General features: G+C 66.7%; 173 protein-coding genes, 9 tRNA genes and 1 other RNA gene. 53 read left to right on the plus strand and 130 right to left on the minus strand.

The features are described from left to right. Nucleotides 1-413 precede the first annotated feature (413 nt). Nucleotides 414-1,070 (plus strand): 4'-phosphopantetheinyl transferase family protein, encoded by a 657-nt coding sequence (locus W5W_RS16175; protein ID WP_154650328.1) that lies wholly within the window; start codon nt 414-416, stop codon nt 1,068-1,070. Nucleotides 1,071-1,139: 69 nt separating this feature from the next. Here the strand turns inward: W5W_RS16175 and W5W_RS15290 are convergent, their stop codons facing one another. Then, nucleotides 1,140-1,748: a TetR/AcrR family transcriptional regulator gene (locus tag W5W_RS15290; protein ID WP_017195394.1), complete on the minus strand. Its 609-nt coding sequence runs from the start codon at nt 1,746-1,748 to the stop codon at nt 1,140-1,142. A 618-nt stretch (nt 1,749-2,366) separates the two neighbouring features. Between W5W_RS15290 and W5W_RS0110775 the strand changes: the two genes are divergently transcribed. From W5W_RS0110775 to W5W_RS0110785, 3 genes are all read left to right on the plus strand, one after another. Then, nucleotides 2,367-2,732 (plus strand): hypothetical protein, encoded by a 366-nt coding sequence (locus W5W_RS0110775; RefSeq protein ID WP_017195396.1) that lies wholly within the window; start codon nt 2,367-2,369, stop codon nt 2,730-2,732. Between the two features lie 101 nt (nt 2,733-2,833). Next, nucleotides 2,834-3,448, plus strand: coding sequence for an ABC transporter permease (locus W5W_RS14950; RefSeq protein WP_274517142.1), 615 nt, complete (start codon nt 2,834-2,836; stop codon nt 3,446-3,448). Further along, nucleotides 3,448-3,672 (plus strand): helix-turn-helix transcriptional regulator, encoded by a 225-nt coding sequence (locus W5W_RS0110785; protein ID WP_017195398.1) that lies wholly within the window; start codon nt 3,448-3,450, stop codon nt 3,670-3,672. Before W5W_RS14950 ends, W5W_RS0110785 begins: the two co-directional genes overlap by 1 nt. Nucleotides 3,673-3,782: 110 nt before the next feature. Here the strand turns inward: W5W_RS0110785 and W5W_RS0110790 are convergent, their stop codons facing one another. Then, the gene (locus W5W_RS0110790) at nt 3,783-5,231 is read right to left on the minus strand and encodes an MFS transporter (RefSeq protein ID WP_238533331.1); all 1,449 of its coding nucleotides are present in this window, start codon (nt 5,229-5,231) and stop codon (nt 3,783-3,785) included. 323 nt (nt 5,232-5,554) lie between these two features. Between W5W_RS0110790 and W5W_RS15770 the strand changes: the two genes are divergently transcribed. Continuing rightward, nucleotides 5,555-6,466 carry a helix-turn-helix transcriptional regulator gene (locus W5W_RS15770; RefSeq protein WP_081486245.1) on the plus strand — a complete coding sequence of 304 codons (912 nt, stop codon included), beginning with the start codon at nt 5,555-5,557 and terminating at the stop codon, nt 6,464-6,466. Nucleotides 6,467-6,534: 68 nt separating this feature from the next. On the opposite strand, the gene W5W_RS0110805 is transcribed toward W5W_RS15770, so the two are convergent. From W5W_RS0110805 to W5W_RS0110825, 5 genes are all read right to left on the minus strand, one after another. Continuing rightward, nucleotides 6,535-10,104: a proline dehydrogenase family protein gene (locus W5W_RS0110805; protein WP_017195402.1), complete on the minus strand. Its 3,570-nt coding sequence runs from the start codon at nt 10,102-10,104 to the stop codon at nt 6,535-6,537. Nucleotides 10,105-10,287: 183 nt separating this feature from the next. Further along, nucleotides 10,288-11,463 carry a GTPase Era gene (gene era / locus W5W_RS0110810; protein WP_034498915.1) on the minus strand — a complete coding sequence of 392 codons (1,176 nt, stop codon included), beginning with the start codon at nt 11,461-11,463 and terminating at the stop codon, nt 10,288-10,290. Between the two features lie 167 nt (nt 11,464-11,630). Further along, nucleotides 11,631-12,917, minus strand: coding sequence for a hemolysin family protein (locus tag W5W_RS0110815; RefSeq protein WP_008732758.1), 1,287 nt, complete (start codon nt 12,915-12,917; stop codon nt 11,631-11,633). Beyond that, a complete protein-coding gene (gene ybeY, locus W5W_RS0110820; RefSeq protein WP_008732735.1) occupies nt 12,914-13,372 on the minus strand; it encodes an rRNA maturation RNase YbeY in 459 nt (152 codons plus the stop codon). Before ybeY ends, W5W_RS0110815 begins: the two co-directional genes overlap by 4 nt. Further along, on the minus strand, nt 13,369-14,580 hold the full coding sequence (locus tag W5W_RS0110825) for a PhoH family protein (protein WP_029574265.1): 1,212 nt from the start codon (nt 14,578-14,580) through the stop codon (nt 13,369-13,371). Before W5W_RS0110825 ends, ybeY begins: the two co-directional genes overlap by 4 nt. Nucleotides 14,581-14,788: 208 nt before the next feature. On the opposite strand from W5W_RS0110825, the gene W5W_RS16180 reads away from it, so the two are divergent. Beyond that, nucleotides 14,789-15,088 (plus strand): hypothetical protein, encoded by a 300-nt coding sequence (locus tag W5W_RS16180; RefSeq protein ID WP_008732795.1) that lies wholly within the window; start codon nt 14,789-14,791, stop codon nt 15,086-15,088. Here the strand turns inward: W5W_RS16180 and W5W_RS0110830 are convergent. The 5 genes from W5W_RS0110830 to W5W_RS0110850 all read right to left on the minus strand — a co-directional run bounded on the left by W5W_RS0110830 (nt 15,069) and on the right by W5W_RS0110850 (nt 19,092). Next, nucleotides 15,069-15,950 carry an EamA family transporter gene (locus W5W_RS0110830; RefSeq protein WP_008732743.1) on the minus strand — a complete coding sequence of 294 codons (882 nt, stop codon included), beginning with the start codon at nt 15,948-15,950 and terminating at the stop codon, nt 15,069-15,071. The genes W5W_RS16180 and W5W_RS0110830 overlap by 20 nt on opposite strands. A gap of 200 nt (nt 15,951-16,150) precedes the next feature. Then, complete coding sequence (locus W5W_RS0110835; protein WP_008732685.1) at nt 16,151-16,897, minus strand: ABC transporter permease; 747 nt, start codon at nt 16,895-16,897, stop codon at nt 16,151-16,153. Continuing rightward, on the minus strand, nt 16,897-17,607 hold the full coding sequence (locus W5W_RS0110840; RefSeq protein ID WP_008732726.1) for an ABC transporter ATP-binding protein: 711 nt from the start codon (nt 17,605-17,607) through the stop codon (nt 16,897-16,899). Before W5W_RS0110840 ends, W5W_RS0110835 begins: the two co-directional genes overlap by 1 nt. A 260-nt stretch (nt 17,608-17,867) precedes the next feature. Further along, entirely contained in the window at nt 17,868-18,488 is a 621-nt protein-coding gene (locus tag W5W_RS0110845; protein WP_029574266.1) for a TetR/AcrR family transcriptional regulator, read from the minus strand. A gap of 49 nt (nt 18,489-18,537) precedes the next feature. Further along, nucleotides 18,538-19,092 carry an STM3941 family protein gene (locus tag W5W_RS0110850; RefSeq protein ID WP_008732664.1) on the minus strand — a complete coding sequence of 185 codons (555 nt, stop codon included), beginning with the start codon at nt 19,090-19,092 and terminating at the stop codon, nt 18,538-18,540. Nucleotides 19,093-19,255: 163 nt separating this feature from the next. On the opposite strand from W5W_RS0110850, the gene W5W_RS0110855 reads away from it, so the two are divergent. Then, entirely contained in the window at nt 19,256-20,227 is a 972-nt protein-coding gene (locus W5W_RS0110855; RefSeq protein WP_017195405.1) for a CPBP family intramembrane glutamic endopeptidase, read from the plus strand. Between the two features lie 457 nt (nt 20,228-20,684). Here the strand turns inward: W5W_RS0110855 and W5W_RS0110860 are convergent, their stop codons facing one another. Then, a complete protein-coding gene (locus W5W_RS0110860; protein ID WP_008732716.1) occupies nt 20,685-21,488 on the minus strand; it encodes a 16S rRNA (uracil(1498)-N(3))-methyltransferase in 804 nt (267 codons plus the stop codon). Between the two features lie 68 nt (nt 21,489-21,556). Here W5W_RS0110860 and W5W_RS0110865 point away from each other — a divergent pair, with 68 nt between their 5' ends. Then, nucleotides 21,557-22,396: a YggS family pyridoxal phosphate-dependent enzyme gene (locus W5W_RS0110865; protein WP_232611788.1), complete on the plus strand. Its 840-nt coding sequence runs from the start codon at nt 21,557-21,559 to the stop codon at nt 22,394-22,396. Between the two features lie 39 nt (nt 22,397-22,435). Here the strand turns inward: W5W_RS0110865 and dnaJ are convergent, their stop codons facing one another. Both dnaJ and hrcA read right to left on the minus strand, forming a co-directional pair. Then, nucleotides 22,436-23,560, minus strand: a complete 1,125-nt coding sequence (dnaJ, locus tag W5W_RS0110870; RefSeq protein ID WP_017195406.1) for a molecular chaperone DnaJ — start codon at nt 23,558-23,560, stop codon at nt 22,436-22,438. A 126-nt stretch (nt 23,561-23,686) separates the two neighbouring features. Further along, on the minus strand, nt 23,687-24,751 hold the full coding sequence (gene hrcA, locus W5W_RS0110875; protein ID WP_017195407.1) for a heat-inducible transcriptional repressor HrcA: 1,065 nt from the start codon (nt 24,749-24,751) through the stop codon (nt 23,687-23,689). Nucleotides 24,752-24,870: 119 nt separating this feature from the next. On the opposite strand from hrcA, the gene W5W_RS0110880 reads away from it, so the two are divergent. Beyond that, nucleotides 24,871-25,938 (plus strand): DUF3097 domain-containing protein, encoded by a 1,068-nt coding sequence (locus W5W_RS0110880; protein ID WP_081486241.1) that lies wholly within the window; start codon nt 24,871-24,873, stop codon nt 25,936-25,938. A 99-nt stretch (nt 25,939-26,037) separates the two neighbouring features. Here the strand turns inward: W5W_RS0110880 and W5W_RS0110885 are convergent, their stop codons facing one another. The 18 genes from W5W_RS0110885 to W5W_RS0110970 form a co-directional block, all read right to left on the minus strand. Next, a complete protein-coding gene (locus tag W5W_RS0110885) occupies nt 26,038-27,441 on the minus strand; it encodes a sodium:proton antiporter (RefSeq protein WP_017195409.1) in 1,404 nt (467 codons plus the stop codon). Between the two features lie 274 nt (nt 27,442-27,715). Further along, nucleotides 27,716-30,682, minus strand: coding sequence for a leucine--tRNA ligase (locus W5W_RS0110890; RefSeq protein ID WP_017195410.1), 2,967 nt, complete (start codon nt 30,680-30,682; stop codon nt 27,716-27,718). 262 nt (nt 30,683-30,944) lie between these two features. Continuing rightward, nucleotides 30,945-31,421: an HIT family protein gene (locus W5W_RS0110895; RefSeq protein WP_017195411.1), complete on the minus strand. Its 477-nt coding sequence runs from the start codon at nt 31,419-31,421 to the stop codon at nt 30,945-30,947. Between the two features lie 9 nt (nt 31,422-31,430). Further along, entirely contained in the window at nt 31,431-32,159 is a 729-nt protein-coding gene (locus W5W_RS0110900) for a metal-dependent transcriptional regulator (protein ID WP_017195412.1), read from the minus strand. Further along, nucleotides 32,156-32,881 (minus strand): vitamin K epoxide reductase family protein, encoded by a 726-nt coding sequence (locus W5W_RS0110905; protein ID WP_017195413.1) that lies wholly within the window; start codon nt 32,879-32,881, stop codon nt 32,156-32,158. Before W5W_RS0110905 ends, W5W_RS0110900 begins: the two co-directional genes overlap by 4 nt. A 96-nt stretch (nt 32,882-32,977) precedes the next feature. Further along, nucleotides 32,978-34,792 (minus strand): metallophosphoesterase family protein, encoded by a 1,815-nt coding sequence (locus tag W5W_RS0110910; RefSeq protein WP_238533332.1) that lies wholly within the window; start codon nt 34,790-34,792, stop codon nt 32,978-32,980. Between the two features lie 9 nt (nt 34,793-34,801). Continuing rightward, nucleotides 34,802-35,707 (minus strand): HAD family hydrolase, encoded by a 906-nt coding sequence (locus tag W5W_RS0110915; protein WP_238533333.1) that lies wholly within the window; start codon nt 35,705-35,707, stop codon nt 34,802-34,804. A 200-nt stretch (nt 35,708-35,907) separates the two neighbouring features. Beyond that, the gene (locus W5W_RS0110920; RefSeq protein WP_008732755.1) at nt 35,908-36,090 is read right to left on the minus strand and encodes a methionine/alanine import family NSS transporter small subunit; all 183 of its coding nucleotides are present in this window, start codon (nt 36,088-36,090) and stop codon (nt 35,908-35,910) included. A gap of 1 nt (nt 36,091) precedes the next feature. After that, on the minus strand, nt 36,092-37,654 hold the full coding sequence (locus tag W5W_RS0110925) for a sodium-dependent transporter (RefSeq protein ID WP_008732659.1): 1,563 nt from the start codon (nt 37,652-37,654) through the stop codon (nt 36,092-36,094). Nucleotides 37,655-37,900: 246 nt separating this feature from the next. Further along, nucleotides 37,901-38,659: a polyphosphate--glucose phosphotransferase gene (gene ppgK / locus W5W_RS0110930; protein ID WP_008732698.1), complete on the minus strand. Its 759-nt coding sequence runs from the start codon at nt 38,657-38,659 to the stop codon at nt 37,901-37,903. A 207-nt stretch (nt 38,660-38,866) separates the two neighbouring features. Then, entirely contained in the window at nt 38,867-40,852 is a 1,986-nt protein-coding gene (locus W5W_RS0110935) for an OPT family oligopeptide transporter (protein ID WP_008732650.1), read from the minus strand. A 247-nt stretch (nt 40,853-41,099) separates the two neighbouring features. Beyond that, a tRNA-Asn gene (locus W5W_RS0110940) sits at nt 41,100-41,172 on the minus strand. A 40-nt stretch (nt 41,173-41,212) separates the two neighbouring features. Next, nucleotides 41,213-41,285, minus strand: a tRNA-Ala gene (locus W5W_RS0110945). 112 nt (nt 41,286-41,397) lie between these two features. Beyond that, nucleotides 41,398-42,039: a histidine phosphatase family protein gene (locus W5W_RS0110950; RefSeq protein WP_008732669.1), complete on the minus strand. Its 642-nt coding sequence runs from the start codon at nt 42,037-42,039 to the stop codon at nt 41,398-41,400. Nucleotides 42,040-42,051: 12 nt separating this feature from the next. Beyond that, nucleotides 42,052-42,438, minus strand: coding sequence for a ribosome silencing factor (gene rsfS, locus W5W_RS0110955; RefSeq protein ID WP_008732756.1), 387 nt, complete (start codon nt 42,436-42,438; stop codon nt 42,052-42,054). 39 nt (nt 42,439-42,477) lie between these two features. After that, a complete protein-coding gene (locus W5W_RS0110960) occupies nt 42,478-44,388 on the minus strand; it encodes a hypothetical protein (RefSeq protein WP_017195416.1) in 1,911 nt (636 codons plus the stop codon). Beyond that, nucleotides 44,381-45,061, minus strand: a complete 681-nt coding sequence (gene nadD / locus W5W_RS0110965; RefSeq protein WP_008732644.1) for a nicotinate-nucleotide adenylyltransferase — start codon at nt 45,059-45,061, stop codon at nt 44,381-44,383. The genes W5W_RS0110960 and nadD overlap by 8 nt, the downstream gene beginning before the upstream one ends. A 220-nt stretch (nt 45,062-45,281) precedes the next feature. After that, nucleotides 45,282-46,598 (minus strand): glutamate-5-semialdehyde dehydrogenase, encoded by a 1,317-nt coding sequence (locus W5W_RS0110970; protein WP_029574269.1) that lies wholly within the window; start codon nt 46,596-46,598, stop codon nt 45,282-45,284. A gap of 402 nt (nt 46,599-47,000) precedes the next feature. Here W5W_RS0110970 and W5W_RS0110975 point away from each other — a divergent pair, with 402 nt between their 5' ends. After that, nucleotides 47,001-48,158: an AAA family ATPase gene (locus W5W_RS0110975; RefSeq protein ID WP_017195418.1), complete on the plus strand. Its 1,158-nt coding sequence runs from the start codon at nt 47,001-47,003 to the stop codon at nt 48,156-48,158. Nucleotides 48,159-48,409: 251 nt separating this feature from the next. Here the strand turns inward: W5W_RS0110975 and proB are convergent, their stop codons facing one another. The 5 genes from proB to W5W_RS0111000 all read right to left on the minus strand — a co-directional run bounded on the left by proB (nt 48,410) and on the right by W5W_RS0111000 (nt 54,948). Next, a complete protein-coding gene (gene proB / locus W5W_RS0110980) occupies nt 48,410-49,555 on the minus strand; it encodes a glutamate 5-kinase (protein ID WP_008732800.1) in 1,146 nt (381 codons plus the stop codon). Next, entirely contained in the window at nt 49,552-51,135 is a 1,584-nt protein-coding gene (gene obgE / locus W5W_RS0110985; RefSeq protein WP_017195420.1) for a GTPase ObgE, read from the minus strand. The genes proB and obgE overlap by 4 nt, the downstream gene beginning before the upstream one ends. 106 nt (nt 51,136-51,241) lie before the next feature. After that, complete coding sequence (gene rpmA, locus W5W_RS0110990) at nt 51,242-51,499, minus strand: 50S ribosomal protein L27 (RefSeq protein WP_008732765.1); 258 nt, start codon at nt 51,497-51,499, stop codon at nt 51,242-51,244. Nucleotides 51,500-51,576: 77 nt separating this feature from the next. After that, the gene (rplU, locus tag W5W_RS0110995) at nt 51,577-51,897 is read right to left on the minus strand and encodes a 50S ribosomal protein L21 (RefSeq protein ID WP_034498921.1); all 321 of its coding nucleotides are present in this window, start codon (nt 51,895-51,897) and stop codon (nt 51,577-51,579) included. Between the two features lie 195 nt (nt 51,898-52,092). Further along, the gene (locus W5W_RS0111000; RefSeq protein ID WP_238533334.1) at nt 52,093-54,948 is read right to left on the minus strand and encodes an Rne/Rng family ribonuclease; all 2,856 of its coding nucleotides are present in this window, start codon (nt 54,946-54,948) and stop codon (nt 52,093-52,095) included. Nucleotides 54,949-55,403: 455 nt separating this feature from the next. On the opposite strand from W5W_RS0111000, the gene W5W_RS0111005 reads away from it, so the two are divergent. The 5 genes from W5W_RS0111005 to W5W_RS0111025 all read left to right on the plus strand — a co-directional run bounded on the left by W5W_RS0111005 (nt 55,404) and on the right by W5W_RS0111025 (nt 63,903). Continuing rightward, nucleotides 55,404-56,903: a cytochrome ubiquinol oxidase subunit I gene (locus W5W_RS0111005; RefSeq protein ID WP_017195422.1), complete on the plus strand. Its 1,500-nt coding sequence runs from the start codon at nt 55,404-55,406 to the stop codon at nt 56,901-56,903. 20 nt (nt 56,904-56,923) lie between these two features. Next, nucleotides 56,924-58,057, plus strand: coding sequence for a cytochrome d ubiquinol oxidase subunit II (gene cydB / locus W5W_RS0111010; protein WP_008732653.1), 1,134 nt, complete (start codon nt 56,924-56,926; stop codon nt 58,055-58,057). 205 nt (nt 58,058-58,262) lie between these two features. Next, nucleotides 58,263-60,077 (plus strand): thiol reductant ABC exporter subunit CydD, encoded by a 1,815-nt coding sequence (gene cydD / locus W5W_RS0111015; RefSeq protein ID WP_029574270.1) that lies wholly within the window; start codon nt 58,263-58,265, stop codon nt 60,075-60,077. Continuing rightward, nucleotides 60,074-61,906 (plus strand): thiol reductant ABC exporter subunit CydC, encoded by a 1,833-nt coding sequence (cydC, locus tag W5W_RS0111020; RefSeq protein WP_017195424.1) that lies wholly within the window; start codon nt 60,074-60,076, stop codon nt 61,904-61,906. The genes cydD and cydC overlap by 4 nt, the downstream gene beginning before the upstream one ends. Beyond that, nucleotides 61,903-63,903 (plus strand): GAF domain-containing sensor histidine kinase, encoded by a 2,001-nt coding sequence (locus W5W_RS0111025; RefSeq protein WP_017195425.1) that lies wholly within the window; start codon nt 61,903-61,905, stop codon nt 63,901-63,903. The genes cydC and W5W_RS0111025 overlap by 4 nt, the downstream gene beginning before the upstream one ends. 111 nt (nt 63,904-64,014) lie before the next feature. Here W5W_RS0111025 and W5W_RS0111030 read toward each other — a convergent pair whose 3' ends face one another. From W5W_RS0111030 to coaD, 6 genes are all read right to left on the minus strand, one after another. Beyond that, nucleotides 64,015-64,665: a response regulator gene (locus W5W_RS0111030; RefSeq protein ID WP_029574271.1), complete on the minus strand. Its 651-nt coding sequence runs from the start codon at nt 64,663-64,665 to the stop codon at nt 64,015-64,017. A gap of 141 nt (nt 64,666-64,806) precedes the next feature. Beyond that, a complete protein-coding gene (mutM, locus tag W5W_RS0111035; RefSeq protein ID WP_017195426.1) occupies nt 64,807-65,823 on the minus strand; it encodes a bifunctional DNA-formamidopyrimidine glycosylase/DNA-(apurinic or apyrimidinic site) lyase in 1,017 nt (338 codons plus the stop codon). Nucleotides 65,824-65,829: 6 nt separating this feature from the next. Further along, nucleotides 65,830-66,666 carry a ribonuclease III gene (gene rnc, locus W5W_RS0111040; protein ID WP_017195427.1) on the minus strand — a complete coding sequence of 279 codons (837 nt, stop codon included), beginning with the start codon at nt 66,664-66,666 and terminating at the stop codon, nt 65,830-65,832. Further along, entirely contained in the window at nt 66,666-67,247 is a 582-nt protein-coding gene (locus W5W_RS0111045) for a YceD family protein (RefSeq protein ID WP_017195428.1), read from the minus strand. The genes rnc and W5W_RS0111045 overlap by 1 nt, the downstream gene beginning before the upstream one ends. Nucleotides 67,248-67,427: 180 nt before the next feature. Next, a complete protein-coding gene (locus W5W_RS0111050) occupies nt 67,428-67,979 on the minus strand; it encodes an ATP synthase subunit B family protein (protein WP_017195429.1) in 552 nt (183 codons plus the stop codon). Continuing rightward, nucleotides 67,976-68,488: a pantetheine-phosphate adenylyltransferase gene (gene coaD / locus W5W_RS0111055; protein WP_193760086.1), complete on the minus strand. Its 513-nt coding sequence runs from the start codon at nt 68,486-68,488 to the stop codon at nt 67,976-67,978. Before coaD ends, W5W_RS0111050 begins: the two co-directional genes overlap by 4 nt. Nucleotides 68,489-68,668: 180 nt before the next feature. On the opposite strand from coaD, the gene rsmD reads away from it, so the two are divergent. Then, a complete protein-coding gene (gene rsmD, locus W5W_RS0111060; RefSeq protein ID WP_029574272.1) occupies nt 68,669-69,256 on the plus strand; it encodes a 16S rRNA (guanine(966)-N(2))-methyltransferase RsmD in 588 nt (195 codons plus the stop codon). A 6-nt stretch (nt 69,257-69,262) separates the two neighbouring features. Here rsmD and W5W_RS0111065 read toward each other — a convergent pair whose 3' ends face one another. After that, nucleotides 69,263-71,509, minus strand: coding sequence for an ATP-dependent DNA helicase RecG (locus tag W5W_RS0111065; protein ID WP_029574273.1), 2,247 nt, complete (start codon nt 71,507-71,509; stop codon nt 69,263-69,265). Between the two features lie 60 nt (nt 71,510-71,569). Beyond that, a complete protein-coding gene (locus W5W_RS0111070) occupies nt 71,570-73,426 on the minus strand; it encodes a DAK2 domain-containing protein (RefSeq protein WP_017195432.1) in 1,857 nt (618 codons plus the stop codon). A 315-nt stretch (nt 73,427-73,741) separates the two neighbouring features. Between W5W_RS0111070 and rpmB the strand changes: the two genes are divergently transcribed. Beyond that, the gene (rpmB, locus tag W5W_RS0111075) at nt 73,742-73,933 is read left to right on the plus strand and encodes a 50S ribosomal protein L28 (protein WP_003785965.1); all 192 of its coding nucleotides are present in this window, start codon (nt 73,742-73,744) and stop codon (nt 73,931-73,933) included. A 253-nt stretch (nt 73,934-74,186) separates the two neighbouring features. Here the strand turns inward: rpmB and W5W_RS0111080 are convergent, their stop codons facing one another. Together W5W_RS0111080 and W5W_RS0111085 are read right to left on the minus strand one after the other, a co-directional pair. Continuing rightward, nucleotides 74,187-75,296: a thiamine-phosphate kinase gene (locus W5W_RS0111080; RefSeq protein ID WP_017195433.1), complete on the minus strand. Its 1,110-nt coding sequence runs from the start codon at nt 75,294-75,296 to the stop codon at nt 74,187-74,189. Further along, on the minus strand, nt 75,283-76,464 hold the full coding sequence (locus W5W_RS0111085; RefSeq protein WP_008732786.1) for a D-alanine--D-alanine ligase family protein: 1,182 nt from the start codon (nt 76,462-76,464) through the stop codon (nt 75,283-75,285). The genes W5W_RS0111080 and W5W_RS0111085 overlap by 14 nt, the downstream gene beginning before the upstream one ends. 134 nt (nt 76,465-76,598) lie before the next feature. Here W5W_RS0111085 and W5W_RS0111090 point away from each other — a divergent pair, with 134 nt between their 5' ends. Continuing rightward, complete coding sequence (locus W5W_RS0111090) at nt 76,599-77,348, plus strand: AMIN-like domain-containing (lipo)protein (protein WP_008732687.1); 750 nt, start codon at nt 76,599-76,601, stop codon at nt 77,346-77,348. A 39-nt stretch (nt 77,349-77,387) separates the two neighbouring features. Here the strand turns inward: W5W_RS0111090 and W5W_RS0111095 are convergent, their stop codons facing one another. The 5 genes from W5W_RS0111095 to leuC form a co-directional block, all read right to left on the minus strand. Beyond that, the gene (locus tag W5W_RS0111095) at nt 77,388-78,455 is read right to left on the minus strand and encodes an NAD(P)H-dependent glycerol-3-phosphate dehydrogenase (RefSeq protein WP_008732775.1); all 1,068 of its coding nucleotides are present in this window, start codon (nt 78,453-78,455) and stop codon (nt 77,388-77,390) included. After that, nucleotides 78,452-79,345: a lysophospholipid acyltransferase family protein gene (locus W5W_RS0111100; protein WP_008732684.1), complete on the minus strand. Its 894-nt coding sequence runs from the start codon at nt 79,343-79,345 to the stop codon at nt 78,452-78,454. The genes W5W_RS0111095 and W5W_RS0111100 overlap by 4 nt, the downstream gene beginning before the upstream one ends. Before the next feature lie 149 nt (nt 79,346-79,494). After that, nucleotides 79,495-80,817 (minus strand): UDP-N-acetylglucosamine 1-carboxyvinyltransferase, encoded by a 1,323-nt coding sequence (gene murA, locus W5W_RS0111105; RefSeq protein WP_008732707.1) that lies wholly within the window; start codon nt 80,815-80,817, stop codon nt 79,495-79,497. A 164-nt stretch (nt 80,818-80,981) separates the two neighbouring features. Next, nucleotides 80,982-81,665, minus strand: coding sequence for a 3-isopropylmalate dehydratase small subunit (leuD, locus tag W5W_RS0111110; protein ID WP_008732781.1), 684 nt, complete (start codon nt 81,663-81,665; stop codon nt 80,982-80,984). A 24-nt stretch (nt 81,666-81,689) separates the two neighbouring features. Beyond that, a complete protein-coding gene (gene leuC, locus W5W_RS0111115) occupies nt 81,690-83,135 on the minus strand; it encodes a 3-isopropylmalate dehydratase large subunit (RefSeq protein ID WP_008732723.1) in 1,446 nt (481 codons plus the stop codon). 182 nt (nt 83,136-83,317) lie between these two features. Here leuC and W5W_RS0111120 point away from each other — a divergent pair, with 182 nt between their 5' ends. Further along, a complete protein-coding gene (locus tag W5W_RS0111120) occupies nt 83,318-84,055 on the plus strand; it encodes an IclR family transcriptional regulator (protein ID WP_017195434.1) in 738 nt (245 codons plus the stop codon). A 116-nt stretch (nt 84,056-84,171) separates the two neighbouring features. Here the strand turns inward: W5W_RS0111120 and W5W_RS0111125 are convergent, their stop codons facing one another. From W5W_RS0111125 to W5W_RS16185, 4 genes are all read right to left on the minus strand, one after another. Continuing rightward, complete coding sequence (locus tag W5W_RS0111125) at nt 84,172-85,317, minus strand: glycosyltransferase (protein WP_017195435.1); 1,146 nt, start codon at nt 85,315-85,317, stop codon at nt 84,172-84,174. Between the two features lie 276 nt (nt 85,318-85,593). Then, a complete protein-coding gene (nrdR, locus tag W5W_RS0111130) occupies nt 85,594-86,055 on the minus strand; it encodes a transcriptional regulator NrdR (RefSeq protein ID WP_029574274.1) in 462 nt (153 codons plus the stop codon). 94 nt (nt 86,056-86,149) lie between these two features. Then, nucleotides 86,150-86,833 (minus strand): LysM peptidoglycan-binding domain-containing protein, encoded by a 684-nt coding sequence (locus W5W_RS15775; RefSeq protein WP_008732673.1) that lies wholly within the window; start codon nt 86,831-86,833, stop codon nt 86,150-86,152. A gap of 9 nt (nt 86,834-86,842) precedes the next feature. Then, nucleotides 86,843-87,043 carry a hypothetical protein gene (locus W5W_RS16185; RefSeq protein ID WP_154650329.1) on the minus strand — a complete coding sequence of 67 codons (201 nt, stop codon included), beginning with the start codon at nt 87,041-87,043 and terminating at the stop codon, nt 86,843-86,845. A 35-nt stretch (nt 87,044-87,078) separates the two neighbouring features. On the opposite strand from W5W_RS16185, the gene lexA reads away from it, so the two are divergent. Continuing rightward, nucleotides 87,079-87,930, plus strand: coding sequence for a transcriptional repressor LexA (lexA, locus tag W5W_RS0111140; RefSeq protein ID WP_017195438.1), 852 nt, complete (start codon nt 87,079-87,081; stop codon nt 87,928-87,930). Between the two features lie 191 nt (nt 87,931-88,121). On the opposite strand, the gene W5W_RS0111145 is transcribed toward lexA, so the two are convergent. From W5W_RS0111145 to hflX, 3 genes are all read right to left on the minus strand, one after another. Next, nucleotides 88,122-89,126 carry an L-lactate dehydrogenase gene (locus W5W_RS0111145; protein WP_008732715.1) on the minus strand — a complete coding sequence of 335 codons (1,005 nt, stop codon included), beginning with the start codon at nt 89,124-89,126 and terminating at the stop codon, nt 88,122-88,124. A gap of 209 nt (nt 89,127-89,335) precedes the next feature. Beyond that, on the minus strand, nt 89,336-91,441 hold the full coding sequence (locus W5W_RS0111150; RefSeq protein ID WP_029574276.1) for an ATP-dependent DNA helicase: 2,106 nt from the start codon (nt 91,439-91,441) through the stop codon (nt 89,336-89,338). A 38-nt stretch (nt 91,442-91,479) separates the two neighbouring features. Continuing rightward, on the minus strand, nt 91,480-93,099 hold the full coding sequence (hflX, locus tag W5W_RS0111155) for a GTPase HflX (protein WP_017195440.1): 1,620 nt from the start codon (nt 93,097-93,099) through the stop codon (nt 91,480-91,482). Between the two features lie 274 nt (nt 93,100-93,373). On the opposite strand from hflX, the gene W5W_RS16190 reads away from it, so the two are divergent. The 6 genes from W5W_RS16190 (at nt 93,374) to W5W_RS0111180 (ending at nt 97,324) form a co-directional block, all read left to right on the plus strand. Continuing rightward, a complete protein-coding gene (locus W5W_RS16190; RefSeq protein WP_154650330.1) occupies nt 93,374-93,574 on the plus strand; it encodes a hypothetical protein in 201 nt (66 codons plus the stop codon). Then, nucleotides 93,520-93,786, plus strand: coding sequence for a hypothetical protein (locus W5W_RS0111160; RefSeq protein WP_017195441.1), 267 nt, complete (start codon nt 93,520-93,522; stop codon nt 93,784-93,786). The genes W5W_RS16190 and W5W_RS0111160 overlap by 55 nt, the downstream gene beginning before the upstream one ends. Before the next feature lie 82 nt (nt 93,787-93,868). Beyond that, a complete protein-coding gene (locus W5W_RS0111165) occupies nt 93,869-95,314 on the plus strand; it encodes an MFS transporter (protein ID WP_154650331.1) in 1,446 nt (481 codons plus the stop codon). Nucleotides 95,315-95,348: 34 nt separating this feature from the next. Next, nucleotides 95,349-95,954, plus strand: coding sequence for a class I SAM-dependent methyltransferase (locus W5W_RS0111170; RefSeq protein ID WP_017195443.1), 606 nt, complete (start codon nt 95,349-95,351; stop codon nt 95,952-95,954). Between the two features lie 109 nt (nt 95,955-96,063). Further along, nucleotides 96,064-96,630, plus strand: a complete 567-nt coding sequence (locus tag W5W_RS0111175) for a TetR/AcrR family transcriptional regulator (RefSeq protein WP_017195444.1) — start codon at nt 96,064-96,066, stop codon at nt 96,628-96,630. 136 nt (nt 96,631-96,766) lie between these two features. Then, nucleotides 96,767-97,324, plus strand: a complete 558-nt coding sequence (locus W5W_RS0111180; protein ID WP_017195445.1) for a DUF4865 family protein — start codon at nt 96,767-96,769, stop codon at nt 97,322-97,324. A 173-nt stretch (nt 97,325-97,497) separates the two neighbouring features. Here W5W_RS0111180 and W5W_RS0111185 read toward each other — a convergent pair whose 3' ends face one another. The 9 genes from W5W_RS0111185 to miaB all read right to left on the minus strand — a co-directional run bounded on the left by W5W_RS0111185 (nt 97,498) and on the right by miaB (nt 107,571). Continuing rightward, nucleotides 97,498-99,018 carry an MFS transporter gene (locus W5W_RS0111185; protein ID WP_017195446.1) on the minus strand — a complete coding sequence of 507 codons (1,521 nt, stop codon included), beginning with the start codon at nt 99,016-99,018 and terminating at the stop codon, nt 97,498-97,500. A 177-nt stretch (nt 99,019-99,195) separates the two neighbouring features. After that, complete coding sequence (gene brnQ, locus W5W_RS0111190; RefSeq protein WP_017195447.1) at nt 99,196-100,605, minus strand: branched-chain amino acid transport system II carrier protein; 1,410 nt, start codon at nt 100,603-100,605, stop codon at nt 99,196-99,198. Between the two features lie 130 nt (nt 100,606-100,735). Further along, the gene (gene dapF / locus W5W_RS0111195) at nt 100,736-101,698 is read right to left on the minus strand and encodes a diaminopimelate epimerase (RefSeq protein WP_029574278.1); all 963 of its coding nucleotides are present in this window, start codon (nt 101,696-101,698) and stop codon (nt 100,736-100,738) included. A 10-nt stretch (nt 101,699-101,708) separates the two neighbouring features. Further along, on the minus strand, nt 101,709-102,710 hold the full coding sequence (miaA, locus tag W5W_RS0111200; RefSeq protein ID WP_017195449.1) for a tRNA (adenosine(37)-N6)-dimethylallyltransferase MiaA: 1,002 nt from the start codon (nt 102,708-102,710) through the stop codon (nt 101,709-101,711). A gap of 10 nt (nt 102,711-102,720) precedes the next feature. After that, nucleotides 102,721-103,404: a type III secretion system chaperone family protein gene (locus W5W_RS0111205; RefSeq protein ID WP_008732699.1), complete on the minus strand. Its 684-nt coding sequence runs from the start codon at nt 103,402-103,404 to the stop codon at nt 102,721-102,723. Continuing rightward, nucleotides 103,401-103,880, minus strand: a complete 480-nt coding sequence (locus W5W_RS0111210; protein ID WP_008732789.1) for a YbjN domain-containing protein — start codon at nt 103,878-103,880, stop codon at nt 103,401-103,403. The genes W5W_RS0111205 and W5W_RS0111210 overlap by 4 nt, the downstream gene beginning before the upstream one ends. A gap of 131 nt (nt 103,881-104,011) precedes the next feature. Next, nucleotides 104,012-105,175, minus strand: a complete 1,164-nt coding sequence (locus tag W5W_RS0111215; protein ID WP_017195450.1) for a CobW family GTP-binding protein — start codon at nt 105,173-105,175, stop codon at nt 104,012-104,014. 72 nt (nt 105,176-105,247) lie between these two features. Then, complete coding sequence (locus W5W_RS0111220; RefSeq protein WP_017195451.1) at nt 105,248-105,622, minus strand: PH domain-containing protein; 375 nt, start codon at nt 105,620-105,622, stop codon at nt 105,248-105,250. 290 nt (nt 105,623-105,912) lie between these two features. Beyond that, nucleotides 105,913-107,571 (minus strand): tRNA (N6-isopentenyl adenosine(37)-C2)-methylthiotransferase MiaB, encoded by a 1,659-nt coding sequence (miaB, locus tag W5W_RS0111225; RefSeq protein WP_017195452.1) that lies wholly within the window; start codon nt 107,569-107,571, stop codon nt 105,913-105,915. A 167-nt stretch (nt 107,572-107,738) separates the two neighbouring features. Here miaB and gcvP point away from each other — a divergent pair, with 167 nt between their 5' ends. From gcvP to gcvH, 3 genes are read left to right on the plus strand one after another with little or no spacing between them, the layout of a single operon-like run. Further along, nucleotides 107,739-110,744, plus strand: a complete 3,006-nt coding sequence (gene gcvP / locus W5W_RS0111230; protein ID WP_017195453.1) for an aminomethyl-transferring glycine dehydrogenase — start codon at nt 107,739-107,741, stop codon at nt 110,742-110,744. Then, nucleotides 110,744-112,048 carry a glycine cleavage system aminomethyltransferase GcvT gene (locus W5W_RS0111235; RefSeq protein ID WP_008732662.1) on the plus strand — a complete coding sequence of 435 codons (1,305 nt, stop codon included), beginning with the start codon at nt 110,744-110,746 and terminating at the stop codon, nt 112,046-112,048. Before gcvP ends, W5W_RS0111235 begins: the two co-directional genes overlap by 1 nt. Nucleotides 112,049-112,084: 36 nt before the next feature. Continuing rightward, a complete protein-coding gene (gcvH, locus tag W5W_RS0111240) occupies nt 112,085-112,519 on the plus strand; it encodes a glycine cleavage system protein GcvH (protein ID WP_017195454.1) in 435 nt (144 codons plus the stop codon). Nucleotides 112,520-112,669: 150 nt separating this feature from the next. On the opposite strand, the gene W5W_RS0111245 is transcribed toward gcvH, so the two are convergent. Both W5W_RS0111245 and W5W_RS0111250 read right to left on the minus strand, forming a co-directional pair. Next, the gene (locus W5W_RS0111245; RefSeq protein ID WP_017195455.1) at nt 112,670-114,187 is read right to left on the minus strand and encodes an NAD(P)/FAD-dependent oxidoreductase; all 1,518 of its coding nucleotides are present in this window, start codon (nt 114,185-114,187) and stop codon (nt 112,670-112,672) included. Between the two features lie 272 nt (nt 114,188-114,459). Further along, on the minus strand, nt 114,460-116,175 hold the full coding sequence (locus W5W_RS0111250) for a formate--tetrahydrofolate ligase (RefSeq protein WP_017195456.1): 1,716 nt from the start codon (nt 116,173-116,175) through the stop codon (nt 114,460-114,462). 90 nt (nt 116,176-116,265) lie between these two features. Here W5W_RS0111250 and W5W_RS0111255 point away from each other — a divergent pair, with 90 nt between their 5' ends. After that, entirely contained in the window at nt 116,266-116,925 is a 660-nt protein-coding gene (locus W5W_RS0111255; RefSeq protein ID WP_008732697.1) for a TMEM175 family protein, read from the plus strand. A gap of 88 nt (nt 116,926-117,013) precedes the next feature. Here the strand turns inward: W5W_RS0111255 and W5W_RS0111260 are convergent, their stop codons facing one another. The 6 genes from W5W_RS0111260 to pgsA all read right to left on the minus strand — a co-directional run bounded on the left by W5W_RS0111260 (nt 117,014) and on the right by pgsA (nt 121,277). After that, nucleotides 117,014-117,508 carry a regulatory protein RecX gene (locus W5W_RS0111260; RefSeq protein ID WP_008732787.1) on the minus strand — a complete coding sequence of 165 codons (495 nt, stop codon included), beginning with the start codon at nt 117,506-117,508 and terminating at the stop codon, nt 117,014-117,016. 1 nt (nt 117,509) lies between these two features. Next, nucleotides 117,510-118,712, minus strand: a complete 1,203-nt coding sequence (gene recA, locus W5W_RS0111265; protein WP_008732646.1) for a recombinase RecA — start codon at nt 118,710-118,712, stop codon at nt 117,510-117,512. A 221-nt stretch (nt 118,713-118,933) separates the two neighbouring features. Further along, on the minus strand, nt 118,934-119,167 hold the full coding sequence (locus W5W_RS0111270; RefSeq protein WP_008732727.1) for a DUF3046 domain-containing protein: 234 nt from the start codon (nt 119,165-119,167) through the stop codon (nt 118,934-118,936). A 232-nt stretch (nt 119,168-119,399) separates the two neighbouring features. Continuing rightward, nucleotides 119,400-119,822 carry a helix-turn-helix domain-containing protein gene (locus W5W_RS0111280; RefSeq protein WP_029574279.1) on the minus strand — a complete coding sequence of 141 codons (423 nt, stop codon included), beginning with the start codon at nt 119,820-119,822 and terminating at the stop codon, nt 119,400-119,402. A 172-nt stretch (nt 119,823-119,994) separates the two neighbouring features. Then, nucleotides 119,995-120,513: a CinA family protein gene (locus W5W_RS0111285; protein ID WP_008732678.1), complete on the minus strand. Its 519-nt coding sequence runs from the start codon at nt 120,511-120,513 to the stop codon at nt 119,995-119,997. After that, on the minus strand, nt 120,510-121,277 hold the full coding sequence (gene pgsA / locus W5W_RS0111290; RefSeq protein WP_017195459.1) for a CDP-diacylglycerol--glycerol-3-phosphate 3-phosphatidyltransferase: 768 nt from the start codon (nt 121,275-121,277) through the stop codon (nt 120,510-120,512). The genes W5W_RS0111285 and pgsA overlap by 4 nt, the downstream gene beginning before the upstream one ends. A 125-nt stretch (nt 121,278-121,402) precedes the next feature. On the opposite strand from pgsA, the gene W5W_RS0111295 reads away from it, so the two are divergent. Continuing rightward, nucleotides 121,403-122,722 carry a CapA family protein gene (locus W5W_RS0111295; protein ID WP_017195460.1) on the plus strand — a complete coding sequence of 440 codons (1,320 nt, stop codon included), beginning with the start codon at nt 121,403-121,405 and terminating at the stop codon, nt 122,720-122,722. 141 nt (nt 122,723-122,863) lie between these two features. Here the strand turns inward: W5W_RS0111295 and W5W_RS0111300 are convergent, their stop codons facing one another. From W5W_RS0111300 to W5W_RS0111325, 6 genes are all read right to left on the minus strand, one after another. Next, nucleotides 122,864-125,716, minus strand: coding sequence for a DNA translocase FtsK (locus W5W_RS0111300; RefSeq protein WP_017195461.1), 2,853 nt, complete (start codon nt 125,714-125,716; stop codon nt 122,864-122,866). Between the two features lie 18 nt (nt 125,717-125,734). Continuing rightward, complete coding sequence (locus W5W_RS0111305) at nt 125,735-126,703, minus strand: PfkB family carbohydrate kinase (protein ID WP_017195462.1); 969 nt, start codon at nt 126,701-126,703, stop codon at nt 125,735-125,737. 21 nt (nt 126,704-126,724) lie between these two features. Further along, nucleotides 126,725-128,359, minus strand: coding sequence for a ribonuclease J (locus W5W_RS0111310; protein WP_017195463.1), 1,635 nt, complete (start codon nt 128,357-128,359; stop codon nt 126,725-126,727). A 309-nt stretch (nt 128,360-128,668) separates the two neighbouring features. After that, nucleotides 128,669-128,741, minus strand: a tRNA-Glu gene (locus W5W_RS0111315). 61 nt (nt 128,742-128,802) lie between these two features. Next, nucleotides 128,803-128,875 (minus strand) — tRNA-Glu (locus W5W_RS0111320). Between the two features lie 96 nt (nt 128,876-128,971). Then, nucleotides 128,972-129,043 (minus strand) — tRNA-Gln (locus W5W_RS0111325). Nucleotides 129,044-129,431: 388 nt separating this feature from the next. Here W5W_RS0111325 and W5W_RS0111330 point away from each other — a divergent pair. After that, nucleotides 129,432-130,205 carry a hypothetical protein gene (locus W5W_RS0111330; protein WP_017195464.1) on the plus strand — a complete coding sequence of 258 codons (774 nt, stop codon included), beginning with the start codon at nt 129,432-129,434 and terminating at the stop codon, nt 130,203-130,205. 128 nt (nt 130,206-130,333) lie between these two features. Here W5W_RS0111330 and gltX read toward each other — a convergent pair whose 3' ends face one another. Then, nucleotides 130,334-131,932, minus strand: a complete 1,599-nt coding sequence (gene gltX, locus W5W_RS0111335; protein ID WP_034498929.1) for a glutamate--tRNA ligase — start codon at nt 131,930-131,932, stop codon at nt 130,334-130,336. A gap of 113 nt (nt 131,933-132,045) precedes the next feature. Between gltX and W5W_RS0111340 the strand changes: the two genes are divergently transcribed. After that, a complete protein-coding gene (locus W5W_RS0111340; RefSeq protein ID WP_017195466.1) occupies nt 132,046-133,299 on the plus strand; it encodes a MalY/PatB family protein in 1,254 nt (417 codons plus the stop codon). A gap of 6 nt (nt 133,300-133,305) precedes the next feature. Here W5W_RS0111340 and W5W_RS0111345 read toward each other — a convergent pair whose 3' ends face one another. The 6 genes from W5W_RS0111345 to W5W_RS0111370 all read right to left on the minus strand — a co-directional run bounded on the left by W5W_RS0111345 (nt 133,306) and on the right by W5W_RS0111370 (nt 141,985). Next, entirely contained in the window at nt 133,306-134,130 is an 825-nt protein-coding gene (locus W5W_RS0111345) for a fumarylacetoacetate hydrolase family protein (protein WP_017195467.1), read from the minus strand. 120 nt (nt 134,131-134,250) lie between these two features. Next, on the minus strand, nt 134,251-135,795 hold the full coding sequence (locus W5W_RS0111350; protein WP_017195468.1) for an alanine/glycine:cation symporter family protein: 1,545 nt from the start codon (nt 135,793-135,795) through the stop codon (nt 134,251-134,253). Between the two features lie 126 nt (nt 135,796-135,921). Further along, nucleotides 135,922-137,397 (minus strand): alanine/glycine:cation symporter family protein, encoded by a 1,476-nt coding sequence (locus tag W5W_RS0111355; protein ID WP_017195469.1) that lies wholly within the window; start codon nt 137,395-137,397, stop codon nt 135,922-135,924. Between the two features lie 3 nt (nt 137,398-137,400). Beyond that, entirely contained in the window at nt 137,401-138,933 is a 1,533-nt protein-coding gene (locus W5W_RS0111360) for an alanine/glycine:cation symporter family protein (RefSeq protein ID WP_017195470.1), read from the minus strand. A gap of 150 nt (nt 138,934-139,083) precedes the next feature. After that, complete coding sequence (locus W5W_RS0111365) at nt 139,084-140,547, minus strand: alanine/glycine:cation symporter family protein (protein WP_017195471.1); 1,464 nt, start codon at nt 140,545-140,547, stop codon at nt 139,084-139,086. 271 nt (nt 140,548-140,818) lie between these two features. Next, nucleotides 140,819-141,985 (minus strand): DUF4241 domain-containing protein, encoded by a 1,167-nt coding sequence (locus tag W5W_RS0111370; RefSeq protein WP_017195472.1) that lies wholly within the window; start codon nt 141,983-141,985, stop codon nt 140,819-140,821. 178 nt (nt 141,986-142,163) lie between these two features. Between W5W_RS0111370 and W5W_RS0111375 the strand changes: the two genes are divergently transcribed. Both W5W_RS0111375 and W5W_RS0111380 read left to right on the plus strand, forming a co-directional pair. Beyond that, entirely contained in the window at nt 142,164-144,899 is a 2,736-nt protein-coding gene (locus tag W5W_RS0111375; RefSeq protein WP_017195473.1) for a DEAD/DEAH box helicase, read from the plus strand. Between the two features lie 359 nt (nt 144,900-145,258). Next, complete coding sequence (locus W5W_RS0111380) at nt 145,259-145,567, plus strand: hypothetical protein (RefSeq protein ID WP_238533335.1); 309 nt, start codon at nt 145,259-145,261, stop codon at nt 145,565-145,567. A 60-nt stretch (nt 145,568-145,627) separates the two neighbouring features. Here the strand turns inward: W5W_RS0111380 and mmuM are convergent, their stop codons facing one another. Next, nucleotides 145,628-146,605, minus strand: a complete 978-nt coding sequence (gene mmuM / locus W5W_RS0111385; protein WP_017195475.1) for a homocysteine S-methyltransferase — start codon at nt 146,603-146,605, stop codon at nt 145,628-145,630. A gap of 196 nt (nt 146,606-146,801) precedes the next feature. Between mmuM and W5W_RS0111390 the strand changes: the two genes are divergently transcribed. Beyond that, nucleotides 146,802-148,124, plus strand: a complete 1,323-nt coding sequence (locus tag W5W_RS0111390) for an amino acid permease (protein WP_017195476.1) — start codon at nt 146,802-146,804, stop codon at nt 148,122-148,124. Between the two features lie 131 nt (nt 148,125-148,255). Here the strand turns inward: W5W_RS0111390 and W5W_RS0111395 are convergent, their stop codons facing one another. Both W5W_RS0111395 and W5W_RS0111400 read right to left on the minus strand, forming a co-directional pair. Next, the gene (locus W5W_RS0111395; RefSeq protein WP_017195477.1) at nt 148,256-148,639 is read right to left on the minus strand and encodes a YccF domain-containing protein; all 384 of its coding nucleotides are present in this window, start codon (nt 148,637-148,639) and stop codon (nt 148,256-148,258) included. Nucleotides 148,640-148,972: 333 nt separating this feature from the next. Next, nucleotides 148,973-149,893 carry an ATP-grasp domain-containing protein gene (locus tag W5W_RS0111400; RefSeq protein ID WP_029574283.1) on the minus strand — a complete coding sequence of 307 codons (921 nt, stop codon included), beginning with the start codon at nt 149,891-149,893 and terminating at the stop codon, nt 148,973-148,975. A gap of 150 nt (nt 149,894-150,043) precedes the next feature. Here W5W_RS0111400 and pip point away from each other — a divergent pair, with 150 nt between their 5' ends. The 5 genes from pip to W5W_RS0111430 all read left to right on the plus strand — a co-directional run bounded on the left by pip (nt 150,044) and on the right by W5W_RS0111430 (nt 152,763). After that, complete coding sequence (pip, locus tag W5W_RS0111405; RefSeq protein ID WP_029574284.1) at nt 150,044-151,108, plus strand: prolyl aminopeptidase; 1,065 nt, start codon at nt 150,044-150,046, stop codon at nt 151,106-151,108. A gap of 121 nt (nt 151,109-151,229) precedes the next feature. Further along, nucleotides 151,230-151,303 (plus strand) — tRNA-Lys (locus W5W_RS0111410). 418 nt (nt 151,304-151,721) lie between these two features. Continuing rightward, nucleotides 151,722-151,985 carry a hypothetical protein gene (locus tag W5W_RS16355; protein WP_154650332.1) on the plus strand — a complete coding sequence of 88 codons (264 nt, stop codon included), beginning with the start codon at nt 151,722-151,724 and terminating at the stop codon, nt 151,983-151,985. A gap of 139 nt (nt 151,986-152,124) precedes the next feature. Continuing rightward, a complete protein-coding gene (gene bcp, locus W5W_RS0111425; RefSeq protein ID WP_017195481.1) occupies nt 152,125-152,601 on the plus strand; it encodes a thioredoxin-dependent thiol peroxidase in 477 nt (158 codons plus the stop codon). 80 nt (nt 152,602-152,681) lie between these two features. Then, nucleotides 152,682-152,763, plus strand: a tRNA-Leu gene (locus W5W_RS0111430). A 22-nt stretch (nt 152,764-152,785) separates the two neighbouring features. Here W5W_RS0111430 and W5W_RS16725 read toward each other — a convergent pair. Then, complete coding sequence (locus W5W_RS16725; protein WP_017195482.1) at nt 152,786-153,460, minus strand: excalibur calcium-binding domain-containing protein; 675 nt, start codon at nt 153,458-153,460, stop codon at nt 152,786-152,788. Nucleotides 153,461-153,724: 264 nt separating this feature from the next. Here W5W_RS16725 and rph point away from each other — a divergent pair, with 264 nt between their 5' ends. Together rph and rdgB are read left to right on the plus strand one after the other, a co-directional pair. Further along, a complete protein-coding gene (rph, locus tag W5W_RS0111440) occupies nt 153,725-154,546 on the plus strand; it encodes a ribonuclease PH (RefSeq protein ID WP_017195483.1) in 822 nt (273 codons plus the stop codon). Continuing rightward, nucleotides 154,543-155,229 carry an RdgB/HAM1 family non-canonical purine NTP pyrophosphatase gene (rdgB, locus tag W5W_RS0111445; RefSeq protein WP_017195484.1) on the plus strand — a complete coding sequence of 229 codons (687 nt, stop codon included), beginning with the start codon at nt 154,543-154,545 and terminating at the stop codon, nt 155,227-155,229. Before rph ends, rdgB begins: the two co-directional genes overlap by 4 nt. A gap of 76 nt (nt 155,230-155,305) precedes the next feature. Here rdgB and W5W_RS0111450 read toward each other — a convergent pair whose 3' ends face one another. The 5 genes from W5W_RS0111450 to clpS form a co-directional block, all read right to left on the minus strand. Then, on the minus strand, nt 155,306-155,845 hold the full coding sequence (locus tag W5W_RS0111450) for a DUF3054 family protein (RefSeq protein ID WP_017195485.1): 540 nt from the start codon (nt 155,843-155,845) through the stop codon (nt 155,306-155,308). A 74-nt stretch (nt 155,846-155,919) separates the two neighbouring features. Next, nucleotides 155,920-156,735: an MBL fold metallo-hydrolase gene (locus W5W_RS0111455; protein WP_017195486.1), complete on the minus strand. Its 816-nt coding sequence runs from the start codon at nt 156,733-156,735 to the stop codon at nt 155,920-155,922. After that, nucleotides 156,732-157,634 carry a glutamate racemase gene (murI, locus tag W5W_RS0111460; protein ID WP_034499022.1) on the minus strand — a complete coding sequence of 301 codons (903 nt, stop codon included), beginning with the start codon at nt 157,632-157,634 and terminating at the stop codon, nt 156,732-156,734. Before murI ends, W5W_RS0111455 begins: the two co-directional genes overlap by 4 nt. A gap of 43 nt (nt 157,635-157,677) precedes the next feature. Further along, nucleotides 157,678-158,370 (minus strand): DUF2017 family protein, encoded by a 693-nt coding sequence (locus W5W_RS0111465; protein WP_017195488.1) that lies wholly within the window; start codon nt 158,368-158,370, stop codon nt 157,678-157,680. After that, the gene (clpS, locus tag W5W_RS0111470; protein WP_008732878.1) at nt 158,370-158,714 is read right to left on the minus strand and encodes an ATP-dependent Clp protease adapter ClpS; all 345 of its coding nucleotides are present in this window, start codon (nt 158,712-158,714) and stop codon (nt 158,370-158,372) included. The genes W5W_RS0111465 and clpS overlap by 1 nt, the downstream gene beginning before the upstream one ends. A gap of 90 nt (nt 158,715-158,804) precedes the next feature. On the opposite strand from clpS, the gene W5W_RS0111475 reads away from it, so the two are divergent. Beyond that, entirely contained in the window at nt 158,805-160,190 is a 1,386-nt protein-coding gene (locus W5W_RS0111475; protein WP_017195490.1) for a nicotinate phosphoribosyltransferase, read from the plus strand. Nucleotides 160,191-160,270: 80 nt separating this feature from the next. On the opposite strand, the gene W5W_RS0111480 is transcribed toward W5W_RS0111475, so the two are convergent. From W5W_RS0111480 to W5W_RS0111540, 13 genes are all read right to left on the minus strand, one after another. Further along, a complete protein-coding gene (locus tag W5W_RS0111480) occupies nt 160,271-162,088 on the minus strand; it encodes a DEAD/DEAH box helicase (RefSeq protein ID WP_017195491.1) in 1,818 nt (605 codons plus the stop codon). Further along, on the minus strand, nt 162,085-162,432 hold the full coding sequence (locus tag W5W_RS0111485) for a DUF3039 domain-containing protein (RefSeq protein ID WP_017195492.1): 348 nt from the start codon (nt 162,430-162,432) through the stop codon (nt 162,085-162,087). Before W5W_RS0111485 ends, W5W_RS0111480 begins: the two co-directional genes overlap by 4 nt. An 86-nt stretch (nt 162,433-162,518) precedes the next feature. Continuing rightward, complete coding sequence (nagB, locus tag W5W_RS0111490) at nt 162,519-163,259, minus strand: glucosamine-6-phosphate deaminase (protein WP_008732869.1); 741 nt, start codon at nt 163,257-163,259, stop codon at nt 162,519-162,521. Nucleotides 163,260-163,429: 170 nt separating this feature from the next. After that, on the minus strand, nt 163,430-165,187 hold the full coding sequence (locus W5W_RS0111495; RefSeq protein WP_008732849.1) for a hypothetical protein: 1,758 nt from the start codon (nt 165,185-165,187) through the stop codon (nt 163,430-163,432). Further along, nucleotides 165,163-165,954: an ABC transporter ATP-binding protein gene (locus W5W_RS0111500; protein WP_017195493.1), complete on the minus strand. Its 792-nt coding sequence runs from the start codon at nt 165,952-165,954 to the stop codon at nt 165,163-165,165. Before W5W_RS0111500 ends, W5W_RS0111495 begins: the two co-directional genes overlap by 25 nt. 251 nt (nt 165,955-166,205) lie before the next feature. Continuing rightward, nucleotides 166,206-166,487 (minus strand): HU family DNA-binding protein, encoded by a 282-nt coding sequence (locus tag W5W_RS0111505; protein WP_008732858.1) that lies wholly within the window; start codon nt 166,485-166,487, stop codon nt 166,206-166,208. A gap of 197 nt (nt 166,488-166,684) precedes the next feature. Then, a complete protein-coding gene (locus W5W_RS0111510) occupies nt 166,685-167,374 on the minus strand; it encodes an N-acetylmannosamine-6-phosphate 2-epimerase (protein ID WP_017195494.1) in 690 nt (229 codons plus the stop codon). A 71-nt stretch (nt 167,375-167,445) separates the two neighbouring features. Then, nucleotides 167,446-168,474 carry an ROK family protein gene (locus W5W_RS0111515; RefSeq protein ID WP_017195495.1) on the minus strand — a complete coding sequence of 343 codons (1,029 nt, stop codon included), beginning with the start codon at nt 168,472-168,474 and terminating at the stop codon, nt 167,446-167,448. A 1-nt stretch (nt 168,475) separates the two neighbouring features. Beyond that, on the minus strand, nt 168,476-169,396 hold the full coding sequence (locus W5W_RS0111520; RefSeq protein ID WP_017195496.1) for a dihydrodipicolinate synthase family protein: 921 nt from the start codon (nt 169,394-169,396) through the stop codon (nt 168,476-168,478). A gap of 87 nt (nt 169,397-169,483) precedes the next feature. Beyond that, entirely contained in the window at nt 169,484-170,308 is an 825-nt protein-coding gene (locus W5W_RS0111525; protein WP_017195497.1) for an ABC transporter ATP-binding protein, read from the minus strand. Then, nucleotides 170,308-172,449: a dipeptide/oligopeptide/nickel ABC transporter permease/ATP-binding protein gene (locus W5W_RS0111530; RefSeq protein ID WP_017195498.1), complete on the minus strand. Its 2,142-nt coding sequence runs from the start codon at nt 172,447-172,449 to the stop codon at nt 170,308-170,310. The genes W5W_RS0111525 and W5W_RS0111530 overlap by 1 nt, the downstream gene beginning before the upstream one ends. After that, nucleotides 172,449-173,414, minus strand: coding sequence for an ABC transporter permease (locus W5W_RS0111535; protein WP_017195499.1), 966 nt, complete (start codon nt 173,412-173,414; stop codon nt 172,449-172,451). The genes W5W_RS0111530 and W5W_RS0111535 overlap by 1 nt, the downstream gene beginning before the upstream one ends. Before the next feature lie 116 nt (nt 173,415-173,530). Next, nucleotides 173,531-175,132: an ABC transporter substrate-binding protein gene (locus W5W_RS0111540; RefSeq protein WP_017195500.1), complete on the minus strand. Its 1,602-nt coding sequence runs from the start codon at nt 175,130-175,132 to the stop codon at nt 173,531-173,533. A 187-nt stretch (nt 175,133-175,319) separates the two neighbouring features. On the opposite strand from W5W_RS0111540, the gene W5W_RS0111545 reads away from it, so the two are divergent. Then, complete coding sequence (locus tag W5W_RS0111545) at nt 175,320-176,045, plus strand: FadR/GntR family transcriptional regulator (RefSeq protein ID WP_017195501.1); 726 nt, start codon at nt 175,320-175,322, stop codon at nt 176,043-176,045. 335 nt (nt 176,046-176,380) lie between these two features. On the opposite strand, the gene ssrA is transcribed toward W5W_RS0111545, so the two are convergent. Next, nucleotides 176,381-176,751: a transfer-messenger RNA gene (gene ssrA / locus W5W_RS15785) on the minus strand. 252 nt (nt 176,752-177,003) lie between these two features. Between ssrA and W5W_RS0111550 the strand changes: the two genes are divergently transcribed. After that, complete coding sequence (locus tag W5W_RS0111550) at nt 177,004-177,981, plus strand: aldo/keto reductase (protein ID WP_017195502.1); 978 nt, start codon at nt 177,004-177,006, stop codon at nt 177,979-177,981. 115 nt (nt 177,982-178,096) lie between these two features. Here the strand turns inward: W5W_RS0111550 and smpB are convergent, their stop codons facing one another. The 4 genes from smpB to ftsE form a co-directional block, all read right to left on the minus strand. Beyond that, nucleotides 178,097-178,627: an SsrA-binding protein SmpB gene (gene smpB, locus W5W_RS0111555; RefSeq protein ID WP_017195503.1), complete on the minus strand. Its 531-nt coding sequence runs from the start codon at nt 178,625-178,627 to the stop codon at nt 178,097-178,099. A gap of 149 nt (nt 178,628-178,776) precedes the next feature. Then, a complete protein-coding gene (locus W5W_RS0111560; protein WP_008732873.1) occupies nt 178,777-180,171 on the minus strand; it encodes a peptidoglycan DD-metalloendopeptidase family protein in 1,395 nt (464 codons plus the stop codon). After that, nucleotides 180,168-181,088, minus strand: a complete 921-nt coding sequence (gene ftsX, locus W5W_RS0111565; RefSeq protein ID WP_008732859.1) for a permease-like cell division protein FtsX — start codon at nt 181,086-181,088, stop codon at nt 180,168-180,170. The genes W5W_RS0111560 and ftsX overlap by 4 nt, the downstream gene beginning before the upstream one ends. An 11-nt stretch (nt 181,089-181,099) precedes the next feature. Continuing rightward, nucleotides 181,100-181,789, minus strand: coding sequence for a cell division ATP-binding protein FtsE (gene ftsE / locus W5W_RS0111570; RefSeq protein ID WP_008732874.1), 690 nt, complete (start codon nt 181,787-181,789; stop codon nt 181,100-181,102). 129 nt (nt 181,790-181,918) lie between these two features. Here ftsE and W5W_RS0111575 point away from each other — a divergent pair, with 129 nt between their 5' ends. Beyond that, nucleotides 181,919-182,452: a TY-Chap domain-containing protein gene (locus tag W5W_RS0111575; protein ID WP_008732840.1), complete on the plus strand. Its 534-nt coding sequence runs from the start codon at nt 181,919-181,921 to the stop codon at nt 182,450-182,452. Nucleotides 182,453-182,512: 60 nt separating this feature from the next. On the opposite strand, the gene W5W_RS0111580 is transcribed toward W5W_RS0111575, so the two are convergent. From W5W_RS0111580 to W5W_RS0111595, 4 genes are all read right to left on the minus strand, one after another. Next, nucleotides 182,513-183,094: a single-stranded DNA-binding protein gene (locus W5W_RS0111580; RefSeq protein ID WP_017195504.1), complete on the minus strand. Its 582-nt coding sequence runs from the start codon at nt 183,092-183,094 to the stop codon at nt 182,513-182,515. A gap of 246 nt (nt 183,095-183,340) precedes the next feature. Beyond that, on the minus strand, nt 183,341-184,834 hold the full coding sequence (locus W5W_RS0111585) for a GTPase (RefSeq protein WP_017195505.1): 1,494 nt from the start codon (nt 184,832-184,834) through the stop codon (nt 183,341-183,343). Next, nucleotides 184,831-186,447 carry a GTPase domain-containing protein gene (locus tag W5W_RS0111590; protein ID WP_017195506.1) on the minus strand — a complete coding sequence of 539 codons (1,617 nt, stop codon included), beginning with the start codon at nt 186,445-186,447 and terminating at the stop codon, nt 184,831-184,833. Before W5W_RS0111590 ends, W5W_RS0111585 begins: the two co-directional genes overlap by 4 nt. A gap of 116 nt (nt 186,448-186,563) precedes the next feature. Continuing rightward, a complete protein-coding gene (locus tag W5W_RS0111595; protein ID WP_008732846.1) occupies nt 186,564-189,332 on the minus strand; it encodes an ATP-binding cassette domain-containing protein in 2,769 nt (922 codons plus the stop codon). A gap of 176 nt (nt 189,333-189,508) precedes the next feature. Between W5W_RS0111595 and W5W_RS0111600 the strand changes: the two genes are divergently transcribed. The 5 genes from W5W_RS0111600 (at nt 189,509) to W5W_RS0111620 (ending at nt 191,912) form a co-directional block, all read left to right on the plus strand. Then, nucleotides 189,509-189,581, plus strand: a tRNA-Arg gene (locus tag W5W_RS0111600). Nucleotides 189,582-189,675: 94 nt separating this feature from the next. After that, nucleotides 189,676-190,296, plus strand: coding sequence for an oligoribonuclease (gene orn / locus W5W_RS0111605; RefSeq protein WP_008732860.1), 621 nt, complete (start codon nt 189,676-189,678; stop codon nt 190,294-190,296). A 119-nt stretch (nt 190,297-190,415) separates the two neighbouring features. Further along, a tRNA-His gene (locus W5W_RS0111610) sits at nt 190,416-190,488 on the plus strand. A 164-nt stretch (nt 190,489-190,652) separates the two neighbouring features. Beyond that, nucleotides 190,653-191,510, plus strand: coding sequence for a polysaccharide deacetylase family protein (locus W5W_RS0111615; RefSeq protein ID WP_029574286.1), 858 nt, complete (start codon nt 190,653-190,655; stop codon nt 191,508-191,510). Between the two features lie 108 nt (nt 191,511-191,618). After that, entirely contained in the window at nt 191,619-191,912 is a 294-nt protein-coding gene (locus W5W_RS0111620) for an antibiotic biosynthesis monooxygenase family protein (RefSeq protein WP_008732836.1), read from the plus strand. Nucleotides 191,913-191,934: 22 nt separating this feature from the next. Here W5W_RS0111620 and W5W_RS0111625 read toward each other — a convergent pair whose 3' ends face one another. The 8 genes from W5W_RS0111625 to W5W_RS0111660 form a co-directional block, all read right to left on the minus strand. Next, complete coding sequence (locus W5W_RS0111625; protein WP_029574287.1) at nt 191,935-194,163, minus strand: CDP-glycerol glycerophosphotransferase family protein; 2,229 nt, start codon at nt 194,161-194,163, stop codon at nt 191,935-191,937. Nucleotides 194,164-194,959: 796 nt separating this feature from the next. Further along, entirely contained in the window at nt 194,960-196,108 is a 1,149-nt protein-coding gene (locus W5W_RS15790) for a polysaccharide pyruvyl transferase family protein (protein WP_238533336.1), read from the minus strand. Between the two features lie 247 nt (nt 196,109-196,355). Further along, on the minus strand, nt 196,356-197,486 hold the full coding sequence (locus tag W5W_RS0111635) for an LCP family protein (protein WP_029574288.1): 1,131 nt from the start codon (nt 197,484-197,486) through the stop codon (nt 196,356-196,358). Nucleotides 197,487-197,610: 124 nt separating this feature from the next. Beyond that, nucleotides 197,611-198,780 (minus strand): branched-chain amino acid aminotransferase, encoded by a 1,170-nt coding sequence (locus W5W_RS0111640; RefSeq protein ID WP_017195512.1) that lies wholly within the window; start codon nt 198,778-198,780, stop codon nt 197,611-197,613. Between the two features lie 178 nt (nt 198,781-198,958). Beyond that, a complete protein-coding gene (locus W5W_RS0111645; RefSeq protein WP_008732854.1) occupies nt 198,959-200,029 on the minus strand; it encodes a 3-isopropylmalate dehydrogenase in 1,071 nt (356 codons plus the stop codon). 237 nt (nt 200,030-200,266) lie between these two features. Next, the gene (ilvC, locus tag W5W_RS0111650) at nt 200,267-201,298 is read right to left on the minus strand and encodes a ketol-acid reductoisomerase (protein WP_008732866.1); all 1,032 of its coding nucleotides are present in this window, start codon (nt 201,296-201,298) and stop codon (nt 200,267-200,269) included. A 9-nt stretch (nt 201,299-201,307) separates the two neighbouring features. Next, on the minus strand, nt 201,308-201,820 hold the full coding sequence (ilvN, locus tag W5W_RS0111655) for an acetolactate synthase small subunit (RefSeq protein WP_008732877.1): 513 nt from the start codon (nt 201,818-201,820) through the stop codon (nt 201,308-201,310). A 4-nt stretch (nt 201,821-201,824) separates the two neighbouring features. Continuing rightward, nucleotides 201,825-203,618, minus strand: coding sequence for an acetolactate synthase large subunit (locus W5W_RS0111660; RefSeq protein ID WP_017195513.1), 1,794 nt, complete (start codon nt 203,616-203,618; stop codon nt 201,825-201,827). Nucleotides 203,619-203,890: 272 nt separating this feature from the next. Here W5W_RS0111660 and W5W_RS0111665 point away from each other — a divergent pair, with 272 nt between their 5' ends. Continuing rightward, complete coding sequence (locus W5W_RS0111665; protein WP_008732870.1) at nt 203,891-205,504, plus strand: aspartate:alanine exchanger family transporter; 1,614 nt, start codon at nt 203,891-203,893, stop codon at nt 205,502-205,504. 96 nt (nt 205,505-205,600) lie between these two features. On the opposite strand, the gene W5W_RS0111670 is transcribed toward W5W_RS0111665, so the two are convergent. Beyond that, nucleotides 205,601-206,905 (minus strand): threonine/serine exporter family protein, encoded by a 1,305-nt coding sequence (locus W5W_RS0111670; protein WP_029574289.1) that lies wholly within the window; start codon nt 206,903-206,905, stop codon nt 205,601-205,603. Nucleotides 206,906-207,236 lie beyond the last annotated feature (331 nt).

The raw sequence follows: 207,236 nt of genomic DNA on the forward strand, positions 1-207,236 counted from the left end.
ACCGCATCCTCACCCTGCACGCCATGATCCGAAACGGCACCCTCTACAACCCCCAACCAGCCCAACCACTAACCACCACCGCTTGACACACCACATAGGGGCACCCCCCCGTCGCGCCAGCTGCTCGGCTCGTTCCTAATAGACCAAACGGCCATGCTGTCGAAGGTTTGGCAAGATGCATGGCAGCACCGCGTGGCTCACGGCCTGGGGGCCGAGCCTGGTCTACAGAAGTGGTCAGCGGTGTACAACGGACGCGCTCAAGCGAACCAGCGCCCGTCACAAAACTGGATGATATCGAGTGCGAACGTCTTTCGGGGCCACGAACCCACAGGGCGCACGTCAAGTAGCATGTGTCGAGGATGTTGGTCCGCTCTCAGCCGCATTTATAACATTGCAACGACGCCTGGGGGTCCGTGATCGAACTCGTTAACCCAGATGATGTCGCGGGTGTCAACCGCACGGACGATGTTCTCGATGGAGAGTTGCTCAGCGGAGAGTCCGCGATTATCGCAAAATCCGTCGAGAAGCGTCGCCGTGAGTTCGTCACTGTGTGCGCGTGCGCCCGGGCTGGGCTAAGGATTATGGGTGTTGAACCGATTCCCATCCTTCACTACAGCCAAGGCTGCCCGATTTGGCCAAGCGGATTTGTCGGCAGTATGGCGCACTGTCGCGATTTCCGTGCCGCCGCGGTAGCGCGATCCGCGAACTTCGAAGCAATTGGAATTTATGCCGAACCGCACGAACCTTTGACTAGCAGTCTCATTAATGCAATCGCCATGCCAACGGAAATCCACCTCCTCCCGTCGATCACCAAGATTGGAATAGCCTCGGAGAGGCTGTTGTATTGCACAAAGGAGGCTGTCTACAAACCTTGGCATCCCATCACCAAGCACTACCTAGATTTCACTGATGTCGCCATCAATCTCAATCCGAACAGAACCTTTACTGCGTCTGGGACGAACGACAGCGACGCCGGCTTACTCGCTCGGATGAGCGGAAGGCGGGCGGCATCGAAAGGTATAGTTCTCGCGAGCGTATTCGTCCTAGCCGACGACCATCACAGGCCGTAAACACCACTCATAGGAGGGCTCCACATCCCTTAACGTACTGACCAACACTCTCGCATACCCTACACCCGTTTAGTACCTAAGCCTTTCGGCGGCTTCTCGAGTAAAAAGACCTGGGGCGATCATGCGCCAGAATGCGTGCAGTCGGTCAAGTATATCGACGTAGTTCGAGTAAATGAGCGAAGACTGCTGCGAGCCGTTAACTCCCGCTGTGAGCGTCTGGGCAACTTCGGATGCACTCCAGCAACCCCGAATGTCACCCTCAGAGATTGCCCTATTGCTCAGTTCAGTCACAAAGTTGAGCCAATCATTGAAAGCTATTCGCTGTTCGTCGTCAAAGCCATGCCCTTCGGTGGTCATACGGACCGATGCGCGGATCAGTGGGTCGGATTGCAGCGCACGGCCGAAGGCAAAGCTCGCATCAATGAGCTGCTGCGCGGCCGGGACCTGATTGTCGAGTTCAAATCCGCTCACCATCTCGGTTTGCAAAACAACAATCGCCCTGCCTAAAGCAGCTTTTGACTCGAAGTGAAAATACATCGAACCCTTGGACACGCCGCTGGCAGCAAGAATGTCATCGATCGTCGAGCCCTCATAGCCCTTCGCCGAGAACGTCTCAGCTGCACCGCGCAAAAGGCGATCCCGCGTCTCGATAGCTCGTGCTTGCTGGGGGGAGGACATAGGTCAAGACTCCGTGATTCATCGAGCACCGAGCGGACCACACATCGGGCTAAGGCTTCAACTTTCGGGCTGTTGACTGGCCAGACCCACATTCACTCGTGTCGCGACGAGATGACGGCACCCCTGGCAGTGTCTAGATCTAAGGCTATCGCGGATGCCGCGGGAGCGACCTCTCCGCGACACGCCGTCACGAAGAGCGACAGCGCTGGCCGACACACGGAGGGCCGGCTTGACACCACCGCCCGGGCGGCGTCGGAGAGGCCGCGCCAACGAGCACCAGCTCCACACATGCTGGCTCCCGAGACCGGCATCGATGCCAGCCCGGTCGAGCCGGTGTCAACGGAGCAGGGGACCGAGGTGTTCCGCCACAGGGTCGCGCCGCGTGCCGACACAGCGGTCCAAAGCTGAGGCGCCCTACTCGGCGGCAAACCTGCAGGTGAACGGTGTAACCCAGTACCGCCGAACCAGCCGCTTCCGCCACTCCGGCAGCCGGACAGCCATCCCGGACTAGACACTAAACCGACTAGATGGTTTAGTATTGATAAAGGTTGGCACCTCACGGGTTGCCGTGAAGGTCCTGCCTGCCAGAGACGACCGTCGCGAAAGGACACCCGAGAGATGAGCACAACCGAGTTCGCTCAGCGCTACCTGGAGACGTGGACCGAGCCCCAGGCCGAGCGCCGACACGACAACGTGAGGAACACCTGGGCGCCGGACGGGCGGATGGTCGTGTCTTCGATCGGCGCGACCCTCGTTGGAGTCGAGCAGATCATCGAGCACATCGACCGTGTCCACGAGGACGTGATCGTCGGCAAGGGCGTCGCGTTCTCGTACACGCAGCAGGTCAACGCGGGAGACGCGACCCTGCTGAGCTCGGCAGTCACCGCCCCTGACGGCACCGTCATGGGCAAGGGCGCGGATGTGATCTTCCGCGACGGCGACGGACGTGTGACCGTCGCCTACATGTTCATGGGCCTCGAGTAGCACTTAGCCGATGCGCCCTGACGGTCAGAACCACTGCCAACCGTCATGGCGCGGACGTGAGGCAGCATCGCGCGAAACCTTGTGGAGGCCCGCGTTGCGGTATGCGGCGTCATCCGCGTACCACGCGGGAGTTCGTTTGGGACCCGCGGACAGAAACAGTCGGACCCTTTCCCATCGGGGGAACACGGGCAATCGGCAAGACGATATCCACCATCACGATGTCCGCCATCATCCAGGGGGCCGTACTCATCGGGGCCGTCCTCACCAGGTCGCTGCCCGTGAGCGCACCCCAGATCCTGATATGCCTGCCGCTCATCGTGCTGTCCGCCGTAGCCGCCGCTCCTCTAGGCTTCCTCATGGGCTCTATGACCCGAGGGCTCTACAGCGTGATGATCACCTACCTGGCAGCCCTGCCCCTTCTCCTCACGGGCGGCTCCTTCTTCCCCCTGGACTGGCTCCCCCGCTGGGCCCAGGCGATTCAGCTGGTCCTGCCCACGTACTGGGCGGGGCACCTGACCCGCTGGGCGCTGGCGGGCGACCCGGCCTGGGAGGTAGGCAGCGTCTTCGCACCGGCTCTGGCCGTGGGGATCCTCACGGTGTGGGCCGTTGGCGGACTCGTCGTGGTCCCCACGGTCATCCGCCGCTCCTTCCGCAGGGAGAGCATCGGTACCCTGTCCCGCATGCAGTCCGCCATCCGCTCGCAGTCGGGCCTGTAATGGCCGAGGAGAACGTCCACAACCGGATCGCGGTCCTACGCGCCGACCGCAGGGTCAGCCGCCGCGAACTCGCAGAGGCGCTGGGCGTCCATTATCAAACGGTGGGCTACCTGGAGCGCGGGGAGTACGCCCCATCCCTCCACCTGGCCCTGCGCATCGCCCGGTACTTCGACGTGCCTGTGGAATCGGTCTTCTCCTTGGAGGAGTTCCCCCGCCTCCGGTGAGATGGAAGTGAGCACTCCGCCCCAAAGGATCAATCCTCGCCGGACAGACGCCGTCTTCCGAGCGCGCACAGAACCTCTACCTCGAAGAACCGGGAGCGCGGTCAGAAGGATCACTCCTGCCGAGCCTCATGGGGGATCCAGCGGATGGCGAGAATGCCCAGAGAGCCGCAGATAATCGCGGCTACGGCACCGACGGCGTGAAAGCCGTTGAGGAACGCCGACTGGGCATGGTCGAAAGCAGCCGAGCCGACTCCCGAGGCTTCGACGACCTCCCCTATGCCGGTTTCCGTACCGTCATAGGTGGCACGGAATACAACAGTGAGGAGCGACCCGAGCAGTGCGATGCCCAGCGCGTTGCCGATTTCGTTGCTGGTCTCAGCAATCGCACCCGCCGCTCCGGCGCGCGATTCGGGCACAGCCCCCACGGCGGTATCAGCGACGAGGCTGAACGAGATGCCGAATCCAATACCGGCGACCACGGTCGACGTCATGTAGAAGATGGGGCCGGTAGCGGTACTGGTCAGGAGGAGCAGGAGCATACCCGCAGCCATGGAGAAGTGGCAGAGGATCAGCGCCGCGCGAGCACCCGCATATTCGACGAAATGAGGAGTGAACACGCTCGAGAGAGTGAGGACTATCGCTCCCGGGATCGCTAGTACCGCGGCATGCAGAACGGTGTATCCGAGGACGAACTGGAGATAAGTCATACTCAGATACGCCGCGGCCGACCACACGAAGAGTGAGAGAAGTCCGGTCAGGACAGCAACGGCAAATACGCGCTCTTCGAACAGGCGGACATCGAGCAGAGGATCCTCGAGCCTTTTCTGCCACACGAAGAATATGACCAGAATTATAATGCCGACCATCACGAGTGTGACATTGAGTCGATCAACGCCATAAGTCGCGGCATGCTTGACGCCGTAAATCGCAAGCAGAAGACCAGTCGCCGACAGGACGATACTGAGAATGTCTATTCGTCCCGGCCTCGAGCCATGGACCTCTTTGAGCAGAATCGGCGCGAGGCACAGGAACACGACGATGACGGGAACGTTGATGAGAAATACGGATCCCCACCAGAAGCGATTCAGCATCACCCCGCCGACAATCGGCCCGATGACGAATCCGGCGGAAAATGTTGCGGCGAAGACTCCAATCGCTCGCGCCCGCCGCACTGCGTCGGAAAATAATTCACTGATGACGGCGAGGCATGACGGAAGCAGAGTGGCGCCCCCGAGCCCCATGAGAGCGCGAGTGCCGATCAGAATTTCGGGGGAAGAGGCGAAAGCGCTGCATGTCGAGCCCACTCCGAATGCGGACGCTCCAATGAGAAGCAGCTTCTTTCGCCCAAACCGATCTCCGAGATTCCCGAAAGTAACCAGAAGGGAGCCGACCGTAAATCCGTAAATATCGAGAATCCACAGGCTCTGCTCCGTGGTCGGCTGGATCGCCTCATTAATGCTGGGCATTGCCAGGAAAAGGATTGAACCATCCATGGCAACGACGAGCACGGGCCCGAGCGTTGCGATGAGACCCAACCACGACTGGAGCGGGGCGCGCACCCTCGCATCCTCACTCATTGCCCTCACCCGCCCCTTGCTGGCCCTCGCCGATATTCATATCGCCCATGCTTCGCGGCGGCTCGGGAAGCCGGCAAGACCATAGTCATGTGTACTCGAGCCATGTGCACCCACGCCGGTGGACGCCTTCAGCGCGACCCTCCTTGGCACATGCACGCGCCCCGGCCCCCCATCAACCGGCATGCAGATGCGATGAGCCGTGGGATATGGCGACATCCGGAGGGATGCCCCGCATCCTCGGGTATACCCGCCAGGGACATCCAGGCGAGCCCATCGGCGGCGCATCCGCAGCTAGTCTGGAAAGCATGAGAGGCGAGACTCTGGGGACTTTCCTCAAGACCCGGCGCGACAAAACCGTTCCAGAGTCGATTGGTTTGGACCCTGGGAGCGCGCCAAGACGCGTACCCGGCCTACGGCGCGAGGAACTGGCCCGGCTGGCAGGAGTGAGCGTCGGTTACTACACGAGGATCGAGCAGGATCAGACGGGGACGGCATCGACGCAGGTCCTCAACGCGCTGGCATCGGTCATGCGTCTCGATGACGTCGAACGAACGCATCTTTACAACCTGGCTCATTCGAATTCTCCCTCACGAATGATCCGTGAAGCACCGGAGAAACCTCATCGCCGTGTCCTATCGCTTTTCGAATCATTGCACGAAGCCATCCCCGCCGTCATCCTAGGACGACGGGGCGACATCCTCGCCTGGAACCGATCTGGCCATGAGCTCCTGTTCGAGAATCTGCCGTTCGAGGCACCGACGGACATAGATCAACGCCCCTGCGTGCCACGGCTGTTCTTTCTCGATCCGCGCATGCGCGACCTCTACAGTAACTGGGAAGAATTGGCGCGCATTCACGTTGCTTATCTTCGACTCACCTCGGGACGTTATCCGAATGACGCCCATCTTGCCGACCTCATCGGAGATCTGTCGACGAAAAGCGATGATTTCGTGAGTCTCTGGGAAGAAGGAGACGTCGCCGATTGCACGGTGGGTAGGATGCTTCTGTCCCACCCGATGCTAGGCCCTTTGGACGTGGACTATCAGGTGTGGCTGCAACCGGAATCGCCAGATCATCGCCTTGAGGTTTACACACCGAACAACTCCGCTACGCGAGATGCACTCGCCTTCTTCCCGATGGTTTCGATTCCTCACGCTCCCCTGCACACGACCAGAGAGCCATGCCCGCCGGACGAGGGGCATCGTGAGAAACCGTGAGAGGCACAGCGGCCGGCAAGCGAGCAGTGCCCGCAGAGCGACGCGCCCGCTGGCGCGGGCCCGGGTCGTTACAGCAGATCTGCGGCCAGGTCGAGCGGGGTGCCGAAGCGGTGGCTGGTGACCGCCACCGCCTGCTCGCGCAGGAAGACCAGCATCTCGGTATGCGGGCAGGCCGTCACGGCACCCGTGTAAAGGGCGATGTCGGGGCTGCCATTGGTCAGACGACTCGCCTCTCGCCACCGGGATTCAGCCGTCTCCTCCCGCGGCCCCAGGACGCGCACGCGCAGCCCGAGTGCCTCAGAAGCCGCCAGGTCCGCCAGTCGCGCACTCCACACGCCCGGCGCCTCAACCTCCACATCGACATCGGCTGCGGCCAGCGCATCCGCGAGTTCAGCGGGAAGCTCGTCGGCCACGGACAGACTCACGTAAGCGCCCGCCAGCACGCCGGCAGCCGCAACGCGCACCAGGTCGGCGGGATGGGTGCCGCCGGCCGCCCGCACGACAACGGGCGTGGGCCGGTAGCGCAGCACATTGCGCTCGCAGGCAAGCCCAGTGACATCTCGAGCCACGCCGTACTCCGCGCTCCAGGCCTCGGCGTCGGCCACAAGTGCACGGCGAAGCCGCGCCATATCCTGGCGGTCCAGGTGCGTGCGCACGGCGTCGTAGAGCTTGGAAACGCGCGTGTCCAAGGTTGTCGCCAAGTCGTGGCGGCCCTGATATGCGGCCTCGTGGTCCTGGCCGGCAGCCGGCACGACCTCGCCCAGGCCGAGCAGGTAGGAGGGCCCACCGGCCTTGGTCGTGGAGCCGATGGCCGAGCGCTTCCACCCGCCGAAGGGCTGACGACGCACGATCGCACCGGTGATGCCGCGATTGACGTAGAGGTTCCCGGCCTCAACGGCCTCCAACCAGACGGCGAGCTCATCGGCGTCAAGGGTGTGCAGCCCCGAGGTCAGTCCGTAATCGACAGCGTTGACGGCGTCGATGGCCTCCTGGAGGGTATCCACCCGCATGACGCCCAGGACCGGGGCGAAGTACTCGGTGAGATGGAACTCGCTGCCCGGCACAACACCGACACGGATACCGGGCCGCCACAGTCCGTCTCCCAGGTCCCGCGGAGCCAGCACCCAGTGCTCGTCGGCCCCCAGCGCGGTCAGTCCCCTCAGCGCCTTCTCGTCGTCGGGCACGACGACCGGTCCTACCTGGGAATCGAGATGCTCGGGACCACGGACTCGCAGGGAAGCGGTGGCGTCCACGAGCTGGCGGGCGATGCGCTCCGAGGCGCCTGCCGATCCGACCAGAATGAGCAGAGAGCTCGCCGAGCACTTCTGCCCGGCGTGAGCGAAGGCGGAGGCAACCACATCGCGCACCGCAAGATCCGGATCAGCCGAAGGGGTGACTATCAGGGCGTTCTTTCCGCTGGTCTCCCCCAGCAGGCGCATATTCGGCTTCCAGGAGCGGAAGAGCCGTGCAGTGTCGTAGGAGCCGGTGAGTACCACGCGATCCACCAGCTCATGCGTCACCAGGTGACGCGAGACATCGCCGTCGTCCAACGGGGCGAGGACCACAAGATCCTCCGGCAGACCCGCATCGTGAAAGGCGCGCACGAGTTCGGCGGCACAGCGCTTGGCGGGCGGCGCCGGTTTGAGAATGACGGCGCTGCCAGCGGCCAGGGCCGCCGCCACTCCCCCGGTGGGGATCGCCAGCGGGAAGTTCCACGGCGAGGCGACCACGGTCAGGCCGGCCGGCACGAAGCGGGCGCCGGCCATGTGGGCCGGATCGTGCAGGAGCAGAGAGGTCTCGGCATAGTGGCGGCAGAAGTCGATGGCCTCGCTGACTTCGGGGTCGGACCGGTCGATGGTCTTGCCGGTTTCCGAGGCGGCGACCTCAATGAGCTCCCCGCGGCGGGCGGCCAGGACATCTCCGACCCGGTTCAGCATGGCCGCGCGCTCGGCAGGGTCACGGCGCTGCCAGGCCGTCGCAGCGGCGGCTGTCGCCTTCACGACGGCGTCGACCTGCGCGACGGAGACCATGCGGGCGGCGATCGCCTCGACCCGGGCCGCACCTCGAACAGAGGTCGGCACGGCAGCGGCGATGTCGCGGGCCCATCGCCGGTTGGCGGACAAGGACGGGTCCGAGTCCGGAGTCGAGACGAAGGGACTCCGGATACCGTCGCCGGACACGGCGGTGGCAGTGGGAAGACCCGCCTCGCGCTCGGCGAGGCGATCCTGGAGCCGATTGGGAGCCGGCACGGAGGCGTCGGGATCGAGATCGGCCAAGGCCGCCAGGAAGCGCCCTTCCTCGCGAGCGAAGACGGTCGCATCCGAGGCCAGGTCGAACACCCCGGACATGAAGTTGTCCGGAGCGGCATTCTCCTCAAGACGGCGTACGAGATAGGAGATGGCGACGTCGAACTCGTCCGGGTCGACCACGGGCACGTACAGCAGAAGATGACCGGTGTCGTGACGCACCACCTCCTGCAGTCCGGTCGCCATGCCCGCCAGCATCTCGAACTCGACGTCGTCCGCGACGCCGCGAGCGGCCCGCAGCTCATAGGCGAAGGCGATGTCGAACAGGTTCTGACCCGCCACACCGAGGCGGATGGCACGGGCGCGCTCAGGGGTCATGGCCCAGCTCAGAATGCGCTTGTAGTTGGTGTCTGTGGCCTGCTTGGTCGGCCACGTGGTCAGCTCCCAGCCGTGGATCTGGGCGTCGACCCTCTCCATGGACAGGTTGGCCCCCTTGACCACCCGCACCTTGATGCGAGAACCACCGGAGTCCACACGAGCAGTCGCCCATTCCTGAAGACGCTCCATGGCGGCCAGGGAGTCGGGCAGGTAGGCCTGCAGCACAATGCCCGCCTCGTAGTCGGTCAGATCCTCCTGGTCGAGGATGGCGGTGAATACCGCAATGGTCAGGTCGAGGTCCTTGTAGTCCTCCATGTCGAGGTTGAGGAAGGTGCCGTGATCACGGGCCAAGCGGTACAGAGGCGAGAGCACGTCCACACCGTGGGCGACGACCTCATCGAAGCCCCACGGATTGTGCGGACCGGTCACCGCAGAGACCTTGACGGAGACGTAGTCGACGTCCTCACGGGCCACCAGCCGGGAGACCTCCGCCAGGCGCTGCGCGGCCTCCTTGTCCCCCAGAACGGCCTCGCCCAGAAGATTGACGTTGAGTCGATTGCCACCGGAGCGCAAGCGAGCCAGAGCGGGCCCCAGCCCTCGATCGGTCGCATCGACGACGAGGTCGCCGACGATCTCGCGGAAAACACGACGCGCCACGGTGGTCGCCGTACGAGGGGCCAAACGGGCGGCCCTGCCTCCCAGGCCCATGGCTGCGGCCAGGGAGGGCGGCAGGAAGTCGGTACGCCCAGCAGCCAGCCGCGTCAGGGCATGGCTGGCGACGTCGAGGTCGGCGGGCCGCACGACATCATCGACGAAGCGAGTGGTGAAGCTCAGGCCGTCCGGGTCCGACAGGATTCGCGCCAGAAGCCTCGCAGTGCGGGGAACGGGCTGGGACGTCGACTCCTCGGTCCAGCGGCGCGCGCGTGCGATCGCCCTCTCGCCGATCTCCCACAGTTCCTCGGGGCAACGGCGCTCGGCGTCGTTGGACACAGGGTGATCGACGGTGGTGGACATCGGTGATGCTCCTGGCTCGGCGGGGTACGGAATGCCCTCTAAGTGTGCCTTATCCCACCACCTCTGCGGGCGGAAAGTCCCGAGTCCAGAAGATGATCACGCATGCGGGCATCTCCGAGGCGAGGGCGGCGACGTGTGACATGTAGGGACGCCCAGGCGAGAAGCCCAGTTCAGAAAACCGATTCAGAAGCCGAGTTTGGTCAAGGCCTTGGGATCGGACTGCCAGTCCTTGGCGGTCCGCACATGCAGATCGAGGTAGACCTTCCTTCCCAGGAGTTTCTCAATCTCTTTGCGGGCCATCATGCCGATCTCCTTGAGACGAGATCCTCCCCGGCCGATCATGATGGCCTTCTGGGAGTCGCGCTCGACGACGAGGCTCACGCGCACCTGGAGTCGCCCGCCCTCGCCTTTGACACGCGCCCCAGTGGTATCCGTGGTCGGGTCGAGGATCTCATCGACGACGACCGCCAAAGAGTGGGGCAGTTCGTCGCGCACGCCTTCCAGGGCGGCCTCGCGCACGAGTTCGCCGATCATCATGGCCTGCGGCTCATCGGTGATCTCGCCAGTGGGGTACAGCGGCGGGGAGAACGGCAGGTGGGAGACGAGCACATCGGTCAGAACATCGATCTGCTGGCCGCGTCTGGCCGAGACGGGGACGATATCGGCCCATTCGCCGAGTTGATCGACAGCCAGCAGCTGAGCCGCCAGGGCCTCCTTGGACACGGTATCGGCCTTGGTCACCACAGCGACGACGGGCGTGCGCGCTTCGGCCAGGTCACGGGTGATGAAGCGGTCGCCCGGGCCGATCTTCTCGTCGGCCGGGATGCAGAAGGCGATGACATCGACACCTGCCAGGGTCTCGCGCACCAGGTCGTTGAGACGTTTACCGAGAAGAGTCCGGGGACGGTGAAGGCCGGGGGTGTCGACCAGGACCAGTTGGGAATCGCTGCGGTGAACGACACCGCGCACATTGTGGCGGGTCGTCTGAGGCCGGCCAGAGGTGATGGCGACCTTGGTACCGACCAGGGCGTTGGTCAGCGTCGACTTCCCGGCATTGGGGCGTCCCACCAGGCAGGCGAAGCCCGCCCGAAAATCCTCGGGCGTCTCGGGAACGATGATCTCGACGCGCGCAGAGGCGGGTGAAGAGGCGTCGAAGTCCTCGTCGTTGTCCTCAAGAGCGTTAGGGCCGTCCATGAGCTCGGCATCACTTGGGAAGCGAGCCGGTGGGAAGTCCCCCTCAATGGCGCTATCCGCACTATTAGCACTGACAGCACTGTCAGCCCTGACGGGGCTGACAGGACTGCCGACACCACTCGCGCCATCGGCGGCGCCGATCTGCTCGCTCGTTGAATCACTCATCGGTTGTATCTTCTCCCAGGACCGTGTTCAGCGCCAGCAATCGGAAAACTGGGCGGAATAGGCCGGGAGGCCGGGAAAGCCCGTAAGACCCGGAATGCATTACGTGGTGGCGGCCCCGGTTCTCGGGTCGTATAGGGGTCTATCAGAGAGCGCCCGCTGGGCGGATATCAGGCGCGGGCGCCGATGAGATCGGGCCCGGGAGTGCGACTGACGATGAGAGTGGCGACCTGGCGTCGTCTGCCGACGGCTTCCTCGGCGGTCAGGTCCACCCCCTGAGCGCTGCCATGAGCCCCGGGGAGGGGGACGCGGCCGATGGCTTTGGTGAGCAGACCGCCCGCCGTATCGACGTCATCGTCATCGATCTCCAAACCGAACAGCTCGCCGAGCTCATCAAGGCCCAGACGCGCGGGGACGCGATAGCGCCCCTGGCCCAGCTCCTCGACTTCGGGCTCGGCATGGTCGTGCTCGTCGGTGAGTTCGCCGACGACCTCCTCCAGGAGGTCCTCCATGGTGACCAGTCCGGCGGTGCCGCCGTACTCGTCAACTGCGAGCACCATGTGGACGCGGCCGGTCTGCATGTCGCGCAGCAGGTCGTCAGCGGGCTTGGTCTCAGGGATCCAGACGGCCTCGCGGGCGAAGGAGGACACCGGGCGGGTCTCATGCTCAGGGCGGTCGGACAAACGCCGCAGGACGTCCTTGAGGTAGAGGATGCCGCGGACATCATCGGCGTCCTCCCCCACGACGGGCACGCGCGAATAACCGGAGCGCACGAACAGGCGCATGGCGGCGGAGGCGGGTTTGTCGGCGTCGATGGTGACCATGTCGGTGCGGGGCACCATGACCTCGCGCACGAGGGTCTGGCCGAGCTCGACGACGCTGCGCATCATCTCGCGGTCCTCGTCCTCAATGGTCTCGGCCTCGCCGATCTCGTCGATCATCTCGCGCAAGTCCTCGGTGACCTCGGCGCGGGCCTCAGCATCGGTCAGGGCGGCCGAGCGCCCGTAGCGGGAGTCGATCCATCGCCACGGGGCGCCGAGGGCGTCGACCTTGAGGAGCACGCCGGCCAGGACCAGCAGGGTGCCATCGGGGTGACGACGCCCGACTGAACGCGGGGAGAAGCCGACCACCAGGCCGAGCAGAACAATATTGAGCACGACGGCCACGACCAGCACCTGCCACCACCGGTCCAGCAGACCGGAGGCGGCCAGGGTCAGCAGGACTGCGGCGAGCATATTGACGGCGACGCGGATCGGAGCGACAGAGCCCAAGACCTGGCCCCGTTTCTCGGCCAATGCCAAGACCCGACCGGCACCGCGTCGCTGATCTTGAACGAGGTCCTCGGCGGCGGCGCGGGTCATGCGCATCAGCGCCGTCTCTCCGGCCGTCAGCACAGCGCCGAATGCCAGGACGATAATGGCCAGGACGATCAGGAGGGCAACGGGCGTGCCGCTCACTGGCCCCGCTCCGCGAGGAAGGTCAGCAGCAGGGTGCGCTGAAGGTCGAACATCTCCTTCTTCTCCTGCGGTTCGGCATGGTCGTAGCCCAGAAGGTGGAGGATGCCGTGGGTGGTCAGCAGGAGCATCTCCTCGACAGCGGAGTGGCCCGCCTCAATGGCCTGCTTGGCGGCGACCTGCGGGCACAGCACGATGTCGCCCAAGGTTCCTGCCGGCGTCTCGCTCTCGGCGGTGCCGGGCCGCAGCTCATCCATGGGGAAGCTCATGACGTCAGTGGGACCGGGCAGTTTGAGCCAGCGCATGTGGAGTTCGGCCATGGGCTCGGGGTCGACGAACAGGATGTTCAACTCGGCCAGAGGATTGACATGCAGAGCGCGCAGAACGTGATCGGCAAGCGCGGAGAACTCGGTGCCATCAATGGCGGTCTGAGTCTCATTGACGACCTCGGTACTCACGGGCGGTTCCTCTCGCGGAATTCTGAAGGGGTGCGGCCGCGGCGGTTGCGGCGGTTGTCGTGATTGTCACGATTGTCGCGCGCGCGGTCATGGTCATGGCCGGGGGCAGGCGCAGCCCGCTCAGCGGCCGCCTGGGCCTCGTAGCGGGAGTATGCCTCGACAATGCGCCCCACGAGGCGGTGGCGCACGACATCGGCGGAGCCGAGCTCGCAGAAGGCGATGCCGTCGACGCCGTCGAGGATGCGGCGCACGACGAGCAAGCCGGAAGGCCGCTGCCCGGGCAAGTCGATCTGGGAGACGTCACCGGTGACGACCATCTTGGAGCCGAAACCGAGGCGGGTGAGGAACATCTTCATCTGCTCGGGGCTGGTGTTCTGAGCCTCGTCCAGGATGACGAAGGCGTCGTTGAGGGTGCGCCCGCGCATGTAGGCCAGGGGCGCCACCTCGATGGTGCCGGCGGCCATGAGGCGGGGCAGGGCCTCGGGCTCGAGCATGTCGTGAAGGGCGTCGTAGAGGGGCCGCAGGTAGGGGTCGATCTTGTCAGTCAGACTCCCCGGCAGGAAGCCGAGGTTCTCCCCCGCTTCGACGGCGGGCCGGGTGAGGATGATGCGGGAGACCTGCTTGCGCGCCAGGGCGTCCACGGCCTTGGCCATGGCCAGATAGGTCTTGCCGGTGCCGGCCGGGCCGATGCCGAAGGTGATGGTGGATTCCTCGATGGCGTCGGTGTAGGTCTTCTGGCCGAGGGATTTGGGGCGGACGGAACGGCCATGAGCGGTCAGGACGTCGTCGGCCAGGACCTCGGCCGGACGGGCGGCGACGTCCAGCAGACTGATGGCGCGCTCGACGGCATCCGCGGTCAGGGGCGTGCCCGCACGAGCGACGTCGATGAGCTCGGACAGGAGCAGGACGACGACATCGACCCGGGATTCCTCGCCGGTGATGGTGATGGTCGTACTGCGCACATGAACATCGACGTCCGGAAATCCCTTCTCAATGGCGCGCAGGACCTCATCGCGAGCCCCCAGAAGGGCAACCGGAGGCAGATCCGGCGGCAGGACCAGACTGCGGGTCGAGCCGGGCGAAGCGGCGGCGCCGAGGGCGGAACTGGCCGCGGAACCGGGTGCACGGGATCTGGATGCGGAGCCGCTCGCGGCAGTGCCGCGGCCCAAAGGCGGCTCGGCAGGTGAAGCGGAGGAGACGTCTGTCATCGTGCCCCGATCGTACTGTGCCCGCTAAGCGGACACAGTACGGAGGCCGGCGCGAAGGCGCAGAGCGGGGTGGGGCCGGCGGAACCGCGGCCGGCGAAGGGCTGCTCGAGGATCGGGCAAGACGAACCCAAAGACATACTTAAAATAGAAGTGTTAATATGATTCAATAATTCACGCCTTCCAGCCGTGAAAATTGAAGGAGCGCCTGATGAACGGGATTCCATCTGAGCCAAAAGGCTACAGGCTGGTGACCTGGAAGAAAGAACCACCTGATTCGCGTTCGAAAACCAAGGGCGCCACTCTTTATATAATAGCATTCCTTGTTTGCGCAGTACTGGCAATTGTCGAGTTCGTCGCTCTAGTTCAAGCAGTAATATTCATTTCATCTGGACATGACGATACGGTTTTCGTCTTCATCGCCGGCGCGCTGGTGGCACTGGGAATGACGTTCATCGCGAAGAGCGTCTCGATAGTTTTCGGAACGATCACTAGTTCGGCGAAAAAATAAGCATCGCAAGGGTGCCGACGACGAGGAGGGCGAGGCCAGAGAGGTAGCGCTTGGTGACGGATTCGCGAAGCACAACGATCGAGAAGACGACCGTGACCAAGATGCTCAACTTGTCGATGGGGACCACCACGCTGGCGGGGCCGTCCTGCAAGGCACGGTAATAGCAGAGCCAGGAGGCACAGGTCGCCGCGCCCGAAGCGAGCACATAACCGAGTTCCCCTCTTGGCACGCTGCGCACCTCATGCAGCTTCCCGGTCACCGCAACCATGACCCAGGCCATCACCAGCACCACCGCGGTGCGAATCGCCGTACCCAGGTTCGACTCCACACCGGTAATGCCGGCCTTGCCGAGGATCGCCGTCAGAGCCGCGAAGAAAGCCGATCCCAGGGCGTACAGCAGCCAACTGCCGCCGGCTCGGACGGCCCGAGGAAATTGGCGGACATCGTCAGCATCGAGCATCGCATACGTGCCCACAGTGATGAGCCCTATGCCGAGCACACCGATCACGCTGACGCTCTCCCCCAGGAGCAGTAGCGCCATGACAACGGTCATCACCGTGCTCAGCTTGTCGATGGGCACCACTTTGCTCACATCGCCCAGCTGCAGAGCCTTGAAGTAGCACAGCCAGGAAGCTCCCGTCGCCAATCCGGAGAGCAGCAGGAGCACAGTGCTGCGGACATCGATATGGCCAAGCTCCGCCTGTGAGCCGACGATGAAGACCATCCCCCAGGCCCCCGCCAGCACCACGAAGGTTCGCAGGGCCGTGGCCACAGTGGAGTCCGTCGTACGGATCCCTTCCTTGGCCAGGACAGCCGTGACACCGGCGAAGAGCGCCGACCCGCAAGCGAAGATGATCCACATAAGGCAACCCTAACCAGGGTCGGCCGACCGCGACAGGCCGGAGACGCCGTCCGCTCCCGCGTCAGCACACCCCGTCTGAGCACACCCGAGTACACCCATGCCGTTCGTTCGCATTCCCTAAGATCCCCTAGACCCCCTACCCCCTTTGACGGGAAGGAACGCGGACGAACGGCATTCGGGAGCGTCGAGCGGCCTCTGCCCTACCGGGTCTTGCGCGGCATGGTGGAGGCGGCCACAGCCAGGGCCACCATGCCGAAGCACAGCAGGTAGGCCAGGTTCCGGAAGAAGTCGCCCGACGGCTCGGCATTCATGGCCAGCTCGCCGACCGCATCCACCGCCCAGCTCATGGGCAGCACATCACCCACAGCCTCCAGAGCACGGGGCATCTGGTCCCTGGCCACGAGCAGCCCGCACAGGAAGAGCTGGGGCGCGATGACCACCGGCATGAATTGGACGGCCTGGAACTCGGTGCGGGCGAAGGCCGAGGCGAACAGCCCCAGGGCAACGCCCACGAACGCATCGACCAGGGCGGTCAGCATCACCCACCCCCAGGAGGCGGATATCTCCACGTCCAGCCCCCAGGCCGCCACCGAGCACAGGATGAGCGATTGGACCACGGCCGTGGCGGCGAAGGCGGTGGCGTAGCCGAACAGGAGGTCGGCCCGGCGAATCGGCGTGGTCCACAGCCGCTCCAGGGTGCCGCCGCTGCGCTCGCGCAGCATGGCAACGCTGGTCACCAGGAACATGACCGCCATCGGCAGGACCGCCATCATCGTCACCGCCACGTGGTCGAACAGAGCGCTGGCGCCGGGGTAGTCGCGGTAGACGAAGTAGAGCAGGGTCAGCAGCACCGCGGGCACGCCGGCGATCAGACCGACGGTGCGGCGGTCGGCGCGCAGCTGGGCGAGGATGCGGCGGGTAGTGGCGAGGTAGGTGCGCGGGCGCATCAGTCCTGCCCCTCCTGGGTCGAGCGGGCGATAACGGCGAGGAAAGCGGAGTCCACGGTCTCGGCCCCCGTGCTCTTCAGGAGGTCATCGGCGGTCGTGGAGGCCAGCAGGCGCCCCTCGCGCATGAGCAGGACGCGATCGCAGCGGAAGGCCTCATCCATGACGTGGCTGGAGACCAGCAGGGTGGTCCCTTTCTGCGCCAGGGCGTGGAAGGTGGTCCACAGCTCCTCACGGGTGACCGGGTCCAGGCCGACTGTCGGCTCATCCATGATGAGCAGGTCCGGGTCGGCAACGAGCGCGCAGGCCAGGCTCACGCGGTTGGCCTCGCCCCCGGAGTAGGTGGACACGCGCCGGTCGGCAAGTTCCGCCAGCCCGACGACGTCGAGCACCTCCTGGATGTCGCGGGCGCGGCGGCCGGCCAAGGATGCGAAGTAGCGCAGGTTCTGCCGGGCGGTGAGATCGGTGTAGACGGCCTGCCCCTGGGTGACATAGCCGACCCGCCCGCGCACCGGGGAGGCGCCGGGGGCGTGCCCGAGTACCTTGAGGTGTCCGCGGTAGCGCTGGACGCCCACGATGGTGCGCATGAGCGTGGTCTTCCCGCAGCCCGAGGGCCCCAGCAGCCCGGTGATGGTGCCCGGCTCCAGGTTCAGGTCCAGACCGTGGAGGATCTCCTTCCCGCCACGGCTGACCCGCAGGTCCGAGGCCGCCACGACCGGCCGCTTCTTCCCGCTGCCGTCCCGCGATCCAGCGGGACTGTTCGGCTGATCCGTACGCCCCGGATTCCGAGACGCATCCTCTTCTCGGTTTTTCACCATGTGATGAATATAGGCTCGGCACCACCCCGTGTCCAGAGGGTGTTCCGTGCGGCTCGCATAACGGCCACGTCACCGGGTGAGCAGGGGACAGCGATACGACGGCGGAGGGTCAAGCGTCACCGCCAACCCGACAGCAGGTGAGCCGAGCGGATGAGCTAGGAGCCAACAAGAGGAGTGCCGGGCAGTTCATCAAGGAGATAGCGCTGGATCGTCGGACCGACAAGAGAGGCGAGGCTCTCAGCCTCTAAGGGGCTGACCTGGTCCAGGCCGGCCACCCAGCGGGCCATGCCCAGCCCGATGATCTGGCTGGCGATGAGCTGAGCGCGCAGCTCAGGGCGATCCGGGCAGAACCGGGTGACGATCGGCTGGAGGATGCCGCCGGCGATAAAGTCCCGGAAGGGCTCGATGGTGCCGTCCCCCTCAATGGCGGCCCGCACCACGGCGGTGAAGTTGTCGCCTCCGGCCGCGTCCCACAGGGAGACGAAGGAGCGCACGATCCCCTCCCCCACCTCATCGGGCTCCAGTTGGGTGATCGCGGCGGCCCGCTCCACGAGGTCGGTGTTCTCCCCGGCGATGGACTCGATGATGGCTTTGGCGAAGAGCGTGGCCCGGCTCGGGAAGTAATGGTGGACCAGAGCGGGGTCCACCCCGGCCTCGCGGGCGATTCCGCGCAGGGATGCCTGATAGCCGTCGCGGGCGAAGGCGGTGCGGGCAGCAGCGAGGATCGCCTCGCGGGCGTCCGGGGAGCCCACGGGACGCCGTCCACGCGGGGTCACGCCGCAGGATCCGTTCGGAGCGAAGGATCGAGTGCCGACATCGGTCTCATCATGACGCCGTTGCGGGCATGCCGGGAACCTCAGGCAGTTCCGGACGGCGCTGACGCCGCTGCGCCAGAAGCATGAGGGCGAGCTGCGGACCTGTTACTTTGAGCATGTCCGCGCTGATCGGACCCACCGGAGTCATACTGCGGTTAAGCCGATTCATCAAGCGGGTCGTTGACCCCATATGCGCCCATGCCCACTGCTCATCAGCCCAGAAAACCGCCACGAAGTCGTTGAACAGCACCTTCGCCGGCTGGAATCCAAGAGTCTGCTCCCACGGGATGAACCCGACAGAGAGCCCCGAGGTGTTGTCCCAGATGCCGTGGTCATCAATGACCAGAGCTGGGCGGAGCAGCATCCGCACACTCAGGAAGCCGAAGAAGCCGAAGACGACGACAGCCAGAAGTCCAATGACGAAAGGAACCATCTCGAACGGCTGAGAACCCAGGCAGCCGATGACCATGAGAAGACCGACCAACACGAAACCGATGGACCCGACGATCTGGAAAATCGAACGCCCCTTCGTGCGGGGCAGCTGAAGCGGAGGAAGATCCGACATGTCCGCATTCTCTCGCACTGGGGACAGGCTGGCCATAGGCTGACGGAACCGAATACCTACCGGAGGCGCTGGAGGCCGAAGGGCAGGAAGCGAGGCCTCTCGATGACATCAGCAGGACTATGGTGGGAGCGAAAGATCCGGCTACGACTGGAGGCGCCCGCACATGGGCATAACCACCGCCATAACTACCGTCACAACCGCCCCCAAGAATGTGCACTGGCGAGCAATCGGCTTGTTCGTCGCGGTAGCGATGGGATCCGCTTTCGCCCTGGATGCGGTATGCGCTGCAACCGGCGGCTTGGGCACGCCTCAGGGAAAGCTGATCCTGGTCACCCGCATGTTCTCCCCCGCCCTGGCCTCATGGGTGGTCTGCCGCTTCGTCACCGGAGCGTCGTGGCTGCGCGCTGTCGGGCTGCGGCGCGGTTCGCCGCGCTCGGGCAACCGGAGACGCATTCTGACCTCGGCGCTCATAGGGATCCTGGTGGTCATGGCCGTCACCGCCGCCTACCTCGCACTGGCGATCACCGTCGGTTGGTTTCACCCGGACTGGGCCATGACCGAGCAGATGGAGAAGCTGGCGGCCCTGGGCTCCTCAAAACCGCTCCCACCGGCGCACATCTTCTTCATCCTCACGGTCGTCCAATGCCTCGTCGCCGGATGCACGATCAATGCCATCGTGGCTCTCGGCGAGGAGACCGGATGGAGGGGATGGTTGCTCTCCGCCCTGTCTCCGCTCGGCACGACGCGCGCCGTCGTATTCACCGGTGCAGTGTGGGGCCTGTGGCACGCCCCTCTGATCGCCATGGGATACGAGTACGAGCATCAGATCCCGGCTGCACTGGGCATCGTCCTGTTCACCATGTTCTGCATGGCCTTCGGCACCCTGCTGGCATGGTTGCGGGCACGATCGGGCAGCATATGGCCTGCGGCGATCACGCATGGAACGCTGAATGCCTTCGCGACCCTGCCTCCGATTCTGGTCGCTCCGGAAGACTCCTGGGACCTGGTCACGTCCAGTATCGCGGGCGTACCCGCGGTGCTCATGATCATGGCGATAGCAGCAGTCCTGCTGAGCCGCCAACGCATCGAGCTGACGTCAGGCACTCGCCCGGAGGCCCTGGACAACATGACATGACCCGCGGTACCGGGTTGTCTCTCCCGGCCCACGGGCCCTTGTCACCGAGGCGCTCCGCACCCGTGTTCCCAATCGGGGGAGCTCTCCTCCTTCGCCAGAGCGATCGGTCCCGGGCTCCCTTAAACCCGAGCCATCTCGGATGAAGCTGGTCACCGGGTTCCCCAACCCTCACAACCTCGCCCGTCCGGCGGTGATTCATATAAAACACGTTGGAGCTGAATGCACACCCCTCCTCCGGCTGTGAAGAATCTGAGAATACAATCCCTGCAGATATCGTGCAGATCTCGATGAATCCCGGCGGGCCTCGCGGGCACCGCATGCACCGCAAGCACTCGGTGCGCAGCCAGCAGCGGGCAATGACATTGAACTGAGCAGCGTAGACAGCCGTAGACAGCACAGAAACAACCGCCCGTGCGTGTTGTCGTGTCGTGCGGGGCGCAAGCGCGCCCGGAGGAGGTCAGCCCCACAGGCCGGCTCGCTGTGCAAGCACGGCGAGCGCGGCCGGTCCGGCGCTCGCCGTGCGCATGACGTGCGGCCCCAGCCTTACTGTCGTCGCCCCGGCCTCCTGCAGGGCGGCCGTCTCCTCAGCACCGATCCCGCCCTCGGGGCCGACGATGACGGCCACCATCGGCCGTTCGCAATCATCCGGATCCGGCAGGCGCACCCCGCCGATAGGCGCCGCCGCCTCCTCGTGGAGTACCAGGACCACTCCCCCGGTCTGCGTCGTCTCACGCACCCACCGGGTGAGAGAACGTGTAGTGAGCAGCTCCCCGACCTCGGGCACCCAGGCGCGTCGCGCCTGCTTGGTGGCCTCCCGAGCCGTCGCCTGCCACCGGGCTCGCCCCTTGGCGACCTTCGCCCCTCTCCATACCGACACGCACCGCTCCGCCTGCCACGGCACTACCGCATCGACGCCCAGCTCGGTCGCAGTCTCCACGGCCTGCTCATCACGACCGCTCTTGGCCAGCGCCTGGACGAGGACCATTCGCACAGTCGATTCAGCTTCCTCCACTCGTTCCCGGACCCGTGCGGTCAGGCGGTCCCTAGCGCCGTTCGCACCGGCCCGCACCACCTCGCAGACGAGCCGCAGGCCAGCGCCATCGACCAGGTCCACACGCTCTCCGACCTGCAGCCGTCTCACCGTGACAGCATGGCGGGCCTCGGTTCCGGTCAGCGTCAGCATGTCGCCGATACGAGCCGTCTGCGCACCACCAGCCGGTTCGAGCGTACGGGGGGTCATGATGAAGACGGGAGCAGTCACAAGCGCAGCCTATGGTCGTTGTCGAATCGACCGGGACCGGCACAGCCGCCGGTGCTAGCGTCGCGGGCATGACCGAGCCGCAGCCGCCGCTTTCCGACCGTTCTCCCTCCCCCACGAGACCCGGGTCCGCCAGATCCGCCACTGCCGCCACCGTGGAGGACTATCGGCACAACCTGGAGACGGTTCGCGCCCAGATCGTCTCCGCCGCCGAGCGCGCCGGACGCGACGCCGCCGAGATCCGTCTGCTGCCCGTGTCCAAGACTGTCCCCGAGGAGCGGCTGCGCATCGCCCACGCCGCTGGCATCACCCATATGGGTGAGAACAAGGTCCAGGAGGCCAAGCGGAAGGCCGAGAACCTGGCGGGCCTGGGCATCCACTGGGCCGTTATCGGCCATCTGCAGACCAATAAGGCCAAGGATGTGGCGGCCTTCGCCGACGAGTTCCAGGCCCTGGACTCCCTGCGCGTGGCTGAAGCCCTCGACCGGCGCCTGCAGGCGGCAGGCCGGGACCTGGACGTCTACGTGCAGGTCAACTCCTCGGGCGAGACCTCCAAGTTCGGACTCGAGCCCGGCAAGGTGCCGGCCTTCCTGAAGGCTCTACCCGCCTACTCCTCGCTGCGCGTGCGCGGGCTCATGACGCTGGCCGCCCACACCGAGGACGAGGCGCGCATCCGCGAGTGCTTCCGCCTCATGCGGTCTCTGCGCGACGCCGGGCTTCAGGCCGGCACCATCGGCGATGGCCAGCTGTCGATGGGCATGAGCGGAGACTTCGAACTCGCCATTGAGGGCGGCTCGACCTGTGTGCGGGTCGGACAGGCGATCTTCGGACCGCGCCCGACCCCGGACTCTCACTACTGGCCCGAGGACGGTGCCGCACAGGCAGCCCCCTCAGAGCCATCAGAGGCCTAGCACGGCCCAGCACGGCCCAGCGACGAGAGGCGCCCGTCCTCAGCGGCGTCTGGACTTCCCCTTGAGCTTGCCGAACAGGGATTCGTCCTTGGCAGGCGAGTGGCCGTCCTCGCCTCGTAAAGCGGCGAGCTCTGTGAGCAACTGATGCTGCCGATCATCCAGCTTGGTGGGCGTCTCCACCACGATCTGGACATGCAGGTCGCCGCGCCCGGAACGGCGCAGGCGCCCTACGCCCAAACCGGAGAGAACCACCTCATCGCCGCTCTGAGTGCCCGGCTTGACCGACACGGTCCGCTCGCCGTCCAGGGTCGACAGCGGGAAACTCGCTCCCAGCGCCGCCGCCGTCATGGGCACGCGCAGTTCGGTGTACAAGTCGTCGCCAGTGCGCGAGAGGGCCTCATCGCGGGTCTCGTGGATCTCGACATACAGATCACCGTTCGGACCGCCAGCCGGACCGGCTTCGCCACGCCCGGACATGCGGATACGGGTTCCCGCGGACACTCCGGCCGGGACGTTGACATCAATGGTGGTATGCACGCGCTTGCGGCCCTCGCCGTCGCATTCGCGGCACGGAGAGGCGATCACAGTGCCGAAGCCCTGACAGCGCGGGCACGGGGAGGAGGTCACCACGTTGCCCAAGAAGGAGCGCTGCATGCGCTGAATGGAGCCTTGGCCATTGCACTCCGAGCAGGTCACAGGCCTGGTGCCCTCGGCGCAGCATGAACCGCCGCAGGTCTCACAGGTGACGTAGGTGTCGATGGGCAGAGTCTTGGTCGCCCCGAAGGCCACGTCGACCAGATCCACCTCGAGGGCGACCAGGGAGTCCTGGCCGCGCCGCGCCCGGGAGGCCGGGCCGCGCGAGGCCGCGCCGCCGCCGAAGAACGCCTGCTGGAGGAAGTCCCCGAAGCCGCCCAGGTCCGAGGCGCTGAAGCCCCCCGCCCCGAAGCCGCCGGTCACGGCATCCTCGCCGCCGAGGTCGTACATCTGACGCTTATCGGAGTCCGCGAGGACCTCATAAGCGGCATTGACGGCTTTGAACTCGTCCTCGTGGCCGGGGCCGGCCACATCGGGGTGCAGCTTGCGGGCCTTCTTCTTATAGGCCCGCCTGATCTCGTCGGTGGTGGCCTGGCGGCTCACGCCGAGGATCTCGTAGTAGTCGCTCACGCTTGGTCGTACTCTCTGAGTCGGTGTCGGAAGAGGTCTTGGAAGAGGTGGTAGGTGATCTCCGGCCGGGACGGACCGGATGCAGTGGTCGCGGAACAGCCCGGGCGGCACCCTGATGCTGGTCCTCTATGGGATGGCGTCGTCGGTCTCGGCCAGGAAGCGGGACAGATAGCGGGCCACGGCCCGCACCGCGGCCATGGTGGCCGGGTAGTCCATGCGAGTGGGACCGATAATGCCCAGGTGCGCGACGACGTCCCCGGCGCCCGCCCCATAGGAGGCGGTCACGACCGAGGCCTCGGACAGCGCATCGTCGTGATTCTCGCTGCCGATCGATACGCGCATATCCGCGCTGGCCCCCGAGCGCGACAGCCCGGAGGCGGGGTCATCGGTGAACAGGCGCAGCAACACCACCTGCTCCTCGACGGCGTCCAGCAGCGGGCCGAGCGAGGAGAAATCGGGGGTGGCGCGGGCCAGGTTGGCGGTGCCGGCCACGACAATGCGCTCCTCGCCGTCGGGACGCAGCGCTTCGATCAGCTCATCGGCCACGGCAGTCAGCAGGAGCCTGTCCTCCTCGGGAGCCCGCTCGGCCAAGGAGGTGAGAATGGGGACGACGTCGGCAGCGATGCGGCCGACCAGTGCGGCATTCATGCGGGTGCGCAAGGACTCCAGGACCAGTGGATCAACCACGCGCCCTGCGGGCATGGAGACCGTGCGCTGCTCGACGCGGCCGGTGTCGGTGATGATCACGAGCAGCACGCGTGTGGGCCCCAGGGCAACCAGCTCGAGGTGACGTAGAGCTGTGCGACGCAGACTGGGGTACTCCACGACGGCGAGCTGTCCCGTGAGCTGAGCCAGGGCCCGCACGGTGCGGGCCACGACCTGCTCCAAGTCGACAGCGCCTGACAGCAACGCGGTGATGGCACGGCGCTCAGGAGCAGACAGGGGCTTGACCCGGGCGACCTCATCGACGAAGAGGCGGTAGCCCTTCTCGGTGGGCACGCGTCCGGCGCTGGTGTGCGGCTGGTGGATGTACCCCTCATCCTCCAGGGCAGCCATGTCATTGCGGATCGTCGCCGGAGACACGCCGAGCCGATAGCGCTCGACCAGGGCGCGCGAGCCGACGGGCTCCCGGGTGCGCACGTAGTCCGTGACGATCGCTGAGAGGACCTTCAGTCGGCGGTCGTCGGCCATAGTCGCCCTCCTTCCTCGCCGGCGGCCTGTTAGCACTCGTGGAGTGTGAGTGCCATCCTACGCCGGAGCTCGGCGGGTCAACGGCGCTACCGGCGTGACCTTCCCCTACCGTGCCCAGGGTGAACGCGACGCCCTACCGCTCCCGCCCGACTCCCGGTTCGACCGTCGAACGCCGTAAGGCGCTGCGCGCCCAAGCGGCCGCGGAGACCGCCGGCAAGCCCCCCGGCCCGCGGCCCGGCGGACGGCGCCCATCAACCACGGGGTCCGCAACTCCTGCGACGGCGCGACCGTCCAACTCGAATCGCTACGGAGGCGACGTACTGGCGGCTGATCCGCACCGAACGGGTCCGCACGCGACGCGACCCGAATCGGTGCATGTGGCCCTGGAGCGCGGCATGGTCCTGGAGGATCGGGAGACCGGCTTCGTCGGGGCGGCGGTGGCCGTGGAGAAGTCCGGTGGGCGCCACATCGTCGTCCTGGAGGACCGCCGGGGCGTGCGCCGCGGTTTCCCCCTGGGCGGTGGCTTCTGGTTGGAGGGGCGCCCCGTGATCGTCGATCCTCCGCGGCCGCGTACCCGGGCGCCCCGGGGGCCGATCAGCGCGGGCGGTCGCAAACTCACGGCGTCGGGCTCCTATGCCGTGGAGGGCGAAGAGGCGAAAGTCGCGCGGGCCTCGCGCATCTGGGTGGAGGGCAAGCACGACGCCGAGCTGGTCGAGAAGGTGTGGGGCGATGACCTGCGTCATGAGGGCGTCGTCGTGCTCATGCTCGACGGCGTGGACAACCTCGAGGAGGTCATGGCCGACTTCGGCCCCTGCCCCGAGCGGCGCGCCGGCGTGCTCGTGGACCATCTCGTGGCCGGCTCCAAGGAGTCCCGGATCGCCCAGGGCGTGTGCGACATGCCCGGCGGCGAGAATGTGCTGGTGCTGGGTCACCCCTATGTGGACGTGTGGCAGGCGGTCAAGCCCGAGCGCGTAGGGCTGCGGGAGTGGCCCCGCGTGCCGCGGGGCACCGACATCAAGCACGGCACCCTCGAGGCGCTCGGCTGGCCTCACGCCACCCAGGCGGATGTGGCCCGGGGCTGGCAGCGGATCCTGGCGACGGTGCGCACCTACAAGGATCTCGAACCGAGCCTGCTGGGCCGCATGGAGGAGCTCATCGACTTCGTCACCGCCCCGGGCACCCGCTGACCCCTCCCCCAGCGCCCAGCACTACGGTCGGTCGAGCTCCCAAGCCCGTCGGAAACTCGACCCATGAGTATGCGGGGTGCCCCAAGACTCCCCAGTGGTTCAGTCGTCGACGAGGGCAAGGCGCCGTCCGGCGCGGATCAGACGCACGTTATTGGCCAGCAGCAGCACGACACCGAGCCCGCCGACCGCCTTGACCCAGAGGGGCTCGGCGATGAACAGGCACACCATCACCGCCAGGACCGGTACAAGGCGGGTGAGAGTCCGCACGACGTAGCCGCCGAAGGAGGGCATCTCGACTCCCCGGGAATCGGCCACGAACTTGACCATGAAATTGGGGCCGTTGCCGATGTAGGTGATCGCCCCGCACAGCACCGCGCCCAGCGAGATCGACACGAGGTAGACCTCGGGCACCCCGGCGACAGTGGCACCACCGGGGTGGGGCACCTGCCCCGCCATTTCGAAGAATGTCGCGTAGGTCGGGGCGTTGTCCAGCACAGAGGACAGTCCCCCGGTGAAGATGAAGAAAGTGACCTGGTTCAAGGGCAGAGACCCCGCCACCTCATCGAGATAGTGCAGCGCCGGGATCATGGTCAGGAAGATGCCGATGAACAGGGTGGCGACCTCGGCGATCGGCCCCCACTCGAACTGGTTGTCCTCGAAACGCGCTCGTTTGTCGCCCAAGATGTAGGACGCCCCGGCGGCCGCAAGCATGATGATCTCGCGCAGCGGCACCCAGTCCATGGCGGTGGCGTGCCCGGCCTCAATGGCCTCGGCATTCACGGACGGCGCGAAGGCGACTGCCAAGATGATGACGAGGAACCATACGAAGTTGGTGGCTCCGCGCAGTCCCAGCGGCTCGATCTCCGTGCGATCCAGGCGGACGGAGGCGGCGGGCTCCTGCGCGTGGTAGTAGGTGTCCAGGGAGAAGTAGGCGGCCAGCAGCATCGCGTTGACGAACAGCCACTCCGGGAGGAGATGGAGAGTCCAGGTGAAGGGCACTCCGCGGAGGAATCCGAGGAAGAGCGGCGGATCGCCCAGGGGCGTGAGCAGACCGCCGCAGTTGGCCACGATGAAAATGGCGAATAGCACCGTGTGGACCCGATACCGACGCTCGGCGTTGGTGTTGAGCAACGGGCGGATCAGAAGCATGGCCGCGCCAGTCGTACCCACGAAGCTCGCGAGAACGGCTCCGATGGCCAGGAAGACAGTGTTATTGCGCGGGGTGGCCTCAATATCGCCTTTGAGGAAGATACCGCCCGAAACGATGAAGAGCGCCAGAAGCAGAGCGATGAACTGCCCGTACTCGACGACGGCGGCGAATACGATTTCCCATCCCCCGGCAACCCACATCCATACGGCCACGGGCAGCCCCAGGACCAGAGCAACAGCGAGTTGACTGGAGCGCCGCTCCCACCAGTGCGTTGTGGCCGGCACGAGTGGAAGCACCGCAATGCCGGCAAGCATGGCGGCGAAGGGCAGGACGGACCACCACTGCAACTGCACGATGAACTCCTCGGATCGGGGCGGCGGAGAACCGCCGTGCCCGCCCACTTTACGACGACCCGCGCCCCGCTTGCCCGAACCGTCCGTGAAAAGTGCTGAAGTCTCCTTAGTCCCCTTTTGACCCCCTTAGTCTTCTCCCCCTTTCCCGGACTCCCTTGACTCCCTCTCAGCGTCCGCAGTCCGGCAGAGGGTTGGGCATGAGCGTCGGGTTGAGAACCGCCCCCACAGGGCCGCGTGCAGAGCGGTTGTCCAGCACGATCGGATGCGTCAGGGCCTACTTGGGGACGATGCTGACCAGCCTCGGCGCCTTGACGATCACCTTGCGCACACCGCGCCCGTCCAGGGTTCGCACAACGCCGGGAGCCGCCAGGGCGAGCTTCTCCAGCTCGGCCGGATCGATAGCGGGATCCACTTCGAGGCGATCACGAACTTTCCCCTTGACCTGAACCACGCAGGTCACGGCCTCCGCAGCGAGCAGCGACTCATCGCTCACCCGCGGGAAATCCTCGTGGGCGAGCGAATTCTCGTGGCCTAGTCGCCTCCAGATCTCCTCGCTGATGTGCGGGGCGACCGGAGACGCCATGAGGACGAGCGCTTCAATGGCCTCACGCGGCACTTCCGCCAGGCTCGTCAGGTGATTGTTCAGCACGATGAGCTTGGCGATGGCCGTGTTCAGGCGCATGCCCTCATAGTCATCGCGCACGCCCACGATCGTGCGCGCCACCAGACGGCGGGTGGCCTCGTCGGCGGGCGCGTCGACCACGGTGACCTCGCCGGTGGCCTCATCAATGACATTGCGCCACAGGCGCTGCAGGAAGCGCTGAGCCCCGGCCACGGCACGGGTGTCCCAGGGACGGTCCTGGTCGAGCGGCCCCATGCTCATCTCGTAGACGCGGAAGGTGTCGGCGCCGTAGGCGGAGTACATGTCGTCGGGCGTGACGATGTTCTTCAGGGACTTGCCCATCTTCCCGTACTCGCGCCAGACGCTCTGCCCGTTCCAGGTGAAGGTCGGCTCGCCGTCGGCGTCGTCGGGCCCCTCCACGACCTCATCGGCGGGAACGTACTGGCCGCGCTCGTCCTTGTAGGCGTAGGCCTGAATGTAGCCCTGGTTGAACAGGCGGTGATAGGGCTCCGAGGAGGACACCACGCCGAGGTCGAACAGGACCTTGTGCCAGAAGCGCGAGTAGAGCAGGTGCAGGACCGCGTGCTCCACACCGCCCACGTACAGGTCGGTGCCGCCGGAGGTGTTGCCGTCCTCGGGTCGCGGCCCCATCCAATAGGCCTCGTTGGCGGGATCGACCAGCGAGTTCTCATCGGTGGGGTCGATGTAACGCATCTCGTACCAGCACGAGCCCGCCCAGTTGGGCATCGTATTGGTCTCACGGCGGTACTTCTTGAGGCCGTCGCCCAGGTCGAGCTCGACCTCCGCCCACTGCTCGGCCTTGCCCAGAGGAGGCTCGGGATTGGAGGCGGCGTCGTCGGGGTCGTAGGAGCGCGGGGAGTAGTCGGTGACCTCCGGAAGCTCGACCGGCAGCATGGACTCCGGCAGGGCGTGGACGCCGCCCTCGGAGTCCCACACGACGGGGAAGGGCTCGCCCCAGTAGCGCTGGCGGCTGAAGAGCCAATCGCGCAGACGGTAAGTGACGGCGCCCCGCCCGGCGCCCTTGGACTCCAACCAGGCGATCATGGCGGCCTTGGCATCATCCTTGGACTTGCCATCCAGGCTGATCTCGTCATTGGCGGAGTTCACGGCATTGCCGTCGCCCGTATAGGCGCCTCCGCTCAGGTCCACGCCGTACGGATCATCAACCGGACCGATCGTCTGGACGATGTCGAGGTCGTACGTGGTGGCGAAGGCCCAGTCGCGGTCATCGTGAGCGGGTACGGCCATGATGGCGCCGGTGCCGTAGCCCATGAGGACGTAGTCGGCCACGAAGATCGGCACCCGCTTCCCATTGACCGGGTTGATGCCGAACAAGCCCGTGAACACACCGGTCTTGGTGCGATCCTCGGCGGTGCGCTCGGCCTCGGTGGCCGCGGCGGCCCGGGCGCGGTAGGCGGCCACGGCCTGCGCGGGCGTGGCAGCGCCACCCGTCCAGGCCTCCCGGGTGCCCTCGGGCCAGGAGGCCGGCACTGTCAGGGCGGCGGCATCGACGTCCGTTCCCTGGCCGAGCACTCCGCCCAGCAGCGGGTGCTCGGGTGCCACCACCATGAAGGTCGCGCCGAAGAGCGTGTCGGGCCGCGTGGTGTAGACGCTCAGGTCGGCAACTGCCGAGCCGACCTCTCGAGCGCCCTCGACGGCGAACCCCACCTCGGCGCCCTCGGAGCGGCCAATCCAGTTGCGCTGCATGAGCTTGACCTTCTCGGGCCAGTCGACCGTGTCCAGGTCTTCGGCGAGACGGTCGGCGTAGGCAGTGATGCGCATCATCCACTGGCGCAGGTTGCGCTTGAAGACCGGGAAGTTGCCACGCTCGGAACGGCCCTCGGCCGTGACCTCCTCATTGGCCAGAACGGTGCCCAGACCCGGGCACCAGTTCACCGGGGCGGACGAGACGTAGGCCAGGCGATGGGAGTCGACGACCTCGGCCCGCTCGGAGACGCTGAGGCTCTCCCACGGACGGCCGTCCGGAGTCGGGACCTCTCCGCGCTCCAGTTTGGCGACCAGCTCGCTCACGGGCCGGGCGGCTCCCGCTCCCCGTCCATCACGGCGGACGGCGTCGGGATCGAACCAGGAGTTGAAGATCTTGAGGAAGATCCACTGAGTCCACCGCACGTAATCGGTATCGATGGTCTGGATAGAGCGACGCGGGTCGTGAGACAGGCCCAGGCGCCGCAGCTGACGGCGCATGGTGGCGATATTGGCCTCGGTCGAGATCCGCGGGTGCTGGCCGGTGGCGACAGCGTACTGCTCGGCGGGCAGGCCGAAGGCGTCGTAGCCCATGGTGTACAGGACGTTCCTGCCGGTCATGCGGGTGAAACGGGCAACGACATCGGTGGCGATATAGCCCAGCGGATGCCCCACGTGCAGTCCCTTGCCCGAGGGGTAGGGGAACATGTCGAGCAGGAAGAACTTCTTCTTGTCAGCAGCCGGCCCTGCGAGCGCGCCCACGGGATTGTCGGAGTAGAAGGTGCCCTCGGCCTCCCAGCGATCCTGCCAAGAGGTCTCGATGGTCTCGGCCAGGGCGGCCGTGTATCGGAACGGCGTCGCTGACTCGCCCTGGGGGGTCTGATTCTCCGTCATTGAAGGAGCGCTCTCTTCCGTCGTGTGTGAGATGCCGGTGGGCGCACGCCCCCTGCCCCGGAGAAGGAGGGGAGGCGCCTGCTGACACTCAGCCTATCGCTGGTTCGCGCACCTTTTCGGCGCCGTCCGGGTGACGGGTGCGAGGTGCAGATCACGGCGAGGGCTCCGACCGACCGCGCACGAGCCTGTTGATGGCGACCCCGAACGCCGGTGGGACAGGTCGGCTATGACCGGCTATGACCGGCACAGCGTGGGGCAGAGCTCAGGCCAGAGCGGGTGAGTCTATCCGGACCGGCACGAAATCTCCCCAGCCGTCCTCTCGCAACCCGTCTCGCAAGCGGGTCATCGTCTCATCGAGCTCATCGCCGCCGGCCGCGCGCGCCGACGACGGCGCGATATCAGCGGCCTTATGCAGCGGAAGCACGTGGATGTGCAGATGGGGCACGTCCAGTCCGAGAACCACGATGCCCGGCCGCACGGCACCGAAAACCCGTACCTGGGTAGCCGCAATGCGCTTGGCCACCACGGACAGGTGAGCAATGGTGGGCTCGTTGGCGTCGATGTATGACTCGTGCGCAATACGCGGCACGACCAGGACATGGCCGGGGGCCTGCGGCTCGATGGTGGCGAAGGCGACGCACACGTCGTCGGCCCAGACGAAGCGCCCGGGGATATCGCCGTCGATGATCTTGGTGAAGAGCGAGGTCTCAGCGGTCTCGTTGGTCTCGGGGCCTGTCATGACCCCAGCCTAGGCCAGCACCCACAAGTGGCCCACCGGTACGACCGCATCGGCACGCTCGCTGGACGGGTCCCCGGCCGCACGGACGGCGCACACCAGCGTCGCCTCACGCCGCTTCTCCCCCGGTACGACAGCCGACATGGTGCCACGATCGGTCACAGTCACCGAGGTGTCCAGGCCGATACCGGCCAGCGCGAGGTGACGCAGAGTCCTGGGGCAGTCTTTGATACGCCCCACAACGGCGGTCTGTCCCACACGCAGGTTGTCGATGCTGCGCAGCTCGGGCTGGACGACGCGCCCGTCGGCAGCGGGGATCGGGTCGCCGTGAGGATCCCGCACAGGATGTTCGAGAGCCTCGTCGAGCGCCTCGAGGAGCCTGTCCGACACGGCGTGCTCGAGGATCTCGGCCTCGGCATGGACTTCGTCCCAACTCAGTCCCAGGCGCTCAACCAGATACGTCTCCAGGAGGCGGTGACGGCGCACCATGCCGGTGGCCAGGCGCTGGCCATCGACCGACAGCGTGACGGCCTTGTAGGGCTCATGCTCGAGCAGGCCCGCCTCGACCAGACGCCCGACGTTCTCCGATGCCGTGGAGGGAGCCACCTTCATACGACGGGCCAGGCCGGTGATCGAAGCACCCGAACCGCCCCATTCGGAGGCGGCCCACACCGCCTTGAGATAGTCCTGAGTCACAGTGGAGGCCTCAGCCGAAAGGTCCGCCTCATCAACCGGGGTCACCGCAGCATCGCCACCCAGCCGTCCCAGAAGGCGACGAGGACCGTGATGATGACGGCCATGTACATGGCACCGGCGATCAGCCAGCGCGCTTCGTACAGGCGCCCGGCCGCAGCCCGCGACAGCCCGAGGTGTCCGCGGCGCGCAGCCTCACCCCAGGTGGCGGCGCCGATAGGAATCGTCACGGCCCACACCAGCATGCAGAAGGGGCACAACTTGCCGAACACAGTGATCGAGACGATCAGGAACCACACGACGAAGGCAATGCCGCCGACGGTCCCGGCCGTCATCGCCCACCACACCCAGCGGGGCAGTCGCCCGCCGGAGGCGAGCAGGACGCCCGCGAACAGCAGCACCGCGAAGGCCATCGCACCGACGAAGGAGTTGGGCACGCCGAGCAGATTGCCCTGCCATACGTTCAGGGAGTCGCCGCATGACACCAATGGGCTGATGTCGCAGGACAGATTCGCCAGGGGCTCCCTGATGAGTTTCAGTTCGCTGACCATGAGCTCCCAGGAGGCGGCGATGCCGATGAGCGAGCCGATAATGAGCAGCCAGGCGTAGCGACTCGACGCGCCGGTGGCTGTCGGCCAAGCGGATTCACCGCCCTGCTCGAAGACCTCGACGGCGAGGCCATCGGACTCCCCGGATTCGCTGGCGAGATAGGCCTGAAGCTCGTCCTCGCTCATGGCGTCGATCTCCGCCTCAGTGGGCACATGCGCCATCGTTGTCTCCTCATGGTCCGGTTTCGTCTCAGCAGGTGCGGTGAAATGTGATGGTCCCGCGGTGGTTTCATTGTGCACTATCGTCGTCATAGCGGCTCATCCGGCTTCGGGCACCGGTTCCCATGCGCCCACGGTGACCGAGGCGTCGGGGTGAAGGGTCACTGTGCGCCAGGCCAGCAGACCGCCATCGGAGTCGAAGGACAACACGTGCATATAGGCGTCCTGGGTGACCCTCCCCAACGAGGTCCCACCCTTGCCCGCCCCGGAGATGAGCTGGGCGACGTCGAGATTCCCTCCTCGAGTCGTGCTCATCCCCCGCTCCTCGTGGACGTGCCCGGCTACGAGCAGAGGAGCACAGCCATCGTCGACGAGCGGTCCGAAGGTGTCCGGCCGATGGATGAGGACGACATCCGCTTCATTCCCCTTGCGCGCGGCATCGCAGGAGACGCCGGCCAGGCGCATCCCGATGTCTGTGGCATTCTCCTCGCCGCGCTGGAACGTTCTTCCGGCGGGACTGCGCTCCGGATCGACCTCCCCGAGAACCCGCAGACCACCGACATTCTCAACAGTGCCATCCGTCACCGTCCAGCCGATCGTGCGCAGACGCTCGGCCGTGGAGGCCGAGTCGTGGTTGCCTATCGTGGCCACGCGAGCGACGCCGTCGGGCACCGCGTCGTCCAGCGCATCGACGCAGATCTGCTCCGGATCAGAGCCGGTCATGGTCAGATCGCCATCATCCATATGAACCGTGGCGCCGGCCAATGCGTCGAGCAGCCCCGAGAAGGCGATGACGTCGAGGTTGCAGTGCAGATCGGTTGTCATCACCGCCGTGATGGAGCCTTGTCGGCCGCCGGAGCGGGCCGTGGGTGCATTCGAGGAGGAGTCGGTGGCCGTGGAGGACGCCTCGGCGGAAGGGACCGCACTCCCCGATGCGGCGGAGGCGGAGGCGGCGTCCTGAGCGTCCCGAGCGACCCGATCGGTGTCGACCGCGCCATCGGCGGCCGTCACATCCGTCGTTCCATCAATGGTCTGTGAAGCCTCCCAGGCGGCCCGGAGGTTGGCCTGGGCGGCGGTGTAGAAGGCGGTGTTGTCGTCCAGGAAGGCGGAGACGCGGCCGCCGTAGGCCTGCACGACATCGCCGATGCGCCCGGAGACGCGTGCTCGTTCCAACGGGGTGCCTACCAGGACCTCCAAGCGGTTGCCGGTGACCGGCTCCGAGCGCAGGGACGGCACAAGCAGTGCGACAACGGTGACGGCAGCGGTAGCGGTGAGCAGGCTCGAGGCCGCAGGCCTGCTGAGCCCTGCACGCACGGCGTCCCGCAATCGCCCTCTGGTGGCCAGACGGCCGGCGGCCACCAGGCAGAGCATGATCGACTCCAGCAATCCGGCGCGCCTCAGGGCGTCATCGACAAGGGCTCGCAGACCACGCTCGATGGTGAGCTCGGGATGGGTGACCAGAGACAGGTATGCGGCGCCGTCGGAGCTCAGAGCCTCACCGAGCGCGGACTCCGAGACGGCAGCGGGATCGGCCTCTCCCGGGACCTCCTCCAATTCCACCCGCACGCCCAGTATCCCGGCGGGCGAGTCGAGAGAGACCTGTCCCAACGGCCCCATGTCAAGGCTGAGAGTGGAGTCGAGGGTCGTCGACCACTGCGCCTCGTGAGGGCCGACGGGACTGGAAGCCGTGGCTGTGGCCGCGCCGACGCCCAGCGAGACCAGGGACACGGCAGTGAGCAGGACAAGGGTGCGTGTGATCTTGCGGAAGCGGACGGTGCGGGCCGTCCACCACCGTGAACAGGATTCACGACCGCGACGCAGCACTGCTCCAAGCGAGCCAAGCGCACTGGATGCGCTGGTCGCCGTCCGCCTATCCCGGCCCGTATGCGTCTCCGTCTCTGACTCCTCCTTCACAGCTCGGGCCTAACGATCCCTGGCGATGCGCGCCGCCAGCGCGGTGACGTAGTCAGCGGTGTCCTCCCAGCCAGTGACGGCGCGACAGGGCACGCCCAGAGCTTTGACGGGATAGTCATTGCCGCCGGTGTCGAGTCGATCACCCACGAAGAGCATGGCATCGAAGGGGATGCCGGTCTGCTCGGCCAGCCGGACCATGCCGTAGGCCTTGTCGACGCCCTTGAGGGTGATATCAACGCTCGTGGAACCACCGGAGCGAACCTCGAACTCGGGGAGTCGGACGGCGACCGCGTCGCGCAACCTCCCTTTCTTCTCCCCCGTAGGATCCCAGGCTTTTTTGGCATTCAGCGGCGCCTCCTGACCCAGCGCCGAGAAGGTGATCTGAGATCCGCGGTTCTCGAGAATCGCACCCCAGGTCCGCTCCTCCCACAGCCCCAGCCGGCGGGCCTCGGCCTCCACGACAGCGAAGCCCTCCTCGAGCTGCGCAGGAGTGAAGTCATTGGCGTAGACGAGTCGCCAGTTCTCCTCGCCGGCACCATCCGGTGAGGACTGATCCGAGGGGCCGGCCGAGGAATGAACGTAGTACCGGGTGCCGCATGTCGGCATGAGATGCAGGTGGGAGAGCTGACTCCCTGTGGCGCCCAGGTGGGCCAGGACCTGATTGCGGAACTGACTGATCTGCCCGCCGGAGATGACGCATACGGGAACGACGTCGAGCAGGGCGCGCAGCGCGGTGGCCATGGGAGCGGGCAACGGGGACTTGGAGGGCGCCAGGGTCTCATCAAGATCAAAGGCGACCAGCCGCGGGACGATAGCGTCCGGCGCAGTGGACAGTGCCTCAGAACCTTCAGAGTCTTCAGGGTCTTCAGGGTCTGCAGGGTCTTCAGAGGCTACGGTGTCGTGGGAGTCGGCCATGGCCGCATTGTCCCGCACCTGACTGCGCGTGCGCGGTAGCGGGGAACCAGGTGTCGCGCACATGCGGTAGACGCGCACAGTCCCACAGTCCTTCTGAAGCTTTCTCAGCGCAGCTTTTTGACGCCGCCCGCCGGCCGGAGGGCGCCTGATCGCCCTTGAGCAACTCTGAGCGCGTAGAACCGGAACGGGCAGCGCCCCGTTCAGTGACCCTGACCCGAGTCCTCGGGGTGACGCAGGTGCTCTCGAGCGACGGCCAGGGCCTGAGCGCGGGCCTCCTTGTCCTCACGGCGCCCGCGTACGACCAGCGCTGTAACCGACACGGCCAGGCCGCCCCAGATAATGACGATGGCAACGAGCATGAGGGTGATCGCGGGACCGGTCATCTCACTTCACCTCCTCATGGGCGTCCAGATCGAGCGGGGTGAACTGGTCCACCGGCGTCCTCCAGGGGATCACGGTCAGCACGATGGTCGCCACCGCCCCCACGAAGAGCATGCCCCATCCGAACACGGCCTCGAAACCGTGCGAATACGTGTAACCGTCATGTGCGTAGGACCATGCGGTCTGAACGAACATGTAGCCGAGGAGCAGGGGGACGACGACCGCGATCATCACCCGCCACCATGTCCCCACCACACGGGTCTCGGAGACCACGTTGAGATGGCGCTGGAGGACCTTGAAACGGCGCAGGACCAGGCCCAGTCCGAGGCACATGATGATCGCCGAGGCCACGACACCGATGTTGTTGATGTACGCATCGACGACATCGAGGTCGTACAGCCCCGAAGAGGTCCCGAAGAGCACGAAGGACAGGACGGCGCTGGGCAGGCCGCAGGCGAAGGTGGCCGTGATGTTGGACCACCCGAACTTCTCGGCGATCGCAGGCGCCACGACCTGGATGATGGAGATGAAGGAGGTCAGACCCGCCAGCGTGAAGGAGGCGAAGAAGAGGAAGCCGAAGATCGGCCCGCCCGGCATTTGGGAGATGACGGTCGGGAAGGTCACAAAGGCGAGGGCGGGTCCCGAGATGCCCTCGAGTTCGCCGACCGTGACGTTCTGCACGTGCGCCATGAAGCCGAGGGTCGCGAAGACGCCGATGCCGGCGAGCAGCTCGAAGGAGGAGTTGGCGAAGGCCGCCGTCAGCCCCGTGCCCACGAGATTGGAGCGACGCTTGAGGTAGGAGGCGTAGGTCAGCATGATCCCGAACCCGATGGACAGTGAGAAGAAGATCTGTCCGAAGGCGGCCATCCATACCCGGTAGTCGCCCAGCTTGCTCCAGTCGGGGGTGAACAGGGTGTTGAGTCCATCGGTGGCGCCGGGCAGGAGCATGGCGCGCACGACGAGCATCAGGAACATGACGACCAGGATCGGCAGGAAGACCCGGTTGGCGCGTTCCACTCCTTTGGAGACGCCACGGGCGATGACATACAGCCCGAACGCCCACACGAGCACCAGCGGGATGATGACGCCGGCGATCGGCTCGGCGGAATAGGCAGGAGTGCCGGCTTCCGAGACCTCGCCCAGACCGATGTAGTCGCTGAAGAAGCCGGAGGCGTCATCCCCCCAGGCGGTGGTCAGGGAGAAGATCGTGTAGCGCAGCGCCCAGGCGACGATGACGGCGTAGTAGGTCATGATGACGAAGCAGATGACGACATGCCACCACCCCAGCCACTCGAACTTGGTGGATAGGCGCCGGAAGACGGCCGGGGACGACCCCCGGTAGCGGTGCCCCAGGGCGTAGTCGAGGAGGAGAACGGGCACACCCGCGGCCAGGAGGGCGACCACATAGGGGATCATGAAGGCGCCGCCGCCGTTGGAGTAGGCGACGCCGGGGAATCGCCAGATATTGCCCAGCCCGATGGCTGAGCCGATAGCGGCCATGAGGAAGCCGAACTGGCCACTCCACTGCTCGCGTGCGGGCACCGAGGACGTGGGGGTGGAGGACATGATGAAGCCCCCTGTAGGTGATTGGGCGGTCGTCTTGAGGCGGCGTCGTGCACACGGCGTCGCCGACCTGCGGGAAGAACGCAGAGACGGTGAACCCGGGCACCCTATCCCTGCTCACTGAATGACACTTCAGTGTTTCACGATTTGGAACATCAAGACCGTGAAGCGCCGTAAAGCGCCATCAAGCACCGTACAGCGCTGTCTTGGCTGTCTTGATGTGTTGAGCGGATGTTGAGCGGAGCGGGACTACTCGATCCGGGAAGCCTGCCAGGCGGCACCGACGATACCGGCGGTGTTGAGCAGGGCGGCGGGCACGATCTCCGTGTGCAGCTCAAGCAGCGGCAGGAACTTCTCGTGCTTCTTCGACACTCCCCCGCCGACGACGAACAGATCCGGGGAGAAGAGCATTTCGACGTGGGAGTAGTAGCGCTGCAGTCGTTTGGCCCATTTCTTCCATGACAGATCCTGGAGAGTCTTCTGCCCCGAGGAAGCACGGGTCTCGGCGTCGTGGCCATCGATCTCCAAGTGGCCGAGCTCGGTGTTGGGCACCAGGGTGCCGTCCACGATGACCGCCGAGCCGATACCTGTTCCCAGCGTGGTGACGATGACGGTGCCGCCCACCCCCTTGGCAGCGCCGTAGGCGACCTCGGCCAGGCCCGCGGCATCGGCGTCGTTGAGCGCATAAGAGCGTCGACCGAGTGCCTGCGTCATGAGCTCATTGACATTCAGCCCCACCCAGGACTTATCGAGATTGGCCATGAACCGGACGGTCCCGTGCACGATGGGAGCAGGAAAGGTGATTCCGACGGGCACGTCGGGCTCGACGCCCAGCTTTTCGATGATCTGCCCGCACACCTCGGCCACCGCCTCGGGAGTGGAATGCTGCGGGGTGTCGATGCGGACGCGCTCGCCCGCGAACTCGCCGGTCTCCAGATCGACGAGGGCTCCCTTGATGCCTGATCCGCCGATATCGATCCCGCACGCCACCCGGGTCACCTGGCTCATGACAGCCTCCTGAGAATCTTCTGACCAGTACGGGCTGAGAATATAATAGAAAGCGGTTGCCCAGGGACCGATTGTCCTCGGATTCCGGGGCAATCATGATGCACGGAGGTTGGGCACCGGCGGGGTTGCACTCGGACCCGGCCGTCGACTACGACCGGGTCCGATGCCGACCTTTGCCACCGCCCCCGTCATCGGCTCCGCTGCGGGTCAAGCCCCGGTGCGGGACATCGCCGCGCCCGAGAGCCTCTTGGCCCACAGATACAGCCCTAGCGTCATACCAGCGAAGAGCAGCACGCCGATGATCTCGGAGACGGTCGTGAAGCCGGCGCCGACGACAGCGAGAGGCTCGTCTTTCCCAGTGGCGGCAACGATGCCGGCCAAGGCCACGCCGAACAGGCTCTCCCCCACGATCAGCCCGGTCGCCGCCAGGGTGCCCAGCCTCTTCGTGCTCTCCGGATCCGCGGCCCTCGCCGCCCAGCGATCGTAGACCAGACCCGCCAGAGCGCCGATGGGAATGATGAGGGTCAGGCCCATCGGCAGGTACATGCCCATGCCCACGGCCAGCGGCGGCAGGCGCAGCCTGTTGCTCGAAGCGCGTCCGAGCAGCTCGTCGATAATGACCACGACCGCTCCGATCACAACGCCCAGGCCCAGGAGCCCCCAGTCGAGATCGCCGCCGAAGACCCCCTTGGCCAGCGAGGACAGAAGCGCTGCCTGAGGCGCCGCCAGGGCATTGTCAGTCGCGCCGGGCGCACCGGCGAAACCGAAGCTGTTATTGAGCAGTTGCAGAACCGGCGGAATAACCACCGAGCCGAAGAGAACGCCGATGATCAGGGCCACCTGCTGCTTCCACGGGGTGGCGCTGACGAGCTGTCCGGTCTTGAGATCCTGGAGGTTGTCGTTCGAAATGGTGGCCACCCCGAAGACGACCGCGGCGGTGAACAGGGTATAGGCGATCAGCGCATCACCCTGATCAGACGACTGTGCACCGTGCACGACCTTGATGAGCAGAGCGGCGGTGATCACAATGAGAATGCCGACCCCGGAGATAGGACTGTTGGAGGCGCCGATCAGACCCGCCATATAGCCGCAGACGCCGGCAACGGCCAGGCCGATCAGCAGCACGAAGAGGATGCTGACGACGACCATGCCGGTCGCGTGATGGGCGATGGGCGTGTGCCGCACGAACAACCACAGCAGCAGCCCGATGGGGAGCATGGAGGCCAGGGTCACCCAGGCGACCACGCGCATGGACAGATCGCGCTCGGAGACGGGCACCTCCGTCCCATCGTGACGTGCGCGGGTGGCCGCCAGAGCCTCCTTGACCCCTCGGACGATGGGCAGAGCGATCTTGGCGAGGGTCCAGATCGCGGCGATCGCCATGGCCCCGGCCCCCACGAAGCGCACATCGGAGCTGAAGATACCCGACACGATCTCGCCGAGGTCGCCGCCTGCGGGAATCTGACCGGCAGTGCGCAACGGCAGCATGACGCCGAAGGAGATCACCAGTCCGACGATCATAGCGATGCCGACGGTCATGCCGACGAGGTGGCCCACACCGATTAGAGCCAGCGAGAGACTGGCGCTGATCATGCTTCCGCCGGAACCGACGCGAAAGGTCCTCTCAATGCTGCCGGCCACGACCTTCATCGCCGCCAGCAGGGCGAGGCCGGCAGACGTCAGGCCGCCCACGACGATGACGAGCAGACCGCGCTTGTTCTCCTGCACGCCCTCGGCGCTGTCTCCCACGCGCAGCACCTCTGCCGCGGCCACGCCTTCCGGAAATGGCAGGTCCGATCCGGTGACAAGCGCACGTCGCAGGGGAATCGAGTACATGACGCCGAGAACACCGCCCAGGGCGGTCACGAGTGCGGTCTGCCAGTAGGGGAAGCCGGTCCACCAGCCAATCATGACCAGGCCGGGCAGCACGAAGATAATGGCGGACAGCGTGCCAGCCGCCGAGGCGATGGTCTGGACGATATTGTTCTCCGCCACGGAATGATCGCGGAAATAGCGCAGAATCGCCATGGAGATGACCGCTGCCGGGATAGAGGTGGCGAAGGTGAGGCCGACCTTCAGGCCAAGGTAGACATTGGCCGCGGTGAAGACCAGGGTGATGAGGCCTCCGATGATGACGCCTCGCACCGTGAGCTCACGTGCACCTGGTGCAGCGGGAACAGTATTGCTGGACATAGCACTCCTACAACATAGGGGCACCGCAGTGGGGATCAATGGGGATCGGTGGGCGCCCACAGATCACAATACGCCTCGATGGGAGAATTCCGTAAAGAAATGCAGGCCTTTCTACCGCACAGGATGCCCGGTGAGCAGCGCGGCCGGGCATTAGCCCCCGTGATCCGAGGAAGATCTTCAGGCAGCAGCATGCCGGATAACAGAAAAGCCTTGCTCCGTAAACACGGAACAAGGCTTCATTTATTCGTGGAGCTAGAAGGAATCGAACCCCCGCCTCCCCCACAATAGTGGGAGCGCGCTACCAACTGCGCCATAGCCCCATCCGCACACGCATCACGACCGATATCGAAATGCATACCGTGGAGCTAGGGGGATTCGAACCCCCGACCTCTTCCATGCCATGGAAGCGCGCTACCAACTGCGCCATAGCCCCATTTATGATCGCCGCCCTGGGCGACGGGGATTAGTCTATGAACTCCTCACCGCTGCGGGCAAATCCATTTCACGTGCGGTACCTCACCACCACGATCGGCCCTTGCGGACGGTCAGGACAGGTGCCCGCCGTGCGCGCCAACATCGCCGGAGTCTCCTTCCCCACCGCCGTTCCACCGCGAGATCCTCCACTCCGGAGGCCGGTTCATGCTGTTCAGCACCGCATAACGGCAGTTGCCCAGACCATGCAGCCCGAACCACGAGGAGGGGTCAAGCCCCAGAAGATGGGTCGTCCCCAGAGTGATGGCCGCCCCGTGTGCAACGACAACCGCGGTGCCACCCACCGCCGCAGCGATCTCCCGCATCGCTGTTCCCACTCGAAGAGCGGCATCGCTGCGGGTCTCAACTCCCACCCCCTCCGGATCGCCTCCGGACCGCCATACGTCGAACTGCTCGGGCCACCGCTCCTCGATCTGAGCACGGCTCAGCCCCTCCCATCGGCCGAAGGACCTCTCAGCAAGACGATTATCGACATGCACGCCCAGGCCAATGGCCGAGGCCAGCACCTCGGCGGTCTGTCGAGCCCGCTCCAGAGGGGAGGAGAAGATCGCCGCCGGATTCAGGGCCACAAGATCCGGAGCCGCCGAAGCGGCCTGATCACGTCCAATGTCATTGAGCGGGATGTCGACACGCCCCTGAATCCGGCCCTCAAGGTTGTAGTCGGTCTGGCCGTGCCGCCATAGGACGAGCGTCATCGGCACGCCTTCTCAGCAGGCCGCATCAACAGGAGTCAAGACATCCTCAGGCAGCTCGATGGGCGGGCAATCCTTCCATAAGCGCTCGAGCTCGTAGTATTCACGATCCTCGCCCTGTTGCACGTGAATGATGACATCGGTGTAGTCGATGAGCACCCAATGGGCCTCCTCAAGGCCCTCGCGCAGCCTGCGCTTGGCCCCGGCCTTGAGCATGGCCTCATCGATCGCATCGACGATGGCGCGGACCTGACGATCGTTGTCACCCGAGAGAATGAGGAAGACATCGGTCAGGACAAGCCGCTCGGAGACGTCGATGGCGACAATGTCACCAGCCTTCTTCTCTGCGGCGGCACGAGCAGCGGTGCGGGTCAGGGCGACAGCATGGTCAGTAGCGGGCACAAGACTCCTTGCGGTAAACAGCCAACGGGACCCGACTCGTCAGCCCAGCAACGAGGTCCATGTGGGGATGGCCCCGAGGCCCTCTGCGGAGCTGCTGCCCCCGCGATTGAGGACGAACCACACCACGGTGATGACCACCAGCACAACGACGATGGCGATCAACACCATCAGCAGTATCTTGCCCATCTTCGATGTCTTCGGCGGCTCAGCGACATTGGCGGGGTTGACCGGAGAGCCCATCGGGGCGGGATTGCTCCATCCCGCTTCCGGACTGGGGGGCGCCTGCATCACAGGTTCGGAGAACTGCGGTTCAGGAGCCGGCTCGGGCATCGGCTCATATGGGGTGAAGGCCGGTACGGATGATGTGGTCTCTTCAGCAGCGGCTGCAGACGCTTCCGACTCAGTAAGAGCGGGAGCAGCGCCGGGCCGGCCGGCCTCCGGCCGCAGAATACGCCACTGCGGGTTGTCGATGCCGTCGAACTCGTCATCAACCGGACGAACTTCGCTGAGCTCTCCAGTATTGCTATCGACTGTGCGCACTCCCTGAGCCGCGTTGGGAATCCGCACGGTGGGCCGACGAGCCGGCCCGCCAACAGTCGTATCCGTCGCCCAATCGGGCAGGCTGCCGGCACCCGGACTGTCAGGCGCACTATCGGGCATCGCGTACCCGTCACCGCCTGCAGCGACCTGGCCGGGGCCGCCCGACTCGTACCCATCACCGCCCGGAGAAGCCGGACTGGGCCCACCCGGTCCGAATCCTTCGCTGACTCCTTCGCTGACTCCATCACTGAATCCGTCGCTGACTTGGGGAACCTGAGCGGGGCCGCCCGCCCCGTACCCATCACCGGCGGTGGACTGCGTTCCCGCATCAGTGGCGTCAGCCGGTGGTACATCGCGGTTGAAAAGAGAGCGCCTTTCAGGCAAAACGGCCGGTTCGCCCATGGGCGGGGCCGATGGATGAGAAGAGGGCGACGACACGTCAACCGGTCTCATCACACCGGTCGGCTGAGAAGAGATGTCCTCGATATCGTCGTCGGACAGAGAGGTGTTGGCGACCTGCGGCACCGGATCGGCGAAAGAGTCATCGGGAGCCGCCCCGGTCCCACCAGGGGCGACAGGGGTGAAGGGCGCGGCCGAGCCGCCCTGATCGCCCGAAGGCACCTCCCGCCCGAACACGGATCCCGTTGCAGGACCGGGGGCTGATGGTGACGCCGTCTGCATGGGAGACTCGGGCGCATAGGGGCGTGACCGCCATGAATCGTCTGCACTCTCGGCTTCGCGGGGCAGCGTCGGACTCGTCGGAGCGCTCTGTGCGGACGGGACCGCGGGCTCGTCCGCAAGTCGATTCCCAGGACCAGGGTAAGCGGATGCGCCGCCTTCCAGGCCCCCCGGTGCCGCCTCGCCATCGCGCACAGGCGGCGTCCACGCTCCCGCTTCGGAGATGCCAGTCGCCTGAGGCCGCTCGGGAGACTGCAGAGCACGTGCCGCTTCCGCCTCGTCGAATGACGGTGCAGAGGCCGGGCTGCCCAAGGCGCGCCGCCCCGGTGCAGCATCGAGTGGACTCTCCGCGCGAGGCGCGGAAGAGGCAGATGCAGCCGACACGACAAGCTCGTTGACCTCCACCGCCCGCGAGCCGGATGAAGCCGCGTGGCTACCTGTGGCCTCCAGACTGGGAGACGCGATCGCAGGCTGCTCGGCCAGCGGGTCCTGCAGCGCCTTGGCCTGCTCGGGAGTGATCTCCCCCGAGGCGACGGCCGCGCGCAGTGCCGCAGCCTCCTGACGCAGACGCTTGAGCTCTCGCCGGGTCAGAAGAGGCTGCTGCCCGGTCAAGATGGCCTCGCGCTCAGCAGCGCGTTCAGCCTGCCGCATCGCCCGTCGACTGCGACGAGTGCCGGTGTCATCATCTGCGGCATCGGACTGGCTCTGGTTGACGTCGGTGGGATCACTCACCGTCGTTCTCCTTCCTCAGGGACTGCTCCCGTGCGACGCGAGCGGTCATCGACGTCGTCGATGCCGAACGCTCAACCGTGCGATAAAGACCGTACTTGCGGATGTACTGGACGACGCCGTCGGGTACGAGATACCAGACGGGAATGCCTCGGGCGACCCGACTGCGGCAGTCCGTGGATGAGATCGTCATCGCGGGCACTTCCACCAAAGACACAGTATCCTCAGGCAGGCCGGTATCCGTTAAGACATGCCCGGGGCGTGTGACACCGACCAGGTGAGCCAGGTCGAATATCTTCGCATTATCCTTCCACGTCAAGATCTGCGCCAAGGCGTCGGCTCCGGTGATGAAGTAGAGCTCGGCGCCGGGGTACTCGGCGATAACATCGTGGAGAGTATCGACTGTGTATGTCGTACCACCGCGATCAATATCCACCCGCGAGACGGTGAAATGCGGATTCGAAGCGGTGGCGATGACCGTCATGAGGTAGCGGTGCTCCGCCGGTGTGACACGACGGTTCTTCTTGAAAGGCTGATTCCAAGTCGGCGTGAAGAGGACCTCATCAAGTCCGAAGGCGTACTGCACCTCTGAGGCCGCTACAAGATGCCCATGATGAATCGGATCGAAGGTGCCACCCATAATGCCGATACGCAACTGGCGCGAGGCGTCACTCATCGGCGCCGCCTCTATTGCTCTTCGGCACTGCTGCTCCTTACGGTCACTGCGAGCGGTGTGCACGCAGACGCGCCCATCCTGCCACGGACAAGACGTAGTAAGCCTCGTGCCACGCCCGCACGCGCAAGCGTGATCGGTATCGCGCTAACAGGCATCAAGAGGCTGATCACGTCCTACAGAGCAATCCTGGACTTCTGACACTTCCGGCACTCCTGCGCACTCACGGCCGCACATGACCGTCTCCTTCGACAATCCATTGCGTCGTCGTCAGGGCCGCCAATCCCATGGGCCCACGAGCGTGAAGCTTCTGAGTGGAGATGCCGAGCTCGGCCCCCAGACCCAGCTGGCCGCCATCGGTGAAACGGGTGGAGGCATTGACCATGACGACGGCGGAATCGACAGCTCCGGTGAAGCGGTTCATGGCGGCGATGTCCTGGGTGAGGATTGCCTCCGTGTGCCCGGTGGACCACTGCGAGATGTGGGCGACGGCCTCTTCCAGGTCGGATACCACTCGCAGCGCCAGATCGAGACTGCCGTACTCGGTGGCCCAGTCCTCCTCAGTGGCGGGCACCAGGAGGGCCTCGCAGCCGGCCCGCGCGGCCGGCCCGCGCAACGCGGTCTCGGCCGCCTCATCCGCGTGGAGGGTGACGCCTTCGTCCCACAGCGCCGCCGCCACGGTCGGCAGGAGGCGGTCGGCGACGTCATGGTGGACCAGAAGAGTCTCGGCGGCGTTGCACACACCTACGCGCTGAGTCTTCGCGTTGACGATGAGCGGCACCGCGGCCTCGAGGTCGACGCAGGAATCCGCGTAGATATGGCAGTTTCCACTGCCGGTCTCGATGACGGGCACTGCGGACTGCTCGACGACGGCCTTGATGAGCCCCGCCCCACCGCGCGGCACGAGCACATCGATGAGCCCGCGAGCCTGCATAAGCGCTGCAGCCCCGGCTCTTCCGGCGGAATCAATGGTTGCGATCAGGTCAGCGGGCAGGCCGGTGGAGACCAGGGCGGCGCGCAGAACATTCACAATCGCCGAGTTGGTATGCGCGGCGGCACTGCCGCCGCGCAGCACGACGGCATTGCCGGACTTCAGCGTCAGGGCGGCAACATCGACAGTGACATTGGGACGGGCCTCGTAGATCATGCCGACCACGCCCATGGGAACGCGCACACGGCGCACCCGAAGACCGTTGGGAAGGGTCTGACCATCGACGACCTCGCCGATCGGATCGGGCAGGCCGGCGATCTCGCGCAGAGAAACGGCGATGGCGGCGATGCGGTCGGGGGTCAGGCTCAGGCGGTCGATCAGCCCTTCGGTCATGCCCTCAGCACGGGCGCGCTCGACATCGTCCCTGTTGGCGGCCAGGATCTCCTCGGTCGCCTCCAGAAGGCCATCAGCCATGGCATGCAATCCGGCGTCCTTGAGCTCACGGCGCGCCGCAGCCACGGATCGCTGCGCGCTTCGAGCGGCTCGGGCCGTGCGGGCGACCAGTTCGGTCGCGTCCTGCTGATAGGAACTGTTGACATGAGAGCTCATGGCAGCACCATACGGCGCCGGACCCGCATCGCGGGAGCGTGCTTGGCGCATATGGAACGCGAATCGCATCCTCATCCTGAGAGCGACGACTGATGATGACCGGACCCGGCTACCACGCCGTGGGAAGACGCGCTAAGATGCCTCAGGCGAGGGCGCTTGACCGTTCCGCCCATGGCTTGAGCACCCGCATCGCTCGCCGTGGGTCGACACCACCACCACCCGCGGTTGAGTGCCCTCGCCCCTCCCACATCTGCGCGTATGGTCCGCCGCACTGTAAGTCTCTCTAAGCCTCTCCAGGTCTGTCCCAGGATCACGCGCAGTACCGAAGCAGTTGCAGAAGCAGTACAGAATTCGCCATCGGATTCTCCCGACCGAAGAGCGAGCGAGAAGCGAGTACCGTCCATGAGGATCACGCACCTGGCAGCGAGCAACTGGCGGAACTTCAAGAAGATAGATTTCAGTGTCGGAGAACGCCTCTTCATCGTAGGGCCCAACGCAGCCGGCAAGTCCAACCTCTTGGATATATTCCGTTTCCTATCCGACATCGCCGGTCAAGGAGGCGGGCTCGCCTTCGCGATCCAACGCCGTGGCGGGCTGAAAAGAGTCCGCAGTCTGTTCTCCCGGAATAATGCCAGGGGACGCCTTGTCGTTGACGTGAAGCTGCGGGACGGCGAGGACACATGGCGATACAGACTCTCCGTCAAGGGCCAGAGAGGGGGGCAGAACCGGCCTGTCGTCGATGAAGAACTAGTGACCAAGAACGATAGGGAAATTCTCAGGCGCGCCGATGATCGGGACCGAAAGGACGAGATGCTCCTGACCCAGACGCACCTCGAGCAGGTCGCCTCCAACCAGGCTTTTCGTCCCATCGCCGACTACCTCGGACGGGTTCAGTACTTCCACCTCGTTCCGCAGATCATCCGCGACCCCTCGCGTGCCGTCACCTCCGGTGACGATCCCTTCGGGAGCAACTTCATCGCCCAGATGAACGCAACCACACCCCGAACCCGCGACGCATGGCTCAGACGCATGCAGGAGGCCCTGCGCGCGGCGGTCCCCGGCTTCGAGTCACTCTCCATTGAGCTCGACCCCGCTGGCAAGCCGCACCTGATCGCGGGTTACAAGAACTGGCGCCCGACGCCGTCGAAACAGAACGAGACGGACTTCTCAGACGGCACGCTCCGGCTTATCGGACTCCTGTGGGCCATCATCAAGATGCCGGCGAATCCGGGGGTACTGCTGCTGGAGGAGCCCGAACTCTCTCTCAACAGCGCAATTGTGAAGATCCTGCCTTCGGTACTCGCACAGGCACGGCGTTCTTCAGATCTTCAGATCATTCTGTCCACTCATGCCCCCGAGATCCTCAATGACGAAGGCATCAGCCCGGATGAGGTTCTCCTCCTTCGCGTCACGGACGACGGCTCGCGCGCGGAGCTCCTCTCCTCATTGCCGGATGCGAGCGACCTCGACCTGGGGCTGACCATCTCGGACGTTGTCGACGATCTCATTGCTCCTGACGATCTCACGGGGCTGTTCAAGGCCGCGCGGAGTCGTCGATGACTGGAGACCCTTACGTTGAGGTCGCCGTCGAGGGAGATTCCGACACCGGTATGGCCCAGGTTTTCCTCAATAACGCGGGACTTGCGCTTTATCGCCCGTGAGCACTGGGATATCGCCAAGGCGCAAGAATGCAGCCCCAGCCTTCGCCGTACGGTCATGAGGCTGAGATCAATGCGCAGTCGGCTCCTCGCCGCATCGCCTGAGGTCTGATCGCCCCGCGAATCGACGGCGCACAGACGGCAGGCGGATCTTCACGCGCCCGCGGTGTGAGGGAGCTCGGCGAGGTCGTCGCGGTGCACCACGGGGGCGACATGATCGAGTGCGTCGGCGGCCCCCTGCCTGCGTGCCTGGAGGACCTCCTCGAGCTCGGTGGCGCAGTAGCGGCAGATGCCCCGGGCCACGGCCCCTGCGGGTCCCACGACCTCCACCACCGCCCCGGACTCGAAGTCCCCACTGACGCCGATGACACCGGGCAGGAGAAGAGACTTCTTGCCGACGGTGATGGCCCGCTGAGCACCGGCATCGATCGTCACGCGCCCCTCGGGAATGGAGGCGTGGGCCATCCACAGTCGCCGGCTGGGACGGTGCGGACCAGTCGGCGCGAACCAGGTGCCCAGGTCGGCGGGCACTTCCCGCTGCCCCAGGAGGCGCGGAGCGTCATCAGCCGCGGCGATGATCGTGGCGGTTCCCGACGCGCAGGCGATCGTCGCGGCCTGAAGCTTGGTACGCATTCCGCCGGTGCCGAGTGAGCCGCCGCGCCCCGACACATCCACCGCACCGAGTTCCTCCGGCGCTTCGACATAGCGCACAGGCCGAGCACCGGGCGTGCCCGGCCTGGCCGTCCACATGCCATCGACGTCGGTGAGCAGCACGAGAGCATCAGCGGTGACCAGATGAGCCACGAGAGCAGCCAGGCGGTCGTTGTCCCCTAAGGTGAACTCGGTCGTGGCAACAGCATCGTTCTCGTTGACGATGGGCACGACCCCCATTGAGAGCAGAGCATCGAAAGTGGCGCGCACGGTCCGGTAGTGAGTGCGTACGGCGACGTCCTGCGCGGTGAGCAGCACCTGAGCGGTCACCACCCCATAGGCGCTCATGGCGGTCTGCCATCGGGAGACCAGGTGGCCCTGGCCCACGGAGGCCGCCGCCTGCAACAGGCGCAGCTCGCCGGGGCGCTCCGTCATACCAAGGGGAACCAGCCCCGCGGCCACCGCCCCCGAGGACACCAGGACCACGTCATGGCCGCGCTCGCGCAACCCGGCGACAAGACCGGCGACAATATCGATACGGTTGAGATCAAGACCGCCGTCGGGGCGGGTCAGCGACGACGAGCCGACCTTGAGCACGATCCGCGCCCCATCGGCCAGCCGCACCGGCCGGAAGCCCGTCGCCCTCATGCATCGTCCCCGTCATCGCGGTGACTGGCAGCATCCACCCAGATCCCCTCGGCGGCCTCGTCGCGCAGCTGCTGACGAGCGGACTCCTTGGCGTCCATGAGTTCATGGTACTGAGCACGACGCTCCACATTGCTGCGCCGATGCCGATCCTCAAGACGCATGTCAGTGCCCCGGGCCCCGAGAAGCTCTCCCCCAGTCGTCATGGTCGGCTCCCAGGTGAACAGCACCCCGTCGTCGATCGACCCGATGAGGACGGCGTCCCCGGCATGAGCGCCAGCGGTGACCAGCTGGTCCTCCACGCCGCCGGCGGCCAGGCGGTCGGCCAGGTAGCCGACCGCCTCATCGTTGGTGAAATCGGTCTGCTGCACCCAGCGCTCAGGCTTGTCGCCACGCACCTGGTAGACGTCGCCCTCACGCGGATGGTGGATGAGATTCACCGTAGCCAGGGACTCCTTGCCGCGACGGCCGACGGCCGCCGGACGAATCACGGGGCGCTCCCCCTCGGCTCGGGCCACGGTGGCCGCGGAAGCCGTCCGTGCCTGGGTCACGAGCTCGGCCAGGGCGAACGACAGGGCGCGCAATCCCGTATGTGCGACCGCGGAAACCTCGAAAACGGCCAATCCCCGGGAGGCGGCGTCGGAATGCACGAAATCGGCGAGCTCGGCGGCCTCGGGAACGTCGATCTTATTCAGCACCACGACGCGCGGACGTTCCATAAGCGGTACACGACCGGTCCGAGCCGGAGCGTCCTCCGCCTGATCGAGGCGGGCCGCGTATGCGGCGAGCTCGGCCTCAATGGCATCCAGGTCGGACAGAGGGTCGCGGCCGGGCTCGAGCGTCGCGCAGTCCAGGACGTGGACGATCACCGCACAGCGTTCGATATGGCGCAAGAACTCCAGGCCGAGGCCCTTGCCCTGGCTCGCTCCCGGAATAAGCCCGGGGACGTCGGCGATTGTGTACCGCACCTCCCCGGCCTCGACGACCCCCAGGTTCGGCACCAGAGTGGTGAAGGGGTAGTCGGCGATCTTGGGGCGGGCCGCGCTCAACGCGGCGATGAGTGAGGACTTGCCCGCGCTCGGATATCCGACCAGAGCGACATCGGCAATGGTCTTGAGCTCCAGGGTGATGTCACGAGCCCGCCCGGGCAGGCCCAAGAGATGGAATCCCGGCGCGCGGCGCTTGGAGGACGCCAGGGAGAAGTTGCCGCGCCCCCCGGTGCCGCCCTCGGCAACGACGATACTGTCGGTATCACCGACCAGATCCGCGAGCACAGTGCCGTCGGCATCTTTGACGACGGTCCCCTCGGGAACGGGCAGCACCAGATCCTTGCCGTCGGTGCCACGGCGCCAACCGCCCATGCCGGGAGTGCCGTTGCCCGCCGATCGGTGAGGAGAGCGATGGTAGGTCAGCAGAGTGGTGACGCGCGGATCCGCGACAAGTACGACATCGCCGCCGTGACCGCCATCGCCACCGTCGGGCCCGGCCAGGGGCTTGTACTTCTCGCGGTGGATCGATGTGCAGCCGTGGCCGCCATTGCCGCCGACCGCGTGGATGACCACTCGGTCGATGAAGCTGGGCATGATGTCTCCTGAGGGGCTAGGCGAGCAGAGCATATGCCGCGAGGGCGGACGGCACATGCCGTTCGCCCTCGCGGAACCAGAATAGTGATGCGGAGAATGCGGAGAATCAGGCCTCGGGGAGCACGACGTTGACAACCTTGCGGCCGCGGTGAGTACCGAAATGAACATTGCCGGCAGCAGTGGCGAACAGGGTGTCATCGTTACCGCGGCCCACATTGTTGCCGGGGTGGAAATGAGTGCCGCGCTGACGGACGATGATCTCGCCGGCCTTGACGAGCTGACCGCCAAAACGCTTAACGCCCAAACGCTGAGCATTCGAATCGCGGCCGTTGCGGGAGGAACCAAGACCCTTCTTGTGTGCCATAGTGAGGCTTCTTTCTCTTAAAGCTGGCGTCTGACGCTGGCACTTGAGAGCGGTGCGCGGGAACGCCGTGGGAGTGGTCAGTTGATCGCGGTGACCTTGACGGCCGTGAGCTGAGCGCGGTGGCCCTGACGCTTGCGGAAGCCCGTCTTGTTCTTGAACTTGAGAATGTTGATCTTGGGGCCCTTCTCCTCACCGATGATCTCGGCGGTAACGGAGGACTTGGCGAGGTCGGCAGCAGTAGTGGTGACCTTGTCGCCATCCACCAGCATGACGGGAGCGAGGGACACCTCGTCACCGATTTCGCCGGCGAGTTTGTCGACAACCACGACGTCGCCGACAGAGACCTTCTCCTGACGGCCGCCGGCCTTGACGATCGCGTAGACCACTTGAATGCTCATCTCTGTCGAATCTTTGGACCATTTCCGGAGAACCTCACGTTCCATCACCGAAGAACGATCCCTTTGGCAGGGTGCAAGACGCACCGGCGAACTACTTTAAGCGATCCGCAGCGTCCGACCAACCCGCGACAGTCGCGCAGGCCTGTGTTCTTGGGCACGAGCCCCGCGCGGAACCATGCGGTCGGGCATCCGCCCTCATGAGCCCTCATGACCGGCCCCCGCATGCTCGGGGGAATGACTGTGAGCCTGCTCGGTCGCAGCGGCGATCTGAGCCAGAGCCCCGCGCACTGCGGCACGCGCGGCGTCATCGCGCTCGGGGGCCTCAGCCTGACTGGCCTCGCTGCGCGCCTCCGCAGGGCCGCCGGACCGCCTGGACGACCGGGATGCAGCGGATTCCTCTCGATTCTTACGACCGCGACGCCCCGCCCCCTTCCGACCGGAGGCCGACATATCCGCGGCCTGGTTCTCGACCGGATTGTCGTGGACGATGAAACCACGGCCTCCGCAGCACTCGCACGGGGTGGAGAACGCCTCGACCAATCCTTGGCCCACACGCTTGCGAGTCATCTGCACCAGTCCGAGAGACGTCACCTCGGTGACCTGGTGGCGAGTACGGTCCCGCCCGAGGCACTCGATCAAGCGGCGCAGAACGAGGTCGCGGTTGGACTCCAGAACCATGTCCACGAAGTCGATGACCACCATTCCGCCGATGTCGCGCAGTCGCAGCTGGCGGACGATCTCCTCGGCGGCTTCGAGGTTGTTGCGCGTGACCGTCTCTTCAAGAGTGCCTCCGGCTCCTCCGGTGAAACGACCGGTGTTGACGTCAATGACCGTCATGGCCTCAGTGCGGTCGATGATGAGCGTGCCCCCGCTGGGAAGCCAGACCTTGCGATCGAACCCCTTGGCGAGCTGCTCATCGACTCGATGGGCGGCGAAGACATCTTCCGCATCCACCCAGTGCTCAAGGCGATCCGCCAGATCCGGGCTCAACTCGTCCACGTACTGGCTGATCGTCTTCCAAGCGCCGGATCCTTGGACGACCAGGCGTCTGAAGTCCTCATTGAAGACATCGCGCACGACGCGCACCGCCAGCTCGGGCTCTCCCTTGAGAAGAACGGGAGCCTTGCTGGAGCCCTTGAAGACAGAGGATGCCTTCTTATCGATGGTCTGCCACTGGGAGATGAGACGCTTGACATCAGCAGTGAGCTGCTCCTCACTGGCGCCCTCGGCGGCAGTGCGCACGATAACGCCGGCGTCATCAGGGATGATGCGCTTGAGGATCTTCTTCAAGCGCGCGCGCTCGGTGTCCGGAAGCTTGCGGGAAATGCCAGTCATCGCGCCTCCCGGGACGAGCACGAGATAACGACCCGCCAATGTGATCTGGCTGGTCAGGCGCGCGCCCTTATGCCCGATGGGGTCCTTGGTGACCTGCACGAGGACCGTGTCGCCGCTGGAGAGAGCGTCCTCAATACGACGGGGCTTACCCTCCATGCCGGCGGCGTCCCAGTTGACCTCGCCGGCGTACAGCACGGCGTTGCGCCCCTTGCCCAGGTCCACGAAGGCCGCCTCCATGGACGGCAGCACGTTCTGAACCCGACCGACGTAGACATTGCCGACCATGGATATCTGCGTATGACGGGCGACGTAGTGCTCGACGAGCAGTCCGTCCTCAAGCAGAGCGATCTGATTGAGACCGTCCTGCTCGCGCACGATCATCTGGCGGTCCACACTCTCACGGCGGGCCAGGAACTCCGCCTCGGTGACGATGGGGCGACGGCGTCCGGCCGCGCGTCCCTCGCGACGACGCTGACGCTTGGCCTCCAAGCGGGTCGATCCTTTGAGTGCGGTGACCTCGTCACGGGGATCCCTACCGGCGTCGGAACGGGTGCGGGAGCGCGAGCGGCGGCGACGTCGGCGACTGGAGGAAGCCTCCTCAGCCGCGTCAGCAGTCTCCTCGGCATCGGCCCTCGAGCTTCGGGGATCAGCGGAATCAGAATCCGAGTCCTCTTTACCTTTACCTTTATCCTCTTTTCCGTCCTCCTTCTCGCCCCCCTGACGCGTCTCATTGCGAGAACGGGTCCTGCGGCCGCGGCCTCCACGGCGACGCTTGCGGCGGCCCGCGCCATCGCGCTCGTCATCCCGGGAATCGCCATCGGCGTCGCCCCGATTCTCAGACTCCCCGACATTCCCGGAGTCATTCATGTCATCTGAGTCGTCCGAGTCATCCGCCGGCGCCTCGAGATGTTCGGGCGCGGCCTGGGCCGCCGTGGCCTTACGGCGCCGTCTTCTACCGCCCTTCGACGCGGTCGCGGGCTCGCCGGAGGCGCGGGCCTCGGAGTCTCCCTCATCATCCTGAGCAGCTGTCAGAGCGGGCTGCTCGGCGGCAGGAGCCTGTGCGGGGGCGGTCGTCGCGGCAGTCACCTTACGACGACGGCGTCGAGCGCGCGCGGGGTCCGGGGCCTGAAACAGCAGGGACGCAGCGGGAAGATACGGCGCCCACCCGGGCGCACCAGCCTCGTCGCCCCGCTCGGCGCCGGCCTGCGAGTTCTCAGACCCATCATCAGCTTCAGCATTCTCAGCCTCGGACGCCTCGACTTCTTCAGCCACCTCAGCGTCTTCAGTGGCTTCAGTGGCTTCAGCGTCTTCAGTGGTTTCAGTGGCTTCCAGATCCGACGACTCCGCCGCATCAGCCGCCTCGGCGACTCGGTCGGCATCAGCGCCCCCGGAGTGAGCCTCCTGAGTCTCCTGAATCCCCTGAGTGCGCGCCTCGCCGTCAGGATCACGACGAGGGTCCCGCGAGTCCTCCGTCAGGACCGGCTGCTCGGCGGCAGGAACCTGTGCGGGGGCGGTCGCAGCGGCAGTCACCTTACGACGACGACGGGCAGGAGCCGTGCCGGTGGACGTCTTCTCAGTCTTCTCAGTCTTCTCAGTCTTCTCAGACTTGGCAGTCTTCTCTATCTTCTCCGCCTTCTCGGCGGCAGCCGCATCTGCGGGCGCTGGGGACGCCTCGGAATCGCGTCCGGAAAAGGATGATGGGTTTGATGTGGACACGGTGGTGCGCACTCTCCGGGTGTCCCTGCCTCCGTCGTACCCACGGTGCTGGGACGCAGTCACGCTCCCGACGAGGGAGCCGAAAAGCCTGTGTTCTCGCCTTGCGGCGTCGGCCTGCGGAAGGACTTAACGATCCGGGAGTGCGGCGGCGCATTGTGCGGCGCACTTCTCCAGAACGGTCTCAACCAAGGGCTCGAGCACCGGATGCCGGTACGCAGCACCCGGAGCCGACGACAGTATTTCACACCGGAGGCCGCAACAGCTCTCAGCTCGCCCAAGGGTCTGCCTCACTCTCACCAATTACCTTCTCTAGCATTCGCAATGCTAGTGCTAGCCTTGCATCGCGGAATTCATGACAAGGTGTCACCACTTGGCTTATACTGCACCTATTACTCCGCGACGATCGCGGCAGATTCACTTATTGCTTTCATCACTCGTCGCGAAAGGTGACGCTGATGGCCCTCGCACCGATGGCACTGGACTCTCTCGACCTGGCTCGATGGCAGTTCGGCATCACGACCGTCTACCACTTCATCCTCGTCCCGCTCACGATCGGCCTGTCCCCGCTCGTGGCGCTCATGGAGACCAACTACGTGCGCACCGGCAACGAGCAATGGCGCGTCGCCACCAAGTTCTTCGGCAAGATCCTGCTGATCAACTTCGCACTCGGCGTGGCCACCGGCATCGTGCAGGAGTTCCAGTTCGGCATGAACTGGTCGGAGTACTCCCGCTACGTCGGCAACATCTTCGGCGCTCCACTGGCCTTCGAGGCGCTTCTCGCCTTCTTCATGGAATCGACCTTCCTCGGCCTGTGGATCTTCGGCTGGGACCGCCTGTCCCCCAAGCTGCACAACCTGTGCATGTGGATGGTCGCCCTGGGAACGAACATCTCCGCCTTCTTCATCCTCGCCGCCAACTCCTGGATGCAGCATCCGGTCGGCACAGTCGTCAATCCCGACACCGGCCGCGCCGAGCTCGACGGCATCAGCGGCTTCTTCGAAGTCCTGAACAACCACATCCTGTGGACCACCCTGATCCATACCGTGTCCTCCGCCTTCCTGGTCGCCGGCGCCGTCGTCCTCGGCGTTTCCGTATGGTGGATGACCAAGGCCGCAGCCGCCGGGCAGAGCTATGAGGCCTACGAGCTGTGGCGGCGCCTGACGCGATTCGGCGCGATCACGATGATTCTCGCCGGCGTCCTGACCTCCGGAAGCGGTCACATGCAGGGCCAGCTCATCGCCGAGGAGCAGCCGGCCAAGATGGCCTCGGCCGAGATGCTGTGCCGGACGGAATCCGGAGCGGGCTTCACGGTGGCCGCCTTCGGCTCCTGCCAGGACGGCACCGCCACGCATGTCATCACGGTGCCCTATGTGTACTCCTTCATGGCCACCAACGATCCCAATGCCGAAGTCATGGGTCTGGCCGACGCCCAGCACATGTATGAGGACCGTTACGGGCAGGGAGTGGACTACGCCCCCAATGAGATGGTCGCCTTCTGGTCCTTCCGGCTCATGATCGGGCTGGGCATGATCTCAATCGCCATCGGGGCGCTCGCCATGTGGCTCACCCGCAGGAATCGCATCATCGAGAGCTCCCGGCTGGGCATCGCCGCGCTATGGACGATGTGGCTTCCCTTCATCGCCTGCTCATTCGGCTGGATCTTCACCGAGATGGGGCGTCAGCCCTGGGTGGTGGTCCCCAACCTGGCCGATCCAGTCTCGCAAGTCCGCATGCTGACCGCCAACGGCGTGTCCACCGTCGTCTCCCCGGGCACGGTCCTGACCTCAATGGTCATCTTCACTCTCCTGTACGCCGTTCTCGGCGTCATCTGGTTCATTCTGCTGCGCCGTTACATCCGCGAGGGTGTGCGCACGCAGACGGAAGAGTCCGTCAAACTGGTCGATAAGGCCGCCTCCCACAAGACGTCGATCCCCGTCCTGTCCTTCGAGTACTGAGCCGGAAGAAGGAAACTCCCATGACTCTGCCCATCCTCTGGTTCGTTCTCATCGCCGTCCTGTGGATCGGCTACCTGACCCTGGAGGGCTTCGACTTCGGTGTCGGCATGCTCCTGAAGATCCTCGGCCGCGATGAGAAGGAGCGCCGGGCGATGCTCGGCACCATCGGCCCCCATTGGGACGGCAACGAGGTCTGGCTGCTGACGGCCGGCGGCGCCACCTTCGCGGCCTTCCCGGAGTGGTACGGCACCCTCTTCTCGGGCGCCTACCTCGTGCTCCTCGCCATCCTGCTGTGCCTCATCGTGCGAGTGTGCGCCATCGAGTGGCGAGAGAAGATCAACGACCAGCCCTGGCGCGACCGGTGGGACTGGGTGCACACGGTCGCCGCCTGGATCCCCTCGATCCTGTGGGGAGCTGCCTTCGCCAATCTGGTGCAGGGAATGAGGATCGAAGTGATCGACACCGCCTCGGGCGCCCCCGTGCCCGCGAGCGAGGTCTCCCCCGATACCCTGGTCTACGGCGCCTCCCACCAGATCACCGGCGGATTCCTCAGCATGCTCACGCCCTTCACGCTGCTGGGCGGTGCAGTCACCTGCCTGCTGTTCCTCACCCACGGAGCGCTTTTCATCTCCCTGAAGACGGCCGGAGAGCTCTCTGAGAGAGCCCTCGCCCTCGCCCGGCGGTCTTCGCTCGCCTCCACGACGGTCACCGCCGTGTGGGCTCTGTGGGCCCAACTCCTCCACTCGCCCAACGCGCTGGCCTGGATTCCTCTCGGTCTGGCCGCACTGGCACTGATCGGCTCGCTGATCCTCACCCAGCAGAACAGCAGCGGAAAAGCCTTCACCCTGCACTTCGCAGGCATCGCCTTCGCCGTCGTCTTCATCTTCTCGGCGATGGCTCCCGACGTCATGCGCTCCTCGATCGATGAGGCCTACTCGCTGACGATCCAGCAGGCCGCGAGCGCGGACACCACCCTTCTGATCATGACGATCGCCGCTGTTCTGTTCGTCCCGGTCGTGCTCGTCTACACGATCTGGGGCTACAGGGTCTTCTCCAAGCGCATCAACGCCGACGCGATCGATCCCGACGAAGGCGGTCTGCACCCCACCAAGGTGCGCGACTCCGCCCAGCCCGAGGCAGCCATCGGCTACTGATCCTGCTCGGCCTGCTCAGCCTGCTCGATCCGTCCCGCTGCATCGCGGCTGAATCAGCAATCGGACCGCGGCAACGGGCGAGCCGCAGAAGGCCGCTCCTCGGCGCTGCCCGATATCGAGGCCTGACGATGAAGGGCCGCCCAGGCTCCCAGCTGATGCAGCGAGATGACCAGGACCACCGTCCCAGGAGCACTATCCTGAGACCGTGAAGCCCTTGGACCCCCGGCTCATGCGTTATGCGCATGCCGCTCGGCGATACATCGCCATCACCGCCCTGGCCGGCGGTATGACGGCGCTGCTCGTCGTCGCGCAGGCAGTTCTCATCTCGAGGTCCGTCTCCCCCATCATCACCTCCCGCACCGCCCTCAGCGCAGTGGCGCCGCGCATCGCACTCCTGGCACTCGTCATGGCGGCGCGCGTCATCATCCTCTACACCCAGGAGGCTCTCGCCCACCGCGCCGCCACACGCACGATCATTGAGCTGCGCCGCCACGTCCTGCAGCACGCCGCGGCGCTGGGACCGCGCTGGCAGGCAGAGCACAGCTCCGACACCGCCACCCTGCTCACTCGCGGACTGGACGACCTCGAGCCGTACTTCACCCGCTACCTGCCCCAACTCCTCCTGGCCGCCACAGTGACGCCCTTGACCGCTCTGGTCATGCTGGTGGAGGACCTCCCCTCCGCCATCGCCGTGGCGTGCACCATTCCGCTCATCCCCATTTTCATGATCCTCATCGGCCGGCTGACCCAGCACCATTCCGAGGAGCGCCTCACGGCCATGGAAAGACTGGGCGGCCAGGTGCTCGACCTGCTCGCGGGACTGCCCACGCTCAAGGCTCTCGGCCGCGAGATCGGCCCGGCAGGGCGTGTTCGGGCACTGGGCAGGGCCTACAACACGGCCACCATGCAGACCCTGCGGATCGCCTTCCTGTCCGGTGCGGTCCTGGAGTTCATCACGACGCTGTCGGTGGCGATCATCGCCGTGCAAGTGGGCTTCCGCCTGCTGTTCGGGCACATGGACCTGGCAACCGCCCTCCTGGTCATCATGATCGCGCCCGAGATCTACCAGCCATTGCGCCAGGTCGGATTCCACTTCCACGCCTCGGCCAACGGGGTCGCCGCCGCCAATGCCGTCTTCGAGATCCTCGACACTCCCCTACCCGAGCGCGGCACGATGCCCGCTCCTGATCTCGCCTCCGCCGTCATCGAGATCGAGGAACTGAGCGTCGCCGCACGCGGCAGCTGGGCACCTGCCGGACTGACCGCCCAGATCCGGCCGGGGCGTCTCGTGGCGCTGACCGGCCCCTCGGGCGCCGGCAAGACAACGACCTCCCAGGTGCTCATGTCGCTGCTGCCCGCCGATCGTGGCACCGTGCGGGTCATCCCCAATGGAGCTGACGGCAACGGCACTAACGGCACTGAGGCCGCTCAAGGCGCTGAGGACGCTGTCATGAGCTCCCTGGACCTGTCAGAGATCGAGCCGACCACGTGGTGGTCCCAGATCGCCTGGGTTCCCCAGCGCCCGGTGATCGTGCCGGGCACGGTGCTGGACAACGTCATCGGCGCCGACCGCGCATCCGAGTTCACAGGGGTCACGAGCAGCCGGCTCGGACGGGTTCTCCCCTCTCTCGACGCTGCCGCCCGAGCCACGGGTTTCGACGAGGTGGTCTCATCTCTGCCCCACGGCTGGCAGACGCGGGTTGGCCAGGGAGGCGCCGGGCTGTCCGTCGGGCAACGCCAGCGTCTGAGTCTGACCAGGGCGCTCATGTCGGACGCCCCGCTGGTCGTGCTGGATGAGCCGACCGCGCACCTGGACGCGGCCAGCGAGGCGCATGTGCTCGACGGTGTCGAGATGCTGCGCTCCCAGCACCGCACGGTCGTGGTCATCGCTCATCGAGCGGCGCTGGTATCGATGGCGGACGATGTCATCGACGTGACCTCACGACCCGCACGTGAGCCCGGCGACTGCCCGCAGGACCTGCCAACCGTGCCCGGTGCCGGCGAGGGGACCGCGCGATGAGCATTCTCCTGTCTCCCGCAGAGCGGCGGGCGCTGAAGCGGGCCGTCGGACTGCTCGACCTCAACTGGGTCCGCTTCGCGGCTTGCGTAGCCATCGGCTCCCTCGGTCTGGGCAGCGGGCTCGGGCTGTCCGCCATCGCAGCCTGGATGATCGCCCGCGCTTCCCAGGTGCCCGACGTCGTCGCTCTGGGCGTGGCGCCCGTGGCGGTGCGCCTGTTCGGCATCTCGCGCTCGGTGCTGCGCTACTGCGAACGGCTGTTGTCCCATGACACCGCGCTGCGGGGTATGAGCGCCCTGCGCGCGCACCTGTACGAGCGCCTGGCGACTTCACGAGCTGACACTGTAGTAGGGCTGCGGCGCGGCGATGTGCTCGCTCGGGTGGGGGCCGATGTCGATGCCGTGGGCGACCTGGTTGTGCGCTCCTACCTGCCGATGGCGGTGGCCGCGTGCGTCGGTAGCGCCACCAGTATCGGCATGGCTCTCATTCATCCCGCCTCCGGCCTCATCCTGGCGGCGTGCCTGCTACTGGCGGGCATGGTCGGCCCGCTGGTGACCGCTCGGGCGGCCCGAGCCTCCGAGTTGGCCCGTCAGGGGCATGCCACCGATCTGTCCGCCATCGTCCTGACCGCTTTGGAGGGGGGTGACGAGTTGAGCGTATCCGGACGCCTGCCACGTCTCATGGATGAGCTCGCCGGCCTGGAAGCCCGCTTGTCCTCCGCCCGGGACCGTGGCGCCCGTCCAGCGGCCATGGCCGCTGCCGTCGATACGGCCGCCATGGGTCTGGCGGTCGTAGGAGCTCTTCTGGTCGGCGGTCAGGCGGTGATCACCGGCGATCTGGCCCCGGTGTGGCTCGCGGTCATCGTCCTCGTACCGCTGGCCGCCTTCGAAGTCACCTCGGCGCTGGGGCCCGCCACCGTCCAGCTGGTCACCTCCGCCGGGGCGGCCGCACGCATCGTCGAGCTCACTGACAGGGCAGACCAGGCGGACAGGGCGGAGGCCCCGCGCGCTGCGGCTGCTCCTGATCCCGAGCCGCTGCCGGCTCTCAGCGACGGCGGCCCCCGCCTGCGCGCCCGGGGACTGGCGGTCGGCTGGCCGGATGGTCCTGTCGTGGCCAAGGGGATCGACCTCGACTTGGCGCCCGGGGACCGCCTGGCCATCACCGGGCCCTCAGGAGTCGGCAAGACGACTCTTCTAGCGACCCTCGCCGGTCTCCTGGAGCCCAAGGGCGGTGAACTGACCCTGGACGGAACCGCGCCGTGGGCCGCCCAACGATCGGATGTGGCACGCCGAATCACGTTGACCGCGGAGGATGCCCACGTGTTCGCCACCACCGTCCTGGAGAATCTGCGCGTGGCCAACGGGACCCTGAGCTCGCAGGACGCCCGCGCCCTGCTGCGGAGAGCAGGATTGGGCGACTGGTTGGCCGGACTCCCGCAAGGGCTCGACACACTGCTCAGTTCGGACGCCACGACTCTGTCCGGAGGCGAGCGCCGTCGCCTCCTGCTCGCACGTGCGCTGGCGGCTCCGGCGCCGCTGATGGTGCTCGACGAGCCCGGGGAGCATCTGGAGGCCGCCACCGCAGACCGACTGGTGGCAGATCTGCTGCAAGCCGGCAACGGCGCCGAGGAGGCTGAAGAGGCAGAGGAGACAGCACGTGGCGTCCTCCTGGTCACTCATCGGCTCAGCGCCCTGGAGAGCGCCGATGAAGTCCTGGTTCTTGGCATCCCCGAGCCCGGGGAGCCGGCCACCATCGTGCGTCGTGGAACGCACACCCGGCTGAGCGCGCAGGACGCGTCCTACCGCTGGTCGCTGGAGCACGAGCACGGATGACTGAGATGCCCGAGATTCCCGAGATGACTGAGATGCCCGAACCGAACTCACGTCCCGATCCGGCCGTCTTCCCCGGCGTGCCGGACGATGACCTGGTGCTGGCGCTGCCGAGCAGTCCGAGTCCGGACGACCCTGCTGGTATCGGGGCGCTGGCATACGCGATCCACACCGACAACCTGGCCTCGACGCGCGAGCATCCCTCGCGAGGAGTCAACCTGGACAGCGGCACCATCGAGCTCTTTCGCGCCGCCCTTCGGTTGACGGGCTCCCTCAACATGCCTGATGCGCTGCGTCACCTGGTGGAGTCCGCCTGCTCGATCACAGGCGCGGCCTGGGGCACTATCGGCGTGCTCGGAACCACCGGCTCCCCGTCCCTGGCCACAGCGCGGGCGACCGCCTCGCCCAGCGAGCTCGACTCGATGCTGACCGGTGCGCGCAGGGTAGGTCCTGCCGATGGAGGCGTCATCGTCGACAACGATCTGCCGGCCGCCGCCTTCACGGGGCAGATCGAAGGAGAGACCACGGGGTCAGTGCTGTCGGCGCCCTTGCGGGTGCATGGGCATCTCTACGGACGCCTGTACCTGTGCGACAAGGACGGTGGCTTCGACGACGGGGATGCCGCCATTGTCCTCACCCTCGCCGAGGCCGCTGCCGTCGCGGTGGAGAACGCCCGACTGTACCGGGAGGCCCGGGACCGCGAGCGCTGGATGGCCGTCTCTCAGGAGTTGACGACGCTGCTGCTGTCGGGCGCCGAGGAGGACGACGCCCTGACCTTGATCGCCCACCGGGTGCGCGAGGTCGCGCACGCGGACACGGCTGCCCTGATCCTGCCCAGCGTCGGCCAGACATGGGTGTGCGAGATCGCGGCGGGCGCTCATTCCGCCGGTCTCATCGGGACCGCTTTTCCATCCGAGGGCAGAGCGCTGACGACGTTGGCCCATCAGACCGGCATGACGGTGGATTCTCTGGCCGAGGCCTGGGGGGCCCACGATCTGCTCGTACCGGAACTCGCGGCTTTCGGACCGGCCCTGTACGCCCCGATGATCCACCGGGGCCGCGGAGTCGGGGTCATGCTGCTGCTGCGCGCCCAGGGGGCGGCTCCCTTCACCAAGCAGGACCTGGAGATCGCCGAGCTGGTGGCCGGGCAGGCGACGATGGCCTTCGAGCTGGCCGACGCCCAGCACGCCGAAGAGATGGCGACCCTGCTCAATGAACGGGCCCGCATCGGGCGCGATCTGCACGACCTGGCGATCCAACAGCTCTTCGCCACTGGGATGCAGATCTCTGCGGCTCGCGATCGCCTGCGCGCCCACTCCCCTGATCATGCCGATGGGGCCGGTGGCCCCGTCGACCTGGCCTCGGCGTGCGGGGCCCTGGAGTCCTCGCTGGAGGCCGTTGACGACTCAGTGCGCCAGATCCGCTCGATCGTGCGCTCATTGCGCGATCGCGATGAGGACGTGAGCGTCGTCGAACGGCTGCGGCGCGAGGCATCCTTGGCCCGCACGTCTCTGGGATTCGCGCCTTCACTGATACTCACGATCGATGGACGCGGGCTGGCGCAGACGGGCCGTCAGGAGGAGGACGAGCTCATTGATGCCCTGGACGCGGCCGTTGAGCCGGATATCGCCGATGACATAGTGGCGGTCGTTCGCGAGGGCCTGTCCAATGTGGCTCGGCACGCCAAGGCGTCCTCGGTCACGGTGGACGTCAAGATCGAAGGCGTGCTGCCCGGCGACTCGAGTCTCCTGACCGCGGACGGGCCGGCCTCCGGCAATGCCGAGCCCTTCCACGGCGTGCCGGTGGTGGAAGTGGTATGCCGTGACGACGGCATAGGGGTCAACCCCTCGGTGACGCGTCGCTCGGGCACGGCGAACATGGCCGAGCGGGCTCGTCGCCACGGCGGTACCTTCGCCATCGGACCGCGCGCCCGCTCCGACGGCGAGCGCCGCGGCACCTGCTTCACCTGGCGGGTTCCGCTGGGGCCGGCTCTCTGCTGAGGCCGAATGAAGAAGCCAAATGAATCCAGTTGAGCCAGGTGCAGCCCGGGGGAGGTGGGACAACGCCCCGACAGGCGTTCGCCGCCTGATGTCGCCTGATGCGGAGTGCGGTCAGCGGCGCCACCCCGAGGCGCGCTGACCCGCGACCCAGGCGGCGACCTGTGTGCGGCGCTGGAGACCCATCTTCGCCAGCAGGGAGGTGATGTGGTTCTTCACGGTTTTCTCGGCGACGCCGAGGCGCTCCCCGATCTCGCGGTTGGACAGGCCATCGCCGATGAGGTCGAGAACCTTGCGCTCGGCGTTGGTCAGGTCCGCCGTCGGATCGTCATGATCGGCCCGACGACGCGTGACCGTGCGCTCGTCGAGCAGAACACGCCCCGACGCAACAGCGCGCACAACGTCGCTGATCTCGGCGCCGTGGACGGTCTTGATCAGATATGCGCGGGCCCCGGCGTCAAGCGCCTCGGCCAGGGCCTCGTCGTCATCGAATGAGGTCAGCACGATCGGCAGAGCGTCGGGGACTGTGTCGCACAGCTCGCGCATGAGCTCGATGCCGGTGCCGTCGGGCAGCTGCAGATCGACCAGGACGACGTCGGGACGCACGAGCTCAGCACGCCGCAGGGCCTCTGCACAGGACCCCGCCTCGGCCACCACATCCAAACCATCAGCGCGATCAATGATCTCGGCTATCCCACGACGAACGATCTCATGATCATCCACGATCATGACGCGGACGGTTTCGGCAGGCACTGCTCTCGGCATGTCATGGAGCCTAGCAGCGTCGGGGACCTACGTCACAAATATGGCGTCGTCCCAGGAGAATCCTCCAGGCCCATGGACCGTTGAGCGCTGAGCGCCGAGCCCACCGAGCCCGCACCCTCGCGCATGCTCGCGTTCCCGCCCTCAGCGCGGACGAGTCTGACACTTCGGGCAGAACGTGTGACTGCGCCCGCCGACCACCTCGGAGCGCATCAATGCGTCGCACCGCCGGCATGGCCGACCAGCACGACCGTAGGCCGCAAGCTCGCGAGCGAAGAACCCGGCGGTCCCATCGGTGTCCACGTACAAGGAATCGAAGCTCGTTCCCCCGACCGCCAGCGCCCGTTCCATGACGGCCGCGGTCTGCTCCAGCAAACGCCTTGCGATGCGCGGCCCCAGTCGTGCGCCGGGCCGCGCACCGTGCACGTGAGCGGCCCACAGGCCCTCGTCCGCGTAGATATTGCCGACGCCCGACACGATGCGCTGGTCCAGGAGGATCGTCTTGACGGCACGGCTCGAGGAGCGCATTCGCATCACGACGTCCTGACGATCAAGCGCGGGGTCGAGCAGATCGCGGGCGATATGGCCGGCGCTGATGGGGAGCAGGGCGGCCGGGCTGCCCATCCCACCGGGGGCGCCATCCGGCGTGGGCACCAGATCGGTGACATGCAGGCCACCGAATATGCGCTGATCGACGAGATCGACAGCAGCGCCCCCGGGAGCGTCCCCGTCAACAGGGACGAGATGAAGACGTACGCGCAGGTGACGCGGCCGGGTGGAGAGCTCACGCACGAGAGTCGGGGCGCGAATGGCCGCCGGATCAGCGTGCCGGACAGCACTGCCCTCATCCGAGTCGGCATCGCGAGTGCGCTCAGCACCGGGAGAGGTTCCCGCGCTCGTGCCGCGGACAAGGAGCTGACCGCTCATCCCGAGGTGGGCCGACAGCGCACGGCCATCATCCAGGTGCAGCCACAGGAACTTCCCCCGGCGGACGGCCGCAGTCACCGTCCGCCCTGAAAGCCGGCGTACGAACTCCTCGGGCCCGCCCGCCTGCCGGCGCAGGGAGCGCGGATCGAAGACCTCGACGCCGCCGATCGTACGACCAATCAGATGCCGGGCGAGCCCGGAGCGCACGGACTCGACCTCTGGCAGCTCGGGCACGCCCGCTCAACCCTTGGAAAGCGGCTCGGCATGCGTTTTCGGACCCGCCAGGTCCGCGCGCAGGGCCTCATTGACGCCGGGCAGGTCCAGCCCGCCGTCGCCGTGACTGGCCAGAATGGAGGCGTAGGCGGCCTCCGCGGCCTTGTGCTCGGCAAGCTTCTTGGAGGTGCCCGTGCCCTCGCCGCGGACGGCGCCATCGACGATCGCCTGCGCAGTGAAGATCCGCTCATGATCGGGGCCGACACTGTCTACCTCATAGCGCGGATTGCCCAGACCGTGAGCTGCAGCGAGCTCCTGGAGGCTGGTCTTCCAGTCCAAACCGGCGCCGCGTGTGCGGGCCGAGCTGAGGAAGCGGGCCACAAGACGCTCGACCACGGCGCGAGTGGGCTCCAGGCCCTGGGTGAGATAGGTGGCGCCGATGAGCGCCTCAACCGTGTCGGACAGGATCGAGTCCTTGTCACGGCCGCCGGACAGCGCCTCCCCCTTCCCCAGTTTGATGAACTCCCCCAAGCCGAGGTCCCGGGCGACCGCGGCCAATGCGGGCTCGGAGACGGTCGCCGCGCGCATCTTGGCGAGTTGGCCCTCGGAGACGTCCGGGTGAGCGCGGTAGAGATACTCGGTCACCACGATGCCCAGCACGGAGTCGCCCAGGAACTCCAGGCGCTCGTTGGTGGGCAGCCCCCCGTTCTCATGGGCGAAAGAGCGGTGGGTCAGTGACAGGTCGAGCAGTTCCGGATCGATCCGCGGGCCCCATCGGTAGACGAGGGCCTCGACATCGGCGCGCGCGGGAGAAGCGACACGACGCGGCTGCCTAGTGCCGCCCTTGCGAGATGAATGGGCCATCAGCCCTGCTCCTCCCGGCTCGCACCGGGCTCGTCCTGCTCGGGCAGGAGAGCAGCCAGCGCCGACCACCGCGGATCGAGCTGCTCATGGTGGTGATCGGGAGGCAGATCGTCCAGCCTCTCACCGCACTGGGAGCACAGACCTGCGCAGTCCTGCCTGCACAGAGGCTGGAATGGGAGCGTGAGCACGAGAGCGTCGCGCAAGGCCAGCTCCAGATCCAAGTCGGTTTCGCCGACCAGGAACAGGTCATCGGCCTCCTCATCGTCCTCGGCCACCTGAGCCTTGGCGGCCTGGGGCAGGTAGTAGAGCTCATCGAAGGCGATGGTGCGATCCTCGTCAAGATCGCGAAGGCAGCGCACGCACCTTCCGTGGACGTGGACATCAGCGCGGCCGCGGGCGAGCACACCGTCCTCCATGCTGGTCAACTGCGCATCCAGGACGACGGCGCTGCCCTCGGGCACGCCAATGACATCCGTGCCCAGGTCCGCGGGCGCGGGCGTCTCGACACGCACATCCTTGACGGCCCCGACCTGGCGCGGCAGATCGACAATGTCGACGACCAATGCGGCCGTGGTGGTCATGGTGCTCCTCCGGTTGTCCGGTACGTACGCGGATCAGGAACGGATCAGGGCGGAACCCGAACCGCAGGAGCTCAGAGTACCCGGGCACCGGCGGCACAAGGCCACGGCACCGCCCGTCCGCGGATCACACTTTGAATCGTGATATTTCGGAATCGTCGCAACGGGAGCGTCGCGCACCGCTCACAGGGAGCCGGGAATCATCGGCCACCCGGATCGGCGGCGGCCGCCCTCTTGGGGCTCCTGTTCAGCATCGTCGGGCTCGCCGAGCCTCGAGGCCAGGACATCACGCCCCGCGCGCACCTGCTCGGTGATCTTGACGAGCTCGGCCTCCAGAGCTTCCAGTGAGCGGGCCGAGTACTCATCGGCGCCATGACGGAGGTCGGCGGCGCGGTCCTCCGCAGCGGCGACGATCTCGTCCGCGCGCTCATGAGCCATGCGCACGACACTCTCGCCCGCCACCAGGCGCTCGGCCTCCTCCTGGGCGTGCAACACGATCCGCTCGGACTCCTCCCGCCCATCAGCGAGCACCGCATCCGCATCCGCAACGATCTCCTCGGCGCGACGCACCGCGGAAGGGACGGCGTGGCGCGCGCGGTCGATCAGAGCAAGGGCGTCATCGCGGTTGACGATGGCCGAGGAGCTCATGGGTACCGAGCGCGCGCCCGTTATGAGGTGATCGAGCTCGTCGAGAATCTGCAGCAGGTCGTCTCCGGCATCGGAGCTGGTCGTCACGAGTGGGTCCTTCCTGTCAAGGAGTACGGCGCCGGCAGGGCGTCCCGAAGGGCGTCGAGGACGACATCGGGCACAAGATGGGAGACGTCGCCACCGTACCGGGCCACATCCTTGACCAGGGACGAGGAGACGTGGGAACGATCGGGGGCGGCGATGAGGAAAACGGTGTCGGGTGCGCCAAGCTCTCGGTTGAGCGACGCCATGGGCGCCTCCGCGTCCAGATCAGTGCCGCTGCGCAGGCCCTTGACGATGGCACGGGCCCCGCGATTGCGGCAATAGTCGGCTAGAAGACCCGGCACGATGTCGACCTCTGCGCCGGGCAGATCTTGGAGAGCCCGTCGAGCCAGCGCCACGCGGGTGTCGAGATCCAGCAGATGGCTGGACGCCTTGGCGGCGTTCTGGGCAATGCCCAGAATCACCCGGTCGAACAGAGTCGAGGCGCGGCGCACGATGTCGATGTGCCCCAGAGTGATGGGGTCGAAGGTTCCGGGGTACACGGCCACTGACATGCTCCGAGGCTAACCGCGCCCCTGCCTCAGCGGTGGACGCGCGCCGGTGCGGGCGGAAGGTGCGGGCGGAATCGGTCCTCGGTCGTAAGTCAACATCGTTCTACGTTGTTGTACGTTCTACGTCGTGCTATGTCGTGCACCGTCACTTATCCCACCGCCTCCCTGCCGTAGGCTCGGAACGTGACCAGGATCGTGGCCGGGACGGCCGGCGGACACAGGATCGACGTGCCGCGCTCGGGAACCCGCCCGACGTCCGAGCGCGTGCGGGAGGCCTTGTTCGCCCGCCTCGAGCACTACGGGATTGTTGAGGGCGCACGCGTGCTGGATCTGTGCGCCGGCTCCGGCGCTCTCGGTCTGGAGGCGGCGAGCCGGGGAGCCGACGACGTGACCCTGGTCGACTCCGCGCGGAGCGCCGTAGCGGTCTGCCAGCGCAATATTCGCTCCCTGGGGCTCAAAGGCGTGCGCGCAGTGAGCGCCAAGGCCACGACCTTTCTGAAAGGAGCCACCGGTGCGCCGGTGGATCTGGTGCTCATTGATCCGCCTTACGATCTGAGCGAGGCGGATCTGACGATGATGCTCACCGCCCTGGCCCGCAGCATCGATCCCTGGTTGGCACCGGGTGCCGTCGTTGTCGTCGAACGCTCATTCCGCTCGCCCGAGCCCACCTGGCCCAAGCGCTTGGAGCGCTTCTCGGACAAGCGTTACGGAGAATCCGTGCTCTGGTTCGCCGAGCCCGCTCCCATGCCTGATGACCCTGGAACTGGCTAGGACCGCTTAAGACCGCTCCAGGAAGGCCTGGGCCTCCTCATCGAGGCGCTGGGCAATCGCGGCGGCCAAAGCACGATGCTCGCGCAGCTGCGGGTCGGCGGCGATGACCGCCTCCGCCTCGCCGCGGGCCCGCTCGATCACGTCGCGGTCCCGAGTGACCCGCACCAGGTCGAGATCGGAGCGTCGCCCGGACTGGGCCGCCCCCAGCACGTTGCCCTCGCTTCGCAGCTCCAGGTCCGCCTCGGCCAGGGCGAAGCCGTCGGAGACCTCGGCGAAGGCCTTGAGCCGGTGGAAGGCCGTCGATCCGACCTCCGCACCGGTGACCGCCACGCACACGGCCGCGCTGCTTCCGCGTCCCACCCGTCCGCGCAGCTGGTGGAGCTGAGAGAGCCCGAAGCGATCCGCGTCGAGGATGACCATCATGGTCGCCTCGGGCACATCCACCCCGACCTCGATGACGGTGGTCGCCACGAGTACTGGAGACGCGCCGCCGGCGAATGCCTTCATGGCCGCCTCCTTCTCGGCGCTGGGCATCCGTCCGGTGAGCGCGCCTATCCCCGTTCCGGCGAGCGCCGGCTCATCCGCAAGGCGCTGCACCCACTGGGTCACAGCCGCCAGTGGGCGCCGCGGGTCCTCAGGTTCCAGAGACTCCAGGAGATCATCAGAGGTTTCGGGCCTATCAGCATCCGTGTCCGACCGCCCCGCCTGATCATCGGCGTCGATACGCGGGCAGACGACGTAGACCCTGCCCCCGGCGGCGACCTCGCGCGCCGCTCGCCGCCAGATCCCCTCCACCCACGCCTGCCGCTCCCAGGGCACCAGGTGGGTGGCGACGGGACGCCGACCCGTTGGAAGTTCATCGAGGACCGCCGTGTCGAGGTCGCCGAATACTGTCATGGCGATCGTGCGCGGGATGGGGGTGGCGGTCATGACCAGCAGATGCGGGGTGCGCGCGGCTCCGGTGACGGGATCGATCACGTCGCGGCGCTCGCGCAGGGCATCGCGCTGAGCGACCCCGAAGCGGTGCTGCTCATCGACGACCACCAGTCCCAGGGAGGGGATCTGGACCGACTCGGACAGCAGGGCGTGCGTCCCCACGACGATGGCGGGCTCACCGGCCGCCAGCAGGGCGAGGATCTCGCGACGCTGAGGAGCCGGTGTGGATCCGGTCAACAGCATGACCCTGGTGGCGCGCTCCGCGCCGCCGAGCATCCCGGCCCGCCCCAAGGGCCCCAGAAGCCCCTCAAGACTGGAGTGATGCTGGGCCGCCAAAACCTCGGTGGGAGCCAGGAGGGCGGCCTGCCCACCGGCACCGACGACCTGGGTCATGGCGCGCAGAGCAACGAGGGTCTTGCCGCTGCCCACGTCGCCCTGCAGGAGAACCTGCATGGGAACAGTCGAGTCCAGGGCGGCAGCGAGGTCCTCTCCGACGCGCGCCTGCCCGGCGGTGAGCTCATAGGGCAGAGCGGCGTCCAGGTCGGCGCGCAGGGAGTCAGGCCCGGGAGCGGGCCAGGACACGGCGGTGCGTGTTGCCCGATGCCGAGCGCGCCGCTGGACGAGAGCGGTTTGGAGGACAAAGGCCTCCTCATAGCGCAGCCGGCGGCGCGCGGTCCGCCACTGCTCGGCGTCCTGAGGCATGTGAACCCAGCGATAGGCGGTGTAGGCGTCGATGAGATCGTGGGCCTCGCGCACATGCGCGGGCAGCGGATCGGGGATGTCCGCTGCATCGAGCTGATCGAGGACAGTGCGCACCGCCTTGGCGACGCGCCAACTGGGCAGGGCCTCGGTGGCCGGGTAGATGGGCACGGGTCGGGCCCGGAAGGCCTCGCGCTCCGCCTCATCGAGCTCGTCGAGGACTTGGAAGCGGGGCCCCGCCAACTGCTTTCGTCCCCGATGGGTGCCGACCTTGCCCGACAGCAGCGCGGTGGTGCCCGGTGAGAGCTGATCCGCCTGGTGCTTCATAAGGCCGGCAGTCCCGAACATGACGACATCCATAGTCGTGGTTCCGTCGGTGACGGTGGCCTCCATGATGGCGGGCGGACGTCCACCGCGGGTACGGCGGGCGGAGGAACGCACCACTTCAGCCTGAATGGTGGCCTGCTCCCCGTCGGTCAAGGCGCGCAGGTCGGTCAACTCGCCCCAGGTGTCGTAGCGGCGAGGCAGGAGCCGCAGCAGCTCTCCGGCCGTCCGGGCGCCCTGTTTGGCCAGTTTGGCCAACTGATCCGCAGTCCGCTTGCCCAGGAGCCTGTCCAGCGGACGATCCAGGAGTGGCACCGCACCATGTGCGGGCGTGGGTCGCGCGCTCACTCGCACCTACTCCAGGGCCAGGAGAACATCGGGGCGCGCCTGACCGCCTGCGTGGATGACCACCTCAATGGCGTCGGGATCCCCCAGGACCCTTTCTCCGTAGTGCGTGACGGCCTCGGCGACGAGCGCGCCGACATCGGGCATGGCGTCACGGCCCAGAATCACGGTGGTCAGCTCGTCCTCGGGACGCAGTGCGGCATCCAGAGCCGAAACGACCGCGTCGGCCTCGGCATCTGTGCCGCTGAGAGCCAGAGTGCGCAGCTCGATAGCGGCGCGGCCGGCCCTCCCGGCCATGGTGGTGAGGTCCTCAGCGCGTCCGGCCACGGCCACGGCTGCCGCCAGGACACGGGCCTCGTCGTCCGTGTCGCATACGAGGAGCTGAACGCTCTCGCCAGGTACGGGAGCCGGCTCGACGGCGCCGCGCACGCGGGAGACGGATGAGCGGGCCGCCAGGAACCGGGCCGCCTCGTGGGCGTGGGCTGCGCACTCGGAGTCGCAGGGCAGCACGATCACCCGCCCCAGACCGAGGTCGACGGCGGCGCGGATGATGCCATCGCGCTCCGGGTGGAGCACGACGACGGCGCCGGTGCGGGCCAGCTGCTCAATGAGCCCCGGGGCACGAGTACAGGTGATGACACCGGTACGCTCGGCCTCTGACACGGAAGGGCTGAGCTGAGAGGGATGCTGGCGCATGGATCGATCGCGCCTGGCCGCTCGATGCTTCTCCCGGCGAGCGGCCAGGCGCTCGAAGGAGACGACATGGGCGTCGCCCTCCGCACGACCGGCAGCGGGCAGAGGCGGCTCGTCTTCCTCCCAGCCCGTGGCGACCGCCAGGGCCGTGGGATGGAGGTGATGGACGCATACCTGGCGAGCCCGTCCGGCGCGGGGCAGTGCGGCACGAGGGGTGTCGGTGTGGACGTGAACCTGATAGAGGCCCATCCCCAGGGCATCCGGGGTGCCGACGACGCCCACCGAGTCGCCGATGCGTTCCAATTCACTGCGCAGCGCGCTCGCCTGAGTGGCAGTGGCGTCAAGCAGGTACATGACCTCGAACTCCCCGGCAGAGGTCGCCTGCACAGCATCACTCGGCCCGGTGACCCCATGCGTGGCGCCGGCCACGAGATCGACGAGCATCTGATGGGCGACCTCGGTGCAAGGCTTAGGAAGCTCCACCGCCCCGTCCGCACCGTCATCCAGCTCGGCTCGGGCCTCGGTGTCGACCGTGTCCGACAGGCACGTGAGCATGAGCATCAGGGCCGCGCCGCCGGCGTCCACGGGGCCATGGCCGAGCCCGGCGGTCTCCACGACGCTCTCCTGGGCGCCGAAGGCGGCGGCCGCGCAGATCGTCGAGACGCTTGCGGGCGCGGCCGGCTCGGACTCCTCCAGGGCCGTGCGCGCAGCCGCAGCGGCATCCCGGGCGACCGTCAGCAGAGTTCCCCCCACCGGTCGCGACACGGCGGCCCATGTGGTGTCCGCGATGCGCTCGTAGGCGTGGACGATCTCGACTGGCCGCAGAGCGGTGGGGTCGGGCCCCTCAGCGCAGACGTCGGCGAGCGCAGCCAGCGCCTGCGAGACCAGGAGGCCGGAGTTGCCGCGTGCGCCACGGATCGCGCCATCAGCTGCAGCCCGGGAGACCTGGACGAGATCAGCGCTGGCCGGCAGGAGACGTATTGCATCGCAGGCGGCGCGCACAGTGAGCAGAACATTGGTGCCGGTGTCAGAATCCGGGACCGGAAAAACATTGAGCGAATCGACGAGCGTGCGCGTGATCTCTTCGGTTCTGCGCACCAGACGCAGCCAATCGCGCAGAACGGGGGCGGTAAGAGCGCGCACGGGAGCCGGGGTTGGCGGCTGGCCGCTCATCTGCCGTGTCACGCCGCGTTCTCCTTGGCTGCTGGTGGGTCCGGTCGCCCGATCGGGCGACTGCTTACCCTGATGTCTCAAGGCTACCGGTCCGCGCCTCTGAGCGCGCCCTGGGGCGACTGTCGCGAGGACTAAAAGTCCTGACCAATGCGCAATTAACGGAGGCATGTGCCCCACCCCACGCCTCTGTCGCTTGGGATGGTTACCCGCCGTCCGATAAGGTGTCCTGGTTGTCCGAGGAGCAGCTTCTCGGGCTGTCGATCTATTGTCGGGCTCCGGCCCGGCGTTCAAGCAAGAAGATTCAGGAGTGAGACCGTGGCTGCTGTGTGCGACGTCTGCGGCAAGGGACCCATCTTCGGCAAGAGCGTCTCGCACTCCCATGTGCGGACCAACCGCCGGTGGAACCCGAACATTCAGCGCGTGCGCGCTCTCGTGAACGGCGCTCCCAAGCGTCTCAACGTGTGCACGTCCTGCCTCAAGGCGGGCAAGGTGACGCGCAACATCTGAGCGCTCTCTCGCCGATTGAACGCTGACGAACACTGAGAGGCCGTCACCCGAGCGGGTGACGGCCTCCTTTTCTCGCCCCATCCCCACCGAGTTTTCTCCTTGCTCCCTAACTCCCTATGTGCTCCCTCTCGGGATCGGTCGCACTCCGCGCCCATTGCGTACCGGCATCGGTTCGCTCGGGCAATGAGATTGGTCCGTCCGAGCCCCACGGCGAGCCGAGCGGAGAGACCGCCCGAGGACGGCCCTCGCGCCTTCAGCCCCGGAAGTGATCCCACCCCTGTCCAGTATCAGAGGTATCAGGTGCTCTCCCGCCAACCGTGACGCGGGGACCCTCATTCTGCTCGAGCACCCGCCCAATGACACGGCAGCCCATAGGAAGTCCGGTCGCCGCCTCGGTCGGGAAGGCGGCGAGCATGCCATGGTCCTCTCCCCCGGTCAGCACCCACCGGCGCGCCAGCGCTCGGGCAGCGATCCGCGAATCCTCCATCAGTCCCGCCACAGGCTCCAGAACGGCCAGGTCCTCCCCGGCGCCGCTCCGCGAGCTCGCAGGATCCTCAAGATCGATTCGCACTTCTGAGGCAGCGGCCATGCGTCCGGCATCGCGCAGCAGACCATCGGAGACGTCCATCATCGCAGTGGCGCCCGCCTCGGCCAGGGCGGGCCCCGCCTTCAGCGGCGGGACGGGCGCGCGGAAGACGGACAGTGACTCGCGCACTGCAGCACGCATCACCTCGTCGAAGCCCTCCCACGACGACGAGCCCTCCCGCGCCCCGACACGATCAGGGTCGTCGATGTCGTTACTGAGCAACGCGAGCCCGGCGGCGCTGCGCCCCAGTGTCCCGGCGTGAATGAGCAGATCGCCCGCACGCGCCCCTGAGCGCAGAACGGGAGATCGGCCCTCCAGGTCACCATGGACAGTGACCGCGATGACGAGATTCTCCCCCGCGCTCAAGTCGCCGCCGACGATGCCGGCCCCGTTCTGGGCGCAGATCTCAGCCATGCCTCGTGTCAGATCCTTGACCCAGGCCAGGGTCGTCGTCGCCGGCAGGACAAGTCCGACGACAATCGCCACCGGGCGCGCCCCCATCGCCGCGACATCAGCGAGGTTCTGGGCGGCGGCACGCGCACCGATCTCCCACGCGCTCGACCAGTCCGTGGAGAAGTGGCGCCCCTGGACCAGAATGTCCGTGCTCACGCAGTAACGGGAGTCCGGGGCGACCAGCACGGCGCAGTCATCACCGGTGCCGACCAACTCATTGCGGCTGGGAGGCAGCAAGGGAGCGAAAGCCGCCAGAAGATCCTCCTCGGTCAGGTCGGCAATGGTGACCCGACCGAGCGTGTGGGCGTCCTCAGCGGTTGACATCGGCCGGCCGCTCCAGGGCCAACTCGATGAGCTCGCCGACCAGGTCGGGATAGTCCAAGCCGGAGGTCTTCCACATGTAGGGGTACATGGAGAAGGGGGTGAAGCCGGGCATGGTGTTGACCTCATTGACGACGGCGCGCCCGTCGTCGGTGACGAAGAAGTCGACCCGGGTCAGCCCCTCGGCCCCGATGGCGATGAACGCCTCAGCAGCGGTGGACATGACCAGCTCGCGCTCAGCGGCGGTCAGGCGGGCGGGACAGACCATCTGGACTGCATCATGGGCCAGATACTTGGTCTCGTAGTCGTAGAACTCGCCGGCTCCATGAGAGGCGTCCATAACGATCTCACCGGGCTCGGCCACGCGCGGGGCGTCATCGCCACGGCCGCCCAGAACCGCGACCTCCACCTCGCGTCCCGTGATCCCGGTCTCCACGAGTACTTTGGGGTCCACCGCGCGGGCGGTCTCAATGGCGGCGAGCAGGTCCTCGCGACGCTCGACCTTGGTGATGCCGAGGGAGGAGCCGGCCCGAGCGGGTTTGACGAACAACGGGTAGTCGAGTTCCTCGCACGCCTGGAGGACGGCGTCGCGGTCTCGTTTCCACCGGTGGGGTTCGATCACGACGTGCGGAGCGGTGGCGATGCCGGCGGCGCTGAGCAGTACCTTGGTCACCTGCTTGTCCATGCCCGCGGCACTGGCCAGCACGCCGCAGCCCACATAGCGAATGCCCAGCATCTCGAGCATTCCCTGAATGGTGCCATCCTCCCCGTAGGGGCCGTGAAGCAGGGGAAGGACGACGTCCACGCCGCCCAGGACGTCCGGTCCGGAGGGCGTCAAGGCGGTCAGCGCTCCGCTGCCGAGTTGGACCGCGAGCTCACCGCGCCCCAGGCCGTCGGCGGTGATCTCCACCGGCGGGCGGGAGTCGTCCAGAGCCAGGGCGGCAGGATCGTCGTCGACGAGTACCCACTGACCGCTCAGCGTGATGCCGATGGGCAGGACCTCATAGCGGTCGCGGTCGATGGCCGATAGGACTCCGGCGGCGGTGGCGCATGAGATGGTGTGCTCGCCGCTGCGCCCCCCGAAAACGACGGCGACACGGGGTTTGCGTCCAGTGGGGCGGGATGCGGAGGAAGGGGAGGAAGGACCGGGCTCTTTCAGGTCTGCTGCCATAGTGCCCACGCTACCGCGCCAGGGCCCTTATCCTGGAAACGGGTCCGGGACTGGATTCGGGATCGGCCTCGGGACTCGGTATTCGTAATTCGTCATCATTCGTCATCCCTGCATCGTCGTCATCAGGAGACACCATGAGCCACCGCTCATCCGCATTGATTCTGGCCATGCTCCTCAGCGGAGCCCTGACGCTCAGCGCCTGCTACGAAGACACCGAGGCGACCGGACCGGCACCCGTGGAGAGCACAGCCGCGTCCGGCGGCTCATCAACCGCCCCGGACGAGGGAAGCACCGGCAGCGGCCAGGCCGATCCCTCCAAGGGCGCCACCAGCGCCTCCCCGCTGGATCAGCAGGACCAGGACAGCTCCAACGACCCGGACTGGGAGATCGGCGGTGAGGGCGAGGAAGCCGCTGAGGGCTCCGCGCTCACTATCGCCGAGGTGCGCGCGGGATCCCATGACGGTTACAGCCGCATCGTCCTTGAGTTCGAAGGCGAGGGGACGCCCGGCTGGCGGGCTCCGGAATGGGTCGATTCCGCCAGCACCATGGGCAAGGGCGATCCGATCACCGTCAAGGGAGATCACACGCTCGTCATCCATGGAACCGGGACGGCCTCGATACAGCCCACGGGGCAGGGCTCCGGCCAGCAGCGCCTCGATCTCGACAAGGGCGACGGCGACGAGGGCGATGAGGGCATCGAGGAGGCCTTCGTGGATCCCGGGTTCGAGGGAGAGTTCCAGGTCGTCCTGGGCACCGACTCCCAGACCTACCGGGTCTTCACCCTGTCAGACCCCACGCGCCTGGTCATCGACGTGGCCGACGACGACCAGCAAGGCCAGGACGGTCAGGGCGACCAGGACCATCACGACGACGACAACAGCTGATGATGACTGACGGCGAATGACGGCAACTGAGCCCGCGGTCTAATTCGCCGGGTCCGTCCCGCCGGCCCCCTCGGCCGGGGCGGCGTTGACGCCCTCGGCCTTGCGCGGGCGAGCCAGAAGCGCGTCGTTGATCTCAGTGACCGTGGCCCGGCCCTCGACGACGGCGACCACACCCGCGGTGATCGGCATCTCAACGTTATGGGCGGCGGCCAGGTCGAGGACCGCGCGGGCGGACTTCGCGCCCTCGGCGACGCCCCGTGAGGCCCTGCTCGCCTCCATGACGCTCATCCCCTGACCCAGATGACGGCCGAAGGCCTGGTTGCGCGACAGGGGGCTGGAGCAGGTCGCAACCAGGTCGCCCAGGCCCGCCAATCCCGAGAATGTCTCCGGACTCGCTCCCAGGGCCATCCCCAGGCGAGTGATCTCCACCAGGCCACGAGTGATGATGGTCGCCTTGGAGTTGTCACCGAACCCGCACCCGACCGCGGCCCCCACAGCCAGGGCGATCACATTCTTGATTGCACCGCACAGCTCGACGCCGAGCACATCGGTATTCGTGTACGGCCTGAAAGTACTTGTGGCGCACAGCGCGGCCACGCGTGCCGCGACAGCCTCATCAGTGGCGGCAACCACCGTGGCGGTGGGCTGACGCGCTGCGATCTCATCGGCGAGATTGGGGCCCGAGATGACGGCGACTCGCTCGGCCGGCAGATCGAGGGCCTCGGTCAGGACCTGGCTCATGCGCAGCCCGGTGCCCAGTTCGACGCCCTTCATCAGCGAGACCGCCAAGACGTCGGGCCCGAGCCCGCCTTGCAGTGGAGACAGCACCTCGCGGGCGCTCTGGGAGGGCACGGCGACGACAATCAGGTCCGCGCCCTCGACGGCCCGCCCCAGATCGCTCGTGGCCGACACGCCTTCGGGCAGACGGCGGCCCGGAACGTAACGCTCATTGCTGCCGGCATTGATCTCGGCGGCCACGTGGTCGCGACGCGCCCACAGAGTCGTGGGGGTGCCCGCCTCAGCGAGTAGACAGGCGAATGTCGTTCCCCAGGCACCCGCGCCGACAACTGCCGCTCTGCGCGCCTCGCGCACGGTCCGCTCGCTCACGGTCGCTCCCCGCTGCCGGACTCATGACCGGACTCCGCGTCATCAACCCCAGGGCCGCCGGGCTCCGTGCCGGACTGCGCGCCAGGACCCGCCTCACCGGATTCCGGCTCGTCCCCCGTTCTGTCCACCGGGACAGCGCCGGGCTGCTCATCGGGGGCCGGATCGGGCTTGCGCACACCGCGGTGCTTCTTCCCGAAGTCGCCGTCATAGTGCATGTCGTAGGGCCTCGGCGCCTTCTCCCCGCGAATCTCCTCGACCAGGACGGTGATACGGCGCATGATCTCAGCCGTCGCGGCGCGCACCGCTGCGCGATCCTCGATGTCCGTGCCGAAGGAGTCCAGGGTGAAGGTCTCACCAATCACAACCCGCACGTCCTTGCGGGGCAGCGGATGAAATCCACCGCCGTAGGAGTCCAGGATGTCCTGCGCCCCCCACTGCCCCATGGGCAGCAGGCGCGCACCGGTGCGCATGGCCAGGCGCGCCGCCCCCGTCTTGCCCACCATGGGCCACAGGAGCGGGTCGCGCGAGAGCGTTCCCTCGGGGAAGATCATGATGACGTCCCCGGCGAGTAGGCGCCTCTCCGCCTCGACCAGGGAATTGCCGGCTTCTTTCGTGCCCCGGTAGACGGGGATCTGGCCTCCGGCCTTGAAGACGTGCCCGAGGATCGGCACATCGAAGATCGTGGACTTGGCCAGGGAGTACACGGGCACGTCCTCGTCGACCAGGCAGCGCATGGCCGTCAAGGAGTCCAGGTCCGACAAATGGTTGCATACCGCAATGAAGCCCCCCTCGCGAGGGATGTTCTCCGTACCGCTGACATGCTGGCGGGAAACCAGTTTGAGGAACGGGATGATCGCTCCGCGGGAGGCGAACCGGTAGAAGGGGGTCATGCGTCGGGTCGTGGGCACGACGCGACTCTAGCCGGTGCCCGCATCCCGGCGCACGACCGCGACTCGGCACGGGTCCCACTGACCAGGACCCGGACCAAGATCCGGACCAGGACAGTGACCGGCAGGAAGGCCGCAGACCCGGCAGGTCCTCAGGCCAGCCGGACGACGTCCGCATTGAGCGCGGAGAGCTTGCTCATGAAGTGCTCATAACCGCGATCGATGAGATTGACGCCCTCGACCCTGCTGATGCCCTCGGCGGCCAGCGCCGCAATGAGGTGGGAGAAGCCGCCGCGCAGATCGGGCACGACGATGTCGGTGCCGTGCAGTGGAGCGGGGCCCGAGATGACGGCGGAGTGGTAGAAGTTGCGCTGCCCGAATCGGCACTCGGTGCCTCCCAGGCACTCGCGGTAGACCTGAATGGTGGCCCCCATCTTGCGCAGGGCCCCCGTGAAGCCGAAGCGGTTCTCGTACACGGTCTCGTGAACGATGGACAGGCCCTGGGCCTGGGTGAGCGCCACCACCAAGGGCTGCTGCCAGTCGGTCATGAAACCGGGGTGGACGTTGGTCTCCACCACGATGCTCCTCAGATCCCCGCCAGGGTGATAGAAGCGGATGCCGTCGTCGCGCACGTCGAAGGCGCCGCCGACCTTGCGGAAGGTGTTGAGGAAGGTCGTCATATCGCCCTGGTGGGCGCCGCGAACGAAGACGTCGCCTTGAGTGGCCAGCGCGGCGGATGCCCAGGAGGCCGCCTCGATGCGGTCCGACAGGGCGGCGTGGTTGTATCCGGCGAGGTCGTCGACGCCCTCGACATGAATGGTGCGATCGGTATCGACCGAGATGATGGCACCCATCTTCTGCAGGACATCGACGAGGTCGAGAATCTCGGGCTCGACCGCCGCTCCCCGCAATTCGGTCAGGCCCTCGGCGCGTACTGCCGTCAGCAGTGTCTGCTCGGTCGCGCCGACGGACGGGTAGGGCAGATCGATGACCGTGCCATGCAGGCCCTCGGGAGCGGTGATGCGTATGCCGCCCTCGAGCTTGTCCACGACCGCCCCGTACTTGCGCAGAATCTCCAAGTGGAAGTCGATCGGGCGGTCCCCGATGCGGCAGCCGCCCAGATCGGGGATGAAGGCCTCCCCCAGACGGTGCAGGAGTGGACCGCAGAACAGAATGGGGATGCGGGAGCTGCCGGCGTGAGCGTCGATATCGGCCATGTGAGCGGTCTCGACGCGGGACGGATCCAACCGCAGGACGCCCTCGGTCTGGTCATAGTCGATCGTCACACCGTGAAGGGACAGCAGCCCCGAGACGACGTCGACGTCACGGATGAGCGGAACGTTGCGCAGGATGGAGGGCGTAGCGCCCAACAGGGCCGCAACCATCGCCTTGGGTACGAGATTCTTCGCCCCACGCACCGTGATCTCACCGTTGAGCGGGCGTCCGCCCTGAACCTGGAGCAATCCGTCGACCATCAAGTACCTCCGAAACGATGATGTGGTCGCGGGCACCGCGGATGCCTACGAGCGCGCCCGATGAGCGCAAAGCCTCCTCAGCATAAGCGAGACGGCGCGCCCCGAGAGAATCGTGGTGCGCGCCGTCGGCGAACAAGGGCGAACGGGCCGAGCCCGCACCGACCTCACCCCTCAGTGCGTACGCGCGGCAGATCGACGATCACGGGCATGTCTGCGGCACGCGCGGGCACAACCTCCTCCTTGGGCAGGTGGCGAGCGGGGAGCGTCGCCGGCTTGAAGCCGGGGCGAGCCCGCTCGTAGGCGACGATCTCGTCCTCTTGCTGGAGAGTCAGCGAGATGTCGTCCAGCCCCTCCATGAGGGTCCAGCGCACATAGTCGTCGATCTGGAACGTGGTGCGCATGCCCCCGGCCTCGACGGTGCGCTCCCGAAGGTCGACCGTGATCTCCGTGCCGGGCTCAGTCTCCAGGATCTTCCACAGCTGCTCGGCATCGTCCTGGCTGATCACGCCAGCCACGAGGCCCTGTTTCCCCGCATTGCCGCGGAAGATGTCGGCGAAGCGCGGGGCCAGCACGACTTTGAAGCCGTAGTCCTTCAACGCCCACACGGCATGCTCGCGCGAGGAACCGGTCCCGAAGTCGGGCCCGGCCACAAGAATGCTGGCACGCTTGTAAGCGTCCTGATTGAGGATGAAGTCGGCCTCGTTCGCCCTCCAACCGGCGAAGAGCGCATCCTCGAAGCCCGTGCGGGTGATGCGCTTGAGGTAGACGGCGGGAATGATCTGGTCGGTGTCCACAGCGCTGCGTCGCAGCGGGGCGCCAATACCGGTATGGCGAATGAACTTCTCCATGAGAGTAGAGCCTCCTTGTCCGGCTCAGGCCGCGGTGGGCGCGGACAGGTCCGCGGGGGTTGATCGGGGCGGAAGATCAGCGGGGCTCGACAGAGTGCCGCGCACGGCCGTCGCAGCGGCGACGGCGGGCGAGACCAGGTGGGTTCGTCCGCCCTTGCCCTGGCGGCCCTCGAAGTTGCGGTTCGAGGTGGAGGCCGAGCGCTCGCCAGGAGCGAGCTGGTCGGGGTTCATGCCCAGGCACATGGAGCATCCGGCATTGCGCCATTCGGCCCCGAAGTCCTTGAAGACCCTGTCCAGTCCCTCGGCCTCCGCCTGGAGGCGAATACGGGCGGAGGCCGGAACGACCAGCATGCGCACGCCCGGCGCCTTGCTGCGGCCCTGCACGATCTCGGCGGCGGCGCGCAGGTCCTCTATGCGCCCATTGGTGCAGCTGCCCAGGAAGACGGTGTCGACCTTGATATCGCGCAACGGCGTACCCGGAGTCAGATCCATGTACTCCAGCGCCCGCCTGGCGGCACGGCGCTGAGTCTCGTCGGCGATGGACTCGGGGTCGGGGATGTCCGCCGAGATGGGCAGGCCCTGCCCGGGGTTGGTGCCCCAGGTGACGAAGGGCTCGATATCCGCGGCCTTGAGAACGACCTCTGTGTCGAACACGGCATCGTCGTCGGTGCGCAGGCTCCTCCAGTACTCGACCGCGGCCTCCCAGCCCTCGCCCACGGGGGCGTGAGGGCGACCGGCGAGGTAGTCGAACGTCACCTCGTCTGGAGCGATCATCCCCGCCCGAGCGCCGCCTTCGATGCTCATGTTGCAGATCGTCATGCGAGCCTCCATCGAGAGCTGCTCGATGGCGCGACCGCGGTACTCGATGACATGGCCCTGAGCACCGTTGGTGCCGATCTTGGCGATGATGGCCAGAACGATGTCCTTGGCGCCGCTGCCGGCGGGAAGATCGCCGTCGATGGTGACGCTCATGGTCTTGAAGGGCGCGATGGGCAGGGTCTGAGTGGCGAGGACATGCTCGACCTGGCTGGTGCCGATCCCGAAGGCCAGCGCTCCGAAGGCGCCATGGGTGGACGTGTGGGAGTCCCCGCACACGACGGTCATGCCCGGCTGCGTGAGGCCCAGCTGAGGGCCGACGGCGTGAACGATGCCCTGATCGGCGTCGCCCAGGGGATGCAGGCGCACGCCGAACTCGGCGCAGTTCGCACGCAGTGTCTCGATCTGAGTGCGGCTGGTGACATCGGCGATGGGCAGGTCGATGTCGAGCGTGGGGGTGTTGTGGTCCTCGGTGGCCAGAGTCAGGTCAGTGCGACGAACTCCGCGGCCCGCCAGACGCAGCCCCTCGAAGGCCTGGGGGCTGGTAACCTCGTGAACGAGGTGGAGATCGATGTAGAGCAGGTCGGGGGCTCCTTCCGCGCCCTGCGAGACGACATGGTCCCGCCAGACCTTCTGGGCGAGGGTCATTCCCATCGCTGCACATCCTTTCTGGAGAAGTCCCCTCGGGGCCGAGAGGCGCGCCGTCCGCGCCAGCACCACGAGGCCGTCAGGGACGGTGCGGGGGCGCACGTCCTAGCGTGAGGATGCTGACACGGCGCCATTTCTGTGCCAAAGCGTACTTGAAGTCTCATCCCTCGGGATGGCAGTATCAGATTATGGACGAGCTGAGTGAAACCGAGAGCAGCGGTGTTGGCGTCATCGACAAGGCCGCCCTCGTCATGAGCGCGCTGGAGTCGGGGCCCGCAACCCTGGCGCAGCTCGTCTCCTCCACCCACCTGGCGCGGCCCACGGCCCACCGCATCGCCGTGGCACTGGAGTATCACCGCCTTGTATCGCGCGACTCCCAGGGTCGTTTCATCCTCGGCCCGCGCCTGAGCGAGCTCGCATCGGCCGCCGGCGAGGACCACCTCCTCGCGGCCGCCGGTCCCGTCCTGGCGGCACTGCGGGACAAGACTCACGAATCTTCTCAGCTCTACCGCCGCCAGGGCGATGTCCGCATCTGCGTGGCCAACGCCGAGCGCCCCATCGGCCTGCGCGACTCCATCCCGGTGGGCGCCACCATGTCCATGCAGGGGGGCTCGGCCGCCCAAGTGCTTCTGGCATGGGAGGAACCGGATCGCCTGCACCGGGGCCTGATCGGCGCCCGCTTCAACGCCACGATGCTGTCCGCCGTGAGGCGACGGGGCTGGGCGCAGTCCGTGGGCGAGCGAGAGCCCGGAGTCGCGAGCGTGTCGGCCCCCGTGCGGGGCACGAGCGGAAAGGTGATCGCGGCCGTATCGATCTCCGGGCCGATCGAGCGGATGGGCCGCCAGCCCGGCCGCGTTCACGGCGGGGTCGTCATGGCTGCAGCGCGCCGCCTGTCCGAGGTGCTCCGCAACAACGACGATTCCTGACGAGTCCCGACACGCGCTGAGGCCGCTGAGGCTGCTGAGGCCTTTGTCTCCTCTGTCTCCTCGCTGCTCTGCCCGTCCCGATCCTGCGGGATCGGACGCTGTGGCCGGCAGTGCCCTCAGAGCCCCTCGCGCAGAGCGATGGCTCTGCGATAGGCGTTCACATTCATCTCCGTCACCGTGGCCCACTCGGACAGGGGTGCCACGGTGCGGTTGTGCTCCTTGATCCGCTCCAGGAGTCCGGGGGCGCGCAGGAGAGAGGTCAGGGCATCGGCCAGGCCGGCATCATCGTCCGCCAGGAGCCCGTCAACGCCATCGGTGATGAAGTCGCCGACCCCGCTGGTGCTGGTGCGCAGGGCGATTACGGCCAGGCCGGCCGACCGCGCCTCCAGGACGCTGATGCCGAAGGATTCCACGGGCGAGGTATGCAGGTAGATGTCCGCCCGGGCGAAGGCCCGCGCCAGCTCATCGCGCTCGACCCTGCCCACCAGGGCGATGCGATCGGCCGCGCCGCTGGCAGCCGCCTCCTGGGCGAGGCGGGCCCGCAGGGGGCCGTCCCCGTACATGTACAGTTCCGTCTCCCGGTCCCCGCAGCGTGCGATGGCCGAGGTGAAGACGCGCACCACCTGGAGGGGCCGCTTGAGCTCGATCCAGCGCAACGAGGCGACCACTCGTAGCGGGCGCCGGTCGTCCCGTCCCGCCGGGCGGTCCGGGCGCCAGTCGGCCACGGTGATGCCGTTGGGCAGGACCTCGACGGGGGCCTGGGCGCCAGCCGCCTCGACCTGGCGCGCCAGCATGGAGGAGACCGCGGTGAGGTCGGCACCGGCCTGCTGCCAGCGCCGTACCGGGCTCAACGGGCCCAGGGCCCCGACAGCCCCCGCCCACGAGCCCAGCACGCTGTGGAAGGTGATGGCGATCGGCAGGCCGAGGCGCCGAGCGGCTGCGATCCCGGACCAGGCGAAGGGCGAGACGATGCCCACATGCACGTGGACGACGTCGGGTCGTAGCCGTTTCATGAGCAGCTCCATCTCATGACGGGCACGCGGGTGCACGGGCAGCTCGCCGGGCAGGCTCACGGTGGTGCGGAACACGGGAAAGCCGTCGGGCCTCTCGATGCTGCGACCTCGCCCTCGACCGATCGGGGTCGCCGTCACCACCGCCGGCTCGTGTCCGGCCGCCAGGAGATTCCTCGCCAGGTCCCGCACCTGGGTCTCGATCCCGCCCAGGCGCGGCGCGTAGCAGTCGGAAACGATGAGGACTCGCATAGTCCTCTAGTGTGCCACCGGCCGGTCCGGCTACAGGGATCCTGAACGAGCCTGAACGAGTATGGACGGGCGGCTCGCGAGAGGTGACCGCCCGGGGGCCTGCTCAGGCGCACCTCGCATCGGGCCCGTCCCGGCGCGGAGCCGCGGGCAGGCGACCGCCATGATCGGAATGCTCACCGCAGTTGCCGCGGCGAACGCGACGCGGGTGGCGCTGGAGGTCGAGGAGAACAACGGCGGCGCCGTTGCCCGCCGCCTAGGACTGGCGGCGGCCGTGGATCAGGCGCCGCGCGAGGCGTGCCCGGCGCGCAATTGCGTAATCTCGGCCTCGAAGTCCTCCAGGGAGTTGAAGGAGGAGTAGACGGAGGCGAAGCGCAGGTAGGCCACCTCATCGAGCTCGCGAAGCGGCCCCAGGATCGCCAGGCCGACCTCGTGGGAGTCGACGATCGCCTGGCCGTTGCCCCGCACCGTTTCCTCGACCTTGTAGGCCAGCAAGGCCAGATCGTCGTCGGAGACCGGTCGCCCTTGACAGGCACGACGCACTCCCCCGATCACTTTGGCGCGGGAGAAGGGATCGACAGCACCTGAGCGCTTGCGCACCGACAGGCTGGCGGTCTCCAGCGTGGTGAAACGGCGGCCGCATCGGGTGCACTCCCGCCGACGTCGAATCGACGCCCCGTCCTCAGCAGTACGAGAGTCCACTACGCGCGAGCCGTCATGCCGGCAGAAGGGACAGTGCACGCCGAGATCCTCCATGTGATCGCCTGATGTGCAATGGAGACTAAACGTGCAGGCAGGACCATCGCAACCAGCATCGCGCCGGAGGCCACCCTGATCATTCTGCAGGGACCACGAGAACCTGACCGGCTTGGAGTGCAGAGGACTCCAAACCATTGAGCTCGACGATCCGGGACATGGTTCTATCGACATCACCGGTGCCCGTCGCCGCTGCAACCTCCCATAGGGACTGCCCGGCCTGGACGGTGGCCGTGGTCGTCCGACTGGGAGCATCCGCGAATCCTGAAATCACGATCCCGAGGGAGACAATGAGAGCGGCTACAAGCACCAAACCGCCGGTCACCACAAGGCGACGCAGTCCGATCGGCAGCCGCTGGGCGGAGTCCTGTACCCGCAGGGGCGACGCCTCACCGTGCGCGCCATCTGCGCCATCTGCACCATGCGCAAGCACAGACCGACTCCGCTGGGCCTCGAGCTGACGGCGACGCTGGGCGCGCACGGCCGGGTGGTGGGGAGCGAGATCCGCAGGACGCGCTTGCGCCACCCCTCCTCCGCCCAGGGCGCTTCGCGCCGCCCGTGGAGTGACCGGGCGCCGCGTGAGTTCCGCGGGAAGCTCGACAACCGGATCGGCGCGAGAGGTCTCGGGAACGAAGTCATCGGTGACCAGTCGAAGGTGAGGACGAGAGGCGACAAGAAACTCCTCCTCACGTTCCGCCTCTTGCGCCGACGCAGCCGAAACGGCATGAGGACGAGGGGAAGGAAGGGGCGTGAGAGCGCTCATGAGTACCTCCTAGAACACATGTTCGACGAACATCTGTTCGATACGATAGCGGTTGGTGGGCAGTACGTCCAGAACTTTTTCGAACACATGTTTGAAGTGCCGGATATTCCGCCGTAGGCTTGTCACATCAACGCCATCACAGGCCACCGACACGAATTCGAGCCCCTTAACCAGCCGCATCGCCCGAGCGCCTCCGATTGCAGCGGCCACTGCGCGGGATGGGGCCGAGGAAGGACTGCCCGGCCATGAAAGCCTCCGGCGCCACCGCCCCGGCCGCCCCGGCCTCGACTTCAGCGGAGGCGGCGCTCGACGCCCTCGATGCTCTCGACGCGCGCGCCCGCGCCGTCTACGAAACCGTCCGGGACGCCGTCACTGCGCACGGATACCCCCCCTCCATGCGAGAGATCGGCGCCGCAGTCGGCCTGACGAGTCCATCCTCGGTCAAGCACCAGCTCGACAAGCTCGAGCGGCTGGGGCTGGTTCGGCGCGATCCGAACCGGCCACGCGCCCTCGAAGTCATTCTGCCCGTCCAATCCGCCTCCACACCCGCGGCCGAAACGAAGGCCCTCGAGGACCCCGAGGCCCCCGAGGATGCTGCGAGCGCTGCGGACACTGCGGCCACCGAGCGCCCCGAGAATCCTGGCCGCCAGCATTCTGCGAACCCCGATGACCTTCCTTCGCTGCCCGTGCTGCCCGGCGTAGCCGAGGGCGAGGCCGTCGCCGTGCCCCTCGTCGGGCGGATCGCAGCGGGATCCCCCATCCTCGCCGAGCAGAGCATTGAGGATGTCATGGCCCTGCCCCGGCGCCTGACCGGCAACGGCGAGCTCTTCATGCTCGAAGTCCACGGCGACTCCATGGTCGAGGCCGCCATCTGCGACGGGGACTGGGTCGTGGTGCGCACTCAAGCGGACGCGTCCAATGGGGACATTGTCGCAGCCATGCTCGACGACATTGACGGCGCAACCGCCACGGTCAAAGTCCTCTTCCGCAGGGACGGCCACCAATGGCTCCTGCCCCGCAACCCCGATTATGCGCCGATCCCAGGGGACGAGGCCACGATCATGGGCAAGGTGGTCACGGTCCTGCGCTCCCTGTGAGCATCGCAAGCATCTGCGAGCACCACAAGCAGTCGGGCGCACCGCGCCCCATCATGCGGTTGGGGTCCCATCCCGAGACCGGGATGGGACCCCAACCGCACGCCGACTGCACGAACCGCGCCGGCTCGTGCGACAAGCCCTGTGCTATGAGGGCTTATGAGGACGATAGCTCGGCGCTGCGGAGGCGGGCGTCAGTAGCCCAGGCCGCGGGCGACCTCGCGCAGGCGCTCGGCAGAAGCCGTCAGGCGGTCGCGCTCATCCAGGGTCAGGGGCAGCTCAAGGCGGCGGCCGGCGCCGTCGCGGCCCACAATCGTGGGAACGGCCATGCACACATCGGAAATCCCGTGCCAGTTCTGCAGCACCGGCGACACGGTGAGAACCCGCTGCTCGTCGTTGAGAATAGCGCTGATGATCCGCTGAACGGCCAGGCCCACGGCGTAGTTGGTCACGCCCTTGCCCTCGATAATGCGGTAGGCGGAGCGGACAACGTCGTGGGCGATGCGCTCGCGCTTGGCCTCGTCGAAGACGCCGCCGTCCAGGGTCTTGCCCCACTGGGTGACAGGCACACCGCCGATCTCGCAGGACGACCACAGCGGCACCTCGGAATCTCCGTGCTCACCGGCGATGTAGCCGTGAATGTTCTGGGTGGCCGTCCCGGTCTCCAGGGAGACCAGGTAACGCATGCGGGCGGTGTCCAGAACGGTGCCGGAGCCGAAGACCTGATTCTCGGGCAGGTCGGTGATCTTCTTGGCGCAGTAGGTCACCACGTCCACCGGGTTGGCCACCGGCAGGAAGATCGCGTTGGGGGCGACCTCGACCAGCTTGGGCAGGATCTTCTCCATGATGCCCACGGTGGCTCCGGCGAGCTCCAGGCGGGACTGGCCCGGCTTCTGCTTCGCACCCGCGGTGATGGCGATGACATCGGCATCGCGACAGATCTCGGGATCGTCAGAGCCGGACACGGAACCGGCAGAGGTGAACTGAATCCCCTGCGCGATGTCGAGGGCCTCGGCCTCGACCTTCTCCTTGGCGATATCCTGCAGCACGACCTCGCGGGCGACGCCCTTGGTCACGCAGGCGTAAGCGAGCGTCGATCCCACGGCGCCCGCGCCGATGATCGCAACCTTGGATGGACGGCCCCCCGGGGCCGTTGGGTAGGAGCCTTGTGCACTGTTGGTGATGGTGGCCTCGGACACGGTCTTCCTCCGAATAGGGTGTTGGCGCGGCAGGAGAGCCGGCCAAGGCAAGAGTACGCGGTTTGCACAGGGCGGGGGGAGGATCGTCACTATCACGGCTTCGGAAGATGCTGCGCCTGTAAGGCGAAAGCCGGACTCGGCCCGAGAGGACCGCGCACGGATCTCGCCCCGGCCGGAACGATCGGCGGGCCCCTCGGCGGAGACCGTCGTCAGTCCATGACCGCCAGCCGGGACAGTGCGCCCAAGACGACATCACGGTCCCGCGTCGGCCACAGTCCCGGCATGGATCGGGCCAGGAAAGCGCCGTAGCGGGCGGTGCGCAGGCGCGGATCGAGGACGGCGACGACCCCGCGGTCGTCGGCTCGGCGTATGAGCCGCCCCGCCCCTTGGGCGAGCAGAAGTGCGGCGTGAGTGGCGGACACGCTCATGAAACCGTTGCCGCCCGCGGCTGCGACGGCCTCGCTGCGAGCCTGGGCCACGGGGTCGTCCGGGCGCGGGAAGGGGATGCGATCGATGATGACCAGGCGACAGGTGCGTCCGGGAACATCCACGCCCTGCCAGAGGGAAAGGGTTCCCACCAGGCAGGCGTCCTCGTCAACGGCGAAGGCATCCACGAGGGTCGGCAGCTGGTCGTCGCCCTGGGCGTAAACGGTCAGATCCGTGGCGTTGCGCAGGACCTCGGCGGCCTCTTCGGCGGCGCGCCGCGAGGAGAACAGGCCCAGCATGCCTCCGCGACTGGCCTCGGTCAGAGCGAGGATCTCATCGAGCGCCGCCTCGGAGATTTCCCGCCCCGGTCTGGGCAGATGCGTGGGTGTGTAAAGGATGCCCTGGCGGGCATAGTCGAAAGGAGTACCCACGTCCACGCCATCCCACTGGCCACCGGTCAGCGTCAGCCCCAGGGCACGGGCCATCGGTTCGAAACTTCCGCCCAGGGCCAGGGTGGCCGAGGTCAAGACTGCGGCGCGATCCTCCAGCAGGGAATCGGCCAGGGAGCCGGCGACGTCGACGGGCGCCAGCGTGAGCCGTGGAGGCTCGGCGCCCATGCGGGGCCGCTCGATCCAGGCGACGTCACGGCGCTCGCGCACCGAGTCCGACGTCATGCGCGCAATGGCGTCCACCAGATCGGAGACGGCCGTCCGGGCCAGTGCCGCTCCCCCGGATCCCCCGGCACCACCGGCATCAGCGCTCCTCTCCCCGGTCTTGACCGCCTCGCGCACATCGGTGAGAGCATGACGAGCCGCGCCGTCCAGCACGAGGAGCGCCTCATGCAGAGCGGGAGGCAGGCCATCGCTCAAGCGCCCATCGGGCAGGTCGGCCAAAGCGAGCTGCAGCCGCTGACCGGCGGATTCCAACTCGGTGACATGAACCGAGACGCCTCGCCGTACGGTAGCGGCCACCCGCATGATGGCAGCTGCGGACAGGCTCACGGTGCCCTGGGAGCGGACTCGGTCGGCGAGCGCATGTGCCTCATCGACGACCAGAACCCGATGCTCGGGCAGGACCCCTGGATTGCCAGACACGGCGATGCCGAGCATGGCGTGATTGGTGACGATCACGTCGGCCGCCATCGCCGCGGCCCGGGCGAGCTCGGGGAAGCATTCCTCGCGCAGCGGGCAGGAGGCGCCCAGACACTCAGCTCTGGTGACCGAGACCTGCGCCCAGGCGCGGTCCGACACACCCGGGACGAGATCGTCCCGGTCACCGGTCGTGGTTTCGGCGACCCACTCGCGCAACCGGACGACCTGCTCTCCGACACTGCGACGGCCCGCTTCCCCGATTCGCCCCGAGACGGTCGCGGCGCCGGCGGAGAAAAGCGCATCGTCGGCGTCGTCGGCTTCCGGATAACCGCCTTGAAGGCGATGACGGCACACGTAGTTCTGCCACCCCTTGAGCAGCGCGATAGCGGGTCGCAGCCCAGTGACGGCCTCGACGGCGTCGGCGGCCAAGGGGGCGTCCTTGGTCAGGACTTGCCGCTGAAGAGCAAGCGTGGCCGTGGAGATGACGGCGCGCTCTCCGGACTCAACCGCATGGACCATCACGGGCACGAGGTATCCCAGGGACTTGCCGGTGCCCGTACCGGCCTGCACCAGCAGGTGCGCCTGATCATCCAGCGCATCGGCCACGCGAGCAGCCATCTCGACCTGTCCGGGGCGAGGAGCGGCACCAAGACGATGCACAGCCTCGGCGAGGACGCTCAGAGCGCGCCCGCAGGGGTCGCCGGGGTCACCGGAGTTGCCAGGGCTATCTGGGTTATCGGCACGCGAATCCTCTGGACCCGCAGAGCCGACGCCCTGCGGCAGGGTCGCTGCGTCCATGCCGTTCGGAGAGCCCGGCACACCGCGGGCGGTAGAGGTCACGGAGAAGAAGGGGCCGAATCCGCCGCCGCATCGGGCAGAGCGGCGGTCCGCAGCTCAGCGGCCAGAGCGGCATCGGCCCGACCTACGATCCGGGTACCGGTCTCCACGTACTCCACAACGTCGATCTCCCCGTCGGTGTGGACGCGGGAGACCAGATCGCCCCGGGAATAGGGCACGACGACGTCGACAGGCACGCTCGGACGCGGCAGCATGGCGTCAATGCGCGCCCGCAGGTCCTCGATCCCCTCGCCGGTGCGAGCAGAGATCTCGATCGCTCCGGGCAGGCGAGTGCGCAGAGCCGCGCGTGTCACGGCATCGGTCAGATCGATCTTGTTGAGCACGATGAGTTCGGGAACGTCGAGCGCTCCGGGGATGTCTGCCAGCACTGCCCGTACGGCCGTCACCTGGCCGACGGGGTCGGGATGGGCGGCGTCGACGATGTGCAGGACGAGGTCCGCGCCCGCCACCTCTTCCAGGGTGGAGCGGAAGGCCTCGATGAGCTCGTGAGGCAGATTGCGCACGAAGCCCACGGTGTCGGTCAGGGTGTAGACGCGCCCATCGGCGGTCTCGGCACGGCGCACTGTGGGGTCGAGGGTGGCGAACAGAGCATCCTGGACCATGAGACCGGCGTCGGTGAGCCGATTCATGAGGGAGGACTTGCCGGCGTTGGTGTACCCGGCGATCGCCACCGCGGGGATGGGGCCACGACGACGCGAGCCGCGCTTGACCTCCCGCGAGGGCGCCATGGCCCTGATCTCGCGACGGAGCTTGGCCATCCGGTGGCGGATGCGACGCCGGTCGAGCTCGATCTTGGTCTCGCCCGGTCCACGGCTGCCGATGCCCTGGCCTCCGACGACGCGCCCTCCGGCCTGGCGCGACATGGACTCGCCCCAGCCGCGCAGACGCGGCAGGAGGTACTCCAGCTGGGCGAGCTCCACCTGGGCCTTGCCCTCACGGGACTTGGCATGCTGAGCGAAGATGTCGAGGATGAGAGCGGCGCGGTCCACGACCTTGGCACCTACGACGTCCTCCAACGCGCGGCGCTGGGAGGGGGCGAGCTCACCATCGACGATGACCGTGTCGGCACCCACAGCGCCAACCATCTCAGCGAGCTCCCTGGCCTTGCCGGACCCGAGGTATGTTGCGGGGTCGGGGTGGTCGCGCTTCTGAATGAGGGCGTCCAGGACTTGGGAGCCCGCAGTTTCGGAGAGTGCTGCGAGCTCGGAGAGTGAGGCCTCGGCGTCTTGAGCAGCGTCGAGCACCGAGGCTGCGAGATCGGCGGTGCGGGGCAGGTCCAGCCCGACGAGCACGACCCGCTCCAAACGGATCTGGCGGTACTCGACTTCGCTGACATCCTCGAGTTCGGTGGTCAGGCTCGCTATGCGGCGGGTGCCGGCGCGCGCCTCGCGCTCCAAGAGGCCATCATCATCGGCCTCGCGCTGGACGTGCCCACTGGCGGTGGAGGCCAAAGCGGTTCCGGCACGCGAGAGGATCCGGGCGACAACGTCCTCGGCGGTCGGGGCGGCACCATCATTCCTGTCAACTCCGTCAGCACCGGTATAAGAATCGTCGGAGCCTGCAGACGCAGCGGTATCAGGGGTACGGGATTCGTTCACAGCATGTCCTTCTCGTATGCGACGGCCCGGAGCGGTGCTCAACGGGCCTGCCCGGACGCGTCCGGGCCCGGCTGGGGGACTTTGTCGGGAGCCGGTGACGTCACGACCACCGGCTCAGCGCATACGAAAGATCCACATGACGTCATGCTAGCGCACAGCTCCCCCCTGCCGGTATCAGGATCTTTCTTGCTAAGGTCCCCGATGTGGGTTCCCCGGTCCGCCGGAAGGCCTGTCACCCCTCCTCCGCCTTACGACCTACCCTTGAGGAGATCCCATGTCCAGCATCTACGTCGTCAGAAGAACGGCCGCCGAGCAGATCGGCATCGACGCGGGCCTGACGGTCCTGGGCTTCGTCCTTGGCGCCGTCCTCCTGTCCTGGACCGGGGCTGGACGCTTCCTCCTGTTGACGAGGTCCTCACCATGGGGGCTGTCGGGGTCCTCTTCGTCTTCGGTCTGCGCCTCGTGTGGCGCCTGACCCCCGGCGTCGTCGTCTTCTCCTCCCGCCCCTGGCTGCTGGTGGGCTGGCTGCTCTTCTATGTCTTCAAGGTCGGGATCGCTCCGCTCGTCGGCGTCGTCGCCTTCCCCTACGCGGTCATCCGCGACATCGTCCTCGTGGTGCGGGAACGCCAGGCGAAGCAGTCGGCCCCTACAGCACAAACCCCGAGGCTCCCCGGTACTAACGCATGATGTCCGATCGAACCGGCGCATAGACACACATCGGTTTTGGAGAGTCGCACCCGCACCCGCGCCGATTGGGTACGTTGAGCGGGTGAGCACTCCCCCGGCCCCGGATCCTTCAGCGGATGAGCGGGTGGCGCCGCCCTCGGCGAAGGCACTCGTGGGCTCGCGAGTGGGGCGTCTGACCTTGGCGATGCTGGTGATCGAACTCCTGGCGGGTATGCAGGTCTACATCAACCAGACGGTACTGCCACTGGTGGCAGTGGATCTGGGGGCACGGGCCCACTACGGCCTGGTGACGGCTGCGGCAACGATGCCGACCTTCCTGACGATGCCGCTGGGCGGAACGATGCTCGCCCGGTGGCGCGCCGACCATCTCATGGCTGTTTTGACCGCACTGCTGGTCGCGGGTGCTGCCGCCGGGGCGCTGGCGCCGAACGTAGCCGTGTACGTTCTGGGAGAGGTCGTCCGCGGTCTGGCCGCGGGCGCGCTGGCCACCGTCACCATGGGCGCGATGGTCGCGGGATTGCCCGAGGCGTGGCGACGTGCGTTCCTGGCGGCCAGCTCGGCCATGTGGGTGGTCTCCTCCCTGGCCGGCCCCGTCTACGCCGCCGCTATCAGCTCAGGGTGGGGCTGGCGATGGGCACTGGTCGCTTACGTGCCCGTACTGGTGGCCGCCCGGCTGGTGATGGCTCGACAGATCCAAGGCTTACGGGTATCTGGCGGCGACAATGGTAATAGCCGCAACAGCAGGAATAGTGGCAGTGGCAGCGATGGAAACGACGCCCCGCTCATGGCGGCTCTCGCCATGGCCTGCGGGGTGGCTCTCATCGGGCTGGCGCCGGCGGCATCACCATGGTTCTGGCCGGCCTCAGGCCTCGGCCTGGCGAGCGCGGTCTGGGCCTGCTCGCGGGTCTTCCCCACCGGGGTGCTGCGATTGGCGCCCGGGCGCCGGGCGGCACTGGCAACCCTGACGTGGGTCTGCGCCTCTTATTTCGCTCTCGATTTCCTCATCTCCCCAGCCGGCCATGACGTCCTCGTTCTGGGGCCGGGCGCCGTCGGTTGGGCGCTGACCGCAGCCGGAGTGCTGTGGAGCGCAGTGGCCATGTGGTGCGGAGCCCACCCGGCGCGGCAACGACACGTGTACCTGGTGCGGACAGGGCTGGGAGGATTGCTCTTCGCGGTCGGCGGCGGCATCCTCGCTGCGGCCCTCCTGGGCGCGGCGCCATGGTGGGGCCTGCACCTGGGCTGGGGGCTGTCGGGCCTCGGCATGGGACTGACCCATCAGGACACACTCATTCGCTGCGTGACCGACCCGGTCGAATTGGGGCAAAGGAACGACGGAATCTCGCAGGCCCAGTCGGCCACCGCGGTGACGGTGGCGGCGAATGTAGGCGGAGCAACCCTGGGCACATTGGTGACGACCCTGGTAGCGCCGACATCGGCCGGAGTCGAGGAGCACCTCGTGGTTCCCGTCGTCGTCGTTGTCACCATCATGCTCAGTGCCACGCCGCTTCTGGCCCGCCGCGCCGCCTGAGACTCTGAGCGAAGCCAACCGGTAGCCTCGAGCCGTGAGCGAGCACTACTTCACGTCCTCCCCCACCGCAGCAGCTCAAGAACGGCCCCGTTCCTTCCTCATCCGCGGTCGGGAGCATGCGGTGACGACGGCGGGGGCCGTGTTCTCCCCCAATCATCTCGATCGAGGCACGCAGGTTCTTCTCAGCCATGTCCCCGATCCGCCGACCACCGGTGTCTTCCTAGATCTGGGTTGCGGCTGGGGCCCGATCGCCCTGGCTCTGGCCGATGCCGCTCCAGAGGCCACTGTCCTGGCGGTGGACGTCAACGAGCGCGCCGTCGACTTGACGGCCCGCAATACGTCGGCCGCAGGCCTGGGAAATGTCCGCGCCCTACTGGCCGACGACCTGCTGGCCGAGTTGCGCGGCAGCGCAACGGTGGACCTCATCTGGTCCAATCCCCCGGTACGCATCGGCAAGGAGGCACTGCACTCCCTGCTGCTGACCTGGCTGGCGCTCCTGTCCGACAATGGCGAGGCATGGTTCGTCGTGCAGAAGAATCTGGGCGCGGATTCCTTGATGGCCTGGCTGAACTCACAGGGCTGGAACACCTCCCGCGAAGCCTCCTCCAAAGGGTTCCGCGTCCTGCACGTGCACCGCTGAGATCTGCCGCATTGCCTCCGCCAAGGCACCGTCCTGCAATCTCCTCGAGCCTCACTGGTCCGCGAGCCGCGATTGACTTTCTGTACCTACAAGTATGTACACTGCGGGCATGGACGCCCGGGACCGGCTCATTGAAGCCGCTCAAGAGCTGCTGTGGGAGCGCGGCTACACAGCGATGAGCCCTAAAGACATCCAGGCCCTCGCACAGGCCGGCCAGGGCAGCATGTACCACCATTTCAAGGGCAAGCAGGATCTGGCCTCACTGGCCCTGCAACGCAGTGCGGAGCAGATGCGCCGCGATGCCCAGGAGCTGCTGACCGGTGAAGGGACCGCCCTTGCGCGCCTGGAGGCCTACCTGCACAGCCAGCGCGACAGTCTGAGGGGCTGCCGAATGGGTCGGATGACCTACGACGCGGATGTGCTGGATACGCCCGAACTCCTACAACCGGTCTCCGACGCGCTCGGCTGGCTGGTCGAGGTCATCGCCCAGGTCGTGACCCAGGGCATCGATCGCGAGGAGTTCCCTCGCTCCACAGATCCTGCAGCCGTTGCCTCATCAGTCGCGGCCGTAGTGCAGGGAGGCTACGTTCTCGCCAGAGCGCAACAGGACCGAGCCGCCTTTGACGCCGCCATCAACGGCGCGGTGTCCATGCTGCGGGGCTGGGCCTGCCGGTAAACAAACTCATCAGAATTCATCTCAGAGTTTCTGAGTATCGCGCATCGCGCGCCGCAGAATCATCATCGGACCAGCGACACGAAGAAACCCGAATTCATATCCGAATCCACCAGGAACCCGCCCGGGAGCGAACCACATGTACGCCATGCAGTACGCCATCAACCTGCCCGCCGACTACGACATGCGGATCATCCGTGATCGCGTGGCGGAGACCGGCCATCTCATGGATGGCTTCACCGGCCTGGAGTTCAAGGCCTACCTCATCCGCGAGAAAGCCGAAGGAGCAACCCGCAATGCTTACGCGCCATTCTACGTGTGGCGCGACATCGACGGTATGCGCTCCTTCTGCTGGGGCGAGCCCGGTTACTCGGCGATCGTGCGCGATTTCGGGCGCCAGCCCATCCAGGATTGGACCGTTGCACAACTCGTACCGGGGCCCGCTTCCTATACCGAAACCAGAAGCCTGACCATGTCCACCGTGCAGCTGCCCGAGGGAGAGGCCCCTTCCCAGTGCTTGGATGCGGTCACTCAACCGTTCTTGACGCAGGTCGATGACCAGACCGTCAATCGTCTGGCCGCCGTCGACATCACCACCTGGACGGTCGTACTGGTCGAACTCTCCAGCCGGCCGGCCGAACAGGCCGACCCGCGGGTGACCGGCTACGAGGTGCTCCACGTCTCCACCGCGCGCTGACCGCTTCCGGCCTCCTGGAACGGATGACGCCGCAGGCCGGGGAAGCACGGGTCGAGCGCGTCGGGCGCTATGACGCGAACCCTCACGGCACTCAGCACCGACCAGCGCTGCAACACGATCCGCGCGATCTGCGATCCCGCCTCCGCTCAGTCGACTCAGTCGACTCAGTCGACTCAGTCGACGCGGTCCTGCAAACCCTCGCTCCCTGCGGCCTCCGCAAGCCGGCCGGATCGGCTCGCATGCGAGGCGCGCAGGTCCACGATCGCCACGGCCGCAGATACGGCGATGGCGACAGCTGCCGCGAGCAGCCCCGCCTGGGCGGCGGTGCCCCATCCCGATGCGCCGGCCGTGCGGAAGGTGATCCCGGTGATGGCGGCAATGCCGATGGACGTGCCGATACGCTGTCCTGTCTGCAGGATGCCTCCAGCGGCCCCCGCATACTCCAGGGGTACGTCGGCCAGGGAGAGCGTCTGGTTCGGAGACACCACAATTCCCTGTCCTACCCCGAGTGCCACCAGTGTCAGTGCGATCCACCAGGGACTCCATCCGGCGATCGCATGCATGCGGATGATGCCGATGGTCGTCAGCAGTCCGATGATTCCCAGGAGCATGCCGGCCAGTACGATGACGCGCCCCACACGGATGACTCGTCTGCCGGCCAGAGGTGCGGCAACAGCGCCCACCAGTGAGGCCGGGATACCGATGACACCGCTGGCCAGGGCGGATGCCCCCAGGCCATCCTGAATGTACTGGGCCACGATGATCCACACCGAGGTGTACCCCAGGAAGTACACGGCGATCGCCAGACACCCGTAGGCGAAGGAGGGGATGGTGAAAAGGCGGAGATCCACCATGGGGCTGCCCCCTCGAGCCCGGTAGCGACGTTCCCAAGCCACCCATGCGCCGGCAACGGCAATACCCAGCAATTCCAGCAGCCAGATCCACCCTCCCCCTGAGGAATTCATGAAGGGGATCATCACCAGGAGTGTGGCGGCAGCCAGCAGCAGCATGCCGGCGGGATCGAGATCCATCCCGGCCCGGTTCGTCTCGGCTCCGGCGGGCCGCGACGACTCGCCGTCAGCGGTCCGCCGTCTCCAAGCCGAGGCGGGAAGGTAGCGCCTCGCCGCCCAGACCCCCGCCAGGGCGAACGGTACGTTGATCAGGAAAGAAACGCGCCAGCCCCAATCCGCTCCGAGCCAGCCGATGAGGCCTCCGCTGAGCACTGGCCCCACGGCCACGGAGACCCCGATGACGCCGCCGAATAGCCCGAAGGCACGGCCTCGCGCCTCACCGGTGTAGTACTGCTGAATCATGCCGGTGACCTGAGGATTCAGCAGTCCCGACCCCACGCCCATGACAAGTCGAGCCAGATTGAGTGACACGATGTTCGGCGCCAGCCCCGAGGCCAGGGATCCGACTCCGAAGATGAACATGCCGATGGCGAAGAGCCGCCCGCGCCCCAGGACATCACCCGCGCGCCCCGCCGGAACCAGGAGGATGCCGAAGACCAGAGCGTATCCGGAGATGACGAGCTGAAGGCCGCTGCTGCCCGCCTCCAAGCTGTGAGAGACCGATGTCAGAATGACATTGACGGATGAAACGGCCAGGAGTGAGACGAATGCCGGGATGAGCAGGGTCGGCAGGAGCCACTTCTGCCCGGAGGCTCTTTGTTCCGAGGCGTGAAGTTCAGGCACCCGAGCAGCCTACGCGCCACCGCCTTATCCAGCATGATCCCTGCACCACATCGGACCCAGGCACATCATCGTGTGCGTCTTTATCGGCCCAGATCGATGGCGGCTGAGGTCGTAGCCGCGACGAGCACGCGGACTCAGTGCCAGAGCCCGCATCGAGTACCTGCATCGGGTGCCTACTCAGTGCTGGGAAGCGGCTGCGTGCTCCACTTCCAGCGACGCGCCGCTGGCGTCCTCGACGGGTGTCGACCAGCGCCCAGCCCGAACGTCCAGAACCAGCCCGATACCCAGTGCGAGCAGAGCGGGAACGATCCAGCCGGTGGAGTTGTCCCACAGCCCTGTGCGGCTCAGCAGGTCACTGGGCGTCGTCCATCCTGCCTCGGTCAGCGCGGAGACCAGGCCGAGTACGCCGGCGACGCCCACCGGCCACAGGTAGGCCGCCCGCAGGCGCCCCGGCGCCAGTGCGTCCACGAGCGTGACGACCACCAGGCAGATCGCCAACGGGTAGAGCAGGAAAAGCAGAGGAGCCGTAATCTTGAGAATCGCTTTCAAGCCGAGGTTCGCCAGAACGAAGGAAACCAGAGTGCCCGCAGTGAGCTGACGATTGAAGGAGACAGCCGGCCAGGCGGTGTAGGCGTAACCGGCCCAGGAGGCCAGCAGCCCCACTGCTGTGGTCAAACAAGCCAGGACCACGATACCGGCGAAGACGATCACGCCGCCTCGCCCCAGCGTCAGAGACGCGGCAGCCCTCAGCAGCTCGGTTCCCTCCGTGGTCTCACTCGTGACATCGCCCGGTGAACGCGTCCCGATCAGGGCCAGACCGATGTACACCGCGCCCAGAAGGACGGCGGCAATGCCCCCGGCAATAGTGGTACCGCGCACAAGCCTGCCAGGGGCGGTGAAGCCCCGCTCGCGCAGAGAGCTGATGACGACGATCCCGAAGACGCTTGCGGACAGGACATCCATCGTGAGATAGCCCTGCGTCAGCCCGGTCGTCATCGGAGCGCTCGCATAGGGGTCGATGGCAGGTCGGTCCACCCCCGGGGCGGTCAGAATCGTGGCCCCGCACAGCACCACCAGCAGCAGGAGAAGCGCCGGGGTCAGCCAGCGGCCGATGCTATCGGCCAGCCTGCTGGGGCGCAGCGCGATGAGGATGGAGACACCGAGAAAAGCCGCCACATGCGCAGCCAGCGCCCAGCGAGAATTGGAGATGCCCATGAGCTCCAGAACCGGCAGAGTAGCCAATTCATAGGCGACCGTCGTGACTCGCGGCACAGCGTAGAAAGGGCCGATCGACAGGTAGACCGCCAATGGCATCACAGCCCCGAAGCGCGGCCCGACCCGGCGGGCCAAGCCGAGAATGCCCTCCCCGGAGGTGGACACGGCCACGATCGTGGCCAACGGGAGTAGAACGCCGGTCACGAGGAAGCCGATCATGACCATGGGCAGAGAACCGCCTGACGCGGCGCCCAGCAGAGGCGGGAAAATAAGATTGCCAGCCCCGAAGAAGAGAGCGAACAGCATCAGACCCGTGGTGACGATGCTTGTAGCGGGACTGGGGCTCTCGAGCTGATCGGTCGTTGAGGTCATAGTGCCTGTCTCTTTGTTAGGAATAGGGTCAGTATGACGTCCTATGAGCCGTGAGGAAAAATCTGACAAATCTGACAAATCTGACAATGGCGCTACACATCCTCATACCGCGCCAGGTACTGGCATCAGGTCAGCCGATAGAGACCCGTCCGGTGATCTCAGCGGGCCCGGTCAGCAGCACGGTGGATCCCTCGGCCAAAGGCGCGGCACCCACATGGACGCCGACCTCGCCGCCGGGCACCAGCAACCGGTAGTCCTCGGGCGCCCCCTCGCCCTCCCACACATGCAGGGCCACGGCGGCGGCGCAGCAGCCGGTTCCGCACGAGCGGGTCTCCCCCACACCGCGCTCCAGTACGCGCAGACGCGCGCGCCCCACCCGATCACCGGTGACCGCATCCACCTCCTGGCCCAGCGGCACCACGAGCTCGAGATTGGTACCGGCCTGCGGCACCGGCTCATAGACCACCGGGGCCCCCGAACCGGTCAGACCCGCGAAGGTGGCGGCATCGAGCTCACTCTCCTCCCCCAGGGCGACCACGGTATGCGGATTGGGCATGGAGATCGACAAGGCCGCACGCTCGCCCTCCAGGCCCGGCACGATGACGACGGTATCCCACCCCTCATCCTCGACATCGGCCAGGGCGCCGTCGGGATGAGTCAAGCGCGCCGATCCCATATCGACCGTCCACAGATCGCCCACGCGGGTAATGGTGCGCGCTCCCCCGCGAGTGCCGATGGTGATGGAATCGCCATCGGTCATCGGGCAGAGCCCCTCAGCATCCAGAACTGCGGCGAACAGACGCGAGGCGTTGCCGCACATCTCCGCCACGGAACCATCGGCGTTGTAGTAGTCCATGAACCACTCGGCCTCGGGCACGGCCTCGTGAAAGGCCTGCGCACCGGGCAGCGATCGAGTGCGCACGACCCGCACGAATCCATCGGCCCCGATTCCGGCGCGCCTATCGCACGCAGCGGCGATGTCGGTGGCGGTCACCGGCACATCGCGTTCGGGATCGATGAGCAGGAGGAAATCGTTCTCCGTGCCGTGGCCCTTGATGAGCTCGTGGCCCGCAAGGCCTGAGGCAGCAGTCATGGCCCCCAGCTTAAGCGACGCCGGCATGTGCTTCGTCCGCCTGCTCGACAAGGCGGAGGGCCTGCTGAGTAACCCGCCTGCGCTCGCCGGGCAACCAGGCCCCGGTCGAATCGAGGGTCGCGTCGAGCCAGTGGATGCGCGGGTCACGGCGGAACCACTTGATCTGGCGAGAGGCGAGGCGACGTGTCGCCCGAGCGGTGAGCTCCACGGCGTCCGCCCCCGTGATGCGGCCCCGGAGCAGATCAATGGCCTGGGCGTAGCCGATCGCGTTCGGCGCCGTCCTGCCCTCCTCCAGGCCCGCGGCCATGAGCGCCTCGGTCTCGCCCACGAGCCCGGCGTCGAACATGTCGGCGGTGCGCGCATCGATGCGCGCATTGAGCGCGGCCCGGTCGACTCGCAGCGCCAGGTGGAGCGTCGGCGCGAGGTCCTCATAGCGGGGCAGGGTCGCGGAGAAGGGCCTGCCGGTGACGGCCAGGACCTCCAGGGCTCGCACGACCCGGCGCGTGTTGACCGGCTCGATGCGTTGAGCCGAGACGGGATCGGCGTCTCTCAGCTCCTCCCAGAGACGGCGCGAGCCCTCACGGTGGGCACGCGCCTCCAGGTCGGCGCGCACATCCGGATCGGTACCGGGGAACTCCAGAGCATCGGTGACTGCGCGCACGTACAGCCCGGAGCCGCCGACGATGAGGACACGGGCACCGCGCCTCTCGATGCCCTCCAGGTCGGCGCGGGCGTGACGCTGATACGTGGCGACATTGGCCTCTTGACGCACATCCAGGACATCGAGCTGATGGTGGGGGTAGCCTCGGCGCTCGACCCGCGGCACCTTGGCGGTGCCGATGTCCATGCCGCGGTACAGCTGGGAGGCATCCGCATTGAGGACTTCGGCACCACTCGAGCCCGTGGCGGAGCCCCCCTCCCGGGTGAGCGCGTCGGCCAGGTCGAGCGCCAGCTCTGACTTGCCGGTGGCAGTGGGGCCGACGATGGCGATACGGACGGCGGATGGGCTCACCGCGCCACGCTCACAACTCGGGCAGCAGAGGCCGCACCAGGCTCAGCGCCTGCGTGCACGAGGACAGCGCAGTCTCCAGGTGAAGGCGCAGCTGGATGTCCGTGACCCCGGCGCTGAGGTCGATGAGGTAGGTCGCGCGCACCATCGAGCCGGACGGGGAGTCGATGATCGAGACGGTCGGGAAGAACTTGTCACGATTCCAATCGTTGACGCTGGCGGCGAGCTCATCGCGCATCCCCTCGCCGACCGGTTCCTCCCAGTCCCCTGAGACCAGGAGCCAGCCTTCGTGGCCATCGGGGATCTCGATGACGAAGGGGTAGGAGTCCCACGTGCCCAGCAGGCACGGGTGACCGGACTCCGCATGGCGCTGGACCCCATAGCCCATGGTGTCCGTGATCATCGCCTCCATGCGGTCCAGTGTGAGTTCACTGGTGGACTCCACCTCCTCATCCGGGCCGGGGGCGGACAGGGCGTTTGGGGCGGTGGTCGCGTCTTCCTCCGTCCGGGCTGCGGGCGCGCGCCAGTCCGCCGGACTCACAGCCGTCGGCGAATCGTGCTCACCACTGCGGGCCATCGGGTGATCGTCCGAATGAGGGGTCGCAGAGCCGCTCGCCGGGTGCGGTCGCTCAGCGGGCTCGGCGTGCTCTTGAGACTGGCCGAGGAGCCGGGCCAGGAAATCGCTGAGGAGACTCATGGATCCAGCCTGCCGCGCAATGGGTCCGGGAAAAGATCCTCGGCCTCTCGCATGAGGGCCACGATCAAACGGCACCCGGTCAGGACGAAGTCCTCAAGCTGGGCATCGGTCATGCCGGCTTCAAGGGGGTAGGTGACCTCGCCGTGAAGCCGGACGACTCCGCCGTCTGCAATAGTCAGGTAGGCCTTAGGACCGATGCGGGTCGCATTCCACTCCTCGACCAGCCGGCGCAGGGCGGTCAAGTGCTCGGTGTCTGCAATGCGGTGCCACACGCCGCGAAGTTGGAGAGCCCGAGTGTCCTGGAAGATGGCGTGAACGGTGACGTAGCGCCAGGGGATGCCGATATCGCCCTCGTCGTCCAGGAAGAAGCGCAGGCCCAGCTCGCGCACGCAGGCCATAATGCGGTCGACGTCCACCGGTGCCGGGACGGCGGGGGCAGGGGCGCCGGCAGCGCTCATGGACTTGGACCGAGTCATACATCCAGCCTAACGGCCCGGACCAGCGGCAATGGAGTCCGTAAGCCATGGTGGGGGCCACTCTCGCCGCAAGCAGAGCCGGGAAGCACGTCGACAGGCGTTCCTGTCGCCCGGCACCCCGACGGCGCATCTCATATCCCCCGGCTGCGTCGACGAATGCGGTCCAGGCGAGCGACATCGGCGGATTCGACGGATTCGGACGGCCCTTGAGCAGGACGTCCCGCCTTCTCCAGGCGGCGGCGCACGTCCTCGCCGAGATGAGCTCCAATGGCGACCAACCCCAGCTGGACGCTGCGATAAGGCCGCTCCGCCTCCAGATGCACCTGCCCGGCGACGACGTTGACGATCACCCGTCGTACCCCGCCCGAGGTTCCCGACCTCCCAGTGCCGACAGCCACATTGAGGACGCCCTTGAGACGATAGGCCTCGGCGGGCGGGCTCTCCAGCAGATCGGCCAGGGCGCCCGGCGAGACGGGCAGCGGAGCAGGAACGGTGAAGGACTCGGCGTGAGCGTGAGCATGGTGATTGTCACACGTTTCAGCGCGTGCACGGCGAGTGAGTTCGGCCAGAGGCAGCTCATCCGCGGGCGCACCCTCGTGAGCCACATCCATCACCAGGAGCGGGTCGATGCGACCGTGTGCCGCCTCAATGACGAGCACTCGCGGATTGCGCGAATGGACGCGGCCGGTCACACGGTCGAGAGCATGGCGGCGCTCGTCGGCCGCCAGTAAGTCGGTCTTGGTCACGACGACGAGAGTGGCGGCGCTGTACCGCGCCGGCGGAGCCGCAGCGCCCCCAGTTCCCGCAGTGCTCTCAGTGCCCGCAGCGCTCTCAGCGGCCTCAGCGGCCTCGAGCGCATTGGAGGCGCTGACGGTGCGCTCGTCGTTGACAGCGTCGATGACGTCGATGAGATCGGCATAGCGCACGCGCCGCAATGCCGTCGAGCGCAGGAGCCTGACCAGATTGGCCGGTTCGGCCAGCCCCGAGGCCTCGATGAGGATGGCGTCCAGGTCCGGGCGGGCCATGGTCAGGCGTTCCAGAGCCGTCTCCAATCCGCCGGCATCGGGCATGCAGCACAGGCAGCCGCCCGCCACGGAGGCGGGCTCATCGACCTCGCCGGTCACCAGGGCGGCATCGACGTTGATGTCGCCGAAATCATTGATGACGACGCCCAGGCGAGCCCCCGGAGTGCGCAGAAGATGATTGAGAAGCGTCGTCTTGCCGGCACCGAGGTAGCCGGTGAGCGCGATGACCGGGATACGAGGGGAACCGGAGATACGCGGCCGGTTGGGCATGTCGCCTCCCTCCCGTCATCGTCGGCCTTCCATCAGAGACCAGCTGCTGAGGTGGGTGCTACGCCGTCGGTATTAGTGCCCGTTACTGAGGACGGCGTGGCCGATGAGCTGATCGATGCGGCGGACATCGATTCCCCTGCCGAGCTTGATCTTGATGTGGCCGGCGCGCGTCCACAGTTCAATCTCGGCATTGACGTCCAAAGCCCCTGCATTCTCCGAGGACCACATGTTGATTGCGGAGTACGGCAGGGAGTACATCTCGACCTTCTTACCGGTCAAGCCCTGGGAATCCCTGACAATAAGCCGCTTAGAGGTGAAGATGGCGGTGTCGCGGAAGGTCCTGAAAGCCGCCCAGGGCTGCTCGTCCCGCACGAGCAGCTGGCCGACATCTCGGGGGATCGGAACCTCCGCCTGGAACGTCCATGACGTGATCGCCGCGGTCTCCATGAAGCCTCACTCGTACCCGGGGCGGCATCGTCTACCGCCGATAGCGTGATGCTAGCACCGCGCAGAAGTCGGCCCGTTCGAGCATGGACAGCCGCGGAAGAGCGAAACGCAACCATCAGGACAGGCGGGTCTGCACAGCCTCCAGGATCTCATCATCAGCCAGGCCCAGGCGGCGCGCCCCGTTGTCATCCCGAGGTTGTCATCTCGAGTGACCGCATCGACACCCCCGCCCGGCGCCAGCGGAATCGGCAAGTGGACGAAGCCCGGGCGGCCACGAGCAAGGACGGGTATCAGGCCGGGGCGCCCACTCGCAGGGTGGGGATGCCCAGGCTCACCGGGGCGGTATCGGGCTCCGGGGCGGAGCAGACCTCGGCCTGACGGCGCTCCCAAGCGTCCCCGGCCCGGGTCCGGCGCACCCGGAACAGGGCAGGGCCGTCGTCGAGCCAGAGGCGATCCCCGGGTCGCAGGGCCTGGTTGGCCGCCTGGGCGGCCGCGCCCAATTCTCGCCCGCAGCGGGCCGAATCGGCGATGAGGTTGTGGGGCGCCCCATGGGTGACCCGAACGGAGACCATGTCGCCCGGGCGCGGGGCGCCACCGGCGTAGTCGTCATCGGCCATCCCCTCGGGCAGGGCCACGTGCACTAGCCGGTTGTCCGCGGCACGCCCGGAGATACGTGCGGTGGCCGCATCGCGGCGGCCCTCGCCCTCGGCGACGAGCACCTCGACGATGCGCCCCTCCTGGCGCTCGTTCTCCTCACGGGTGATGCGCCGCACGAGCTCGTCCAGCCTGCGGTAGCGGTCCTTGACGACCTCGGCGGGCACCTGGTCCTCCCGGTCGGCGGCGGGGGTCCCGGGGCGCGGGGAGTACTCGAAGGTGTAGGCGGAGGCGAAGCGGGCCTTCTCCACGACGTCGAGGGTGGCCTGGAAGTCTTCCTCGGTCTCACCGGGGAAGCCGACGATGATGTCGGTGGTGATCGCCGCCTCGGGCAGCCGCTCCCGCACATCCTCCAGGATCCTCAGGAACCGCGCACTCCGGTACGAGCGGCGCATGGCCCGCAGGATCCGATCGGACCCGGACTGCAGCGGCATGTGCAGGCTGGGCATGACCGCTGGAGTGGTGGCCATGGCCTCGATGACGTCGTCGGTGAAGGCGGCGGGGTGCGGGCTGGTGAAGCGCACGCGCTCGATGCCCTCCACCGCCCCGGCGGCCCGCAGCAGCTTGGCGAAGGCCCCGCGGTCCCCGAAGCCCACCCCGTAGGAGTTGACGTTCTGCCCCAGCAGGGTCACCTCGGTGACCCCGTCGGCGGCGACCGCCTCGATCTCGGCCAGTACCTCACCCGGACGGCGATCGCGCTGTCTGCCGCGCAGTGAGGGCACGATGCAGAAAGTGCAGGTGTTGTTGCAGCCCACGGCGATGGAGACCCAGGCGGCATAGGCGGAGTCGCGGCGCGTGGGCAGGGTGGAGGGGAAGACCTTGAGGGACTCCTCAAGCTCGACGGCGGCCTCGGCGTTGTGGCGGGCGCGCTCCAGCAGGGCGGGCAGGACGTCGAGGTTGTGGGTGCCGAAAACGACATCGACCCAGGGGGCGCGCTCGACAATGCCCTGCCCCATCTGCTGGGCCAGGCACCCGGCGACGGCGATCTGCATGCCGGGACGCTCGCGCTTGACGGCGGCGAGCTGGCCGAGATTGCCGAAGAGCCGATTGGCGGCGTTCTCGCGCACCGAGCAGGTGTTGAGGATGACGACGTCAGCACCGCCGTCGCCCGCCTCGGTGGCGCGCGCCGCGGCCTCAGGCACGTTCTCGACACGCAGGTAGCCGGCATCCTCGAGCAGACCGGCCATGTGCTCGGAGTCGTGGACGTTCATCTGACAGCCGAGCGTGCGCACGTGGTACGTGCGCGGCACGGCGCCGCGGGCGTCGAGTCGCGGGGTGGCATCAAGGGTGGTCATCGTCTGGCAGTGTAGAGCGAACCGCGCTCAGCCGTGCCCGCACCGTCGAGGCCGGATCGACGACACCGGCAACCCGTCTCCCCGCTCACTGCCAGGCGCACCCGCCATCGCCGCGGGGCACTCGTCCGCGAGGACCCGAATCCGTCCCCTAGGATGTGAGCCGGTTCATGCCCATACCGGAGGTCCTCATGACTCGACGACGCGACGTTCCCCACGTCCCCTTCGTCCTGCGCCACATCGGCGCCACGGGCGACTATCAGGATCCCGTGCTCCGCGCACTGGGCCTGCACGAGCTCGAGGACCTGGCGGCCGCCGTCGTACCCACCGGACTGCCGGTCCTGCCTCCGGGCGAGCATGGCGCGCCCTCCGCCGCCGGCGGCCTCTCCGAGCCGGAGGCCATTGAGGCCCTGCGGTCGCTGGCCTCCCTCAACGATCCGCACATCGAGATGATCGGACGCGGGTACCACCCCACGCACACACCCGCCGTCATTGCCCGCGATGTCCTGGGCAACCCGGCCTGGACGACCGCGTACACGCCCTACCAGGCGGAGATCAGCCAGGGGCGCCTTGAGGCGCAGCTCCTCTTCCAGACGCTGATCAGCGACCTCACCGGTCTGCCGGTGGCATGCGCCTCGCTGCTGGACGAGGCCACTGCCGTCGCAGAGGCGGTCCTGCTCATGGCTCGGGCCGCCCGCACGACCACCGGCGGCGCGGTTCTGCTGGACTCCGGCCTGCACCCCCAATGCCTCGAGGTGGCGCTGGCCCGCTGCCGAGCGCTCGGGATTCATGCCCTGACGGCCGAGCCGGCGGCTATTGAGGACGGCTCCGAGGATTCCGGGAAGAAGCTGCTGGGAGCCGTCCTGGCGCATACGACCACGCGCGGGGCGATTCAGGACCTGGACGGCCCGATCGCAGCGGTGCATCGCCGCGGCGGACTCGTCGCCGTCGATGCCGACCCTCTGGCCCTGGCCTTGCTGAAGGAGCCCGGCGCCGCCGGTGCCGATATCGCCGTCGGCAGCGCTCAGCGACTCGGCGTGCCTCTCTTCTTCGGCGGTCCGCACCCCGGCTTCATGGCGGTCAGCGATAAGCTCCGCCGGCAGATTCCCGGCCGCATCGTCGGCGTCTCGCGGGACAGCGAGGGTCACGAGGCGTTCCGCCTGGCGCTTCAGACCCGCGAGCAGCACATCCGACGGGAGAAGGCGACCTCCAACATCTGCACCGCTCAAGCACTGCTCGCGGTGGTGGCCGCCTTCTACGCCGTCCACCACGGCCCGGAGGGGCTGAGGCGCATTGCCGATCATGCCCACGCCCAAGCGGCGCGCATCGCCGCCGGGGTCCTGGACGCAGGGCTCGCCGTCGAGCACGAGAACTTCTTCGACACCCTCAGCGTCATCACGCCGGGCGGCGCCGAACAGGCCGTCGCGCGCGCCGAGGAGCGCGGATACAACCTCCGCCTGCTCGACGCCGACCATGTGGGCCTGTCCACCAACGAGACGACGACGGATGAGGACATCGCCGCCGTTCTGGAGGCCCTCACCGGCCGCCGACCCGCTGAGCCCGACAACGCCCGCGTCTTCCCACTGCCGCATGCCTTGAGGCGCGAGAGCGCATTCCTGACCCACCCGGCCTTCCACGTCCACCGCTGCGAACCCGCACTCGTGCGCTACCTGCGCCGTCTGGCCGATCGGGACCTCGCTCTGGACCGCACGATGATCCCGCTGGGCTCATGCACACTCAAGCTCAACGCGGCCGTGGAGTCCGCACTCTGGCTCACCCCCGAGTTGGCCGGCATTCATCCCTATGCACCGTCCTCCCAGACCCACGGGTGGCGACGCCTGCTCACCCAGCTCTCGGAGCGTCTGGCGACCCTGTCCGGATATGACCGGGTGAGCCTCCAACCGGCCTCGGGAGCCCAGGGCGAGCTGGCTGGGCTGCTGGCCATCAAGCACTACCTGCACGAGATGGGCGAGGACCGGCGCAACCTGTGCCTCGTTCCCGCGAGCGCCCACGGCACCAATGCCGCCTCCGCAGCCGGCGCGGGCCTGGCCGTGAAAACGGTTGCCACCGCTCCCGACGGCTCCATCGACATCGAGGATCTCAAGGCCACGCTGGCCGAGCACGGCGATCGCCTGGCCGCGATCATGCTGACCTACCCCTCGACGCACGGCGTCTTCGAACCCCAGGTCACCGAGGTCACGCGCCTGGTCCACGAGGCCGGAGGACAGGTCTACATCGACGGCGCCAATCTCAACGCCCTGGCCGGACTGCTGCGGCCCGGCGACCTGGGCGGGGACGTCTCCCACCTCAACCTGCACAAGACCTTCGCCGTTCCCCATGGCGGCGGCGGCCCGGGAGTGGGCCCCGTGGCCGTCAAGAAGCACCTGGCGCCCTACCTGCCTGCGGGACCGTCCGGCTCGCCCGCCCCCGAGGAGGCGGATGCGGATCACGGCTTCCACGGCAGCCCGGTCATGGGCGCCCGCTTCGGCTCGGCCGGCGTCATGCCGCTGGCCTGGAGTTACCTGGCGCTGATGGATGATATGGACCTGCGCCGGGCGACCCTGTCCGCGATCGCCAATGCGAACTACCTCTCGCGTCAGCTCCAGGACTGCTTCCCGACCCTGTACTCGGGACCCGGAGGTCTGGTCGCCCACGAGTGCATTCTCGACCTGCGCGAGCTGACGGCGCGCTCCGCAGTGACCGCCGAGGACGTGGCCAAACGGCTCATCGACTATGGATTCCATGCCCCCACGCTGTCCTTCCCCGTTCCAGGCACGCTCATGGTCGAGCCCACCGAATCCGAACCGCTTGAGGAGCTGGACCGATTCGTCACCGCGATGCGCTCCATCCGCGGCGAGATCAACGAGATCATCGCCGGCCGGATCGCCGTCGAGGACTCCGCTCTGCGCCGCAGTCCGCACACGCTCGGCCAGGTCGCCTCCGACGACTGGGACCGCCCCTACTCCCGCCGGCGGGCGGCGTTCCCAGAGCCGTCTCTGGTACGGGACAAGTACTTCCCACCGGTCTCGCGCATCGACAACGCCTGGGGAGACCGTCATCTGACGTGCATCTGTCCCGCGCCCGAGGATGTGGAGGCGGCCACCGGGCCTCTGCGCTCCACCGCGACCGGTTCGACCGCCCGGCCCACCGCCGTCCTGACCGCTGAGGAGAAATGATGACCGAGCCCAGTCGACACAGCCCCCGGGAGGAGATCCAGGAGTCCGCCATGGTGCGCACCACGCCCCTGCACTCCGTCCACGCTGCCGCAGGAGCCTCCTTCACCGATTTCGGCGGCTGGCAGATGCCGCTGCGCTACGCCTCCGACCTCGCCGAGCATCATGCGGTGCGCCGCCGCGCCGGCATCTTCGATCTGTCCCACATGGGTGAGGTCAAGGTGACCGGGCCCGGCGCCGCCGAGGCGCTCGATCACGCGCTGGTGGGGAGCATTTCCAAGGTGGCGCTCGGCAGGGCCCGTTACACGATGATCGTGGCCGAGGACGGCGGGGTCATCGATGACCTCATCGTCTACCACGTGGGCGATCAGGAGTATCTCGTGGTCCCCAATGCGGGGAACCGGGAGCGCGTGGCCGACGAGCTGGTGTCTCGCTGCCGTGATTTCGACTGCGAGGTCAATGACATCTCGCTGACCATGGCGCTGATCGCCGTTCAGGGCCCGCGCGCGGAAGAGATTCTGCGCGACGTCGTCGATTCCGGTGCCGGGATTCCCTCGGCGCTGCGTCCCGAGGACGAGGGCGTGCCCACCGCAGACGAGGACTGCGGGCCCGACGTGCTGTGCGGGCCGACGATCCTGCGGCGGCTGCGTTACTACGCCGCTGTACGGGCGACCGCCGCCGGGCACTCGATCGTGCTGGCCCGCACGGGCTATACGGGCGAGGACGGCTTCGAGCTGTTCTGCGGCGCAGAGGACGCCGTCGACCTGTGGACCGTCATCACCGGGCGTGCCGCCGCCCTGGCGCCCCACGCCGATCAGGCCGACGAAAGCGGGAAGCCGATTCCGGTGCTGACTCCCTGCGGTCTGGCGGCGCGCGACTCGCTCCGCCTGGAGGCGGGCATGCCGCTGTACGGACACGAGCTGACCGAGGAGACCACGCCGTACGACGCTTCTCTGGGAGCCGTCGTCGCACTGGACAAGCCCGAGTTCATCGGCAGGCAGGCGCTGGTCGCCCGCGCCGCGCGCGAGGGCGCCCCGGGCACATTGCGGCTCGTGGCCCTGGCCGGCGGGGGACGCCGTGCGGCCCGTGCCGGCTGCACGGTCTTCCGGGAGGGTCGCCGGGTCGGAACCATCACCTCGGGTCTGCTCTCCCCCACTCTCGGACATCCGATCGCCCTGGCGCTGCTGGAGCCGGCCTCGCCCGAGGAGCCGCAGTGGGCGGAGGGCACGTCCCTTGATGTCGATGTGCGCGGCCGCACCTACCCCATGCGAGTCGTCGCCGCGCCCTTCTACCGGCGTCCGCGCTGAAGCCGTCTCTCACTGCCCCAAGGAAAGGAACCCGATATGCCCCGCCAGCCCATCAGAGCCCACCTGCGGTACTCGATCGAGCACGAATGGATCGACACGAGCGCGACACCCTCCCGCATCGGCATCACCGCAGTCGCCGCCGACGCCCTGGGCGAGGTGGTCTTCGTGGATCTGCCAGAGGTGGGCGCCGCGGTCCAGGCCGGTGAGGTCTGCGGCGAGCTGGAGTCCACCAAGGCGGTTTCTGACCTCTACTCCCCGGTAACGGGCACAGTCGTCTCTCTCAATGAGGCGGCCGTCGATGATCCCAGCGTCATCAGCGCCGACCCCTACGGCGAGGGCTGGCTGCTGGCCGTCGAGGTCACCGGCGAGGGCGAACTGCTCAGCCCCCAGGAGTACGCCGAGCGCTTCGACGCCGACATCGTCGAGGGCGCCGAGGGCACTGAGGACACTGAGGACACCACAGACCGCTGACGCTTCCGCCCCTCCCCCGTCCCGCCCATCTCGCCGAGATCGGTCCGGTTCCGCATCGAGATCGGTCGTGCGAACCGATCTCGATGCGGTTTATGACCGATCTCGGCGAGGGGAGGAGGGGAGGTCGAGCCGGATGGCGGGCGGACCGGTTCAGGCCTGTTGCTGGGCCCGGGTGCGCTCCGCGATGAGGGCGTCGTGACGCGCGGCCTGCGCGAACGCCGCTCCGGGCAGGGCCACCGAGCCGAAGGAGGCCAGATCGCGACGGAAGACGACGGCGGCGAACCAATCCATCATGATCCGCACCTTCCGGTTGATGGTGGGCATCGCATAGACGTGATACCCGCGATGAGCGGTCCACGCGCTGAAACCGCGCAGGTTGTGCCCCATGATCCTGGCGACGCCCTTGCCGATGCCCAGTGAGGCCACGGTCCCAAGATTCTCGTGGGCATAGGAGGTCAGTTCCCCAGCAGCATCCTCGCCGCCGGTAAGGGTGGTCACGAGGTTATCGGCCAGGACTTTGGCCTGACGTACCGCGTGCTGAGCGGTCGGGGCACAGGTCGCCTCGGGGTCCTCGCTCATCAGATCCGGCACGGCTGCGCAGTCCCCGGCCGCCCAGGCGCCGTCCACGACGACGCCGTCACGGGCGACTTGAAGCGTGGGCAGAGTCGTCACTCGCCCGCGCCCCTCGATCGGCAGGTCCGACTCGGCCAGGACGGGAGAGGCTTTGACGCCGGCGGTCCACACAATCGTGTCGGCGTCGAACTCGCTGCCGTCGGAGAGCACGACATGCCCATCAACGCAGGAGTTGAGGAATGTGGACAGGCGCACGTCGATGCCGCGGTCGCGCAACTGCTCCAGGCCGTAACCGGACAGCTCCTCGGTCAACTCGGGCAGGATTCGGCGCGAGCCCTCCACCAGGACGAAGCGGATGTCGCCCTGCTCGACGCTGGGGATCTTGGCGACGGCCGAGCGAACCATGTCCTCCAGTTCCGCGATCGCCTCGACACCGGCGAAACCGCCGCCGACGAAGACGAAGGTGAGGAGCCGACGACGCCGCTCGGCGTCCCAGGTGCAGGCGGCGTCATCGATGCGAGAGAGCACCCGGTTGCGCAGCGCCAGAGCCTCCTCGACCTGTTTGAACCCCATGGCCTGTTCGGCCAGGCCCGGGATGGGCAGGGTGCGGACCTCCGCGCCGAGAGCCAGGACGATGTGGTCGTAGCTCAAATCGTAGGGGCCGGGGGCCTCCTTGGTGGATTCCGGCATAGGCGGGGCGATGGTGATGGTCCGCGAGGCGTGGTCGATGCCGGTGACCGATCCCGTCAAGATGGTGATGCCGTCGAGACTGCGCCGATGAGAGGCGACGATGTGGCGGGGCTGGATCGATCCGGCGGCGACCTCCGGCAGGAAGGGCTGATAGGTCATGTAGGGGCGGGGGTCGACGACGGCGATCTCCACCTGGTCGGTGTCCAGGCGCGAGCGGAGCGCTCTGGCGGTACAGAAACCGACGTAGCCGCCGCCGACGATCACGACGCGAGTCGGGCGGCGGCCGCCGGAGGCGGTGGGAAGGTCGGGCACCCCGCGCCGTGCGGGACGCGCGACCAGCGCGAGTGCGGCGCCTGCCGCGAGCAGACCAGCAGTTGACAGCGCGATGGTGGTACGACGACTCATGGCACCAAATCTAAGGGCAGCCTTACTTCAAGATCGCCATAAGGCCCGCTCTCGCGCCATGGTTCAGATCACAGTCACGGCCAGCCGGCTGATAGGCCATACTCGCCATCCGTCCTCGTCGGCTCCACGCAGTGCCGGTCCAGCGACCTACTGCGCTGCCCTACTGCGGCCCGCAGCTGCACTGCTCCACCGGCAGGAGAAGCACGATGGCGCGCCGTGACTCCGCATGCCCGGGACCGACGACCGCCGGACCGCCCGCACTCACGCGGGCCTCATTTCAAGCCGATGATCTCCCCGGTGGCGGTGTCGACATCAATGCGCTCGGCGGCGGGATGGCTGGACAGGCCGGGCATGGTGGACAGGTTCCCGCAGATCGCGTAGACATAGCCGGCCCCCGCGGCCAGGCGCACCTCGCGCACTGGCAGCCGCCAACCGGTGGGCACTCCCTTCAGACCTGCCTCGGCCGATAGCGACAGCGGCGTCTTGGCGACGACGACAGCCAGATCACCGAAGCCGTCCTTCTCGTAAGCGTCCAGCAGGCGGCTCGCCTCCGGGGTGTAGTCCACGCCGTCGGCCCCGTACATGGCGGCTACCTTGCCGATCTTGGTCCGCAGGTCGTCATCGGGGCTGTACAGCGCCTCGACGTCCGGCGCCTCGGCCTCGCGGGTATTTCGGCAGGCCTCGATCACAGTGTCGGCGAGTTCGAGGCATCCGGCACCGCCGTCGGTCACGGGATGCGCCGTGGCGGCCCTGACTCCCGCCTCATGGGCAATGCGCACGACCTCCTCGATCTCACTGGGATGATCGGTGGGGAAGACGTTGATGGCCACCACCGGAGTCATGCCGAAGCCGCGCACGATCTGAAGGTGCTTGAGCATATTGGCGGCGCCGGCGCGCACGTCCTCCACGCTCTCGGTCAGCATTTCGGCCGGCAGGTCCTTGCCGGAGACCAGCCGATAACGCCCGCAGTGCGCTTTGATGGCACGCACGGTCACCACCACGACGGCGATTCGGGAGCGCATGCCGGAGACGGCGCACTTGAGATCGACGAAGCGCTCCAGACCCATATCAGCGCCGAAGCCGGCCTCCGTCAGCACGTAGCCGCCCTCGCGCGCCCCCGCCGCGGCCACGCGGTCGGCGATGACCGAGGAGCAGCCGGTGGCGATGTTGCCGAAGGGGCCGGTGTGGACCAGCACGGGGGTTCCCTCCCCCGTGCGCAGCAGGTTGGGCTCCAGGGCGTCGCGCAGGATGGCGCACATGGCCCCGGCCGCCCCCAGGTCCTCGGCCCGCACCCAGCCGCCGCTGCGAGTGCGGCCCACCACGATACGGCCCAGCCGGACGCGCAGATCGGCAAGATCGGTGGCCAGTGAGATGATGACCATGAGCTCGCTGGCCGGAGTGATGTCGAAAGACGCCTGACGGGTGACGCCGTCGACCTTGGCTCCCAGGCCGGTGACAATGTGCCTCAGGGCTCTGTCGTTGATGTCCAGGACGCGGGGCCAGGTGATGGTGCGCTCATCGATGTCCAGCTCGTTGCCGTGATGGAGGTGATTGTCGATCATCGCCGACAGCAGGTTGTGAGCCGCCGTGATGGCGTGGAAGTCCCCGGTCAGGTGCAGATTCATGCGCTCGGCGGGCAGAATTCGAGCGCCCCCGGAGCCCCCTGCACCGCCCTTGATCCCGAAGGTGGGGCCCATGGCGGATTGGCGCAGGGTGAGCGTGGAGCGCTCGCCCCGGCGGGCCAGGGCCTGGGCCAGGCCGATGGCCGTCGTGGTTTTGCCCTCCCCGAAGGGCGTGGGGGTCATACCGGTGACCACGACGTAATGACAGGCCTGCCCCCGCCCGCCGATGTCCTCCATGGCATTCACGTCGATCTTGGCGACGTCGCGCCCATAGGGGATGACGTGCTCTGCCGCGATGCCGGCCCGAGCAGCGAGGTCGTGGAGGTCGGGGGCGGCCTGAGCACCGTCCCGGTCGGATTCGCTCATGGGTCAAGCGTAGGGGCAGGTGGTGCGGGCGGCGCGCCTCCGAGGGCCGCCGGCGTGCGAGCCTTTCGGAGGCGGCGGTAGTCTTCCTGCATGTCGCTGCGCCCCGACCTACGCAATGTACTGTCGAACTCTGGGCCGGAGAGAACGGCCGCCTTCTCCGACGCAGTGATCGCCATCGCCATGACCCTCCTGGTGCTGGACATCAAGGCCCCCGACGTGGGCAGCCGCGCGGAGTACGACGACGCCCTCCTGGACGCCGCCCCCCAGCTCGGAGCGTTCCTGCTGAGCTTCTACCTCATGAGCAGGATGTGGGTGTCGCACCATGCCTACCTGTCTGCACTGACCCACATCGACCGCGACCTGCTGAGATGGAACTGCGTCATGCTGTTCTTCATGGCGCTGACTCCTCTGCCCACGTCCATGCTCGCCAAGAACGCCTACGGCTCGCCTGTTCCCGGGATCTTCTACGCCCTGGTCATATCCGGCACACAGATGTGCATGATGGCACTGTGGCGGCATGCCTGGAAGGCCGGCCTCATGGTCAGCGACATCACCCCGGAGACCTACCGGCACACGCAGCGCAGCTCGGTATCGCTTCTGGTGATCTTCTTGACCTCGATACCCCTCATCGGAGTCTACGGCCAGTGGGCGATGCTGTTCTGGCTCCTTGCGCCTGTTGTCAGCGTCGTCGCCAAGCGCCTGGAGGCCAGGCGGGTGAAACGCGAAGGCCTTCAGCCAGACGATATGTGACCCTGTAGATCACGTGAGTGCGGACGGGCAGCCGATCGCACCCGCCCGCACGACACGACACGACATCATCTACTCACCGGCGAGTCCTTCAGTCCGGGCCGGCCAGAGCCTGCTCAATGGCGCGCATGGCGACCTCGTGGGAGTAGCCCTTGCGGCCCAGCATCGCCAGGGCGCGACGCCGACGCACGAGAGGATCAAGTCCCCGAGTCGCCGCTAGTTTCTTGCGCGCCAGGGCCAGGGCCGCATCCGCCTCGTCATCAAAGCCGATCTGTCCCAGAGCCGAGCGGATATGCTCCTCCCCCAGCCCCTTGCGGCGCAGCTCCTCGGCAATGGCCTTGCGGGCGGCGCCCTTCTCGGCGAAGCGGGTACGGGCCAGGGTGGCGGCATAGGCGGCGTCGTCAACGACCCCGGCGGATTCGAGCCGATCGAGGACCTCCTCAGCGACATGCGGGGCGACCTCCTTGCGCTCCAGGAGCTCGGCCAGCGCGGCGCGCGGGGCGGACGAGCGGCCGAGGCGCCGCAGGACGATATCCCGTGCCGCCTCGACCTCCTCCTGGTGCTTGTCAGCAGTGAGCCACGGCATCTTAGAAACCGCCGGCGTCCTCGCCGAAGGCGGAGTCGATATCCAACTCGGCATCGTTCTTCTTGGTGCGCTTCTTAGCGGTTCTCACAGCGCCCTTCGCGGCTGCATCCTTGGCAGAAGCGTCCTTGGCCTTGGTCTTGGCAGACTTGTCATCGTCCTGCGCAACGGCAGCAGCAGCCTCCTCCTCGGCCCTGCGGGCAGGTTCTCCCACGCCCAGAGCAGCCAGGATCTTGTTCTCGATCTCATCGGCGAGCTCGGGATTGTCCTTGAGGAAGGTCCGGGCGTTCTCCTTGCCCTGCCCCAGCTGATCACTGCCGTAGGTGTACCAGGCCCCCGATTTGCGGATGACGCCGTGATCGACGCCGAGGTCCAGCAGACCGCCCTCGCGGGAGATCCCCTGACCGTAGAGGATGTCGAACTCGGCCTGCTTGAAGGGCGGGGCCATCTTGTTCTTGACGACCTTGGCCTTGGTGCGGTTGCCCACGGGCTGATCCCCATCCTTGAGGGTCTGAGCGCGCCGTACATCGATACGCACCGAGGCGTAGAACTTCAGGGCCTTGCCTCCGGTCGTGGTCTCAGGATTGCCGAAGAAGACGCCGATCTTCTCACGCAGCTGATTGATGAAGATGGCGGTGGTCCCGGTGGCCGAGAGCGCCCCGGTGATCTTGCGCAGCGCCTGGCTCATGAGGCGGGCCTGCAGGCCCACGTGGGAGTCGCCCATCTCCCCCTCGATCTCCGCCTTGGGAACGAGAGCGGCCACGGAGTCGACCACGATGATGTCCAGACCGCCCGAGCGGATGAGCATGTCGGTGATCTCGAGGGCCTGCTCACCGGTGTCCGGCTGGGAGACGAGAAGGTTGTCGGTGTCAACGCCCAGGGCCTTGGCGTACACCGGGTCAAGAGCGTGTTCGGCATCGATGAAGGCCGCATTGCCCCCCGCTTTCTGGGCACTGGCGACGGCATGGAGTGCCACGGTGGTCTTGCCGGAGGACTCGGGGCCGTAGATCTCGACGATGCGGCCTCGCGGAAGTCCGCCGATCCCCAGAGCGACATCGAGTGCGGTGGAGCCGGTGGGGATGACGGCCACCGGAGGGCGGGTCTCATCCCCCAGGCGCATGACTGAGCCCTTGCCGAAGGACTTGTCGATCTGAGCGAGTGCGGTGGCCAGGGCCTTGGAGCGATCCTGGGTCTTGGCAGGGGACATGGGTCTACCTCGGGTTCTCGGGCGGCTCGACGCCGCGGCGGTCATGGCTGGTCCAGTAGTGAGATCCCCTCTCCGGGGCTCACGAACGACGCTATGCCGGACCACTGACATGTATCACCGCGCGTTATCGGGCCTTGTGAACACGAGGCGCGCGAACGTCGTCTGTGGAGCACTGTAGACGAACATGTGTTCGAATCCCATTCGAACACATGGCGTGTCGATTATCGCCGAGACGCACGCCGTCGAGCGTCCTCGCGAAAAACCCAGCGGTCGGCATCGCTGACCCGCGTCTCGTCGCACAGGGCGTGCCACACCTCACGAGGAGGCACTCCTGCGTCCAACGCCTCGGCGCACGTGGCTCTCAGGCCGGGCACCACGAGATCTTGAGCGAGAGAGCTCCCATAGGCCGAGCCGTACACGGTCTCCACGGCCTTCCAGAACTCGGAGTGCTTCATCGAGAATCCTTAGCAGACAGGCAGGAGGCGGGGCGAGATTCGCGGCGCCCCTGTGAGATCGCGCCCCCCCTGGGAGACGGGGGCGAAGCCGGCCATGAGCTCGCCGCCGAAGCATGAGTCGATGCATGAATGCAGAACCGCCTCCAGCACCGCCTGAACGGTGCCGGAGGCAGATCCGCACGAATGAAGCGACGAACAGTGTAAGTCGGCGTTAGCCGGCGTCAGTGCACCGTCAGCGCAGGGTCAGACCCTGCTGGCGCACCAGTTCGTCGGGAACCGTGTCCGGAATGGTCACGCCCTCGGTCAGGGCGATGCGGTCGGAGACCTCGCGCAGGACCACGGAGAGCGGAGCATCCAGAGCTTGGCAGATGGAGGCGAGCAGTTCGGAGGAGGCTTCTTTCTGGCCGCGCTCAACCTCTGAGAGGTATCCGAGCGAGACCCGGGCCTGGCCGGAGACCTCGCGAAGAGTGCGGCCCTGGTGCTGGCGAACCGAGCGCAGGACCTCGCCGATCTCACGGCGCAGAAGGGTGTTCTCTTGCTTGCTGGCGGTGTTGTCCGCAACCGCACCGCGCCCAGCCGTGGCGGCCGAGCGCATTGGCGCGCGTCCGACCGGCCGAGTGGGTCGGGTTGTGCGGGGGTGAGTCGCGTTGTTCATCGTGTGGTGCAACCATTCACTGCGGAGATTCATTCCCGCCCCCAAAGAGGAAAGAGGTCGGTTCCTCAGTGGCGACATGTCTCATCAAAGCCGAGAATCCTGGAAGAAACCTGAATGCGCCGTTAGTCCCAGGTAGTTCTTCAACTCCTCATCAACTCCTCACCCCGAGGAATCACTCCTCGGCCGCGTCGAGCAGCGCCACCGCGAGAGCGAGAACCGCCGTCGTCGCGCCCTCACGCACCTGCGCACGGTCCCCCTCCAGATGCAGCTCTCGCGACACGACGCCCCAGGGGGAGGCGACCGCCACATGCACGGTCCCCGCACGATGATTGTCGACAGATGCTGGACCCGCCACGCCCGTGGTCGCCAACCCCAGGTCCGCCCCCATGAGCTCGGCGACACCGCTCGCCATCTGCTTGGCGACCTCGCCGTCCACCGGACCAGTGCGCTCCAGACGGCGCTCATCAACCCCAAGCACCTGGGACTTGATCCGCGTGGCATAGGCCACCACGCCGCCGACGACAACGGCCGACGCCCCCGGGACACTGACGAGGACCGAGGAGACCTCGCCGCCCGTGAGGGACTCGGCGACCGCCACGGTCAGGCCGCGACTCTCGGCACTGGACAGGAGGTACCGGGCCGCCTCGACGAGAGTGACGGCCTTCGCAATGCCATCGCCCGAGCTCATCATGCCGCTCCTTCCCTCGGATCCGCCGTAGCCGTCCTATCCGCGGTTTCCGCGGTTTCCGACGCTCCCCGACGCGCGATGCGCCAGGCCTGAACGACGTAATCGACTCCGGTGACCACGGTGACCACCAGCGCACCGGCGATCACAGCATAGGCGCACGAGGTGACCGCACCGGCGATGGCATCGGGCAGAAGCATGCTCCAAGGGGTCAGCAAGCCGACGACGCCGAGGATCTGCAGCACGGTCTTGAGCTTGCCGCCGCAGGAAGCGGCCATGACCGCGCGCCGCAGCATGATGAAGCGGAGCAGCGTGATGCCGAGCTCGCGCACAATGATGACGATGGCGACCCACCACCATAGGCGTCCGGCGACCGCGAGCAGCACGAATGCCGACAGGGTCAGGGCCTTGTCCGCGATCGGATCGGCGATCTTGCCGAAACTGGTCACAAGGTTCCACGAACGGGCCAGCTGCCCGTCAAGCTGGTCGGTGAAGGCCGCGGCGATGAAGACGAGCGTCGCCGCCAGTCTCATGGCGTCGCCCTGGCCCAGCATGAGCCAGATGAAAACCGGCACCAGGATGAGCCTCAGCACGGTCAGAGCATTGGCGATGTTGAGCAGGGGCGCCTGAACCGGCGCTGACGCCCCCAGCGAGGCCGACGGCGCGAGGGCGTGGTGCTCATCGTGATCGGTATTGCGATCAGTGCGGTTCTCACGAGCTTCACGACCCGCGCAGTCCTCGTAGTCAGGGGGCGTCGGAGTGGCGTTCACCCGAGTAAGCCTAACGGTGAGAGCTCCCTGTGCAGGTCAGGGGCGCAACGGCGGTTCTGCAGGGCCACCCCCATGAGGGATCATGGTCCTTCCGGCCGCGCCGTGAGGACCCTAGTCTGAGGAGCATGCCTTCTCCCACACCCGAGTCCTCTCGGTCCGGCGGCTCTCCCGGCTCCACAGCCTCGTCGGCCTCGCCCTCCCGCCGACGGCGCGCCCGGGCGCTCGCTGTCGCCGCGCTGGCATGGACGGGCACATGCGCATGGCCGCTCACCGGCTGCGCGCCTCCCGCCACCGACCCGGTGACGTCGGCATCCGACTCCGAGGCCCCCGCAGCGAGCCTCTCCCCCACACCGCCGCCCGACGTGCATCTGACGATCGGATACGGCGGCGACGTGCTCATGCACATGCCCGTCATGGACGACACCGAGGGCGGGCAGGGCGATATCGCTCCGCTGACCGCAGCAGCCCAGCCCTGGACCAGCGGGGTCGACCTGGCCCTGTGCGGCATGGAAGTCCCCGTCTCCCCGAACGGCGTCGCCACCGGCTTCCCCACGTTCGGGACCCTGCCGGGCGTGGTCACCGCCTTGCGGACCACGGGCTGGGACGGGTGCGCGACCGCCTCCAATCACTCCTGGGACCAGGGGATGGACGGCGTCGTCAGCACCGCCGATACGCTCCAGGGGGCCGGCATGGGCTGGAGCGGGACCAATCGCACTGAGGCCGAGGCGGACAAGCCCTACCAGATCTACGAGCTCGAGCGCGAGGGGCGCACGGTGCGGGTCGCCCAGCTGTCCACCACCTACGGGCTCAACGGCTTCACCGCCGACCCGCAGTGGGCGGTCAACCTCAATGACGTCGAGTGGGTCGCCGGACAGGCGCGAGCGGCCCGTGAAGCGGGAGCCGACATCGTCGTCCTGCATTCCCAGATCGGCGAAGAGTACACCTCCGACCCGGTGGCCGAGCAGACCGAATACGCCCGGGCCATTGCCGATACCGGCCAGATCGACGTCCTGTTCAGCGCGCATCCGCACGTGCCGCAGACCAACGAGCTCCTTGAAGGCGGTCCGGACGGCGCGGGCATGTGGGTGTCGTACTCGGCGGGCAACTTCATCTCCAACCAGTCACCCGAACTGGGCAATGCACTGGCCGGCACCGGCACCTTCGTGTGGGTCGATGTCACGGTCAGCCAGACCGCGGACGGCACGAACGACGCGCGCGTGGACGCCCTGCACTGGCACCCCTTCACGGTGGACAACGACAACGGCCACCGCATGGTCGACCTGGCAGCGGCCCACGCCGGCGAGATCCCCGAGGGCTGCGCGCTGAGCGAGGAGGAGCTCACCAGCCGATGGGACGCGGTGACGACCTTCCTCAACATGGAGACCTATTCCGCTGATGTGCCCGCCACGACCGGCCCTGAGCCGACGGCCGCGCCGCGCGGCTGACGCACAGCCGCACAGGGAGCCGGCAACAGGCCCGGGAACCTGAGGAACCCGGGAACCCAGAATCCGAGGGAGCCGTCTAAGGAGTCCCGGACTCTCCGGCCCGAGACGGCGCCCGAACCGGACGCACCCCGCCGCAAGCCGTTACCACGAGGAGCCGCGCCCGGTCAGACTCCAGGCGTCCTCGGAGTCATCCGAGGCGGAGTCGTCGTCCCAGGACTGCGCAACCGGTGGATCCGAGTTGATATCGGAACCGGCCGCGGACTCGGCGATGCGGGAATCGGAGGCCGGCATCGCGGTCGCCGGCTGGTGGTCAGGCGCATCGGCCGCCTCCGCCGGTGCGGACTCGCTCCCGGGGGCGTCGCCCTCGCCCTTGATCCAGGCCAGCGTCTCCTGGAGCTGCTCGGGCTGCACCAGCACGTCACGAGCCTTGGAGCCCTCGGAGGGACCCACGACCTCGCGCGACTCCAGCAGATCCATGAGGCGGCCCGCCTTGGCGAAGCCGACGCGCAGCTTGCGCTGAAGCATGGAGGTCGAGCCGAACTGGCTGGAGATGATGAGCTCGGCGGCCTGCAGCAGCAGGTCCATATCGTCGCCGATCTCCTCGTCGATCTGCTTCTTGACCTCCGGAACGGTCACGTCGTCGCGGTACTCCGGCTCGAGCTGGCGCTTGACGTGCTCCACAACGGTACGGATCTCGGACTCATCGACCCACGAGCCCTGAACGCGCACGGGGGCGGAGGTGCCGGGCCCCAGATAGAGGGCATCGCCCTGACCGGTGAGGGTCTCGGCCCCGTTCTGGTCGAGGATGACGCGCGAGTCCAACTGGGAGGCGGTGGCGAAGGCCAGGCGCGAGGGCACATTGGACTTGATCAGGCCGGTGACCACGGAGGCGACCGGGCGCTGCGTGGCCAGCACCAGATGAATACCGGCGGCACGGGCCAGCTGGGTGATGCGCTGGATGGCGGCCTCGACGTCCTTGGGCGCGGTCATCATGAGGTCGGCGAGCTCATCGACGACCACCAGGAGATAGGGATAGGGCGAGATGACGCGCTGCGAACCGGGCAGGGGCTCGACCTTCCCCGCGCGCACCGCCCGGTTGAAGTCGTCTATGTGCTTGTAGCCGAAGGAGGCGAGATCGTCGTAGCGGGCGTCCATCTCGCGCACGACCCACTCCAGCGCCTCAGCCGCCTTCTTGGGGCTGGTGATGATGGGGGTGATCAGGTGCGGAATGCCCTCGTAGATCGTCAGCTCGACGCGCTTGGGGTCGACCAGCACCATGCGGACCTCCTCTGGGGTGGCCCGCATCATGATCGAGGTGATCATGGAGTTCACGAACGAGGACTTGCCCGAGCCGGTCTGACCGGCCACGAGCATGTGGGGCGTCTTGGCGAGATTGGTGACCACATAGTCGCCCTCGACGTCCTTGCCCAGCCCCACGACCAGGGGGTGCGCCTGCTTCTTGGCGGCGCCCGAGCGCAGGACGTCGCCGAGCTTGACCATCTCACGGTCGGAGTTGGGGATCTCCACGCCGATGGCGCTCTTGCCGGGGATCGGGGTCAGCAGGCGGATCTCGTCCGAGCCCACCGCGTAGGCGATGTTCTTCTCCTGACCGGTCACCCGGGAGACATTGACGCCGCGCCCCAGGTGGACCTCGTAGCGAGTGACCTGAGGGCCGCGGGTGTAGCCGGTGACCGTGGCGTCGACCTTGAATTCGGTGAAAACACCCTGAAGCTTCTCGACAATCGCGTCGTTGGCCTCGGTGCGCGTGGCGTGGCCCGGTCCGGACTCCAGAAGGCTCTCACTGGGCAGGGAGTAGGTCGTGCCGTCGGGCAGCGCCATTGATGCCATCTCCGCCATGTCCGTCATCCCGAGCTCGTCGGCGAGGTCGGGCTCGACCGACGGGGTCTCCTCGGTGACGGCATTGGGCTCGGCGGGGGGAACAGGGCGCGCTCCCTTGGACTTCCCCGCTGCGGAGCGCCCCGGACGCACGGCCGGTGGCGAAACGGGCTCATCGCCCAGGGGCACGTCGACGGGCGGATCCGCGGCCCCCGACAGTCCCGACAGGACAGAGGTCGCCGTCTCATCCCGGGCGTCGTCGGGGTCGTGCGGGGTAATCGGATCCGCCGAGTCCGCCGCACCGGTGGACGAAGACCTCGTGCGCTTACGGCGCCCGCTGCCCCGGGGGCGCTTCTCGGTCTCCAGCGCGGAGCGGAAGGGCTCGTCGCCGTCGTAGGAGTCCAGAGTCCGGGTCTCGGTCTCATCCTCCTGCGCGCGCCTGCCGCCGGCACGGCGCACCGCCCCCAGGACGCGGGTGGCCAGGTTCTCTCCGCCTGTGGACGCATCGTCCTGCTGGTCGGCGGTACCGCGACGCTCCGCCAGCTGCTCTCGCAGCTCCGCAATGGTACGGCCGGAGATCACCAGAGCGGAGAAGGCGATGAGCAGGATGAACAGGATGACGGCGGCCACCGAGGAGAACAGCACCGCCAGCGGATATCCGACGGCCCAGCCGAGCATCCCACCGGCCTCCTCCAGCGGGGCGATGCCGAGCGACAGGGACAGGGCGGGGTTGCCGGAGGTCACCTGGATGATGCCCGTCACTCCTGCGAGCGCACCGAGCGTACCGACGCTGATGCGCGCATGGACCGTTCCCAGACGGCGGACTCGCAGCATGGCGATGCCCAGCGCCCCCAGCAGAAGAGGAACAACGATCCCCAGGACGCCGACAGGACCGGCGGCCATATGGTGCAGCACGCCCCCGGCAACACCGGAGACGCCGAACCACTCGCGCAGGCCGGTGACGACGGCCAGGGCGAGGACGACGAACGCCCACCCGGTACGGCGGTAGCGGCTTCCGGATGGAGACGGTTCGATCGGCTGCGTGGGCTGCCTCGAGGCGCGCCCGCGGGGGCCCCGACTACCGGGGCGAGCAGAGGATGTGGGAGAAGTGGCCATGGTGCTCGAAACGCTATCGAACCGACGCGGCCCGAGGAGCATGCCACGCCGCTGAGATGATCATGCGTGCGTCACTCCGGGAGAATCCGGGAGAATCTCGGCATCGGGGTCGGGCTGGAGAGCCAGCAGCGCATCGATCTCATCGCGCCGCGGCGAGCGGGCCGGGCCCAGACGGCTGACGGCCTCGGCCGCGGCGGCGTTGGCGCGGCGCGCAGCGGCGACGACGTCGAGCCCATCCATGAGGCCGGCGACCAGGACACCGGTGTGCGTATCGCCGGCACCCGTGGTGTCCAGGACGTCCCGGGCGAACCCCGGCACCTCGATCATGTCGCCGTGGGCGGGCCACAGTATGCAGCCGTGCACCCCGGTGCGCCGCACGATGAGGGCATCGGGAGCGGCCTCACGCATCGCCGTCTGACTTCCGAGGCGCGCGGAGAGCTGCGTGATCTCAAGATGATTGCCCGTCAGCAGATTGGTGCGGCGCAGGAGCGGATCGATGATGGAGCCCGGGATCTCAGACTCGACGGGACCCAGGTCGGCCACCAGACTGACGCCGACGGGCAGCGCGAGAAGCCATTCGGCGAGCACGTTTCGGGACGTGCGATGAGCGAGGTCGTAACCGGTGGTGTAGACCCAGTCGCCCGGGATGAGCTCGAGACGATCGAGGTCCTCTCGCTGAGCCTCGGCCTCGACGCCCTCAGTGGTCACGAAGGTGCGTCGCCCGGAGGGCTCGATGAGAGTGGTGCAGGTGCCGATGTCGCCGACGAGCTCTTCAACGACGAGCTCGACTCCGTCGCTCATCATCGTCTCGCGCACCTGGGCGGAGTTCGGGCCGGTGCCCAGCGTGGCGGCAAGGGCGGCCGGGACCCCCTGGCGGGCGACAGCCGATACGACCGTGTAGCCCCCGCCAACGGTGGGGCCGGAGGAGGTGGCCGTGACGGCGCCGCCGGGCGCGGGCACGCGACCGACGTGGAGCGGAAGGTCGATCAGGACACTGCCGGTGGAGATGAAGCAAGGTGGGCGGCGCATGCTCGGTGGGCTCATACCCTCTCAGGCCTCGATCACGACGGGCACGATCATGGGACGACGGCGCAGGCGGCGCCCGATCCACCGCCCCAGCGTGCGGCGCATGGTCTGCTGGAGGGAATGGGCATCGGCATTCCCCTTGTCGAGAGCCTCCTGCAGCGCGGTGGTGACATCGGGCAGGATCTCGTCGAAGACAGCGGTGTCCTCGGCCACGCCCCGCGCCTGGATGTCCGGGCCGGCGAGAATGGTGCCGGTCTTGGTCTCCACCACGGCATAGACGGCCACGAAGCCCTCCTCCGCCAGGATGCGACGATCCTTGAGCTCGGTCTCGTCGATCTCCCCGACGGAGGACCCATCGACGTAGACGTAGCCGCAGGGCACCGCTCCGGCGATGCGGGAGCGCCCGTCGAGTAGATCGACGACGACGCCGTCCTCGGCGAGCATGATGTTGCCTGGGGAGATACCGGTCTTGACGGCCAGCGCGCCGTTGGCCACGAGGTGGCGGACCTCCCCGTGGATCGGCATGACGTTGCGCGGTCCCACGATGTTGTAGACGTGCAGCAGCTCCTCACTGGACGCGTGGCCGGAGACGTGGACCTTGGCATTGCCCTGATGCACGACGCGCGCGCCGAGCCGCATGAGCTGGTTGATGACGCGATTGACGGAGTTCTCATTGCCCGGGATCAGGGAGGACGCGAAGATCACGGTGTCGCCGGGCTCCAGCACGATGCTGCGGTGCTCGCCGTGAGCCATGCGCGACAGTGCCGCCATGGGCTCGCCCTGAGACCCGGTGGCCATCAGGACGCGCTCGTCCGGCGGCAGGGAGGAGACGTCCTTGGCGTCGATGAGCACGCCGTCGGGGACCCTGAGATAACCGCGCTCGGCCGCGATGCCCATATTGCGCACCATCGAACGGCCCACCAGGGCCACACGGCGCCCGTGGAGCGCCGCGGCGTCGAGAACCTGCTGGACGCGGTGGACGTGACTGGAGAAGGAGGCCACGATGATCTGCTGATCCGACTCGGCGAAGACGTTGTCGAGCACCGGGCCGATCTGGTTCTCATGGCCGATCATGCCGGGCACCTCGGCGTTGGTGGAGTCCACGCAGAACAGGTCCACGCCCTCATCGCCGAACCGCGCGAAGGACCGCAGATCGGTGATGCGCCCGTCGATGGGCAGGGAGTCGATCTTGAAATCGCCGGTGATCAGCACATTGCCGGCGTCGGTTCGGATCATGGCCGCCATCGCATCGGGGATGGAGTGGTTGACGGCGACGAATTCGAGGTCGAAGGGTCCGTAGGACACCGCCTCGTGCTCCTCGACCACGCGCAGCACCGGGCGGATGCGGTGCTCCTTGAGCTTGGCCTCCACGAAGGCGAGAGTCAGCTCGGAGCCGACCAGTGGGATGTCATTGCGCAGACGCAGCAGATAGGGAACACCACCGATGTGGTCCTCATGACCGTGCGTGAGGACCAGGGCGACGACATCGTCGAGGCGGTCCTCAATGTAGCTGAAGTCGGGCAGAATGAGGTCGACCCCCGGCTGGTCCTCTTCTGGGAACAGGACACCGCAGTCGACAATGAGCAGCTGGCCGTCGATCTCGAAGACGGTCATGTTGCGGCCGACCTCGCCGAGGCCCCCCAGGGGCACGATGCGCATCGCGCCATCGGGAATCGGACCGGGAGCCTTGAGCGTCGGGAAGTTCGTCACGCCACGCAGTCTAGATGAGTGGGACCCGGGGCAAGTACGCCACTCAGAACGATCGGGAGCAATCGGGATACAACAAGCGCCCACGACCTCCTGCAGCCCGCCCGCGACTACCCGCTCGCCTCATTCTCCCCATGGATCACAGACGAATGCCCGACCGCGAAAGCGATCGGGCATAACATAATCGGTCGATGTGCCGATGGGCCGCGGTGGCGACATGAATGAAAATGGCGAAAGCAATGAATAATTACCCGCTATTCGTACCCCGTACCGGATTTGAACCGGTGCTGCCGCCGTGAGAGGGCGGTGTCCTGGGCCGCTAGACGAACGGGGCCCTGGCTCAGAAAACACATGGAGGATTATGAGGATACAGTCTCCTGTGCTCTCCTGGCTCGTACCCCGTACCGGATTTGAACCGGTGCTGCCGCCGTGAGAGGGCGGTGTCCTGGGCCGCTAGACGAACGGGGCCTGATATATGTACTTGTTTGAGGAGGATGCTGAGAATAATTCAGCAAGCCGATGCCGCTCCGACAATAAACACGGACCGAGTCTTCGAAACCTCCGCTGGGGTACCAGGACTCGAACCTAGAATGGATGAACCAGAATCACCTGTGTTGCCAATTACACCATACCCCAGTGCTTGCTCACCTCGGGACGCGAACCTCCCTCAGCAGCGGGAGATAATTTACACGCAGACCCTGTCGCCGACAAACCCGAGCTACGTGAGTGCAACCACACCGACTGCACGCCGTCTGCCGGCCGCCACCGGCCGCGGATCGCCGTTGCAGTTCCATCGGGTCCATCGGGTCCATCGGGCCCCGCACCAAGAAGACCGCCGGGATCCAGTAGGGGCCGGCAGAGGCCTGACGCACGCGCTCCGAGACCGTAGACTGTGCTTAGACGCTGCCAGTGCCCGCCATCGTCCACCCCCGTCATCATCCTGACAGCGCCCTTCACAACCCTTCGCCACCCTTCAATCTTTCTCAGCGTCCTTGTCCGCACCTTCGTCACCTCAGAGGCCCAGATGATCCCCACTTCTCCTTCTCGCACCCGGAAACGCGCCGCACGAGCTCTCAGCGCCTTCCTGTGCCTGACCACCTTCGCGCTGGGCTCCTGCTCCATCTTCTCCAAGACCAACACGGAGGCAACGGAAGACAACTCCCCGAGGCCCACGGCGGAGGCCCCCACCATCGACCCGATTAACAGCCCCACACCGGAGGCCGGACATGGCCACCGCACGGCGGAGGCCCCCACCATCGACCCGTCCGCCTCACCGACCCCATGGACGGCCCCGTCGTTGAAGTTCTACAACGAGGACACCTCGGTGTGGTACCAGGACGACTCGATAGCCAATCCCGACGCCGTCACCGACCAGGGCAACATTGAGGGCTTCCGCACCCACGACGGCAATTGCCAGGGCATTGAGAAGCGCGACATCTCCGAGAAAATCCACGACAACCCCCTGTCGGATGATGAGATGAGCTCGTTCCTTGTAGATGTCAAGGACAGCAATATCAGCGACGTCTCCGAGACGAGCCGCGAGACCGTGGACCGAGTACGCGATGACGGTGGCACCATGGACGGCTATTCGATCGGCTGGACGGGAACCCTCACGTCCGAGAGCGGAGAGTCGCAGGAGGTTGAGGGTTATAAGTTCGCGCGCGCCGTCGGTGACGCCGGGCTCAACTTCTCGGCCATGGTCTTGTGCCACAGGGGATCGAGCATCACGAACGACCAGTGGCAGACCATTCTGGGCGGCATTCGCATCGAGGGCCTGACCGCGGGCAAGATGAAGTGATCCCAGCTCTCAAAGCTCCGCAGCTCCCCCGCAGTTACCGGGAATGACCGCGGGGAGACGACGGGGCCGGCCAGGACATCCTGGCCGGCCCCGTTCTCGGTTCTCGGCCTTCTCGGTTCTCGTTCGCCTCAGCCCAGCCGACTCCGCAGCTCGCGCAGCCTCGCCAGTGACGAGCCGGAGCCGAGGATCTCCATGGACTCGAACAGGGGCGGCGAGACCTGGCGGCCGGTCACGGCCACGCGCAGCGGACCGAAAGCCAGACGGGGCTTGATGCCCTCCCCACCGGGCATTCCCCGGCCTTCGACGATGGCCGCCCGCAGAGCGTCCTCCAGCCCGGCCGCCGTCCACTGCTCCTCGGTGAGCCCCTCGAGAGCCCGGATGCCGGCGTCCAGCACGTCCGCCGCAGAGTCCTTGAGCCTGCCCCGGGCCCTGTCGTCGACGACGAGCTCGGAGTCGGACACGAACAGGAAGCCGAGCATGTCCCGGCACTCGCGCAGCATCTGGATCCGGGTCTGGATCAGGGGCGCGGCGGCGTCCAGAATCTCCTGCTCGCGCGCGGTGAGCTCATCGAAAGTCGCCCCCGAGACCAGGGGCGCCTGGGGCACCTGGCCGGTGGGGTCGGGGTAAACGTCGGCGAGGTAGGGCACCAGGCGGTCGCGGAAGTCCTTCTCATCCAGGGCCCGAACCTGCTCGGCGTTGATGGCCTCGCACTTCTTGGGGTCGAAGCGGGCCGGATTGGGGTTGACGTCGGCGACGTCGAAGGCCGCAATCATCTCCGCGGCGGAGAAGACGTCCCGGTCAGCGCTCAGGGACCACCCCAGCAGTGCCAGGTAATTGAGGAGACCCTCGGGGATCATGCCGCGGTAGCGGTGGATGAGGAGGTTGGACTCGGGATCGCGCTTGGACAGCTTCCGGTTGCCCTCCCCCATGACATAGGGAAGGTGGCCGAACTCGGGCACGACCTGCGCGCGGCCAATGGCGACCAGGGCGCGGTACAGGACGATCTGGCGAGGGGTGGAGGAGAGCAGGTCCTCTCCGCGCAGTACATGGGTGATGCCCATGGCGGCATCGTCGACCGGGTTGACCAGGGTGTAAAGAGGCTGCCCGCCGGCGCGCACGACGACGTAGTCGGGGACCGAGCCCGCCTTGAAGGTGATGGGCCCGCGCACCAGGTCGTCGAAGGTGATGTCCTCGTCCGGCATCCGCATGCGCAGGACGGGGCGGCGGCCCTCGGCCCGGAAGGCTTCCTTCTGCTCCTCGGTGAGATGGCGGTCGTAGCCGTCGTAGCCGAGCTGGGGAGGCTCCCCCTTGGCCCGGTGACGCGCCTCGATCTCCTCGGGCGTGGAGAAGGACTCGTACAGATAGCCGGCCTCCAGCAGCTCGGAGGCGACCTGCTTGTACAGGTCCATGCGCTGGGACTGGCGGTAGGGCCCATGGGGGCCGCCCTTGCCGACGCCCTCGTCCCAGTCCAGTCCGAGCCAGGTCAGGGAGTCGATGATGGCCGCGAAGGACTCCTCGGAGTCCCGGGCGGCGTCGGTGTCCTCAATGCGGAAGACGAAGGTGCCGCCGGTGTGACGGGCATAGGCCCAGTTGAACAGGCACGTGCGAACCATGCCCACATGCGGAGCCCCCGTGGGCGAGGGGCAGAAGCGAACGCGGATCGGGCTGGATCCGGGTGGGGCAGCCGCCGCGGCTGCGACGGATGAAGAGGAGTCGTTCTCAGTCATAATGGCGCAAGCCTAGCGCCAGCGGCCCCTCCCCCGACGGCGCGGCTCCCGGCGCCGAGCACCGGTCGTCGAACGGCTTCCTCCGGGTGGACGCGGCTCCTTAGGGTGACGCCATGACAGAGACCTCCCCTGCTACCGCCTCCACCGCCCACCACAACGATTCTGCGCTGCCCTTCGACGCGCTGACGCCGGAGATCATGCGCAGCCGGAACTCGTTGAAGTGGAGTCGATACGACGGCGATGTCATCGGCGCCTGGGTGGCCGAGATGGACCTGGGCACCGCGCCGGCCGTCACGGCAGTCCTGCGTCGCGCCGTTGAGAACGGCTGCCTGGGGTACATGCCGACGGGAGCGGATCGGGCCGCCCGCGAAGCAGTCGCCTCATTCCACGCGCAGACCTTCGGTTGGAAGGTTCCGGTTGGGGATGTGAGCCTGCTGCCCAATGTCCTATCCGCACTGGAGGCGGTCATCGAGCACCACACCGAGCCGGGCTCCGCGGTGATCGTGCCCACACCCGCCTACATGCCATTCCTGTCGATACCGGGCAGGCACGGCCGCGAGTGCATCCAGGTCCCGGCGCTCCATGGGAGCGGCACCAGCGGACGCCCCGACTGGACGCTCGATCTGGACCGCATCGAAGCGGCCATGGCAGCAGGCGGGGGCCTGCTGGTGCTCTGCAATCCCTGGAATCCGGTCGGCCGGGTTCTGGAGCCGGCCGAGCTCGACGACGTGGCGTCGTTGTCGTCGCGCTACCGGGTGCCGGTCTTCGCCGACGAGATCCACTCCTCCCTCGTCCTTGACCCCGAGGCGGTGCACACATGCTACGGCTCACGGTCCGCCGCCGAGGACGATCTGACATTCACGGCGACCGCCGTATCCAAGGGCTGGAACATCCCCGGACTCATGTGCGCCCAACTCATCGCATCAGGCGGCGCCAGGGCCTCCTGGGAGGCATCCGCCCCCAGTGCGCACCTGGCGGATGAGGCGGCGCCCCTGGGAGCGCAAGCGGTCACCGCCGCGCTCTCACCCGAGGGGCTGGAGTGGAACCGGAACGTCCGCGACTACATCCGCGGCAATGTCGAGCTCGTCGCCGAGGCACTGGCAGACATTGAGGAGGTGCGACTGACCGAGCCCGCGGGCACCTACCTGGCGTGGCTGGACTGCTCCGGCCTGTCCGGCTTGGAACGGGCCGAGGGGATGGCCCCCGCCCGGTTCTTCCGCCGAGAACCGGGGGTGGCGATGAACCCGGGAGCGGCCTTCGGACAGGGGTATGAGCGCTTCTGCCGCCTCAACCTGGCCACGAGCCGGGGCATCGCCTCCCAGATCGCCCAGCGCCTGGTCGGAGCGATTCGCGGAGGGCGGGGCTGAAGCGACTCATCGGCGCATGACGGGGTTGGAGAAGGAGCCGATGCCTTCGACCTCGACCTCGACGCGCTGCCCGGCCCGGATCTCGCCCACACCGGCGGGCGTTCCGGTCAGAATGACGTCACCGGGCAGGAGGGTGAAGATACTCGACACGTAGGAGATGAGCTCGGGAACCGACTTGATCATGTCGCCCGTCGAACCCTCCTGAACAACAGCGCCATCCACTCGCGCGCGCACCACCGCATCACCCGGGTCGAAAGCGGTATCGGCACCGGGCTCGGGCATCTCGATCCACGGCCCCAAGGGACAGGAGGTGTCGAAGGCCTTGGCGCGCGTCCAGGTCGCGTCTCCGCGCTGGCGGTCTCGGGCGGAGACATCGTTGGCGACCGCGTACCCCAGGATCACTCGGGGGGCGTCGGCGGGGTCGAGGTCCTTGGCCACCGACTTGATGACGACGGCCAGCTCCGCCTCGTAATGGACCTCGTCGGACCAGGCGGGCAGCACGATAGGAGAGTCGGGGCCGGTGACGGAGGTGTTGGGCTTGAGGAAGACGATCGGCTCGGACGGGGCCCCACCGCCCATCTCCTCGGCGTGAGCGGCGTAGTTCTTGCCGATGCCCACGACCTTGGAACGCGGGATGACGGGCGATACGAGCCGAGCCTCGCTGAGGGCGACCACCTCGCCAGTCGCCTCGGGAAGGGTGTAAAGGGGATCGCCCTTCAAAACGATGAGATGACCGTCGGATTCCCCGGAGGGGACCGGATCATCGACCGGCAGCCCCTCGACGATCCCGTAACGGAAGTCCTCACCGGTGGAGAAGCGCGCAATCTTCATGGGTGCAGCGTAGAGGAACGGCGCTGGGGAAACCCGGATTGGCGGAAGGGCGGCCGCATCGACATCTGAGCCTGTCGGCCATGCCGACATGGCGGCGAGGCGACCGCCCCCTGTCCCCGGTCATTCAGTAGTGTGGCGGCCGGCATTGGCCTTGCTCCACACCTCGCCGGGCAGGGGGCCCGGCAGGTGCGGGTTGTCCTCGGCGACGAAACGGATCTCACTGATCTCTCCGGCGTTCAGGAGCCGCCTCTGGACCTCCCAGTCGATCAGGGCGCCGAAGGCCCACTTGCCCAGCAGGACGATCGCCACGATATTGATGATCGCCATGAGACCCATGACGACGTCGGACAGGTTCCAGACGAAGTCCAGCGAGGCCACAGCCCCGATCCCGGCGGCCACCACGATCATGGCGCGCAGGGCGTACACCATGACCGTGTCGGTCCGGGTGTCGCGCTTGCGGCCCAGCCCCAGTAGGAAGTCCACGTTGACCTGGGCGTAGGTGTAGTTGCCCAGCAGCGATGAGTAGGCGAACACGAAGATGATGGCCGCCATGAGGTACTCGGACCAACCACCCAGGACTGCGCCGATCGAGGAGGAGGTCAGGGTCGACGAGGCTTCCTTGGCCGCCGCCTCGCCCATGGCCAGGGTGCTTTCGGGCGAGTAGACCCCGGAGAGCAGCACGATGAGGGCGGTGGCGGTGCACACGATGATGGTGTCGACGAACACGCCGAAGGACTGGACCAGGCCCTGCTGGACCGGGTGGGCGACCGTGGCCGTGGCTGCGGCGTTGGGGACCGACCCCTCCCCCGCCTCGTTGGAGAACAGACCGCGCTTGATGCCGTTGAGGGCGGCGGCGACGAAGCCGCCGGCGACACCGGCGAAGGCCTGGTCGATCCCGAAGGCTCCTTCGATGATGCTCATCATCGCGTCGGGGATGGCGCTCGCGTGGATCACGAGCACGACGATCGCCAGGAGGGCGTAGACGCCGGCCATGATCGGGGCCATCCACTCGGCGATCTTCGCCACGGCCGTGATGCCGCCGAAGACGACGGGCGCCGTGATGAGGACCAGAATGATCGCGGTCCACTGCGGCGACACGTCGAAGGTGCCCATCATGACTCCGGAGATGGCGTTGGCCTGAGTGGCCTCGTAGGCGAACCCGAAGACGAAGGTGATGACGACGGCGAAGACGCTCGCCCACGCCTTCGAGCCCAGGCCCCGGCTGATGTAGTAGGCGGGGCCGCCGCGGAAGGTGCCCTCCGGATGAGGGATCTTGTACAGCTGGGCCAGGGTCGCCTCGATGAACCCGGTGGCCATGCCCACGAGCGCCACGACCCACATCCAGAACACGGCGCCCGGACCGCCCAAGGTGATGGCCAGGGCGACGCCCACGATGTTGCCGGTCCCCACGCGCGAGGCCAGGCCGATGGTGAATGCCTGGAAGGAGGAGATGCCCGCATCACCGTCGCGTGAGCCCGCGATGGCGCGCAGCATCTGGCCGAACAGGCGCAACTGCACGCCGCGCGTGCGCACGGTGAACCAGACACCGGCTGCGATGAGCAGCCAGGCGAGGAAATTACCGTACAGGTGCTCCGCGACCTTGCTGAGCCAATCGGCTGGACCGTCGAAGAAACCGGCGGTCGGTGACAGTACTGCGGGGAGCATATGGGCCTCCGGAATCGGGAGCTCGTGCTGCCCGCGGGGTTACGGGCAGCCAACGCACCCCAACCTAGACCGTCCGCGTTTCAGCGAGGTGTCGTCCCGTGGCGGCCCTGAGGTCCCCGACCACCCTCAGCGCGACCAGACGTCTCCGGGCAGCCGGCCGGGAAGGTACGGGTTGCCCGCGGCGACGAAACGAACGGAGTCGGCGGCGCGGGTACCGGCCGCCACCTCGGCGCGCTGAGCCTCCCAGTCGCGCAGGACGCCACGAGCCCATCGGCTCAGCACGACCAGGGCGACCAGGTTGATCAGAGCCCCCGTGCCGAGCAGGACATCGGCCAGAGTCCACACGGTCTTCAGCGCCGCTCCCCCGCCGATGAAGGCGCATGCCACGGCGGCGACGCGCAGCGCCCACCTGGCCGTCGGGGTCCGGGTCAGGTAGTCCAGACAGACCTCGGCGTAGGAGAAGGCGCCCAGAATCGTGGAGTAGGCCAGCACCATGATGAGGATCGTCATGGGCCAGGAGGTCCATTGCCCCAGAACGGATGCGATGGCGTTCTGCGTCAGTGTGCCCGAGACGCTGTCGTCCCCGAGGCCGGTCACGCCAGGGGTGTATACCGAGCCGTCGATGCGTCCGGCGATGAGAATGGCCAGGGCAGTGGCCGTGCACACCAGGACGGTATCGACGAGCACGCCGAAGGCCTGGATGAAGCCCTGCTGCGTCGGATGGGCCACGGTGGCGGATCCGGCCGCGCAGGCCGCACCGCCCAGCCCCGCCTCGTTGGAGAACAGGCCGCGCCGCACGCCGTTGAGCACGGCCATGGCGATACCCCCAGCAGTACCGGCCAGGCCGGCCCGCAGGCTGAAGGCGCCCGCGACGATGTCGCCCACGGCGGCGGCGGCCTGCGCGGGATGCAGGGCGATGATCGCCACGACGAGAAGCAGGTAGAGGATGGCCATGGCCGGCGCCATCCACTCGGTGACGCGGGCGATGGACCGCAGCCCGCCGAGCAGGACCGGTGCGACTAGCACCACCACGATCACGGCTCCCCACCATGGGCTCAGGGCCGCGGAACCGTTCAGCGCGGCCGTCATCGCATTGGCCTGCACCATTGGCATGGCCAGCCCATTGGCGATCATGAACAGGACCGCGAAGATGCCGCCGAGCACCGGCAGGCGCAAGCCGCGGGCGATGTAGTAGGCAGGGCCGCCGCGGTAGGTGCCGTCACCGCGGTCCACCTTGAACAACTGGCCCAGGGTCGCCTCGGTGAAGGCGGTGGCCGTGCCCAGCAAGGCCACCAGCCACATCCAGAACACGGCGCCAGGCCCTCCTAGGACCAGGGCGAGGGCGACACCGACGATGTTGCCGGTCCCCACGCGGCAGGCCAGTCCCACGGCGAAGGCCTGGAAGGAGGAGATGCCGCCCGCGGCGCCGCCTCGCGAGCCCGCGACGGCCCGTGCGATGGAGCCCATGTGCCGCAGCTGAACGGCACGCGTGCCGAATGTGAACCAGATGCCGGCGCCGAGCAGCACCCATACCAGGATGGTGCCGAACAGCCAGTCCGACATCATGGATATGAGCGAGTTGATGATCTCCATGGCCGCCATGGTTCAGTGCTCCTGCTCCGAGCCGGAGGTATCGTGCCCCGCCCTGCGGTCGAGGCGGTCGTCGGCCCGCGGAGCCTCCCAGATGCCCTCCAGGACATCACCGGGCAGGTACGGGTTGGAGTGGCCGACGAAGACCGGCTCCTCGCCGACGGCGATCTGGGCCTCGAAATCGCGCAGGGCGCCGATCGCCCACGGAGTCAGGCGCACGATGACGACGAGATTGAGCACGCCGAGCAGCCCCAGGGCGATATCGGTCAGCGCCCACACGATCGGCAGGGTGAGGACGGTGCCGGCGAAGGCGGCGGCCGTCAGCACGACGCCGAAGAGCTGCTCGGCCCGGCGCTCGCCGCCCAGGAAGTTCACATTGACCTGGGAGTAGGAGTAGCAGCCCAGCACCGTGGAGAAGACGAGGACGAAGATGAGCACGACCATGGGCCAGATGGTCCATTCCCCGAGGTGCTCCACGACGGCCTGCTGGGTCAGGACAGCGCCGACGACGCTGTCGTCGCCGGGGCGGTAGGTGTCGGTGGTCAGCAGGATGATGAGGCCGGTGGCGGTGCACACCAGGATGGTGTCCACGAAGACCCCGAAGGACTGGATGAGGCCCTGGCGCACGGGGTGGGCCACGGTGGCGGTACCGGCCGCATTGGGGACGGTGCCCAGGCCCGCCTCGTTGGAGAACAGGCCGCGCCGCACGCCGTTGAGCACGGCCGCCGTGATCCCGCCGGCGGTGCCGAACAGGGTCTGGTCGGCGCCGAAGGCCCCATGGACGATCTGGGACAGGACGCGCGGGAGCTCACCGATGTTGATCAGGAGGACCACCAGGGCGACCAGCACGTAGGCCAGTGCCATGAGGGGGGCCACGACCTCGGTGACGCGGGCGACGGACTTCAGACCTCCCAGGACGATCGGAGCGGTCAGGAGCACGAGTGCGACACCGACCATCCACGGGGCGACCTCGGGCACGGTGGCGTTGATCACGCCCGCCAGGGAGTTGGTCTGCACCATGACGACGGTCACTCCGACGCTGAGGATGCACATGCCCGCGAACACGGCTCCCCATGCCCTGGAGCCCAGGCCGTTCTTGATGTAATAGGCGGGGCCTCCCTGGAAGGTGAAGTCCCTGCCGCGCTCCTTGAAGATCTGGGCGAGGGTGGACTCCACGAAGGCGGTGGCCATGCCGATGATGGCGACCACCCACATCCAGAACAGCGCACCCGGCCCGCCGAAGACGATGGCCAGGGCCACACCGGCGACGTTGCCGATGCCGACGCGCGCCGCCAGCCCGACGGCGAAGGCCTGGAAGGAGGAGATACCGCCCTGCGCGCCGGAGCGCGAGCCGGTGATACTGCGAATCATCGTGCCCAGGTGCCGCAGCTGGACGCCGCGGGTGCGCACGGTGAAGTACAGGCCGACCGTCACCAGCAGTGCCGAGAGCCCGTAGGCGTAGAAGCGGTCGTCGATGAGGTTCAGGGTGGTCTCGACATCTTCGAGGGACAGAGTGCGGGGCGCGGTTGCGGGCGCGGCGGTGCTCATCGTTCTGCTCCTGTCGCAGCAGCGGGCCGGGTGATCGGGAGAGTCCGTGGAAGAGTCCTGGGAATCGTCGGGATCATGAGGTTCTCCTTGGTGGGATGCGCCGTGGGACTGTGCTCTTCACATGCTCGTTCGAAGTGCATCGAGGCGGGATCAGGCCCAGACGTCACCGGGCACGTCTGCGGGCAGATACGGGTTGCCGCGACCGCGGAAGACCGGTTCGGCCAGACCATCGGCGCGCTGAGCCTCATAGTCCCGCAATGCGCCCACGCCCCAGCGGAACAGCCACAGCAGGGCAACGAGATTCGTCAGAGTCATGATCGCCATCGCGATATCGACGGCGTTCCACACGACGTCGAGGGAGAGGACCGCCCCGGCGGTGGCCGAGGCAACCGAGACGACGCGGACGGTCCAGGACGCCCAGCGCCTGCCACCGGTCAGGTAATCCATGTTGACGTCGGTGTAGACGTAGGCGGCGATGATCGAGGAGTAGGCGAGGACGAAGATCAGGATCGCCATGGGCAGTACCGTCCAGCCGCCCAGCTGGTGGGAGATGGCCAACGTGGTCAGGGTCGATGGATCGGCGCCCTCGGCCATCCAGGCGTCGGGCCCGGCGATGAGGATGACGAAGGCCGTGGCGGTGCACACGATGATCGTATCCACGAACACGCCCAGGGACTGGATGAGGCCCTGCTGGACCGGGTGGGAGACCGTCGCGGTGGCGGCGGCGTTGGGCGCAGTGCCCTGACCGGCCTCGTTGGAGAACAGGCCCCGCTTGGTGCCGTTGATGACGGCGGCCAGGAAGCCTCCGCCCAGTCCCCCCGCCAGCGGCTCGGGGGCGAAGGCCGAGGAGAAGATCTCGATGACGACGTCCAGGAACTGGCCGAAGTTGAGCACGCAGATGACGAAGACCAGGACGATGTAGATCATCGCCATGATCGGGGCCATCCACTCGGTGACGCGGGCCACGGCACGGATACCGCCGAAAACCACAACGGCGGTCAGCACGAAGACGAGGCCGGCCACCACCAGCTGAGCGGCGGTGAGACCGCCGAATCCGGGCAGGGCGGACTCCTGTCCGCCGCCAAGGGCCGCCACCAGGGTCCCGGCCACGGCATTGGACTGCACCGAGGTGATGACGAAGCCGCAGGTGACCAGGGTGATGGTGGCGAACACTCCGGCCATAGCCCGGTTCCGCATGCCACGGGCCATGTAAAAGGCGGGCCCGCCGCGGAATGAGCCGTCGGCGGCGCGGACCTTGAAGATCTGGGCGAGGGTGGCCTCGAAGAAGGCGGTGGCCATGCCGACCAGGGCGACCACCCACATCCAGAAGATGGCTCCGGGACCTCCCATGAGCAGCGCGGCGGCAACGCCGAAGACGTTGCCGACTCCCACACGGGCGGCCAACGAGATGGCGAAGGCCTGGAAGGAGGAGATGCCGCCCTGGGCGCCCGCGCGCGATCCGCCGACCTGCCGGACCATGTCGCCCAGGTGGCGCACCTGCACGCCGCGGGTGACGACAGTGAGGAACAGACCGGTGGCGATCAGGACCCACATGGTGATGTGGGCCGTGATCCAGTCGGCAATGGTCAGAAGGTGGGCGGCGAGGGCATCCATGGAGGGGAACCTTTGCGCTCAAGACGATGGGAACGCGCGGCATCGTCTCATACTCGGGGCCGGCACCTCCTCACAGGGTCTTTCTTCGGAACGCTGCCCCCCTTCCGCCTGGTCCCGCACGTCTCGATGGGGCTGCTCGATGGGGCTGCGCCGCAGGAGTCGGCCATCGCCGGGCCGGTCGGCACGGAGGGGCGGCACCACAAGGGGCGAGCCGGTCCGGGCGCCACCGATCGAGGGGACCGCAGCGGCCAGAGCCGCGAAGCCACGCGCCTCAGATCTGATCGGCGGGTCTGGGCGCCTCGCTCAGCACGCCGTAGTCGATGACGAGCTGGACGGCCCGGTCGCCGCCGTCGAGCCCCCAGTGGACGCCGTAGCAGCCGTCACCCCACCCGGAGGACGTCATGACGCCGACGGGGCCGCTGCCGGAGTCGAACATACCTGCCTCATTCGAGGCGAATGCCTCCCAGGCGGACGTCCATTGCCTGTGCGTCATTCCCAGGTAGGCCTCGGCATCGACGATCGCAGCCGTGCCGGAGTCCACGCCCACGGCGGAGTCTTTCATCGACACGGACGAGATGTGCCGCCACGCCGGCACGGACACGGCCCGCCGCCACCGGACGGGCTCGGTCTCGCCGACAAGCGCCCGCACCGCGGCGACACGCGGACCGCCCTTCTCGAAGTTGGCCACCACGGCCTGGGCCGTGGCGAGCGACGGCTCCAGGCCGAGGGCGCACACGTACATCATGCGCGCCCCGCCTGAGGCGTCGCCCACCGCCAACTGGCCGCTCTGCGGGAATCGGCCGATCTCCCACACCTCGGTCTCGACGACCTCGGCACTGCGTCTGGCCTCTGCGAGCGCAGCCGCCCACGCCTCCTCGTCCTCGCTATCGACCGTGGCCGCGAGCTCATACTCGTCCACGGGCAGGCGCGCCCGCCCAGTGACGAACAGGTCGCCGGGCGCAGGAAGATCGGGCGACTCGACCCGCCCGAAGGGCTCGACCCACAGGGCCTTTCGCAGGCGGGCGCTGCGCTCCGCCTCGGGCACGAGGGGCGAGGCGGGCTCGTCGTAGTAGTAACGGATCGTGTCGATCCGCCAGTCGTCCTTGATGCGGACGAGTGTCATCTCGATGATGGGACCGCCCAGACCGCCACCGGGCGATCGTGCGAGCCGGGCCCTGACGCTGGTGCCGTAGACGTCAATCCGCTCGATCGTGACGGTCTCCGGGCTGAACTCGGACTGACTGCTGAAGCTGCCCGCACGTCGCGAGAAGGGCTCGCCCGCCTTGTGCGCCACATCGAGCTCGTGCAACTTCCGGCCCCAGGCCTCGAAGATGACCGACCGCGAGTCCTCGTCGCGCACCTCCATCAGCGGCAGGGCCTCGGCGTGTGCGGCGGCGTAGTCGGCGAGGAAGGCTTCAATACGGGCGCGGGGCTCCAACGGGTCTCCTGTACGAGGTACTCGAGCGCCAGCAAGCATGCCACACCCCGACTCCCTGCAGGATCCACCGGCCTGCGACCGGCCGCGGGCCGGCGGACCGGCGGACCGGGTCGGCCGCGCGCCTGCCGGAGTCGGCTACGGCGCACCGGCCGCGTGCCCGCCGTGAGACCATGCGGGTATGTCCTCCGCCGCGCCCTCGGCCACCGCAGCGCCCCGCCCGACGCCCCCGCTCAACGCGCTCCTGGACTCCCTCATACCCGCCGACGACCCTGAGCGCATTCCCGAGCCCGAGGAGGTCTACCTGGCCTTCTCCGAGTGGGCCGAGTCCACCGGCCGCCCCCTCTACCCCCACCAGGACGAGGCCCTGTCCGAGATCCTCCAGGGGCGGCACGTCATCGCCGCCACCCCCACCGGCTCGGGCAAGTCCATGATCGCGCTCGCGGCCCACACGGCGAGCCTTGCCCGAGGCAGCCGCTCCTACTACACCGCGCCGCTCAAGGCCCTGGTGAGCGAGAAGTTCTTCGAACTGGTGCGCCTGTTCGGAGCGGACAACGTCGGCATGGTCACCGGGGACACCTCCATCAACGCCGCCGCCCCCATCATCTGCTGCACGGCGGAGATCCTGGCCAACCAGTCGCTGCGCGAGGGCGAGGCGCTGGACGTGGACAGCGTCGTCATGGACGAGTTCCACTACTACGCGGACCCGCAGCGAGGCTGGGCCTGGCAGGTGCCGCTCCTCGAGCTGCCACAGGCGCAGATGGTGCTCATGTCCGCGACCCTGGGCGACGTGTCCTTCCTCGCCGCCGACATGCGGGAGCGCACGGGCCGCGAGGTCGCCGTCGTCGACGATGCCGTGCGGCCCGTCCCCTTGGAGATGGAGTACGTCGTCGAGCCCATCAGCGACCTCCTCCAGCGCCTCGTGCAGCAGGGCAAGGCACCGGTGTACGTCGTCCACTTCTCCCAGAAGGAGGCGATCGAGAGGGCCGCCTCACTGCTGAGCGTGGACCTGGGCGCCAAGGCGCGCAAGGCGGAGCTGGCCGCGGCGCTGGGAGACTTCCGCTTCGGAGGGGGCTTCGGAGCAACCCTGTCGCGGCTGCTGCGACGCGGGATCGGCGTCCATCATGCCGGCATGCTGCCGCGCTACCGGCGGCTGGTGGAGAAGCTGGCGCGACTGGGCCTGCTGTCAGTCATCTGCGGCACTGACACCCTCGGGGTGGGCATCAATGTGCCGATCCGCTCGGTGGTTCTCACCAGCCTGGTCAAGTTCGACGGCGCCAAGGAGCGCCATCTGACGGCCCGCGAGTTCCACCAGATCGCCGGGAGGGCCGGCCGCGCCGGCTTCGACACGCGCGGATACGTCGTCGTCCAGGCTCCCGAGCACGTCATCGACAACGCCAAGGCACTGGCCAAGGCCGGGGACGATGAGCGCAAACGCCGCAAGATCGTGCGCAAGAAGGCCCCCGAGGGACGCGTCAACTGGACGGACAAGACCTTCGAGCGCCTGCGCGACGCCGCCCCGGAGACCCTGACCAGCCAGTTCCAGGTCACCACCACCATGGTCCTGAACCTCATGGAGCGCGACGGCGAGCCGGTGGCCGCCATGGCCGACCTGCTGTCCCGCGTTCATGGCAGCCAGGCCGAACGGCGCAGGCATGTGCGCCGCGCCATCAAGATCTACCAGTCGCTGCGCACCGCCGGGGTCCTGGAGCACGTCTCCAGCGCCCAGTCCGAACGGGACGGCCGTCCGCGCCTGCGCCTGGCAGTGGATCTGCCCGGGGATTTCGCCCTCAATCAGCCGCTGGCGCCTTTCGCCCTGGCGGCCATGGATCTGCTGAACGTGGACTCCCCCGAGCACACGCTCGACGTCGTCTCAGTGGTGGAGGCGACCCTGGACGACCCGCGCCCCCTGCTGTACGCCCAGCAGCGGGCCGCCCGAGGCGAGGCCGTGGCGGCCATGAAGGCCGAGGGCCTCGACTACGAGGAGCGCATGGCCGCCCTGGAGGAGATCACCTGGCCCCAGCCCCTGACTGAACTGCTGGCCCCGGCGCTGGAGACCTACAAGCAGGCGAACCCCTGGATCGCCGAGTACGAACTGCGTCCGAAGTCGGTGGTGCGGGACATGGTGGAGAACGCCATGACCTTCTCCGACCTCATCTCCCGCTACGAGCTGGGGCGCAGTGAGGGTGTGGTTCTTCGCTACCTCACCGACGCCTACCGGGCCCTGCGGCAGGTCGTCCCCGACGAGCACCGCACGCCCGAGGTCGATGAGCTCACCGACTGGCTCGGGGCCCTGGTGCGGGCCGTGGACTCCTCACTGCTGGACGAGTGGGAGGCTCTGGGGGCGGCGCAGTCCGGCCGGGTCGAGGAAGTCGCGGGCCTGTTGGAGGGCGACCGCCCGGAGGCGAATGACTCGGCCGGTGTCTCGACGGGCATTGAGCGCGCCTTCGGGGCGGATGCAGACGGCAGAGTCGCCCTGACCCGCAATCTTCACGCCTTCCGAGTGGCGGTGCGCCGTGAGATGTTCCGGCGCGTCGAGCTCATGGCCCGCGACGACGTCGAGGGCTTGGGGCGCCTGGACGCCTCCTCCGGCTGGGGCGAGGAGCGGTGGGACGGTGTGCTTGCCCGGTACTGGGACGAGTACGACTGGATCGGCACCGACACCGCCGCCCGGGCGGTGAGCCTGGCGCCTCTGGATGAGGCGCCCGACGAGGCGGCGCTGGCGTCCGCCGGCGTCTCGGAGCGGCTGCGCGAGGCCCTGGAAGCGTCGGGGCGGCGGGTCTGGCTCGCCACCCAGGTCATTGAGGACCCCGACGGCGACCACGACTGGCGGCTGACGGCCCTGGTGGACCTGGCCGAGTGCGACCGCGAGAACAGGGCCTTGGTGCACCTGCTGTCGGTCGGACCGCAGGAATGATGACGAGGCAGGAGCGGGCAAGCGCCATGACGACTGTGCCGACTATGCCGACAGCGCCACTGCGCGTCGTGCCCCGCCTCAGTACGTGGGTGGTGTGCCCGGCCTGCTCGGGGCCCGCGCACGTGGTGGAGCGCGGGGCGTTCTGCACCCGCTGCACGTGGAGTGCCCGGGGCGCCCGGTCGGGCTACTGGTGCGGGTGCTGTCAGAGGTGGGAGGGGGAACGCCCCCGGCCCGCGCGTCCCGCACAGGCGCGCACGACGTGGCGCTGCCCCGCCTGCGGCCGCCGCCAGACGGCGGTGCTACGGCTCTCGCCGACTTCGCGGCCGGAACGGCGCTGCCCGTGCGGGACCTCAATGATCATGACCGGGCGCGCCAGCGCCCTGAAAGTCTCCGACGGCGTCGATGCCCTGTACGGGCTGCCCTTCTACCTCAGCACGCCGTGCGCCGGGCACACCCTGTGGGTCGCCAACGGTGAGCACGCCGAGTACCTCCTCGGCTTCGTGAGGGCCCGACTGCGGCCCACGGGAAAGGAGCTGGGCCACCGGCTGCCCGCCTGGGTCCTCAGCCGCAAGCACCGCGGCGCCGTCATGCACGCCCTGAACGGGCTCCTGCGCGAGGCCCGATCCCTGGAGAGCGCCCACCGCCCCGGCCCCGCGCCGACTCGATGAGCCCACGGTCGGCGAGGCGTCTCAGGATGCAGGAGACGAAGGATCTCGAGTGGCTCTCCCTCAGCGGCGGGCGACGAGGTCGTGCAGCACCGCCGTGTCCACCGGCGTGGTGCGGCAGCAGCCGCCGATGAGGCGCACACCGGCATCGAGCCACTCGGGTGCCGACGCCGTGTATCGGGTGAACCGCTCCGGTCCGCCGGCTGGACGCCAGGTTCTGGAGTCCGGGTCGTAGGTGCCACCGGCGTTGGGATACGCGACCAGAGGCTTGTGCGTCGCCGCGCTCAGGACAGGCAGTGCCAGACTCACAACCGATGGGGCAACGCAGTTCACACCGACGGCGATGACGGCGTCCTCGGTGTCGGCCCACGCGGCGGCCTCCGCCAGCGGAGTGCCATCGGCCAGGTGCTCGCCGTCGGAGCCCACCTGGAAGGAGACCCAGCACTCGGCCCCAGGGGCGGCCCGCTGAAGCCGCTCGACGAGCCAGCGAGCCTCATCCAGGCGCGGCTGGGTCTCAACCGCGAAAAGTCGGACCCCCTCCTCGCCGAGGGCCTCGAGGCGCGGCAGGTGGACCGACTCGAAGTCGGGGGCGTCAGTGGTATACGCGCCGGTGTACTCGGCTCCGTCCGCCAGGTAGGCGCCATAGGGGCCGAGGCTGCCCGCCACGAGCACGGGCTCCTGCGGGTGGGCCTTCACATGCAGATCACGGGCGTCGAGGGCCAGACGTGCGGCAGTCGCGATAACGGCGCGGGAATCCGCCTCGGTGAGGCCGGTGCGCATGAGGGCGGGAGCAGTGGCCTGATAGGAATTCGTGCAGATGACTCGGGCACCGGCGAAGAGATAGTCCGTGTGAACAGCGGTGACGGCCTCAGGCGCCTCGGTCAGGGCGAGGGCGGACCACAGCGGGTTCGCCGTGCCGACTCCCCGGGCATCGAGTTCGGTACCCATGGCGCCGTCCAGGACGACGGGGCCGCGTGCCATCAACTCGGACAGGTCGACCTGGTGCTGCGAGGAATCGGGCGCGGTCGGAAAGGTTCGCATGGCGACACGCTAACCGAGGCGAGCGCCGAGCATCGATAGCCTCGCCCGTATGGTCGAAACCCCTGAGGATCCACCGCTAGAAATCACAAGCGCCCGCCCCTCTCCGACTACAACCTCATCCGACACCGGGAACAGCACCGGGAGCGCGAGCGGTCAGCCTCATGCCCTTAAACGCCGAATGACCAGCCGTCATCTCATGATGATCAGCTTCGGCGGAGTCATCGGTACGGGACTCTTCCTGTCATCCGGCTACACAGTGAGTCAGGCCGGCCCGATCGGCACGATCCTGGCCTATGCGGTGGGATCCGCCATCGTGTACCTCGTCATGCTGTGCCTGGGCGAACTGAGCGTTGCCATGCCCCTGACCGGCGCGTTCCATGTGTACGCACGCCGCTGCCTGGGTCCGGCAACCGGTTTCGTCACCGCCATCCTGTACTGGCTGACGTGGACGGTAGCGCTCGGCAGCGAGTTCACCGGAGCAGCCATGATCATGACCGACTGGTTCCCCTCAACACCGGCCTGGCTATGGGCGGCGCTCTTCATCCTGCTCATCCTCGGGGTCAATCTCGCCTCAGTGCGGGTCTTCGCGGAGACCGAGTCCCTCCTGTCCTCGATCAAGGTCCTGGCGATCCTCGCCTTCATCGTGCTGGGCGCCCTGGCGATCATCGGAGTCATTCCCTATGCGGGATACGACTCGGCACCGCTGCTGAGCAACCTGACCGCGGATGGTCTTTTCCCTCAAGGCCTGGGCGCTGTCTTCACCACAATGCTCACCGTCAACTTCGCCTTCTCCGGCACCGAGCTCATCGGAATCACCGCGGGCGAGACGAAGGATCCGGGGACCACCGTGCCACGGGCCATTCACGCGACCCTGTGGCGTCTGGTCATCTTCTTCATCGGCTCGATCACAGTGATGAGCGCGCTCATCCCCTGGCATGCGGCGGGCGTCGAGCAGAGCCCGTTCGTCACGGTTTTCAACGCGATGGGGATCCCCTTCGCCGGGACCATCATGAATGTCGTCATTCTCGCCGCCATCCTGTCCGCCGCCAATTCGGGCCTATACGCCTCAACCCGCATGCTGTGGTCGCTGGCCGACGAGGGAACGGTGCCCAGGGTACTGGCGCGCACCAACCGCTTCGGGGTGCCCGCCCCGGCGATGGCCGCCTCGATGATCGGCGGGCTGGCGGCGCTGGCGACCAGCACGGTGGCGGCCTCGACGGTCTACATCGTGCTGGTGTCGGTATCAGGGCTGGCCGTGATGCTCGTGTGGGTCTCCATCGCCGCCTCCCACGTGTCGTTCCGACGTCGGCGGCGCCTTCAGGGGCACGTCGATGACGAGCTCTCCTACAGGGCACCCGGCTACCCGTGGGTATCGCTGGCGGCACTGGTGGCCTCGGCGCTGTCCTGCCTCCTGATCGTCTTCGACCCGACGCAGCGGCCGGCCCTGTGGATGACCGCGGTCTTCGTCGCCGCCTGCTACGCGCTGTACTGGGCCGGGCAGAGGCGCATCTCGGCCTGAGGCGAGCGCCGTGAAGTCCGCATGCGCAGGGGCCAGGTCTGATCGAGTGCTTCGGTGCGGCCCGGGCCGGCCGCACGGGCCCCGGGCCGGCCGCACGGGCGCTGAGAAGCATGAGAAGCAGGAGCAGCGTCTCAGGCGATGCCGTCCCCCGGGACAACCTCCTTGCCGAAGGGGAAGCAGGTCACGGGAATCATCTTGACGTTGGCGATCGCCAGCGGAATCCCGATGATGGTCACGGCCTGTGCGGCCGCCGTCGTCAAGTGACCGATGGCCAGCCAGAGGCCGGCGACGAGGAACCAGATCACGTTGCTGAGGCCGCTCATGGCGCCCGCCCCCGGCTTGGTGACGACGGTGCGCCCGAAGGGCCACAGGGCGTAGCCGGCGATGCGGAATGAGGCGACTCCAGCGGGGATGGTGACAATGAGGAGGCAGGCGATGACGCCGAAGAACAAGTACCCCAGCCAGAGCCAGAAGCCACCGAAGACGACCCAGATGAGGTTGAGCAATGTGCGCATAGGGACTGTCTACACCACTTGCGCCACCGCGGTCCCGCGATGCTCGTCCTACGGGGCGCTGACTTCGCAGTGCGCTCAAAGGGCGCCCGGGCAACGGCATCGGAAAGCACGGCTAGAAGCTCGGGCACTCGATCCGGAGAGTGGCGGCTGCGCGCTTGATCGATAGTGAGCACGTACATGACACGGGGACGACGCAACGATAACCACACATCAACCTTCTGAGGTTGATATCGCTAGATCAAGCTCAGAAGGTTGATCAATGATCGGAGACCTTCACCGCGAATCCGCGGCAGTCAGTCCGCCCGACCCGCTCGCTCTCGCATCCGAGTCGGTTCACCAGAAGACGCGCTGAGCGATGGCATCGGCGAAATTGTCCAGGGCATCGGGTGTGGAGCCCAGGTAGAGGCCCGCGTCGATGAGCGAGACCTCCATGAGGTAGAAGCCCCCCTTCCCATCCGCGACGACGTCTACGCGATCGAACAGGAGTTGGATATCGCGTCCCGAGTGCTCCTTGATCAGACCATGGATGGCCTTGCGCACGCGCTCCCCCCACAGCCACTCCTGTTCGCTGGGCTCACGGGCCGTGACGATCTCCTCGTGCACCTCGTCGGCGGAGCGGAAGGAAGGGTGGAGCATGGGCGCCTTCTCCACTGCATGGGACAGAACGCCATTGAAGTAGACCAGTGAGAGCTCGCCCCTGCGGTCGACCTCTTCGAGATAGCGCTGCACCATGACCGACCGGCCCCGCCCGAGATGATGGACGGTGTCGTTGATCGCATCCGCACGCGACCGCGCATCCGTGGCGGTGTAGCGACCGGTCCCGCGCCCACCTGAGGAGACCGCGGGCTTGACGACGAAGTCGCCGTGCGCCGGGAAGCGCGTATGAACCTGGTGCTTGGAGTACCCGGCGCTGGGCTCGAGCCAGGTCGTCGGGATCATGGGGACCCCGAACTCGGCCAGCCGGGAGAGGTAGTGCTTGTCGGAGTTCCACTGCACGACATCGGGATGATTGGCCAAGCGCGGCACCGACCGGGACCATGACAAGAAGTTGGTGTAGTTGCGTTTCTTGGCGTAGTCGCGAACCGAGCGCAGGACGACCACACCGGCGTCGTCCCAGTTGATCGAGGAGTCGTTCCATACGGCCACTCGCGGCTCGATACCCCGATCCCGCAGCGCGTCGGGCAGGCCGCGGTCGTCGTCATCGAGCGTGGGATAGTCGGCGCAAGTAGCGAGCGTCACGATGGGGCTGGTCACGGCCCCACCGTACCGCGGCCGATCCCACTGGCGTGAATGGCCGTCCTGTGACACCAGTCGGAGCTCAGCCCGGCCCGCCTCCTTCAGGACCGCGGCCGCACAGGCCCGCGGTCGCAGCGCAGCCACACCGATCGGTGCCACAATTCACCTATGACAGCCTCCTCTGCGAGCTTCACGACGGCGCCTCCCCGCCCGCCCGAGTCGGCCTCATCATCATCCAGGTCATCCAGACCCTCCCTGCGGAGCTTCTACCCGCCTACCGAGCCGACGGCCTCGGGCATGCTCGACGTCGGCGACGGCCAGCGGGTGTACTGGGAGACCTGTGGGAATCCTCATGGGATCCCGGCAGTCTTCGTTCACGGCGGTCCGGGAGGGGGCTGCTCGGAGGACCATCGCCGCCTCTTCGATCCCGAGCGCTACCGCATCATCCTGTTCGACCAGCGCGGATGCGGGCGCTCCCTGCCCAGCGCCTGCGAGCCGACCGCCGATCTATCAACGAACACCACCTGGCACCTGGTGGCCGACATGGAGGCGCTGCGCAAGCACCTGGGGGTGGAGCGCTGGCTCGTCTTCGGCGGCTCGTGGGGCTCCACCCTCGGACTCGCCTACGCCCAGACCCATCCGCAGCGGGTGCTCGCCCTGGTGCTGCGCGGCGTCTTCACGCTGCGCAAGCGCGAGCTCGACTGGTTCTACGAGGCGGGCGGCGCCGACATGGTCTGGCCCGATGAGTGGGAGCACTATGTCGCCGCCGCCGGCCAGGACGTGCGTCCAGGCGGCTATATCGAGCGCTACCACGAGCTGCTGTCCGATTCCGACCCCGCCGTCCACGGCCCCGCGGGCATCGCCTGGACGACGTGGGAGGCGGCGACCTCCACGCTTCTGCGCGACCAGGCACATATCGACGAGGTTCAGGACCCGGGCTTCGCGCTCGCCTTCGCCCGCATCGAGAACCATTTCTTCACGAACCGCGGGTGGATGGAGGACGGTCAGCTCCTCGCAGGCGCCCGCACACTGGCCGAGCACGGCATTCCCGGCGTCATCGTCCAGGGCCGCTACGACATGTGCTGCCCCACGGGAACGGCCTGGGCCCTGCACCGCGCCTGGCCGCAGGCCGAGCTGCGCATCTGCCCGACGTCGGGGCACTCCTTCGCCGAACCGGAGATCCTCTCCTCACTCATCGCCGCCACGGATCGCTTCGCCGCCGCACTCGGGTAGCCGCAAGAACGGACGGCGCACCCATCACCTGAGACTTCCCGCACAACAGGGCGATTCCGCGTTTCAGGATTGGACACTCCAGCCATCGGGAAGTAAAGTTTTCCTCCGTCGCCAGGCACATGCCTCCTTAGCTCAGTTGGTCAGAGCACCTGACTCTTAATCAGGGTGTCCAGGGTTCGAGTCCCTGAGGGGGTACCGTTACCGGGCACGGTAGCGACGCAGTGACGCAGCAATGACGACATCACAACCAAATACAACCATTCCCCCTTAGCTCAGTTGGTCAGAGCACCTGACTCTTAATCAGGGTGTCCAGGGTTCGAGTCCCTGAGGGGGTACCACGCACGGACGAGGTGGGACTCCAGGCCAGATGTGTCTGCGGGTCCCGCTCCCGCTGAAACAGGTAGTGTGCGGCGCTGCACGACCGAAGTATTCCTTAGTACTCCTTGAGTGCTAGCGCTCTTCGGCTCTTTGTGCATCCCGCCTCTCCCTGAATTCAGGGAATGACTTCCACCTCCCAGAGCGTTCGTCTTTGCGTCGGTCACAGGCACCGCAGTGATTCGGTCACGGCTCTCTGCCGCCTCTGACCACCGGGGCCCGCCGCCTCATCAGCGCGATGGGCACCCCACCCGCCGGGTCGCAGGATTCACCTGCACTCCGCCCGGCGCAGAAGGGTCCGCATGAGGACCACGAGGAGAAGGAGAAGATGATCATGCAGAAGAAGATGACCGCGCCAGGACGACGCGAAGCCGCCGAGCGCGAGCTCACAGCCGCTCGTACCGAGCTGAGCTCACTGAGTGCCGCCGTGTCCCCCTCGCGATTCGAGCGAGCTCTTGAACGAGTCCAAGCCGCACAGGAAGCGCTGGCGCTGGCGGCCTGAGACGAGTCACAATCAGTATCCGGTCCCGGATCACGGCAATGGGCGGGACCACTCGGCACTCCGAATGGCGTCGAGTGGTCCCGTTTCCTCTGCAGCCGATCCGGAATCGCCTCGGAACCCGCTCTATGAGGAGGACGCCATGCCTCAGCTCGCCGTCGGAGACACGGCCCCTGATTTCACCCTGCCCGACGCGGCCGGCGCCGACGTCTCTCTGACAACCTTGAGACGCGGTGCCGAGCACGGCGTCGTCGTCTACTTCTACCCCAGGGCCTCCACACCGGGTTGTACCAAGGAGGCCTGTGATTTCCGCGATTCCCTGGCAGCATGGGCGGCCGCCGGGTACGCCGTCGTCGGGATCTCCCCCGACTCCCCGCGCGCGCTGGCCAATTTCGCACGCAAGCAGTCGCTGCCCTTCCCGCTGCTGTCCGACCCCGAGCACCGGGTCATGGAGGAGTGGGGCGCCTGGGGCGAGAAGAAGAACTACGGGCGCACCTACACGGGAGTCATCCGCTCCACCGTTGTGGTGGACTCCGATGGCACTGTACGGCTGGCTCGTTACAACGTCAGGGCCACCGGCCATGTCGCCCGTCTGCGCAAGGAGCTCGGCATCGACTGACAGCGCGCACTCACGCGCACTCACCCTCCGGGCTCTTCGGAAACATCGCAGGTTCCAGAAGCGGTAGGGTGAGCCGCACAGCGCGAGTGGCGGAATTGGCAGACGCGCCAGATTTAGGTTCTGGTGCCTTCGGGCGTGAGGGTTCGAGTCCCTTCTTGCGCACTGACTCCCGACGTCAGTCACCTCATTTGTCGCAGGCGATCCCGTCGTGGTCGCGGTCCAGGCCGGACCGGTAGCCGGGATCGCCCTCGTACATCGGGGCGGCACCGGCGGCCTTCGCCTCTGTGCAGTTCGCGTAGTACGTGCTGGTCGACTTCTTCGGATCCTGCTGAGGCCGCTGGGCCGGTTCTTCGGGCTGAGCGGGCTCGTCCTGAACGGCTTGCTCCGAGGCCTCAGCAGATGCCGAGGCCTCAGCCGCGGCGGCAGACGCCGAAGCACTGGCAGAAGCGGCAGCCTCGGCGGAGTCATCGTTGACCGTCAGCGTGATCGCCTGGTCCGCCGGAACCCGCTCGCCGGCCGCCGGGTCCTGCGAGGTCACGGACCAGTCGCTCGAGTTCCATACGGAATCCTCGCCATCCGCATCCGTGTAACTCGGACTACTGGTCAGCCCGGCCTCCTTGAGTGCGACTGCCGCGGCGTCGCCCTTCATACCGACGACGTCCGGGACCTCGATCATGACAGGGGTCGTGGCAGTCGTGGCAGTGGGGCTCGCTGAGGAGGATTCGTGGGCGGAAGAGTCCTCACAACCGGCGAGTATCGGAGCGAGGGCTATGACCAGGGCGATGAGCCAGCTGCCGGCGGACAGCACTGCGCTCGGTCGCCATGAGGCGGACTTCTGGGATCGGGATACAGTCGCCACGATGGGCTCCTTTGGGAGAGTGGGGGATGCGAAAACGCCCTTTAGGTATACCCCCGCTTTTCCCGGAAATGACGCAGAAGTCATAGTTGTGACCATACGGTGACTCAGAGTCATCATCCTTGGTTCTCAGCCCCGCGGGACCGCCCGGCTCTGGACCCCGCCAGGATCTGTCAGCGCCCATCAGGGCCCATCAGGGCCCAGCGCTCAGTGCTCACAGTGCGCAGACAGACCTCCCGCTTCCCGCCCGACGAGTAGCCTGGCGCCGTGACTGACACTGAGCCCCGCAAGCCTCTCAAGAAGCCCCGCAAGGACGGACGCGCAGCCAATGAGCTGCGCCCCATCACCATCACCCGGAATTGGTTGGACCACGGAGAGGGGTCGGTCCTTATCGAGTTCGGCCGCACCCGTGTGCTGTGCGTGGCCTCATTCACCGAAGGCGTGCCGCGCTGGCGCAAGGGCAGCGGCGAGGGCTGGGTGACCGCCGAGTACGCCATGCTCCCCCGTGCCGGCTCCGAGCGCAGCGGTCGGGAGTCGGTGCGCGGGAAGGTCGGGGGCCGCACCCACGAGATCTCCCGCCTGATCGGGCGGTCCCTGCGCGGCGTCATCGACGTCGCCGCGCTGGGCGAGAACACGATCGCCCTGGACTGCGATGTCCTGCAGGCCGATGGCGGCACTCGCACCGCAGCCATCACCGGCGCCTATGTGGCATTGGCCGATGCCGTTGCCTGGGGCACCGCCAAGAGGCATATCAAGCCACGAGCCGGAAAACCGGTTCTGTCGGACTCGCTGTCCGCGATCAGCGTCGGCATCATCGACGGCGTCCCCTGCCTGGATCTGCCCTACGAGGAGGACGTGCGCGCCCACACCGATATGAACGTCGTCCAGACAGGTGACGGTCACTTCGTCGAGGTGCAGGGCACAGCTGAGCACATCCCCTTCAACCGCGACGAACTGTGCGCGCTGCTGGACCTGGCGGCAAAGGGCAATACTGAACTGGCGGCACTGCAGGCGCGAGCGCTGGCCGGTCCAGCACAAGAGCCGTTCACCGTCTCAACCCACGACGACGCCGGGCAGGAGACCCCGTGAGTGAACAGGCATTCGCGGGAGCGACTGCGCCCAACGAAGCGGTGTTGGTCCTAGCCACCCACAATCCCGGCAAGTTGGCCGAGCTGCAGGCGATTCTTGCTCCGCTGGTGCCCGACCTGGACTCGCAGGCGATCATCTCGGCCGCCTCGCTGGGGGTGCCAGAGCCCGTCGAGGACGGACTGACTTTCGCCGCTAATGCGGAGATCAAGGCCTGCGCTCTCATGCGGGCCACCGGGCTTCCCGCCGTCGCCGACGACTCGGGCCTGTGCGTGGACGTACTCGGCGGCGCCCCCGGCATTTTCTCAGCCCGTTGGTGCGGACGGCACGGTGATGATGCGGGCAACCTGCGTCTTCTCCTGAATCAGATCAGTGCTATCGCGGATCCGAACCGTACGGCGCGCTTCACCTGCGCGGCGGTGCTGGCCGCTCCAGGACCTGGACCGGATCACCGGCCCACCGTCACAAGAATCGAGCGCTCCATGGAGGGCCGGCTGCTGGGCGAGCCTCGGGGCGAGGGCGGTTTCGGATACGACCCGATCTTCGTGCCCGTCCAGGAGGACGCACCGGGCGGTGCCGGCCGGACGACAGCGCAGATGAGTTCTGCGGAGAAGAATGCGATCTCCCATCGGGGCCAGGCACTGCGCGCTCTGGCCCCGGTACTGGCTGAGTTGCTGAGTCGCTGACGCCCTCCCCCACAGCGCCGGACGATTGCACACGGTGAAACCGATCTCGAGGCGGAAGCGGACCGACCTCGCCGAATCAGCCGGTTCCGGAATCGCCCACCTCACCGTGGGCCTGGGTCTCGAGGTGGGCCTGGGTCTCGAGGCGGCGCTGGACCGGCTTGGGCACAAGCGAGTCATGAGCCTTGGCGAAGCCGTACAGACAGCGCCACCCGGCCTGGAAGACGACCAGGAAGGCCAGCATCATGAGGGAGAAGGAGATGATCGCCCCACCGCCGGTCAGGTCGTGCACCGCCACGCACGCCCCCCAGGTGACGCCCACGACGCCCCCGCCCTCGGGCCACAGGACCTCCAGGTGATCACGTCCACGCCGCACGCCCCAGGCCACCGCCCACGCCAGGACGGTGGCACCCGTGGTACAGGCGACCAGTGCAGGTGCCCGGGAGAAGTCGTGCAACGAGGCGGCGGCGAAGAAGGCCACGAGCACCGCCGCGACCAGGTCGACGGGAACGACGAGCCACCACCGGGTGCGGCGCCCCCGGGTCCAGGGACGGTCCGGCCCGTCGGGAACCAGCGGGGCGTAGGTCAGTCCCGTGCGACCATCCTGCTGTGCGACCACCGGCTCAGCCTACCGCCGCGTCCCACCGCGCGAACCGCCCGCTCACCGGTGCGTACAGCCGGCCATGGCCTCGCTCATATCTCCCAGCTCGCACCCGCGATGGCGGCCTCAAGCGGACCGGAGTAGACCTCGGCAGCCTCCTTGAGGGCGTCGGCGGGATCAGTCCACGGCTGGATGTGGGTCAGCACGAGACTGCCCACAGGTGCTCGCCCGCCCCTGCCGCTCACACCGGCGGCGAGCTCACCAGCGCGCCTGCCGGTCAAGTGCATCCCGCGATAGGTGTCGCGCCCCTCCAAGAAGGCGGCCTCGGACAGCAGCAGATCAACTCCGTCGGCCATGGCCTCCATGCCGTCGCACAGATCCGTGTCCCCGGTGAAGGCGAGGCTGACATTTCCCCGACCATCCTGTCCCGGCCCTTCAATGCGGTAGCCGTAGGCCTCAACCGGATGAAGCGCCTCATATGGGGTGATCGTCATTGGACCGACCTGCACCGCCTGACCGACGGTGGCGGTGCGGAAGGAGAACTCGGACGCATATGTCTCCTCCGGCGGAGCGCCATCCACGCCGTTGAGGCGCTTGGACAGCTCACTCGGCCCCAGCGTGAGCACAGGCCCCAGCGCCCCGGTCGGGTTCCAGCGGCGGAACACGTGCATACCCACAAGATCGACTACATGATCGGCGTGACAATGAGAGATCACGATGGCGTCCAAATCAGCCGGGTCGAGGTAGTGCAGCATCTGCCCCATTGCTCCGGGCCCCATGTCGAGGACCACTGACCATGTCCGCACCTCGCCATTGGGGCCCGCACCATCGGCCTGCACCAAATAGGAGGAGGCGGCGGAGTCGGGTCCGGACATGCTTCCGGTGCAGCCGATGATCGTGAGCTTCATACGGGATCCTTGCTCAATTCTGTGGGGTCCAGGGGAGGAACATGATCGCCGGCGGAACCGGCGGCAGAGGCGGGGGTTTCAGGACAGCCGTGCACGCTCGCCCCTTCGAACGCCGAGGACGTCCGTGAGACGTGTCTGACCTCGGGGCCCAGGAAGCGGCGCGCCAACACGACGAACGATTCGGGATCTCCGGTCGCACGGAACTCGTGATGCGGCGGGGCGGCACCGGGATCGCGCAGCAGATCGCGCCGGGCGAGCTCCCGGTAGACGTCCTTGGCGGTCTCCTCGCTCGAGGTCACCAGAGTGACGTCCTCCCCCATGACATAGGAGATCGGACCGATGAGCAGCGGGTAGTGGGTGCATCCGAGGATGAGGGTGTCCACACCGGCGCTCTTGACCGGAGCCAGGTACTCCTCGGCGGTGGTGAGCGCCTCGGGGCCGGTGGTGACGCCGCGCTCGGCCAAGTCGACGAAGCGCGGGCAGGCCTCCGAGAAGAGCTCGACGCCGGGGACGGCCTCCAGAGCATCCGCGTAGGCGCGCGAATCAACGGTGCCCTGGGTGGCGATCAGCCCAATACGACCGTTGCGGGTCACGCGAGCGGCAGCGCGGGCCGCGGGGTGGATCACCTCGACGACGGGAACTCCCCTCTCCAGGGTGTAGCGGCGCCGGGCATCGTGCAAAACGGCGGCAGAGGCGGTGTTGCAGGCGATGACCAGCATCTTGACGCCGGCCTCGACGAGCTCGTCCATTATTCCGAGCGCCAGGGAGCGGACCTCATCAATGGTCTTGGGACCATAAGGGGTGTTGGCCGTGTCACCGATGTAGAGGATCTGCTCACCGGGCAGCTGATTGAGCACGGCCCTCGCAACGGTCAGGCCTCCAACTCCGGAGTCGAGCATCCCGATCGGCGCGTCATTCACGCACCCGAGACTAGGCGGCGGCTCAGCCGTATAGCAGCACAGCTACCAGTGATTCCTGCCACCAGGTGAGCATGTCGTATGACAGGGCAATGCCACGGCGCCAACGAGCGTCATCGTCCTCATCCTCGGGGGCGCCCTCCCAAGCGATGGCATGGGCCTCCTCAGCGGCTTCGGGCCCGTCGATGTCGAGCCGCTGCGCCAGCACGAGCCGCACATCGTTGAGTGCACCCAGCCACTCCTGCTCATGCCCGCGAGAGATCCTGACAGCACCGCCGGCACCAGTGGGCTCCAGCAGCTCGGTGATGACGGTCTCGAGACGCTCATGCTTCAAGTCGCGCAGGCGCTCACGCGTGAGGTCCGCCACTTCAAGAGCGATCTCCGGGTCTTCGGAGGCGTCCGGCAGAAGCGCATTGATGACGGGAGTGAGCGCGGGCAGAGCGGATGCCGAGTACAGCGGAGCACGTGAATCGGAAGGCCCATGCGGAGCCGGGTCGAAGTCCAAAGCGGCGAGAACATCACCGTCATGGGCGCTCTCCCCGCGCCGCGGCTCCGACTGCCCGGGCTCCTCGTTGTCGCCCTGATTCCTGTGCGGGGCAGCAGGATCGCCGGGTATCAGCAGCACGGCGACCTGTTCGAACAGACCCGCGAGATACTCGCGCTCCCAGGTCTCCAGGTGACTCTGCCAGCCGTCGGCCGACGCCGCGAAGCCGCGCATCAGGACCCGCCTCGGTCGATACCGTCAGCACCGCCGGCACCGTCAGCACCGTCTCCGACGGACTCGAGGGTGGCGCGCAGGCCGTAGGAGTGCATGGCGGTGACATCGACCTCCATGCGCTCGCGCACGCCAGTGGATACTGTGGCGCGCCCGAGCGTGTGAACCTCCAGCATGCGCCGGCGCGCCAGTGGCACCGGGAACCCGAAATATGAGTGGAATACCCAGGTCACGTAATCCATGGTGTTGACCGGATCGTCGTGGACGACCGTGCGCCACAGGGAATGGACAGCACTGCGTGCGCGCTCCTGAACGTCAGGCTCGACAACATGCGGCGCACTGGACATGGGCACCAGCGTAGCGGCCGGGACGGAAGCGGGGCAGGTGCTCCGCGCCCCGGATTCCAACTCCGGGATAGGCTATGCGCCATGACAGCCATGCAGCGCGCCGCACTCGCCCCGGCGGCTCCCGCCACAGCCCTGCTCACCGACATGTACGAGCTCACCATGCTTCAAGCGGCGCTCCGCTCGGGAACCGCCGAGCGGGCAAGCGTGTTCGAGCTTTTCGGGCGGCGACTGCCGTCCTCCCGCCGCTTCGGCGTGGTCGCCGGCACGGGCCGCCTCCTGGACGCCGTCGAGGACTTCGTGTTCACCAGTGCCCAGATCGACTTCCTCCACAGCGCCGGCGTCGTAGATGACACCACTCTGGATTACCTGCGCGATTATCGTTTCTCCGGCACGATCCGCGGATACGCCGAGGGCGAGTGCTACTTCGCAGGCTCGCCGCTGCTCACCGTCGAGGGCACTTTCGCCGAGGCCTGCATCCTGGAGACCCTGGCCCTGTCGATCTACAACTACGACTGCGCCGTCGCCTCGGCGGCCTCCCGCATGACGATTGCAGCGCACGGTCGCCCCTGTGTGGACTTCGGAGCCAGGCGGGCCCATGAGCAGGCAGCGGTCGCGGCGGCCCGTGCGTCCGTCGTCGGCGGCTTCGTCGGCACCAGCGACCTCGAGGCCGGCATGCGCTACGGAATTCCCACGGTCGGCACCTCGGCGCATTCCTTCACCCTGCTGCACGATTCGGAGGAGGACGCCTTCGCAGCCCAAGTGGCCAGTCTCGGAGCGGGTACCACGATCCTGGTCGATACCTACGACATCGCCCGCGGCGTGGAGCGCGCTGTCAAGGCCGCCCGCGACGCCGGGGGCGAGCTCGGAGCGGTGCGCCTGGACTCCGGAGATCTGGTCGCCGAGGCCTTCAAGGTGCGCGCCCAGCTCGACGCCCTGGGTGCCACAACGACGAAGATCACAGTGACCAACGATCTGGACGAGTACGCGATCGCCGGCCTCGGCGCCGCCCCGGTGGACTCCTACGGCGTGGGCACAAAATTGGTCACCGGCTCCGGCCGCCCGACCGCCGCCCTGGTCTACAAGCTCGTCGAACGAGCGGGATCCGATGGTCAGATGCACCAGGTCGCCAAGTTCTCCGAGGGGGGCAAGGCGACTGTCGGCGGGCGCAAGTGGGCCGGCCGTGTAGCGGGCGCCGATGGATCCGCCGTCGAAGAGCTCGTGATATCGGCTCGAGAGCAGGATGAAGCACTGGCGGCCCTGAGCGAGGCCAAGGCCCGCCCGCTGCAGATCGACCTGGTGTGCAACGGCGTCATCGTCGAAGAACACCGGGGTCCGCAGGCACTGGCCGCTGCAGCCGAGCGGCACCAGGTCTCACGGGCTGAACTGCCCTACGACGCCTGGCGTCTGAGCAAGGGCGAGCCGGCGGTGCCGACGCGTCACCTGGACCTCGATGGCCGTAGCCCCCTGCAGGGCTGAGCGCGAGCACAGCCCTGTGCCGCATGATGCGCCCCACGGGCTTGCGGCGCATCGCACCGCAAGCCCCCATCAGCCCCTTCTCAACGCTTGCCGACGAACCACCGGCGCAGGGTCTCCACACGCTTGACGATCTCCTCGGTAGAGGCCTGGGCCACCTCCGGACCACCGCACACACGGCGAAGGTCGGTGTGCACAACGCCATGGGGCTGACCGGAACGGCGGGCCCAGGCAGCGACGAGCTTGCTCAGCTCTTTACGGGCGGCGGCCCGTCGTCGGGCATCATCGACGCCGGAGTTGACCCGGCGCTGCGCCGCCGCAGCCGCCTGCTTCTTCTGGGCCTTGATCTGCTTGTCCTGACGCTGACGCAGCAGGGCCGTCACCTGCTCCGGCTCAAGCAGACCGGGCAGACCGAGGTACTCCTGCTCTTCGACACTGCCGACCATGGCGCCGGTGCCGAACTCACCGCCGTCGAACAGGACCCGGTCGAACTCAGCGGTGGAGTCCATGGCCTCGAAAGCGCCCAGCAGGTCATCCGAGGCCTTCTCCTCCTTGTTGGCATCGGCTACGAGCCGGTCCTCGGGGGCGAAGAGCGAATCCTCGTCAGTGGGCCTGGCGCCGCCTAAAACGTGATCGCGGGCCACCTCGATCTCGCCCGCCAGCCCCAGCAGGGGCGTGACTGAGGGCAGGAACACCGAGGCCGTCTCCCCTCGGGCACGCGAGCGGACGAAACGACCGACTGCTTGGGCGAAGAACAGCGGAGTCGCAGTAGAGGTCGCGTAGACGCCCACCGCCAAGCGGGGCACGTCCACGCCCTCGGAGACCATCCGCACCGCCACCATCCAGCGGTCCTCGCTCGCAGCGAAGGTCTCGATGCGACTGGACGCACCGGCGTCATCGGACAGCACCACGGTGGGAGCCTGGCCGGTGATGGCACGAAGCCGCTTCGCATAAGCACGGGCGGAGCTCTGATCCGAGGCGATGACGAGTCCGCCGGCGTCGGGCACCTGACGGCGCACTTCGCTCAGGCGCTGGTCGGCTGCAGCCAGAACCGCGGGGATCCACTCCCCCGAGGGATCGAGGGCCGTCCGCCAGGCCTGAGCCTCCAGGTCCTTGGTCAGCGGCTCCCCCAATCTCGCCGCCACCTCGTCACCGGCCTTGGTGCGCCAGCGCATGTCGCCTGAGTAGGTCATGAACATGACCGGGCGCACGACCCCGTCCCGCAGGGCGTCGGCGTAGTCGTAGGAGTAGTCGGCTCGGGAGCGCTTGGCGCCACCGGCCTCCTCGACGTAGCGCACGAACGGAATGGCCGACTCGTCGGAGCGGAAGGGCGTCCCGGTCAGGGCGAGCCGACGGCGAGCCGGCGTGAACGCCTCACGGATGGCATCGCCCCAGCTCAGCGCGTCTCCACCATGGTGAATCTCATCAAGAACCACCAGAGTGCGAATCGAGTCAGTACGGCTGCGGTGAAGCCTGACGTTGGCGGCGACCTGAGCGTAGGTCACGGCCGCCCCATCGAAGCGCGAGCCCAGCGCGCCCTGAGAATTCGTGTAGGAGGGATCCAGATGGATGCCGACGCGAGCGGCCGCCTCGGCCCACTGGTACTTCAGGTGCTCGGTGGGGCACACGACGGTGACCTTGTGGACATCGCCAGCGGCGAGCAGCTCAGTGGCGATACGCAGGGCGAAGGTCGTCTTCCCCGCGCCCGGTGTGGCCACGGCCAGGAAATCCTCTGGCGTATCCGCCAGGTACTTCTCCAGCGCGGCCGCCTGCCAGGCCCGCAGCGGTCGCGATGTCCCCCAGGCGGCGCGCTGAGGATAGGCCGGAGACAGATTCTCGGCGGCGAAAATGGATGGCTGGGTCGGGTGATGCTGCGCCCGAGAGCCTCGCGCGGGACTCACCGACCGCCTCTCGAGAAGGGGAAGCGCGGGAAGCGGGAACCGTCTCCCTTGCCGCCGCCGGGCTTCATCGTCTCGTATATCTGCTTGCAGGTGGGGCACACCGGGTACTTCGACGGATCCCGTCCGGGAGTCCACACCTTGCCGCACAGAGCGACCACCGGACGACCGGTGGTGGAGGCCGCGGCGATCTTGTCCTTCCGCACGTAGTGGGCGAAACGGTCGGCATCGCCGTCGTCAGTGGACTGGAGCTCCTCGCGCTCGAGGACGGCGGTCCCGACCGACTGACTCGGCTGAGCATCCGGGTCGCTGGAGACTCCGATCGTGGGTGCAAAGGGCTCGCTCATGGAGTCAGTGTAAGCCGAGTAAGCCGGGCAAACCGAGTCAGCCGGGCGAGCAGCAGATAGGCAGAGCGGCAAGAGCCTTCGTACGATCAGTACTGCTTCTTGAGCAGGCTCGCGGCAGCGGGATCAACGAGCACGAGCGCATCGGCGTGGTTCTGCATCACGGTGGCGGGCCACTGAGAGTCGACCTCGCCCTCGACAAGGTGGGCGATGGCCTCGGCCTTGTTCTCGCCGGTGGCGATCAGGACGAGCTTACGGGCCTTCATGATGGTCCCCAGCCCCTGGGTGATGCAGCGGGTGGGGACAGCATTGATGTCGCCATCGAAGAAGCGGGCGTTGTCACGGCGGGTCTGCTCGGTGAGCTCATCAAGGTGGGTCGAGGAGTCGAGCGGGCCGCCCGGCTCATTGAAGCCGATGTGGCCATCAGCGCCGATGCCCAGGATCTGCAGGTCGCAGTAGCCGGCAGCCGCCATGGCGGCCTCATAGGCGTCGCAGGCGGCCTGGAGGTCGTCGCTCAGGGCATCGGGGCCGTGCAGCGCGCCGGGCCGCATGTCCACACGGGAACGCAGGTTCCTCTCCATGAAGGTGGCGTAGCGCTCGGGGTGCCCCTCGGGCAGACCGACGTACTCGTCGAGCATGAAGCCAGTGACCTCCTTGAAGGAGATGCGCCCGGCCTCGCAACGGCGAGCGAGCTCGTCGTAGAGGGGAAGCGGACTCGACCCCGTGGCGGTTCCCAGAACAGCGGCGGGTTTCGCGGCCAGAAGATCCTCAATGGAATCGGCGGCGCGCTCGGCGATGGCCTCGGCGGTGTCCAGGATCACGAGCTTCATAGGTGTATTCCTCTTCGGCGATGCGGAGACGATCTCGGCCCGAGCGGGCCATCGACACCGAGCTGCGCAACAATGCGCGCCGGCCAGAAAACCTTAAAGCAGCAGATAACTGTTTGTCATCCTTCGGCACCGGACTCTCCGTCCATCAAGACCCGATGATCCGATGGCTCTCACTGCGTGTCGGCGTGCCCGGGCCACGAGCGCACGGTGGCGAGGACCTGAACCCAGCGCCGGTCCAACGCCCGCCCGCCCCAGACAGCACCTGCCCAGGCCAGACCCGCGCCCCAGAGCGTCCCGCTGGCCAGGAGCGCCCAGCCCCACTGCCACGCACCGGTGGCCGCGAGGACCCAGATTCCGATGAGGACCGGCAGCACGAGCACGGCGATCACCATCAGGCCGATCATCTGCACCAGGGAGGCGAGCAGGATCATGCCTGAGGTCCGCGACTTCAAAGGGCTCTCTCCCGGCGCATTGACCTCGTAGGGCAGGAGCGCGCTGATAACCGCCGACCAGGCTGCGGCGGCCCCGTACAGGCCGAGCTGCGCCCCGATGGACGCGGGGACGATGTCCCAGCGCCCGGTCCACGCTCCGAGGGCGGCGGTCCCGATCATCAGAACGGGAAGGTGCCACAGGGCAGCGGCTAGCATGCGCCCCAACCGGTCGTCACGGCCGCGTACTCCGGCGCTCAGGTGCATCCACAGGGCAGTGGAGTCATAAGCCAGGTCGTCGTGCAGCACCCAGCCGGACATCAAGGCGATCCAGGGGGGAACCCCGAGCAGCGCCGCCGGCGCTTCGCCGAGCGCAGCATTGACCGGAGCGCTCATGAAAACGACATCACTATCAGCGCTTCCGGTTGTCATGCTCAGCACCACCACAATGCCCACGATGAGCATGACGAATGTGGAGGAGAGGCCCAGAGCCAGGTAGCGCGGATCGTTGCGCCAGTAGCGCAGGCAGCGCGCGGCGATCGCGGCGGTCCGTGATGGAACGACCCGCGCCAGCCTCCGCTGCCACAGCAGCGGCTCGAAGGAGCCGGTGGTGGCGTCCGTCGCGCCGGCGGAGGCTGCATGAGGCGCATGGGCTGCAGAGGCGAAGCGCTCCGGGCGCCCACGCCGCCCGGCTGCACGGCCACCCGACATGACACGCTGCACAACCCGGCCCCACAACGGCATCAGCACAACCGGAAGCATCAGGGCGCCGGCCGTCAGAACCAGCGCCATGCCGAATTGCCCCTGGGCAAGACAGCCGGGAGCCGCGAAGGCCCATCCGAAGGGACTCAGCGACAGCACCCGGCCGATCATCATGAGCCCGGAGCCGTCGAGCCCGTGCGAGCGCGTGGCGACGAGGTTGAGCAGGCTCGGCATGAGGGCGGCCCCGATGACGGCCACTCCTCCGATGGCGCCGATGAGGTCTCGGCCTCGGCGGGTGGTCGATGCGCCCGTGCCGATCACGACGATGCGGGAGGTGAGCACGCAGGTCGCCAGGGCAACCGGAGCGAGGACCAGTGCGAGGCCGGCGGCGGCCCAATGCCCGCCCACCGCCCAGACCAGGGCGGGCAGAACGGCGCAGACGCCGGTTGCAATGCCCGGAATCCCCGCGGCTCCGGCCACGGCAAGCCCTCTGACCAGGGAGCGGGAGGGGGCGATCCATGGAGCGAGCGCCCGCGGGTCGAGCGTGGAGTCGACGCCCGTGAGCAGGAGCGGCACCAGGGTCCAGCCCAGGGTCGCCAGCGCTCCCAGAGCGCCGATGGTGGTCGAGGCGAGCGGGGTCGGGGCATGAAGACCGAGCGCTACGGCACCGGCCCCCACCGAGATGGTCGCGCTGAATGCCCAGGCGGCTCCGAGCAGAGCAGCCAGCAGGATCCACACACTGCGCCCCAGGGCGTTGAGGGTGATTCTCCACCTCAGTCGGACGAGGGTCGCAACCACGACAGCCCCTCTCTCGTCGCCGGGGCCCCGACGAGCTGGGTGAATCGGTCCTCCAGGTCCATGCCTGCGGCAACCTCCTCGGTGGTGCCCGCGGCTACGACTCGGCCGCTGCCGACAATGGCCACATGGGTGCAGAAGCGCTGCACGGTCGCCATCACGTGGCTGGAGATGATGACGGTGCCGCCACCGGCGGCGAAATCCGCCAGGATCGACTGGATCGTCTGGGCCGATACCGGATCCACAGCCTCGAAGGGCTCGTCCAGGACGAGGACACTGGGCGAGTGGACCAGCGCACAGGCGAGGTTGATCTTCTTGCGCATGCCGGCGGAGTAATCGGCGACGAGGGTGCGTCCGGCACTATCGAGGTCCAGGACATGGAGGAGCTGGGTCGCACGGGCGACGACGACGTCACGCTCGAGACCGCGCAGCAGCCCGGCATACGTGACCAGTTCCAGCCCGGTCAGGCGGTCGAAAGTGCGCAGGCCATCGGGCAGAACACCGAGCTGCGCCTTGGCGGCGATCGGCTGGGCCCATACGTCGATGCCATGGACGCTCGCGCGGCCGGCGTCGGGAAGCAGCAGTCCTGTCGCCATTGACAGGGTCGTGGTCTTGCCCGCCCCATTGGGACCGACAACGCCGTAGATGGAGCCGACCGGAACGACCAGAGAGAGCATGTTGACGGCGATCTTCTGTCCGAAGGCCTTGCACAGCCCTTCCAGGACAAGCGCGGAATCGGCTTGCACGGGTTGAGGAGACGCTGAGTCCATACGACTGAGGGTATGCACGAGAGCTCGCCCGATCCTCCTACCCGCGAAGGATCCTCGATATCTCGATATACAGACCGCCAGACCGCCTCTTTACAGCGCGTTATGCCGCGTTATGCCTCATCGCGCCTCATCGCCTCATGGCGATCGCTTCGCATCGCCCCAATGACGAAGGCGCGGCACCCAGCAGGGGTGACGCGCCTTGACGTCTTCGGTCCGGCTGCTCTCAGCAGCATCGGTCCCTCACGCTGAGGTCACTTGGCGACTGCCTTCTTCAAGGCGGAGCCGACCGTCAGCTTGACACCGTAGCCGGCGGGGATCTGGATCTCCTCGCCGGTGCGGGGGTTACGGCCGGTACGAGCGGCGCGCTCAACGCGCTCCACACCCATCAGGCCGGTGATCTTGACGGCCTCGCCCTTGGCGACATTGTCGACCAGGACCTTCTGGAAAGCAGCAAGGAAGGCATCAGCCTGGACCTTGGTGAGATCGGCCTCCTCGGCGATGGCGGCAATGAGCTCAGTGCGGTTGACGGACATATATCTGCCTCTCAGTCGTTGGTGGGCACCAGGAACGGTGCCGCTGACGGCAACGCTATGCATAAATGGGCTGTTTTGTCAGATATGACGGTGTTTTCTCGGCGTGGCGCACTACTTTGTGATCTTCTTTCGCCTCGTTGGTCACACGCGTCACACTCGCCACGGCCGGCAGTGCGAGCCGCGGCATCAACGCGCACTCAGGGAGCAGCGATGGCCTGAACGAACCAGGAGGTGATAGTGGTGGGGTGAGTCACAGCAGTACCGACGACGACGGCGAAGGCCCCGTGCTCCATGGCCAGAGCCGCCTGAGCCGGGGTGTGCACGCGGCCCTCGACGACGAGCGGGACCTCCGCTATCGCCGCCACTTGGTCGATGAGCTCGATGTCGGGACCATCGGTTCTGGGGCGTTCACCGGTGTAGCCCGCCAGGGTGGTGCCGAGCACGTCGGCACCGGCGTCCTGGGCCATGCGGGCATCGTCAAGGCTGCCGCAGTCGGCCATGACCAGGACATCCGGGCGTACCTCCTTGAGGCCGGCCACCGTCTGGGCGAAGGTGCGGCCATCCGGCCGCGGGCGGCGCGTGGCATCAATGGCGACGATCTGCGAACCAGTGGCGGCAACGGCGATGGCGTGATTCAGGGTCGGGGTGATGAAGACGCCGTCGTGACCGTCCTTCCACAGGCCGATCACGGGGACATCGACGTGCTGATTGATCAGGGCCAGGTCGGCCAGGCCCTGGGCGCGGATGCCGACGGCACCGCCGGCGACGCAGGCCTGGGCAACCTGGTCCATGGTGCGCGGATCGCGCATGGGCTCTCCCGGGTAGGCCTGGGCAGAGGCGATGAGTCCCCCGCGCAGCCTGACGAGAACAGGATCCAGTGCGGTCATGGGGTGTTCCTCCGTTAGTCGAGTGGGTGAGCCCCGCAGTCGGGACTCCGGGCGCTGTCGTCGCGGCGGCCTCAGAGGCCCGCGGCGCGGCGCGACAGGAGACGCAGCCGGGCCTGGTGGGCGGCGCCCACGATCGGGGCGGTCGTGCCGAGGGCGGCGGGAACGAGCTCGAGATCATCGGCCACGAGGCCGACGACCTCTGCGCGCACTGTCTCGCGCAGCGGCCCCCACCACAGGTCGCCGGAGCGGGCCAGGCCTCCGGAGACGATGACGCGCTCAGGATCCAGGACGGTGACGACGGCGGCGATGGCCTTGCCCAGGGCGATGGCCGCCTCGCGATAGACGCGCTGGGCGACGGCGTCACCGGCGTCTGCGAGTCTCTCCACCTGGTGGGCGCCGGTGACATCGACAGCGCTGGTGGCCTCGCGGTAGCGCCGGGCGATCTGGGGCCCGGCCGCGATGGCCTCCAGATGGCCGGAGCGCCCGCAGGTGCAGGGCTCGGATCCCGCCGTGCCGGAGGGCATGTGCCCCATCTCCCCGGCCAGGAAGTGCGCGCCGTGATGGACGTGGCCGTCCAGGACGACCGCCCCGCCGACCCCCGTGCCCACGGCGACGACGAGAACGCTGCCGGCACCGGCACCGGCACCGATCCAGGCCTCGCCGGCGGCGTAGGCGTTGACGTCGTTATCGACATGCACGAGCAGATCCTGCGACGCGACGCCTGCGGCGAGCAGGCGTCGCGCCACTCCCCCGGCGATGTCGGTGCCGGGCCAGCCGGTGATGGTGTCGGTGGCCGAAGCGACCACGCCCCGGCCGGCGTCAATGACACCGGCCGAGCCGATCCCGACCGCCACCGGGGCGAGTCGCACACGCCGCGCCGCGGGCGCACCGGTGTCGATGAGGGTCGTCACCGAGGAGGCGATGGCGTCGAGCACGGCCTGAGCGCCCTCGCGCGCCGGGGTGGGAGCTTCAGCCACAGGGCCGAGCAGCCCGCCGTCAGCGGACACGAGGGCAGCCGCGATCTTCGTACCCCCCACATCGACGCCGACGACCGGAGCGGTCAGCTGCTCGTCGACGATGGCGGCGGTCGACGTCGTCATCTCAGATCAGGCCCTGTTCGCGCACGATCGCCACGACCCTGTCCTTCGCATCGCCCTGCACCGCCTTGACGGGGAACGCCATGGTGTTGGTGTCGATGATGCCGATGGCCTGCATGGCTGTCTTGAAGGCGCCGATGCCCGACGCGTCGCCGGAGCGCCCCTGAGGCACGTAGACGATCTCGAATCCGGCGCAGATCCTGTCCTGGATACGACGTGCCTCCTCCCAATCGCCTCTCTGAGCGACCTGCCAGATATCCGCGTAGGAGCGCGGGTCGACATTGGCGTACCCGGGCACGACGCCATCGCTTCCGAGCAGGAGCATGCCATCGACAACGCACTCGTGCCCCGTCAGCAGCGCCAGTGGATGACCGGCGGCCTCATTGGCGGCGACCAGACGGCGGAAAGCGACATCGTCGCCCGAGGAGTCCTTGACGCCCGCCAGGACGCCTTCGCGTCCCAGCTGGACGAGCAGATCGCAGCCGAGCTTGACGCCGTTGAGGCGGACCGGGACGTCATAGGCGAACAGCGGAACGTCAATGGCGGCGGCGATGGCGCGGAAGTGATCGGCGATCTCGACGGCATCGTTGATCGCGTAGAAGGGGCAGGTGGCCACGACGGCGTCCGCTCCCAGGGCTTGGGCGCGCCGGGCCTGCTCGATGACACGGTTCGCCGTCGTGTCGATCGCTCCGGTAAGGACGGGCACGCGCCCTGCCGTCGTAGTGATGGCGCGCTCGATGATGGCATCGCGCTCAGCGTCGGTGAGATAGGCCGTCTCACCGGAGGAGCCCAGGAGGAACAGTCCGTTGACTCCTCCTGCGATGAGGTGCTCGATGACGCGGTCAAGACCAGCGAGGTCAACAGAGCCGTCTTGGGTGAATGGCGTGACAACCGGGGGGATGAGGCCGGTGAAACGGGTGTCCATGTGCTGCTTTCTCTGATTTCTTCAGTTGTCCGTGAATGGATGCCGGGGATGTGGGCGTGCGGGGCTCAGCCCTCGATCAGCCCTCGATCAGTCCTCGAGGAGCGAGGGCACTGCGCCGAGCAGAGTGCGCGTGTACTCCTGCCGGGGGCTGTTGAAGATCTCCCGGGTGGAGTTCGTCTCGAGAATCTCGCCGAAGTACATGACCGCGATGCGGTCACTGACATACCGGACGGTGTTGATGTCGTGGCTGATGAACACCAGTCCGAGGCCGAGGGCGGCCTTGAGATCCTGGAGGAGGTTGAGGACCTGGGCGCGCACGGACACGTCCAGGGCACTGGTCGGCTCGTCGGCCACGATGATGTCGGGGTCCAGTGCCAGGGCGCGGGCGATGGCCACGCGCTGACGCTGGCCACCCGAGATCTGCCTGGGCAGAACGTCCAGAGCGCTGGAGGGCAGCCCGACCAGATGAAGGAGATCCTTGACTTTTGCCTCGCGCTCCTTGGCGGAGCCGATGCCGTGAACATTGAGCGGGTCGATCAGGGTGTCGTGCACGATCATGCGCGGATTCAGCGCCGTGGCCGGGTCCTGGAAGACGACCGAGACCGAGCGCCCCAAGGCTCTGCGATCCGTAGCGCTACGCCCCAGCTTGCGTCCTTTGAAGTAGACCTCGCCGCGCGTCAGGGTTTGCAGACCCACCATGACGCGGGCGGTGGTCGACTTACCGCAGCCGGACTCCCCCACCAGCCCGAGGGTTTCGCCGCGCTTGACGCTCAGCGAGACGTCGTTGACGGCGTGAACCGTGTCTGGGCGGAAGAGTTTGCCCGTACGGGACCTGTGGATCACGTGCGCGTGTCGCAGCTCGATGACCGGGTCGGTCTCGGGGTTCCAGGAGCTGAAGGTATCGGCGGGCATCAGTGGCTCTCCTTTTCGAGGACCGCCTCTAGCTCGGGCGTGATGGCGTAGTAGTGCTCGGTGCTTCCGACCACCGGCTTGAGGACCGGCCGGCTCTCCAGGCCGACCTCGGGGTGGGAGGACCTGGGGGCGAAGCGGTCGCCCTTGACGAACTCCTTCGGGCTCGGAACGGTGCCGCGCACCTGATGCAGCCGCTTGGATCCCCCCTCAATGGAGAGGACCGCTCCCAGCAGGCCGCGGGTGTACTCGTGAACCGGGTTGGACAGCAGCTCGGAGGTCCCGGCCTGCTCGACGACCTGCCCGGCGTACATGACGGTGACGCGGTGAGCGACCTTGGCGACCAGAGCCAGGTCGTGACTGACGAAGACCATGGCGAATCCGAGCTTCTCGCGCAGCTCGCCCAGCAGGTCGATGACCTGCTTCTGGACGGTGACGTCCAGAGCGGTGGTCGGCTCATCGGCGATGACCAGGCTCGGGTCCCGAGTCAGGGCCATGGCGATGAGCACGCGCTGGCGCTGGCCCCCGGAGAGTTCATGCGGGTAGCTCTTGAGAGTGCGGACGGGGTCGAGTCCGACGAGCTCGAGGAGCTCCTCGGCACTGCGAGTCCCACCGCGTCGCGTGAGCTGCTTCATCTGGGACCGGATGAGCATGGAGGGGTTCAGGGAGGACAGCGCGTCCTGGTAGATCATGCTCATCTCATGGCCGCGCAGGGCGTTGTGCTCCTCAGGAGTCATCGTGAGGATGTTCTTGCCCTTGAACAGGATCTCCCCGGTGATGCGCGCCGTCGGGGGCAACAGCCCCATGACGGCCATGGATGTGATGGACTTGCCGCAACCGGATTCGCCGACCAGGCCCATGGTCTCGCCCGGGCGCACCGAGAAGGAGACGTTGTCGACGATGCTGACGTCGCCGTGCTGGACCGGGAATGCGATGGACAGGTTCTTGACCTCCAGGACAGGCTCGGCCTGGGGGGTGTCGTAGACGAGTCGATCATTCCTGGCGAGCTCGGTGGCGCGCAGAGCGGCCAGGCGCTCGGCGAGCGGGACTTCCTCTGCCGCCGGCTCGATCAGTCCGGTCAGGGAGCTCTTCTGGCCGCCCGGGGTGGCTGAGGGCGCGTCGTCGGCGTTGTCCCTTACGGCAGAGCCGGCCTCATCCCAGGCTTTCTCGGTATTCATGGCCTCTTCGTCGGCCTCGACGTCCACGCGAGCGCGGATGCGCGGGGAGGCCATGGCATCGGTCAGCCCCTCCGCCAGGACATTGAGGCACAGAGTGGTGATGAGAATCATGAGGCCGGGGAAGAAGGTCGGCCACCAGTGACCCGACAGCAGGAGCTCCTTGCCCTCGGAGAGCATATTGCCCCAGGTGGGGGTGTTGACCGACGTGATGCCGGCGCCGATGAAGGACAGCGATGCCTCGAAGACGATCGCATCGGCCACGAGCACCGTGGCGTAGACCATGATGGGGGCCACGCAGTTGCGTACGACGTGCCTGGCAAGGATCCAGGGCACGCGCGCACCCATGACCTTGGAGGCGGCGACGTAGTCCTCGCCGAACTGGGACAGGATGTTCGCGCGGACTACGCGCGTGAGCTGGGGGGTGTAGACGATGGCGGTCGCCAGGATGATCACCGGCACTATCGGCAGGCGCGAGGACATGGCCAGCACCAGGACCGCCGCCAGGGCGATGCCGGGGAAGGACATGAGGACGTCGAGGACGCGCATGACGACCTCGCCGATCCACTTGCGGCTGGTCGCGGCAATAGCGCCCAGGACGGAGGCCAGGGCCAGGGCGATGCCCGTGGCGCTCAGGCCGACGACCAGTGAGACCCTGGCCCCGTAGACGGCTCGAGAGAAGATGTCGCGGCTGGGCTTGTCGGTCCCGAAGAGATGGTCCAGCGAAGGCCGGACAGCGGGGTCGTAGGTGACGATGTCGGAGCCGCCCGGCACATGGACGGTCGTCTCCGCGGTGGCCAGGCCGGTGGCGCCGGGATCGTAGGGAGCCACCACCGGGGCGAAGATCGCCATGGCGACGACGATGAGCAGGACGGCGACGGCGATCTTGCTCCCAATGGGCAGGTTCTTCCAGCCCTGGAAGCGCAAGCCGGGCTTGGAGACCTTGTCGAGTGTGCGACTGTGCAGCATCAGACGCTCCTGATCCTCGGGTTGACCAGCACGTAGAGCATGTCAACGACGATGTTGATAATGATGAACGCCAGCGCCACGGTGATGGACACGCCCTGGACGATGTTGACGTCGTTGCGGGTGACGCCCTGGAAGATGAGCTGTCCCATGCCCTGGATGTTGAAGATCATCTCAATGACGACCGCCCCTCCCATGGCGTAGCCCAGGCGGAGACCGAGCACGGTCAGCGGGGTGATGAGGGCGTTGCGCAGCACGTTGCGCGCCACGACGACCCGTTTGGGAATGCCGGCTCCGATGGCGGTGCGCACGTAGTCGCGGTCGAGCTCCTCCACCATGGCGGTGCGCACGACTCGGGTCAGCGTCCCGGTGTTGGGCACGGCGATGGCCAGCGCCGGCAGGAAGATCTGACGCACGTATGCGGCCGGATCGTCGCCGAAGGGCACCCACTTGGTGACCAGGGAGGGGAACGTGCCGGTGGCGCCGGGGATGTCGCCGAACCATTGGATGAGCAGGAGCGCCAGCCAGAACGAGGGCGTGGCCAGGCACAGGATGGAGATGACGCGGATGACCTGATCCGGCATCCTGTCACGGTACAGAGCGGCGACAACACCCAGAACGGTGGCGGCGACGACTGCGACCAGGATTCCGATGAATGTCAGCTGAAGGGTGATCGGGAAGGCGCTCGACACCATGTCGGAGATCTTCACACCGGTGAAGGACGTACCGAGGTCTCCATGGGCCAGACCGATGAGATAGTCCCAGAACCGTGTGAGCAGCGGGTCGTTGAGGTGATGGGCTTGCCGATACTGCTCGAGGGCCTCTGGCGTGGCCGATTCTCCGAGCGCCAGGACCGCAGGGTCCGCGGTGGAGAACGACATGACGACGAAGACGAGCAGCGTCACGCCCAGCACCATGATCGGCAGCGCGAGCAGGCGCCGCCCGATCAGGCGGAGAAGGTTGGACACTGGAATGCTCCTTTGCCCCGCTGCCCGGCCGCAACGGCCCTGCGATGCGCAAGGCGGCGTGCGCGGCCGGGTGGCGAAGGCGGTAGAAGGGAAGTAGAAGGGAAGCGGACAGCCGGTCAGACCTGTGTCGAACCGACGTCCACGAAGGACAGACCGGGGTAGTTGACGCTGCGGAACGACACGAGGGTCTGGTTGTTGTAGGCCGTCGGTGTCGTCCGGTGGAAGATCGGGTAGAGGGGCACGTTCTCCGCGATGAGGTCGAATGCCTCCTGCCACTTGGCGATCTGCGCGTCACCCTCGACTTGGACGGCCTCGTCAAGAATCGCCTGCAGCTTGGTGTAGGCCTCAGTCCCCTTCCAGTGCATGCGGTCGTTGGCCCACAGATCCGCGCTGTACCACCAGCGCATGAGAAGGTCGGCGTCATTGCCGAAGACCGAGGGGTCGCCGGGCGCGATGGCGATATCCCACTTGTCTCCGTTCTTGATGTAGTCGTACAGCTCCTTGGACTTCTTCTCGGTGAAGTTCGCGGACACGCCGAGCGCTTCGAGGTTCTCCTTGATGATCGGACGCGCTCCGGAGAAGAACCCGTGGTCCGTGGCGATGGTCTCGATGGAGGTGATGCCGGCCTCGGCCAGCAGCGACTTGGCCTTGTCGGCGTCGTAGCTGTAAACCGTGGAGGCCTTCTTGTACGCGGGGTGCTCCTCCTGCACGAAGCACGTGGCCGCAGTGGCCAGCGTCCCCATGCCCGTGGTGCAGATCTTCTCGTAGTCAAGGGCGTACATGATGGCCTGACGCGCCTTGACGTCGGCGAATGCGCCCTGGTGGTTGAACATGACGAACACGAGGCTGAACCCCTTGTCCGCGGAGACCACGACCGGATCCGTCATCGCGCTGAGGTTCGTCGCCGGCACGGTGTCGATGGCCTGAACCGTGCTGGAGGTGATCGCGTTGGTGCGCGTGGTGTCGTCGGGCAGGACCTGCCACGTCATCTTCTTGGCGAGCGCCGGGTGGGAACCGTTGTAGTTGTCATTGCGCTCGAAGACAACGGTCTGAGACGCAGCGCTGTTGTCCGTCATCTTGTACGGACCGGATCCGATCGGGTTCATGTCGAAGGCCTTGGGGTCGGCCTCGACCACCGCCTTGGGAACGATCTTGACGGTGCTGAGCCGCTCGGCGACCAGGGAGTAGGGATGCTTGGTCTTGATGGTGACCGTGGTGTCGTCCTTGGCCGTCACCGACTCCAGGAAGGTGAGGAACTGGCTGTAGAGCGAATTGTTCGCCGGGTCGAGAACGCGCTCGAAGGAGAAGACGACGTCTTCGACGGTCACGTCGCTGCCGTCGGAGAACTTGGCGCCGTCGCGCAGGGCGACCTCGTAAGTCGTGTCGTCGACCTTCATGGGCAGGTCCTTGCCGAGAGCCGCGTATGCCTCGCGGCTGACCGCGTCGAGCTCGGTGAGCCCCTCCAGGGTGTGCCAGTTGGCGGCGACGGTCAGACCAGATGTCGTGGTCATCGGGTCATAGCCGCTCGTACCCAGCTCGTAGGAGATGCCCGCGGTGATGGTGCCGTCGGGGTTGGCGCTCTCGGCGCCGGAGGCTCCCGAGCCGCCGGAGGAGCCGCCGCATGCGGCCAGAGCTGCGGCGAAACCGGCAGCCATCCCCATGGTGGACGTAAGGCGGATGAAGTCACGGCGGGAAGCCCGCGGAGTTGAGATCGCCATTGATGTTCTCCTGAAGTCTGACGTCTGTTGTCTGACGTTGGTAGGATGACTGTAGCAGCTTCGAAGGACGTCTGACCAGATCGTTTACGATCTCGTGTCGTGAAGTCCTTCGGACGAGGTCCGGTCGAGGTCGTCCGGACGCAGGACCACTGAGCACGACGATGGAGTTCCGGTCACAATGACTGCCATGAACACGAAGCGAGGCGCCTACGCCTCCATCAACGGGGCTGCAACGACGCAGGCTTCAACCGCGATCAACGCCATCAAGGACTACATCCTCCAGGCGCACCTGCGTCCCGGAGACCCCTTGCCCACCGAATCGCAGCTGTGCACCGACCTGGGCATGTCCCGCTCGTCCATCCGAGAAGCCGTCCGCACACTGGTGGCCCTCGACATCGTCGAGGTGCGCCACGGCCATGGAATGTTCGTCGGTCAGATCTCTATGCGCCCCATGGTGGAGTCGCTGGTCTTCCGCGGCCTGCTCAAACCCGGAGACGACTACCGGGCTCTGCGAGAGGTCGTCGATGTGCGCGCCGTCTTAGACGATTCCCTGACCGAGCAGGTGATCACGACGTGGAGGGGCCGCGAGGACGCCGCGATCGACGCCGTCGTCGAGGAGATGGAGAAGCTCGCCGCCTCGGGCAAGATCTTCACGGACCAGGATCATCGTTTCCACTCCATGCTCCTGGATGCGCTGCCCAACCAGCTATTCGGTCACCTGACGGACGCGTTCTGGGCCGTGCACATGCTGACGGTACCGCTGCTGGACGCGCCGCATCCGGAGGACATCATGCGCACGGCCAATGCGCACCGCGCCATGCTCGAGGCGGCTCGAGCCGGCGACCCCGACGCCTACAGGGCGGCGGTCAAGGAGCACTACGCCCCCCTGCAGGCCGCCCTCCAATCCGAGTGACCCTCCCCCGCGCCAACTGGCCGCCCGGACCACTTCCTCTTACCTTCCCCTCGCCTCCCACCGAGATCGGTCCGCTTCCGCACCGAGATCGGTCGAGTTCCGCACCGAGATCGGTCGAGTTCCGCACCGAGATCGGTCCACCTCCACGCCGAGATCGGTGAAGACGACGAAACGAGTCGCCGACGTCTGCTCCTCAGTCTGCGGCGCTCGGACAAGCCCTATGCAGGCAGCTGTCATGTGCGAGCGAACGGCGACGGCGGTACCCGCCCTCTTTCGAGGATGGATACCGCCGTCGCTTGGAAGCAAACCTCAAGCCGTACTTGCAACAGGCCAACTGGTGGAGATGCGGGGAATCGAACCCCGGTCCGACGGTGGTGCAACAGGACTTCTCCGGGCGCAGTTCGCTGTTGATTTTCTCAGCCCCGGCGTTTCACGCGAACAAGAACGCCGACAGGCTCAGTCACCTAGAAGTCCCGAGTCCCCCGATGACGAGGGGCCTCAGCAGTGGCTTCCTGGATGACGCCAGGAACCGGGGCGGAAGCAGTCCCCGGGCTGACGGACTTCGGAGCTCGCTCAGGCGGCGAGAGCGAAGTCGGTGCGAGTGTTATCGGCACCTATTGGTTCGCACAGAGCGTTGACGAGATGACTGTGCATCCTCGACCCGCTTCTCCTGAATCCACGACCGTCGTCGAAACCGATCATCCCCTGTGGAGTTGTCCCCACCGGGCCGATGGCCCAGCGGAGCGCGCTCGCGAGCGAGCGATGCATGACTCTAGCAGAAGCAGTGCACCACCGTCAGCGCTGGACGCAAGGAGAGCGCCGCACATCGAGCCGCCATCGGTCCCATGGCCCCCGTGCCCCGCTCTCACCCGCCCCTTCCTCATCCCTGGGCGCCCGGATCTCGCGCGACTACGCTCGGCCTCATAGGCCGAGTCCCGATCTTCCCCAGGAGGACGCCATGGAGAACCGCCCATTCGCTGCGCTGGGACAGCCCGTCTCCGCCGTCGGCATCGGAACCTGGCAGCTGGGCATCGACCGCGACGAGACCGATCCCGACGACGCCGCAGCAACCCTTCAGGCCGCGGTGGAGACCGGCGTGACCCTCATCGATACCGCTGATGTCTATGGAGATGGTCGTTCAGAGCGTTTCGTGGGCCGCTTCCTCGCCACCCGCCCGAAGGCGGAGCTCGTGGTGGCCACGAAGATGGGACGCAGAGTCCCCCCGACGACAGCCAACTACAGTCGCGACAACTTCCGCCTCTGGAACGATAGCTCCCGGGAGAACCTTGGCGTTGAGACCATCGACTTGGTCCAGCTGCACAGTCCGCCCAACGAGCTCATCAGGGCACCGCATATCTGGGACTTGCTCGATGACTTGGTCGCTGAGGGCAGAATCCGCTCCTACGGGGTGAGCGCGGAGACCTGCGAACAGGCACTCGAGGCGATCCGCCATCCCGGCTGCGCGAGCGTGCAGCTCATCGTCAACATATTCCGGCACAAGCCAATGGAGGAGGTCCTGCCCGCAGCACACGAGTCCGGTACTGCTGTGATCGCCAGGGTGCCCCTGCCTGAGGGAGTGCTCTCCCATAACCACCGCAGGGACACCGAGACGGATCTTCCCGGCCCGGTCGCCTCACTCGACGCCGGCTGGATCTTCTCCGTCGTCCCCGACGACGTGGCCGCCCAGGCGGCCCGTGAGTTCGCGGGCCTGTGCCGCGAGCTCGTCCCCGGCCGCGCCCAGCCGGTGCAGGTCGCACTGCGCTGGCTCCTGGACCAGGAGGGCATCACCTGCATCCTGCCCGAGGCGCACAGCCCCCACCAGGCCCGCTTCAACGCGCAGGCCGCCGCGCTGCCGCCCTTGAGCGCCGAGATGCACACCGCCCTGACGGACATTTACAACCGGCTCATCCGAGCTCATGTCCACGACCACTGGTAGCTCGCAGCCGGCAGCAGAACCGCCATCGAATCATGGGAGAGAAGCGGCTCAGTGCCCTGAGATGCTCTCTGAAATGCTCCCTGCTCCCTGAGCCGTCACCGGAATACGAGACTTCTCACCCTCGGCGCCGGTTGGCAGCCGCCATGGCGCGCGCGGCCTCGCGTTTGTCCTGAGCCTCGCGCAGCGCCTGGCGCTTGTCCCAGTCCTGCTTGCCCCGGGCCAGGGCGATCTCGACTTTGGCGCGTCCCCCGATGAAGTACAGCTCCAGAGGCACCATTGTGTAGCCCTTCGCCTGAACCTTCTGAGCCAGCCGCTCGAGCTGGGCGCGGTGAAGCAGCAGTTTGCGCTTGCGACGCGGGGTGTGATTGTTCCAGGTTCCTTGAAGATACTCAGGAATGTGCGCCCCCTGAAGCCAGGCCTCACCATAACGATCGATCTCGATCCACGCCTCGGCCAGGGAGGCGCGTCCCATCCGCAGGGCCTTGACCTCGGTTCCCGTCAACACGAGCCCGGCCTCGTAACGGTCCTCGATGAAGTAGTCGTGAGTCGCCTTCTTATTGCGTGCGATCGTCTTATGGGCGTCGGAGGCGGCCTTGGCGCGTGCACTCGGCGTGGGCTTCTTCCGTGCGTCGGCCTTCTTGGCCATACGGCTCCCCTTCCCCAATCGATGCTGAGCGCGTCACCATGGGCCGGCGGGCGCGATGCCCCAGCCTACGCGGCCGGCCGGCATCGTCAATCTGCCTGAAGCGGACGATGCCTCCGGCCGCCCCTCCGGGGATCGGCATACGGGTGCGGTCAGAAACCGGGCAACGTCATCGGATCGATGTACACGCCGTCCTGCGCCACCTGGAAGTGGACATGGGGCCCCGTCGCATAGCCTGTCGAGCCCGTGTATCCGACCAGGTCGCCGCGATTGACCTGCTGCCCGTCGGAGATGGCCCGCCCCGACAAGTGGCACAGGGTGATGACGTAGGAATGCCCGTCTATATAGCCCGCATTGATGTCGATTCCGATACCGCACGATTCGGAGTCCCAGTACGTGGCAACGCCCGAGACCGCAGCGTACTGGGGCGTGCCCTCGGCTGCCGCGAAATCGGCGCCCTGATGCCCGGTACCGGTACCGGTGACGGGGTGAACGCGATAACCGAAGGGAGAAGTGACAGACAGTTCCCCCGAAATGGGATGCCCGATATAGCCATCGCCCAACGAGTCCGCTGCGATCGAGTCGGAGGACACCCCCGTGTTCTCCCCGCTCTCGTAAGCGGTCCGGTTGGCGGCGTCGATCTCCGCAATGCGCTTGGCCGCGGCATCCGCGTCAGCGGCCGCCTGCGTCTGCTGCTGCTCCAGCCCCTCCTTCTGAGTCTCGAGATTGGAGGCTGCCGTCTCCTTGTCGGACTTCAGCGTCGCAACCTCATCGCGCTTGGTGACGGCCTCATCGCGGGCGGTCCTGGCCTCCGTCTCCGCCGTGTCGGCCTCATCCTTCAGGGTGGAGACACGGTCGGTCGCTGCATCCTGACGGGCCTTGCGGTTGGCGTCTTGAGCCCGCTCGGCCTCCGCGGATGCCAGAACCGTCTCCTGAATGGAGGCGGCGATCTCCATGGTGGAGGCCCGCTGATTGAGGTCATCGACCGTATCGGAGGAGGACAAGACGTAGGACCAGGAGCTCACGCTGCTGTCCCCCTGGTAGGTGGACACGACCAGGTCAGCCACAGAGACGTTGCTCTCCGAGGCATCGGCCTGAGAGGCGTCGGCCTCCTCAGTGACGGTGGTCAGGTCCGCCTCGGCGACGTCGAGACGATCAGAGGCGGTCTGCTGCTCGCGCTCCTTCTCGCTCAGCGTGGACTCAGCTGTGGTCAGATCGTCCTGGGCCGTGGTCAGTGCCGTTTCAGCGCTCTGCAGATCGAGATAGGCCTGACCCAACTCCGCAGAGACGCCTTCCAGGGAGGAGGCGAGTTCGGTTTGCCGCTTCTGCGCCTCGTTCTGCTGGTCGACTGCATCGGAACGGTCATCCGCCCGGGCCGTCATGCCCAGGGGGACCACCGCAAGCGCGATCACCATGAGCACGCTGAGCAGACGGCGCTTCCCGGCAAGAGTGCGGTAGCACTGGCGCCCGACACCTCTGGTCGCCTTGGAGACCTTGGAGAATGCAGCGGATGCGTCGCTGAGAGGAAGGAAGGACGCCATGATCAAACCTTCGTGTACTTCGACAGGGAGAAGGAGGAGGAGACAACCGCTAGGACGATCGCGGCCAGAAGGAGCCAGGGGGCCAGCAGCAGCACATCCCCAGTGGACACGAACGCCGTGTTGATGAACGTCAGCGACTGAGCCAGCCAACCGTCGACGATGAAGTACACACCGGCCCACAATGCGCCGACGGCCGCGAAGGCCCCGATGAGCGCTGCAATGGCCCCTTCCAGCATGAAGGGCAATTGGATGAAGAACCTGGAGGCACCCACCAGACGCATGATCCCTGTCTCCTTGGACCGGCTCATCGCGGACAAACGGATCGTGGTGGAGATCAGCAGCACGGCGGCGACGGCCATGATCGCGGCCAGGCCCCCGGTGATCCACGAGGCACGATTCATGACCAGGAAGAACGACTCCAGAGTCTTGCGCTGGTCGACCACGCGTTCGACGCCGTCGCGTCCGGTGAGCTGCTCCGCCACGGCCTGGTACTTCTCCGCATCGATCAGCTTGATGCGGAAGGAGACCGGCATCATATCCTCCGTGGCGTTCCGGCCGATGGGCCGTTCGCCGTAGACCTCCTTGAACTTGGCGTAGGCCTCCGCCTTGGACTCGAAGGTGTAGCTCTTGACATAGGGCTTGAGCGCGTCGGAGTTGATGAAGCTCTCAACAGCGTCGATCTGCTCCTGGGTGGCCTCACCGTCCGGGCAGGCGGCCCCAGAGGAGGATGCCGGGCACATGTAGACGCTGACCTCGACCTTGTCGTACCAGTCGCCCTTCATGGTGGAGATCTGCGCCTGCAGCAGAGCCGAGGCGCCGACGAACAATAAGGAGATGAAGGCCACCAGGATGACCGAGACGGTCATGGCGAGGTTGCGAGTCAAACCCTTGAAGGTCTCGGAAAGGATGAAGCGTAAGCGCATGGGTACCTCTCTCAGCGGTCCGAGCCGTAAACACCACGGGCCTGGTCGCGCACGACCTCACCCGCCTTGAGCTCGATGACGCGCTTGCGCATCTGATCGACGATCTCGTCATCGTGAGTGGCCATAACCACGGTGGTCCCCTGCCGATTGATGCGGTCGAGCAGGCGCATGATTCCTACCGACGTCGAGGGGTCGAGATTGCCGGTCGGCTCATCCGCCATGAGCAGCTTGGGACGGTTGACCATGGCTCGGGCAATGGCGACGCGCTGCTGCTCACCACCGGAGAGCTCATGCGGCAAGCGCTTCTCCTTGCCATCCAGGCCCACCAGGTCGAGAGCCTCCGGCACCGCCGACAGAATGTAGTGACGCGGTTTACCGATCACCTGTGAGGCGATGGCGACGTTCTCGAAGACGGACTTGTTGTCCAGAAGACGGAAGTCCTGGAAGACGAAGCCGATCTCCTGACGCAGCTTGGGGACCTTCCAGCTGGAGATCTGGGACAAGTCGCGCCCCAGCACGTGGATGGAGCCCGAGGTGGGCCGCTCCTCGCGCAGGGTCAGCCGCAGGAAGGTTGACTTCCCAGAGCCCGAGGCGCCCACAAGAAAGACGAACTCGTCCTTCTTGACCTTGATCGAGACATCATCGAGCGCGGGGCGGGCGCCCCGATTGTAGACCTTGGAGACATGGTCGAATCGAATCATCGAGTGGCTGCTTCCTGGCGTGCGAGGGCGTGGTCACGCCCATTCGCGGTCACGGTATCCAGTACTGGCCAGAATCCTCGGCGTGACACGCGGACCGTGATCGTGTCGCGGCCCGCTAGCGTGTGAGCCATGCCCGACACGCCGCCCCCACCCGTCCTCAGCGATGTCATCGACGTCGGTTCATGGGCGAGGTTCTCACCGTCCTTGGCCATCTTCATCGACGAGCAGATCCGCTGTCACCGGCTACCGGACGACCTCGACGTCGACAGGGGGTTAGCGGTCCGCCTGGTGGCGCCCGCACCTGTGATCACGGAATCGGACCTGCTCGAAAGCGAAGGCCGCAGGTCGGGTCTATGGTCGCTGCGGCGCAAACGGTCCCCGCGCCTCCCATCGCCGGAAGCGCCCGGAATCGTGCTGATGGGCAAGGACGACTGCGTAGAGATGCGGGCGCCCGCACTCGATACCGAGGGCCGGGTGCTGCTGGGCGACGACGCATGCGCTCAGCTGACCGCTCTCGGGTGGGCGCGGCGCGAGGACCGGCTCATGCGCACCGTGGAGGACGGGCGGACTGCGGCAGAGGTCGTGACCCGGGTGCTCATCGAAGTACTACGCGTCGCGCACCCGGCGGACCTGAGCTGGCTGGTGCTGGAGCAGAGCTGCTGAGACGGCGCAGCATCGCCTGCAGCCCCTCGCCGTGGCCCGGTTCGCCCTCCAGGCCCTCGCTCACACAAGGGCCTCTTCGCGGAGCGTGTAGGCCATTGGATCGGCCGAGGGCTCCGGCCGATCGGTGAGTTCATCGGGCAGCGTCTCCCAATGAGCATCCTCGAGCGGAGTCTCCCGCAGGCCGACTGCGGCGCCCTCCGACTCAGAAGCAGTATCCGCGGAGGCGCTCGAGGGAGCCGACCCGGCCGAGGTCGTCGCATCCGCGGCGCCGATGGCCTGAGCTGTGCGGGCGACCCGCATGAAGCGCGACTCGCCCCAGGTCAGGTCAGGTCCGCCGCACGAGACGGTCAAGACATTGGTCAGCTGCTGTCCACGGTCATTCTCCCACGTGTCCTGGGAGAAGCGGCCCACCAGGACGACAGGATCACCCTTGTGCAGGCTGTGAGCGAGGTTCTCGGCAAGATACCCCCAGGCCTTGGCCGTGAACCAGATGGTCGGGCCATCGCGCCATACCTCCTCAACGCGGAAGGACGGGGCGGTGGCCACGCGGAAGTAGCAGAAGAGACGCCCGGAAGACGTACGCGAGACAACGGGATTGGTGCCCAGGGAGCCCTGGACGACGAGATCGAGCTGACGGCTCATGATGTGCTCCTAGCGGGGACGAGGGCCAGCACCGTGCTGGCTCTCCTCCACAGTCGCGCTCGAGCACCAATGCGCGCCACCAATGGCATTGACCGCTGTGGACGGCCTTCGCACGAGCCGCCCTGTGGGGCCCTGCGACCCCGCATCCTTGTCCCGTCCTTGTCCACAGGGTCCACAGGATCCGCAGGGCCCGCAACACGGCCCGCGATGAGGGATTGCCGGCGCTCCCGCGCAGAGACGAGGGAATCAGCGGGACTCGGAAACGGGCGTAGAAGGAGCACTGATACCGAGCGCCTCCTGGAGCTGGCGATGACGGCTGAGCACGCCGTCCGCCGGAGCGGTCAAGCCGCGGGCGACTACCGCGGAGACGCGTGCGCGCACCTGGTCGCCGTAGATCAAGGCCTCCTTGCGCGCACGTGAGCGACGCGTGATCATCGCCCCCACGGCGACGATCACACCGAGGAGCAGCACCACGACGGGCAGTACCACTCCCCCGCCGGTCGCCACCATGGCGGCGCCCCAGGCCAGCCCGATGAGCACGGTCAAAAGCCCTCCCCACCAAGCCAGTTCGATGACCGGTGTTCGGTGACCGGGCAACGGGACCGAACCAACCGCCTCAGCGGTCTGGGCGGCCAAGGCCTCGGGAGTGGCCACGGCGTCCTCGACGCTGCGCAGCCATACCGGCGGCAGCCCCCCAGTCACCTGCTGCAACCAGGTGGTGCGAGTGGCTGCCACCGCGGTTCTGGATGGCGGCTCAGGCCGCGCCAAGGCGCGCGGCAGGGCCCGGGCCAGTCCCGTGCGCACAGAGTCCTCGACAGCCTGCGCTCCGGAAGCGCGGACGAGGGACGCGGCAGCATCCTGAGCCCCTGCCGGATCGAGCACGATCTCCCGGTGCGCCGCAGTCGGGCGCAGCCTGGCGGTGATGGCATCGAGCTCCGCGGAGGCGGTCCGGGCCGCATTCGACTCGTGCGCCACGCGATCGCACAGGATCTCACGGACTTGTCCTAGGTTATCGCCGCGCACGGCGGAGACTGGCAGGACCTTGACGTCGTGAAGGCCGTCGGCGATGAGCAGGTCATGCACATCCTTCAACAGGGTCGAGGCTCCCCCGGCGGGGAGGGTATCGACCTGGTTGACCAGAATCAGCATGTCCTCCTGACGGGCGCCCAGACCGCGCAGGTAGCCTTCGTGGAGCGCCGCATCGGCATACTTCTGGGGATCGACGACCCACACAAGAATGTCGGCCAGCGGCACGAGGCGGTCGACCTGCAGGGCGTGCGCAGTCGTCACCGAGTCGTAGTCGGGAACGTCGAGCAGGACCAGCCCGGCGAGCTCGTCCTGATCCGAAGCGTCCAGGAGGGACTCGCGGCGTATGCGACGTTCACTGCCGACGCCCAGGAAGTCCAGAAGGGCACTCGCATCGTCACCCCAGGAGCAGGCCGCGGCCTGCGACGTGGTGGGGCGGCGGGCACCGACATCGGCGAACTGCAACTGGGTCAGAGCGTTGAACAAAGAGGACTTGCCCGAGCCGGTACCGCCGAACAGGGCCACAACGGTGTGATCAACGCCCAGTGCGAGACGCTCACCAACCTCCTCGAGCGCCTGCCTCGCCGGAATCGCCAGGGAGGCGGGCACCTCTGTGGGGCACGCGTCTAGTGCGGTTCGCAACCGGGACAGGCGGGCCTCAAGGTGGATGGCATCGAGAGGCTCGGTATGCACGATGAATGGTTCCTGAGTCATGCGGATGCTCCAGGGCGGGTGAAGGGGGTGAGCTCACCGGCACGCAGGCGCAGGGCTGCGGCCAAAGAGGGAGCGGGAGCGAGCGCACGGGCGGCTCCCGCGGGCACGATGGTGGCGAGCTCGGCGGTAAGGGTCTGAACCAGGGCGCTGCGCGCCTGGCCCGCAGCCTCGGCCAGCCCCAGGTTGCGAGCGGCCTCGACGGCGCCATCGACCCCGACGGCGGCAGCCACGAGCAGGTGACCAACACTATCGGCGTTCATGCCCTTGGGCAGGCCACTGGCAGGCACCAGCTGCTCGCGGACCTGACTGCGCGCCCACTGCGCATGGAGGTCCTTGTCCTGGATGGCTCCGAGGCGCTGCCGCACGACCTCCTCCGGCACGCCTGCGCCGGTCCACAGCTCGCGGGCCTGACCGGACAGAGAAACCAGAGCAGCCTTGAGCCTGTCGGCGACAACCTCGACGGCATCGGCGGCCAGGTCCTTCAGAGCCTGTGCACGGGCCTTGGTGCGACGCCCGAAGAGACCCGCACGCAGACGGCGACCGGGCTCCAGCGCAGCCATGGAGGCCAGAGGCCCGCCGGTGGACGCCAAAGCCAACCAACGGGTGGCTGGAGCTCCCTGCCCCCAGGCGCCCGCATCGATCTCCGCCTGCATCCCCGCCACTGGCGCGGACAGAAGGGCCTGGGTGGCGTTCTCGAGCCGAGTCGCGGCATCATCCTGAGCATCGACGTCGTCCGCCAGGCGGGTGAGGTCGGCGCGCAGGCTCGTCCATGTGCTGTGCCCGGTGCGGCGCACCAGGCCGGCAGCACGATGACGTCCCGCCAGCAGACTCAACCAGTCGCGCAGCGGCGCGACGGAACCCTCGGGCAGCAGGCCCTCATGGGGACCCGCGTCAGGGATGACGAAGAAGGGGGACTCGGCCAACCCCAGTCCCTCAAGGCGGGTCACCAGGTCGCGGCGCACTTCCGGAAGAATCCGGGCGGGGACCCGATTGAGCACAACGCCGATGGGTGTGCGTCGCCCCGCGGCATCCTCAAGAGACGACCAGGGAGTGTGGTCGCCATAGCGCGCGGCAGTGGTGATGAAGAGCCACAGGTCAGCGGCCTCCAGAAGACGCAGCGCCAGAGCCCGGTTGGCCTCGTGCACGGAGTCGAGATCCGAGGCATCAACAAGGGCCAGGCCCGCCGGAACGGTCTTAGAGAAGACGCTACGGCACACCTGCGCCAAAGGATGGTCGGCGAACGCATCGGTGTCCTCCGGATTCATAACCAGCACGGGCGTGCGCGTCGTGGGTCGCAGGACCCCGGCCTCGGAGACCTCGGCGCCCAGGACGGAGTTGACCAGCGTGGACTTGCCCGCACCGGTGGAGCCGCCCACGACGACGACGGCGGGCAGATCGGCATCGACAAGTCGCGGCAGCACATGGTCTCGAACCTGTCCGATCAGGCTGGTTCGCATCCTGCGGGCGTCGGCGACGCCATCGGCGTCCAGCGTGAGCTCAAGCCGTTCCAAGTCCCCCACGGTATCGGTCAGGACATCGATGAGCTGGGCGCGACTGAGCGCCGAGACAGGAACATCCTGCCCGGAGGGGAGTAGGGGCGTGGGTGCGACCATGGTGCCAACTTTAGGGCCGTCAGAGGGCGTCGTGCGACATTGTTGCAAGAACGGTCCGAGTGCTTGCGTACTCGGGTCGTACTGGCCAGTGCGGGGTCAACGGCAGTGCCGCGGCGTCAGCGGCGCCCGCGACGGGCCAGTCCGACGTAGCACATGATCAGGCAGACCAGGCCGATGGCCGACAGGATGCCGTAATCGGTCAGCCACTGACTGGTGGTGTGCGCCCACAGGCTGTCCTCGCGGTGAGGCACGATCTGGTTCATATCGATGGTGGAGGCGGCCATCGCGTATCCCCAGCGCGCCGGCATGAACCAGGCCAGCTGCTCGAATACCGCGCGCCCGGCAACTGGAACCACGCCACCGGCGAGGACCAACTGCCCCATGATCGAGACCACCAGTACCGGCATGACCTGCTCGGAAGAGGACACGAACGCCGAGATCGCCAGCCCCAGCAGACCAGAGGCGAAGGCCACCGCCCAGCAGCACACCGCCAGTTCCAGAGCCGGATTGCCCAGCAGTACCGCATCAGAGGGGTGCTCATTCAGTGCCAGGGCGATTCCCATCATGATCGCGGTCTGCACCGTGACGATCAGCGCCAGCACGATCGCCTTGGACATCAGATAAGCGCCCGCGCGCAGGCCCACCGCCTTCTCCCGCAAGAACACGTCCCGCTCCCCCACCAGTTCACGAATCGTCGCAGCCATGCCGGCGAACGCCGCACCCGTAATGAGAATCACGAGGAGCTCAAGAGCCTGGGTGGAGTAGACGACGCAGGGATTATCGGGCGTTGGAGCGGGAAGTTCCGGTACAGAGAAGCCATTCTTCCCGGAGATGACTTTGGTGAGCAGGCCCATGATGATGGGCAGGGCGAGCATGAAGGCCAGATATGACGGATCCGCCGCCACGATGCGCAGATGCCGGCGCACGAGGGTCGAGATCTGCCGCATCCTCGACTGCTGAGGCGCTTTGGGATACGAGGACGACAATGCCGTGGGGATCCGCCGCCCGTCCCCCCGTCGCGTCGAAGGCTCAACCGCCTCGAGGTGAGCGCGCAGCATCTGGGTGTGATTTCGGATCAGGGCGTAGACATCCGCGAAGCCCTCGATCTCGCCGGGGTCGGGGAAGCCGCCCCTGGGGGCGGAGACCACCAGCTGCCCCTGGGAGCGGAGCTCGGCCAGACGCTCCCGGAAATAGGGGATGACCTGGCGGGGCGACCCGAAGTACACCGGCTTGCCGCCTGCCGCCAGGATCAAGACCTTGTCCGCCCGATCGATGTGGTTCTCATTGTGGGTCACCACCATCACCGTGCGGCCCGTGTCCCCCGGACGCGTCCCGTGAGCCAGAGTCGCCAGCAGCTCCATCACGTCACGATCCAGCTGGGGATCCAGACCGGAGGTCGGCTCATCGAGGAACAGCAGCGAAGGGCGAGTCAACAGCTCGATCGCAGTCGACACCCGCTTGCGCTGGCCGCCGGACAACTTCTTGACCCGCTTGTCCACATGCTCGACCAGGTCGAGGTCTTCCAGCACCTCGTCGATCCGCTGACGCCGCTCCGCCTTCGTCACATCCTTGGCGAACCGCAGCTCAGCGGCGTACTCGAGGGTCTGCCGCACCGTCAAAGCAGAATGGATCACGTCGTTCTGCGGCACCACACCGATCTTGTTGCGCATGACCGGATAGTGCTCGTAGACGTCCAGACCATCGAAGAGCACCTGCCCGGCCTGCGCTTTCTGCTCACCGGTCAGTGCCTTGAGCAGCGTCGACTTGCCCGCTCCCGAGGGCCCCACCACCGCCAGCAGCTCATTGCCCGGAAGCTTGAACGAGATCCCATCCAGCAGACGCAGCTTGCCGTCGTTCACACTGAACGTCAGATCCTTGCCCACCAGCTCGCCGCCGCCACCGCCGATCTTCAGGGAGCAGCCGCCGTCGGGGCTGATCTCGATGAAACTCGACCCCATGCCGAATACCGTCGGCTTGGTGACGGTGTAGGTCTGAACACGCTGATGGCCCAGCAGAACGCCGTTGCGCGAACCGAGATCCGTGACGACCGCGCCCTGCGGAGTCACATCGATGCGCGCATGGCGCCCGGACATGGTGGGGTCGTTGACGGTGAAGGCGTTGTCGGGGCGGCGACCGATCGTCCCCGAGCCACTGATCTGGACATGAGTGACCTGGGGAGGCTGACCGGGAGCCTGACCTCCGGAGGCAGGACCGCCGATGGCTGCGGCCGCGGCCGCGGAGCCCACGGCCATGGTCGTTCCGGCCGCAGCCGAGGAGGCCGACGGCGCCGAGCCGTAACCGGGAGCCATCGCCATCCCCGCCGACGAAGGCGCTGAAGACACTGAAGACGCAGCCGGCCCGGGACCGTAACCAGGGGCCTGTGCGCTATAGCCCATCGGCTGAGCGCCGTGGCGTCCGGCAGCGGCGCCCGGTCCTCCCGCCGGCGTACCGGGCGGGACGACGGTAGGTGCATTCGTCGGGACGGCCCCCGGCCCCGGACGCGCACCAGGCCCCGGAACGGCCTGCTGATGCGGGGCCGCAGCGGGCATCGGCGCAGACGGGGGCCCGCCGACAGGGGCCTGAGTCGGAACGAGGTCCAGGCCAGGGCCCGATCCGTCGGCGAGGTGAATCCGAGTTGGAGACGTGACGAGCACCTGCGGAATCTTCCGGCCGTTGACCACCATCCCGTTCTCGGACAGGCTCTCCACGAGCCACCCCTGAGGCGTGGGCGAGACTCGCAGGTGACGGCGGGAGACTATTGAGGAGTTGGAGATCACGAACTCGCACTCCGGCAGACGCCCGACAACGAAAGGCGTGGTGAAGATCTGCGGCTGGACATAGGCGGGGGCCGCGGACAGACGCACGGCTAGCGCAGTGGGGGACACGGGGGTCCTTTCAGGATGACATTGGGCGTGTGGAGGCCCGGGGCCTGACTCAACGATACCGGCGCCGAAAGCTCAGGTGGGACTCGATGACGCACTGCCGATGGGGATAAGTGCCCTGCGTGCCCTACTCAAAGCCATCCATGCCGTACTCTAATCTGAGCCCAGGCAGGCCACTCGCCTCCGTAGCTCAATGGATAGAGCACCGGCCTTCTAATCCGATGGTTGCAGGTTCGAATCCTGTCGGGGGCACGGCGCCCCGGGATCACGACAATCGTGATCCCGGGGCTGGCTGGGGTCGGCCATGGGCGGCCTGGGGCTACACTCGGCCAGCGTGAGCCGACAGATGACTACTGCTGACCCCTTGGTGTGGATCGACTGCGAAATGACTGGCCTCGACCTGAGCGCGGATGCGCTCATCGAGGTGGCGGCCGTCGTCACCGATTACGACCTCAAGCCCCTCGGGAAAGGGATTGACGTGCTCATCAGGCCCCCGGCGGCGGCGCTGGAGCAGATGGGCGACTTCGTGCGGGACATGCACACCTCCTCCGGCCTGCTCGACGAGCTCGGGAACGGCCTCACTATGGCCGAGGCTCAGCACGCGGTATTGGACTATGTCAGGTCGTTGGTGCCTCAACCTCGCACAGCTCAGCTGGCCGGGAACTCGGTGGGCACCGACAAGGCCTTCCTCGTGCGCGACATGCCCGAGCTCGTCGACTATCTGCATTACCGGGTCGTGGATGTGTCCTCGATCAAGGAGCTCGCCAAGCGCTGGTATCCGCGCACCTTCTTCCACTCCCCGGAGAAGCACGGCGGACACCGCGCCCTGGCCGACATTCTGGAGTCGATAGACGAGCTGCGCTATTACCGCGAGGTTCTCTTCCCCGCAGGCGAGGGCCCCACGAGCGAGGAGTGCAAGGCCGTGGCCGAGAAGGTCTCGACGCATCCGACATCATCACTGCTGTAGACCTGCAGGCCCAGTGCCGGTGCCGCCTGCACACGTGATGCAGTACACGGAACCCGGGTTGGTACGGGCACGAGCAAGCGGATAAAGTACCGACTCGTTGCGGATCGCTCGCAACAATGGTGGCTGTAGCTCAGTCGGCAGAGCGCCTGGTTGTGGTCCAGGAGGTCGCGGGTTCAAACCCCGTCAGCCACCCCGCCCTCGTCCGGTGCCGCGTTGGCGCCCGGGCGTCCCCTGTAGAAGTCGGCGCAGGGCACCGCCGCAGCGCCCGCACCGCTCAGTATCCCAATACCATCCCAATACCCCAATCCGGCACGGGCGCCCCCTATCCATACACTGATGACTTCAGGATGCTCCTGATGCAACGACGCGACTTCATGCTCATGCTCGCTGCCGGCACAGCCGCAGCCCTCGCCTCCTGCTCGACTGCGCACGATACGGCAGCAGGCCAATCCTCCTCCTCGCCAGCCGCGTCAGCGGAGGCACCTTCACCGACCCCGAGCCCGACGCCCTCACCCACCCCATCACGCAGCCCCCTGTGGCTCCAGGACGGGCCGCCGAGGCTGCCAGCACCCGCCGAGATCGATACCGTCATCACAGGCCTGCCCGACGATGTCGGCGACACGGTAGCGATCACCGTCGACGACGGCGCCGACTCATCAGTGGTGGACGCCTACCTCGACTTCGCCAAGGAATCGGGAGTGCGTCTGACCTTCTTCGTCACAGCCTCCTATCCCGGCTGGACGGACTGCAGGGACAAGATGGTGCCGCTGGTGGAGTCCGGACAAGTGCAACTGGGCAACCACACGTGGTCTCATTCGGGACTGACATCGTTGGACGAGTCGGGGATCGTCTCGGAACTGACCCAGTGCGAGGAGTTCCTGAATAACAACTACGGTGTCACCGGCACTCCCTTCATCCGACCGCCCTACGGCTATCGCAATGACTGGACCGACTCTGTGTGCGCCTCACTGGGGTACACGACATCAACCATGTGGTACGGCTCGTTCGGCGACTCGGGGCTGCTGGACGAGGGCACTCTGCTTGATGCGGCTCGGCAGTGGCTACTGGCGCAGCATATCGTGATCGGCCATGCCAACTTCCCCACGGTGACCCATCTGTACGGGCAGATCATCGATATCCTGAGAGAGCGCAGCCTGCTGACCGCCACTCTTGATGACATCTATTTCGGCCCTGAGCACAACCGCCATATTTGAGAGTGCGTACCTGCTTCGGCACGTTCGACGTAGGCTCGCCTTGCCGTAACTGCCGAACCGTGGAGCAGGTACTTCGAGCCTGCCCGGATCGCCGAATGAGGAGGCTCCATGACCTACGTCAACATCACCGCACTGACCTTCCCCGAAGGCGCCGATGCTGAGATAGAGCGCCGTTTCGCAGCCCGGAAGAAGATGGTGGACACTGCCGAGGGTTTCCTGGAGTTCGAGCTTCTGCGCCCCGTCGTCGGCGAGAAGCGGTATTTCGTCGTAACTCGCTGGGACACCCGCGAGCACTACGAGGCGTGGTCCGCCGCCCGGCCGGCCGGCAATCATGCGGATGACGAGCGGCGCGGTATGAGCGTCGAACTGCTGGGCTTCGAGGTCGTCCAGCGCGACGCTTGACCGGCGGCAGCTCCGAACGATTTCACGACTCGCCGGCCAGGACATCCAAGATCCAGGCGCGCACTTGTCGTTTGCACTCCTCACCTACCAGCAGGCCGACATTCAAGCCATCACTACGAGGCTGCTCGACAACTAGAGTTCGACCGGTGTACCCCGTCGAGGCGCGCAAGTCGCGGGCTACAGCATCCGTCTGGGGCAGAAGAAGGTCCCATTGCGGCACCTGACGAGCCATCAGCCGCCGGTAGGATAGCCGAGCCGTTCGGCTCGGGGCGTCTGGGACGGGCTCATTGTTCGGCATGCTGCGCCAAATCCGAATGATGCGCTGACCGGGTCGTTTATAGAACCACTCAGGCAGGTGATCGTCGGCGATGATGATGCGAGCAGTGCGCAGTGCCTCAAACCACGCCCTTGATCCGCGAACCACAGGCGTCGAGCCCTGCGGAGCGTTCGTCGCACCGTCCGCAACCGTCCACCACACCGGCGCGTCCAGACCATGGGCGAGCAGATCCGCAAGGATGGCGGCCGGGGGCTCACCGGTGGAACGGCCATCGAAGGATTCGAAGACGAGGCTGCGCTTCAAGGACCCAGGGGCCCGGGAGACGAGTTGAGCACGCCCGAAGCTCGAGCGCTCGAAAGCAGTCAAAGGGGGCATCACAGTCAGGGCGACCTGCCGGTCGGCCCCCGCGCACAGCCGTACGGAGCGTATGTGCCCGGCCAGCTCGACAGGAGTAGCGCTGATGAAGACGCCGGCCAGACACGGGCCGGAGTGCTCCGAACCCGAGTTCCAGGTCAGCACATGCTCTCCGGAGGCAAGGGCCGTGTCGTACAGATCCGCGACGACTCTCCAGCCGTCGGTCCTGACGCGATGCGCGGTCAGTTCATAGTCCCCCCGCTGTGAGTGAGCCCTGATGATCATGGGGTCAAACATCTGGGGCGCACGGCCCTCCAGGGTCAGAATGCCGTCCTCGATACAGGCGGCGTCGAGGGTGACCTCCACTGGTCGCGCTGAGCCCGCTTCGTGCACGCCCCCACCTGCGCCGTGTCCTTCGGCTGGCCCATCGGGTACTTCCGGCAGGTCGGGCAGCCAGGCCGCAGTGGTTCTGTCGGCAATAGTCAGCACAGCACGCAGTCGCACCCGTTTCCCGTCCGCTCGCTCCCCCGCCATCCAAAGAGCAGCGGTGTAGCCTTCACTGATATGGCTGTGCCACGGGTCATCGGCTTCGACGTCGGCATTCAGTGCGCGCTTTCGACTGGCGCGCCCTTTCGCGACGAGAGCCCCATCGTCGTCGAACGCCTCGATGAACAGGCTCCCCGAATCATCGCAGGAAAGGCCACGCACATATGCCAGGCCTCTGACTTCCAGACAGTACGGCGTCCTCCACTGCGGCGAGCCCGTTGCAATCAGCCGCAAGTCCGACGCGTGCACTGTAAGCAACTCAGCGGGCAAGGCGGCGATTCGATCCAATACCGGCGGAATGGCGTGCAAAGGAGCTCGGGGATCCTCTACCAGCTGGATCGGGCACGCAGTGGTGTCCTCAATGCGCGAGCCGATCAGCTCTTCCAGATCTGTGCGCGTGCCGTATGCCAGGACCCATACCAGCGCGCGATCGAGCAGGGGCAGCAGCGACCACGCCTTGTCACTGACTGCAGGCAGCAGACCACCCACATCGTCGCGTAGACGCCGACCGGATTCGTAAGGGAGGGCCTCCACAGCGCGTATAGCCAGATCAACCACCTCGTCGCGCATCCACGCTCCCAGTAGACGACTGAGAAGGGCCGGAGTGCTCGCCGCAGTTCTCACTATGGCCTGCGCACGCGCAATGCCGTCTTCCAGAGCCCCATCATCAGTGTCCTGAGTGTCCCGGCAAGAAGAGCGCTGCAAGACGCAGTAGTCGATGACGTCGATCATGCGGGCCGCCATCAGCACCTTGATCACTATCGCCTCAATGACCGGCTCGTCCGGACAGACGGCGGCGCGCCAGAGTTCCGTGCGGGCCAGTAGGCGGCCCATCAGGGGATCCTCCAGGGCATCGAGCACGTCGACTAGCCGTGCACGCCTTCGGCGCAGCCGCGACGGATTGAGACTTCTCGAAGGACACATCGCGCCGATGACGGCCTGGGAGCCAGAGTTCGACAGCTGCGAGGTCATGATCTCGTAGGCTCCGGCAGCCACAGTGTCGTGGGGGTCCAGGACGGTCAGCAGTGGGGCCTCGGCGGTCTCCACGCCGGTGGCGATATCAGCCTCAGCCATGACTCGTATCCGGCAGTCCTGCTCGGATAACCGCTGAGCCACGGACACCGCGGCGGAAACTGCGTGATCTGAACTAGCGTTGTTATCACCGGCCCCGGGCACTCGAGCAACAATGATCACCTCGAGTTCTTGCAGTGACTGATTGATAACAGAACAGATCGATCGTTCGATGCCCTCGGCACTGGGAATGTGCGCTGTGGGAGCGGCCCCCTCGAGTGCAGTCGGGCGAGTCGGAGAACCGCCAACCGGTATGACGACGCTGAGAGCGGGCCGCCGGTGACGCGAGTCGCCCGAGGAACTCACATCGCTCATGGACGCACCATCAGCGCCCGGCGCCCCAGCACCCTCAGGGAGGACCTCAGAATGCGCCGCGGTGCAGCAGCCGAAAACGGGCCGGTACAGGCTGGAATGCCCACGCCGATGCATGTCGGCATATTGTCCTCCAGAAAGTCCTCACGTTCTCTACAGGCCCTCGGAGCCTTGGTTAATCAGGCGCCTTCAGGACGGTCACGGGCGCAGAATCCGGTCAGCGGGAGCCAGAAGAGTCCTTGCCACGCAGAGGCAACCGCGCATCAGACTTTAGCGTCAACCAATTACTTGCTTCCCCAAGAAATGCACTACGGCAAGAATCTATGCAGAATCGAGACGTCCATACACTTAAAGTAACGAGCCGGATACGACCAGCTCTCGACAGCGACCTCAACCGGAGATCCCCACACACAACGCGAGAGCATGGAATAGCTTACGGCGCCCGACAAACCCGACAAAGAAGAACAGAGGACCGTCGAAAAAATACTCAAGCGCCCAATACCTGCGAGCGAATATAGTCGGAAGCACGTTGACGCTCACGGTCAAGACGTTCATGGTTGAAGGTCAGCGCCCCCCACCGAAGAGCGATTGCATCAACCTGCTCGACCGCGCGGATAAGATTATGATCAGTCCCCAGACGATTTAAAATAGCTAGAAGACGTATACTGCAATGAGGGGGCGGTACAGCAGCGAACTGCGTCTCGAATATGTGCGAAAAAGCAATACCGTGATATGAATCAGTGACAACGAATGACGCATTCTTAACGAGACCGAGGAACTCCTCCACCGAAGGAGTGACGAAAGCTTTTGCGCCGGGCATGCGCATCGTCCTCCAATAATCAATCCTCACCAGGGGCAATCCGGTTATTTTCGCCATGCGGGAAGCCGCGTTTACCAGTAGTGGGTTACGATGGAGTTGGTAAACGGCAATGTAAGGACCGCTGACGAGCGGGGCGGAGGATATCCTGCGCCAGTACTGGGAGGGAATGGCGAGCGTGGGATCCACGTGCCGCTCAGCCTCGAGACCGAGAGACATGAGATACTCCTGTGTTCGAGCCTCCCTGACGGATAAGCCGTCGAAACGAGACAACCCTTCACGCACACGGCGCTCCTCATCCTGCGGGAGCGCCCTCATTCCAATAAACGAGGAGAATGAGAAGCGTCGAGCATCATCCGGCAGAAACGATAAGTAGAATGGTTGACCGCCTCGACCCCCCTCAATATCCCACACCCTATCGGATCCCACACAGTAAGCATCATAACCTTGGACACCCAAACGATAAAGGTCCTCGAAATAATTATAATGCTCATCGGATATCCTCGCCCTTCTCGCAAGGAAGTCGCGAAACACCGATGTTTTTTCTCTCGCCCCACGCCTCCGCATCATGGAGTACATTTGCGAGGCTAAAGGAGCATGCGAATGCGGATTTCTCGAAAAGTACCTTGATTCATCTCCCCTGACCCTCTCACGGCGAAAGTCGACCACGGTGCAGCGTGCACCGGCGCCCTCAATCAGTTTCTGAGTCGCGAGACTCTGCAGCACCGAGCCGTAGTTTCCAGAGTTGTGCACGGTCAACAGAGCCACATGCCGCAACCGATTTGCTTCGCCCACACGACTCGGGCCATTCTCGGCCATTCTTCCTCCGCAAGTGTTGTAAGTCACGAGATGGGCGCAAATCACCCGCTCACTCCTTACGGCAACCTACGCCTCACCCACGGATGCAGGAATAACTGACTGCGCATGGCGCATGCATCGTTGTGGAACGGCAACAAACAGGACGGAGCTGTTGCCGACGGCCGACCGCCTCGCCGCATTCTCGGCTATCAGCGCGATACGTCGTTACTAATCCGCCTCGAGGGGGTGGAGGAAGACGAGACTCACATCAGTTCACCGTCGCCGGCAAAAGCTCGGCAGCATCGGGATTGGCCTCCAAATAATCCTCGACGGTATCTGTCCTGAAGGCCTCGAAGAGCGGCCCGTCCCTATCTGGGTCGAGTTCGACGATAGACTGGCCATCTTCGGACGCGCTGGCCCCTATGGCGGGCACAGTCATGAACTTGATGTTCTTGGAGCGCACTCCTCGCATTCCCAGTGCCAGACTCTGCATCTCATCGATCGTGAAACCCTCATCGACCGCCATCGTCCCGGTGACTGCATGGAGGAAGGAGTACAGCTTCTTCGGATCAGAGAGACTTCCGTTGTTCAGGACCTGGGCCACGATGGCCCGCATCCACGCCTGTTGCCTGTTGACTCTGTCGAAATCTCCATTGGGCAGTGTCTTACGTTCACGCGTATAGGCCAGGGCCTGCTCGCCATTAAGCACTTGCGCGCCGGCATTGAAATCTGTTCCTGCCAGGTTCTGCGGAGTCTTCAGATTGATCGTCACACCACCGATCTCGTCAGTCAAAGTCTTGAAAGACTCGAAGTCGGCCACTATGAAGTGGTCGATGCGAATACCCGTGAGCTGCTCAACGGTCTGGATCGTCAGAGTCGGCCCGCCGTACGAATATGCCGCGTTGATCTTGGCCTGCCCATGACCGGGAATATCCACCCAGGAATCACGCGGTATGGACATCACGGACACGCTCTTCCGATCCCCACTGACCTGCACGATCATGATCGCATCGGTACGCTGGGCGCCGATCTCCCATTGCGAGGGATCACCCGCACTGATACGCGAATCCGTCCCGAGCACCAGGAAGTTCGTGGCGGGCTCCTGCCCCTTCTGAACCGCCTGCTGCGGGGCGCGCGTGGTCAGGCCTGCGAAAGGATCGGCGAAGGTCTCCACATTGCTGCCCAACGCATGCCTGACCCACAGGCCGGCAGCAGCGGTTCCCACAACCAGGAACAGAATCAGCCCCAGCACCGAGAACAGGGCGATCTTCCATCCACGACTGAACCGACGCGGAGAAGCGGTATCAGTGGGGGATGATACGGGTTCCGCGGGTTCTGCGGGTTCCGGAGGTGTGGCCGCCGACGACGGGGAGGGATGACGCGGGGAGGTGTCAGTCATGCCCCTATGCAATCACCTGTTAGCGGCCTCCAGGAAGCAGGCTCGCATGTCGGAGCGATTCATTCGGGTTACGTGCTGCTGCCCGCGCTGCTGGAAACCCAGCTCAGCGCTGTGGTCGCACGGCTCATGCGAGCCGGTACATCCAGTTGTGCGGGTCTTCATACGTGCCGTACTGGATGCCGGTGAGGCGGTCATGAATCTCACTCGTGACGGCACTGCCCTCAATGGTCACGTCGAACCCCTCCCCCTTGAGTCGTCCCAAAGGCACAACCACGGCAGCGGTCCCGCAGGCGAAGACCTCGCGGACTCGCCCCGACTCGATGTCGCTCAGCAGGCCTTCCAAGCTGATGGTGTCCTCCACGACGCGCCGACCGGAGTCGATGAGCAGACGAATGATCGCCGAACGAGTGCTGCCCTCCAGAATCGTCCCGGTCAGATGGGGGGTGCGTACCGTTCCATCATGATCGACGACCATGATGTTCATGCCGCCGAGCTCCTCAAGGTTGCGCTCAGTGACATCATCCAGGAAGCAGACCTGATCGCAGCCCTTGGCGGCAGCCTCCTGCTGGGGCAATAGCGAGGAGGCATAGTTGCCCCCGGTCTTGGCGAAGCCCGTGCCGCCTCGACCCGCACGGTGGAAATTCTGCGAAACCCAGATGCTAATGGGCTTCAGACCACCGGTGAAGTACGCGCCAGAAGGCGAGGCGATGACGTAGTAGTCCACCACGTCAGCAGCACGCACGCCGAGGAAAGCCGCCGAAGCGAAGACGAAGGGACGAAGATAGAGGGACTCGCCCTCACCGGAGGGTACCCAGTGGCCATCGGCGCGCACGAGATCCACCAGCGAGGCGATGAAGTCCTCCTCCGGCAGCTCGGGCAGCGCCATCCGGCGGGCCGAGATATTGAGCCGAGCCGCGTTGTAGCGAGGCCGGAAGGTCCAAATGCTGCCATCGGCATGACGATAGGCCTTGATGCCCTCGAAGATCTCCTGGCCGTAGTGCAGGACGGCCGCAGCCGGCGACAACGTGAGGTCTCCGTAGGCCGTGATCTCATGGTCGGTCCACCCCACACCGCGCGTCCAACGGGCGTGCGCCATGTGATCAGTGAAGACGCTCCCGAAGTGGAGGTCGGTCAGGGCCTGCACACGTTCAGCCTCACTGGCGGCCTCGGGATTGGGAGCCAGGAGGAAGCGTCCGGCAAGGTCATTGGCGTCGGGGACGGCGACAGCAGCGGCGTGGGCCAACGGCGTCTCGAGAGAGCTGGAGGTGGTTGCAGCGGCCGCGGTTTCAGGCATGGCGGCAGCCTACCGCCGTGCTCACGGCGTCAAATGGCTCTTCTCGCATACTGACCGTTCCCGAGCGCCCTGATTCGGGGCCGACCACCGGATTCCGGCGTGAACTATGGATCGGATAACAGGCGCGAGTCCGAGCCCACGCCCACCGGACGACCTCCAAAGGCGGCGAGGAACCGATTCAGGCCCGAAGTCCTGCGGTGATCGCATCACCGATCTCGCTCGTGGAACGGACCAGCGGTGTTCCAGCCGCGTTGGCCGCCGCTCGTGCAGCCATGTCGGCATCGACGGCGGCATGTACGCGAGCAGCGGGACCGGGCTGCCCGATGTGCTCCAGCAGCATAGCGACTGCGCTGATGGTGGCGGTTGGATCGGCCTTGCCCTGCCCGGCGATGTCCGGTGCGGAGCCGTGAACGGGCTCGAACATGGAGGGGAAGGCCCGGTCGGGATTGATGTTGCCTGAAGCGGACAGGCCGATGCCGCCGGTGACGGCGCCGGCCTCGTCGGTGAGAATGTCGCCGAAGAGGTTGTCAGTCACGATGACGTCGAAGCGGCCGGGATCAGTGACCAGATAGATGGTGGCGGCATCAACGTGGTTGTAGTCCACGGACACCTCGGGGTACTCGGCTCCCACGGCCTCAACGGTACGGCGCCACAGGTGGCCGGCATTGACGAGGACGTTGTGCTTGTGGACTAGCGTCAGATGCCTGGCAGGACGCTTCTGAGCCTGCTCGAAGGCGTAACGCACAAGGCGCTCCACCCCGTAGGCCGTGTTGACGCTCACCTCGGTGGCGATCTCTTGCGGGGTGCCCGCGCGGACCGCTCCCCCGTTGCCGCAATAGAGGCCCTCTGTACCCTCACGCACGACCAGGAAATCAATATCACCGGGAGCGGCCAGCGGTGTGGGCACACCCGGGTAGTACTTGGATGGACGCAGATTGACGTAGTGATCTAGGGCGAAACGCAGACGCAGCAGTAGACCGCGCTCGAGTATGCCGGAGGGGACCGAGGGGTCGCCGACAGCACCCAGGAGGATGACATCCTGGTCTTTGATCGCCTCAAGATCGGCGTCGGTGAGCGTGTCTCCAGTGCGGTGCCAACGGTCGGCACCAAGGTCGAAAGCGGTCGCGACGATCTCGGTATCCGTTCCCTCCAGGGCGGCGTCCAGAACCTTGAGCCCCTCGGGCACGACTTCCTTGCCGATACCGTCACCTGGGATCACTGCGAGCTTGATGATCTGCTTGTGCGTCATGCTCACAGGGTACGGAAGCGAACCAGATCGCGAGACGAGGGGTCCGCATACTGGCGAATCTCTCAGTGATGTCAGTACTGTCAGTGATGTCAGTAATGGCGGCGTTCTCACCGCCCCGGGTCAGGCCCGGTCTATGTGATTAATGGGCGTCCCCGGCAGCGGGAATGCTGCCGGGGACGCCGTATACGGTCAACGCTGTGCGCTCAGACCGATGGGATTGCGATGAACCCCGGTCTCTCAGCGGGAAACGGAGCCCTCGGTGTAGTCGGTGTCGATCTCGGATCGCCAGGAGAACATGGCGCGGACCTCCCGGCCGGTCTTCTCGATCGGGTGAGTCTCGCCCTCGGCGCGCAGACGCTTGAACTCAGGCGCGCCAGCGGCCTGATCATCCATGAAGCGCTTGGCGAAGGAGCCGTTCTGGATGTCGGCCAGAACCTCTTTCATGTGCTCCTTGACGTCGGGGGTTATCACGCGCGGACCGGACACGTAGTCGCCGTACTCGGCGGTGTCGGAGCAGGACCAGCGCTGCTTGGAAATGCCCCCCTCGTTAATGAGGTCCACGATGAGCTTCATCTCGTGGCAGACCTCGAAGTAGGCCATCTCGGGCTGGTATCCGGCCTCCACGAGCACTTCGTAGCCGTATTGGATGAGCTTGGACAGGCCACCGCACAGAACGTCCTGCTCGCCGAAGAGATCGGTCTCGGTCTCCTCGCGGAAGGTGGTCTTGATGGCACCGGCGCGCGTACCGCCAATGGCCTTGGCATAGGACAGCACCAACGGCCAGGCCTCACCCGAGGAGTCCTGCTCGACGCACACGAGAACTGGCACCCCGCGCCCCGCCTCGAATTCGCGACGCACGGTGTGCCCGGGGCCCTTGGGGGCGACCATGACGACGTCGATATCCGTTGCCGGCTTGATGTAACCGAAATGAACATTGAACCCGTGGGAGAACAGCAGGGCCGATCCGGGCTTGATGTTCGGCTCGATCTCCGCTTTGTAGAGCTCGGCCTGAACCTGGTCGGGGGCCAGGACCGTCACGACGTCGGCCCAGGCGACCGCCTCGGCGATCGGCTTGACGGACAGGCCGGCCTCCTCCGCCTTCGCCACGGAGGAAGAGCCCTCACGCAGGCCGACGACAACCTCCACACCGGAGTCGCGCAGGTTCAAAGCGTGAGCATGCCCCTGGGAACCGTAACCGATGACGGCGACCTTCTTGGACTGGATGACGGCCAGATCGGCATCATCGTCGTAAAACTTCTCAGCTGCCATGATGGATTGTCACTTCTCCTTGAGTTGATCTGTGATGGATCGCGGCCCGCGCGTAATGGCGACGGCACCGGACTGGACAATCTCCTTGACCCCGTAGGGACCAAGAGATTCCAGCAGTGCCCTGACCTTCGACTCCGAACCGACTGTCTCGATGATCACCGAGGTCGGGGACACGTCGACAACGTGAGCACGGAAGAGATCGACGATCTGCAGCACTGCGGTGCGATTGGAATCATCGGCGCGCACCTTGATGAGGAAGAGCTCGCGGCCCACGGACGTGGCCGGATCGAGCTCGACGATCTTGAGCACATTGACTAGTTTATTGAGTTGCTTGGTCACCTGCTCCATGGCAGGTCCCTCGGCATCAGCAATCACCGTGATACGCGAGACGTCCTCGTGCTCGGTGGGCCCTACTGCCAGGGAGTGAATATTGAAGCCGCGGCGGGTGAACAGCGCCGAGACGCGCGTGAGCACGCCGGGCTTGTTCTCCACCAGGACGGACAGCGTGTGCTTCTCGCTCACGGTCTCACTCCTCTTCCCACGTGGGGCTCATGCCCCGAGCGTGCTGAATCTCGTCATTGGACACGCCTGCGGCCACCATCGGCCACACCTGAGCGTCCGCGGAGACGATGAAGTCGATGACGACGGGGCGGTCGTTGATGGCATTGGCCTGGGCGATGATGTCATTGAGGTCCTCGAGCCGTTCGCAGCGCAAGGCGACGGCCCCGTACGCTTCTGCCATCTTCACGAAATCGGGGACGCGCTGAGTGCCGGCCCCGGTATGCAGGTCGGTGTTGGAATAGCGCTGCCCGTAGAACAGCGTCTGCCACTGCCTCACCATGCCCAGTGAGGAGTTGTTGATAATGGCCACCTTGATCGGAATGTTGTTGAGCGTGCAGGTGGCCAGCTCCTGGTTGGTCATCTGGAAACAGCCGTCGCCGTCGATAAGCCAGACCGGACGATCCGGGCACGCCTCCTTGGCGCCCATGGCTGCCGGAACTCCGTAGCCCATAGTGCCCGCACCCGCACTGGTCAGCCAGGAGCGCGGCCGGAAGAAGTGCAGGTAATGGGCCGCCCACATCTGATGCTGGCCGACTCCAGTGACCCAGATGGCATCCTCGCCGGCGGCTTTGTCCAGATGAGTGATGACCTCCTGAGGCTGAAGAAGGCCGTCATCCGTATCGGTCCAGCCAGTGGGATAAGTGGCGCGGATATGGGCGACCTCGGTGAGCCACTGGTCGATCTCGGTCCGCGGCTCCTCGGAGAACTGCGCGCGACAGGCTGCGGCGAGTGCGGGGACAACGTCGATCAGATCACCGACGATCGGCACATCCGCAGTACGGACCTTGGAGATCTCGGCCGGATCGATGTCGACATGGACGATCGTGGCGCGGCGCGCGAAGGTATCCGGTTTGCCGGTGACGCGATCATCGAAGCGGGCGCCGAGGGTGACAATGACGTCAGCGCGCTGGAGGGCGCCGACGGCGGCCACAGTGCCGTGCATCCCGGGCATTCCCAGATTGAGCGGGTGATCCGTGGGCATGACGTCAAGCGCCGTGAGCGTCGTCACGAAAGGGGCGCCGATGACGTCGATCAGCTCGGTGAGTTGATTAGTTGGAACCCCCGCACGGTTCAATCCGCCGCCGAGATAGAGCACTGGCCGTTCTGCAGCGCTAATGACCTCGGCGGCCTGAGCGACACGACGCTGGTTCGGTTTTCCCGGCGGGGTGTAGCCGCGCAGATTGACCTTGCTCGGCCACCGGAACTCGACCATGCCCTCCTGAGCGTTCTTGGTGACGTCGATCAGAACGGGGCCCGGGCGACCAGTTGCGGCTATGTGGAAGGCCTCGGCCACACGCACGGGAATCTCCTCAGGCGTGGTGACGAGGAAAGAATGCTTGACGAAAGGCATCGTCGCACCGACGATGTCGGCCTCCTGGAAGGCATCGGTGCCAATCGCTTTGACGCCCACCTGACCGGTGATCGCCACAAGCGGCACGGAATCCATGTGGGCATCGGCAATGGCAGTAACCAGGTTTGTGGCTCCGGGGCCCGAGGTGACCACACACACGCCCGGTTTGCCGGTGACCATGGCATACCCCTGAGCAGCATGTCCGGCACCCTGCTCATGGCGCACGAGTATATGACGAATCTTCTCGCTGGCGAGCAGAGGGTCGTAGAAGGGCAGAATGGCCCCACCGGGCATGCCGAAGATATCGGTGACGCCGACCTTCTCCAACGCTCGTACAAGTGCTTGAGCGCCTGTCATCAGCAGGCGGTCCTGCGGCTCCTGGGCCGAGGGAGTGCTGCCGCGCGCCATCCTCCGACCTCCTCTCTGTGCGATCTGTGCGATCGGAACCGGCCTTGCGGCCGGCTGATCCCAACCGTAGGTGGTCTCAGGATACGAGTCGAACGACCGAAGGATTTGTCCCACATCGTGGAATCACGGACCGCGCAAGGCCTCTCCTCCGGCGCCTCACATGCCTCCGTACCGGACGGACACGGGACGACCGATGCCGGAGCTAAACTGTTTCCTCAGTACATACTCGCGCTGCGCGCCGACGAGCAGCAGTTCCGGAAGGCTTCTCACTCGTGGTCATCGGTCTCCTTCACCACCTGGCCGAGAACTCCGTTCTCGTCCTGTTCCTGCTCATAGGGCTGGGCATGCTCGTTGGGCGCGCCAAGGTCAAGGGGGTGAGCCTGGGCGCCGCAGCCGTGCTATTCGCAGGCATCGCCCTGGCTGCGGCGGGCGTCTCCAAAGGCGTTATCGTCGAAGTGCCAGCACCGCTGGGAACGCTGGGTCTGGCGATTTTCACCTTCGCAATTGGCATTCAGTCCGGCCCCAACTTCTTCCATGTCATCCGTAATGCTGTAGGGCCGCTGGCCCTGATGCTCATGATGTTCATCATCGCGGCATTCGCCGGCCTCGGCATCGGACGCGCTCTGGGGATGAGCGCCCCGATGATCGCCGGCACCTACGCCGGCGCGATCACCAATACTCCCGCCCTGGCAGCAGCGGGCAACGCGGCCACACTCGCCGAATACCCCGACGGCGCTGCGATCGCCACCGTGGGCTATGCGGTCGCCTACCTCTACGGCGTCATCGGCATGCTGTTCTTCTGCCTCTTGTCGCTGCGCTACCGCCGCAGCGACAAGGACAAGCCCTCTCCCCTGGTCAACCGCACCATCCGCGTCGAACGCTCCGACGGCCCCATGATCGGCGACATCGCCGAGCCGATCTCGGGAGAACTGAAGTTCTCGCGTCTTCGCCGAGGCGAGCAGGGCCCCATCACGCGGCCAGCACGTGAGGACAAGCTTTTCAAGGAGGATCTGGTCACCGTCGTGGGAACCCAGGACGCCGTCAACCAGGTCATCACGGCCCTCGGGCACGGCTCCTCCCATTCCCTGATCGAGGACCGCAAGTACCTCGATTTCCGACGGATCACGGTTTCAGACCCCAGACTCGCCGGCCACACGGTCTCCGAGCTCGATATCGACCACAAGTTCGGCGCGACAATCTCCCGTGTCCGCCGCGGCGACACGGATATGGTGGGCACACCCGACCTGGTCCTTCAGCAGGGCGATCGTGTACGCGTCGTGGCGCCCACGGGGCGCATAGCGGAGATATCGAAGTTCTTCGGCGACTCCTCGCGAGGCCTGTCCTCAATCAACCCGATCGCCCTCGGCCTGGGCATGGCGGCGGGCATCATCATCGGCGAGTGGAAATTCCTCACGCCCACTGGTGCGACTTTCTCCATTGGATCAGCTGCGGGCACACTGATCATTGGGCTGATATTCGGAAAGATCGGCCGCATTAGAAATTTCGTGACCGCTATGCCATTCACCGCCACGGCGGTGCTCAGCGAACTCGGGCTGCTCATCTTCCTGGCCCAGGCAGGCACCAAGGCCGGTGGGCAGATCGCCAGCGCCTTCAACGGCGATGACTGGTGGAAGATCCTTCTCACAGGCTTCATCATGACCACCATTGTGGGTCTGGGCCTGTACAGCTCGATGCGCTGGATCGTGAAGATGGGCGGCACACGGTTGTCCGGTCTCCTGGGAGGCGCGCAAACCCAACCCGCCATTCTGGCTTTCGCTAATGAGCGGACCGGAGCAGACCCGCGGGTGGCCCTGGGCTACGCCATGGTCTATCCGGTGGCCATGATCGTGAAGATCTTCATCGCCCAGGTGCTCGGCGGCCTATGAGCGAAGCACGCTCTGCATATCACAGGGGAACGGAGCGATCAGGCAAGCAGTGATTAAGTAACGACGGAGAAATCTGGAAAATTCTGATGGGAAACCTCAGCGGCGCTTGGGCTCCGAAGCGCTTCCGTGAGATTCCGGCAGGACGATGTGCCCAGAGGTATCGACGTCGTGACGCCAGTTATGATCGGTAAGGATTCGCGCTATAGCAAGACCCACTCCGATCGCAGTGATGACGAAGAAGACTTCGGTCAGGTTTCCTGCTGCTTCCCCGACAGCTACGTTCGCCTCCACAGTCTGGTTGTTAAGTGCTGAGATCGCCCGATAGAAGGGCACTCCTGGGATCATGATGACGACTGCCGGCACCGACAAGGCAACGCGCGAAAGAGAAACGCGGGAGACGAAAAGCTGTGCGAGAAGACCGATCATCACGGCCGCCAGTCCCACCGCCAACTGCCACGGCACATGAAGGTCGATGAGCACGAGTCGTCCCGTGTTGGCCAAAGCACCGACGACAGCCGCCAACAGTGAAGCCTTGGTCCCAGCGTTGAAGAGCACAGCGAAACCGTAAGCGGCTATGAATGAGCAGAAGCACCGCAGGACGTGCAGTAGGAATCCGTTGGGGACAACGGTGTTGGTGGATTCGACCTCCCAGTGGAACAAGAAGGTAACGGTCCACACAGCCACACCCGCCGAAGCCATGACGACGAGTACGTAAGCCGCCCGGGATAAAGCACTGGAAAAATCTTGACGTGCCAGGTCGAGCATGGATGTCACCATGGGAAATCCGGGGATGAGGAACAGGATGGCAGAAATGATTCCACCCTGATGATCGCCCGAAACAATCCCAAAGATGTGAAGCAGGCTCACAATACCCATGTAAACCCCGGAGGCGATGACGCCGCACACCATCCAGGTGAAGAAGTGCTGATACTGACGCTTAAGCATCTGACGTCGCATGAACTGACCGATGAAGGCTGCGATCAGGACGGACGAGCACTCGACCCATCCTCCTTGGTTGAGAAAGCAGAATCCTGCGCAGGCCACACCAGAAGCCGCTGCATTGGTGAAACCTCCATAGAGGGCGTGCCTGCCCTCAATCTCATCGAGTTTCCGATCGAGGTGCTCCACGGTCTCATGAGCACGAAGATCGTGCACGATTCGCCGCAATGCCTCAAGACGATCAACGTTCACCCCAACTCGACGCACCTCGCAGGTCTCGGTGCGGAACCGCTCGCCAACGAAAGACGAGGTGACAAGCTCCGTCATGGTGACCGTGGCCTCGTGCCGATCCAGTCCTACCGCTGAGGCGGCCTTGGCCATTGACGACTTCACACGGTATGAACCGGCGCCGCTGGCAAGCATGAGCTTGCCTAGGCGGAGCACAACTGCCGATTGCTGCATGAGTCGGTCTGCGTCAAGCTCAGGTTCCGGATAGTAGGGGTCGTAAGGGGTATCAGAACTCACGTCATAATAGTGACGCACTGCGAGGAGATCATGCACGGACGGAAGGCCTGTGGGTCGGCTTCTACGGTGTGATGTCCGTCTGCTTTCCCTTGAAAGGGTCTGGGTGGTTGGCGTGCTCGCGGGTGTTCGTGTGATTTGTGGGGTGGGCCGGTTGAGCTGGGTGGGGTGGGTGAACTGGGTGGGCCGGTTGAGCTGGGTGGGGTGGGTGAACTGGGTGGGCCGGTTGAGCTGGGTGGGGTGGGTGAACTGGGTGGGGTGGTTTTTGGTC

Origin of the sequence: Actinomyces massiliensis 4401292, assembly GCF_000269805.1 — a bacterium.
Taxonomy (GTDB): Bacteria; Actinomycetota; Actinomycetes; order Actinomycetales; family Actinomycetaceae; genus Actinomyces; species Actinomyces massiliensis.

Excerpts from the sequence above, each read along its gene's own strand:
- W5W_RS0111585 (WP_017195505.1), bottom strand. The coding sequence starts at position 184,834 with ATGACTCAGGAACCATTCATCGTGCATACCGAGCCTCTCGATGCCATC.
- W5W_RS0111250 (WP_017195456.1), bottom strand. The coding sequence starts at position 116,175 with ATGAGCGAATCCGACCGGGACGGTGCTCAGGCCGCCCCCGACCTCCAC.
- rplU (WP_034498921.1), bottom strand. The coding sequence starts at position 51,897 with ATGAGCATTCAAGTGGTCTACGCGATCGTCAAGGCCGGCGGCCGTCAG.
- W5W_RS0111090 (WP_008732687.1), top strand. The coding sequence starts at position 76,599 with ATGAGCCACCGCTCATCCGCATTGATTCTGGCCATGCTCCTCAGCGGA.
- W5W_RS0111375 (WP_017195473.1), top strand. The coding sequence starts at position 142,164 with ATGTCCTCCGCCGCGCCCTCGGCCACCGCAGCGCCCCGCCCGACGCCC.
- W5W_RS0111175 (WP_017195444.1), top strand. The coding sequence starts at position 96,064 with ATGGACGCCCGGGACCGGCTCATTGAAGCCGCTCAAGAGCTGCTGTGG.
- W5W_RS0110890 (WP_017195410.1), bottom strand. The coding sequence starts at position 30,682 with ATGACGGAGAATCAGACCCCCCAGGGCGAGTCAGCGACGCCGTTCCGA.
- W5W_RS0111390 (WP_017195476.1), top strand. The coding sequence starts at position 146,802 with ATGATGATCAGCTTCGGCGGAGTCATCGGTACGGGACTCTTCCTGTCA.
- W5W_RS0110915 (WP_238533333.1), bottom strand. The coding sequence starts at position 35,707 with ATGGCCGACTCCCACGACACCGTAGCCTCTGAAGACCCTGCAGACCCT.
- W5W_RS0111550 (WP_017195502.1), top strand. The coding sequence starts at position 177,004 with ATGGAGAACCGCCCATTCGCTGCGCTGGGACAGCCCGTCTCCGCCGTC.
- W5W_RS0111520 (WP_017195496.1), bottom strand. The coding sequence starts at position 169,396 with ATGGACACCCGTTTCACCGGCCTCATCCCCCCGGTTGTCACGCCATTC.
- W5W_RS14950 (WP_274517142.1), top strand. The coding sequence starts at position 2,834 with ATGCGGCGTCATCCGCGTACCACGCGGGAGTTCGTTTGGGACCCGCGG.
- W5W_RS0110850 (WP_008732664.1), bottom strand. The coding sequence starts at position 19,092 with ATGTCGGATCTTCCTCCGCTTCAGCTGCCCCGCACGAAGGGGCGTTCG.
- W5W_RS15775 (WP_008732673.1), bottom strand. The coding sequence starts at position 86,833 with ATGAGCGCTCTCACGCCCCTTCCTTCCCCTCGTCCTCATGCCGTTTCG.
- W5W_RS0111280 (WP_029574279.1), bottom strand. The coding sequence starts at position 119,822 with ATGAACAACGCGACTCACCCCCGCACAACCCGACCCACTCGGCCGGTC.
- W5W_RS0111080 (WP_017195433.1), bottom strand. The coding sequence starts at position 75,296 with ATGTCAACCGCTGAGGACGCCCACACGCTCGGTCGGGTCACCATTGCC.
- murA (WP_008732707.1), bottom strand. The coding sequence starts at position 80,817 with ATGGTCGACGGATTGCTCCAGGTTCAGGGCGGACGCCCGCTCAACGGT.
- coaD (WP_193760086.1), bottom strand. The coding sequence starts at position 68,488 with ATGTCAGTGGCCGTGTACCCCGGAACCTTCGACCCCATCACTCTGGGG.
- W5W_RS0110970 (WP_029574269.1), bottom strand. The coding sequence starts at position 46,598 with ATGAGCTCTCATGTCAACAGTTCCTATCAGCAGGACGCGACCGAACTG.
- W5W_RS0111285 (WP_008732678.1), bottom strand. The coding sequence starts at position 120,513 with ATGATGAGCTCGGGCGATGGCATTGCGAAGGCCGTCACTCTCGTCGAG.
- gcvH (WP_017195454.1), top strand. The coding sequence starts at position 112,085 with ATGCCCCGCCAGCCCATCAGAGCCCACCTGCGGTACTCGATCGAGCAC.
- W5W_RS15790 (WP_238533336.1), bottom strand. The coding sequence starts at position 196,108 with ATGGCCGAGAATGGCCCGAGTCGTGTGGGCGAAGCAAATCGGTTGCGG.
- W5W_RS0111295 (WP_017195460.1), top strand. The coding sequence starts at position 121,403 with ATGCCTTCTCCCACACCCGAGTCCTCTCGGTCCGGCGGCTCTCCCGGC.
- W5W_RS0111670 (WP_029574289.1), bottom strand. The coding sequence starts at position 206,905 with ATGCAGCAATCGGCAGTTGTGCTCCGCCTAGGCAAGCTCATGCTTGCC.
- miaB (WP_017195452.1), bottom strand. The coding sequence starts at position 107,571 with ATGACCACCCTTGATGCCACCCCGCGACTCGACGCCCGCGGCGCCGTG.
- W5W_RS0111025 (WP_017195425.1), top strand. The coding sequence starts at position 61,903 with ATGACTGAGATGCCCGAGATTCCCGAGATGACTGAGATGCCCGAACCG.
- W5W_RS0111645 (WP_008732854.1), bottom strand. The coding sequence starts at position 200,029 with ATGACGCACAAGCAGATCATCAAGCTCGCAGTGATCCCAGGTGACGGT.
- W5W_RS0111395 (WP_017195477.1), bottom strand. The coding sequence starts at position 148,639 with ATGCGCACATTGCTCAACCTCATCTGGGTCGTCTTCGGTGGCTTCTGG.
- W5W_RS0110835 (WP_008732685.1), bottom strand. The coding sequence starts at position 16,897 with ATGCGCCCGCGCACCTACCTCGCCACTACCCGCCGCATCCTCGCCCAG.
- W5W_RS0110785 (WP_017195398.1), top strand. The coding sequence starts at position 3,448 with ATGGCCGAGGAGAACGTCCACAACCGGATCGCGGTCCTACGCGCCGAC.
- W5W_RS0111255 (WP_008732697.1), top strand. The coding sequence starts at position 116,266 with ATGTCGCTGCGCCCCGACCTACGCAATGTACTGTCGAACTCTGGGCCG.
- W5W_RS0111355 (WP_017195469.1), bottom strand. The coding sequence starts at position 137,397 with ATGGCGGCCATGGAGATCATCAACTCGCTCATATCCATGATGTCGGAC.
- W5W_RS0111360 (WP_017195470.1), bottom strand. The coding sequence starts at position 138,933 with ATGAGCACCGCCGCGCCCGCAACCGCGCCCCGCACTCTGTCCCTCGAA.
- leuC (WP_008732723.1), bottom strand. The coding sequence starts at position 83,135 with ATGGGAATGACCCTCGCCCAGAAGGTCTGGCGGGACCATGTCGTCTCG.
- lexA (WP_017195438.1), top strand. The coding sequence starts at position 87,079 with ATGAAAGCCTCCGGCGCCACCGCCCCGGCCGCCCCGGCCTCGACTTCA.
- W5W_RS16180 (WP_008732795.1), top strand. The coding sequence starts at position 14,789 with ATGAACGGGATTCCATCTGAGCCAAAAGGCTACAGGCTGGTGACCTGG.
- orn (WP_008732860.1), top strand. The coding sequence starts at position 189,676 with ATGACTACTGCTGACCCCTTGGTGTGGATCGACTGCGAAATGACTGGC.
- W5W_RS0111030 (WP_029574271.1), bottom strand. The coding sequence starts at position 64,665 with ATGCCGAGAGCAGTGCCTGCCGAAACCGTCCGCGTCATGATCGTGGAT.
- era (WP_034498915.1), bottom strand. The coding sequence starts at position 11,463 with ATGAGTGATTCAACGAGCGAGCAGATCGGCGCCGCCGATGGCGCGAGT.
- nadD (WP_008732644.1), bottom strand. The coding sequence starts at position 45,061 with ATGAGTGACGCCTCGCGCCAGTTGCGTATCGGCATTATGGGTGGCACC.
- W5W_RS0110830 (WP_008732743.1), bottom strand. The coding sequence starts at position 15,950 with ATGTGGATCATCTTCGCTTGCGGGTCGGCGCTCTTCGCCGGTGTCACG.
- W5W_RS0111380 (WP_238533335.1), top strand. The coding sequence starts at position 145,259 with ATGACCGGGCGCGCCAGCGCCCTGAAAGTCTCCGACGGCGTCGATGCC.
- W5W_RS0111365 (WP_017195471.1), bottom strand. The coding sequence starts at position 140,547 with ATGGATGCCCTCGCCGCCCACCTTCTGACCATTGCCGACTGGATCACG.
- W5W_RS0111310 (WP_017195463.1), bottom strand. The coding sequence starts at position 128,359 with ATGCGCATCGTGCCCCTGGGGGGCCTCGGCGAGGTCGGCCGCAACATG.
- W5W_RS0111580 (WP_017195504.1), bottom strand. The coding sequence starts at position 183,094 with ATGAGCCGTCAGCTCGATCTCGTCGTCCAGGGCTCCCTGGGCACCAAT.
- W5W_RS0111150 (WP_029574276.1), bottom strand. The coding sequence starts at position 91,441 with ATGGACGCAGCGACCCTGCCGCAGGGCGTCGGCTCTGCGGGTCCAGAG.
- W5W_RS0111125 (WP_017195435.1), bottom strand. The coding sequence starts at position 85,317 with ATGCGAGTCCTCATCGTTTCCGACTGCTACGCGCCGCGCCTGGGCGGG.
- W5W_RS0111235 (WP_008732662.1), top strand. The coding sequence starts at position 110,744 with ATGACCGAGCCCAGTCGACACAGCCCCCGGGAGGAGATCCAGGAGTCC.
- ftsE (WP_008732874.1), bottom strand. The coding sequence starts at position 181,789 with ATGATTCGATTCGACCATGTCTCCAAGGTCTACAATCGGGGCGCCCGC.
- pip (WP_029574284.1), top strand. The coding sequence starts at position 150,044 with ATGACAGCCTCCTCTGCGAGCTTCACGACGGCGCCTCCCCGCCCGCCC.
- W5W_RS0111345 (WP_017195467.1), bottom strand. The coding sequence starts at position 134,130 with ATGAAGATTGCGCGCTTCTCCACCGGTGAGGACTTCCGTTACGGGATC.
- hrcA (WP_017195407.1), bottom strand. The coding sequence starts at position 24,751 with ATGGCCGACGACCGCCGACTGAAGGTCCTCTCAGCGATCGTCACGGAC.
- W5W_RS0110825 (WP_029574265.1), bottom strand. The coding sequence starts at position 14,580 with ATGACAGACGTCTCCTCCGCTTCACCTGCCGAGCCGCCTTTGGGCCGC.
- W5W_RS0111505 (WP_008732858.1), bottom strand. The coding sequence starts at position 166,487 with ATGTCCGTCAACCGCACTGAGCTCATTGCCGCCATCGCCGAGGAGGCC.
- W5W_RS0111615 (WP_029574286.1), top strand. The coding sequence starts at position 190,653 with ATGCAACGACGCGACTTCATGCTCATGCTCGCTGCCGGCACAGCCGCA.
- W5W_RS0111160 (WP_017195441.1), top strand. The coding sequence starts at position 93,520 with ATGGGGGCTGTCGGGGTCCTCTTCGTCTTCGGTCTGCGCCTCGTGTGG.
- smpB (WP_017195503.1), bottom strand. The coding sequence starts at position 178,627 with ATGGCCAAGAAGGCCGACGCACGGAAGAAGCCCACGCCGAGTGCACGC.
- W5W_RS0111220 (WP_017195451.1), bottom strand. The coding sequence starts at position 105,622 with ATGGAGACCGCGGCGATCACGTCATGGACGTTCCAGGCGGAGGTTCCG.
- ppgK (WP_008732698.1), bottom strand. The coding sequence starts at position 38,659 with ATGAGCCAGGTGACCCGGGTGGCGTGCGGGATCGATATCGGCGGATCA.
- W5W_RS0111625 (WP_029574287.1), bottom strand. The coding sequence starts at position 194,163 with ATGGCTGAGGCTGATATCGCCACCGGCGTGGAGACCGCCGAGGCCCCA.
- W5W_RS0111340 (WP_017195466.1), top strand. The coding sequence starts at position 132,046 with ATGACAGAGACCTCCCCTGCTACCGCCTCCACCGCCCACCACAACGAT.
- W5W_RS15770 (WP_081486245.1), top strand. The coding sequence starts at position 5,555 with ATGAGAGGCGAGACTCTGGGGACTTTCCTCAAGACCCGGCGCGACAAA.
- clpS (WP_008732878.1), bottom strand. The coding sequence starts at position 158,714 with ATGTCCAGTGCGCCGCATGTTGTCGAGCCTGACGTTCAGGAGCGCGCA.
- W5W_RS0111120 (WP_017195434.1), top strand. The coding sequence starts at position 83,318 with ATGGACGAGCTGAGTGAAACCGAGAGCAGCGGTGTTGGCGTCATCGAC.
- W5W_RS0111485 (WP_017195492.1), bottom strand. The coding sequence starts at position 162,432 with ATGAGCGAGCCCTTTGCACCCACGATCGGAGTCTCCAGCGACCCGGAT.
- dapF (WP_029574278.1), bottom strand. The coding sequence starts at position 101,698 with ATGACTGCTGCCTCAGGCCTTGCGGGCCACGAGCTCATCAAGGGCCAC.
- W5W_RS0111045 (WP_017195428.1), bottom strand. The coding sequence starts at position 67,247 with ATGACCACCACGGCCGCATTGGTCGTCGACATTGTCGATCTGCCGCGC.
- W5W_RS0111085 (WP_008732786.1), bottom strand. The coding sequence starts at position 76,464 with ATGGCAGCAGACCTGAAAGAGCCCGGTCCTTCCTCCCCTTCCTCCGCA.
- W5W_RS0111070 (WP_017195432.1), bottom strand. The coding sequence starts at position 73,426 with ATGAGCGGCCAGCCGCCAACCCCGGCTCCCGTGCGCGCTCTTACCGCC.
- W5W_RS0111305 (WP_017195462.1), bottom strand. The coding sequence starts at position 126,703 with ATGCGCCGCCCACCTTGCTTCATCTCCACCGGCAGTGTCCTGATCGAC.
- brnQ (WP_017195447.1), bottom strand. The coding sequence starts at position 100,605 with ATGACCTCAACGACCGATCAGCTCGAGAGCCCCAGTCCCGCTACAAGC.
- nagB (WP_008732869.1), bottom strand. The coding sequence starts at position 163,259 with ATGAAGCTCGTGATCCTGGACACCGCCGAGGCCATCGCCGAGCGCGCC.
- W5W_RS0111545 (WP_017195501.1), top strand. The coding sequence starts at position 175,320 with ATGAACACGAAGCGAGGCGCCTACGCCTCCATCAACGGGGCTGCAACG.
- W5W_RS16190 (WP_154650330.1), top strand. The coding sequence starts at position 93,374 with ATGTCCAGCATCTACGTCGTCAGAAGAACGGCCGCCGAGCAGATCGGC.
- W5W_RS0111300 (WP_017195461.1), bottom strand. The coding sequence starts at position 125,716 with ATGCTCCTCGGGCCGCGTCGGTTCGATAGCGTTTCGAGCACCATGGCC.
- W5W_RS0110905 (WP_017195413.1), bottom strand. The coding sequence starts at position 32,881 with ATGGCGCATGTGCCCACTGAGGCGGAGATCGACGCCATGAGCGAGGAC.
- W5W_RS0110950 (WP_008732669.1), bottom strand. The coding sequence starts at position 42,039 with ATGACGCTCGTCCTATGGCGGCACGGCCAGACCGACTACAACCTTGAG.
- W5W_RS0111510 (WP_017195494.1), bottom strand. The coding sequence starts at position 167,374 with ATGACCGCACTGGATCCTGTTCTCGTCAGGCTGCGCGGGGGACTCATC.
- cydC (WP_017195424.1), top strand. The coding sequence starts at position 60,074 with ATGAGCATTCTCCTGTCTCCCGCAGAGCGGCGGGCGCTGAAGCGGGCC.
- W5W_RS0110925 (WP_008732659.1), bottom strand. The coding sequence starts at position 37,654 with ATGTCCTCCACCCCCACGTCCTCGGTGCCCGCACGCGAGCAGTGGAGT.
- W5W_RS0111210 (WP_008732789.1), bottom strand. The coding sequence starts at position 103,880 with ATGACTCGGTCCAAGTCCATGAGCGCTGCCGGCGCCCCTGCCCCCGCC.
- W5W_RS0111270 (WP_008732727.1), bottom strand. The coding sequence starts at position 119,167 with ATGAAGCACTCCGAGTTCTGGAAGGCCGTGGAGACCGTGTACGGCTCG.
- mmuM (WP_017195475.1), bottom strand. The coding sequence starts at position 146,605 with ATGCGAACCTTTCCGACCGCGCCCGATTCCTCGCAGCACCAGGTCGAC.
- W5W_RS0111330 (WP_017195464.1), top strand. The coding sequence starts at position 129,432 with ATGATCCCCACTTCTCCTTCTCGCACCCGGAAACGCGCCGCACGAGCT.
- obgE (WP_017195420.1), bottom strand. The coding sequence starts at position 51,135 with ATGCCCAGCTTCATCGACCGAGTGGTCATCCACGCGGTCGGCGGCAAT.
- W5W_RS0111590 (WP_017195506.1), bottom strand. The coding sequence starts at position 186,447 with ATGGTCGCACCCACGCCCCTACTCCCCTCCGGGCAGGATGTTCCTGTC.
- W5W_RS0111525 (WP_017195497.1), bottom strand. The coding sequence starts at position 170,308 with ATGCCCGCCGATACCTTCAGCTCCTGGAACCCCGAGACCGACCCGGTC.
- W5W_RS0111530 (WP_017195498.1), bottom strand. The coding sequence starts at position 172,449 with ATGCTGCACAGTCGCACACTCGACAAGGTCTCCAAGCCCGGCTTGCGC.
- W5W_RS0111640 (WP_017195512.1), bottom strand. The coding sequence starts at position 198,780 with ATGCCTGAAACCGCGGCCGCTGCAACCACCTCCAGCTCTCTCGAGACG.
- W5W_RS0110775 (WP_017195396.1), top strand. The coding sequence starts at position 2,367 with ATGAGCACAACCGAGTTCGCTCAGCGCTACCTGGAGACGTGGACCGAG.
- ftsX (WP_008732859.1), bottom strand. The coding sequence starts at position 181,088 with ATGCGCTTACGCTTCATCCTTTCCGAGACCTTCAAGGGTTTGACTCGC.
- W5W_RS0110865 (WP_232611788.1), top strand. The coding sequence starts at position 21,557 with ATGACCGAGCCGCAGCCGCCGCTTTCCGACCGTTCTCCCTCCCCCACG.
- W5W_RS16355 (WP_154650332.1), top strand. The coding sequence starts at position 151,722 with ATGGGCACCCCACCCGCCGGGTCGCAGGATTCACCTGCACTCCGCCCG.
- leuD (WP_008732781.1), bottom strand. The coding sequence starts at position 81,665 with ATGGAGAAGTTCATTCGCCATACCGGTATTGGCGCCCCGCTGCGACGC.
- recA (WP_008732646.1), bottom strand. The coding sequence starts at position 118,712 with ATGTCCCCTGCCAAGACCCAGGATCGCTCCAAGGCCCTGGCCACCGCA.
- rnc (WP_017195427.1), bottom strand. The coding sequence starts at position 66,666 with ATGGCCCATTCATCTCGCAAGGGCGGCACTAGGCAGCCGCGTCGTGTC.
- W5W_RS15290 (WP_017195394.1), bottom strand. The coding sequence starts at position 1,748 with ATGTCCTCCCCCCAGCAAGCACGAGCTATCGAGACGCGGGATCGCCTT.
- W5W_RS0111245 (WP_017195455.1), bottom strand. The coding sequence starts at position 114,187 with ATGAGTCGTCGTACCACCATCGCGCTGTCAACTGCTGGTCTGCTCGCG.
- W5W_RS0111205 (WP_008732699.1), bottom strand. The coding sequence starts at position 103,404 with ATGAGTCTCCTCAGCGATTTCCTGGCCCGGCTCCTCGGCCAGTCTCAA.
- W5W_RS0111350 (WP_017195468.1), bottom strand. The coding sequence starts at position 135,795 with ATGCTCCCCGCAGTACTGTCACCGACCGCCGGTTTCTTCGACGGTCCA.
- W5W_RS0111620 (WP_008732836.1), top strand. The coding sequence starts at position 191,619 with ATGACCTACGTCAACATCACCGCACTGACCTTCCCCGAAGGCGCCGAT.
- W5W_RS0111515 (WP_017195495.1), bottom strand. The coding sequence starts at position 168,474 with ATGACGACGTCGACCGCCGCCATCGTCGACGAGCAGCTGACCGCTCCG.
- ilvC (WP_008732866.1), bottom strand. The coding sequence starts at position 201,298 with ATGGCAGCTGAGAAGTTTTACGACGATGATGCCGATCTGGCCGTCATC.
- proB (WP_008732800.1), bottom strand. The coding sequence starts at position 49,555 with ATGAGGGCGACGGGCTTCCGGCCGGTGCGGCTGGCCGATGGGGCGCGG.
- W5W_RS0111260 (WP_008732787.1), bottom strand. The coding sequence starts at position 117,508 with ATGCCGTGGCTCACTGCTGACAAGCACCAGGAGGAGGTCGAGGCGGCA.
- W5W_RS0110920 (WP_008732755.1), bottom strand. The coding sequence starts at position 36,090 with ATGACCGGTCCCGCGATCACCCTCATGCTCGTTGCCATCGTCATTATC.
- W5W_RS0111455 (WP_017195486.1), bottom strand. The coding sequence starts at position 156,735 with ATGAAGCTCACGATCATCGGCTGCACCGGAAGCATGTCCGGACCCGAC.
- W5W_RS0111475 (WP_017195490.1), top strand. The coding sequence starts at position 158,805 with ATGCAGCGCGCCGCACTCGCCCCGGCGGCTCCCGCCACAGCCCTGCTC.
- W5W_RS0110935 (WP_008732650.1), bottom strand. The coding sequence starts at position 40,852 with ATGTCCAGCAATACTGTTCCCGCTGCACCAGGTGCACGTGAGCTCACG.
- bcp (WP_017195481.1), top strand. The coding sequence starts at position 152,125 with ATGCCTCAGCTCGCCGTCGGAGACACGGCCCCTGATTTCACCCTGCCC.
- W5W_RS0111635 (WP_029574288.1), bottom strand. The coding sequence starts at position 197,486 with ATGACTGACACCTCCCCGCGTCATCCCTCCCCGTCGTCGGCGGCCACA.
- W5W_RS0110805 (WP_017195402.1), bottom strand. The coding sequence starts at position 10,104 with ATGTCCACCACCGTCGATCACCCTGTGTCCAACGACGCCGAGCGCCGT.
- rpmA (WP_008732765.1), bottom strand. The coding sequence starts at position 51,499 with ATGGCACACAAGAAGGGTCTTGGTTCCTCCCGCAACGGCCGCGATTCG.
- W5W_RS0111575 (WP_008732840.1), top strand. The coding sequence starts at position 181,919 with ATGCCCGACACGCCGCCCCCACCCGTCCTCAGCGATGTCATCGACGTC.
- gcvP (WP_017195453.1), top strand. The coding sequence starts at position 107,739 with ATGCCCATACCGGAGGTCCTCATGACTCGACGACGCGACGTTCCCCAC.
- W5W_RS0111465 (WP_017195488.1), bottom strand. The coding sequence starts at position 158,370 with ATGCGCGGCTTCGCGGCGTCGGCCGACGGCTGGCAGAGTCACCTGGAG.
- W5W_RS0111660 (WP_017195513.1), bottom strand. The coding sequence starts at position 203,618 with ATGGCGCGCGGCAGCACTCCCTCGGCCCAGGAGCCGCAGGACCGCCTG.
- W5W_RS0111005 (WP_017195422.1), top strand. The coding sequence starts at position 55,404 with ATGGCCCTCGCACCGATGGCACTGGACTCTCTCGACCTGGCTCGATGG.
- W5W_RS0110855 (WP_017195405.1), top strand. The coding sequence starts at position 19,256 with ATGGGCATAACCACCGCCATAACTACCGTCACAACCGCCCCCAAGAAT.
- W5W_RS0111100 (WP_008732684.1), bottom strand. The coding sequence starts at position 79,345 with ATGACCCCCTTCTACCGGTTCGCCTCCCGCGGAGCGATCATCCCGTTC.
- gltX (WP_034498929.1), bottom strand. The coding sequence starts at position 131,932 with ATGACTGAGAACGACTCCTCTTCATCCGTCGCAGCCGCGGCGGCTGCC.
- murI (WP_034499022.1), bottom strand. The coding sequence starts at position 157,634 with ATGCTCGACTCCGGAGTTGGAGGCCTGACCGTTGCGAGGGCCGTGCTC.
- W5W_RS0111500 (WP_017195493.1), bottom strand. The coding sequence starts at position 165,954 with ATGGACTCAGCGTCTCCTCAACCCGTGCAAGCCGATTCCGCGCTTGTC.
- cydB (WP_008732653.1), top strand. The coding sequence starts at position 56,924 with ATGACTCTGCCCATCCTCTGGTTCGTTCTCATCGCCGTCCTGTGGATC.
- W5W_RS0111215 (WP_017195450.1), bottom strand. The coding sequence starts at position 105,175 with ATGCCCAACCGGCCGCGTATCTCCGGTTCCCCTCGTATCCCGGTCATC.
- W5W_RS0110975 (WP_017195418.1), top strand. The coding sequence starts at position 47,001 with ATGAGGATCACGCACCTGGCAGCGAGCAACTGGCGGAACTTCAAGAAG.
- W5W_RS0111540 (WP_017195500.1), bottom strand. The coding sequence starts at position 175,132 with ATGGCGATCTCAACTCCGCGGGCTTCCCGCCGTGACTTCATCCGCCTT.
- W5W_RS0111180 (WP_017195445.1), top strand. The coding sequence starts at position 96,767 with ATGTACGCCATGCAGTACGCCATCAACCTGCCCGCCGACTACGACATG.
- W5W_RS0110895 (WP_017195411.1), bottom strand. The coding sequence starts at position 31,421 with ATGACAGGCCCCGAGACCAACGAGACCGCTGAGACCTCGCTCTTCACC.